The following is a 216,034-nucleotide window of genomic DNA, read 5'->3' as shown; positions in this document are numbered from 1 at the left end:
GGCCAGGAGGGTACCGGGGGTGGCGGGAAGGCTCCGTTCCCCGGCCCAAAGGAGGCCCTGCCCCTCGAGGCAAAGCAGGTGGACCCGGGGCTCCCCTTTGCCCCGCACCTCCTGTCCCCCCTGCAGGCTGAAGAGGACCAGGCGCACCTCCGGGTGGTCGGCCAGGAGCTCAACCCCCCGCACCGTTCCGTAGCGGGCCTTCTCCAGGAGGTTCATGCCCTTTCCCCCTCTAAGAAGGCCTCCAGGGCCCGAAGCACCGCCTCTGGCTCCCGGCCTGCGGCCTTGGCCGCCTCCCCCAGGGGTTCCGCCCCGCCGCAACAGGTGTCCAGGCCTAGCCCATTGAGAAGCTCCACCGCCTTGGGGAAGCGCCGGAGGGTCTCGTTGACCGTGGTGTTCAGGGTGATCCCCTCCATGCCCCTTAGCCTTGGGCGTCCAGGGGTTTTCCCGCCATGACCTCGGTCAAGCCCTCTGGGGCGCTTCGGGGAGGAGGTCCTTGAGGGTGAGGCTGGAAAAGGCCTTGCGGATCTCCTGGTTCATGCGCACCAGAGTGGGCTTGAGGTAGCAAAACCCCCGCCTTTCCTCCGTGGGGCAACGCCCCAGGGTGGCGCAGAGGTCCAGGGCCACGGGACCGGAGAGGCTTTCCATCACCTTGAGGAGGGAGATCTCCTCGAGGGGAAGTCTGAGCCACACCCCCCCGGCCCGGCCCATGCGGCTTTCCACCAGGCCGGCTTTGGCCAGTTTGGAGAGCACCTTGGCCAGGAAGGCGGGCGGGGCCTTGAGCTTCTTGGCGATTTCCGCCGCACCAAGCCCCGGTTCCTCTGCCAACAACAAAAGCGCATGAAGGGCGTAGGACTCTTCGCGTCTCAAAAGGCTCCGCACCGGCATGTCCACATAGTAATTCCCTTGGATTTAGTCCCCCGGGGGATGCGGGGAAGGGCACTACCTTCCCCCGGTGAACCAGGCCTGGGACAGGAGTGGTGGTAGAGGTAGTGGAGGAGGGGTTCCATGGCCTGAAGAGGGGTGTCCCGGGGAAGCCCCCCGGGGACATTCGCCCTTGACCCAGGTCATGGAAACCAGGCTGGTAATGTCCGAGTTTATGAGCTGGAGGTGAAAGGAGGGTAAGGTATGGAGATCGGCTGGATAGAAACCACCGTCGGGGCCCTTTTCGCCACCGTGGTCCTCACCCTGTGGCTTTCGCGGGGGTCCGGATGGCTCGAGCCTCGTTTCTGGCGCAACGCGGCTGTGGTGAGCTCCCTGATCATGACGGGCGTCCTGGCCTATCTGACCATTGACTCTCTGAATCAGATCCGGGAAGGCTCGGCCCGGGTTCCTGCCTATGCCGTGATCAACAAGGAGATCGGGCTTAAGCGGGATTACGAGAAGCGCCGGGATATCCCGGTCATAGGGGAGGAGGTGGGGTTTTTCGGCAAGGTTTGGAGCGAGGAGGAGGCTTACGCTCTGGTCAACAAGGGCAAGATGACCTTGCAAAGCCGCAACTGCATGGACTGCCACACCCTTCTCGGCAACGGGGCCTATTTCGCTCCCGACCTCACCCGCGCCTGGCTGGACCCCAAGTGGGAGACCATGGTCAAGGGCATGACCGGGAAGGCCTCCAAGGAGGAGGCCATGGCGGCATGGCTTCAACACCCGGACCGCTATCCCACCTCTGTCCGCCGTATGCCCAACCTGGGCCTTACGGATGAGGAGGCCATGGCCTTGGTGGCCTTCTTGAAGTGGATGTCGGCGATAGATACCAACGGTTTCCCCGACCGCTTCGCCGGTGTGCAGTAGGAGGTGGACCATGACCCAGGCTTTACCGCAAGGAAGGCTCTACGAGTCCCAGAAACTGGCCCTCTGGTACTTCTGGGTGGCCTTGGCCCTTTTTGGGGCCCAGGTCCTTTTCGGTTTGCTGGCGGCCTGGCAGTACCTGGATCCCAATTTCCTCTACGGCAAGCTTAACTTCATGACCAACCGGATGCTCCACATCAACGCCATGATCGTCTGGCTCCTTTTGGGCTTCATGGGGGGGGTGTACTGGTTCCTTCCCCTGGAGCTGGGGCGGGAGGTGGTGGGCATCCGGCTCGCCCGGTTTGCCTTCTTCACCCTCATCGCCGCGGTGGGCATCGTGGTCTTGGTTTATCTCCTCGTGCAGTATGGGCCGGGCAACGCCTTTACCCTCTGGCTCATCACCGAGGGCCGGGAGTACATAGAAGCCCCCCGCTGGGCGGATTTGGGCATCGTGGCGGTGATGGCCATCTTCCTTTACAACGTGGTGGCCACGGCCCTGAAGGCCCAGCGCATCACCGGGGTGGTGGCGGTGTTGATGTTTGACCTGGTGGCCTTGGCGGGGCTCTACACGGCGGGGATGCACTACACCCCCAACATTTCCATGGACCAGTACTTCTGGTGGTGGGTGGTGCACCTTTGGGTGGAGGCCACCTGGGAGGTGCTGGTGGGTTCCATCATGGCCATGGCCCTGATGCACCTTTTGGGGACCCCCAGGCGCATCGTGGAGACCTGGCTTTACCTGGAGGTGGCCTTGGTCTTCGGCACCGGGATCCTGGGCCTTGGGCACCACTACTTCTGGATCGGCACCCCGGAGTACTGGCTGGGCCTGGGGGGGTTCTTTAGCGCCCTCGAGCCCATACCCTTGGTGGCCATGGTGGTCCATGCGGTTTATGACGCCGGCATGCACCGCATGCACACCGTGAACCAGCCCGCCCTCTTCTGGGCCATCGCCCAGGCTTTCGGCAACTTCATCGGCGCCGGGGTCTGGGGGTTCATGCAGACCCTGCCCCAGATCAACCTCTACTCCCACGGCACCCAGCTGGCCCCGGCCCACGGCCACCTGGCCTTCTTTGGGGCCTACGTAACCGCCATCCTCACGGTGATCTACATGGCGTTGCATCAGGTGCGCCGTCCCGAGCTCGCCCGTTTTGACTCCAAACTCTGGAAGTGGGCGTTTGTGCTGATGGTGGTGGGCATCTTTGGCATGTCTGCGGCCATGACCGTGTCTGGCTTTACCCAGACCATGGTGGAGCGGGCCATCGGGGGTAGCACCTGGCAGGCTTACATCGACGCCCAGCAGCATCCTTGGTTCCAAAACGGCATGGTCTGGCGTTTTGTCTTCGGGGTTTTCTTCCTGGTGAGCTACTTGCTCCTGCTTTGGGACCTGGTCACCATCGGCAAGGGTGAGGCCCGGGCGGTAAAGGGGGTGGGGGCCCATGACCAGTGAGGCGGTGCGGGACCTGATGCTTTACGGCATGCTCATGGTTTCCGCCGCAGGCTTCTACGCCATGTTCTACGCCTTGGGGCGGATGCTGGAAAGGCCTTCCATCGTTACCTTTTCCTATCTCTTCGCCGCCTTGCAGGCCCTGGGGGCTTTGGGCATGATCCTGCCTAACTATCTGGATCCCTTCTGGAAGTACCTGATCGCCTTCAGCTCCCTGGTCTACCTCTTCGTCCCCCAGGGGATGTGGTGGGTGGTGACCACCTTCCACGAGAAGGAGCACGCCCTTTAGGCCCTTGCCTGCCCCAACCGGACTCCGGTTTTTGCCGCTTGGAGGCGGAACGTTGTAGGGACTTTAGCCATAGGACATCTGTACTACTCGGATGGGTCTATCCTTGTTTCTCGGAGGTGAGAGCCATGAAAGGGAGGTTAGGTTTATTGGGCTTTTTGCTGGTGGGGGCTATAGCCTTGGCCCAGGCTCCGGCGCCCCTGAGCCCGGCGGAGCGGGAGGAGGCAGCCAAAATCTACTTTGACCGCTGCGCCGGCTGCCATGGGGTGTTGCGCAAGGGGGCCACGGGGCCTGCCCTGGACCCCAAGAAGATGGCGGAAAAGGGCCTGGAGTACCTGAAGGCGGTCATCTTTGGCGGCCTTCCTGGGGGCATGCCCGACTGGGGCAGGCAGGGGATCCTGAGCGAGAAGGACACTGAGCTCATGGCCCGCTTCCTCCTGGAGGAGCCTCCGGCGCCTCCCGTTCTCACCTTTGAGGACATCCGGAAGACCTGGAAGGTGCATGTGCCCCCGGAGAAGCGGCCCACCAAACCGCTCCATAACCGCAACTGGCAGAACTTCTTCGGCCAGGTGCTCCGGGACACGGGGCAGGTGGCCATCATCGACGGGGATAAGAAGGAACTGGTCACCATCGTGCCCACGGGCTTTGCCACCCACATCCTGCGCTCCTCGGCCACGGGGCGGTACTTCATGGCCATTGGGCGCGACGGCAAGGCCAGCCTCATTGACCTCTGGATGAACCCACCCCAGGTGGTGGCCGAGTCCAAGCCCTGCGTGGATGCCCGGTCCATTGAGTCCAGCAAGTTTAAGGGCTACGAGGACAAGTACGCGGTGGTGGGGTGCTACTGGCCGCCCACCATGGTGGTCCTGGATGGCCTGACCCTCGAGCCCCTCAAGATGGTCTCCACCATCTCCTACGCCAAGGGGGCCGGGGAACTGGTGACGGAAGCCCGGGTGGCCGCCATCGTGGCGAGCCACTTCAACCCCGAATGGATCGTAAACCTCAAGGAGTCGGGCCAGACTTGGCTGGTGGACTACTCCCATCTGCATATGAAGGGCAGGCCCCTGCCCATCACCATGATCGACACCGAGCGCTTCCTGCACGACGGGGGTTGGGCCCTGAAACGCTACTTCATCGTGGCGGCCAACGCCGTGAACAAGCTCATCGTCATCGACACCAAGACCCGGGAGTTCGTGGCCGAGGTGGAGGCGGGGGTGCGGCCGCACCCGGGCCGCGGCTCCAACTGGAACCACCCCACTTACGGGCCGGTTTGGGCCACGGGCAACATCGGTAGCCCCGAGGTGACCGTGGTGGGCGTGGACCCTGAGAAGCATCCCCAGTACGCCTGGAAGGTGGTCAAGCGGATCACCCTGCCCTACACCGGCACCCTCTTCATCAAGGCCCACCCCAACAGCCCCTGGGTGATCGTGGACTTCCCCATGAGCCCAAGCCCACAAGCAGCGGCGAGCCTCTGCGCCATTGACAAGCGCAAGCTGGAGGTGGCCAAGTGCTGGGAGGTGCCCGGGGCCCAGGAGCTCAAGGCCCGCATGGTGCACCCCGAGTTCAACAAGGGTGGGACCGAGATCTGGGTGTCCGCCTGGGGCGCTAAGGACACCCCCACCTTCATCGTGGTCTACGACGCCCTGACCCTCAAGGAGAAGGCCCGCATCACCGGGGATTGGGTGCGCACCCCCACGGGCAAGTTCAACGTGTACAACACCGCCTACGACATCTACTGAGCCCTTGCGCCCAGCAGGGGGGAGGCCGAGGCCTCCCCCCGTTTGCACCGTGGGGGCCTTAACCCCCTTCCTCCCATACCCGGTAAGAGCCCTCTCCCAGCCTCAGCTTGACCGTTTCCGAGTACAGGCGGCACCCTCGGGCGCGGGCCGCTGGGCGCTAAAGGGCTTTGGGGCCTTGGCCGCCTCGCCCATGGGGCCATGGTACCGCCGCGGCCAAAGGCTTTGGGGCCCCTGGACAACCTTGTTCGGCCCTGGCCTTGACCCCGGTCATGGCCCGGGGAGGTGGTGGCTCCCTTACCCTGTTTCCATGGAGCGCCCTGAGTTCGCCCAGTACCCCTACCTGGTCGCCTGGGAGGTGACCAACGCCTGCCTCCTGGCCTGCCGCCATTGCCGCGCCTCGGCCATGCCCCACCCCCTGCCCGGGGAGCTTTCCACGGAGGAGGGCTTGGGGCTCATAGAGGAAGTGGCCACCTACCGGCCCAAGCCCCTCCTGCTCCTCACCGGGGGGGACCCCCTGGCCCGCCCTGACCTTACCGTCCTCATCCAAAGGGCCCGGGAGCTGGGCCTCAAGGTGGGCCTCACCCCGGCGGCCACCCCCCTCCTCACCCGGGAGAAGGTCTTCCAGCTCAAGGAGGCCGGGGTGACCCGGCTGGCCCTCTCCCTGGACGGGGCCAGCCCCCAGAGCCACGACGCCTTCCGGGGGGAGGAGGGCACCTTCGCCCGGACCCTGGCGGCCTTGGACTGGGCCAAGGAGGCGGGGCTTCCCACCCAGGTAAACACCACCGTGACCCGGGAGAACTGGCCGGAGATTCGGGCCTTGCCGGATCTCCTAGCGGAGAAAGGGGTAGTCCTTTGGAGCCTTTTCTTCCTGGTGCCCGTGGGGCGGGGGGCCCTCCTAAGGCAACTCTCTGCACGGCAGTTTGAGGAAGTGCTCCACTGGCTTTACGAGGTTTCCCTTTCCTACCCCTTCCACGTGAAGACCACCGAGGCCCACCACTTCCGCCGGGTGGTGTTGCAAAGGCGCAGGGAAGGGGTTGGCCAGGACCGAGCTTTGGCGGCGGGCGAGAGCATGTACCGGGAGTATTTCCAAGATGGCATGGAGCATTCCCGCCTTGGGGTCACGGACGGCAACGGCTTTGTCTTTGTCTCGGCCACCGGGGATGTGGCCCCTTCGGGTTTTCTTCCTGTCTATGCGGGGAACGTGCGGGAAAGGACGCTCCTGGAGATTTACCGGAATAGCCCCCTCTTCCAGGCGTTGCGCGACAAAGACCGGTTGAAGGGGAAGTGCGGGGTTTGCGAGTACCGGTACGTGTGCGGGGGAAGCCGGGCCAGGGCTTGGGCCGAGACCGGGGACTACCTGCAAAGCGAACCCCGGTGTGCCTATGTGCCTCCCGCGTGGCTAGAGCGTGTGGGGAAGGCTCCCGGGGCAAGGCGTTAGGCGGGGGTGTGGTCCGGGCAGGCGAGGCGAAGGTCCCAAGGCGTCAAGGCCAGGCCCAGGAGGGCGCAGGAAAAGCCTCCTTCCCGCCGCAGATGACGGCAGGTCAGGCAAAGGCCGGTCTCGGGTACGGTCCCTTGGAGCACCAGCTCCGCCAATACCTCCGTGAGCCCCAAAAGGAGGTCCTCTGGGTTGGACACCTTCCCCAGGGCCTGTTGAAGGGGACGTGCGTAGCCTTTTAGGGCCTGGACCACCCGAAGCCCTTCCTCGGTGGGCTTTTGGATCCAACGCCGGCCGTCTTCGGGGTCCTTGGTCCGCGCCAGAAGGCCTTTGCGTTCCAGGCTGGCGAGGGCCTCGCTCACCGTGGCCGGGGTTAGGGAGAACTGTTCTGCAAGGGAAACCACCCCCCGGGGCCTCTCGGAGAGGTGCAGGAGAAGCTGGGCTTGCAAGGCCGTAAGGCCCAGGTGGAAGGCCTGCCGGGTGAGCAGGGCCCGTTCCACCTGGCCCAGGCGCTCTATAAGGGCGAGGAGCTTTTCCTCCCCTTGGCCTTGCGAGGCTCCCACCCCTCCATCTTAAGCACCCCGTCGTGGCTTGCGCCACGACGGGGACCCCGGAAAGGCCTCATCGCCCTTCTTCCCTGCCCATGGCAGCAACCCCCCATGCGCCGGCACTTAGGGCCGGAAGGCGCTGAAGACGAAGTCGGTGTTGGCGGCTCCCTGATGGCAGGCGTGGCAGGATTGGGGGTCGATGCTGAGGGGTTTTTTATCCGGGCCGAAGGCGTAGTACCCCCAGCCCCCGGTGGCCGGGTAGCGGTCGGGATCCTTCACCATGACCCCAATGAGCTTCTGCGGGCCTTCCAGGAGGGCGTTTCCCTCCACCTTGGCCTCGAGGAGGTCAAAGACGATGACCGTCCCTTTGGGGAAGGGGTTCTTCTTGCCCTCCAGGTAGGTCCTGAGCCCGGTCTGGTTCACGTAGATGTGGTGCAACCCGCCGAAGCTCTCATAAAGGGGGTGGCCCGGCTTCAGCTCCATGCTCTTCACATGGGTCCAGAGCCGGTAGCCCTCGGGGTAGGGGAAGGCGGGTTGGGATACCCCTCCCCCGTACTGGGCTGCCACCCAAAGGGCCGACACCAATACGCTTAGGGCCGCCGCAACCTTCTTCATGGATACCACCTCCTTCCTAAAAATCCCCCGGTTGGGTGTATGGGTAGGACCAAAGGGCCACCTGGAGCACCACGGCTTTGAACCAGGCTTGGTACATCCTTTCCACCTCTTCTGGGTTATGGCCCTTCTTGGTTAGGAAGGGCTTTATGGTAGCAGTGATGGGATAGATGAAGGAAATAAGGTAGCGCAAGGGGATGTGCGGCACGGAGGTCACCCCATCCGTCTGATTCTTCTTGGTTCGGTGGTGGCGCAGGCCTATCTCGTGCTGGTAACGGAGCCAGGTCTCGTCCTTGGGGCGGAAGCAGGTGTCCAGGATCCATTGGCCGAAGCGCCGCCGCACCCTTTCCAGGTAGTCCGGAATGGGGTTGCCTTGAGGGTCTGTGAAGTAGTGGAGGAGGTGGGGATGGCTTCCCACAAAGCCGTACCAAAGGTCCAGCACCTCTTCCACCTGGTCTTCCAGCACTTTACCTGCTTGTTCCAGGGCCTTGTCATCCTCCTCGGTCCAGAGGAGGCACGCCTTTAGGCGTTCCAGTTCCTCCAAGGAAACCGGTGAGGGCGGAAGGGCAGGATCCCCGTAGGTGTAGCCCGGTATCTGCGGCATGGGCACCTCCTTAGGACTCCTAAATAATAGCATCCCCCCGTGGTCTCGTCAAGACCCCAGGGCCCATGCCACGTTCCTTATGGCCAGGTCCGTTGCTTCCTCCCCTGGCCAAGGGTTGGGGTTGGGGCGCTGGGCCCCATCGGGGCATGCGCCACGACGGGGACCCAAAGAAGAGCCTGGGCGCGCCTTTTTCCCTTTGGCTAAGGAAATCCCTGTATATAGTCCAGGGATAATGCGAGTTGGCGGGTTCCTGGCCTTTGGGTAGGGGTATGGGAGGCTAAGTCCAATCCGATTCTGGCAGCACGCACTCCGGGCACTGGGCGGCCACGAAGCCCACCCAGGCCAGCACCTCCTCCGCGTCCCTTGCGGGGCCCAGGTGGTGGACCTCCAGGTAGGCGTCGGCCACCAGGACCCCCTCCTCCGGGAGGGCCGCAAGGAGTGTGCCCTCCGGGTCCAGGAGGACCGGGAGGGGGCTTGCCGCGGGGGAATGGGCCAGGAGGTAGGCCTGGGCGGAAAGCTCCCGGAGCTCCTCCTGCCGCTCCGCCAGGGCCTGGGCCAGCCCAGGGTTTCGCACCAGGACCAGGATCCTCCCCTTGAGGTCCGGCAGGTAGACCTTGGCCCCCTCCGGGGTCCAGAGGCGGCAGGGGGGAAGGGGGGTGCGCAGGCGGACCATGCCCTTAGGGTACCCCGTTTCCTCCCCGGCCAAGGTGTCCTAGGGGCGCTTGCCCTCCTTGACCTCCGTCATGGACGGTTCCGGGGCCCGCGAGCAGGCTGGACCTTGGAGGTGTTTATGCCCCACGTGATCTGCGAGCCCTGCATCGGCGTGAAGGACCGGTCTTGCCAGGAGGTCTGCCCCGTGGAGTGCATCTACGACGCCGGGGAGCAGCTTTACATCCACCCGGACGAGTGCATTGACTGCGGGGCCTGCGTGCCCGCCTGCCCGGTGAACGCCATCTTCCCCGAGGAGGATGTACCCGAGGAGTGGAAATCCTACATTGAGAAGAACCGCCAATGGGCCCAGACGCTACCCAACGTACACGTGCTGGAGTGACGCCCGATTTACCGTATCCAATTCGCTAAGGCCTGAGGGTCAGGCACCTCTACCCGCCTTCCCTGGAGCCGGATAAGGCCTTGGCGATAGAGCTGGCCCAGGTTCCGGGAAACCGCCTCGGGCACGGTGCCCAAAAGGGCGGCGAGCTCCGGGTTGGTGGGTAGGTAAAACCCTTGGCCCTCCTCCGCCAGCTTCTGCAGAAGGAAGTCGCATAGCCTTTCCCGCACCTCGTGGAAGACCAGACGGTCCAGAAGGTGGAGAAGCTGCCCCTGGCGCCGGGCCAGGTAACGGATCAGGGCCCGGGCCAAGGGGGGACGGGCCTCCGCCAGCTGGAAGAAGCGCTCCTTGGGGATGGCCAGGACCTGGCTTTCCTCCAGGGCCTCGGCGCTGGCGGGGTAGGTGGGGCGGTCTAGGAAGAGGGCCACCTCCGCCAGGATCCGCCCTGGGCCCTCCAGGTGGAGCACCACCTGCTTGCGCCCTTGGGGGTCCAGCTTGTACACCTTGATGAGGCCTTTTTCCACCACGAAAAGGGAGTGCACGGGTTCTCCCTCCAAAAAGAGCACCTCGCCCCGCTTCAGCCGCCGGGCCCGGGCTTCCCGCTCCAGGGCCTCCAGGTCCTCGAGGGCCAGGTCTCGGAACAGGGGAACCTGCTTCAGCTCCATCCTTACCCCTTCAAAAGGGCCAAGCGCCTTTGCGCTTCCTCCAGGTAGGGCTCCAGCTTTAGGGCCCGGGCGTAGGCTTCCTTGGCGACCTCCAAATAGCCCAAGGCCTCGGCCAACTCCCCCAGGCGCAGGAGGCCGGAGAGGGCCCGTTCCTGCAGGTAGCTCCTTTCCGCCTCGGCCCACTCCCCGTAGGGGTCATCCCCAAAAAGAGGCCCCTTGTAAAGTTCCAGGGCCTGCCTGAGGGTTTTGAAGGCCGAAAGCCCCTCCTCAAGATCGGCCTTGCGCATGAGCTCCTCAAAGCGCTCAAAGTCCAGGAAGCGGTCTTCAGGGAGCTTCAGCCGATAGTAGTCTCCCTCCCGCTCCACGATCCCGGGAAGGGTTTTGCGGAGGTGGTAGACCTGGGTGTACAGCTCCTGCCGTGCCCTCTCCGGCGGGAGGTCAGGCCAGAGGGTTTCGCAAAGTTCGTCTATGTAAAGGGCCCGGTCCTTGTTGGCCAAGAGGTACTTGAAAAACTGGAAGGCCCCGCGCCGGCCAAAGGTTTTGGAGGTAAGCTCCTTCCCCCGATGCCGCACGCGGAACTGCCCTAAGGCATAGATCTCTAGCTCGGGAGCATCGGCCCTTTCTTGGCTTGAGGGCGGGAAGAGGAAAGGAACCGCCAGCCGGGAGAGCCACAGGGTGGGGGCTGCTGGGCGGGTGGTGGGCCTGGGGGGACGGGCGTGGAACAAGGTGGCCACGGCCACCACCTCCCCCCGGGCCCAGAGGGGTAGGCAGATCCTGGGGCGCCCCTGGGCTTCGGGGCAGTCGGGAAGGCCGTTTTTGTGGCCCACCACCTTCCCTTTCCAGCAGGGGCAGTCCTGCATCCCGCAGGGGGGGACGAAGCCCGTTTCCCACCTTTCCCCACCCCGGGCCACCAGGCGGACACCGGTGGCTTGGCTCAGGCGCTGGATCCCCTTTAGGAAGGCAAGCCGCGCCTCGGAAACCTCGCCCCGGTAGAGATGTTGGTGGAGGGCCTGTAAGCCCACCTCTCCCAACCGGGTGAGCAGGGTATACAGGGTGCTGGCGAAGAGGGGGGCGATGCGGGAGAGGGTCTCTAGGGGCTCCTGGTGGTCCAGGCGTGGGTCCCGGGAGGCCAGGTTCAGAACCCCGATGAGCCCTTGGGGAAGCTCCAAGGGGTAGCAGATGTAGGTCTGGTAGCCCAGCTGCTTGACCTTTTGCCGCAGATACCGGGGGTCTTTCCCCAGGGCGTGGGTGAAGAGGGGTTCCCGTTTCAGGGCCACGATGCCGGGATAACCCTCCCCCAGCTGAAACCAGGGCTTTTCCAAGAAGGCCTCCCGGTGGAGGCCCTCATAGGCGGTGAGGATCAGGTGGTGCTCCTCCGGGTCCGCCAGGAAGAGCTCGGCGGCCTCCATGTCCAGGGCTTGGCGGAGGGTACGGAGGAAGTCCTCCAGGGCCTCGGGGAGCTTTTCCGGGCTTTGCAGGAGGTGCTGGGTGAGGCGGGAGAGCTCCAGGAGAAGGTTGGGGGGTTCGGCCCGCTCGGGGTAGAGCTCCACCAGAAAACCGTCCTTTTCCCGATACCCCTGGCAGCGGAGGCGCCTGCCCTTGAAGAGGAGGGGGGTGCTGGCCCGGTAAGCCCCTCGCCTCAGTTCCCGCTGCACCGGGCAGCGGGAGCAAAGGGGGCGGCCGAAGGGGTCCTGCCCTTGCACCAGAAGGGCGCAGGGGAGGCCATTCCCTTCCAGGCCCAAGGAGGGGTCGGCCTCGAGGACCGAGGCCTTTCCCTTAGGATCCAGCCGTAGCCGGGCCAGGGGCTTCATCGCCTTCCAAGATAGGGCACTTCTTTTAGGACGAATGTCCCCCTGGGGGAAAGCGGGTGCCAGGCCTCCTTCCCACACTGGAGACCGGAGGTGAGGATGAAGGGCAAACGCTTCTTTCCCCTGGCCTTGCTCCTGGCCCTTTCCCTAGCGCCGGCCCAGGAGGGGAAGGCCCTTTACGGCCAGTACTGCGCCGCCTGTCACGGTGCGGAGGGCCAGGGCATCCCCGGGGCCATACCCCCTTTGGCGGGGAACCCCAGGGTGCAGGAGGAGGCCTATGTGGTGAAGGTGGTGCGGGAGGGGCTTTCGGGCCCCTTGGAGGTGGGCGGGGTGGCCTACAACGGGGTCATGCCCCCCATGCCCCAGGTGCCCGAGGCCGAGGCCCGGGCCATCGCCCAATACCTAAAGGGTTTGTCCAGCGCCCAGGCCGAGGCCCAGGCACCCGCTCCCCAGGTGCAGGGGGACCCCGCCCTGGGCCGGGCCCTTTACCTGGGCCAGAGGGCCTTGCAAAACGGTGGGGCGCCCTGCCAGGCCTGCCACACGGTGGCGGGGGTGGGCTTCTTGGGCGGGGGGTCCATGGGGAAGGACCTCACGGATGCCGCGAAGCGCCTGGGGGGCGAGGCGGGGCTTACCGCCCTCTTGCAAAACCCCGCTTTCCCCGTGATGCGGGAGGCCTACAAGGGCAAGCCCCTCACCGAGGCGGAGGCGGCGGCCCTGGCCGCCTTCCTGACCCAGGTTTCCCAGGAGGTGCCAAGGCCCCCTTCCCTGTACTTGGGACGGTTTTTGGTGGCGGGGTTGGTCCTTTGGGGGCTGCTCTTGCTTTACCAGGCCATCCTCTGGCAGCTGAGGCCCAAGAGCCTGGCGGAGCGCATCCAAAGCCAGCTTAGGAGGTAGACATGAAAGACTGGATCAAGGAAATAGAGAGCCCGACGGAGAGGAAGTGGGAGGAGTTTTACCGCAACCGTTTCCAGCACGACAAGCGGGTACGCACCACCCACGGGGTGAACTGCACGGGTTCTTGCTCCTGGGAGGTTTTCGTCAAGGACGGCGTGGTCACCTGGGAGCTTCAGGCCACGGACTACCCGAGCCTCGAGGCGGGCCTTCCCCCCTACGAGCCCAGGGGGTGCCAGCGGGGCATCAGCTTCAGCTGGTACCTGTATAGCCCCATCCGGGTGAAGTACCCCTACGCCAAGGGGGTCCTCTTGGACCTCTGGCGGGAGGCCAGGAAGCAGCACCCCGACCCCGTGGCCGCCTGGGAGGCCATTCAAAGCGACCCCCACAAGCGCAAGCGCTACCAGAAGGCCCGCGGTAAGGGCGGGTTCAGGCGGGCCAGCTGGGACGAGGTCCTGGAGCTCATCGCCGCCGCGGTGGTCTCCACGGTGAAGCGCTATGGGCCCGACCGGGTGATCGGGTTCTCCCCCATCCCTGCCATGAGCCAGATCTCCTACGCCGCGGGTTCTCGCTTCCTTTCCCTCCTGGGCGGCGTGCCCATGAGCTTTTACGACTGGTACTGCGACCTGCCCAACGCCTCGCCGGAGATCTGGGGGGAGCAGACGGACGTCCACGAGTCCGCCGACTGGTACAACGCCCGCTTCATCGCCGTCATGGGCTCCAACCTCAACATGACCCGCACCCCCGACACCCACTTCATCTCCGAGGTGCGCCATGCGGGGGCCAAGCTCACCGTCTTCAGCCCGGACTTCTCCCAGGTGGCCAAGTACGCCGACTGGTGGATGCCCATCAACCCTGGCCAAGACGGGGCCTTCTGGATGGCGGTGAACCACGTCCTCCTCAAGGAGTACTACGCGGAAAGGGAGGTACCCTACTTCCAGGACTACCTGAAGCGGTACACCGACGCCCCCTTCCTGGTGGAGATCCGGGACGGGCGCCCAGGCCGCTACCTGCGGGCGAACCGCCTTGCGGAATACGCCGAGGAGGAGAACGGGGATTTCAAACTTCTCATTTGGGACGAGGAGAAGGGCCCCAAGATGCCCGGGGGAACCCTTGGCTTCCGCTGGCAGAAGGAAAAGGGCAAGTGGAACCTGAAGCTGGAGGACCCCAGGACCGGCGAGCCCTTAAACCCCCGCCTCACCTTCCTCGGGATGGAGGACGAGGTGGCCTTGGTGGAGTTTGACGACTTCGCTTCGGATCGGAAGCTGAAGCGGGGCGTGCCCCTGAAGTACGTCACCACCAAGGACGGGGAAAAGGTGGCGGTGGCCACGGTTTTCGACCTCCTCATGGCCCAGTTCGGGGTGGGGCGGGGCCTTCCGGGGGAGTATCCCAAGGACTACGGGGATGACCTTCCCTACACCCCCGCTTGGCAGGAGAAGTGGACGGGGATCCACCGGGACACCCTGCTTAAGTACGCCCGCTCCTGGGCGGAAAACGGCCTCAAGACCAAGGGGAAGAACCTCATCATCATCGGGGCGGGCATCAACCACTGGTACCACAACAACCTTCTTTACCGGGCGGGGATTGTGGCCCTCATGCTCACGGGAAGCGTGGGGGTGAATGGGGGAGGGCTGGCCCACTACGTGGGCCAGGAGAAGCTGGCCAACCAGGCCTCCTGGGGCCCCATCGCCTTCGCCGCCGACTGGGGCTATCCCCCCAGGCAGCAGAACACCCCGAGCTTCCACTACGTCCACTCCGACCAGTGGCGCTACGAGCGGGGCTTTTCCGCTTACGACAAGACGGCCCAGGGGCTTTCCGACCACACCATTGACCACCAGGTGCGGGCGGTGCGCAAGGGTTGGCTCCCCTTCTTCCCCCAGTTCAACAAGAGTCCTCTGGAGGTGGTCAAGGAGGCGGAGGCCAGGGGAGCCAAGACCGAGGCGGAGATCGTCCAGTACGTGGTGGAAGCCCTTAAGCGGGGGGAGCTGCGGTTCGCCGTGGAGGACCCCGACGCTCCTGAGAACTGGCCCAGGGTCTGGTTCATCTGGCGGGGGAACGCCATCGGCACCAGCGCCAAGGGGCATGAGTTCTTCATGCGCCACTACCTGGGCACCCACAGCACCGCCATCGCGGAGGAGCGGGCGGAGGGGCACGTCCAGGAGGTGGTCTACCGCAAGCCGGCCCCCGAGGGGAAGCTGGACCTGGTGGTGGACCTCAACTTCCGCATGGACACCAGCGCCCTCTACTCCGACATCGTCCTCCCCGCCGCCACCTGGTACGAGAAGGACGACCTGAACACCACCGACCTGCACACCTTCATCAACCCCCTGCAGGCGGCGGTGCCCCCCGCTTGGGAGTCCAAGCCGGACTGGGAGATCTTTAAGGCTATCGCCAAGAAGGTGTCGGAGCTGGCCAAGGTCCACCTGCCCAAGCCCGTAAAGGACATCGTCATGATCCCCCTGCAGCACGACACCCCGGACGAGCTGGCCCAGCTGGAGGACCGGGACTGGAAGCGGGGGGAGGTGGAGCCCATCCCCGGCAAGACCATGCCCAAGTTCCGGGTGGTGGAGCGGGACTACACCCAGATCTACGAGAAGATGGTCACCCTGGGGCCGGCGGTGGAGAAGGTGGGGGTGGGGATGCACGGGCTTACCATCCCCGTGGAGGACTTCTACCGGGAGCTTGCCGAGCGCCAGCCCCGCCTCTTCCAGGGGGAGAAGCGGCCGAGCCTCGAGGAGGCCCGCCAGGTGGCCGAGGCCATCCTCCTCCTGGACCCGGTTTCCAACGGGGAACTGGCCTACCGGGCCTTCCTGGACGAGGAGAAGAAGACAGGGGTGAAACTCACGGACCTCGCCGAGGGCAACCGCCACGTGCGCATCTCCTTTAAGGACATCGTGGCTCAGCCCCGCCGCCAGCTTACCACCCCCACCTGGAGCGCCATCATCAACCAGGGCCGGGCCTATAGCCCCTACACCTTGAACGTGGAGCGCCTCATCCCCTGGCGGACGCTTACGGGCAGGCAGCACTTCTACCTGGACCACCCCAACTACCTGGCCTTTGGCGAACACCTCCCCACCTACAAGCCAAGGCCCGAGGTCCACATGCTCCAGGAGACGGAGAGGAGCTCCCAAGAGGCCAGCGGCAAGCTCATGAACTACATCACCCCCCACGGGAAGTGGTCCATCCACTCCACCTACTCGGAAAACCACCGCATGATGACTCTTTCCCGGGGTGGGTACCCCGTCTGGCTCAACGACAAGGATGCGGCGGAGCTGGGCATCCAGGACAACGACTGGGTGGAGCTTTTCAACGACAACGGGGTCTTCGTGCAGCGGGCCATCGTCTCCGCCCGCATTCCCCGGGGGACGGTCTTCGTCTACCACGCCACCGAGCGCACCGTGGGCATTCCCAAAAGCCCCCTGAGGGGCAAGCGGGCCGGCATGAACAACTCCATCACCCGGGCCCGCCTCAAGCCCGTTTTGATGTCCGGCGGCTACGCCCAGTTCACCTACGCCTTCAACTACTGGGGGCCGGTGGGGGTGAACCGGGACACCTGGGTCTTCGTGCGCAAGCTGGAAAGGCCCCCGGAGTGGTGAGAAAGGAGGAAGACCGTGAAGGTTAGAGCCCACATGTCCATGCTCTTCCACCTGGACAAGTGCATCGGCTGCCACACCTGCTCCATCGCCTGCAAGAACCTCTGGACCGACCGCAAGGGCGCGGAGTACATGTGGTGGAACAACGTGGAGACCCGGCCTGGGGCCGGCTACCCCACGGGCTGGGAGGACCAGGAGCGCTTCCGGGGGGGCTGGACCTATAAGGATGGCCATCTGGACCTGCGTCTTCACTCGCGCGCCCAGGGGCTTGCCCGCCTCTTCTTCAACCCCGCCCTGCCCTCCCTGGACGATTACTACGAGCCCTACACCTTCCGCTACAGCGACCTCTTCACCAGCCCAGAAGGGGAGGATCAGCCCACCGCCATTCCCATCTCCATGATCACGGGGGAACCCATGACCCCAACGGCTGGGCCCAACTGGGACGACGACCTGGGGGGAAGCCCCCTTTACGCCGAGAACGACCCCAACCTGGCGGCTTTGGACCCCGAGGTGCGGGCCCAGCTTTCCGAGATCGAGGGGGTGGTCTTCCAGTACCTGCCCCGCATCTGCAACCACTGCCTGAACCCCGCCTGCGTGGCCGCCTGCCCCTCGGGGGCCATCTACAAGCGGGCGGAGGACGGGGTGGTCCTGGTCAACGAGAACAAGTGCAAGGCGTGGCGGATGTGCGTGGCCGCCTGCCCCTACAAGAAGGTCTACTACAACTGGGCCACGGGGAAGAGCGAGAAGTGCATCCTCTGCTTCCCCCGGCTGGAAACCGGCCAGGCCCCGGCCTGCGCCCACTCCTGCGTGGGGCGGATCCGCTACATGGGGGTTCTTCTTTACGATGCCGACCGTATCCCCGAGGCCGCCATGGTGCCCGACGACCGGCTGGTAGAGTCCCAGCTCGGGATCATCCTGGATCCCTTTGACCCCGAGGTCATCGCCGCCGCCAAAGCCGAGGGCCTTGACGACGGCTGGATCCGGGCGGCCCAGAACTCCCCCATCTACAAGTTCGTGAAGCTCTGGGGGCTGGCCTTCCCCTTGCACCCCGAGTACCGCACCTTGGCCATGATGTTCTACGTCCCGCCCCTTTCCCCCGTGGTTTCCACCTTGGAGAAGGCGCTTAGGGCTAGCCAGGGGAACGGTGGGCTGGTGCGGCTAGACCTCCCGGAGACCGACTTGGACTTTGAGGTGTACGAGAACCTGGAAAAGACCAGGATGCCGGTGAAGTACCTGGCCAACCTCTTCACCGCCGGCAACGAGAGCCTCATCGTCCCCGCCCTGAAGAAGATGCTGGCGGTGCGCATCCTGAAGCGGCAGGAAAGCCTCGAGGGAAGGCCCACGGAGAAGGCCCTGAAGGTGCTGGCGGACGCGAGGCTCACCCTGGAGGAGGCCGAGGCCATCTACCGCCTCACCACCCTGCCCACCTTGGAGGAGCGCTTCGTCCTGCCTCCCTACCACCGGGAGATGGCCGCCGAGGTCTGGAAGGATCCCCTGGCCCACAAGGGCGAGGCGGGCTTCGGTTACATCCAGCCCCCCTTGAGGGGGGAGTAGGGGGGAGGCCATGGGTAACCCTACCCTCTTGGAAACCCTGGCCTTGGCCCTGGACTATCCCCTGCCCGGCCGTTTGGAGGAGCTGTGGCGGCGCTGGATTGAGTGCCCCCGGGGCCCTGCCAAGCAGAAGCTGGAGCGCTTCCTGCGCCGGGTGGAGGAACTCTCCTTGGGGGAGTGGGAGGAGCTTTACACCCGCACCCTGGACCTCACCCCCACCACCGCGCCCTATGTGGGCTTTGCGGTGTACGGGGAGAGCTACCAGCGGGGGGAGCTTCTGGCCGCTTTGGTGCGGGCCTTCCGGGAGGTGGGCCTGGACCCGGGAAGCGAGCTTCCCGACCACTTGAGCAATGTCCTCCGCTACCTGGCCCGGTGCCAAGACCCCCTTCCCGAGCTCTTGGAAATCCTGCCCAAGGCCCTTACGGAGATGCACAAGACCCTTAAGACCCTGGACGCCAAGAACCCCTACCTCCTGGTCCTCGAGGGGGTCCAGGAGGCTTTGCAAGGCGTCCTGGCAGGGAGGTGAAGGATGAACTGGAACACCCTTCTCTTCGGCGTCTTCCCCTACATCGCCCTCACCTTGGCGGTGGCGGTCACCGCCTACCGCATGGTGTATAGGCCCTTTTCCGTCTCGGCCCAGTCCAGCCAGCTTCTAGAACAAAAGCGCCTCTTTTACGGCTCCGTGGCCATGCACTGGGGGCTGGTCTTGGTGCTCCTTGGCCACCTTCTGGCCCTTTTGGTCCCCAAGGGGCTTCTCCTTTGGAACGCTGTGCCCTTAAGGCTTTACCTCCTGGAGATCACCGGGCTCGGCCTTGGGCTTTGGGCCCTTGTGGGCACCTACGTGCTCCTGGCCCGGCGGATGGCCGTGGCCCGGGTGCGGGCGGCTTCCACCCCTATGGATTACCTGGTGCTGGTGGTGGTCTTCGTCTCCGCCCTTTCCGGGGTCCTTACCGCCCTCTTTTACCGCTACGGGAGCTTCTGGTTCCCGGCGGTCATGACCCCCTACCTGTGGTCTGTTCTCACCCTGCAGCCTCGGCCGGAACTCATCGCCGACCTGCCCTTCTGGACCCAGCTCCACGTCTTCAACTTCTGGGTCTTCCTAGCGCTCTTCCCCTTCTCCCGGTTGGTCCACATCATCACCGTCCCTCTGGGCTACCTCTTTAGGCCTTGGCAGATAGCCATCTGGATACGCAAGCTGGCGAGGTGAACCATGGTCCAGGATCCCCTTCAGCTGGAAAAAGAACGTCCAGACCGGCTTAGGGTTCTCTGGCTCTCCACCCTCGGCTTCACGGTGATGTTCGCCGTCTGGCTGATGTTCGGGGTGCTGGGGGTGCCCATCCGCAAGGAGTTTGGCCTCACGGACGTACAGCTTTCCTGGCTCTCGGCGGTGGCCATCCTGAACGGCTCCCTGTGGCGGCTTTTCGCTGGCATCCTCACCGACCGCTACGGAGGGCGGCTCGTCTTCACCCTCATGCTCTTCTTCACCGCCATCCCCGCCTACCTGGTATCCCGGGCAGGAAGCTACCAGGAGCTCCTTCTTTACGCCTTCTTGGTGGGCTTTGCCGGCAACTCTTTCAGCGTGGGCATCGCCTGGAACTCCGCCTGGTTCCCCAAGGACCAACAGGGGTTTGCCCTCGGGGTCTTTGGCGCGGGGAACGTGGGGGCCAGCGTCACCAAGTTCATCGGCCCGGCCCTCATCGCCAGCGTCCCCGCCGCTGGGTACCTGGGGGGGCTCATCCCAGGGGGCTGGCGCTTCATTCCCTTCCTGTACGCGGTGCTCCTCGTCCTGATGGGCTTGGTCATGTGGGTCGGTACCCCCAGGCAGGATAAGCGCCCAGGGCAGGGAAGGCCCTTCTTGGAAATGCTGGCACCCCTTAGGTACGTAAGGGTTTGGCGCTTCAGCCTCTACTACGTGGTGGTCTTCGGGGCCTACGTGGCCCTAAGCGCCTGGCTGCCCAAGTACTACGTGGATGTCTTCGGCCTGCCTCTGCATGAAGCCGCCCTCCTCACCGCCCTCTTCATCTTCCCCGCGAGCCTCCTAAGGCCCCTGGGCGGCTACTTTTCCGACCGCTTCGGGGCCCGGAGGGTCATGTACTGGACCTTCGGCATCATCCTCCTGGCCTCGGGGGTTCTCATGATGCCGGAGGGGCACATCGTCCTCTACACCAAGCAGGGGGCCAAGGAGGTCATGCGGTTCACCATGAACGTTTGGCTCTTCACCGCCTTGGTGTTCCTGATTGGTGTGGGAATGGGGGTCGGTAAGGCGGCGGTGTACAAACACATCCCCACCTACTTCCCCAAGGACGTGGGGGCCGTGGGGGGCTGGTGGGCTTGCTGGGGGCCTTGGGGGGCTTCTTCCTCCCGCCCCTTTTCGCCTACGCCCAGGCCTGGACTGGTCTGCCCCAGATGACCTTCTTCGTCCTCTTCCTTCTTGCCGCGGTGAGCTTCCTCTGGATGCACCTTACCGTCCTCCAGCTTCTGCAACAGGAGGCCAAGCACCTTAAAAACGAGTTTGAATTGAAAGGAGATCGCCCATGCTGAAGGCAGCGAAGGGTACCTGGATCTCCGAGTGGAACCCCGAGGATCCCAAGCGGTGGGATGCCGCCTTGGCCTGGCGCACCCTTTGGATCACCACCTTCAACCTCACCCTGTCCTTCATCACCTGGTTTGTGGTGAGCGCCCTGGTGGTGCGCCTGCCCAAGGTGGGGTTTGAGCTTTCCACCCTCCAGCTTTTCTGGCTCACGGCCATGCCGGGGCTCGCTGGGGGCACCTTGCGCATCGTCTGGACCTTCCTGCCCCCTATTCTGGGCACCCGGCACCTGGTGACCTTCTCCACCCTGCTTCTGCTCATCCCCCTCCTGGGCTGGAGCTTTGCCGTGCAGAACACCCATACCCCCTACTGGATCCTTCTCCTCTTGGCCTTCTTGGCGGGGATCGGCGGGGGGAACTTCTCGGGCTTCATGCCCTCCACCAGCTACTTTTTCCCCAAGCGCCTCCAGGGGACGGCCCTAGGGTTACAAGCGGGCATCGGCAACTTCGGCGTTTCCGTGGTCCAGTTCGTGACCCCTTGGATCATCGGCTTCGCCCTTTTTGGCTCCCTTCTGGGCGGGCCCCAAACCTTTACCCCCAAGCCCGGGGTATCCCAACCCATCTGGTTGCAGAACGCCACCTTCATCTGGGTGCCCTTTGTGCTGGTGGGGGCCTTGCTGGCATGGGTGTACTTAAGAAGCGTCCCGGTGCGCGCTAACTTTCGCGAGCAGTTGGACATCTTCCGCGACAAACACACCTGGTTCATGACCAGCCTCTACATCATGACCTTCGGCTCCTTCTCCGGGTTTTCCGCCATCTTTCCCCTTTTGATCCGGGAGGTCTACGGGAAGTTTGACGGTGCCCCCGATCCCCTGAAGTACGCCTTCCTGGGCCCGCTGGTGGGTTCGTTGGCCAGGGTCATCGCTGGGCCCATCTCAGACCGCTATGGAGGGGCCATCGTCACCCAGGTTTCCGCCATCGGCATCTTCCTCTCCGCCCTTCTGGTGACCCTCTATACCCGGCCCACCTCCTTGGAGCAGTTCCCCTTCTTTGTTCTGGCCATGCTCTTGGTCTTCTTCTTCAGCGGGGTGGGGAACGCCAGCACCTTCAAGCAGATGCCCATGATCTTCCCCCCCAGGCAGGCGGGTGGGGTCATCGGCTGGACTGCGGCCATCGCCGCCTATGGGCCTTTCATCTTCTCCACCTTGGCCGGCTACACGCAAAAGGCCACAGGGAGCTTTACCGCCTTCTTCTATGGCCTCATGGTCTTCTACGCCTTCAACCTCTTCCTGAACTGGTACTACTACGCCCGAAAAGGGGCGGAAAAGCCCTGCTAGCGCACCCTGCTCTACCCCGCCCTGGCTTCGTCAGGGCGGGGGCCCCGAAAAGGGGTCGGCTTTTCCGAGCCTTCCCGAGAACGATCCGGCGAAAAGAGGGCATGACCCAGGTCATGGCGGGGAAGGGAAGGGCGAGGGAGGCTTAGGGCATGGAGCTGGATGTGCGCACCTTACCCCCACGGGAACGGCACCCCCGGATCTTTGCCCTTTTTGACAGCCTGAAGCCTGGGGAGAGCTTGGTCTTGGTCAACGACCACGATCCCAAGCCCCTTTACTACCAGCTCATGGCGGAAAGGCCGGGGCAGGTGGACTGGGCGTACCTGGAGGAGGGACCGGAGGTATGGCGGGTGAGGATCGGCAAGCGGTAGTGCACCCCGAGATGAAGGTGGCCGAGGTCCTAAGGCGCTGGCCAGAGCTCCTTCAGGTCCTGGTGGAGGCAAGCCCCGTTTTCCAGAAGCTCAAGAACCCCCTTCTGCGCAAGACCATGCCCAATCTGGTCACCGTGGCCCAGGCGGCCAGGATGGGGGGGCTGGAGCCTGAGGAGCTGGTGGCCCGCTTGAACCGGGCCCTGGGGGTGGAGGCCAGGCCGGAGGTGCCCATAGGGCAGGCGGAAAGCCTCCTCGGCACCCCGCCGCCTTCTTGGTTATCGGCCCCCGTTGGCTTCCAGCTGGACGTGCGGCCCATCCTGGAGCGGGGCGGGGAGCCCTTCCAGGCCATCATGGCGGCGGCCCAGGAGGTGGAACCCGGGAAGAGGCTGGTTTTGGAGGTGCTCTTTGAGCCCATCCCCCTTTACAAGGTCCTGGGGAAGCAAGGCTTTTTGGCCTGGTGCGAGCGGCTGGGGGAGAGGCATTACCGCGTTCACTTCTACCGCCAGCAGTTTGGGGAAGGGCGAGGGGTGGCCGCAGGCCCCGGCCCCTTGAGCGAAGGGGACTGGGAGGACTACCAGGCGGAGGTCCAGATTGAGGAGAACCTCGAGCCCCCCCTGCCCATGATGCGGGTCCTGGAGGCTTTGGCTGGCCTCAAGCCTGGGGAGAAGCTTCTGGTCCACCACGTGCGCCGCCCGGTGCACCTCCTGGCCCGCCTCGAGGAGGAGGGGCACGCCTACCTGCTGAAGGACCTCGGCCCGGGGCGGGTGGAGATCCTGATCCGCAAGGGGGGCTAGGCCCTGGGGGCCGCTCTCGGGGAGGACCCGTGGGCTTTTGGCACTTCCTCTTCGTCTGGGCGGTCCCTTTCTACCGCCATACACCGCCCTCCGGGGCACCCTCTCTTACCCCTTCCCCAGCCTGGGGGGCCCTTCCGCCCCTCCCACGCGCATGCGGGGCTGGTGGGCTTCTTCCTGCGGATGGAGGGTTGCGGCTCCTGGCCTTCGCCCGCGCCCTGCGTAGGCGGGTGGGCACGGGGGATATGCTGAGGAAAATGCGGGAGGAACGGGAAAGGAGGGGAGGATGAAGGGGGTGGTGTGGCGTGAGGAGGCCCTGGTTCTAGACCTGCCGCCGCTACCGGAGGCGGTTTTCGCCGACCTTCTCGCCTTTGGCGGTCTTGGGGAGGAGGCGAAGCGGGCCATGCGCCTGGATGCGGAAAGGCTCCTGGAGGGGGCCGCGGCCTTTGTGGCCGGGGTGTACGACCATCTGAGCCGCCACCCGGGTACCGCCCGGGCCCTGGGTTGGGAGGGCAGGGTGCCGGAGGAGGAGCTTTACCTCAGGCGGGCCTTCTTCTCCGCTTGGCTGGCCCGCACCCTTGGCGTGGACACCTCGGCGGAGTTTGCCCGGGAGGTGTACCGGGCAGGGCTTTGGCACGGGGGGCTTGGCCCGAAGGGGGCCCATATCCCTCCGGAGTACGTGGGCCTTTCCTTTGCCCAGGTGGGGCGGTACGTGGCGGAGAGGGTGCGGGACGTGCGCCCATGGCTCGTCTACCTGGCCGCCCAGGAGGAGGTGATGCGGAAGGGGTTTGATGCGGCCTTGGCCCTGAGGGAGGGTAGGGTGGCCGTGCGCTTCCAGGCCTTGGGCCTGGCCTACCCTGCCTTGCCCAAGCCCCTTTCCCTGCGGGCGGGTAGCGTGGGGGAAGCCCTCCTCAAGGCCTTTGCCGTGAACCCCGCCCTAAGGGACTTGGCCCTGGAGGCCGTGGCCGCCGAGGAGGAGGTGGGCCTTTGGTTGGAGCCCAAGACCCTCTGGCGGTTTAGGCCCCGCTGGGCGGTGTTGCTCAATGGCCGGGATGTGCGCTACCTCGAGGGCCTGGCCACCCCCTTGGGGGAGGGGGACCTCCTCACCCTCCTGCCCCCGGGCCGCTGAGGGGGGTCTTGACCTGGGTCATGGCCAATCCCGAGGGGCGGACTCAAGATTAACCTGATGTTGGCCACGGCCCATACCCGCGTGATCCCCCTCGCCATCCCCGCCGGTTTCATCTTTTGGGGAGAGGGGTTTTTCCTGGCGGCCGGCCTTCTTCTGGCCCTTCATCCGGAGGCGCTTTCCTTACCCCGGCACCCTTGGGTTTGGCCGTGGCCCACCTGTTCCTCCTGGGCTTTGGGGTGGGGGTGCTCCTCGGGGCCATGCACCAGCTTTTGCCGGTGGTCCTGGAGGCGCCCCTCTTTCGCCCGGAATGGGGGTATCCGGTGATGGCCCTGTGGGGCCTGGGGGTTTTCCTTCTGGCCTTGGGCTTCGCCCAAGCGCCCCTTCTGGTCCCGGTGGGGGGGCCCTGACCCTTGTGGCCCTGCTCTTTTTCGCCTACCACGCCTACCTCACCTTCCGCCAAGCCCCCGTTGGAACCGGGTGGCCACCGCCTTGGCCTGGGTGGTCTTCTACCTGGTCCTCACCCCTCTCTTGGGCCTTTTGCAGGCCCTTTCCCAGCGCTACGGCTTTTACGACCCGGAAAGGCTGGTCTGGCACCTCCTTGCCGGTTTGGGTGGGGTCTTCCTCCTCTCCATCCTGGGGGTGGGGTTTAAGCTCCTTTCCATGTTCACCCTCACCCACGGGGTGGACGAGCGGGTCTTGGGGCTTTTCCTCTGGGCGGCCAACCTGGGGCTTCTGGGTCTGGCCATGGGGGAGAGGCTGGGCTATCTCCTCCTCCTTTTGGCCTATGCCCTCGCCCTCTACGACACCGGGCGCATCCTCAAAAACCGTATGAAAAAGGCCCTGGACATCGGGGTGCGGCACTACCTCCTGGGCCTTTTCTTCCTGGGCCTTGCCCTCCTGGCTCTGCCCTTTCAACCGGTCTGGGCAGCCCTTTGGTTCGCCTTGGGTTTCGTGGGGCTGGTGGTGACGGGGATGCTCTACAAGATCCTGCCCTTTTTGGTCTGGACCCACCGGTATGCCCCGAGGGCGGGGAAGGAGAAGGTGCCCCTGCTCAAGGAGATGCTCCCGGAGGGCGCGGGGTATGGGGCAGGGGCTTTGTTGGCCGTGGGGGCGCTTCTTCTTCCCTTCCTTCCCTGGGCGGGGTGGATCTACCTCGCCGGCGTTTTTCCCCATGTTTACGCCCTTTGGGAGGTGATGCGGCGATGAACCCTTTGGAGGAGCAGGCGTGGAACCTTTTGCGCACGGTCTACGACCCGGAGCTGGGCCTGGACGTGGTGAACCTGGGGCTCATCTACGAGCTTAAGGTGGATCCCCCTAGGGCCTATGTGCGCATGACCCTCACCACCCCGGGCTGCCCCCTGCACGACAGCATGGGGGATGCGGTGCGGCAGGCCTTAAGCCGCATCCCGGGCGTGGAGGAGGTAGAGGTGGAACTCACCTTTGAACCCCCTTGGACCCCGGCCCGGCTTTCCCCGGAGGCCCGGCGGCTCCTGGGCTGGGGCTAAGTGCCCCGTGGTGGCCCAAGCCCAAAAAGGCCGGGGCCATGCCTCTTCGCCTCTCCCGGGCACGCTTCGGCCCCTAGGACAGGAGATGCTCTTCCCCGGCCATCAACCCCAGGAAGGCCGCCACCACCTCGGGGTCAAACTGCTTGCCCCCTTGCTCTTCTATGTAGGCCAGGGCCTTATCCCTGGGCCAGGCCTTCCGGTAAGGGCGGTCGGAGGTCAGGGCGTCGTACACGTCCACCACGGCGAAGATGCGGGCCGAAAGGGGGATCTCCAGGCCCTTTAGCCCCCGGGGGTATCCGGAGCCGTCCCAGCGCTCGTGGTGGCCATAAGGGATCTCCAGGGCCTTCTTGAGGAAGGGGATGCCGGAGAGCCACTCGTAGGCGTAGACGGGGTGTTTTTTCATGATGGCCTGCTCCTCCTCGGTGAGGGGCTCCGGTTTGAGGAGGATGGCGTCGGGGATGCCCAGCTTGCCCACGTCGTGGAGGATGGCTCCCCGCCTTATGTCGTCTAGGTCTTCCTCGGGCACCCCCAGGGCCCTGCTTAGGCGCAGGGTGAGCGCCGTGACCCGCTCGGTGTGCCCGGCGGTCTCCTGGTCCCTTAGTTCCACCGCCTTAGCCCAGCCCCAGAGGGTGAGGTCGTAGGCGGCCTCCAGCTCCCGCTGGCTTTTCAGGAGTTCCTGGAAGGTGCGGGCGTTGTCCAGGGCGATGGCGCCCTGGGTGGCCAGGGCCTCGAGGAACTCCTCGTCCTCAGGGGAAAGGTCCCATGGCCTGCGGGTAAAGACAGCCAAGGCACCCAGGAGTTTGCCTTTGGCGAAGAGGGGATAGACCCGTTCCGCCACCAGACCCTCTTTGAGGGTGAAGTCCGGGTGAGCCCCAGGTTGCCGGGTGAGGTCGTCCACGGCCACCTTGCCCCCCTGCAGGGCGGCCTGGCCCACGTGGCCCTGGCCCAGGCGGATTTCTTTGGGCAGGAGGGCCTTGGGGGAGAGGAAGCCCCGGTGGCCCTCCAGCCTGAGGCCCTTTTCCCTGGGTTCATAAAGAAAGAGGGCGGCGGCGTCCAGGGGAAGGCGCATCACCTGGTTGAGGAAGATCTCCAGGGTGGGCTCGAGGGCCAAGGAGCCGGCGATGGCCTGGTCTATGGCCCGGAGGGCCTCCAGGTGCTCCACCCTCCGGGCGAGCTTACGGCGAAGGCTGGCCCGGTGCACGGCGTTGCCCAGGGTTTCCGCCACCAACTGGGCCCGTTCCACCTCCCTCGGGGTAGGGGTGCGGGGGTGAGGCCAGGCCAGGGTGAGGGCCCCCACGGGTTCCTTGCCCGCCAGAAGGGGGACCACGACCCCGCTCCAGCCCTCGGGGACCAGGCTCCGGGCCCCAGGGCGCACCCGGGGGTCCTGCTTCAGGTCCTGGCTGACCACCACCTCTCCCTGGAAGGCCCGGGCCACCATGCCCCCTTCGGCCAGGGTGGGGGGTGTGGGGACCTCCTTAAGCCAGCCCCGGCTCGCCGCCTCCTCCAGGCGGCCCGTCTCCTGGTCGTAGAGGAGGATGCTCCCCGCCGGGGCCTCCATGACGGCGAGCACCGTGTCCAGGGCGGCCTCCATCATCTCCTTCAGGTCCTCGCTTTGCCGCAGGGCCAGGCTCACCCGGGCGAAGGCCTCCAAGGCGAGCTCCCGCTCCTTGGCCTCCGTGATGTCCAGCCCCACCCCCAAGACGGCAGGCTTGCCGCCGATCTCCACCCGGGCGGCGGAATAGTCCAGCCAGCGCACCTCCCCCGCCTTGGTGAGGATGCGAAAGGGATAGCGGCTCGGAGGGTTGTCCCCACGGATGCGGGCCAGACCCCTTTCCCGCACCATCTCCCGATCGGCTGGATGGACGAACTCCCAGATGGGCCGGCTTTGGAGCTCCTCCCGGGTGTATCCGGTGAGGCGTAGGGCCTCTTCGTTGGCAAAGGTGAGGCGCTCCCCCTGCCACATGAGGATGAGGGCGGGAGCGGTTTCCGCCAGGGTGCGGAAGAGGGCCTCGGACTCCCGGAGGGCTCTTTCCTTAGCCTTCTCCTGGGTGACGTCCAGGGCCACCACCAAGACCGCGGGCCGGCCCGCATAGTCCAGGAGATGGGAGTGGATCTCCACCTGGATCTCCCGCCCGTCCTTCAAGCGGTGGGTCCAGGGGCCTGAATGGGACAATGGGGGTCTTTCGCTCGGGAGTTCCTCCAGGAGCCGCTCCTGTTCCGGACTGATTTCCAGAATGGTCATGGAGAGGAACTCCTCCCGGGTGTAGCCATACTGGGCGAGGGCCGCCTCGTTCACCTCCAGGAAGCGGTAGGTTTCCCGGTCGTAGACCCACATGGGCAGGGGATGGGCTTGGAAGAGGAGGCGGAAGCGTTCCTCCGCCTCCATGATCTCGGTGACCTCCACCCCGTAGCCGGTCAGCAGGCGATTGTAAGGGTGATAAACCAGGGTGTCCTGCATCCAGATCCAGCGTTGCCTTTGCCCATGCCAGAAACGGTAGGTGACCCTTTGGGGTTCATAGGGGCGCTTTACCGCTTCCCGGCGCACCTGCTGGGCCTTTTCCCGGTCCTCGGGGTGCACCTTGGCATAGAAGGCGTGCGGGTCTTTGCCGAGCTCCTGAGGAGGGTACCCCAGGATGGCTTCCCCTTGGGGGGAAGCGTACCAAAGGGGAAGGAAGGCAGGGTCGGCACCTTCCGGTACCCGGGCTTGAAAGACCCGTCCCGGGAGGGCCTCCAAGAGGCCTTGGAGCTTAGCCCGTTCCTCCTCCAGTTCGCTTTCGTCCCGCACGTGGAGGACGATGCCTGCCACCGCCGGATCGTGCAAAAGGTTGCGCCCCCAAATCCGCGCTTGGCGCACCTGCCCTTGGGCGTCCAGCAGGCGGAAGCTGTACTCCCGAACAGCCCCGGGATGGCGCAGCAGGTCCTCGAAGACCGCCTCGGCGTAGGGGCGGTCTTCCGGGTGCACAAACCCCAGGGCGGAGGTGGGTTCCTGGAGGTAGCCCTGGGGATCGTAGCCCAGGACCTGCCCCACGTTGGGGGAGGCGTAGGTGATCCGCCCTGTTGCGTCCAGGACGAAGGTCACTTCCCGACTGTTTTCCACGAGGGCCCGGAAACGCCGCTCAGAGGCCTCCAGGAGCTGGGCCGACCTTTGCCGGTCCCGCTCCCAGCGGGCGGTCAGGGCGTAGATCAATCCTGCGGAAAGGAGGACGAAAACCAGGCCCTTGCCCGTTTGCCAACGGATTAGCTCTTCTGGCCAAGGAAGAAGCTTCAGGAGGAGTTGGTCGCTCCCTAGGATCCAGAGGAGGGAAAAGGCAACGTAGATCAGGCTGATTTTCCAAGGCGCGTTGGCCATCACTTTTTTCATTCTATCGGGAGGGGCTTGGGCCATCCCCAGAGGTAGCCCTGGCCCAGGGGGAAGCCCAGGCGCCGCAGGTAGTCCAGGGTGGCCTGGTCCTCAATCCCCTCCGCAATGGCCTCCAGCCCCAAGGCTTTGGCCAGGGCCAAGACGGCGGCCACCAGCCGGGCGGAGGAGCCCTGGGGATTGGGCGGGGTCCCGAGGCGCCGGGTGAAGGCCTGGCCCAGCTTGACCCCCTGCACGGGGAGCTCGGCCAGCCGCTCCAGGCTAGAGTAGCCCGAGCCGAAGTCGTCCAGGTAGATCCCTATCCCCAGGTTCCGGAGGGCCTCGAGGGCCCGGCTGGCGTCGCGTCCGCGGTCGTCGGGGATCAGGGAGGTTTCGGTCACCTCCAGGACCAGGCGGTGGGGGGGACAACCAGTTGCCTCTAGGGTCTCGGCCACCCGAAAGGGGTAGGTGGGGTCTAGGAGTTCCAGGGGGCTGACGTTCACGTGCACCCTAAGCCCGTGGCGGCCTTGCTCCTTACAGGCCTGGTGGAGGATCCAGTGCCCAAGCTGGCCCATAAGCCGGTGCCTTTCCACCAGGGGAATGAGCTCCGAAGGCGGGGCCAGGCGCCAGCGGAGAAGGGCCTCTAAGGCCACGGTTTGGCCCGTGCCCAGATCCACGATGGGCTGGTAGGCCAGCCAGAGGCCTTCGCCCCGTTCCAGGTCCTCCCGCAAGGCTTCCAGGAGATCGGTTTCCCGCCGGAGGGCTTCTTGGAGGTGGGGCTCAAAGAAGGCCAGGCGGTCCTTGCCTTCCCCCTTGGCCCGGTACAGGGCCAGGTCGGCCCGCTGGAGGAGCTCGCCCGGAGCCAGCCCGGGTTCTCCCAGGGCGATGCCGATGGAGGTGGAGAGGTGGTAGACCCGTTCCCCTACGGGGCAGGGCAGGCGGGCCACCTCCAGAAGCCTTTCGGCAACGGCGATGACGTCCTCGGCCCCCTTGATGCCGGTGAGGAGCACCAAGAACTCATCTCCCCCTTGCCGGGCCACCAGGTCGCGGGGGCGGAGGGCGGCCCGGAAGCGGGCGGCCATGACCCGGATCACCTCGTCCCCCGCCGCATGCCCTTCCAGGTCGTTCACCAGCTTGAGCCCGTCCAGGTCCAGGTAAAGGATGGCCAGATCGGTCCCCTTTTCCCCAAGGGCTTGCGCCAGCTTGTCCAGGAAGAAGAGGCGGTTGGGAAGACCGGTGAGGGGATCGTGGTAAGCCAGGTGCTGGAGCCTGCCCTCCAGCTCCAACCTGCGGAGGAGCAGGCCCAGCTGACTGGCGAAGGCTTGGGCCAGCTCCAGGTCCAGGGGGGTAAAGGCGTCCTCCTGCTCAAAGTTATCCAGGTATAAGAAGGCCTTGCGCTCCCCCGCCAGGTACACGGGGACGGAGAGGATGGCCTTGATCTCCCGCACCCTGCCGGCTTCCTCCATTATTTTGCGCCTTTTTACGTCCAGACGGGCGTTGAAGCGTTCCAGGTCCTTCCAGGTGAATACCTGGGCCTCCCTGTGGCCGGTGAGGGATAGGGGTTCTTCGGGGCGCAGGCATACCTGGCGGAGGGCGTTAAGGTCGTAGCCCTTCGCCGCCAGGAAGTGGTAGCCACCGTCCTCCATGAGCACGGTGACGCTCCCCGCCTGCGCGGCGGGGATGGTGTCCAGGGCGGCCTCGAGGATCAGCCCAAAGATGGAGTCGGAAAGTCCCTCCGCCATGAGGGTTTCGTAAACCCGCAGCAGGTTTTTGCGGAAGGCGTTCCACCGCTTCTCCCGGGCTTCTGCCTCCTCCCGGGCGGTCACGTCCACGCCCAAGGCCAACACCTCCAGCACCTCCTGCCCCGGCCCAGGCACGGCCACCAGGGTCCACTCCACCGCCCGCTCCTGCCGGGTGAGGAGGGTGCGGGGGCGGCCGGGGTGGCGGAGGGCCTCCTCCACGGGAAGGCGCAGGTCCTGGGGCAAAGCCCCTTTCAAGGCGGGGTTGGCGTACAGGATGCGCCCTTCCTTGTCCAGCCGCGCCAGGTAAAAGGGGGAGGCGAGGAGCAGGGTTTCCAGCCACCGTTTCCTTTCCCAGAGTTCCAGGGTGTGGGCTAGGGCCTCGGCCAAAGCCCGGAGAAAGGCCTCCTCCTCTGGGCTGAAACCCCTTTCCCGCCGGCAGTCGTCCACCCCCAGGAACCCCCAAAGCCTCTCCTCCACGAAAACGGGCACCACCAGGAGGCTTTGGATCTCTTGGGCTTCCAGCAAGGGCCTTTCCTCCTGGGGGAAGGAGGCCACCGGTCCGGCCACCGCCCGACCCGCAAGGAAAAGATCCAGCCAACGTCCATAGCCCCTTTCCCGCATGGGGAGGCGTTGCAGGTGGGGGTTTTGCAGCTGGGGGGTGGTGTCCGGACCCGCCCATTCCGCCAGCTGGCTGGCGTACCAGGTGCCCTGGCCTTCCTCCAGGCGGAAGAGGTAGGCCCGGTGGGCAGAGAGGGCCAGGGCCGCCTGCTCAAGCGACTCCGCAAGCCCCTCGAGCCCCCGGCGCAGCAGGGGAAGGAGCGCTTGCCAAAGGATGGGGCCCCAGGTTCCTTCCATGGGTGGGCCAGGTCCAGTATACCCCTTTTTGGCGGGGCTTCAAGCGAATACCGCCAGCCCCCGGGTTTTGGCCTCGTACATGCGGGTGTCGGCTGCGGAAAGCAGGGCATCCGGGGTGGTGCCGTCCTCGGGAAAGGTGGCCACCCCGATGTTCACCCCCAGGCAGAGCCCCTCAAAACAGAGCTTTTGGATGGCTTGGGCGTAGCGGAAGGCGGCGGCGATGGCCCCCTGTTTGGGGGTGTGGGGAAAAAGGGCGGCGAACTCGTCCCCGCCCCAGCGGAAGAGCCGGTCCCCGTTGCGCCTTTCCCTTCCAAGGGCTTGGGCCACCTGGATCAGGGCCAGGTCGCCCACCGCGTGGCCCAGGCGGTCGTTCACCTGCTTGAAGCCCCGTAGGTCCAGGATCGCCAGGGAAAGGGGGTAGCCGTAGCGCTCCGCCCGCTTGAGCTCCTCCAGCAGGTAACGGTCAAAGGCCCGGCGGTTGCCTAGGCCTGTGAGGGGGTCGGTGAGGGCCGCCTCCTCCAGGAGGTGGCGGGTGCGGACCTCGTGGAGCAGGGTGGCCAGGGGCGCGGCGAAGAAGCGGGCGGCCTCCAAGGAGTCCTCCCCGAAGGCCTTGGGGTCGTGGAGGTTGTCCAGGTTCAGGTAGGCCAGCACCTCCCCCTTGTAGGGGATGGGCAGGCAGAGGTTGGCCTGGATCTCCCGGACCCTTCCCGCGGCGTCCATGACCTCCGGGGGGGCGGTCTCGTGGCTGATCTCGGCGATGGTCTGCGCTTCCGCGCTCAGGATGCGGGGCTCTCCCCTTAGGGCCTTTTCCCGCCCTTGCCCGTACCAGCGGAGCTGGTCTTCCAAGGAAAAGGCCACCCCCTTAAGGCCTTCCAGGTCGTAGCCGAGGGCCGCCTTGTAGCGGTACTCTTTCCCTTCCAGGACCAGGAGGCTTCCCGCCTCCGCGCCCGGCACCTGGCGGATGGCCTCCTCCAGGAGGGGCTGGTAGAGGTCCTCGGGGGGTACCTCTAGCAGGTTCAGGAAGAGCCGGTTCACCGCCTCATGGCGGCTTCTTTCCGTCAGGCGCTCCAGCCCCAGTCCCAGGGTGCGGCAGAAGAGGAGGAGGCGTTCCACCTCCGCCTTTCGCCAAAGCCGCTCCTCCCTCTGGCCCACCACCAGCACCCGGCGGCTACGGGGCGCGCCGGGGGAAGGGAGGGGAAGGGCGGCGAAGGTGCGCCAGCCCAGGGCCTTCAGGGTGGGCGCCGCCCGGTTTTCTTCCGCATAGCGGGCCGTGAACACCGGGCTTTGGGTCTCGTACACCTGCCAGGCCAGGCCCACCCCGTAGGGAAGGCCTTCCCGCAGCACCTGGAGGAGGGAGGGCTCTTCCACCCCGTGGTAGGCCAAGGCTGCCATCCGTCCACCCCGCGCCTCCCAAAGGGTGCCCGAGGGTAGCCCCAGGGAGGCGAGGAGGAGGGCGAGGGCCTTGGCCCCCGCCTCCTCCAGGGTGCTGGCGCTCTGCAGGCGTTCCGAGAGGTCGGCGATGAGCCTGCGCTCCTCGAGGTCGGCCAAGCGGTCCAGCTGGAGGCTTACCGCCTGGGCGAAGCGCACGAGGCCCTCCACCTCTTCGGGAGCGAAGGGCTGCCCCCGCTCCAGGTTCAAAATGGCCACCACCTGGTCCCTTTCCTTAAGGGGCAGGGCCAGCTCCGTTTGGGTGTGGAGGCCGGGAGCGGGGATGTAGCCAGGCTCCTGGCCCACGTGGGGCACGTGCACGGGGCGCCCCTCCCGGAAGGCCCGGTCCAGGACCCCGCTGGCGGGCACCTCCTGAAGGGAAAGGGGAGGGATGCTTGCCAAGAGGCGGAAGCCCTGGCCGGTGGGTGTCCATACCCCCACATGCCCCCCTTCCCCCAGGGCCGCCAGGCGCCCGGGGAGGCTTCGGAGGAGCTCTTCCCGGTTTTCCGCTTGGGGTAGGGCCTCGAGGGCCTCCGCCAGGAGCCTTTGGCTCCGGGCCAGGGCCTTGGCCCGCCGGTGGGCCCGCCGGAGGCTTTCCCCGATGCCGTGGGCCAGGTAGGCGGAAAGGAGGAGCAAGGCTAGGGCCAAGGTATTGAAGCCGGGGAAGAGAAGGAGAACCAAGGTGGAGGCCAAAGACGCCGCCACCCCCCAGGAAAGCCCGTGCACGCTGGCGGTGCTGGCGGTGAAGATCATGAGCCAGGGGAGGATGTGGGGGGCGGTGTAGCCCAAAACCCCCGCCAAAAGCCCGAGCAGAAGGGAGCCCAAGGCGACCACGGGGTAGGGCAGGGCCATGTTTGGCCCATCTTATCCCCCTGGCGGGGGCTTGCCTAGGGGGTGGGGGTTAGGGCCAGGTACCCGAGGGCCCGCTCGGCCGCCTTACGCCCCGAGCGCACCACCTCGGGCAGGCCCACCCCTTCCAGGTAGTTTCCCGCCAGGAAGAGGCCAGGGGCCTTGAGGAGGGCGGTTTCTAACCGCCCTATGCGTTCCAGATGCCCCACCCGGTAGGCGGGCATCCCCTCGGGGAAGCGGAAGACCCAGGTGCGCTCGGGGCGCACCTCCCGGCCCAGGAAGAGGCGGAGGTCCTCCAGGGCCACCTTGGCCAGCTCCGCCTCGGAAAGCCTCGCCGTCTCCCCGGAAAAGTAGGCCCGCACCAGGGACCAGCCCTCCGGGGCCCTTCCCGGCCACTTCCGGTGCGTCCAGGTGAACCCCCTGGCCCTGTACCCCTCCCCCTTGGCCACCAAAAGGCCATGCCCTTCCAGGGGCAGGGCCTCGGCAAAGGCCAGGCTTACCGTGGCGGCGGGGGTGTGGGGAATGCCCTTGAGGAGCGCGGTGGCTTCGGGAAGGAAGGGCCTTAGGAGCTGGGCGGCCACCGGGGCAGGGGTGGCCAGGACCACGGCCTCCGCCTCCCAGGTCCCCTTAGGGGTGTGAAGACGGTAAAGCCCCCCCAGGGGCTCGAGGGCCAGCACCGGGGTGCCCAGCAGGATTTTTCCCGCCACCTCCTCCGCAAGCCTTCGGGTTAGGAGGGCAAGCCCCTCCGGGAAGGAGAAGAACAGGCTCCCCCCCTCGCGGCTTCCCCGGGCCTTTTTGGCCCGCATGGCCCCCAGGATGAGGCTCCGATGCCTCCTTTCCAGCTCCAGAAGCTGGGGGAAGGCGGCCTTCATGGAAAGCTCCTCGGGCTCGCCCCCGTAGATGCCCCCCGCCAAGGGGGCCACCAGGGCGGCGAAAACCTCGGGGCCTAGCCTCCTCTCCACGAACTCCCTCAGGCTTTCATCCTCCTTGGCCCCGCGGGGGAGGAAGAGGTCATAAAGGGCCCTAAGCTTCCCGGAAAAGGAGAGGAGGGGGGTGCGGTAGAGGCCCTTGAGGTCCCCGGGGACGATTTGCAAAAGCCCCTCGGGGAGGGGGTGGGCCTTGCCCTTGCGCAGGATGTAGGCGGCGGGCTTGGCGGGCAGGGTGCCGATGGGGGTGAGGCCAAACCGCTCCGCCAGCTCCAGCACCTCCTTTTTGTAGCGCACGCTGGCGTCGGGGCCCCCTTCCACCAAAAACCCCTCCCCCTTATGGGTGCGCACCTTGCCCCCCAGGCGAAGTCCGGCCTCAAAGAGCCGGAAGTCCACCCCGGCCTCCTTCAGGGCCAAGGCGGCGGCAAGCCCCGCCCAGCCCCCGCCCACCACGGCTACCTGAGCCACGCCTCCTCCACCAGGTCCTTGAGTACCTGGATATAGTCCAAATCAGCGTTGAGGCTTCGGGCCCTGAGGAGCCTTAGCCCCACCTCCCTTGCGGTGGCCTGGGCCTCGAGGTCCAGGTCGTAGTAGACCTCCAGGTGGTCCGCGGGGAAGCCCACCGCCTGCACCACCACCTCCGCATAGCCCTCCTCCCTGAGGGCCCGGAGGTGCTCGTTGATGTCGGGGCCCAGCCAGGGCTCGGGGGTGCGGCCCGCGGACTGGTAGGCCACGGAGAAGCGGGGAAGGGCAAGCCTCTTGGCGATGAGCTCCGCCGTCCTTTCCACCTGGCGGGGATAGGGGTCCCCCCGCTCCACCGCCGAAAGGGGGATGGAGTGGGCGGTGAAGACGTAGGCCGCCTTCCTGGGCTCTTGCAGCCGCCAGATGGCCTCCTCCAGGCGCCGGGCGTAGGCGGCGATGAGGCCGGGGTGGGCCTCGTAGCTTTCCACCCAGAGGAACTCCATGGGCTCGGGTAGGGCTTTCAGGGCCTGCTCCACCTTCTCCTTGTACTCGGCCACGCTCCTTAGGGAGTAGTGGGGGGCGGCCACGATGGCCACCGCCCGCTTCACCCCGTCCTCGTGCATGGCGGCGATGGCTTCTCCAATGGAGGGGTGCCAGTGCTTGGTGCCCACGTACACCCTGGCCGGGCCCTGGGGGGTGCGGGGGCCAAAGGGGCCCAGGAGGCGCTTGGGGTAGGCGGGGGCCTCGAGGTTCAAAAGCGCCTGGAGCCTGATGGCCTGGGCCAGGGTGATCTCGTTGAGGGGGCTTTTGCCGATGGCGGCGTAGCGTTCCTCCAGCTCCTTAAGGAGCTCTTCGGACGGGCGCCTACCCCGGCGGATGTCGGTGTAGTAGGGCTCGATCTCCTCCGGGGTGTAGGGGGTACCGTAGGCCATGAGGAGCACGTTCATGCCGTTGCCTCCTTGATGAGTTCTACCACATACCGCACGTTCTCCACCGGGGTCTTGGGCAGGATCCCGTGGCCCAGGTTGAAGATGTGCCCAGGCCGGCTTGCGTTTTCCTCCAGGATGCGCCGCACCTCGCGCTTTAGCACCTCCTTGGGGGCGAAGAGGAGGGCGGGGTCCAGGTTGCCCTGGACCGGGGTTTCCCCCAGGGCCTCCCGGGCCCAGGGCAGGGGGGTGTGGTGGTCCAGACCCATCACATCCCCCCCGGCCTCCGCCATGTCCTTTAAAAGGCCCATCGTCCCCACCCCGAAGTGGATGACGGGTACCCCAAGGGGCCTTAGCTCCTGGAAGAGCCTGGCCATGTGGGGCTTCACGTAGCGGCGGTAGTCCGCGAGGGAAAGGGCCCCCACCCAGGAGTCAAAGACCTGGAGGAGGTCGGCCCCCGCCTCCACCTGGGCCCTCAGGTAGCGGGCCATGGCCAGGGTAAGCCGCTCCATGAGGCGGTGCCAAAGCGCCTCCTCCCGGTACATGAAGGCCTTCACCTCCAGGAAGTGGCGGCTTGGCCCCCCTTCCACCAGGTAGCTGGCCAGGGTGAAGGGGGCCCCGGCGAAGCCGATGAGGGGCACGGGGAGCTCCCGCTTTAGGAGGCGGATGGTCTCCAGCACGAAGGGCACGGCCTCCTCGGGCTCCAAAGGCCTCAGGGCCTCCACCCCCTTGGCGTCCCGGATGGGGCGGTGGATGACCGGGCCCTTCCCCTCCACCAGGTCCAGCTCCACCCCCATGCCGTGGAGGGGGGTGGTGATGTCGGCGAAGAGGATGGCGGCGTCCACGCCCAGCTGGCGCACGGGGAGGAGGGTGACCTCGGCGCAGACCTCAGGGTTTTGCACGATCTCGGGAAGGGTGTAGCGCCTGCGGATCTCCTGGTACTCCTTCTGGTAGCGGCCCGCCTGGCGCATGAACCAGACGGGGGGCCTGGGGGTGGGTTCGCCCCGGGCCGCCCGGAGGATGAGGTCGTTCACGCCCCCCATGCTAGCATGGGGCATGCGCGCTTTCGCCGCTACCTTGATCCTGGTCCTGGGTTTCGCCTTCGCCCAGGAGGACCCCGTGGTGGCCCAGGTGGGCTCCGAAACCCTCACCAAAAGCCAGTTTGAGCTCCGCTTCGGCCTCTTCGTCCAAGGCGCCCTGCGCCAGCTGGGCCTGCCCGACTCCGAGGAAACCCGGGAGCTTTTGGCCCAGTACCGCGCCCCCTACCTGGAGGCCCTGGCGGAGGAGAGGGCCCTCCTCCAGGTGGCCCGGGCCCAGGGCTTCTGGCCCAAGGCGGAGGCGGTGGAGGCTAAGGTGTGGCAGCTCAAGGAGGCCTTCCCCTCGGAGGAGGCCCTCCTCCTGGCTTTGAAGGAGGCCGGGGTGGGGGACCTGGCCACCTACCGCACCCTCCTCACCGAGGCCATGGCCCTGGAGGCCCTGGAGGCCCACTACCGGGCCAAGCTCCGCGTCTCCCCTGCGGCCCTAAAGGCCCTTTGGCTCCTTTCCCCCGAGTTCCGCCACCCCACCCTTTACTGCGCCCGGCACATCCTCGTGCCCACCCTCGAGGCGGCCAAGGAGGCCCTGGCCCGCCTGGGGAAGGGGGAGGCCTTCCTTGAGGTGGCCCGGGCCCTCTCCCAGGACCCGGGTTCCAAGGAGGCGGGGGGCGACCTGGGGTGCGAGCCCGAGGGCACCTATGTTCCTGCCTTTGACAGGGCCCTTCGCTCCCTGAAGCCGGGGCAGGTCTCCCAGCCCGTGGGCACGGAGTTTGGCTTCCACCTCATCCTCCTGGAGGAGGTGAAGCCCGCGGGCCGCTACCCCCTGGAGGAGGTGCGGGAGGGCCTCGAGGGCCAGGTGAAGGACCTGGCCTGGGAAAAACTCGCCAAGGCCCTCACCCGCCCCTTCCCCATCCGCCTCTTCCCCGAGCGCCTTTAGCCTCAGGGCAGGGTGTGGAGGAGGCCCTCGTCCCCCACGGGGGACTGGGCCAGGAGGAGGGCCTCCCCGGGGGCGTAGAGGCCGCTTCGCCCCTCAAAGGCGAGGCCCAGGATCCTGCCGTTCAGCATGGGGTTCAGGAGGAGCCGGAGGTGCTCCCGGCCCAAAAGCCTTTCCCGGGCCGAGGCCAGCCAGACCTCCCCCTCCTTCCGGCTCGGATCCCAGGGCCAGGGGCGGTCCCAGGGGGCGGGGTTGGCGGAGGGTTGCAGGAGGACCTCGGCCCCCAGGGCGTCCAGCCGGGCCAGGTGGCGCTCAAAGAACCCGTCCAGGCAGATGAGGATCCCCACCCTCCCCGCTTGGGTTTCCACCAGGTGGGGGCCGAACCTCCCCCGCCTCAGCCAGCGCTCGGGCGGGGTGAGCTCCATCTTGGGCACCTGGGCCAGGAGGCGGCCTTGGGGGTTGAAGAAGAGGGCCAGGTTCTGGAAGAGGGGGGTGCGGGCGAACCGCCCCCGGGCAAGCTCCTCCTCGTAAGGGGGGGAGAGGAGGGTGCCCGAAAGCAGGTAGGTGCCAAAGGCCCTGGCGGCCTCGGCCATGGTGCGGTGGAAGGCCTCGTAGGCCTTCCGGGCCCGCCTCCAGGGGGAGAGGGGAGAGGCGAGGAGCTCCCGGGGGTGGAAATCCCCCCCCAGGTGCAGGAAGAGGGGAAGCCCGAAGAGTTCCGGCAGGGCGGCCAGGCGGGGGGAGGGGGTGCCCTGAAGGGGCTTTAGGAGGCTAAAGACCCGCTCCCGAAAGGCCTCCTCCGTGCGGTAGAAATCGGGCCTTACCTCCGCTTGGACCACCAGGAGGGTGCGGAAGGGCACCCCTCCAGTTTAGGGCCTCGAGGCCAGGTTCTGGGCTAGGATGAAGACCCCCATAACCACCAGGAAGAGGGCGAAGCCCCGCTTAAGCCCCTCCTGGGGCAGGCGCACCGCAAGCCTCCCTCCCAAGAAGCTCCCCAGGGTTCCCACCAGGACGAAAAGCCCCACCACGGCGTAGTTCACCGAAAGCCCGTACGCCGGCAGGAGGTGAAGGTACTTGTAGAAGCCGGCGAAGGACTTCAGGGCGATGACGAAAAGGCTGGTCCCGATGGCCAGGTGCATGGGAAGCCCCCCCAGGAGGACCAGGGCGGGCACGATCAAAAACCCCCCGCCCACCCCCACGAAGCCGGTGAGGGCACCCACGAAGACCCCATCCAGAACGATCTTCCAAGCCTGGCGCTTGTGGGCCTTGGGGCGGAGGGGGGCGGGCCGGGCCATGAAGTAGGCGGCGAGGAGCATCACCGAGGCGAAGGCCAAAAGCTGCACCTCTCCCGTCACGAAGCGGGAGAGCCAAGCCCCCAGGTAGGTGCCCGCCATGCCCGGGAGGCCGAAGAGGAGCACGTTCCGCCCGTCCACCAGGCCCCTTAGGGCGTAGGGAAGCGCCCCGAGGAGGGCGATGCCCCCCACGATGAGGAGGCTTTCCGCGATGGCCTGCTTGGGGGCCTCGCCCAGGAGGTAGACCAGGACGGGCACGGTGAGGATGGACCCCCCGGATCCCAGAAGCCCCAGGGAAAGGCCGATGAGGAGGGCGCCGAGGAGGGCGAGGCTCATCGCTCCACGGGAAGCCCCGCCCCCATCCAGGCGTAGGTGCCCCCCTCCAGGTTGTAGACCCGCTCCCCGGGGAAGCCCTGCCCCACCAGGAAGTCCGCGGCCACGCCCGAGCGGTTGCCGGAGTTGCACACCAGGAGGATGGGCCGGTCCTTGGGAAGTTCCGAGAGCCTCTGCGGCAAGGAGGAAAGGGGGATGTTCACCGCCCCGGGCAGGTGCCCTTCCGCATACTCCCAGGGCTCGCGCACGTCCACCACCAAGGCCTCCTGCAGAAGCCCCTTCGCCTCGTGGGGGCCCACCTCCTGGAAGGGGGTGGCGGCGTAACCCACCTCCACCGGGGTGGTGTCCACGGGGAGGCCCGAGCGGTACCAGCGGACGATGCCCCCCTCGAGGTTATAGACGTTCCCGTACCCCTGGGCGGAGAGCCAGGCCGCCGCTTGCCAGGAGCGGTTGCCCGTGCGGCAGTAAAGGACCACGGGCCGGTCCTGGGGGATCTCCCCGTAACGGGCCATGAACTCGGAAAGGGGCAGGAGGCTTGCCCCGGGAATCCGGGCCTGGGCGTACTCCTCCACTTCCCGCACGTCGATGAAGGGCACCCCCTGCTCGTGTAGCCTCTTCGCTTCCTCTGGGCTTAGGTCCTTGACCTGGGCCTGGTGCATGGGTCACCTCCTTTGGGGAACCGGGGCCAAACCCCGGTTCCCCGCTTGGCGCTTAGGCGCCTACCAGCTCCTCCCCCTTCACCACCGGGAAGCCCGCCTCCTGCCAGGCCCTGATCCCCCCGGTGAGGTTGAGGGCGTTCCGGATGCCGTGGGAGAGAAGGGCGCTGATGGCGGTGCTGGAGCGGTCCCCGCCCACGCAGTGGACGATGAGGGGCTTGTCCTTGGGGAGCCGGTCCAGGTGGGCCAAGACCCGCCCCGCATGGAGGTTCAGGGCCCCCGGGATGTGCCCCGCCAGGTACTCGTCCCGGCCCCGCACGTCCAGGACCAGGGCCTCGCCCCGCTCCCAAAGGGCCTTGGCCTCCCGGGCGGTGATCTGGGGCACGGTCTCCAGCTCCCCGTCGGCATACCCCTCGAGGCCTGGGATGTACCCCACCACCTCGTCCAGGCCGATGCGGATCAGGGCCCGGGTCAGGCCCTCCACCTCCGAGGGGTGGGCCAGGAGGATGAGGGGGCGGTCGTAAGGGAGAAGCCACCCGGCCCAGGTGGCGAAGTTCTTGCCTGCGGGGATGTTGATGGCCCCGCGGATGTGCCCGCCGGCGAAGGCGAACTTGTCCCGGGTGTCCACCAGGATGGCCCCCTCCCGCAGGTACCGGTCAAACTGGGCCTTGGTGAGCCGGCCCGGGTGGGGGATGCCACCCAGGATGGGCATCCCGTCCCGGTTCAGCCGCTTCATCTCCTTGAAGTAGGTGGGGGCCTCCGGTTGGCCGGAAAGAAGGGCCTTGACAAACCCCTCCTCGTCGTCCTTTTCCAAATACTCCGCCCACCAGGCGTGCCGGCGCTCGTAGCCCACGGTGGTGGCGGGAAGGGCCCCCAAGGCCTTACCGCAGGCGGAACCCGCCCCGTGGCCGGGCCAGACCTGGACGTGGTCGGGGAGGGTGAGGAACTTCTCCTTGAGGCTTTGGAACATGCGCCGGGCCCCGGGCACCGCGGTACCCTTGATGCCCGCGGCCTCCTCCAGCAGGTCAGGGCGCCCGATGTCCCCCACGAAGACGAAGTCGCCCGTGAGGAAGAGGAGGGGTTCGTCGGTGACGGCCCCATCGGCCACCAGGAAGGAGAGGTGCTCGGGGGTGTGGCCGGGGGTGTGCACCGCCCGGATGCGGATGTTCCCCACCCTAAACTCGTCCCCGTCCTTAAGGAGGACATGGGCGAACCCTTCCAGGCCCTGGTACTTCCAGTTCTCGTCCCCCTCGTCGGAGAGGTAGAGGGTGGCCCCGGTGGCCCGGGCGAGCTCCCGGGCCCCCGAGAGGTAGTCGGCGTGGATGTGGGTTTCCGCGATGGCGGTGATGCGCAGGCCCAGGCTCTCGGCCAGCTCCAGGTAGGTGTCCACGTCCCGCTTTGGGTCCACCACCAGGGCTTCCCCGGTGGCGGCGCACCCCAGGAGGTAGCTCATTTGGGCCAAGCCTTCCTCGTAAATTTGCCTGAAAACCATGCTTTCACCTCCGGTATGGGACGATTGTCCCCACGCCGCCAAGATACCCTATGGGGGTAAGTGGTGTCAATGGGGAAGGCGTGTTCGCGGGTCTATTCTTCAGGGCAAACGTCTGCTATATTCAATAAAGGATGTACCCCTACGGGGGTATCCAGGAGGAAACCATGGCGTTACTGGGACCGAAGGAGCAGGAGATCGTACGCGAGCGGCTTTCCAACCTGGCGCGGGATGTGGAGCTTGTGCTTTTCACCGACACCTCCACCCTCATCGCCCCGGGTAAGGAGCCCTGCCTGTACTGCAAGGAGACCAAGCAGCTTCTGGAGGAGCTGGCTGCCCTTTCCGACAAGCTTCACCTGGTGGTCTACGATCTCGCCACCCCTGAGGGGCAGGAGAAGGCCAAGGAGTACCAGGTGGAGGCGGCCCCCACCCTGATCCTCCGGGAGAAGGGTTCTTCCGCCATCAACCTGCGCTACCGGGGTATCCCGGCGGGGTATGAGTTTGCCAGCCTCTTGGAGGACCTCGAGATGCTGGGCCGGGACGGGCACGGACTCCCGGAAAACGTGGTCCAGGAGCTGAACAACCTCCCTGAGGAGGTGGTGCTCCAGGTCTTCGTGACCCCCACCTGCCCCTACTGCCCGCAGGCGGTGCGCACCGCCCACCGCATGGCCTACGCCTCCCCCAAGGTCTGGGGTGAGATGATCGAGGCCAACGAGTTCCCGGAGCTCTCTAGCCGCTACCATATCCACGGGGTGCCGGACACCATCGTGAACCACGGCAAGGAGAGGATCCTGGGAGCCCAGCCCCTCTCCCAGTTCCTGCAGGCCATCCGCAAGGCCGTGGGGGTGAAGGCCTAGCCATGACCCGGCGCGCCCTCCTCGCCCTTTTGCCCTTGGCCCTTCTCGCCGCCTGCGGGCCCAAGGGGAGCTACCAGAACGTGGGCCCGGAGGAGCTTTACCGGGCCCTCGAGGCCGGGGCGGTGGTGGTGGACGTGCGCACCCCCCAGGAGTTTGCCTCGGGGCACGTGCCCGGGGCCCTCAACCTCCCCGTGGAGGCCATCGCCCAGTGGGGGGACTCCCTTCCCAAGGACAAGCCGGTGTACCTCTACTGCCGTAGCGGCAACCGCAGCCGCCAGGCGGCAGAGTACCTGAAGAAAAAGGGCTACACCAACCTCTACAACCTGGAGGGTGGGGTGCTGGCCATAGAGCGGGCGGGGTATCCGCTGGTCCGCTGATGGACGCGGTGCAGCTTGGGCCTTTGGCCATTCCCTGGACAAGGGTCCAGGTGGCCTTGGCCCTTTTGGTCCTGGTGATTACAGGGGAGGTGCTGGCCCGCAAGGTGGACCGCAGGTTTTCCCCCTGGGCCTATAACGCGGTTTTCCTGGGCCTGGTGGGGGCGCGCTTGGGGTTTGTTCTGGAAAACCTTCCTGTCTTCGCGAAGGATCCCCTCTCGGTGCTCTACGTCTGGCAGGGGGGGTTTGACCCCGTCTGGGGTATCTTGGCGGGAGGAGGGTATACGCTGATGGTGGTGCCCAAGCATCTTTGGCGCTACGCCTTGGTGGCGGCGTTGTTGGCCGGCCTGACGGCGGGGGTGCTCTTCACCCGGGGCGGTGGGGGGCAGGAGGTGCGCCTGCCCGCGCTGGAGCTCTCCGCCCTGGGAGGGACGCCCGTGAACCTTGAGGACTTTCGGGGCAAGCCCTTGGTGCTCAACACCTGGGCCACCTGGTGCCCTCCCTGCCGCCGGGAGCTTCCCATGATGGTGCGGCTGAGCCAGGAGCACCCGGGGGTCCGCTTTGCCTTCGTGAGCCAGGGGGAAGGTCCTGCGGTGGTGAAGGCGTTTTTGGAGGGGCAGGGGCTGGCCCCAGAGTGGGTGCTCCTGGACCCGGAGACCCGGGTTTCCCAGGCCCTGGGGGTCCAGGGGCTGCCCACCACCTTCTTCTTTGACAGCTCAGGCCGCCTGGTGGCCCGCCATCTGGGGGAGTTGTCCGAGGCGCTCCTCCTCGGCTACCTCAGGGTGTTGCGCTAGCCCCCGGCGGAAAGCAGGGTTTCCTTCTCCCCCACCACCGTCTTAAGGTGCACGGGCCGGCCCCAGAGGCGGTGCAGGTTCTCCAGCACCGCCTGGGTTTTCCTCAGGTCCAGCCCCACCCCCCAGACTTGACCGTTATACCCCTTTTGGGGTAAATGATTCCCATGACCCTGCGCGAAGCCCTATCCCAGGTTCCCGACCCCCGGGCCCACAACCGCCGCTACCCCCTCTGGGGCCTGCTGGCCCTGGTTCTTTTGGCCTTCCTCTCCCGCGTGGACTCCCTGCGCGGCGTCTCCCGCTTTGCCCGCGCCAACCCCCACCTCCTCCCCCACCTGGGCCTGCGCAAGGCCCCGGGCCACACCGCCCTCACCCAACTCCTCCACCGCCTGGACCCCCAGGCCCTGGCGGAGGCCCTGGCCAAGGTCTTCCCGGGAAGGGAGCTGGAAGGGGAAAAGGTCCTGGTGGCCGACGGCAAGGTGCTGCGAGGGAGCGGTAAGGGGAAGAGCCCCCAGGTCCGCCTGGTGGAGGCCTGGGCCCTTTCCCTGGGGCGCACCCTGGCCCAGGCCAGGGCGGAGGGAAGGGAGGACAAGGCGCTTCTGGAGCTTTTGGAGCGCCTGGGGGCCGAGGGGCTTGTGGGGAAGGTGGTGGTGGGGGATGCGGGGTTTTTGTACCCCGAGGTGGCCCGCCGGGTGCGGGCAAAGGGGGGGAGTACCTCCTGGTGCTGAAGGGGAACCAGGGGGGGCTTTTGGGGTGGGTGCGGGAGGTGTTTGCGGGGATGGCGCGAGGAGCCCTGCCTGGGGAGACGCGGGCGGAGTGGGTGCGGGAGGCAGACGGGGAGGTGAGGCGGTACGAGGTGTGGGCTTCTCCGGTGTTGCCCCCGGAGGTGGCGGCCTTTCCTGGGGCCAGGCAGGCGGTGCGGCTGGTGCGGGAGGTGGTGGTGAAGGGGACGGGGGAGGTGAGGCGGACGGAGGGGTACGCGCTCACGAGCCTTGGGCCGGAGGAGGCGGACGCCCGGGTGCTGGGGGAGATTTGGGTGGGGCGATGGGGGGTGGAGAATGGTTCCTTCTGGGTGCGGGATGTGCTTTTGCGGGAGGACGCCTTTCAGGTGCGGGGGCGAGGGGGTGAGGTGCTGGCGGTGTTGCGGGCGCACTTGGTCTCGTGGTTGAACTGGAAGGGGGTGCGCCGGAAGAAGGCGGCCTTGGAGGTTTTCTCCTTCAACCCCCTGGCTGCCCTGCGGTTCCTGGGGCTCTATGCAGAATAGCGGTCAAGTCTGCCCCACCCCCTCGTGGGCGTGCACCAGGAGGAGCTCGCCCCGGTTCCCGTAGTTGGCGTCCACCAGCTCCACAATGGGGTCTTTCCACAAAGGCCGCGTGGTGGGCCATTTCCTCGTGCATGTCCTTGGGGATGGGCTTAAAGGCCAGGTTGTTCTGGAAGAAGTCGGCGTGGGCATAGACGTGGGCCATGACCAGCTTTTGGGCGAGGAGGGTGTTGCCCTTGAGGAGGTAGGCCCGGACGGGGTGGGTGTTCACCACCAGCTCGTAGATGCGCCCGAGGCCATAGCGGTAGGTTTCCCGGTGGCGCAGGTACTCGCTACCCCAGCGCCAGTGGGGGTAGCGGCGGGGAGAATGTGGCCCCGGTTCTAGCCTTTTGAGATCTCGTAGAACCCCCGGGCGTTATGGAGGAAGTGGGCCAGGATGCCGGGGAGGAGGCTTCCCGTGAGGAGGTAGGCGAGGCCGAAAAGGAGCCCGGCAAGCCCGGTGTAAACGGGATAGGCGAAGGCCCGCCTGGGGGCGGGGTGGAGGAGGGCAAAGGCCAGGGCCTGCAGGAGGAGCCCCAGGGGCCCAAGCCAGGCCATGAGGAGGCTTTGCAGAAGGCCCCGGAAGAAGACCTCCTCCGCCACCCCCGAGAGGAGGGCGAGAAGAAGGAGGAAACCCGGCCCCACCCCGGCCGCCTTTAGGGCCCGCCCCACCTCCCGGTGGAGACCCTCGGCCTCCCGGAAGGAGGCGGGGAAAAGCCTCCGGAAGAGGACCTCCAGGCCACCCAGGGCCAGGAGGAGGCCCAGGGCATAGGCCAACTCCTTGGGGCCCGCCTGGCCAAAGGGGAGGCCGAGGAGGAGCATGCCGGAGGCCCCCAAGAGGAGTAGCCCCCCTTGGAGGGCGAGGAGGAAGGCTAGGGGTGGGGGAGCCAAGGCCTTAAGGCCCTACCCTCCCCCCAGGGCGAAGCCCTGGTCCAGGAGCTTCTTGGGGTAGGCGCGGAAGGCGAGGAGGGTTTCCGTGCGCTCCACCCCTTCCATGGCCAGGATCCCCTGGGTGACGGCGTCGTCCAGCTCCTCGAGGTCCTTAAGGCGCAAGAGGGCCACCAGGTCAAAGGGGCCGGTGACGGAGTAGACCTCGGCCACCTGGGGGAGTTCGGCGATGGCCTCGCCCAAGGCGGCGATGCGCTCCCCGCGGGTCCGGATGAGGACGAAGGCGGTGATCACCCCCTTATCCTACCTCCAGGATCGGCTTGGGCCGGAAGGCCAGGGCGTCCGCGGCCACCAGGTGGAGGGGGATGCCCTGGTACGCCTTGGGAAGCTTCTCGGGATCCGCCCCGTGCAGGTGGCCGTAGACGATGGCCTGGGGAGCGGCTTCGGCGGCCAGCTCCAAAAGGGGGGTGGCCTCCCCCTTGGGGCCGAAAGGGGGGAAGTGAAAGGCCACCAGAAGGTGGCGGTAGGTTTTGCCCCTCAGGTCCTGCAGGGAGAGCTTTAGCCTTTCCACCTCCCGGGCGAAGATCCTCTCGTCCTCCGGGGTGGGGGGTGGGTACTGCCAGCCCCGGGTTCCCGCCACCGCCACCCCCTGGAGGACCAGGGCGTCGTTTTGCAGGGCGTACATCCTGGGAGGAAGCACCGCCCTTAAGCGGCTTATGGAGGGCCACCAGTAGTCGTGGTTGCCCTTTAGGAGCACCTTGGTCCCGGGCAGGGCGGCCAGGTCCAGAAGGTCCGGCAGGGCCTCCCCCAAGCGCATGGCCCAGGAGATGTCCCCGGGGACAATCACCAGGTCTTCCTCTGCCACCACCTCCCGCCAGCCCCGGAAGAAGGCCTCGGGGTGGCCCTGCCAGTTGGGGCCGAAGATGGTCATGGGCTTGGGGTTGAGGCGGGAGAGATGGGGGTCGGCGATGGCGAAGACCCGCATGGGCCTTAGCGTACCCTATGGGTATGGAAAAGTCCGAGGCCCTGGCCTACGCCCTGAGGCTTCTTTCCCAAAGGGCCCTGAGCCGGGCCCGCTTAAGGGAAAAGCTTTTGCGCCGCTTCCCCGAAGGGGAGGTGGAAGGGGTTTTGGCCCGCCTCGAGGCGCTGGGCTACCTGAACGACCAGGCCTTTGCGGAGGCCTTCGTGGCCTCCAGGCGGAAGTACGGTCCCCACAAGCTCCGCCACCTCCTCAGGGCCCAGGGGGTGGCGGAGGAGGTGGTGGCGAAGGTGCTGGCCGCCTATGGGGAGGAGGAGAGCCTGGAGGCGGCGCTTAAGGTCCTCCGCCGCTACCCCCGGCGCCAGGACAAGGCTAAGGCGGTGCGCTTCCTCCAGGGACGGGGCTTTCCCCTTTCCGTGGCCTTGGAGGCCTACCGGCTTGTCAAGGAGGAGGAAAGCGGGTAAAAAGAGCCCATGCCCGAGGTGCGTGCGGAGCGCTTCATCAAGGCCCCAGCGGAAAAGGTCTACGCCCTGGCCAAGGACCTGGAGGGCTTGAAGCCCTACCTGAAGGAGGTGGAAAGCCTCCGGGTGCTCGCCCAGGAGGGCCAGCGCACCCGAAGCGAATGGGTGGCGGTGGCCATGGGCAAGAAGGTCCGCTGGCTGGAGGAGGAGGAGTGGGACGACCAGAACCTTAGGAACCGCTTCTACTCCCCGGAGGGGGATTTTGACCGCTACGAGGGCACCTGGGTCTTCCTGCCGGAAGGGGAGGGCACCCGGGTGGTCTTGAGCCTCACCTACGAGCTCACCATCCCCATCTTTGGCGGGCTCCTGCAGAGGCTGGTGCAAAAGCTTATGCAGGAGAACATAGAGAGCCTTCTCAAGGGCCTCGAGGAGCGGGTCCTGGCTTCCTAGTTGCGCGCGGGGCCCTTTTGCTCTAGCATGGGCCTGAAGCCGCCCATGTCCTTCCGAAGCAGGGTGGCCTAAGAGCTTTCAGGAGGTCAAAGTGGAAACGTTGCGCGTGTCTTCTAAGTCCCGCCCCAACTCCGTGGCCGGTGCCATTGCGGCGCTCTTGCGCACCAAGGGGGAGGTGGAGGTGCAGGCCATCGGGCCCCAGGCGGTGAACCAGGCGGTGAAGGCCATCGCCATCGCCCGCGGGTACATCGCCCCCGACAACCTGGACCTGGTGGTGAAGCCGGCCTTCGTCAAGCTGGACCTGGAGAACGAGGAGCGGACCGCCCTCAAGTTCAGCATCAAGGCCCACCCCCTGGAGTCTTGAGGCCCGAAGGCCCCAGGGCCCTGGCCCTGCGCATCCTCCTGGAGGTGGAGCGGGGCGGCAGGGCCCAGTTCTTGCTGGACCGGGCCCTGGACCGCCTCTCCTGGCCGGAGCGGGACAAGGCCTACGTCACCCATTTGGTGTACGGGGTCCTCCGCCACCTGAGGTTCCTGGACCACCTCTTGGAGCCCCACCTCAGGAGGCCGGAGGGGCTTCCTCCTCCCGTCCGCTGGGTTTTGCGCCTCGGGGCCTGGGAGTGGCTTTCCGGCAAGCCCGACCATGCCCGGGTGAGCCCCTGGGTGGAGGAGACCAAGAGGGTATCCGCCCGCCTGGCGGGCCTGGTGAACGCCGTGCTCCGCCGCCTGCACCCGCGGGAGGCCCCCGAGTGCGTGCGCCTGAGCCTTCCCGACTGGCTTTGCCAGGCCTGGCAGGGGTTTTTCGGCCAGGTGGCCTTCGCCGAGGGGTTCAACGAACCCGCCCCCCTCTTCGTCACCGCCTACCGCCCCGTGGCGGGGTTGCCGCCGGGCCCGGTCCCCGATAGCTACCTCTGGGAGGGAGGGAAGACGGACTTCTCCGCCTTGGGCCTCCAGCCCCAGAACCCCGCCTCCCTCTTCGCCGCCCAGCTCCTCGAGCCGGGCCCGGGGGACAAGGTGCTGGACCTTTGCGGGGGTGCGGGGCTCAAGGCCTTTTACCTGGCCGCCAAGGGGGCCGAGGTGGTGTCCTACGACCGGAACCCCAAGCGCCAGGCGGCGGGGATGCGCACGGCGGAAAAGCTGGGCCTAAGGGTGGCCTACCGCACCCAGGACCTGACGGAGCCCCTTTCCGAGAAGGCCCAAAAGGTCCTCCTGGACGCCCCTTGCACCGGCACCGGTACCTTTCGCGGCCACCCTGAGCTCCGCTACCGTTTGGCCCCGCAAGACCCCGGGCGCATGGCGGGGTTGCAGCTTAAGCTCCTGGAGACCGCCGCCCAGGCCACGGAGGAAGGGGGGGTCTTGGTCTATAGCGTCTGCACCCTGACGGAGGAGGAAGGGGAGGGGGTGGCCCGGGCCTTCCTCGCCCGGCATCCGGAGTTCGCACCCGAGCCCATCCCCTGCCCCCCCTGCCCCCTTCCCGTCCTCAAGGCGGGGCTGGGGGTTTACGTGGCCCCGGAGGGGGGGTTGGATGGGTTTTATTACCTCCGCCTGCGGAAGGTAAACTCTAGGGCATGAAGCTGGCGTTTGTGGGCCTGGGGAAGATGGGGAGGAGCATCCTGAAGGGCGCCCTGGAGCGGGGCTTCCTGAGGCCGGAGGAGGTGGGGGTGGTGGGCCGCACCCCGGAGCGCACCCGGGAGCTGGCCGAGGCCTTTGGCCTCCGCCCTTTAACCCTCAAGGAGCTCGCCCAGGCGGAGCGGGTGCTTCTTGCCGTCCAGCCCCGGGATTTTCCCCATCTGGCCCCGGAGATGGCCCACCCTGGGGTGGGGTACATCTCCATCATGGCGGGGGTGTCCACCGCGGTGCTCTCCCGCAGGCTGGACACCCGGCGGGTGGTGCGGGCCATGCCCAACCTGGCGGCGGTGATCGGGGAAAGCTCCACCGCCCTCACCGCCTTGCAGGAGGCCAGGGAGGCGGGGGATTTGGCCTTCGCCCGGGCCCTCTTCGCCACCGTGGGGGATGTGTACGAGATCCCCGAGCACCTCTTTGACCCCTTTACCGCCATGTCCGCCTCGGCCCCCGCCTATCTGGCGGTGGTGGCCGAGGCCTTGGCCGACGCCGGGGTGAAGATGGGCATGCCCCGGGCCTTGGCCCTGCGCCTGGCGGCGGAGGCCTTGGCGGCCACGGGGGAGCTATTGAAAAGCCGCCATCCCGCCCAGCTCAAGGACGAGGTGGCGAGCCCCGGCGGAACCACCATCCACGGCCTCCACGCCCTCGAGGCCCGCGCCCTCCGGGCCGCCTTCTACGAGGCGGTGGAGGCGGCCACCCGGCGGGGGCACGAGCTGGGGGAGGCCGAGTAGGAGGGCCATGGGACCCTCAAGGAGGTGGCGGGGTTTCCGGTGCCTTTTGGCGCTAGGGGTGTTCTTTTCCCTGGCCCTGGGCCAGGTCTTTCCCCAAGCGGGCGGGCGGTACCGGTATTCCGACGGCGTGGTGCAGGAACTCATCCCCACCCCGGAGGGCTTCCGCCTGCGCTACCTAAGGGAGGGGCGCCTCTTTCGCGAGGACCGGCTCAAGGGAGGACCCGAGGGGCTTTTCCTCCTCGGGGTGGGGTTGCCCGAGGGGTACTTTCCCTTTACGCCCCCCTCCTGCTCTACCCCTCGAGGTTGGAGGTGGGGCTTTCCTGGGGGGGAAGCGCCCGGTTCCAGGGGCAAAGGGTGGCCCTCTCCGCCCGGGTGGAGGGCGTGGAAGGGGTTAAGGTGAAGGCCGGGGCCTTCAACGCCTATAGGCTCCGGGTGGCCTACACCACGGAGAAGGGGGGTACCGACCTCAAGGAGATCTTCCTGGTCCCGGGCCTTGGGGTGGTGGCCTACCGCACCCAGGAGGCCTGGGTGGAGCTCTTGCAACGTCCTTAGGCCTTGGCCTTGAGGTAGTACCTCAGGATCTCCCGGTACATGCGCAGGCGGTGGAGGAAGCCCGGCAAAAGCCCCCGCTTCTCCTCCTTCATCACCTGGCTCACCCCGGGGAGGGGCAGGTAGAGGACCCGCCAGCCCTCCCTTCGGGCGTGGCGGGTGAGGAGGAGTTCCAGGTCGTAGCGGGCGTCCGGTAGGCCCGGCACCCTCCTAAGGTCCTCCGTCCTCAGGGCCCGTTGCCCGGAGAGGAAGGGGGTGAGGCGCATGGCGAGGTCCGTGGAAAGCCTCCCCCCCTGAAATACGCCCACCGTCATCTCCGCCTCCCCCGCCGCCACGGGGGCCAGGAGGGCGTGGAGATGCTGAGGGGCCAGGCCCAAGAGGTCCGCATCCAGGAGGAGGACCCAAGGGGTCTCTACCCGCCTGAGCCCCTCCGCCAGGGCCCCGCCCTTACCCCGGTTCTGGGGCAGGCGCACCACCTGGGCCCCGGCCTTGGCCGCCTCCTGGGCGGTGCGGTCCCCCGAGCCGTCGTCCGCCACCACCACGGGAAAGCCCGCCTCCTTGGCCACCCGCACCACCCCGGCGATGGTGGCCTCCTCGTTGTAGGCGGGGATGAGGACGGTGGCCTCCATCTAGCCTCCGAGAAGCCTCCTCAGGTCCTGGAAGGTGACCAGGAGGATCAGGAGCATGAGGAAGACGAAGCCCAGGTAGTGGACCATGGCCTCCTGCTCGGGGCGGATGCGGAGAAAGCGGGAAAGGAGGAGGAGGAGAACCCGCCCCCCATCCAGGGCGGGAATGGGCAGGAGGTTGAAAAGGGCCAGGGAGAGGTTGATGGCCACGGTGAGCTCCAGGAGGCGGAAAAGGCCCTCCTTGGCCGCCCGGCCTGTTTCCGCCACGATGCCCAGGGGGCCCACCACCCCGCTGTCTGGGTTCCCGGCCAGCACGCCCAAAAGCCCGCTCACCAAGGCCTTGGCCATCTGGGGGCCGAAGGCCAAGGAGCGGCTCACCGCCAGGCCGAACCCCTCCAGGAAGCCCACCCTGCGGAAGGCCACCTCGGGCTGGTACACCACCCCAAGCCGCTCCATGCCCTCCCGCCAGGTGAGGGTGAGGGTGAGTTCCTGCCCCTGGCGGCGCAGGGTGAGGGTGTGCTCCCCCGGGGTCTTCAGCCGCTCAATCCCCTGGGCCTGGGCGAGGGGGGTGCCGTCCACGGCCACCAGGACGTCGCCCGCCCTTAGCCCCGCTTCCTCCGCCACGCTTCCCGGGAGGACCTCCAGGATCACCGCCTTTCCCGTGGCCTCCGGTACCCCTTGGGCGGTGAAGAGGTAGGCCAGGAGCCCCCAGGCCAGGAGGATGTTCATCATGACCCCGGCCGTCAGGACCAGAAGCTTTCCGGGAAAGGGAAGCGCATCGTACCCCCGGCCCCGCTCCTCGGGGAGGAGGCCCTCGATGTCCGCATACCCGCCGAGGGGAATGGCGGAAAGCCGCCACTCCGTGCCCCAGGCGTGCCGTTTCCACAGGATGGGACCAAAGCCCAGGCTGAAGGCCTTGACCCGTACCCCCTGCACCCGCGCCGCCAGGTAGTGCCCAAGCTCGTGCACGAAGATGCTCACGCCGATGATGATCAAAAACCAGACCAGGCTCATGCCCACCTCTTGGCCTCCTCCCGGGCCCAGGCGTCCACGGCGAAGAGGTTTTCCCATGTTAGGGGAAGGGAAGGGGTGTTTTCCAGGACCTGGGCCAGGATCTTGGGAATCTGGGTGAAGGGGATTTTTCCGGAGAGGAAGGCCTCCACCGCCACCTCGTCGGCGGCGGAGACCGCTACCTGGGCTACCCCGCCCCGCCTTCCTGCCTCGTAGGCCACCGCCAGGGCGGGGAAACGGTTGAGGTCTGGCTCCAAAAACTCCAGGGTCCCGGGGAGGGGAAGGTCTTTAAGGGGGGTTTCCGCCCGCTCGGGGTAGGTGAGGGCGTACTGGATGGGAAGGCGCATGTCCGTGGGGCCCAGCTGGGCCTTAAGGCTCCCGTCCGTGAAGCGCACCAGGCCGTGGACGTAGGCCTGGGGGTGGACCAGGACCCGGATCCTCTCCAGGGGGAAGCGGAAGAGCTCTTTGGCCTCCAGGACCTCGAGGCCCTTGTTGAAGAGGGTGGCCGAGTCTATGGTCACCTTGGGGCCCATGCGCCAACGGGGATGGTTCAGGGCCATCTCCGGGGTGACCCGGGAGAGGTCCTGGGGCTCCCGCAGGAAGGGGCCCCCGCTGGCGGTGAGGATGAGCTCGGCCACGTCCTCCCGTCTTTCCCCCAGAAGGGCCTGGAAAAGGGCCGAGTGCTCGGAGTCCACGGGGAGGATCTCGGCACCATGGGCCTCCACCTCCTGCCAAAGGAGGGGCCCGGCCGCCACCATGGCCTCCTTGTTGGCCAGGGCCAGGCGCTTGCCGGTGCGCGCCGCCACCCGGGTGGGGGGGAGGCCCGCAAGCCCGGGAATGGCGGCCACGGCCACCTCCGCCTCCAGGGCGGCCACCTCCTCCGGGGTGCCCAGCCTCAGCCAGGGGAAGCGGGCCTTAAGCTCCCCGTGCAGGCCCGGGTCCGCGGCCACCAGGAGGGGTTGCCACTCGGCGATCTGCTGGGAGAGGGCCTCGAGGTTTCTCCCGGCGGCAAGCCCTACCACCCGGAAGCCCCGCCAGCGGCAGACCTCCAGGGCCTGCCGGCCGATGGAACCCGTGGAGCCCAGGATCACCACCCGTTTCATGTGAAGAGCACCACCAGGAAGTAGGTGAGGGGGAAGGTGAAGAGTAGGCTGTCAATCCGGTCCAAAAGCCCCCCGTGCCCGGGGAGGAAGTGCCCCGAGTCCTTCACCCCACAGTACCGCTTCAGCATGGATTCCCCCAGGTCCCCCAGCTGGGCGGCCAGGGAAAGGAGGAGGCTGAAGAGCCAGAGTTCCAATAGGCCGAAGGGGAAGACCTCCCGCACCAGCCCGGTGTAAAGGGCGAGGGCCAGGAAGCTTACCGCAATCCCTCCCAAGGAGCCCTCCACCGTCTTCCCGGGGGAGATCTCCGGGGCCAGCTTTTGCCGGCCCAGGGCCCGCCCCACGAAGTAGGCCCCGATGTCGGTGGCGAAGCTGGCCACGATGGGCAGGGAGAGGGTCCAAAGGCCGAGCCCGGCGTCCGGGGTTGCCCGCAGGAGGAGGACGTAGCCCAGGCTCCAGGGCAGGTACAAGAAGGCCAGGAGGGTGAAGGCGAAGCGGGTGAGGTCGGCTCCCCGCAGAAGCTCGTAGCTGAAGCTCCCCATCAGGAAAAGCCCCAGGGCCACCTCCCGCCAGGGCACCTGGGGGAAGTGCCAGTGGAGTTGGGGCAAGGAGAAAAGGAAAAGGAGTACCCCTCCCCCCACCAGAAAGGGCAGGTTCAGCCGGATGCCCCTCTTGGCCAGCATGTCCCGGAGCTCCAGACTCCCCAGCCCCAGGACGAAAACCAGGGTGGGCAGGATGAGGGGTAGGCCGGCCCACAGGACCACCAAAAGCACCAGGGCCCCCACCAGGGCGGAAAGGACCCGGGTGGAAAGGTCCTCCTTCCCCCCCATCACCCCTCCTTCCCCATGGGCCCCGGGGCGAGGGGGGAATGGCCTTTGGGCAAAGCGTCCACAGCGACCAAAGATAGGACCCAGGGGTTTTTAGCCCAGGATCTCCTCTTCCTTCTTCTCCAAAAGCTCGTCCACCTTGGCGATGAACTCGTCGGTGATCTTCTGGATTTCCCCCTCGGCTCGCTTGGTGTCGTCCTCGGAGAGGTGAAGGTCTTTAGAAATTTTCTTGAGTTTCTCCAGGGCCTCCCGCCGGATGTTGCGGATGGCGATCCTGCCCTCCTCGGCGTAATGGCGGGCGGTCTTCACCAGCTCCTTGCGCCGCTCCTCGGTGAGGGGGGGGATGTTGATGTAGAGGGCGTCCCCCTTGTTGGCGGGGTTCAGGCCCAGGTCGGAGTCGCGGATGGCCTTTTCTATGGCCTTTAGGGCGTTCTGGTCCCAGGACTGCACCACCAGGGTCTTGGCGTCGGGGGCGGTTACGGTGGCGATCTGGTTCAGGGGCACGTGGGTGCCGTAGTACTCCACCTTGAGGTGGAGGAGAAGGGCGGGGTTGGCCCGCCCGGTGCGCAGGCCCGCCAGGTTGTGCTCCAGGGCCTCGAGGCTCTTTTGCATGTGCGCCCGCGTATCCGCGTAGAGGTCCTTCAGGTTCATGCTTCCCTCCTTCAGGCGTGGATCAGGGTACCCACCTTTTCCCCCTGGATGATACCCACCAAGGCGCCGGGTTTAAAGATGTCAAACACCACGATGGGAAGCCCGGCCTCCATGCACAGGGTGATGGCGGTGGTGTCCATGACCTGCAAGCCCCGGTTTAACACCTCCAGGTAGGTGAGCTCGTCAAAGCGCACCGCCTGGGGGTTCTTGCGGGGATCGTCGGAATAAACCCCGTCCACCTTGTTCTTGGCCATCAGCACCACCTCGGCCCCCACCTCCAAGGCCCTCAGGGCGGCGGCGGTGTCGGTGGAGAAGAAGGGGTTCCCGGTGCCCCCTCCGAAGATGACGATGCGCTCCTTCTCCAGGTGGCGCAGGGCCCGCCGGCGGATGTAGGGCTCGGCCACCTGGGTGATGGTGAGGGCGGTCTGGACCCGGGTGGGGATGCCCAGGGACTCCAGGGCGTCCTGGAGGGCTAGGGCGTTCATGATGGTGGCCAGCATGCCGATGTAGTCCGCGGTGGCCCGGTCCATGCCCACCCCCTGCCTCGCCCCCCGCCAGAGGTTTCCCGCCCCGATCACGATGGCCAGCTGGACCCCGGTGTCGTAGGCGGCCTTGATCTCCTTGGCCAGGGCCTTGGTGGCCTCGGGCTCAATGCCGAAGCCGTTTGCGGTGAGAAACTCGCCGGAAAGCTTTAGGAGAACCCTCTTGTACCTCATGGCTTCTTTCGTCCCCCGACCGGATGCCAAAAACCGGGGCCCCTTGGGGTAAGGGCCCCGGGTGTCCAGCATGGCTTATGCCCCCAGTTCAAAGCGGCAGAACCGCCGCACCACGATGTTTTCCCCGGTCTTGGCGATGGCCTCCTGGATCAGCTCCTTCACCCGCACCTTGTCGTCCTTGACGAAGGGCTGTTCCATAAGGGCCACCTCCTCCAGGTACTTCTTCAGGCGGCCCTCGGCGATCTTCTCCGCGATCTGCTGGGGCTTGCCCTCGTTGAGGGCGGCCTGGATGTAGATCTGGCGCTCCTTCTCCAGCTCCTCCGCGGGGATCTCCTCGGCGGAAACGTAGCGGGGGTTCATCATGGCGATGTGCATGGCCAGGTCCCGAGCCAGGTTCTGGAAGATCTCGTTCCGGGCCACGAAGTCGGTCTCGCAGTTGAGCTCCACCAGGACCCCCACCCGCTGGTTGTGGTGGATGTAGTGGCCGATGATCCCTTCCCGGGCCTCCCGCTCCGCCTTCTTGGCCGCCTTCATGGCCCCCCGCTCCCGGAGGAGCTGGACGGCTTTTTCCTCGTTCCAGCCGGCATCTTCCAGGGCCTTCTTCACGTCCATCATGCCGGCGCCCGTGGCCTCGCGCAGCTTTTTGATGAGTTCCATCTGGCTCATGCTTCCACCTCGTCCTCGCCAAGGTCGGATGCCCCCTGGGCCTGGGCCTCTGCCCTCTCGGCCTCCTCCACCAGGGCGTAGGAGGGGGAGGGTTCCACCACCCCGCCCCGGGCCTGGATGATGAGGTCCACGGCCCGGGAGACGATGAGCTGGATGGAGCGGATGGCGTCGTCGTTGCCGGGGATGATGTAGTCCACCAGGTCGGGGTCGGAGTCGGTGTCCGCCAGGGCGATCACGGGAATGAAGAGCTTCCGGGCCTCGCGGACGGCGATGGCCTCCTTGGTGGGGTCCACCACGAAGACGGCGTCAGGAAGACGCTTCAGACGGCGGAAGCCCGAAAGGTACTTCTGCAGGCGGTCCAGCTCGTGTTTCAGGCGCACCTGTTCCTTCTTGGGCCGGTCCTGGATCTCCGGGGAGGCGAAGAGGTTCTCCAGCTCCTCCAGGCGGTTCACCCGTTGGGAGATGGTCTTGAAGTTGGTGAGCATGCCACCCAGCCAGCGCTGGTTCACATAGGGCATCCCCGCCCGGTCCGCTTCCATGCGGATGATGTCCTGGGCCTGCTTCTTGGTGCCCACGAAGAGGATGGTTCCCCCCCGCATGGCCAGGTCCTCGAGGAAGCGGAAGGTGCGCTCCAGCTCCACCATGGTCTTCTGCAGGTCGATGATGTGGATGCCGTTGCGCTCCGCATAGATGTAGCGCCCGAACTTAGGGTTCCAGCGCTTGCGCTCGTGGCCGAAGTGAACCCCTGCCTCAAGAAGCTCCTTAATGCTGATGTTTACAGGCATATTCCTCCCGTTCGGGGAAGGTTGGGCTTGGCGTTTCCCGTGCGCCGTCCTCTTTCCCGCAGGACCTTCCCCTGCCTGCGGGCTGGCCCGGCACACCTCTCCGATTATAGGGGCAGGAGGGCCTTTGCGTAACCCCCCCTTTTGGGCTATACTCCCCTAGGCTTGGGGCGGTAGCTCAGAGGGAGAGCACCCGCCTTGCAAGCGGGAGGTCAGGGGTTCGAATCCCCTCCGCTCCACCAAGTCCAGGAGGCAAAGCTTCACCCCCCCGGTAGTGTGGCCGGGGGGTGGTCTTTTCGGCTGTGGCAGGATGAGGCCATGGGGCCCAGCCTGGTCTTTCTGGGAGCGGGAAACCGGGGGCTGGCCTATGCGCGCCACGCCCACGCCCTGGGCGCCCGCATCGTGGCGGTGGCGGATCCCCGCCCTGAGCGCCTTCAAGCCTTCCGCCAAGCCTTCCACGTGGAGCACACCTTCCGGGACTGGCGGGAAGCGCTGGAGAAGCCCCAGCTGGCCCAGGCCGCGGTGGTGGCCCTTCCCGACCGGCTCCACGCGGAGGCGGCGGTGGCCCTCATGGAAAAGGGCTACCACCTCCTCCTGGAAAAGCCCATCGCCCCCACCTGGGAGGAGGTGGAAAGGGTGGCCCAGGCCAAGGCGCGCACCGGGCGGATGGTGGCCGTGGCCCACGTGCTCCGCTACACCCCTTACGCCCAGGCCCTGAAGCGCCTTCTGGGGGAGGGGGCCATCGGGGAGCCCGTCTCCGTGCAGCACCTGGAGCCCGTGGGCCACTGGCACTACGCCCACAGCTTCGTGCGGGGGAACTGGCGGAGGGAGAGGGAGTCCAGCCCCTTTCTCCTGGCCAAGAGCGTCCACGACCTGGACTGGCTGCTTTTCGTGATGCCGGGGGAGGTGCGGCGGGTGGCCTCCTTCGGGGGGCTTTTCCACTTCCGGCCGGAGAACCGGCCCCAGGGGGCGGCTGACCGCTGCCTCTTCTGCCCGGAGGAGGTGGAGCGGGCCTGCCCCTTCTCGGCCAGGCGCATCTACCTGGAGGCCTACGAACGTGGGGAAAGGGGCTGGCCCTTGGACGTGGTGGCCTACCCGGTGACCTGGGAGAACCTGGTTAAGGCCCTAGGGGAAGGGCCCTACGGGGAGTGCGTCTACCTGGGGAGGAACGACGTGGCGGACCACCAGGTGGTGATGCTGGAATACCAGGACGGGCGCACCGCCAGCCTGCACGCAGACTTGACCGCTATTCTGCATAGAGCCCCAGGAACCGCAGGGCAGCCAGGGGGTTGAAGGAGAAAACCTCCAAGGCCGCCTTCTTCCGGCGCACCCCCTTCCAGTTCAACCACGAGACCAAGTGCGCCCGCAACACCGCCAGCACCTCACCCCCTCGCCCCCGCACCTGAAAGGCGTCCTCCCGCAAAAGCACATCCCGCACCCAGAAGGAACCATTCTCCACCCCCCATCGCCCCACCCAAATCTCCCCCAGCACCCGGGCGTCCGCCTCCTCCGGCCCCAGGCTCGTGAGCGCGTACCCCTCCCTCCGCCTCACCTCCCCCGTCCCCTTCACCACCACCTCCCGCACCAGCCGCACCGCCTGCCTGGCCCCAGGAAAGGCCGCCACCTCCGGGGGCAACACCGGAGAAGCCCACACCTCGTACCGCCTCACCTCCCCGTCTGCCTCCCGCACCCACTCCGCCCGCGTCTCCCCAGGCAGGGCTCCTCGCGCCATCCCCGCAAACACCTCCCGCACCCACCCCAAAAGCCCCTCCTGGTTCCCCTTCACCACCAGGAGGTACTCCCCCCCTTTGCCCGCACCCGGCGGGCCACCTCGGGGTACAAAAACCCCGCATCCCCCACCACCACCTTCCCCACAAGCCCCTCCGCCCCCAGGCGCTCCAAAAGCTCCAGAAGCGCCTTGTCCTCCCTTCCCTCCGCCCTGGCCTGGGCCAGGGTGCGCCCCAGGGAAAGGGCCCAGGCCTCCACCAGGCGGACCTGGGGGCTCTTCCCCTTACCGCTCCCTCGCAGCACCTTGCCGTCGGCCACCAGGACCTTTTCCCCTTCCAGCTCCCTTCCCGGGAAGACCTTGGCCAGGGCCTCCGCCAGGGCCTGGGGGTCCAGGCGGTGGAGGAGTTGGGTGAGGGCGGTGTGGCCCGGGGCCTTGCGCAGGCCCAGGTGGGGGAGGAGGTGGGGGTTGGCGCGGGCAAAGCGGGAGACGCCGCGCAGGGAGTCCACGCGGGAGAGGAAGGCCAAAAGAACCAGGGCCAGCAGGCCCCAGAGGGGGTAGCGGCGGTTGTGGGCCCGGGGGTCGGGAACCTGGGATAGGGCTTCGCGCAGGGTCATGGAGAACCGTCTACCCCAAAAGGGGTATAACGGTCAAGTCTGGCCTGCACGTGGAGGGCTTGAGCCGGATGCGGTTTCGGGAGACGCGCATTTTTGGCACGGAGGGGGAGCTCTTTGGGGACGGACGGTACCTGCGGGTCTACCGCTTTGTGCGTGGGGAGCGGGTGATTGACCTGGAGACGGAGGGGGAGGGTTCCATCCGCACGGGGCACGGGGGCGGGGACCTGGGCCTGGTGCGGGCTTTTTTGGAGGCGTTGGCCAGGGGGGACGAGGGCCTTCTGGAGCCCTTTGCCGAGGCGGTGCTGGCCCACCGGCTCACCTTCCTGGCGGAGGCGGCCAGGCGGGAGGGGAGGGTGGTTGGAGTAGAAAACCCCCTGCCCTGAGGGGCAGGGGACTTTGGCGGAGAGGGCGGGATTCGAACCCGCGAGGCAGGTTTAAGCCCGCCTACACGATTTCCAGTCGTGTCCCTTCAGCCACTCGGGCACCTCTCCAAGTGCCAAGCCTGAGTTTAACAAGGCCCGTTTTTAACGTCAAGTAAGCTGGGGCTTGCCTAGTAAATCGCCTTGTACCCCCCCTGAGGGGGAAGCAGGGTGAGCAGGATGCGCAGGCCGTAGGCAAGGAACTCCATAAAGGCCCGCCACATGGCCGTATGCGGTTTCCGCTCCTGCAAATAACCCCTCCGCAAACGCGTCTTCATCCCCCCAAACACCCCCTCCACCACCCCTCGCCTCCGATACACCTCCCCGTCCCACCTCGCCGCTACCTCCCGCCGCACCTCATCCCGCACCTCTCCCCCTCCCCGCAGCCGGATCAGGGGCCACACCCCAAGCCCTCGCACCACCTCCCACACCTCCCTCCCGTCAAAGCCCGCGTCCCCCAAAAGCACCCCGCCCCCCAGCCCAAACCGCAGGAGCACCCCCGCCCCAAGCCTCGGGTCAGGGGCATACGCCCGCCCCACCCCGCCCCCCCAAGGGGCCAAAAGCTTCTGCCCCCTCCTCCACCGCACCAGGGCCAAAAGCCGGCTGTGCCCCCGCATCCGCCGCTCCTCCTGCCCCCTGTGCCAGCGCAGCACCGTGTCTTTGCTACGGTAGGCCAGCCCCGTGCTGTCCATCAAGAAAAGGGGGGTTCCCCTTCCTCTTGGGGAAGCCGGGCTTCCACTTTCTGTACCAGCCGTTCCAGCAGCGCCTGCAGCACCTCTTCGTTCAGGTGTTTCTGTGCATAGGCGGCCAGGGCCTGGTGGGAGGGGAAGGGGCCCTCTAGGAGGTCCTGGAGATGGGCCTCTGTGGCTCGGTAGGTGAGGCCGTAGAAGGCGCGGAAGAGGAGGAGGGCCAGGTACAGGGCATGGGTGTAGCGCCAGGGTCTGCCGCGGTGGCCTTTGGGGGTGGGTGGGGCCACCTCTTGGGCCAGGTACAGGCAGAGCTCTAGGACTTCCTTGGGCCTCGGTTCCCTTCGGACGAAGCCGCGCTTGCCCATCTCGGGAAAGGCATAACTCAAGAGGGCTTGCAAGGCAAGCCCAGTAAGCTGGAAGCGTGCGGGTGGTGGTGGCCCACGAGAACCTGGACTTTGACGCCCTGGGCTCCATGGTCCTGGCCGGGAGGCTATTCCCGGGGAGTGTCCTGGCCTTGGTGGGGGGCCTCGAGGGGCCCCTGAAGGGGATCGCTCCCCTCCTGGAGGATCGTCTGGATCTGGTCCCAGCGGCGGAGATCCCCTTGGAGCGGGTGGACGAGGTCATCCTGGTGGACAACGCCCGGCCCGAGCGCATCGGCCCCTTCAAGGCCTTGGTGGGTCGGGTCCCCTTCCAGGTCTTTGATCACCACCCCCGGGCGCCCGGGGATGTGCCTGCGGTGGGGGGCAGGGTGGCCCAGGTGGGGGCCACGGTGAGCCTTTTGGTGCCCCTCCTTCGGGAACGGGGCCTGAGGCTCACCCCCTTGGAGGCCACCTTGGCCTATGCGGGGATCTGGGAGGACACCGGGGGGTTTAGCTTCCCCTCCACCACGCCCTTGGACCTGGAGGCCGCCCACTTTCTCGCCCAGCAGGGTGCGGAGATCCCCCGGGTGCGGGAGTGGGTGCGGCCCCAGCTGGGGGAAGAGGCCCGCGAGATCCTGAAAACCCTCATCCGCACCGCTAAGGTGGTGGAGCGCCAGGGGTTTCGGCTTCTTCTCGCCCGGGCCCAGGAGGAGGGGTACGTGCCCGCCCTGGCCCCCCTGGCCCATACCCTATTGGACCTGCACGAGGCCCAGGGGGTGTTGCTGGTGCTTCGGCTTTCCCGCGAGGTCCTCCTCATCGCCCGGAGCCGGGAGCGGTTGGATGTGGGGCGCTGGCTTTCCCAGGTGGGGGGCGGGGGGCACCCCCGGGCGGCCTTCGCCCGGGTGCGGGGGGTGCGCAATGCGGTGAAGCGCCTTCTGGAGAGCCTTCCCCGGTACCTGGATCCTGAGCCCACCTTGGCCGAGGTCATAACCTCCCCCGTGGAGACCCTGCGCCCCACCACGGTGCGGGAGGCCCTCCGGGTTCTGGAGAGCCGCGGGTACGGGGCCATGCCCGTGGTGGAGCCCCTGGAGGCAGGGGGGGTGCGGGTCTTGGGCCTGGCCCGCAGAAGGGACCTCAGGAAGGCGGAACGGCTTGGCCTGGCCGAACACCCGGTGGAGGGGTTTTTGGCCCGGGCCGTGGTCCTTCCTCCCCAGACCCTCCTCTCCGAGGTGGAGCCCCACTTGAAGGCGGGCGGGGGAAGGGTCTTGGTGGGGGAGAGGCTAGGGGAGGGCGTCAGGCTCCTTGGGATCTTTACCCGTACCGACCTCTACCGCAAGACGCCTTCCTCGGAGAAGCCCTTGGGGGAGAAGATTCTGGAGACCTTACCTGAGGGGGCCAGGCGGGTGGTGCTGGCCCTCAAGGAGGCCTTCCCGCAAGGGGTCTACCTGGTGGGGGGAGCGGTGCGGGATGCCCTTTTGGAACGGTCAGGCCCCGACATCGATCTGGTTTTGGAACCGGGGGTCAGGGTGGGGGAGGTGGCCCGCTTCCTGGTGGAGCGCTTTGGGGGAAGCTTTGGCCTGCATTACGCCTTCGGCACCGCCCGGGTACACGTCAGCTTCGGCCTCACCGTGGACCTGGCGGAAAGCCGGGAGGAGGTGTACCCCTACCCCGGTGCCCTGCCCCAGGTACGCCCAGCCCCCATCGCCAAGGACCTGGAGAGGCGGGACTACACGGTGAACGCCATGGCCCTGTCCCTGGCCACCCTGGAGCTTTTGGATCCTTACGGGGGCCTGGGGGACCTCAAGGCCCGCCTTCTCCGTCCCCTTCACCCCCTTTCCTTCGTGGAGGACCCTAGCCGCATCGTCCGGGGGGCGCGCCTGGCCGCCCGGCTGGCCTTCCGCTTTTCCGAGGAGGCCTTGAAAACCCTGCCCCCTGCCCTTCTCCCCGAGGTCCTCCAGGGTGCCAGCAAAAGCCGCCTGCGGGACGAGCTCCTCTTGACCTTGGAGGAGGAGACCTTCCTCGAGGCCCTTTCCCTTCTGGAGGAGCTTGGGGCCTTGGGGCCCCTTTATGGGCTTAGGCTTCCCCCCAAGGATCCCTTTTTGAGGCTGGGGTGGGGGCTTAAGGAGGGAGAAGGGGCCCCGCTGGCCCGGGCCAGGGTGGAAGCCCGCCTCCTCCTTCTCCTCTACTTCCAGGAAAATCCCCTGGAGAAGGCCTTGGCCCTGGGGCTTCCCAAGCGCTTGCAGGAGGCCTTGGCCTTGCTTTCCCGGGGCTTTTGGGAGGAGGCGGACAAGGAGGCCTTGGGAAAAGAACCCCTGCGGAGCGTCTTCCTGGCCCTCTTTCCCGAGAAGGAGGCCTGGCTTACGGAAAAGAGGCGGGTCCTCATGGGGCGGGATCTTTTGCAGCTGGGCCTTAAGCCGGGCCCGAGGGTGGGCGAAATCCTGCGCCGGGTGGCCGAGGCCCGCGCTTCAGGCGAGGTGAGGACCTTTGAGGAGGAGCTGGCCTTAGCCCGTAAACTGATGGGCGATGGGTCTTTTTCCTTACCTCAATGACCCCCCGGTCTTCCTGGTGGCCTTCGCCTTCGCCCTTTTTGGCCTGGTGCTTCACAACCTTTTCCAGGCCTACCTGGCAGACCGGTACGGGGAAACGGCCCCCCGGCGTTACGGCTTCCTTTCCCTGGACCTCCGGGCCCACCTGGAGCCCTTGGGTCTGGTCCTTTTGGTCCTTTTGGGTTTCGGTTGGCCACGCTTCGTGCCCACCAACCTGCCGGGGAGGAAGGGGGCCATGGTGGCCCTCATGGGCCCCCTGGGGTTTTTTGCGGCCGCCTTCCTGTACGGCCTGTTGGCCCGTTTTTTGCCCTACCCCTTCGGGGAAGGGCTTTGGGTGGCCCAAAGGCTCATGCTGCTCCACGCCGCCATTTACCTTTTCCCCGTGCCCCCTTTGGATGGGGCCAAGGCCCTTTATGCGGTGGGCGGGTATGAGGCCCGGCGCTTCCTGGACCAGCTCGCCGCGTACGGGCCCCTGGGCTTTATCCTCATCTTCCTGGTCCTTTCCTTCACCGGGGTCACGGGCTCGGTGGTCCGGGGGCTGGCGGGGCTTCTGGAAACCCTCTATCGGGCTTTGGGGCTATGATCGGGCTTTTGCAGCAGGACCCCTGGGCCTTTGGGCTGGCCTTTTTCGCCTTGGTCTTCAGCCTGGTGTTGCATGAGCTGGGCCACGCCTACGCCGCCTATCGCTTCGGGGACGTCACGGCCAAGCGCCAGGGGCGGCTCACCCTGAACCCCTTGAGGCACCTGGACCCCTTGGGCACGGCGCTCCTTCTCCTGGTGGGCTTCGGCTGGGCCAAGCCGGTGCCCATCAACCCCGCGGCCTTCCGCTCCTACCGGATGGGGCTTTTTGTGGTCTCCATCGCCGGGATCGTCATCAACCTGGTTTTGGCCGTGTTCTTTGCCCTCCTGGTGCGGGGGCTCTTTGCCCTGGACCCCTTGGGGGTGGCGCTGACCCTAAGGGGGGAGGGGCAGACCGTGGCGGGCCTTTTGGCCTTGGCCTTCTTCTTCGCCAGCTCCATCAACCTGGTCCTGGCGGTGTTCAACCTGCTGCCCATTCCCCCCTTGGACGGCTCCAAGATCCTGCAAAGCCTTCTGCCCCTTTCCTGGCAACCCCTCTTCTGGCGGCTGGAGGAGTACGCCTGGCTTTCCTTCCTCCTCATCTTCACCGTGCTCCGGGGGCCCATCCAGGAGGTCCTCCGCTTCGCCCGGAGGGCTTTCTTCGGCTTCTTCTTCGGTTAGAATGCGGTTGTGCGCCTCCTTAGCCTGGCCTTGGCGGTCCTTTCCCTATTCCTGCTGATCCCCGCCCTTCTGCCCCTCCTGGGCTGGCTCAACTGGCTGGTCCTGCCCTTGAGCTTGCTGGCGGCGGGGCTTGGCCTCCTCCTAGGGGAAGAGCGGGCCTTTAGGCTTGGCCTTCTGGTCCTGGTGGTTTCCGCGCTACGCCTCCTCTTGGGCGGGGGCCTCCTCTAGCCAGCCCCGGAGCACCCGCAGGTTCCAGGCGTCCTCCTCCGGGCTCCTTGGGGTTTCCAGGATGAAGACCTTGTCCGAAAGGCGCGGATCCAGGAGCACCCCCTTAAGGCCCTCGCCAATCCTCCCCTGGAGGAGGTGGGCGTGGTGGTCTATGCGGCTTCCCAAGCCCCCCACGGAGTCGTTCAGGTGCACCACGCCGACCCTTTCCAGGCCCACGGCCCGCTCCAGCTCGGTGAGGACGGCCTCCGGGGCCTCCTTCACGTCGTAGCCCGCGGCGTAGGCGTGGCAGGTGTCCAGGCAGACCCCCAGGGGGGTGTCCTCCAGGAGCCAGGAGAGCTCCTCAAACCTGGCCCCCACCTTCTCCCCGCCCCCGGCGGTGTTTTCCACCAGGAGCTGGGGTTTGTCCCGCACCCCGGCGAGGCGGAGGGCCTTCAGGAGCCCCTCCTTGACCCGTTCCGGGCTTCCGGAACCCGGGTGGACCACCACGTACTCCAGGCCCAGGAGGCGGGCCTTTTCCAGGTCGTCCGCCAGGCTCATCACGCTTTTTTCCCAAAGCTCCCCCTCCGCCCCCAGGTTCACCAGGTAGGAGGCGTGCACCACCCCGGGAAGCTCCCCGGCCAGCTCCCTAAGGGCGCGGAAGGTTTCCACCTCGCTTGGGGAAAGGGCGCGGGGCTTCCAGCTCCTCGGGCTTTTGGCGAAGATCTGGAAGGCGGTGAGGCCAAGGCCCAGGGCCTCCTCCACCGCCCCGGCCACCCCCTTTTTCCCGGCGATGGACAGGTGGAAGCCGTAGCGCCTCATGGGAGGACCTCCAGCCGCACCCGGGTGGCGGAGAGGGCTCCGATGGCCTTGGCGGCGGCGTAGGAGAGGTCAATGATGTACTTGCCGCCAAAGGGCCCCCGGTCGTTGATGCGCACCACCACGCTCCGGCCGTTTTTCAGGTTCGTGACCCGCACCCGGGTGCCGAAGGGGAGGGTGGGGTGGGCGGCGGTGAGGGCGTACATGTCGTAGCGCTCCCCGCTGGCGGTGCGCTTGCCGTGGAAGCCCGGGCCGTACCACACCGCCAGGCCCTCCTGGAAAACCCTGGCCGGGCCTGGGGGAACCCCGGGGGCTTCCCCAGGGGCCACCCGCAGGACCTGCCCGGGATGGATCAGGTCGGTGCTGAGCCCGTTAAGCCGCTTGAGCTCCGCCACGCTCAGGCCGTGGGCCTTGGCGATGCGGAAGAGGGTGTCCCTCTTCTTTACGGTATAGGTCTGGGCCAAGGCGGTGGCCAGGAAGAGGGCGAGGGCCAGGGCGCGCACCTAAACCTCCTGCCAGTCCCGGGGGGAGCGGGAAAGAAGCTCTATGCCGGTTGCGGTGATGAGGACCAGTTCCTCTATGCGCACCCCGCCCACCCCGGGCAGGTAGACCCCGGGCTCCACGGTGACCACCATGCCGGGCTCCAGGGTGTCCTCGGAATAGGGGGAGAGGGCGGGCCCCTCGTGCACCGCCAGCCCCACCCCATGCCCCAGGGAGTGGACGAAGTAGCGGTCCAGCCCGTGGCGCTCCAGGGCCTTGCGGGCCAGGGCGTCCACTTCCTTGGCGCTCTTGCCGGGGCCCAGGGCTTCCAGGGCCTTCTCCAGGGCCTCGAGGACGGCAAAAAAGGCCCTCTTCAGCTCCCCGTTCACCTGGCCCAAGGCCACGGTGCGGGTCATGTCCGAGTGGTAGCCCTCCACCCTGGCCCCCAGGTCCAGGGTGACGAGCTCCCCCCTCCCCAAGGGCTTCTCCGAGGCCCCGGCGTGGGGCAGGGCCCCCCGCTCCCCCGAGGCCACGATGGGGGGGAAGGCCACCCCAGCGCCCCGCTTGCGCAGGAAGAACTCTATTTCCAAGGCCACCTCCCGCTCGGCCACCCCGGGCTTCAGGAGCCCTAGGGCGTGGGCCAGGGCCTCCTCCGCCAGGGCCTGGGCGGCGCGGATCCTTTCCACCTCCTCCGGGGTCTTCTTGAGCCTGAGCCGCTCTATGACCCCCTTGGTGGGCACCCACTCCGCGGGGGCCAGCTCCCTGAGGCGCTCCAGGGCGGCGTAAGGCAGGTGCTCGGCCTCAAAACCCACCCGGCCCTTCAGGCCCCTGAAGACCTCCTCCTTCTCCTCGCGCCTCAGGACCTTGGCGGGGATGCGGCTTTCCCGGCCCGCCTCCGGGTAGCGGGGGTCGGTGAGGAGGAAGGCCCCTTCCTGGGTCACCAAGGCCTGGGCGTCCTCGGGGTGGGGGAAGCCCGATAGGTAGCGCACGTTTTCCGGACGGGTGATGTAAAGGGCGTCTAGCCCCAGGGGGTCCAGCAGGGTCTTGGGGTCCAACACGGGGCCAATATACCACCCCCTTGGCCCTCCCTTGGGTTCACGCCCCGCTAGAGCTCGTCCGCCGCCGGGCTCCATGGGAGGCCCAAGGTCCCAGGCGGAGGTGGGTCCATCGCCTCCTTTGCCGCGGGTGGGCCTCGAGGCCCACCCGCGGGCTCCGCCATCCTTCTAGCCTAGCCTCTCCACGCGGAAGCGCACGCGGCCCTCCTCGTCCTCCAGCAGGGTCTCGTGGCCGGGGAAGAGGCCTTCCCCGAACTCCGGGGCCAGGACCTCCTCGGCGATCCAGGCCCCGTGGCGGGCAAGGGCCTCACGGTAGGCCCCCTCCGCCTCGTAGCCCACCCGGATGCGGTCGGAGACCCTTAGTCCCATCTCCTTGCGGGTCTGTTGCAGGTGGCGGATCAGGTCCCGGGCCAGGCCCTCGAGCCTGAGCGCCTCCGTGACCCTGACCTCCAGGGCGGCCACGTACCCCTCCTTTTCCAGGGCTTCGTAGCCCTCGGGGGCTTGGGCCTCCAAAAGCACCTCCTCGGGGGCAAGGACCAGGGTCTCCCCCTCCACCTCCAGGGGCACCGCCTCGCCCTTAAGGACGAGCCTGGCCACCCGCTCCGCCTCCCTTTGCAGGGCTTCGCGGATGGCGGGCACCCGCTTGCCGTACTTCTTCCCCAAAAGCTTCAGGTTGGGGAGCACCCGGTAGGAGAGGACCTCTTCCCCAGGCTCCAGCACCCGCACCTCCTTGACGTTGAGCTCCTCGGCGATCTCGGGGGCGAAATGCCTCAGGCCCTCCCGCTCCAGGGGGCTGGGGGCGGTGACCATGAGGAGGGGGAGGGGGGTGCGGGTCTTGACCCCGCTCTTGGCCCGGGCGGAGCGGGCCAGGTCCACCACCTTGAGGACGGCCCGCATCTTGGCCACCAAGGCCTCGTCCACCAGATGGGCCTCCGCCTCGGGCCAGTCGGAAAGGTGCACGGAAAGGGGAGCCTCGGGGTTGACCGAGCGCACCAGGTTCTGCCAAAGCACCTCCGCCAGGAAGGGGGTGAAGGGGGCGGAAAGCTGGCTGACGGTGACCAGAGCCTGGTACAAGGTGGCGTAGGCGGACTCCCGGTCCAAGGGGTCCTCGTTTTTCCAGTACCGCCTGCGGCCCCGGCGCACGTACCACTGGGAGAGGTCCTCCACCACAAAGTCGCGGAGGGCGCGGGCGCTGGTGGTGGGGTCGTAGGCCTCGAGGGCCTCCGTCACCTTCCCGATCAGGTCCTGGATCCGCGCCAGGAGCCAGCGGTCCAGCTCCGGGCGTTTCTCCGGCGGCGGGGGGTTCTTGAGGTCCGGCCGGTCCAGGTTGGCGTAGGTCACGAAGAAGCTATACACGTTCCAAAGGGTGAGGAAGTAGTCCCGCACCGTCTCCCGCACCAGATTCGGCCCGAAGCGCCGGTCCGCCTCCGGGGGCGCGGAGATGTAGATGTACCACCTGAGGGCGTCCGCCCCAAACTCCCGGATGATGTCCCAGGGGTCCACCACGTTCCCCTTGGACTTGCTCATCTTCTGCCCCTTCTCGTCCAGGATGAGGCCGTGGCAGATGACGTTTTTGAAGGCGATGGAGCCAAAGAGCATCACCCCAAGCTGGTGCAAGGAGTTGAACCAGCCCCGGGTCTGGTCGATGCCCTCGGCGATGAAGTCGGCGGGGAAGGCCTGCCGGAACTCCTCCTGGTTCTCAAAGGGGTAGTGCAAGGAGGCGAAGGGCATGGCCCCGGAGTCGTACCAGACATCGATCACATAGGGCACCCGCCGCATGGTGCCCCCGCAGGCGCAGCGGAGCTCCACCCCGTCCACGTGGGGCCGGTGGGGGTCAAAGGGCTCGGGCAGGGGATGGGTGGCCCGCTCCCTTAGCTCGGCGATGCTCCCGATGGCCTCTTCCTTCCCGCAAGCGCCGCAGACCCAGATGGGCAGGGGGGTGCCCCAGTAGCGGTTGCGGCTTAGGGCCCAGTCCACCAGGTTCCGGAGCCACTCCCCATAGCGGCCTTCCTTGATGTGGGGGGGCACCCAGTGGATCTCCTGGTTCTTCCGGATGAGTTCCTCCTTGAAGAGGGTGTTGCGGATGAACCAGGTCTCGGTGGCGTAGTACATGAGGGGGGTGGAGCAACGCCAGCAGTGGGGGTAGCTGTGGAGGTAGCTCTCCTCCTTGAAGAGGAGGCCGCGGGCGCGGAGGTCTTTGAGGATGGCCCGGTTGGCCTCGCGGAAGAAGAGCCCCTTAAAGGGCTCCAACAGGAGCCTGCCCTCCTCGTCCACCGTCTTGAGGACGGGGAGGCCGTAGCGGCGGCCCGTCTCCAGGTCCTCGGCCCCGAAGGCGGGGGCTTGGTGGACGATGCCCGTACCGTCCTCCCGGCTCACGTAGTCCGCCAGGACCACGAAGTAGCCCCGTTCCACCGCCTGCGGGTAGGGGGGCTCGTAGGGGAGGCCCTCCAGCTCCTTCCCCAAGAAGGTCTTGAGGATGGGGGTTTCCTCGCCCAAAAGCCGGCGTCCCAGGGATTCCTCCAGGACCAGCGCCTCCTCCCCCACGGCAAAGGCCCCATAGGTGTACTCGGGGTGTACCGCCGCCGCCACGTTCCCGGGCAGGGTCCAGGGGGTGGTGGTCCAAATGAGGAGGCTGGCCTTTTCCAGGCCCAGCCTTCCCGGTTCCTTAAGGGGCAGGCGCACGTAGACGGAGGGGTCGGTGATCTCCTTGTAGCCCAGGGAGAGCTCATGGGAGGAAAGCGGGGTGCCGCACCGGGGGCAGTAGGGCACCACCTTGTGGTCCCGGTAGAGAAGCCCCCGGTTGAAGAGCTCCTTCAGGCTCCACCAGATGCTTTCCACATACGTGGGGTCCAGGGTGGCGTAGGCGTTCTTGAGGTCCACCCAGTAGGCGATGCGCTCGGTAAAGGCCTCCCACTCCTTCTCGTAGGTGAAGACCGATTCCCGGCAGGCCTGGTTGAACCGCTCAATCCCGTAGGCCTCAATCTCCCGCTTGCTCTTTAGGCCAAGCTTCTTCTCCACCTCCAGCTCCACGGGAAGCCCGTGGGTGTCCCACCCCGCGCGGCGGGGCACGTAGTAGCCCCGCATGGTCTTGTAGCGGGGGAAAAGGTCCTTGTAGCTCCGGGCCTGGGCGTGGCCCACGTGGGGCATGCCGTTGGCGGTGGGAGGGCCTTCGTAGACGGTGTAACGGGGCCGCCCCTTGCGGTTTTCCACGCTTCTTTCAAAGATCCTCTCCTGCTTCCAAAACTCCAGGACCTCTTCCTCCAGCTTGGGAAAGTTGGGTTCGCCGACTTCCTTGAACATACCTGCCTCCTAAAGAAACGCCCGCGCCCTTTGGGCGCGGACGAAAGCGCTAAGGGCTTCCGCGGTACCACCGCGCTTCCTGGGGGGTGCCCAGGCCCTCATTGGCGCTGTCACGGGCGCTCCCGGCGGGCATTACTCAGGGCTTTCCCTTTTCCTCCCGCGGCTCCGGGGTGATCTTCCCGCCTTTCCTCACCACCGGGCTTCCACCCTCCCCGGCTCGCTTGGGGCTCTTGGAAAGGGGTACTCTCCCCATCCTCGCCTTTACAGCTCATGCCCCCTGGGGTAAAATCCCCCGTTGGCGGCTAAGCCCATGCTAGCAGGCCTTCCCCTTCCTTGACAACGCCCCGGTTGGGTCTGCTAGAATCGAGCTAAGCCGGTCCGCTTCCCGACAAAAGGAGTAGCCATGGAGCTGTACCTGGATACGGCCAACTTGGAGGAGATACGGGAGATTGCCGCCTGGGGGGTGCTCGCTGGGGTGACCACCAACCCCACCCTGGTGGCCAAGGAGTTTGCGGCTCGAGGGGGGAAGCTCACGGAGGAGGCCCTGTTCACCCACCTGCGAACCCTATGCGAGGTGGTGAAAGGGCCCGTGTCCGCGGAGGTGACCGCCCTGGGGGAGGAGGCCATGGTGGCGGAGGGAAGGCGGCTTGCGGCCATCCACCCCCAGATCGTGGTCAAGCTGCCCACCACCGAGGAGGGTTTGAAGGCCTGCAAGCGGCTTGCCGCCGAAGGGATCAAGGTCAACATGACCCTGATCTTTTCCGCCAACCAGGCCCTTTTGGCCGCCCGGGCAGGGGCGAGCTACGTTTCCCCCTTCTTGGGGCGGGTGGACGACATCTCCTGGGACGGCGGGGAGTTGTTGCGGGAGATCGTGGAGCTGATCCAGGTGCAGAACCTGCCCGTCAAGGTTATCGCCGCCTCCATCCGCCACCCCCGCCATGTGACGGAGGCGGCTCTTTTGGGGGCGGACATCGCCACCATGCCCTACGCGGTCTTCAAACAGCTCCTCAAGCACCCGCTCACCGACATAGGCCTCAAGCGCTTCATGGAGGATTGGGAGAAGGTTAAGCCATGAGGAGAAAAGCGGATACCCAACAGGAAGCACCCCTCACCTACCAGGAGCTTTCGGCGAAGATCCTTCCGGAGCTTCACCTCCTGGCCCAGGAGGCGGGGATTGAGAACTACAAGCGGATGAAGAAGGACCAGCTGATCATGGCCCTTCTGGAGCGGCAGACCCAGGGGGAGGGCTTGCAGCTGGTCAAGGGTTTCCTGGAGATCAGCCCGGATGGGTATGGGTTCATCACCGAGAACCTGTACAACCTGGAGTCCAGGGTCGCCATCGTGTCCGCCGGGCTCATCCGGCAGTACGCCCTAAGGAGCGGGGACTACATCGTGGGCCGGGTGCGGCCGCCCCGGGATAACGAGCGCTACGGCACCCTCCTCAAGGTGGAGGCGGTGAACGACCTGGACCCCGAGGCGGCCAAGAACCGGCCCCGCTTTGACGAGCTCATCCCCCAGTTCCCTGACCGGCAGATCCGGCTGGAAACCACCCCGGACGAGCTTTCCACCCGGGTGATTGACCTCCTCGCCCCCATCGGCAGGGGCCAAAGGGGCCTCATCGTGGCCCCCCCCAAGGCGGGGAAGACCACCCTCCTCAAGAAGATCGCCAACGCCGTTCTCAAGAACGAGCCCGACATCAAGGTCATCGTCCTCCTCATTGACGAGCGCCCGGAGGAGGTCACGGACTTCCGGGAAAGCGTCCAGGGGGCCGAGGTCATCGCCAGCACCTTTGACGAACCCCCCCAGAACCACATCCGGGTGGCGGAGTTCGTCCACGAGCGGGCCAAGCGCATCGTGGAGGAAGGGGGGCACGTGATGATCCTCCTGGACTCCATCACCCGCCTGGCCCGGGCCAACAACCTGGTGACCCCGCCCACGGGGCGGACGCTTTCGGGCGGTCTGGACTCCGCCGCCCTTTACTTCCCCAAGCGCTTCCTGGGGGCGGCGCGGAACATCCGGGGTGGGGGAAGCCTCACCATTTTGGCCACCGCCTTGGTGGAGACGGGAAGCCGGATGGACGACGTGATCTTTGAGGAGTTCAAGGGCACGGGCAACATGGAGCTTCACCTCTCCCGCCGCCTCGAGGAGCGCCGCATCTTCCCGGCCATAGACATCCTGAAGTCGGGGACGAGGCGGGAGGAGCTCCTTTTGGGCGAGGAGGTGGTGCACAAGATGTGGCTTTTGCGCAAGGTCCTGGCGGACATGGACCCCGCCGAGGCCATGGAGATGCTCCTCGCCCGCTTGGGCCGCACCAAGAGCAACAAGGAGTTCTTGGCCTCCCTGGCGGCCCGTTAGGCGGTTTTTCCTCTTGGGGGGCGGGTTTTCCCACCCCCCAAGACCTTTGCCCCTTGCGCTTTCGGGGATGGGGGTTGGTATAATCCCGGCCGAGGTTGGGGTTTGCGGGTTTTTGGGAGGTGCGTGTTGCGGGGAATATGGGTAGCTTGCTGTGTTCTTGCGGTTCCCGCCTTGGCCCTTTCCTTCAAGCCCCTCAGCCCCGTTCCTCTCCCCGAGGCCCAGGTGGAGGTGGGGCCTTCGGCGCGGAAGGGGTGGGTGGTTTACGAGGTGCGCCCTGGGGACACCTTGGCGGGCATCGCCAGCCGCTATGGGGTGGACCCCCGGCACATCCTGTGGTCCAGCGGGCTTCAGGACCATCGGCTCCAGGTGGGGGAAAGGCTCCTCATTCCCCTGGTGGCGGGGGAGGAGAGGCCCCCTAGGGTGCCCCCGGGGGTGGAGGCGTACCGGGTCCGCCCCGGGGACACCTTGGCGGGCATCGCCAGCCGCTTTGGCGTGAGCGTTTTGGACCTGGTTTCCGCCAACCCTTCCCTGGAGAGCCTGGACCGCCTGGTGGCGGGGAGCGTGCTTTACGTGCCCAGGGGGGCCAAAGGGCTCCTGCTCACCTTGGGCGAGGGGGAAACCCTCGTGGACCTGGCGAGCCGCTTCGGGCTTTCCCCGGTGTGGGTGGCCAAGGCCAACGGGGTGGAAAACCCGGCGGAGCTAAGGCCGGGGGACCTGGTCCTCCTGCCCGGCATCCAGGCTAAGACCACCTACCAGAACCTCCTGGCCAAGCAGGAGGCGGAGCGGCAAGCCCGCCTCGAGGCCGAGCGCCGCCGCCAGGAGGAGCTTAGGCGCCTGGCGGAGGAGAGGCGCCGCCAGCAGGCCTTGGCCCAACGGCGGACCCAGCAGGTGCGGCAGGCCCAGGCCCCACGGCCCCAGGTGCGCCGGGTGAGCTACCAGGAAGGGGGGATGCGCTGGCCCCTTTCCGGTTTCCGCATCACCACCTACTTCGGCCAGCGGGGGGCCTTCCAGCGCTACCACACCGGCATAGACCTGGCGGCCCCTTACGGCACCCCCATCGTGGCCGCCAAGAGCGGCCAGGTGGAGGTGGCGGGCTGGAGCTCGGTGGGCTACGGCTTCCACGTGGTTTTGGACCACGGGGGCGGGGTGGAAACCCTTTACGCCCACATGTCCCGCATCGCGGTTCGGCCCGGGGCGTGGGTGGAGGCGGGGCAGGTCATCGGCTACGTGGGCTCCACGGGGTGGTCCACGGGGCCCCACCTGCACTTTGAGGTGCGGGTGGGGGGCGTGGCCCGCAACCCCCTGGCCTACTTGCCCTGAGGCGGGGCCGCTTCCGCCGGGGGCTTGGCCCCCCGGCTTTGTGCTTTGGGCGCCTTGACCGGGCGGGGGGTAAGCTGGAGGATGGAGGGCGGGATGGAGAAGGGAACCTTCCAGATCAAGACGGGCTTCGCGGAGATGTTCAAGGGCGGGGTGATCATGGACGTGACCACCCCGGAGCAGGCGGCCATCGCCGAGGAAGCGGGGGCGGTGGCGGTGATGGCCCTGGAAAGGGTGCCCGCGGACATCCGCGCCCAGGGGGGCGTGGCCCGCATGTCCGACCCCAAGGTCATCAAGGAGATCATGGCGGCGGTGTCCATCCCCGTCATGGCCAAGGTGCGGATCGGCCACTTCGTGGAGGCCATGATCCTCGAGGCCATCGGGGTGGACTTCATTGACGAGTCCGAGGTCCTCACCCCCGCGGACGAGGAGCACCACATTGACAAGTGGAAGTTCAAGGTGCCCTTCGTCTGCGGGGCGAGGAACCTGGGGGAGGCGCTTCGCCGCATCGCCGAGGGGGCGGCCATGATCCGCACCAAGGGGGAGGCGGGCACGGGGAACGTGGTGGAGGCGGTGCGCCACGCCCGCACCATGTGGAAGGAGATCCGCTACGTCCAGTCCCTCCGGGAGGACGAGCTCATGGCCTACGCCAAGGAGATCGGGGCGCCCTTTGAGCTCGTCAAGTGGGTGCACGACCACGGCCGCCTCCCCGTGGTGAACTTCGCCGCCGGCGGCATCGCCACCCCCGCCGACGCCGCCCTCATGATGCACCTGGGCATGGACGGCGTCTTCGTGGGGAGCGGCATCTTCAAGTCGGGGGACCCCAGGAAGCGGGCCCGGGCCATCGTGCGGGCGGTCACCCACTACAACGACCCCGAAGTCCTTGCCGAGGTCAGCGAGGACCTGGGCGAGCCCATGGTGGGCATCAACCTGGACCAGCTCAAGGAGGAGGAGCGGCTTGCCAAGCGGGGCTGGTAGGGCGGTTTGCGGGGTCTACGAGGTCCACCCCGAGCGGGTGGAGGTGGCCCGCGCCGCCTTGCCCAAGGAGGAGGTTTTGCAGGAGGCCACCCTCCTCCTCAAAGCCCTTTCTGACCCCACCCGCATGCGCCTCCTCCTCGCCCTGAAGGCGGCGGGGGAGCTTTGCGTGTGCGACCTGGCCCTTTTGGCGGGGGTTTCCGTTTCCGCCGTGAGCCACCAGCTTAGGCGCTTGCGCCAGGCCCGGCTGGTGGCCTTTCGGCGTGAGGGGAAGCAGGTTTACTACCGCCTGGCCGACGCCCATGTGGCCCGCCTGTTGGAGCTGGCCTTGGAGCACGCAGAAGAAAACACTTGACCATTTGCTCAAGTGATGCTACCCTAGGGGCATGGAGGCTCCTAAGGTGCGCGTTTTTCGTGTGGAGGGCATGGACTGCGCCGATTGCGCCCGGAAGGTGGAAGATGCCCTGAACCGGGTCCCTGGGGTGGTCAAGGCGGAGGTGAGCTTCCAAAGCGGCAAGGCCTACCTCCAACTGGAGGTCCCCCAGGCGGAGGAGGAGGCCGCCCGGGCCCTTTCTGCTCTGGGGTACCGCCTCCGTCCGGAAGGGGAGGAGAAAGGGGGGTTACCTGGGCCCTGGCGCTGGGCCTTGGTTTCCGGAGGGCTTCTCCTGGCGGCCTTTTTGGCTTCGCTCTTCCTCCCCGGCCTAGCCCCTTGGGGCTATCGGCTGGCGGCCTTGATAGGGGTTTTCCCCCTGGCTCGTCGTGCGGTGGCTACGTTCCGGCAAAACCCCTTCAGCATCCAAACCCTGGTTACGCTGGCTACCCTGGGAGCCATGCTCATCGGGGCGGAGGCCGAGGCGGCGCTGGTGGTCTTCCTCTTCCTCGTGGGGGAGGTGCTGGAGGCTTATAGCGTGGCCCAGGCCCGCAGGTCCCTTTACGCCCTTTCCGAGCTTCTTCCCAGGCGGGCCTACCGCCTGAAGGAGGGTGGGGTGGAGGAGGTGCCCCTTAAGGCCTTGAGGGTGGGGGACCTGGTGAGGGTGCCCCCGGGGGAGCGGGTACCGGCCGACGGGGTGGTGGTGTCTGGACAGGCTTCCGTGGAGGAGGCCGCCTTCACCGGGGAGCCCTTGCCTAGGCCCAAGGGGATAGGGGACCGGGTTTACGGGGGCAGTCTGGTGCAGGAGGGGAGCTTGGTGGTAAAGGTGGAGCGCCATCCCGAGGAGGGCTTCCTGGCGGAGATGGAACGCCTGGCGGAGGAGGCCTTGCTTAAGAAGAGCCAGGTGGAGCGGGTGGTGGACGCCTTCAGCCGCCGCTACACCCCCGCCGTCCTCCTCTTGGCGGGCTTTGTGGCCCTGGTGCTTCCCCTTTTTCAGGGGGATTTCCTGGGCCACCTCTACAAGGCCTTGGCCCTCCTCCTCATCGCCTGCCCCTGCGCCCTGGTGGTGTCGGTGCCCGCGGCCATCGCCGCAGGGGTGGGCCGGGGAGCCAGGGCGGGGGTGCTCTTTAAGAGCGGGGCGGCCCTGGAGCGCTTGGCTGGGGTTCGCTACGTGGCTTTGGACAAGACGGGAACCCTGACCCTGGGAAAGCCCACGCTGGTGCGGGTGGTTACCTTTGGGGTTTCGACGGAGGAGGCCTTGGCCCTGGCGAAGGGGGTGGCGGAGGGTTCCTCCCACCCCTTAGCCCGGGCGGTGCGGGAGGCTTCGGGCCCCAAGGCCTTGCCCTCGGAGGAGCATCGGGCGGTGCCGGGCCTCGGGGCCTTCGCTCGGGTGGAGGGGAAGGAGGTGGGTTTGGTGCGGCCCGAGGCCTGGGACCTGCCCCCGGAAGTAGAGGCCCAGGTGAAGGCCTTGGCGGAGGAAGGCTTCAGCCTTTCCCTCTTGGTTAGGGAGGGGGTTCCCTTGGCCCTCTTGGCCTTCCAGGATACCCCCCGCCTCGAGGCCCGGGAAGTCTTGGCCGAACTGCGCCGACTGGGCCTTAAGCCCCTCCTGCTTACCGGCGACCGGGAGACCTCTGCTTTGGCTTTGGGCACGGCCATAGGGCTTTTTCCTGAGGAAATCCGGGCTGGCCTTTCTCCCGTGGACAAGCTCCGCCTGGTGGAGGAGTTGGCAGGTAGGGGTGGCGTGGCCATGGTGGGGGATGGGGTGAACGACGCCCCAGCCCTGGCCAGGGCCACGGTAGGGCTTGCCGTGGCCGAGGGCACGGAAGCGGCCCTGCAGAGTGCAGACGTGGGGCTTCTGAGCCTTGCCGCCTTGCCCCGGGCCTTCCGCTTAAGCCGCATGACCATGGCCGTGGTGCGGCAAAACATCGCCCTGGCGGTGGGCCTTAAGGGGGTTTTCCTCCTGAGCACCCTCCTGGGGCTTACGGGGCTTTGGCCCGCCGTCTTGGCCGACAGCGGGGCTTTGGTGCTGGTGACGGCGAACAGCTTGCGCCTCCTGAGGAGCAGAGTATAGTTACCCAAGTTGCTACCTATCCCGAGGCCTGAAAAAATAGTGGCCGCTATGCTGTCGCGCATCATAGCGGCCTTTTGCATTATAGACGATGCCCTCCAGGCCCTGGGCTACAAGGACGACCCCCAAGCCAAGACCCCAGCCTCCGCCATCCTGACCCTCGCCATCCTGGCCGCCATGGAACTGGGCGGCAAGCACAACAAGGCCCTGGCCCTCGCCAAAGACCTGCGCCTCTTTACCTACGTCCCCTCCCCAAGTCGCTTCAACCGCAGACTCCACGCCCTATACCCCTTCTTCCTCCCCCTTCGCAAGATAGCCCCTTCGGGGCTGACCCACCTCCTAGCCCAGGCCTGGAAAAACCTCCACCAGGCCCAGGCCTACGCCTTGGACACCTTCCCCCTCCCCGCCTGCGAGAATATCCGCGCCCCCCGCTCCCGCCTTTGCAAGATAGCCCCTGCAGGGCTGACCCCAGACAAGGCCTACCGCGGCTTCATCCCCAGCAAACGGGTCTACTTCCACGGCCCCAAGCTCCACCTCCTGGTGGACGACGGGAAGTTTATCCATGGTCAGCCCGAAGGGCTACCTTGTAGTGAGCCTGACCCCGGGAAGCCTACATGATCTGAGCTCTTTGCTCCTTCTTCCCCTGGACCTTCCCGAGGGGGCGGAGCTCTACCTGGACCGGGGGTACGAAAGCCACTTCTATGGTCAGCCCGAAGGGCTACCTTGGAGACCTCCTCCGGGAGGCGGGGGGGATTGTGCCCATGGTCATCCGTAGAAGGAACAGCCGGCGGTATGTGCCTTGGTTGCAGTACCTGGCCATTGTGGGGCGGCTGCTTTCCCGTGAGGGAAACACCTAGGGGGTGGTGGAGACGGTGGGCAGTATGCTCCATGCCCTCTTCCCGCGGCGCATCCATGCGGTGACCCAGGAGGGTTTTGTGATCAAGGTGCTCTCCTTCATCTTGGCCCACAACCTAAATCTCTTGGCTCAACAAATGCTTGGGTAGCAACTTGGGTTATAGTTGACCCATGCCCAGGCGCAGGTATCCCAGGCTACTAGAGCAGTTTCTTGAAAGTGAGGCCAAAGGAGGGCTGGTCCTCTTCTTGGCGGCTCTTCTGGCATTTATACTGGCCAACACTCCGGCGGCCACGGTCTATTTTGGGCTACGAGAAGTTCTGGTGGGTGTTCGTTTTGGCGAGTTTTCATTGGAAAAGCCGCTGCTTCTTTGGGTCAACGACCTCCTCATGGCGTTTTTCTTCCTACTGGTGGGACTGGAGCTTAAGCGTGAACTTGTTTCTGGCGAGCTTAAGAATCCCAGGAGGGCTGGGCTAGCCTTGGCAGGGGCGGTAGGGGGGATGATCCTGCCGGCCTTTTTGTACCTGGCAATCAATCCCAGTCTGCCCGAGGCTCGTGGCTGGGGAGTACCCATGGCCACGGACATCGCCTTTGCCTTGGGGGTTTTGGCTCTGGTACCTCGGGTGCCTCTGGGACTTAAGCTCTTTCTCACTGCCTTAGCCATAGTAGATGACCTGGGGGCGGTTTTGGTGATTGCCCTCTTCTACACCGGGGGCTTAGAATCCCTTCCCTTGATCCTGGCGGTCCTGATCCTGGGTTTTGCTCTTCTGCTCAATCGCCTAGGGGTGTGGCATCTTTGGCCCTACATGCTTCTGGGGTTACTTCTGTGGTATTTTGTCCTCCAGTCAGGTCTTCATGCTACCTTGGCCGGGGTGCTTTTGGCTTTGGCTGTCCCTCTGCGGCGGGCTAGGGCTTTCCAGGGGGCTACCTCTGCCCAGGACCCCGAGGAGCTGGAGGGGGAGTTGGAAGGCCTCGAGGAGCAGGTGGAGGAAGCGCAAAGCCCCTTGCACCGTCTGGAACACACCCTTCACCCTTGGGTAGCCTTTGGGGTGTTGCCGGTTTTTGCATTTTTTAATGCTGGGGTTGCCTTGCAGGGGCTGGGGTTTGGTTCCGTGGCCTGGGGGATAAGCTTGGGTCTTCTCTTGGGGAAACCTTTGGGAATCTTCTTTGCTTCCTGGCTAGCGTTGCGGTTGGGTTTGGGCGCCTTGCCCGAAGGGGTGAACCTAAAGTCCATTGTGGGTGTGGGCTTTTTGGCAGGCATTGGCTTTACCATGGCCCTTTTCATTGCTGGCTTGGCCTTTGAAGGGGGGATGCTGGACCAAGCCAAGGTGGGGGTACTCTCCGCTTCTCTAGTGGCCGGGTTAGTGGGTGTTCTTTTGGTGCGAGCTTCCCTTGACAGGTCCGAAGCCTAGGTCCAGGATGAGGGGCGTGGTCGGCGTCCTAGCCCTGCAAGGGGATTTCCGCGAGCACAAGGAGGCGCTTAAGCGCCTGGGGATAGAGGCAAAGGAGGTGCGGAAGAAGGAGCACCTGGAGGGGCTCAAGGCCCTCATCGTGCCTGGCGGGGAGTCCACCACCATCGGCAAGCTGGCCCGGGAGTATGGCCTCGAGGAGGCCGTGCGGCAACGGGTGGCGGAGGGGAGCCTGGCGGTTTTTGGCACCTGCGCCGGGGCCATATGGCTTGCCCGGGAGATCCTAGGCTACCCCGAGCAACCCCGCCTGGGTGTCTTGGACGTGGCGGTGGAGCGGAACGCTTTTGGCCGCCAGGTGGAGAGCTTTGAAGAGGACCTCTTCATCCGGGGCTTTTCCGAGCCCTTCCACGGGGTCTTCATCCGCGCCCCCCTCTTTCGCCGCCTGGGGGAGGGGGTAGAGGTGCTGGCCGAGCTTTCCGGCTTCCCCGTCTTGGTGCGGCAGGGGAAGGTTCTCGCCAGCAGCTTCCACCCCGAGCTTACCCAGGACCTAAGGGTTCACCGCTACTTCTTGGAACTGGCCGGGGCCTAGTGCCCGTAAACCAGGCTGGGTAGCCAGGTGGCGAGCCCAGGGAAGAGCATCGCCAGGATAAGCCCTGCAAGTTGCAGCAACAGGAAGGGTAGCGCTGGAGAACACAAAACCCCCGTGGCTGTCAAGAGCCAGGGGGTGTGTTCCGCTATGCCGAACCTAGGGGCGCATGCGGGTGTACATTCGGGGGAAGGGGATGGCTTCCCGTACGTGGCTTAGGCCGCAGATCCAGGCCACGGTGCGCTCGAGGCCCAGGCCGAACCCCGAGTGGGGGACGCTGCCAAAGCGCCGGAGGTCCAGGTACCACCCGTAGACCTCCTCGGGCAGGCCGAACTCCCGGATCTTGCTCCTCAAGAGCTCCAGGTCGTGGATCCTCTGGCTTCCCCCGATGATCTCCCCGTAGCCCTCGGGGGCCAGGAGGTCGTCGTTGAGGACGAGCTCGGGATCTTCCGGGTCGGGTTCCATGTAGAAGGCCTTGATCCTGGCCGGATAGCGCTCCACGAAGACCGGGCGGTCAAACTGGCGGCTGAGGGCGGCCTCGTGGGGGGCGCCGAAGTCCTCCCCGTAGGGCAGGGGGGGCACCTCGGGGTCTTTTTCCGCCAGGCGGTTCACCAGGGCCACCGCCTCCTTATAGGTCAGGCGGGGGTAGCGGCCTTCCGCGGCGGGCTCGAGGGCCCTTGGATCCCGCCCCAGCATCTCCAGCTCCTTTGCCCTTCGCTCCAGGACGCGCCCCACCAGGTAGCTCACCAAGGCCTCCTGCAGGGCCATGTTCTCCTCGTGGGTCATGAAGGCCACCTCGGGTTCCACCATCCAGAACTCCAGGAGGTGGCGCCTTGTCTTGCTCCTTTCCGCCCGGAAGGTGGGGCCGAAGGTGTAGACCTTGCCGTAGGCCAAGGCTCCGGCCTCGGCGTAGAGCTGGCCCGACTGGGAGAGGTAGGCCTTCTCCCCGTCAAAGAGGTCCACCTCAAAGAGGTCGGTGGTGCCCTCCACGGCGCTTGGGGTGAGGATGGGGGCGTCAAAGCGGAGGAAACCCCTTTCGGCGAAGAAATCGTGGATGGCCCTTTCCAGCTCGTCCCGGATGCGCATCACCGCGAAGGGGCGGCGGTGGCGCAGCCACAGGTGGCGGTGGTCCATGAGGAAGTCGATGCCGTGCTCCTTGGGGCCGATGGGGTACTCCCCTTGGGGAAGGCTCACCACCTCCAGGTTCCGCACCGCGAGCTCATACCCCCCAGGGGCCCGCTCGTCCCGCCGCACCAGGCCGAAGGCCTTTAGGGCCGTTTCCTGGGGGAGGTGGTCCGCCTGCTCAAAGACCTCCTCGGGCACCTCCCCTTTAACCAGGGTGGCCTGGAGGAAGCCGGTGCCGTCCCGGAGGATGAGGAAGTGGATCCTCCCCTTGGAGCGCCTCTGGTAGAGCCAGCCCCTTATCTCCACCTCCTGGCCCTCGTGCCGGGGGAGTTCTTCAATGAAGACCCGCATACCTCCGAAAGTCTACCCCAGAAGGCCCAAAAGGGCCTCCGCGAGGCCGCAGGCCTCCACCGGGGCCACCACCCGCTTGGCGGCCTTACGCACGCTTTCCGGGGCGTTTCCCATGGCGATGCCCATCCCCACCGCCCGGAGGAGTTCCAGGTCGTTCTCCCCGTCCCCCACCATGGCGCACTGGGCCAGGGTTAGGCCGTGGTTTTCCGCCACAAAGCGGGCGGCGGTGAGCTTGCTCACCCCCCTCTTGGTGAGGGAGACGAACCGCACCCCGGGCATCCTGGGGCTTTCCGCCACGTGGGCTTGGAGTTCCTGGGGCAGGCGGTCCATGAGGGCCCCCAGGGGGGCTTGGGCCTCGGCCAGCACCTGAAGGCGAACCAGGGGGGCAGGAAGCTTCAAAAGGTCCCCTTCCTCCGCCGCCACGCCCAGGAGTTCCTGGTGGGCCTTCAGGAGGGGGCTATCCCCCTCCACGAAAAAGCCGCCCTCAGCGGTGTAGCCCTCCAGGGGAAGCCCAAGCCTGCGGGCCAGGCGGATGGCCTCCCGGGCGGCCTCCTGGGGCAGGGCCTCCACCAGGAGGGGTTGGGCAGGCGGGGAGTGGGGATCCCGGGAAAAGGCCAGGACCACCGCCCCAGACTCAAACACGTGGAGACCCGTGGGGTCCAGGCGGCGGGCATAGGCCAGGGCGTGCCCCCGGCCCGGCCGGCCGGTGATGAGGCTTAGGTGGATCCCTTGAACCCTCAAGGCCTCCACCGCTGGCCAAACGCACTCCGGCACCCCGTCCTTGCCCACCAGGGTGCCGTCCACATCTACAAAGACCAGCCGCACCATCAAAGTTCCCCGGCGAAGACCTGGACCGCCTCCCCCCCGATCTGCACCCCGTAGGGCTGGCCCGTGGGGCTGTACTCCACCACCACCTCCACCACCCCGGGGTTGCCCAGGCGGTGGCCCTGGTAGATGGTAAGCGCCACCCGGCCCTCCCGCCGGGGCACCACCCCAGCCCGGGCCAGGAGGGCCCCCAGGGCGGCGTTGGCCGAACCCGTGACCGGGTCTTCGGGGATGCCGAGAAGAGGGGCGAAGTCCCGGGCGTAGAAGCTCCTCGGGCCCATGGGGGCGTAGGCGTGCACCGTGGCCACCTCCAGCTGGCGGGAGAGTTCCGCCAGGGTCTTCATCTCGGGCTCTAAGGCGTCCACCACCCCCGGGGCGATGAGGGGGACGAAGAGGCTCCAAAGCCCCGTGTAGGCGATGCCGTAGGGTAGGCCGCGGTGCAGGTAGCGCTCGTCGGAGCCCAGGGCCTCGAGGACCTCCTTGAGGACCTGGAAGGGAGGGAGGTCCCGGAACCTGGGCGCAGGACCCCTCACCAAGGCCTTCTTGGGCTCCCCCGCTTCGTAGAGGATTTCCACCGGCAGGGCCTCCGTGGGGGTGTGCAGGAAAAGCCGCTTGGTGCCCTCGGGGGCCAGGCCCAGGCGTACCAGGACCAGGCCCAGGGCCACCGCCGCATGGCCGGAGAACTCCACCTCCCCCGAGGGGGTGAAGAAGCGCACCGCGAACACTTGGCCTTGCCGCTCGGTGACGAAGGTGGTCTCGGGCTCGGAAAGTCTCCGGGCCACCTCCTGCATCTCAGGTGGGGTCATGCCCCGGGCATCCAGCACGATGGCCACCCGGTTCCCCGCCCCCGGGGTGGGGGCGAAGGCGTCCACGATCACGTAGGGGATCCTAGCCATGGGCGATCACCATGAGGCCCAGCTCCCGAAGCTGCTCCTCGGAAACCGGGCTTGGGGCCCCGGTGAGGGGGTCCTTGCCTTCCTTGTTCTTGGGGAAGGCGATGACCTCGCGGATGGAAGGGCTATTCGTCATGAGGGCCAGGAGGCGGTCCAGCCCCCAGGCGATGCCCCCGTGGGGTGGGGCCCCGTAGGTGAGGGCCTCGAGGAAGAAACCAAACTTTTCCCGTTGCTCCTCTTCCCCGATGCCCAACAGCTGGAACATCTTGGCCTGAAGGGCCGGGTCGTGGATGCGGATGGACCCACCCCCCACCTCGGTCCCATTCAGCACCAGGTCGTAGGCCAAGGCCCGCACCCTTCCCGGATCGGTGTCCAGGAGGGGTAGGTCCTCGGGATGGGGGCTGGTGAAGGGATGGTGCATGTAGGTGTACTGGCCCCTCTCCTCGTCCCACTCCAGGAGGGGGAAGTCCACCACCCAAAGGAAGCGGAAGCCCTCCCGGGGGAGGTCCAGGAGCTCCGCCAGCTTAAGCCGCACCTGCCCCATGGCGTTGGCCGCCACCTTGGCGGGCCCCGCCACGAAGAGGAGGGTGTCTCCTGGGCCGGCTTGCATGGCCGCTAGGAGGTGGTGCTGTACGGGTTCCAAAAACTTTGCGATCCCCCCCGCCACCCCTCCCTCCTCCACCCGGGCAAAGGCCAGCCCCTGGGCCCCGTGGCGTTTGGCCAAGGCCTCCAACTCGGCGATCTCTTTGCGGGAAAGGGCCTTGGGCACCGCCAGGGCCTTCACCCTTTCTGCTTCCCGGAACACCTGGAAGGCGCTTTCCCGGAAGAGGTGCCCCACCTCCTTGAGTTCCAGGCCGAAGCGGGTGTCGGGCTTATCCGAGCCAAAGCGCTCCAGGGCCTCCTGGTAGGTGAGGCGGGGGAAGGGGAGGGGAAGCTCCACCCCCAGGGCCTCCCGGAACACGTGGGCCATGAGCCTTTCGTTAAGGTTTAGGATGTCCTCCACCTCCACGAAGCTCATCTCCAGGTCCATCTGGGTGAAATCGGGTTGGCGGTCGGCCCGGAGGTCCTCGTCCCGGAAGCAACGGGCGATCTGGAAGTAGCGGTCAAACCCGGCCACCATCAGCATCTGCTTGAAGAGCTGCGGGGACTGGGGGAGGGCGTAGAAAAGGCCGGGTTGCTGACGGTAAGGCACCAGGAAATCCCGGGCCCCTTCCGGGGTGCTCTTGGTGAGGAAGGGGGTTTCCACCTGGATGAAGCCCTCCCGGTCCAGGAAGTCCCAGATGGCCTTGATGACCCGGTGGCGGAGGCGCAGGTTCTCCTGCATCCCCTTCCTGCGGAGGTCCAGATAGCGGTACCTGAGCCGGAGTTCCTCCGAGACCTCCTTGTCCTCCTCCCCGCGCCAGCCGGCATCTATGGGAAAGGGAGGGGTTTTGGCCTCGGCAAGAACCTCCAAGGAGTGGAGCTCCACCTCCACCTTCCCGGTGGCCAAGCGGGGGTTGGGCTCGGGGCGCAGGCGCACGGTGCCCCTTACCCGGACCACCCACTCCGAGCGGACGCGTTCCGCTTCCTGGTATGCGGGGCTTTCCGGGTGGGCCACCAGCTGGACCAAACCCTCGCGGTCGCGCAGGTCCAGGAAGATGAGCCCCCCCAGGTCCCGGCGGCGGTTCACCCACCCCTCGAGGACCACCTCCTGCCCCACGTGGGCTTCCCTTAGGCTTCCGGCGAAGTGGGTGCGGCGCATAATCCCCCAAATCTTACCGGATGCTCACGCCAAGACGGAAAGGAGGAAGCCCAGGGCCTCCCTTTGGGGAAGGCGCACCTGTTCCCCGGTGGCCAGGCGCTTCAGGGTGACCTCCCCGGTCTTCAACTCATCCTCCCCCAGGAAGGCCACGAAGGCGGCATTCCGCTTCAGGGCTTCCTCCACCCCCTTGCCCGGTTTCTTGGGGCTCAGGGCGTACTCCGCCCGGATGCGGGGCCTCAGGGCCTCGGCCAGATAGAAGGCCTCGGCCACCGCCTCCTCCGTGAGGGGGACCAGGTAGACCTCGGGCCCCCGATCCTCGGGAAGGCCGAACCCCTCCGCCTCCAGGGCCAGGGCCACCCGCTCCACCCCAAAGGCGAACCCCACCCCCGGGACCCTGGGGCCTCCCAGGAGCTCGGAAAGCCCGTCGTACCGCCCTCCGCCCCCCAAGGCGCTTTGCGCCCCGATCTCCTGGTGGTGCACCTCAAAGGCCGTGCGCACGTAGTAGTCCAGGCCCCGCACCAGGGCCGGGTCCAGCTCATAGGGCACGGAAAGCCGTTCCAGGTGGCGCTCCACCGCCTTGAGGTGGGCCCGGGCTTCCTCCCCCAGGAAGTCCAGCATGGGCCGGATGCCGAGCTCCTTGAGGAGGGCCTGGTCCTGCTCGCTTTTGGAGTCCAGGATGCGCATGGGGTTGAGCTCGAGGCGTTCTTGGGAGTCCGGGGAGAGCGCCTCCCGGTGAGGGGAGAGGACCTCCCGGAGGTAGGCGTTGTACCGGGACCGGTCCGCGGGGTCCCCCACGGAGGAGAGCTTTAGGGTAAGGCGCCTCAGGCCGAGTTCCTTAAGGCTCTCGTAAAGGAGCACGATGGCTTCCGCGTCCAGAAGGGGGCTTTCCGAGCCCAGGGCCTCGTAGTTCACCTGGTGGAACTGGCGGTAGCGCCCCTTTTGGGGCCTTTCCGCTCGGAACATGGGCCCCGCCATCCAAAGCCTCACGGGTTGGGGCCAGATCTTCATCCCGTGCTCCAGGTAAGCCCGCACCATGGCGGCGGTGCCCTCAGGGCGGAGGGTGAGGGAGCGCCCGCCCCGGTCCTGGAAGGTGAACATCTCTTTGCGGACGATGTCGGTGGCCACCCCCACCCCCTTCTCAAAGACCTGGGTTTCCTCAAACACCGGGGTGATGAGCTCCAAGGCCCCCGCCGCCTCCAAGACCCGGCGGGCGGTGGCCACGATGTGCTGGTGGAGCCGTAGCTCTTTGCCGAAGAGGTCCTTGGTGCCGCGCACGGCCATACCCCTACACTTTACCCGAGGGGGAGGGCTATACTGCGGCCATGCCCTTCCGGGGTTCCACACGGGGGCTCCTGGTACTCCTCTACCTCCTTCTCACCTTGGCCGCCTCCACCGGGGTGGCCCTGCAGATGTACCTCATGCAGGTACAAAACCCCGGTCTCCGGGCGGATCTCTGCCAGGCGCCTGGGGAGGAGAAGGAGGTGGACCATTCCCCCTTCTGCGGGTTGCAGGTCTCCCCGGGCCTGCCCCCTGTGGGCCAGGTGGCCTCCCCCACCCTGGTGCGGGGGGTGCGGGCTAGGGTCATCCCTTTGCCTGGACACCCGGAACCCCATGGAAGGCTCTTTTCCCCCCGCTCCCCTCCTTTCGCCCTGGGGATTTTCGCTTGAGGTTGGCGAAGGATCCTTGGGCTGAAGGAGGGTGGGATCTTGGAAGCGGTGGTTTACACGAAAAGCTTACAGCTTTATGCCCTGGTGTACGGGGCGCTCCGCCGGGCGGGTTGGAAGGTGGGCTGGAACGAGGGCCAAGGTCTGGCCTTGGCGGGGCTGGACCGGTTGGAAATGGGTGAGGTGCTCCTCTGGACCACCCCCTGGGGGCTTAGGGCCTATGACCCCAGGGGCATGGTCTTCCTCACGCGGCGGGACGACCCCAAGACCTTGGCCCTAAGCCTGGGCCGGGGACCGGGCCTGCCCCTTACGGGCCGGGTGGGCTTGGGCCTCCTCCCGGGGGAGAGGGCGGTGTTGCTGGCGGTGGGGCGAGGGTTTCCCCTAAGGGCGGGGGCCCTGGCCCTGGCCTTGGGGTGTCCCCGGGACCGGGCCCGTTTCTTCCTTAGGGGGGTGATGAACAAGTTTGGCCTGGGGGAGGAGGACCTAGTCCGCCTCGCCCGGCATCAGGTGCAGGTAATGGGGCTTAAGGACCACCTGGAGCCTCTGCCCGGGGTAGAGGTTCAGCCGGGCCTGGACGTGCCTGGGAAGCAGCACCTGGAGGCGGAGGGGGCCTTGGAACAAGCCCCGGTAGGCGAGGCCTTCCGGGTGAAGGTTCGCCAGTACGCCCTCTAGGACGTTTTCCGGGGGTGGGGGCCGGTCCGGGCGCACCACGATCACCTCCTCCGCCCGGATGCCCACCCAGGCTGTCTCCCCGGGCCGGGCCCAGGGGGGTAAGGGAAGGCGGAGGTGGACCCCCTGGACCTCCACCCCCATGGGGGCAATGCGGGCGGGAAAGAGGTTCTCGTAGCCCAGGAGCCTGGCCACCAGGAGCTCCTTGGGCGCGGAGTACACCTCCTCGGGCGGGCCCTCCTGCAGGATCCTCCCCGAGCCCATCACCACAAGCCAGTCCGCCATCCGGGCCAGGGTGGGGTCGTGGCTCACCGCCAGGGTGGGGATGCCCTCCCGGCGGATGAGGTCCACCAGCTCCCCCAGCACCTGGTCCTTGGTGAGGGGATCCAAGGCGCTGGTGGGTTCGTCCAGGAGGAGGAGCTCGGGGTTTCTGGCCAGGGCCCGGGCGAGGGCCACCCGCTGCCTCTGGCCGCCGGAGAGCTGGTTTGGGCGCTTGTGGGCGTGCTCCAAAAGCCCCACCCGTTCCAGGAGGGCCAAGGCTCTTTCCCTGCGGTTTCTTCCCACCAGGGGAAAGGCCACGTTCTCCCAGGCGGTCATGTGGGGGAAGAGGGCCAGGTCCTGGGGCAGGTAGCCCACGGGCCTCCGTTCCGGGGGAAGCCCGCCATACGGTCGGCCTTCGGCCTTTACCAGGCCGGCCAAAGCCCTGAGCAGGGTGGTTTTGCCCACCCCGCTTTCCCCCAAAAGGACGGTGAAGCCGCGCAAGCGAAAGCGGGCCTCGAGGGGAATGGGCTTTTTGATCAGGTAATGGACCTCCATGCCCGTCCCTTGGCCTCTAGGGTTCTTGCCGCCGCCAGAATGGCCAGGCTGAGGAAAAGAAGCACCAAGGCCGCCTTGGAGGCCTCCCCAAAGCGCAGGGCTTGCACCAGGTCGTAGATGTAGATGCTCACCATCTGGGTCTTGCCGGGGATGGAGCCGCCCACCATGAGGACCACCCCGAACTCCCCCAGGGTGTGGGCGAAGGCCAGGAGGGTTCCGGAAAGGAGGCCCGGCCAGACCAGGGGCAGGACCACCCGCGCCCAGATCTTGCCCCTGCGCACCCCCAGGGTCCGGGCCACCTCCAGGAGGCTTCGGTCCAGGGATAAGAAGGCCTCCCGGTAGGCGGTGAGGGCGAAGGGCAGGCTGAAGAGGACGCTGGCCAGCACCAGGCCTTCCAACCGGAAGGCCCAGGAAAGCCCCGTGAGCTTGGTCCATAGGCCCCCAGGCCCCAGGAACAAAAGGAGGTAAAAGCCCAGCACCGTGGGGGGCAGGACCAAGGGAAGGAGGAAGACGGCTTCCAGCAGGGCCTTTCCCGGAAAACGGTGGAAGGCCATCAGCCAGGCCAGGGGGATGCCCAGGAGGAGAAGGATCAGGGAGGCCAAGAAGGCCACCTCGAGGGAAAGGCCGAGGGCGGTCCAGAAGAGGGGGTCCATCACTCCAGCTTCTCTCCGGGCAACAAAAACCCGTAACGCCTCAAGATGGCCCGCCCCTCGGGGCTTCCCACAAAGTTATAGAAGGCCATCACCTCAGGCCGCTTCCTCCCTTTCAGGATCACGTAGTCCTGCTCCAGGGTGAGGTGGCTCTCCAGGGGGGCTACCCAGTAGACCCCTGGGCGGGACAGGCTCTCGTGAATGGCCAGGGAAAGGGCCAGGATGCCGGCCTGGGTGGCGGTGAGGGCTAGCTGGGCTGTTTGGGAGATGTTTTCCCCGTACACGAACTCAAAGTGGGCCTTGCCTTGGCGGAGGGGTGTGGCGTCCCAGTAGGTCTCTACCCCGCGGGTAAGCCCCTCCCAAGGGATTTCTTCCCAGGAAAGGCTGGCAAAAGGTTCCTTTAGACCAGGGATGGAAACGTCGGGGCGGCGCCTAAGCAGGCCGAGATGTTCCAGGAGGGTGACGGCAGCCCGGCCGTAAGGGGCGTGCACGGGGTTGGCGATGGCGAGCCGGGTGATCCTGGGGTCCTTGAGGGCCTTGGGGTCAGGTTGTAGGCCTAGCCTACGGTCCAACCAGATCACCAGGCGCCCTAGGGCGTAGGGCCTTCGGGTGTGGGGTTCGGCCAGGCCCTTTTCCTCCAGAAGCCGGGGGTAAATCTTTTCCGCGGAGAAGAAGAGGTCCGCCTCGAGGCCCTGGGTGAGCTGGGCGTAGAACTTGCCCGAGGAGCCAAAGCTCAGGGAAACCCGGATCCCCGGGTTCTTGGCCTCAAAGGCTTGGGCCAGTTCCTTCAGGGCGTACTGCAGATCCGAGGCCGCCACCACCTGCACCGTCTTTTGCGCCCACACCGGGGCGAGAAGGAGCAGGGCCAGCAGCACCACCCTTTGTTTGCTCAACTGAACCTCCTTTGCCACCACGGCAGGCGGCGGGGTTGCCCCCACCACCCCGGGGCCCAAAGCCCGGCCCGGAAGGCCCTGAGGGTCTATCCGGGCTCGGAGGCTACGGGGATGCTAACCCGCGGGCTGATCCCCTGTCAACGAAGGCCACGGGGGGTTGCATAAGTTTGCAAGGGTGCGGTATCCTAAAAGCCTCATGGCGGGAGACGCCCTTACTCGGCCCAAGGACCTTTTGGACTTCTCGGCCCACGGTCGCCAGGAGGTGGAGGGCCTCCTGGCCTTGGCGGAAAGGCTGAAAAGGGAGCGTTACCGGGGCGAGGATCTTAAGGGCAAGGTCCTGGCCCTTCTCTTTGAGAAGCCCTCCTTGCGTACCCGCACCACCCTCGAGGTGGCCATGCTTCACCTGGGAGGGCATGCCCTTTACCTGGACCAAAAGCAGGTGGGCATCGGCGAGCGGGAGCCCGTCAGGGATATCGCCAAGAACCTGGAGCGCTTTGTGGAGGGGATCGCCGCCCGCGTGTACCGTCATGAAACCGTGGAGGAACTCGCCCGCCACGCCCGGATTCCGGTGATCAACGCCCTTTCCGACCGGGCCCACCCCCTGCAGGCCCTGGCGGACCTCCTCACCCTGAAGGAGGCCTTCGGGGGGTGGGAGGGCCTCGAGGTGGCCTGGGTAGGCGACGGGAACAACGTGCTGAACTCCCTTTTGGAGGTGGCCTCCCTGGTGGGCCTCAGGGTGCGGGTGGCCACCCCCAAGGGCTACGAGCCGGACCCCGGGCTTTTGCGCAAGGCGGGCGCCTTCTTCACCTACGATCCCAAGGAGGCGGCTTTCGGGGCCCACGCCCTCTACACCGATGTCTGGACCAGCATGGGCCAGGAGGCGGAGCGGGAAAAGCGCCTTCAGGACTTCCGGGGCTTCCAGGTCAATGGGGAGCTCCTCGCCCTCCTCCACCCCGAGGGGGTCTTCCTGCACTGCCTTCCCGCCCACTACGGGGAGGAGACCACGGAGGAGGCGGTGCACGGGCCCCGGAGCCGGGTCTTTGACCAGGCGGAAAACCGCCTCCACACCGCCAAGGCCGTCCTCCTGCGCCTGCTAAGCTAGGGGTATGGTCCGGCCTTACCGCTTCTCCCTCGAGGAGTTTCTACGGCTCCCCCTGCCCGAGCGGGGTGTGGAGCTTTTGAGGGGGGAGATCTACCAGAGGGCACCCATAGGATCCCGTCATGCGGATGTAGTGGATCGGGGCCCTGCTGGCGACCACTACCGGGAACAGCTCTGGCTTTCCCCTGGGGAAAACCTGGCCCCGTTGGTCTTCCCTGACCTCATTTTGGAGGTACCGTGGTAAGGGTGGGGATCCTCGGGGCCTCGGGGTATGGGGGTGGGGAACTGATTCGCCTTCTCAAGGCCCATCCCCAGGTGGAGCTGGTGGGCTTTTCTAGCCGCAAGCACGAGGGGAAGCCCCTCGCCTCCGCCTGGCCCCAGCTTTGGGACGAGCGGGCCTTTGCTTCCCAGGAGGAGGTGCTGGAGGAGGCCGAGGTGCTCTTCCTGGCCCTTCCCAATGGGCTGGCCATGGGGATCGCCCCCCGGGCCTTGGAGGCGGGCAAGCGGGTCATTGACCTTTCCGGGGACTTCCGGCTTCCCCCTGAGGTCTACGAGGCCTGGTACGGCATCCCCCACCAGAGTCCGGGGCTTTTTGGGGAGGCGGTCTATGGCCTTCCCGAGCTCCATCGGGAGGAGGTAAGGGGGGCCAGGCTGGTGGCCAACCCCGGCTGCTACGTGACCGCGGCCACCCTGGCCCTGGCCCCCTTGGCGGCGGAGGGCGTCTTGCGGGGGGCCTTCGTGGTGGGTCTAAGCGGGGTCTCGGGGGCGGGCAGGGAAGGGGAGGGCACCTTTTTTGCCGAGGTGAACGAGAACCTCAAGCCCTACAAGGTGGGGGGCACCCACCGCCACATCCCCGAGATGGAAAGAAACCTGGGCCGCCTCCTGGCCCAGGGCCGCCCGGTGCGCACCCATGGGCCCCTGGGCGAGGTCCGCCTTTCCTTCGTTCCCCACCTGGTGCCCATGACCCGGGGCATCTTGGTCACCGCGGAGGCCGAGGTGGCGGGGGCGTGGGATCAGAAGCGCCTGGAGGAGCTCTACCGGGGCTTTTACGCTGAGGAGCCCTTCGTGCGGGTCCTGGACCGCCTCCCCGAGACCAAGGGCACCCTGGGTTCCAACCGGGTGGACCTGCGGCCCCTCCTCGAGGCGCGCACGGGCCGCATCCTGGTGTTCGCCGCCCTGGACAACCTGGTCAAGGGTATGGCCGGCCAGGCGGTGCAGAACTTTAACCTGATGATGGGCTTTCCCGAAAGCCTTGCCCTTCCGAGGGAGGGGATATGGCCGTGAAACTTCCCAGAGGGTTCCGCGCCGGGGCAACCCGCGCGGGCATCAAGCCTTCCGGCAAACCGGACCTGGCCCTTCTGGTCTCGGGCCTGCCCGCCGCCTGGGCCTACGCCGCCACCCAAAACCGGGCCGCCGCCCCCTCGGTCCACCGGGGGCGGAGCCTCTACGCCTCCGGCAGGGCCTTGAGGGCGGTGGTGGTGAACGCGGGGAACGCCAACTGCGCCACCGGGGAGCGGGGTTTTGTGGACGATCGGCGCATGGCCGAGGCCGCGGCCCTGCGCCTAGGGGTCTCCGTGGAGGAGGTCTTGACGGCCTCCACCGGGGTCATCGGGGTTCCCCTTCCCGTGGAAAAGGTGGAGGCGGGTTTGCCCCAGATAGAACTCACCCCCTACGCCGACGCCTTTGCCGAGGCTATCCTTACCACGGACCTGGTGCCCAAGGTGGCGGAGGCCGAGGTGGAAGGGGCGAGGATCGTGGGCATCGCCAAGGGAAGCGGCATGATCCACCCCAACATGGCCACCATGCTGGCCTTTTTGGTGACCGACGCCTCCCTTCCCCAAGGGGCTTTGCGGGAAGCCTGGCGGGGCATTGTGGCACGCACCTTTAACCAGGTCACCGTGGATGGGGACACCTCCACCAACGACTTGGCCTTGGTGATGGCCAATGGGGCCTATGGCGAAGTGCCCCTGGAGGCGTTTTTTCCTGCCCTGGAGGGGGTGGCCCAGGAGCTGGCCAGGAAGATCGCCCGGGATGGGGAAGGGGCCACCAAGCTGATGACCGTGCGGGTGGTGGGGGCGGCCACCGAGGAGGAGGCCCGGCGGGCGGCCAGGGCGGTGGCGGGTAGCGCCCTTTGGAAGGCGGCCCTTTACGGAAACGACCCCAACTGGGGCCGTATCCTGGCGGCCTTGGGCAACTCCGGGGCCCGGTTTGACCCCTCGAGGGTGCGGATCCAGGTGCAGGGGATTCCCCTTTATGCCGGGGGCGTCCTCTCCTTTGACCGCCAGGCGGCGAGCGAGGCCATGCGGGCCGAGGAGGTGGAGGTCCTGGTGGACCTTCAGGAGGGCCAGGGGATGGGTGTGGCCTGGGGGTGCGACTTGACGGAGGGGTATGTGCGAATCAACGCTTTATACACTACTTGACACCTATTGGCGGTTTATACACTACTTGACACCTATTGGCGGTCTGCTAACCTTAAGAAGGAAGGAGGTGTTAGCAATGAGGAAGCTTTTTTGGAGTGCATTAGTAATGCTCGCATTGTCTGTTGGCTTTGCTCAGACCCAAGGGGTTGGCTTCTACTCCGGGTACCCTACGTATCTTGGCTTCCAGTATCAAAGCGCTAATCTCCGCCTCGGGGCTGGCTTTGGCTTCTTTGGTGTAGCGGGGGATGGCGCTTTGATCCTGGCCAAGGCTTCTTTACCCGGCTACTCGGGCCTGGGAATGAGCTGGTACTACGGGCTTGGCCTGGGGGCAAGCGTGGCCTTAGGTGGCTCGGTATTTGGGATCTATCCCCATGGGCTTGTGGGGGTGGAGATCCAACTGCCCGATCCGGCTATAAATCCCTACTTTGAGGGTCAGCTTGGTGCCCATGTGCTTTTTCCCGCCCCACTGTTTGGGCCGTATTTTGCTGGACGCGTGGGTGTGATTCTGCGGTGAAGCGTATTTGCCCTTTAGGATAGAGGAGATGCGTGCGCATCTCCTCTATCCTCTTGCCTTTGTCCTTGTCTCCTGTGCCCGGCCCGATACCGCACCCCCGGAGATCGGCCTGGTGGAGCCCCTGGGCGGGGCGGTGGCCCCGGGGCGTACGCTGAGCGCGGAGGGCTACGCCTTTGACCCCTCTGGGGTGGTGAGCGTGAGGGTGGGAGGGCAGGAGGTGCTTCCTCCCGGGGAGGAGGGCAAGAGGCTGGTCCGGTTCCGTTTCCGCCTGCAGGCCCCCACCTCGGGACGGGTGGAACTCCTCCTGGAGGCGGAGGATGCCCGGGGCGAACGGGGGGAGCGGCGGGTTTCCCTGGTGCTGGACGCCTCCCCACCCCGCATCGTGGTGGAGCGGCTGGAGCGGGAGGGTAACCTGTACCGGGTCTACGGGCGGGTGGAGGATAACGTCCTGGTGGATTGGGTGGTGGTACAGACGGGCGGCCGTTTTGATCCCCTTTCCCTTCCCAAGGAGGCCACGGTGGCCTTTTCCGCGGAGGTGCCCGCTGGGGCCGTGCTGCTTGCGGTGGATGCCGCCGGGAACCGTGCCAGCCGGCGCATTCCCTAGGGGCGGGCGTGGTACACTCCTTGGGGTTATGAGGCGGGATCACGGCACCTTGACGGACCTGGCCCGGGCCCTGCGGGAGACGCCTCTGGAGGCCGGCCAGGTACCCAGGTTCCGCGAGATCGCCAGGCTTCTCCACCGGCTCCCCCCTGGGCGGGAACGGGATGGGCTTTTGGCCGTGGCCTACTTTAGGCTCTACCAGCTTCTAGGTCAGGAAGAAGACTATTTGAAAGGTTACAGCTACGCCCGCACCGCAAGGCTGGAGCCCGTGCGGCTTCTGGGCGAGCGGCTAGGGGAGGAGAGGACGTGAAGGAGCTTTTGGGTTTGCTGGCGGTGTGGAGCATCGTGCTCTCGGGGCTGGCGCTTGTGGTGGGGGTGGCCCTGATCCGAAGGGGGAATAGGGTCTGGCATCACCGGGCCATGCTCACGGCCACCTCCCTGGCCCTTCTTTTCCTGGTCTTTTACCTGGCCAAGTGGGCCCTTCACGGCACCACCGCCTACGGGGGGCCTGAGGCCTGGCGGGGGGCTTACTACCTCCTCCTCTTTACCCATACCCTGCTGGCGGCGGTCAACGGGCCGCTGGCCCTTTACGTGATCTGGCGGGCCTTCAGGGGGGAGTTTGTGCTCCACAAGCGCTGGGCCAAGGTGCTGGTGCCCATCTGGCTCTATGTGGCCGCATCGGGTTGGGTGATTTATCTCGTGCTGAAGCGGTACGGGGTGGAAACGGGAACTATCGCCTTCTAGCGGGCTCCACCACGATGGTTCCCTCCTGGACGCGGGCGATCTCGGGGCCCCGCGCCTCCAGGCCCTCCGGCGCCTGGGCCAGATGGGGGCCGATGCGCACCTGCTTGGCAGCCAGCTCCAGGGCAAAGATGAAGCGCTCCTCGTCGCCTCCCGCCCCCGCGTGGGCCAGGCCCCGCAGTTTGCCCACCACGATCACGTCCCCCCCCGCCACCACCTCGGCTCCCGGGTTCACGTCCCCCAGGACCACCACCGTGCCCGGGTGCTGCACCCGTTCGCCGGAGCGGAGGGTTTTGCTTAGGACCAGGGTACCGGCCGGTGAGGGCTTCCTGGGGGGCACCAGGGTGAGGGGCCGGCCCAGCTCCAGGAGGGCCTGAAGAAGGCTACCGGACACGGGCCCGGCCACCTCCACCTCGAGGGGAAGGCCCTCCGGCAACCTCAGGTTTCGGAGTTCTTCCGGGGTTTCCCCGCCGTCCAGGCGCAGGGCTAGGGCTTTAGGGGTGGCGCGAAGCCGCATGGGGCCATTTTACCTGGCCTGGGCCTCCTCCACCTGCCAGTAGGCGGCCATCACCTTGCGCACCGCAGGGAGGGCCACGCGGCTTCCCTCGCCCCCGTTTTCAAAGAAGGCCACCACCACCAAAGGAGGGTAGGAAAAACCGGGCTCAGCGGGGCCGTAGCCCATGTACCAGGCGTGCTCGAGGCCCGCCCGCTTCCCCGGGGTTTCCGCGGTTCCCGTCTTGCCCCCCGTGGGCACGGGGAAGTCCCCCAGCACATGGCGGGCCGTCCCCTCCTTCACGGTCTTGCGCAGACCTTCCTGCAACACCGCCCAGAAACGCCCGGGAACCGGTGTGAGCTGGGGTCTAACCTCCCTTTGGCCGATGCGTTTCACCAGGTGGAGGGTGGGCTTCTGCCCGGCGTTGGCTATGGTGGCCAGCATGCGGGCCACCTGGGCCGGGGTGGCGAGGAGGGGCCCTTGCCCGATGGCCAGGGAAAGGGTTTCCCCTGGGTACCAGGGCTCCTTTAAAGCCTCCCGCTTCCAAGCGCGGGTGGGAAGAAGCCCCGTGCGTTCAGCGATTTCCAGGCCGGTGGCCTCCCCTAGGCCCAGAAGGCGGGCCCTCGCCGCCAGGCGGTCCACCACCCCCAGGGGGTCCTGGGCCACCGCCTGGTAGTACCAGGTGTTGCAGCTCCAGGCGATGGCCTCCTTGACCGTCATGGGGCCCATGTCCCGCCCTGCCCAGTTGCGGCGCACTTGGCCGCCAAAGACGAGGTAGGGGGTGCACCGGAAGGTGGTGGAGGGGTTCACGTAGCCCTCTTCCAAAAGGGCGTAGCTGGTGGCCAGCTTGAAGGTGGAGCCCGGGGTATAGGGTTGCACCGCCCGGTTCAGGAGGGGGAGGTCCCGGTCTTGGAGGAGGGCTTGGACCTCTTGGGGCACGGGCCGTTTGGCAAACAGGCTCGGGTCAAAGGAGGGGGCGCTGGCCATGGCGAGGACCTCCCCCGTTTTGGGATTCACGGCCACGATGGCTCCCTTGACCCGGGTGGCGGGGGGAAGCCCGCGGAGCTTGCGGCCCGCATTGATATCGGCCAGGGCCTCCTCCAGGGCCCTTTCCGCCGCGCGCTGCAGGTCCAGGTCCAGGGTGAGGACCACGTCCTCTCCGGGGGTGGGTTCCTCCAGGATGGTCTCCCTCAGGCGTTCCCCCCGGACGTTGACCTCCACCGCCTTAAGGCCGCGCTTGCCCCTGAGGTAGGGCTCCAGGGCCGCCTCGAGGCCCGCTTGGCCCACCTGCTCCTCAGGGCTGTACCCCCGCTTCACCTGCTCGGCGTTGGCCTGAAGCACATACCCCAGGACCGGGCCCGAGATGGGGTTGGGGTAGGCGCGCTCGATGCGCTCCACCAGCTTGAGGTTTTTCTGTCCGGCGGTGATCTCCGCCAGGGTGGGAAGAAGGTGTTCGGGCACCCCTGCTTTCAGGACCGTGGCGCCTTGTGCCTTAGGGAGCTCCCGCAGGCCCAAAAGGGGCAGAAGCCTCTCCGCAAAAGCCACCTCCCCCCCCAGGTAAACCAGGTCCACCACCAGGCGGTCCTGGGCGATCACCCGCCCCTTGCGGTCCAGGATGCGGCCCCGGGGGGCGGGTATCCCCTCGGTCTTCAGGTAGTTGCCTTGGCTCCGCAGGGCGTACTTCTCGTGCTCCAGGACCTGGAGCTGCCAGGCCCTCAAGGCCAGGAGGCCGAAGGCCAGGAGGAAGAAGAGCATGAGGGCGTAGATCCGGCTGGTCATGGCCGTGGGGAAGGTGGCCCGAAGCGCCAGGCCAGGAGGACCAAGGGAAGGGTGAAGAGGCCCTCCAGGATGAGGTCCAGGGGCAGGAAGGCGGGAAGCTCCAGGCGCAACCAGTAGGCCACCAGGAAGTAGCCCGCCCACTTGGCGGAAAAGGCCCAGAGGAAGGAGAAGAGGACCCCGGGGACCTCCCCCGGAGCCAGGCGGCGGCTCGCCGCGTAAAAGGCGTAGCTGGCGCTCAAAAGCCCCACTGCATGGAGACCCAAAAGCCCATAGCCCAGAAGGTCTTGCACAAGCCCTAGGAAAAAGGCCGAAGGAAGGCCCAGGTAGTAGGGAAGGCCGCGGGCGTAGAGGAGGGCCAGCACCAAGAAGAGGTCCGGGGCCATCAGCCCCTGAGGCCAGAGGGCCCCCAGGAGGCCGGAGAGGAGGAGGGTGATTAGGAGCGAAATGCCCATCATAACGGCCTCAGCACGATGACCTCTTCCAGGAGGGAAAGCTCCACCAAAGGCCTGACCCAGGCCCGCAGCTTTAATCCCCCTTGGACGCGCTCCACGCGCTCCACCCGGCCCACGGGAATCCCGTCGGGGAAAAGCCCTAAAGGGGCTCCGGTGAGGAGCAGGTCCCCCGGAGCCACCCGGACCGTGGGGGGGAACTCCGCCACCAGGCGGTCCGGGGGAACGCCCCGGGCCACCCCCCGCCCTGGGGCCTTTTCCGGCCGCACGCCCACCTGGCTTTCCGGATCCAGGAGGGTGCGTACCAAGGCCCGGCGTTCCTCCACCTCCACGATGAGCCCCACCAGCCCCTCCGGGGCGGTCACCGGCATGCCCACCCGGAGGCCATCCCGCTCCCCTAGGCCCAGGATGAGGCGGCGGTACAGCCCGGAAAGGTCCTCCCCCACCACCGGGGCCACCGCCACCACCCCGGGGGCCTGGGTGGCCTGGACCTGGAGGGCCCGGGAGAGGCGCTCCACCTCGAGGCGAAGCCTTCGGTTCTCGCTTTCCAGCTGGGACAGCCGTGCCTTTAGGGTTCGGTTTTCCCCATAGAGGTCTTGGCGGTTAAGGAGGGCGGTCAGGGCCGCCCGCAGGTTCTGCCCCAGGCGGTGGCCCAGGGCCGGAAGGGGGCGGTGAGGGGGAAAGGGTGAGGGCGAGGCGGGGGCGAGGGGGCGGGTTAAGGCCGCCAGGGCCAGGCCCACGGCCAACAGCAGGAGGAAAAGCCCCCGGCGCAGGGCCACCTCCCTCATGGCCTAAACCCCCTTTCCCAAAGGAGGGCAAAAACCCGGGCCACGGGCAGGCCCACCACCGTGTAGAAATCCCCCACGACCCCCTCCAAAAGGGCCATACCCAGGCCCTGAGCCCCGTAGCCCCCCGCCTTGTCCAGGCCCTCCCCGCTTTGCACGTACCAGGCGATCTCCTCCTCGGAGAGCCTGCGGAAGCGGACCTGGGCGGTGTGCACCTCCGCCACCAGATCCCCTGGGGTGCGGAGGTAGATGGCGGTGTGGACCCGGTGGGTTCTGCCGGAAAGGAGGCGGAGGAAGTGGTGGTTTTCCGCCCGGTCCTTGGGTTTGCCCAGCACCCGGCCGTCCAGGTCCACCACGGTATCCGCCGCCAACACCCACTCCCCGGGCACCCCTTCCCCCTTGCGCCGGGCCAGGGCGAGGGCCAGCTCCTTGGGGTCTAAAAGGAGGCCTTCCCCTTCCTCCTCCACCCCGGGAGGCACCACCCTTAAGGGAAAGCCCAGGGCCTCGAGGAGGGCCCGGCGCCTTGGGCTTCCCGAGGCCAGGGTGAGCACTAAAGGGGCGTTCCTTCCTGCCATAGCCGCAAAAACTCCTGCCGGTAGGCCTCGGCCAGGGGGGCGCTTTTCAGGAGGAGGAGGTTCTCGTTGTTCACCTGCCAGGCCCTGGCGGAGAAGTTGTAGCTTCCCGTGACCACCCAGGTGCCGTCCAGCACCATCACCTTGTGGTGCAGGGTGTAGGGGTTGCCGTCCTTGCGCACCGCCACCCCGGCCCGCAGGAGCTCCTCCTCCCGGCTATCCTCGAGGTTGCGGGTTTCCAGGAGAACCTGCACCCTTACCCCCCTCCCTTGGGCCTGGGCCAAGGCCTTCACCACCTCTCGGTCCGCGAGGACAAAGGCCGCCACCAGGATCTCCTGCTGGGAGGCCCGAAGCCTTTCCAGAAGGGCTTCCCGGCCCAGGGCCCCCCCTTTGGGGCTGAAGTAGGCGGTGCCCTCCGCCGGCATGTCCCCTTCTAAGCTGAAGGTAACCGGTTCCCCTAAACCCTCCTTGGTGCCCGAGAAAAGGGCTTGGAACTCCCGGGCATAACCCTGGGCCAGGATGGAAGAAGGGAGCAGGAGGCTGTTTTCATTATTCCGGGCAAAGGCGTTCCAGGTCATGTTGGTGCTTCCCGTCCAGACCGCCTTGCCGTCCACCACCAAGAACTTGTGGTGCATGAAGCCTTCCCGCTCGTCAAAGCAGACGGGAAGGCCCACGATCTCTTCGCAATCCAAGGAAAGGGGACGCACCCGCTCTCTTAGGGCGGCTTGGGGCACCTTGGGGACCTCCCCCTGTTGGCCCAAGGCGGCCCCCACCAGGTAGCGGCGGAAATCGTTGCGGAAATCGCTTTCCCCATAGATCCTCACCCGCACCCCCCGCTCCCTCGCCCTTAGGAGCGCCCGGGCGATCTCCAGGTCCCGGAACTCGTAAAAGGCGCCCTCCAGGCTTTCCTGGGCCCCCTCTATGAGGGCCACGAGGCGGGCTTTGGCCCTTTGCCCATCCTGGGGCATGAAGTAGGTCTCTAGGGCGCCGGGTTCGGCGGGGGGTGTGGGGCCTGGGCGGAGTTCTTGGAAGAGCCAAAGGAGGAGCAAAACCAGCAGGATCACGTAGCTGGGGAGGCCAGCCAGAAGGGTTTTTTTCCGCCTTCTCCTAGTACCCATGCCCCGTCTCCCCCTTCAGGAGGGCCACGCCGCTGGAGGTGCCCAGCCGGGTGGCCCCCGCCTCTAGAAGCTTCAAGGCCAGGCTTCGGTCGCGGATCCCCCCAGCCGCCTTCACCTGGGCCCGGCCTTGGGCCACCCGGACCAGGAGCGCCACATCCTCCGGGCTGGCTCCCCGGGGGCCAAAGCCGGTGGAGGTCTTCAGGAAGTCGGCCCCGCCCCGGATGGCGGCCTCGGCCAGGCGTTCCAGGGCCTCGGGGGTGAAGTGGCCGGTCTCCAGGATCACCTTGAGCACCGCCTTGGGGACCGCCTGGCGCACGGCCCGGACCTCCTCCTCGAGGTAGGCATAATCCCCCGCCAGGGCCCGGCCCAGGTGGATCACCATGTCCACCTCGTGGGCGCCTTGGGCGAAGGCCAGGGCCGCCTCGAGGGCCTTGGCCTCCTTGGCCTGGTAGCCTAAGGGGAAGCCCACCACGGTGACCAGGCGGAAGGGGGCATGGGGGTAACGCTCCCGCACCAGGGGAAGGTAGGAGGGGGGGATGCAGAGGCCGAAAAACCCGTATTCCAGGGCTTCCTCCGCCACCTTGAGGATCTCCTCGGGGGTGGCGGTGGGTTTTAAAAGGGTGTGGTCAATGTGGGCGGCCAGCTCCATACCCTGCCATCATACGCAAGGGATGTGATAGGATGAAAAGAGGCCCCTTGATGGGGCTTTTTTTGAGGTCAAGATGCTGGCTGTGGGAATCGTCGGTTTACCCAACGTGGGCAAGTCCACCCTCTTCAACGCCCTCACCCAGGCGAACGCCTTGGCGGCCAACTACCCCTTCGCCACCATCGACAAGAACGTGGGGGTGGTGGCCTTGGAGGACGAGAGGCTTTACGCCCTGCAGAGGGTGTTTGCCCGGGGGGATCGGAAGCCCCCCGTCGTCCCCACCCACGTGGAGTTTGTGGACATCGCCGGCTTGGTCAAGGGGGCCCACAAGGGGGAAGGCCTTGGCAACCAGTTCCTGGCCCACATCCGCGAGGTGGCGGCCATCGCCCACGTGCTCCGCTGCTTTCCCGACCCCGAGGTGGTGCACGTGATGGGCCGGGTGGATCCCCTGGGGGATGCGGAGGTGGTGGAAACCGAGCTCCTCCTTTCCGACCTCGCCACCTGGGAAAGGCGCCTGGAGCGGCTGAGGAAGGAGGCCCGGGCCAACCGGGAACTGGCCTTGGCCCTCGAGGTGGCGGAGGCCCTTTACGCCCACCTGCAGGGCGGAAAACCCGCCCGCACCTTCCCCTGGCCGGAGGGGGAGGGGGCCGAGCTCCGCCGCTTGCTAAGGGAAACCCCCCTCCTCACCGCCAAGCCGGTGATCTACGTGGCCAATGTGGGCGAGGAGGACCTGCCCGAAGGGGAGGGTAACCCCCATGTCCAGGCGGTGCGGGATAAGGCCGAGGCCGAGGGGGCGGAGGTGGTGGTGGTCTCGGCCCGCCTGGAGGCGGAACTGGCCGAGCTCGCCCCGGAGGAGGGGAAGGAGCTTCTCGCCGCCTATGGCCTAAGGGAAAGCGGCCTGCAACGCCTGGCCCGGGCGGGGTATAGGGCCCTTGGCCTCATCACCTTCTTCACCGCCGGGGAGAAGGAGGTGCGGGCCTGGACGGTGCGCCGGGGGACCAAGGCCCCCGAGGCGGCGGGGGAGATCCACTCCGACATGGAGAAGGGCTTCATCCGGGCCGAGGTCATCCCCTGGGAGAGGCTGGTGGAGGCCGGGGGGTGGGCCAGGGCCAAGGAGAGGGGCTGGGTGCGCCTCGAGGGCAAGGAATACCAGGTCCAGGACGGGGATGTCCTCTACATCCTCTTCAACGTGTAGGGGGATCCTAGGGGAAGGGGTTTGACGCCAAGCCCCTCTTGCTCTACAATCCCCTTGGACGCTGGGGCGTCGTCTAATGGCAGGACAGCGGACTTTGGATCCGCCGGTCGTGGTTCGAGTCCACGCGCCCCAGCCAAATTTTTTCATACCCCTTTCGCAACCCTCGGCTAAACTGGCCCCGTGGCGACGGATTACCCGGGGCTACTCCTATTAAGCCGCAACGAAGCCCTGCGGGCCTATGTGGACCTGGTGCTTTCCGAGAAGGGCCTCCCCGTTCGCCACTTTGACCTGGCCCGGGAAGGGCTCTTTTGGCTACTGGACCATACGCCCCGGTATATCCTTTTGGACCAGGACCTGGACGTGGATCCCTTTGCCGTGGCTGCCCGCATCCGGCACGTGCGCCGGCTCAAGGAGGTGCCCTTGGCGGTGCTCATTGAGCCCACGGAGAGGCAACGCACCACCGCGGAGGTGGTGCGGGTGATGGCCATAGAAAAACCCCTCACCCGCGAGAAGCTCCTCCGCTTTTTGGGTTTGGGGTAGGCCCCTGTAAACTGAGGGGCGTGCGGGTGTTCCGCTTCCTTTCCCTCCTTGTGGCCGGCCTTCTGCTGGGAGCAGGCTCGGCCTTGGGGTATCTGGCCTATGCCTACACCCGCGACCTGCCGGACCTATCCCAGTTTGATCGGCTACGCCTCACCGCCACCTCCACCCTCTACGCCCGGGACGGCACCCCTTTGGCCCAGATCGCCAGCGTGGAGGAGGGGAGGGCCATCCACCGGAGCTTGGTGCGGCTTGCCGAGGTCTCCCCAGCGGCGGTGGCGGCGGTGGTCTTTTCGGAGGATCGCCGCTACTTCCAGCACTATGGCGTGGATTTCGTGCGCCTCTTGGGGGCTCTTTACGCCATCCTCCGGGGGGACCTCCAGGGAGGGAGCACCATCACCACCCAGGTGATCAAAAACACCCTCCTCAAGGAGCTGGCCCAGGCCCGCTCCCTGGAGCGCAAGTTCAAGGAGTGGGCCCTGGCCCTGGAGCTGGAAAGGCGCTACACCAAGGAGGAGATCCTGGAGATGTACCTGAACGTGGTGCCTTGGGGAGGCAACGCCGTGGGCATCAAGGGGGCGGCGGAGGCCTATTTCGGCAAGGACCCGGCGGCCTTGACCTTGGCGGAAGGCCTTTACCTGGCCTCCCTGATCCCGGCCCCCAACGCCCGGTACCAGGACCTGGCTGGAATGCGCCAAAGGATGCGCCTGCTTCTGGACCAGATGGTGGCCGAGGGTTGGGTGAGCCCGGAGGTGGCCGAGGCCGCTTGGCGGGAACCCCTGGCCCCCAAGGGGTGGGAGGCCCGCTACGACGGGGAGGGCAACCTTTTGGCGGCCAGGCTGGTGGATCCCGAGGCCCGCATCCTCAGGCAGTTGGACTACCGCATGGCCCCCCATTTCGTCCTCGAGGTGCGCCGTTTCCTCGAGGCCCGCTTCGGAAGGGAAAAGGTGTACGGGGAGGGGGGGCTTAGGGTGTACACCACCTTGGACCCCACCATGCAAAGGGCGGCGGAGGCCGCCGCCAAGGGGGCCAGGCTGCCGGAGGGGGCGGAGCTGGCCCTTGTGGGCCTGGACCCGGAGACGGGGGAGGTGTTGGCCTTGGTGGGGGGGTTAGGCGGGAGGGGGATGAGTACAACCGGGCCACCCGGGCCCTGCGCAACCCGGGGAGTGCGGTGAAACCCTTTGTGTACGCCACCGCCTTTGAGGAGGGCTGGACCCAGGCCACCTTGGTTCCCGACCGCCCCCTGGAGTTTCCCGACCCCAGCCAGAGGGAAGGGGTATGGCGGCCCAAGAACTTTTCCGGCACCTTCCTCAACCGGGAGATCACCGTGCGCTATGCCCTGGACCTCTCCCTCAACCTGCCCGCCATCTACACCGCCCAGGCCATAGGGGTGGAGAAGGTGGCGAGGAAGCTTTCCCAGGCGGGCTTCGCCGTCAAGTACCCCACCCTGGCCATCGCCATCGGGGGTGCCTCCATCACCCCGGTGGACCTGGCGGCGGCCTATGCGGCCTTCGCCAACGGAGGCTACCGGGTGACCCCCATCTACGTGAAGCGGGTGGAGGACGCCCAGGGGCGGGTCCTCTACCAGGCCTTTCCGGAGCGCCGCCGCCTCTTTGATCCCTTGGCGGCCTACCAGGCTTGGGACCTCCTGAAGGGGTACGTTTACGACCTGGGGGAGAAGGGGCTCGCCAAGGGGGCCCGGATCCCCGGCCGGGTGGTGGGGGGAAAGACGGGGACCACCAACGAGGCCCGGGACCTGTGGTTCGCTGGGGTGACCCGGGGGCTTTCCGCGGTGGTCTGGGTGGGCCGCGACGACAACAAGCCCCTGCGCATGGGGGGGAGGGAGCCTTCCAGCTCCGTGGTCAACCCCCCCATCTGGCGGGAGTTTGTGGCCGGGGCCTTGAGGGGGCGCCCAGGGGGGGATTTCCCCCCGCCCCCGGGTTTGGTGCAGGTGGGGGTGGACCTGTTGTCGGGACAGCCCTCCCCGCAGGGAATAAAGGCCTGGTTCCCTGAGGGGAAGGCGCCCGTGCCGGCCCCAAAGCCTCCCCCGCCGGAAGGGGAGGGGCTTTCGCAGGGCACCTCCCCAGTGCCCTCCCCCTCAGCCCCGGTGGGGCCTGGGGCCTACCCCCCGGGTTCCGGGGAGGAGGGTTTTCCTTCCCCGCCACCTGGGCAGTGAGGCCCAGAAGGAGGAGGCCGTGTTGGAACGCATTCGCATCGTCTTGGTGGAACCCCAGGAGCCCATGAACGTGGGGGCGGTGGCCCGGGCCATGCGCAACTTTGGCCTTTCCCGCCTCTACGTGGTTAATCCGGGCCCACGGGTGGGGCCTCCTTGGGCCCGGGAGGCCTACTGGCTGGCGGTGCACGCCGAGGAAGTGCTGGAGCGGGCGGTGGCGGTGAGGAGCCTGAGGGAGGCCCTGGAAGGGGTGGGTTTTGTGGTGGCCACCACGGGAAGGCCCCGGGAGCTCTATCCAGCCCCGGTGGTCACGGCCCGGGAGGTGCCCGCGCACGTGCTTTCCGTGGCGGGCGAGGTGGCCCTGGTCTTCGGTCGGGAGACCTTTGGCCTCACCAACGAGGAGTTGGACCTGGCCCATCTCATCGGCAGCATCCCCACCGCCCCCGAGCAGCCCTCCTTGAACCTGGCCCAAGCGGTGGTGGTCTTCGCCTACGAGCTTTACCAGGCCTGGTTGCAGGAAGGCCCTTCGGCCGTCAAGGCCGTCAAGGAGGAGCTGGCGGACCTGGACGCCCTGGAGGGGTTCTTTGCGGACCTGGGGCGGTATGTGTTGGAAATCGGTTTCACCGACGAGCACCGCTACCCATACGCCATGCGGCGTTTGCGCCGCCTCTTTCACAAGGCCCGGCTTTCCCCGGGGGAGGTGCAACTCCTTAGGGGGCTTCTCCACCAAAGCCGGTATGCGGTAGCCTCCTCCCCGAAGAAGGAGGGCGCGAGGGAAAAGGATGGCTAGCCACGGCCTTTACCGATTGGTGCGCTTGGCCCAGCGGCTTTTGCCGCCCTTGATCGCCGCGGTGGTGGCGGTCTTTGAGCTGGCCCTTTTGCCCTACCGGCACGCGGACGGTCTCCTGTGGCTACGGCTGGGCTTTTACGGCCTGGTGGGTCCCTTGGTCACCTATGCGGTGCTGGAGTGGATCGCCCAGGAAACCCTGGAGAAGGTGCGGGCGGAAAGGGCCTTAGAGGAGGCCAACCGCCGCCTTTTGGCGGCGGGAAGGGTTTTCCGTGAGGCCTTGGAGAGCGAGAACCTGGAGGAGGCGGTCTCCCGCATCGCCCGGGCTTTGGGGGAGGCCCTGGGGTACCCCGTGGCCCTGGAGGCCGAGGGGGTGCATGCCGGGGAGGCCTGCGGCGGGGTGCGGGTGGAGCTTCCGGGGTTGAAAGGCCACCTGGAGGCCTGCCCCCCGGAGCCGGAAAGGGTTTTCCTGGAGGTGCTGGCCCACGAGGTGGCGGGGGCTTTGCAATCGGTGGTGGCCCGAAGCCGGGACCGCCTTACCCTCTTTGAGGTGGACCAGGCCCTTAAGGCCGAGGCCAACCTGGACCGGCTTCTTGAAGGGCTCTTGGAGCGGATCCAGTCCTGGGCGGAGGCGGAGGGGGGTGGGGTGCTCCTCTTGGACGAGGAGGGGTTCTTGGTGCCCCGGGTGGTGCGGCAGCTGGCCCTGCCTTCCCATCCCTTCCTGCCGGAGGGGGCTTGGAAGGGGAGCCTCGAGGGGCCGGTGTTCGTGGATGGGGGAACCCTGGCCCTGCCCCTGAAGGCCAGGGAGACGGTGGGGGTCTTGGTCCTCAAGGGCGAGGGCCTTTCCCGGCGCATTCCTTTCCTCTCCTTCCTGGCTTCCCAGGTGGCCTTGGCGGTGCGCAACGCCCAGGCCTACCTGAGGGCCGAGGAGCTGGCCATCAACGAGGAGCGCACCCGCATCGCCCGGGAGATCCACGACGGCATCGCCCAAAGCCTGGCCTTCATGGCCCTGAAGCTGGATTTGGCGGAAAGGCTCCTCTCCAAGGACCCGGAAACGGCCCTGAAGGCCTTGGGCGAGGTGAAGGAGACCCTTAGGGCGCAGATCCGGGAGGTGCGCCGGAGCATCTTCGCCCTGAGGCCCATCGACCTGGAACGCTACGGGTTTCTGGAATCCGTGCGCCGCTACGCCCAGGCCTTCGCCGAGCAGGCGGGTTTCCGGGTGCACCTCGCCCTGCCGGAGCGGGTGGGGCTTTCCCAGGCCAGCGAGCTGGTCCTCTTCCGGGTTCTGCAGGAGGCCCTCACCAATGCCGCCAAGCACGGCAGGCCCAGCCGGGTGGAGGTGGAGCTCCTGGCCTTGGGGGAGCGGGGGGCGCGGCTCGTGGTCCGGGACAACGGAAAGGGATTTCAACGTGCGGAGGCCCAGGGTTTAGGCGGGTTCGGCCTCACCCAGATGCGCGAAAGGGTGGAGGCCCGGGGCGGGCGCTTCCAGGTGCGTTCGGAGCCGGGAAAGGGCACGGAGGTGGTGGCGGAGGTTCCCTACTGAGGGCCTGCGTATCATGGGAGGCATGGACCGTCCCACGCGGGTGCTCTTCGTCTGCCTGGGCAACATCTGCCGGAGCCCCCTGGCGGAGGGGGCCTTCCGCAAGCTCCTCCGGGAGCGGGGCCTCGAGGCCCGGTTTGAGGTGGATTCCGCGGGCACGGGTGCTTGGCATGCCGGGGAGCCCATGGACCCCCGGGCGCGCCGGGTGCTGGAGCGGGAAGGGGCTTACTTTCCCCACGTGGCCCGGCAGATGACCCGGGAGGATGCCCTTTTCTACGACCACATCCTGGTGATGGACCGGGAGAACCTAAGGGAGGTGCAAAGGCGCTTCCCCGAGGCCAGGGGGAAGGTGCGCCTTCTCTTGGACTACCTGGGCGGGGGAGAGGTGCCCGACCCCTACCACGGGGACCTCCAGGACTGCCAGGAGGTTTACTGGATGGTGGAAGCCGCCGCCAGGGCTTTCCTGGACCGCCTTTTGGGGGAGGATGGACCCCAGGGAGCTTCTCCACCGGGCGGGGCTTGAGGCCCAGGGTCCACCCCAGCCCCTGTACGGCGGGGATATTTCCCGGGTGTACCGCCTGGGCCCCTATGTGGTGAAGCTTTCGCCGAACCCTCCTCCCGGCCTCTTTCCCGCGGAGGCCCGGGGGCTTAGGGCCTTGGCCGGGCGGGGGGTGCGGGTGCCCCGGGTGTTCTTTGCGGCGGAGGAGGGGTTGGTCCTGGAGTATTTGCCGGAAGGACCTGAGGATTGGGGCGGACTGGCCCGCATGCTGGCGGGGCTACACCGGCAACGCGAGGCCAGCTACTGGGCTGAGGCGGGATACCTGGGCACCTTTCCCTTGCCCGGCGGGGAGGGAGGGGAGTGGACGGAGTTCTTCTTTTTGCGGTGCATAGAGCCCCTCTTGCGGGCCACCTGGGACCGCCTGGAGGGCTTGGGACCCAAGGTGGAGGCCCTCTTCCAAAAACCCCTGCCCGCCGAGGGCCCAGCGCCTCTCCATGGGGATCTTTGGCACGGCAACCTTCGCTTCACCCCGGAGGGGCCCGCCCTGCTGGACCCCTCCTTCTTCGTGGGGGAGCGGGGGGTGGACCTGGCCATGATGCGCCTTTTTGGAGGCTTTCCGCAGGAGTTCTGGAGGGCCTACCGGGCCCTTTACCCCATACCGGAAGAGGTGGAAAGGGCCCTGCCCCGGTACCAGGTGTACTACCTCCTGGCCCATGTGCACCTCTTCGGCAAGGGGTACCTTGGTTCCCTATGGAAGGCGATTTCCGCCTCTTAGGTCCCATTGACTGGTTGCAGCTCCTCGCCCAGGGGGGGAGGACGGGGGTCTTCCTGGTGGAGGCTCAGGGGGGAAGGGGAGAGGTGTACCTGGAGCAGGGCCGGCCTGTGCATGCGGTGTTTGGGGACAAGGTGGGGCGGGAGGCCTTGCTGGAGGTGTTGGCGCTGAAGGAGGGCCGGTTCCAGTTCCAGCTTGCCGTGCGCCCTCCCGTGAGCTCCTTGGAGGGTCCCCTCGAGGCCCACCTCCTCCAGGCCATTCGCCTTTTGGACGAGCGGGTGGAGGTGGGCCCCTTTGACCTGGTGCGGCCTGGTTCCCGGGCCCAAGCGGTCCAGGGCACCCTGGACCCCACGGAGCTTTCCCTCCTTTTGGCCCTGGGAAGCGGCCAAAGCCCCTTGGACCTGGCTTCCCGGCTCGCCCTTCCCCTGGGGGAGGTGCTAAGGCGCCTGGGCCACCTGGCCCGGTTGCGCCTGGTGGAGGTGTTCCCCCGGGTGCCCCGCACCGCCCGGCTTCGGGTGGCCCTGGGACGCCAAGGGGCGCAGGTGGATGCCCTGCTCCTTTCCGCTTGGCGGGAGCATTACGGCCTCTTCCAGCGGGTGCGGGTCAAGGCGCAGAGGGAAGTCCTCCTAACGGTGGAGGGCGTGGGGGGCCTGGGGGTGGAGATCCGGCTTGCCCCTGAACTCCTCCTCTTCCACGGGCTCAAGGTGGGGGAGGAGGTCCTGGTGTGGCCGGAGGTTTAGGCGCCCCATCGCGGCTTGGGCCAAGAGGGGGACCCCAGGAAGACCTTGGGCATCGCCCTTCCTACTTGCGGCAACCCCCATCCCTCGGCGCTTGGGGCGTGGTATCCTTCCCCCATGGCAAAGGCTGTGGTGGCTCTAGAGTCGGCCCTCCTCACCCACGGGCTTCCCTACCCCTTGAACCTGCGCACCGCCATGGCCCTGGAGGAGGCGGTTCGGGCCGAAGGGGCTCTTCCCAAGACCATCGCCCTGGTGCGGGGGGAGGTGCGCCTTGGCCTTTCCCAAGAGGAGATGGAGGCCCTGGCCCAAGGGGGTGCGGAGAAGGCGAGCCTCTGGAACCTGCCCGCCCTCCTGGCCCAGGGGAGAAGCGCGGGGACCACGGTGGCGGCCACCGTCCACCTGGCCCACCGCCACGGGATTGCCGTCTTCGCCACCGGGGGCATCGGGGGGGTGCACCCCGAGCCCTTTGACGAAAGCGCCGATCTTCTGGCCCTGGCCCGCACCCCCATCCTGGTGGTTTGCTCCGGGCCCAAGGCCATCCTGGACCTGAGGGCCACCCTGGAGCGCCTGGAAACCCTGGGGGTTTCCGTGGTGGGCTACCGCACGGACCGCCTGCCCGCCTTCTTTTCCCCCTCCTCCCCCTTTCCCGTGCCCGCCCGGGTGGAGACCCCCCTCGAGGCCGCCTTGGTCCTGCGCAAATCCCAGGAGCTGGGCCTGGGGGCGGTCCTCCTGGTGAACCCCGTTTCCCAAGGCCTCCCCTACGAGAAGGTGGCCCTTTGGGTGGAGGAGGCCAACCACCAAGCGGCCCGGGAGGGAATCTTCGGTAAGGCCCTTACCCCCTACCTGCTGCGGCGCCTTTCGGAGCTTTCCCGGGGGGAGACCGACCGGGTCAACGAGAGGCTCCTTCTGGAGAACGCCCGCCTGGCGGCCCGGGTGGCCCTGGCCTTGGCCGGGCTAGAATAGCCTTGTGTGCGAACTGGGGGAAAGGCTTCGTCAAGCCCGGGAGGAGAAGGGGCTATCCCTCAAGGAGGCGGCGGCGCGCCTGGCCTTGAAGGTTAGCGTGCTGGAGGCCCTCGAGGCCTGCCGCTTTGAGGACCTCCCCGAACCCGCCTTGGTCCGGGGCTACCTGCGGCGCTACGCCCTCCTCCTGGGCCTGGACCCTGAGCCCCTCCTGGCCCTTTATCCCATAACCTCTAGCCCTCCGCCCCCACCCCCGCCCGCCTCCCGGCGCCCTTGGCCCTGGCTTCTTGGGCTGGCCTTGGCCCTCTTGGGGGTCTTGGGGTACGGGGCCTATCTGGTCCTGCGCGCCCCGCCGGTGCAAACGGTAAGCCTGCCGCCCGAGCCGCCCCCAAAATCCCCGGAGCGCTTTAGCCTCCAGGTGACCAGCGACCCCCCTGGGGCCCGGGTGTACCTGGACGGGTTCTACCTGGGCCAGACCCCCTTACAGAGCCCCCCCCTGGAGGGAGGCCGGCGGGTGATCCGCCTGGAACTCCCCGGGTATGAACCCTTGCAGGAGGAGGTGGTGCTGGACCGCCCCCGCGCCCTAAGTTACCGCCTTTCCCCCAAGCCCCAGCCGGCCCCAGCGCCCACCCCGGCCTCGGCGCCTTCCGGGAGGCTCCTTCTCCGCCTCGAGGGCCGGAGCTGGCTCCGGGTCACCCAAGGGGAGAAGCGGCTTTACGAGGGTATCCCCGAGGTGGGGGCGGAGCTTTCCTTTGACCTGCCCGTGGAGGTGCGTTCGGGGAACCCGGGGGCGGTGCGGGTTTTTCTGGACGGCCAGGACCTGGGCCCCTTGGGGGAGCCGGGTAAGCCCCTTACCCGCCGCTTTGAGGCCCCCTGATCTGGACCTTTGGGAGGCGGGAAGGGGGCTATACTGGTGGCTTGGAGCCCGAGGATGGGCCTTCGGGCTAAGCGGGCTCCTGGAGGTCTATGGCAAAGATCGGCTTTGTGAGCCTGGGCTGCCCCAAGGCCCTGGTGGATTCGGAACAGATCCTCTCCCGGCTGAAGGCCCTGGGTTACGAGACCAGCCCCACCTACCAGGAGGCGGAGCTGGTGGTGGTGAACACCTGCGGCTTCATCACCCCGGCCGTTGAGGAGAGCCTCGAGGCCATCGGGGAGGCCTTGCGGGAAAACGGCAAGGTGGTGGTGACGGGGTGCCTGGGGGCTCGGCCCGAGGTGATCCAAAGGAAGCACCCCCAGGTGCTGGCCATCACCGGCCCGGGGGAGGTGGAGCGGGTGCTGGAGGCGGTGCAGGCGGCCTTGCCCGCGCCCCGGGACCCCTTTTTGGACCTGGTCCCGCCCCAGGTGAAGCTCACCCCCCGGCATTACGCCTACCTGAAGCTTTCCGAGGGGTGCGACCACCGCTGCAGCTTCTGCATCATCCCCAGGCTCCGGGGGCCCTTGCGCTCCCGCGACGCCGGGGAGGTTTTGGCGGAGGCCGCCCGGCTGGTGGCCACCGGCACCCGGGAGCTTCTCCTCATCGCCCAGGACCTCTCCGCCTACGGGGTGGACCTCCGCCACCGGGAAAGCTTTTGGGGAGACCGCCTGGTGAAGGCGGAGCTCAAGGACCTCCTTACCCACATGGCGGAGCTTGGGGCCTGGATACGCCTTCACTACGTCTACCCCTACCCCCACGTGCGGGACCTCCTCCCCCTCATGGCCGAGGGCAAGGTGCTCCCCTATCTGGATGTGCCCTTGCAGCACGCCTCGGAACGGATCCTCCGCCTCATGCGCCGCCCCGGGGGGTACCAAAGCCACCTGAGGACCCTGAAGGCCTGGCGGGAGGCCGTTCCCGAACTTTGCCTCCGCTCCAGCTTTATCGTGGGTTTCCCTGGGGAGACGGAGGAGGATTTCCAAATCCTCCTGGACTTCTTGCAGGAGGCGGAGCTGGACCGGGTGGGGGTCTTCACCTACTCCCCCGTGGAGGGGGCCGCGGCCAACGCCCTTCCCGACCCTGTGCCCGAGGAGGTCAAGGAGGAGCGGAAAGCCCGGCTTTTGGAGGTGCAGGCGGGGATCAGCTTGCGGAAAAACCAGGGCTTCGTGGGGAAGACCCTCGAGGTCCTGGTGGACGAGCTGCCGGAGCCAGGCCTGGCCGTGGGCCGGAGCTACCGGGACTCCCCGGGCATTGACGGGTTGGTCTACGTGGAGACGGACGGCACCGCCCGGGTGGGGGAGAGGATCCGGGTTCGCATCACCCGGGCGGAGACCTACGACCTTTACGGGGTCCAGGTTTAGGATAGGGGCGGTATGTACATCGTCATCGCCGGGGGCGGGGAGGTGGGCGGGGAGCTGGCCCGCACCCTGGAGAAGGCCCATGAGGTGGTGGTGCTGGACCGCAACCCCCATGCCAAGGAGCGGCTGGCCCATTTGGACGTGAAGGTGGTGGTGGGCGGGGCCACGGACCCGGACGCCCTTAGGGAGGCGGGGGTGGACCGGGCGGACCTCTTCATCGCCAGCACGGATTCCGACGAGGTGAACCTTTTGGCCTCCCTGCTGGCCAAGGGCCTGGGGGCCAAGGAAGCCCTCTGCTTTGTGGGCAAGGGGGGGTATGTGGAGGTGCTCACCGACCCCCGCACCGCGGAGATCCTGGGTACCCGCATCGACAAGGTCCTGTGGCCGCAAAGGGCCATGGCCCGGGAGATCGTGGAGGTGATCCTGGTGCCCGGGGCTGTGGATACCGAGGTGCTGGCGGAGGGACGGCTCCGCTTTGTGGAGTACCGGGTGAAGGAGGGCGGCCCTTACGCCCACCGGCATCTCGCCGAGCTCCCCTGGCCCGAGGGGGTCTTGGTGGTGGGGGTGGTGCGGGAAGGGGCCTTCTGGAGCTTCGCCCATCCCGAGTACCCTGAGGTGATCCTGGAGCCTGGGGACAAGCTCCTCTTTGTCACCACCTTACGGGCCTTCCCTGAGCTGGAGGCCTGTTTCGCCACGGGGCGGGGCGTGCGTAGGGTCATGGTCATCGGGGGCGGCAACGTGGGCTTTATGGTGGCCCAGGAGCTTCTTAAGCGGCGCCTGGAGGTGGTGATCATCGAACCCAACCGGGAGCGTTGCGAATGGCTTTCCCAGGAGCTTCCCGGTGCCCTCGTCATCCAAGGGGACGGTACCGACCTGGAGCTTTTGGAGGCGGAGGGCTTGCGGGAAGCCGATGCGGTGGTGGCGGTGACCGACAACGACGAGAAAAACCTCCTGGCCTCCCTCCTCGCCAAGCAGCTGGGGGTGGGCAAGGTGATCACCCGGGTGTCCCGCTCGGAGACCCGCAGGCTCTTTGAGCAGGTGGGCATAGACCTGCCCCTCACCCCCCGCCAGGCGGCGGTGCGGGCGGTTTTGGACCACCTGGGGCCAGAAAACGTGGAGCATGTGTCCACCATGGACGAGAACATTGAGCTCTTGGAGGTGGAACTCCCGGAAAGCTTCAGGCCCAGGCGCTTTGGCGCCCTGGCCACGCCCCAGGTGGCCCCAGTGGCCCTGGAGCGGGACCATCGGGTGATGCTCTACCGGGAGGACCTGGAGGCCCTCCCGGGGGACCGGCTTTTCCTGGTGGTGGCCCGGGAGGTGGCGGATGAAGCCGTGGCCCGCATCGTTGGCTAGGCACGGGTTTCGCTCTAGCCTCTACCTCTTGGGCCTGACCTATCAGGGTTTCGGCCTTCTCATGCTGGCCTTCGCCCTCTTGGCGCTGGCGCTTAGGGAGGATGCCCGGGGGTTTTTCCTGGGGCGGGGCTGGGGGTGGGGGTGGGCAAGGCCTTGCGGGAGGTGGGGCACGCGGAGGCCCAGCCTCGCCGGGCCGAGGTCTTCGCCGCTGTGGCCCTGCTTTGGCTTTTGGTGCCCGCCTTGGGGGCCATACCCTACTGGATCTCGGGGGGGCTGGGCTACCTGGACGCTCTTTTTGAAGCCGTTTCCGGCTTTACCACCACCGGCGCCACGGTGCTTTCGGATTTCGGGCAGTTGGGCAAGAGCCTTTTCCTCTGGCGAAGCTTCACCCAGTGGATGGGGGGCATCGGCATCGTGGTGCTTTTCCTGGTGGTCTTTCCCCAGCTTCAGGTGGCGGGCCGGCAGGCCTTTTTCGCCGAGAGTACTGGGGTGGAAAAGGAAAGGCTCACGCCCAAGCTGCGGCACACCGCCCAGGCGGTCTTGCAGGTGTACCTGACCCTTACCGTCTTGGCCTTCCTGGTCTACTGGTGGGCGGGCATACCCGCCTTTGAGGCCTTGGCCAACGCCCTCACCACCACCCCGGCGGGGGGGTTCAGCCCCAACCCGCAAAGCTTTGCCGCCTATCCTTCCTCCGCCCAGTGGTGGGGAAGCCTGTTCATGTTCCTGGCGGGGGTGAACTTCCTGTTGCAGTACCGCCTTTTCTTTGGACGGGAGGTCAGACCCCTTTTCAAGGATGCCGAGTTTAGGGCCTATGCCTTCTTGGTGCTCCTTGCGGGCCTCCTCTTGTCCCTTTACCTGTACACCCACCACATGTATGGCCTCGAGGCCAGCCTCCGACACGCCTTCTTCCAGGTGATCTCCATCATCACCACCACCGGTTTCGCCAGCGTGGACTTTGCCCAGTGGGTGGTGCCGGCCCAAGCCATCCTGGTGATCCTCATGTTCGTGGGGGGAAGCGCTGGCTCAGGGGCGGGGGGCATCAAGGTGGTGCGCTGGCTCCTCCTCTTCGGCCTTCTCAGGCGAGAGATCACCCGCACCCTTCACCCCAGGGCGGTCCTGCCCTTGCGCCTGGGGCAGCGGGTGGTCTCCGAGGAGGCCTTGCGGCAGGTTTCCGTGTTCATTTTCCTTTACACCCTTCTCTTTGGTTTCGGTACCCTGAGCCTGGCGCTTTTGGAAGGGGATTTTGTGAAGGCTTTTACCGCCAGCGCCCAGGCCATCGGCAACATCGGGCCGGGATTGGGGACTGTGGGCCCCATGGGTTCCTATGCCGAGCTCCATCCCCTCTCCAAGGCGGTGCTCATCTTCCAGATGTGGGCGGGGCGGATTGAGATCCTCCCCGTGATCCTCCTCTTCAGTCCGGAGCTCTGGCGGCGGCTGCGGTGAGGGGTATAATTCGCCTTATGAAGGTGCTGGGGCGTCTTACCGCCATGCCCGAGCTTCCCGAGGCCCTAAAGGGCTTGAGGAAGTTGGCGTATAACCTTTGGTGGTCCTGGAACCCGGAGGCGGCGGAGCTTTTCCAGGAGATTGATCCCGTGCTCTGGAAGCGCTTCCGCGGCAATCCCGTGAAGTTGCTCTTGGAGGTGGACCCCGCCCGCCTCGAGGCCCTGGCGGGGGATACCTACCCCGCCCGGGTCCAGGCGGTGGTGGCGGCCTTGGAGGCGTACCTCCAGAAGCGGCAGGCCAAGGAGGGGCCCCTTACCGCGTACTTTTCCGCGGAGTACGGCTTCCACAGCTCCTTGCCCATCTACGCCGGGGGGCTTGGGGTGCTGGCCGGGGACCACATCAAGGCGGCCAGCGACCTGGGCCTGAACCTGGTGGGGGTGGGCATCTTTTACCACGAGGGCTACTTCCACCAGCGCCTCTCCCCGGACGGGGCCCAGGTGGAGGTGTACCAAACCCTTCACCCGGAGGAGCTCCCCCTGTTGCCCGTCCAGGACCGGGAGGGCCGCCCCTTGCGGGTGGGGGTGGAGTTTCCCGGGCGCACGGTTTGGCTTTCCGCGTACCGGGTCCAGGTGGGTGCGGTGCCGGTGTACCTCCTGAGCGCCAACCTGCCGGAGAACGCCCCCGAGGACCAGGCCATTACCGCCAGGCTCTATGCCCCCGGCCAGGAGGTGCGCCTCCAGCAGGAGATGGTCCTGGGCATCGGCGGGATCCGGATGCTCCGGGCCTTGGGCCTGCACCCGGAGGTCTACCACATGAACGAGGGCCACTCGGCCTTCCTGGGGCTGGAGCGGGTGCGGGAGCTCGTGGCGGAAGGGCACCCCTTCCCCGTGGCCTTGGAGCTGGCCCGGGCAGGGGCCCTTTTCACCACCCACACCCCTGTGCCTGCGGGGCATGATGCCTTCCCCCTGGACCTGGTGGAGCGCTACCTGGGGGGCTTCTGGGAGAAGATGGGCACGGACCGGGAGGGCTTTTTGGCCTTGGGCCTCGAGGAGAAGCCCTGGGGCAAGGTCTTTTCCATGTCCAACCTCGCCCTTAGGACCAGCGCCCAAGCGGGCGGGGTTTCCCGCCTTCACGGGGAGGTTTCCCGGGAGATGTTCCACCACCTGTGGCCGGGGCTTTTGCGGGAGGAGGTGCCCATCGGCCACGTGACCAACGGGGTCCACACTTGGACCTTTCTCCACCCCAGGTTGCGGCGCCACTACGCCCAGGTCTTCGGCCCCCGGTGGTTGGAACAACCCGAGGACCCCGCCACCTGGAGGGTGGAGGGATTAGGGGAGGAGTTTTGGCGCATCCACCGGGACCTTAGGGCCGAGCTGGTGCGGGAGGTGCGGTCCCGGCTCTACGAGCAGCGCCGCCGCAACGGGGAAAGCCCAAGCCGCCTCCGCCAGGCGGAGCAGGCCCTGGACCCCGAGGTTCTCACCATCGGCTTCGCCCGGCGCTTCGCCACCTACAAGCGGGCGGTGCTCCTCTTTAAGGACCCGGAGCGCCTTTTGAAGATCCTGCGCGGCCCCTACCCGGTCCAGTTCGTCTTCGCGGGGAAGGCCCACCCCAAGGACGAGCCCGGGAAGGCGTACCTGCAGGAGCTGGTGGCCAAGATCAAGGAGTTTGGCCTCGAGGACCGCATGGTGGTCCTGGAGGACTACGACATGTACCTGGCCCGGGTCCTGGTCCATGGCTCGGACGTCTGGCTCAACACCCCCCGCAGGCCCATGGAGGCCTCGGGGACCAGCGGGATGAAGGCGGCCTTGAATGGGGTTTTGAACCTGAGCGTCTTGGACGGGTGGTGGGCGGAAGCCTACAACGGCAAAAACGGTTTTGCCATCGGCGACGAGCGGGTCTACGAGAACGAGGAGGCCCAGGATATGGCCGACGCCCAGGCCCTTTACGACGTGCTGGAGGGGGAGGTGCTCCCCCTTTTCTACGCCAAGGGGCCCGAAGGCTACTCCTCGGGGTGGCTTTCCATGGTCCACGAGAGCCTGCGCACCGTGGGACCCCGCTTCAGCGCCGCCCGCATGGTGCGGGAGTACCTGGCCCTTTACCAAAGAGCGCAAGGGTGGGCCGGAAAGGCGAAGGACCTGAGGGAGGTGTTGCGCACCTTCCGCGAGGCTTTGCCTGCCCTCGAGGCCTTAACCCTCCAGGTGGAGGTGCCTGGGGACCTGACCTTGAACGGGAAGCCTTTGCGGGCGCGGGCCTATTTACAGGGGGAGGTGCCGGAGGTCCTAAGGCCTTTCCTGGAGGTGGAGCTGGTGGTGCGCCGTGCGGGCGGGGGGCTGGAGGTGGTGCCCATGCGGGAGGAATCAGGAGGCTTTGAGGTCGCCCATCGCCCTTCCCGTCCGGGAAGCTACACCTATGGGGTGCGGTTGGCCCTTAGGCACCCGGTCACCGGCCGGGTGGAGTGGGTGCGCTGGGCCTAAGGGTCCCTGGGGTAGGATGGGATCCCGAGCCATAGGCGCCCTCCTTGCCTAAGTAGTCCCAGCCGTGGCACTCCTTGCAGCGCCAGGTATCGGTTCCCCGCCTGGTGTTGGTGGTTTGCAGGGCCCAGAGGGGGTGGTCGCCCGCCGGTGTCTCCACGCCTTTGGCTTTGATCCAGTGGTCATAGAGCTGGCCGCCCCGTTGGATCCTCCAGGGATCCACACTTCCCTGCCCTTGCGCTACCAGAAACAGGCTCCCTAGTAAAAGGCCCAAAAGCCAAAGCCCGCGCATAGGCACCTCCTTCTACCCCGTGCTGAGGCAATAAAAAGCATAGCACTTACCCTATGAGACAAATGTCCCAAGGGCTTAGAGGCTGCCATAAAACTCTTCCACCCCTCACACACCCCGCGCCAGCCGCTTCACCAGCAAGCCCGCGCCCCAGGAGGTACGGGATGGCCTCCCTGGCGCCTTGGCGTGGCTTGGGGGTGGGGATCGGAGGCTAAGGCCCACTCCTCCTGGCTGGGGTAGGCGGTGTCCTCTGCACCCCTCAAGCAAGCCAGGCTTTTACGAGGGTCTTTTGGTCCTTCCCTTGACCCCGGGGGCGCACCCGGTATAATCGGCCCGTGCCTCAGGGAGGGTTAGCATGAAAAGGGTTCTGCTTCTCTTGGCCGTTTTAGGGTTGGCGGTGGCCTTGGCTCAAGTGCGGAGCCTGGACCAGATCAGGCGCTCAGGCGAGGTCCGCATCGGTACGGAGGGCGCCTTCCCCCCCTTCAACTACTTCGACGAGAAAAACCAGCTGGTGGGGTTTGAGATCGATCTGGGCAACGCCATCGCCAAGAAGTTGGGCCTGAAGCCCGTCTGGATTACCCAGGCCTTTGACAGCCTGCTCATCCAGCTGAACCAGGGTCGCTTTGACTTCGTGATCGCCTCCCACGGCATCACCGAGGAGCGGGCCAAGGCGGTGGACTTCACCAACCCCCACTACTGCACGGGCGGGGTCATCGTGAGCAAGCGGGGCGGGCCCAAGACGGCCAAGGACCTGGCGGGCAAGGTGGTGGGGGTGCAGATCGGCACCTCCTACATGGAGGCGGCGCAGAAGATCCCCGGGGTCAAGCAGGTGCGCACCTACCAGAAGGACCCCGATGCCTTGCAGGATCTCCTTTCGGGCCGTTTGGATGCCTGGATTACCGACCGTTTTGTGGCCAAGGAGGCCATCAAGGAGCGGAAGCTGGAGAACACCTTGCAACTTGGGGAGTTGGTCTTCCAGGAGCGGGTGGCCATGGCGGTGGCCAAGGGGAACAAGAGCGTCTTAGACGCCTTAAACAAGGCTCTGGCCGACCTGATGAAAGACGGCACCTACACCCAGATCTCCAAGAAGTGGTTTGGCGAGGACGTGCGCTGCAAGTAAGCCTGATTCGGGCCTGGGGTAAGGGGATGCCTCGGGCCCTTTTCCTGTCGCGATGATGCCATCCTGGTTGCGGATCCTCCTGCTCTTGGCCCTGCTCCTCGGGGGGTATTTCGGTTTGTTTGCCCTTTTGGGCGTGGTTTTGGAGCGGTACTTCCTCCTTATGGGGTTTGGTCCGGATCGGGCCGCCTCCGCGGGTGCGGCCATGGCCCTAGGGGCGGAGATCACCCTAAAGCTCACCTTGATCTCCAGCCTGGCGGGGCTTGTCATCGGCGTGTTTGCCGGGATGTTCCGCCTCTCCCGGCGATCCTGGGTGCGGCTTCCCGCCACCTTCTACATCTGGGTCACCCGCGGCACACCCCTTTTGGTGCAGATCCTCTTCGCCTACAATGCCTTGCCCCTTTTGCTTCAGCCCCTCTGGCCCTCCGCCCAGCAGGCCCTCACCCCCTACTGGGCGGCCTTTATCGCCCTTTCCTTTAACGTGGGGGCCTACAACGCCGAGGTGGTGCGGGCGGGCATCCAGGCCATCCCCAAGGGGCAGTGGGAGGCGGCCTGGTCCTTGGGGCTTTCCCCCGCGGACACCATGCGTTTCGTGATCCTGCCCCAGGCCCTGCGCATCGTGGTGCCCCCCTTGGTCAACAACGTGGTGGCCCTCCTCAAGGATTCTTCCCTGGCCAGCGTCATCGCCCTCACCGAGCTGGCCCTTTCCGGGCAACGCATCATCTCCGCCACCTTCCGCCCGGTGGAGGTGTACCTGGCGGTGGCGGCCATATACCTGCTCCTCACCACCGTGCTTACCTTCTTCACCAACCTTCTGGAGCGGAGGCTACAGCTGGCGGGAAGGTAGGGCTTGAGGAAAGAAGGGGCTATGGGTATACTGCCTGCGGCGTAAAGGAGGTGTAAGGTTATGCGGCTAAAAGAAACGCTATTGGCGGGGATAGCCTTCCTAGGCCTTGGCCTGGCCCAGGAGTTCGTCACCATCGGTTCGGGTTCCACCACAGGGGTCTACTTCCCCGTGGCCACGGGGATGGCCAAGCTGGTGAACGACGCCAATGTGGGCATCCGGGCCAACGCCCGCTCCACGGGGGGGAGCGTGGCCAACATCAACGCCATCGCCGCCGGGGAGTTTGAGATGGCCCTGGCCCAGAACGACATCGCCTACTACGCTTACCAGGGGTGCTGCATCACCGCCTTTGATGGGAAGCCGGTAAAGGGCATCCGCGCTTTGGCGGCCCTCTACCCCGAGGTGATCCACATCGTGGCCCGGCAGGATGCGGGGATCCGCACGGTGGCCGACCTCAAGGGCAAGCGGGTGGTGGTGGGGGACGTGGGCTCGGGGACCGAGCAGAACGCCCGGCAGATCCTCGAGGCCTACGGCCTGCGCTTTGAGGACCTGGGCCAGGCCATCCGGGTGAGCGCCACCCAGGGCATTCAGCTCATGCAGGACAGGCGGGCGGATGCCCTTTTCTACACGGTGGGGCTAGGGGCTAGCGCCATTCAGCAGCTGGCCCTGACCACGCCCATCACCCTGGTGGCGGTGGACCTGGGCAAGGTCCAGGCCATCGCCAAGAAGTACCCCTTCTACGTGGGCTTCAACATCCCGGGGGGCACCTACAAGGGGGTGGACGTAACCACCCCCACGGTGGCGGTTCAGGCCATGCTGATCGCTTCGGAGAAGCTCTCCGCCAACACCGTGTACAAGTTCATGAAGGCGGTGTTCGGCAACCAGGAGGCCTTCAAGAAGATCCACCCCAACCTGGAGCGGTTCTTCAGCCTGCAGAAGGCGGTGAAGGGCCTGCCCATCCCCCTGCATCCCGGTGCGGAGCGCTTCTACAAGGAGATCGGGGTCCTGAAGTAGGCTTGGGTCCCGAACCCGGGGGCCCCAGGCGGGGCCCCCTTTGTCTGGAGGAAGCATGGAGAGGAACGCCTCGCTGTTGGTGGAGGAAAGCGAGCTGGGGGGGCGGAAACCCAAGGGGTTAAGCCGCCACCTCCTCTTCCTCTTGGGGGTGGTCTGGAGCCTCTTCCAGCTCTGGGCCACCGAGCTGGGTACCCTGGACCCCATGCGGCTCAGGGCGGTCCACCTGGCCTTCGCCCTGGCCTTGGCCTTCCTCGCCTACCCGGGGAGGCGGGGGCCCAAGGATCGCATCCCCCTCTTGGACTGGGCCCTGGCCCTTTTGGGGGTGGTGGGGGCCCTTTACGTGGTGGTGGACTACTACGGCATCACGCAGCTCCGGGGTGGGATCCCCAGCGGCCGGGATGTGGTCATGGGCACCTTGACCCTCTTGGTCCTCTTCCTGGCCGCCTGGCGGGTGGTGGGTCCCGCCCTGCCCATCATCGCCTCGGTCTTCGTCCTCTACGCCCTCACCGGGCCCAAGGGGCTTCTGCCCTTCACCCTTCCCCCGTGGCTTCAGCTCCACGCGGGTAGCCAGTGGGGCCAGCTCATGGGGCAGCTCTACACCACGGCCGAGGGCATCTGGGGGGTGCCCTTGGGGGTTTCCGCCACCTTCGTCTACCTTTTCGTCCTCTTTGGGGCCCTTTTGGAGAAGGCGGGGGCGGGCCATTTCTTCATCCAGGTGGCGTATGCCCTCCTGGGCCACTTCCGCGGGGGCCGGCCAAGGCGGCGGTGGTGGCCAGCGCCCTCACGGGGGTCGTTTCGGGCAGCTCCGTTTCCAACGTGGTCACCACCGGCACCTTCACCATCCCCCTGATGAAGCGGGTGGGTTACCCCCCGGAGAAGGCGGGGGCGGTGGAGGTGGCGAGCTCCTCCAACGGCCAGCTCATGCCCCCGGTCATGGGGGCGGCGGCCTTCATCATGGCGGAGTTCTTGGGCATCCCCTATAGCCAGCTCATCCTGATCGCGGTGATCCCCGCGGTTCTGGCCTACGCCACCCTTTTCATCACCGTGCACCTCGAGGCCCTGCAGCTGGGCCTGAAGGGGGTGCCCCGCTCCGAGCTTCCCCCCCTGGGCCCCATCCTGCGCTCGGGGTTCCACTACCTCCTGCCCTTGGTCTACCTGATCTACGCCCTGGTGGCCCTGCGTCTAACCCCCGAGCGGGCCGCCTTGAACACCATCTTCCTGATGCTTCTTCTCCTCCTGCTCCAGGAGGTTTGGCGGGCCCTTAGGGGTGGGGCGGGGCTTGGCTTTGGCCTCCTTAGGGGGGGAAGGCTGATCCTGGAGGGCCTCGAGGCGGGGGCCAGGGGCATGGTGGGCATCGCCTTGGCCACGGCCAGCGCCGGGGTGATCGTGGGCGTGGTGACCATGACCGGCATCGGGTTCGGCCTTACGGACATCGTGGAGCGGTTGTCGGGGGGGAACCTCATCCTGGTCCTCATCCTGGCCCAGCTCACCAGCCTCCTCCTGGGCATGGGCCTGCCCACCACCGCCAACTACATCGTGATGGCCTCTTTGGTGGTGCCGGTGGTGCTTCAGCTTTCGGAGAAGGCGGGGTATGCGGTACCGCCCGTGGCCGCCCACATGTTCGTCTTCTACTTCGGCATCATGGCCGACTCCACGCCCCCGGTGGCCCTGGCCGCCTACGCCGCCAGCGCCATCGCCAAGTCCGATTTCTGGAAGACGGCGGTCCAAGGTTTCGTGTATGAGCTTCGCACCGCCCTCCTGGCCTACATGTTCTTCTTCAACCCCAAGCTCCTCCTTCTGGGGGTGGGAAGCGTGGGGGAGGGGGTGTGGATTGTCCTTTCCGCCCTTTTGGGCATGACGGCCTTCAGCGCCAGCCTGGTGGGCTTCCTGCACAAGCGCACCACCCTCTTGGAGAGGGCGCTTCTTCTGGCCGCCGCCCTCACCCTGGTGGTGCCCGGGCTCCTCACGGACTTGGTCGGCCTGGGCCTCTTCCTCCTGGTCTATGTCTTCCAAAGGGTGCGAAAATGAGGGCGGTGGACTTCATCATCCGCATCCGCAATCTGCACAAGTGGTTTGGCCCCCTGCACGTGCTGAAGGGCATCCACCTGGAGGTGGCCCCGGGGGAGAAGCTGGTGATCATCGGCCCCTCGGGCTCGGGGAAGAGCACCTTGATCCGGTGCATCAACCGCTTGGAGGACTTCCAGGAGGGGGAGGTTATCGTGGATGGGCGGAACGTCAAGGATGACCGTGCCCTTCCGGAGGTGCGCCGGGAGGTGGGGATGGTCTTCCAGCAGTTCAACCTTTTCCCCCACATGACGGTGTTGGAGAACATCACCCTGGCGCCCATGCGGGTAAGGGGATGGCCCAAGGAGAAGGCGGAACAGAAGGCCCTGGAGCTTTTGGAGCGGGTGGGGATCCTGGACCAGGCGCGGAAGTACCCGGCGCAGCTTTCCGGGGGGCAGCAGCAACGGGTGGCCATCGCCCGGGCCTTGGCCATGGAGCCCAAGGTGATGCTGTTTGACGAGCCCACCAGCGCCTTGGACCCGGAGATGGTGGGGGAGGTGTTGGACGTGATGCGGGACCTGGCCCGTGGGGGCATGACCATGCTGGTGGTGACCCACGAGATGGGGTTTGCCCGGGAGGTGGCGGACCGGGTCATCTTCATGGACCGGGGGGAGGTGGTGGAGGAGGGGAGGCCGGAGGAGATCTTCACCGCTCCCAAGGAGGAGCGTACCCGGAGCTTTTTGCAACGGGTGCTCCACCACTAGGCCATGGGCGGCCCTTGGCGGGAAGGCTTCCCCTGGGGCGAGCTCCAGGCCCTCCTGGACCCCAAGGCGCCCCCTGCGAGGCGCCGGCGAGGGCTTTGGCTCTACGCGGGTTTTCTCTTCCTCCTACAGGGGTTAGGGCTCCTTCTCCTGGCCCCCTTCTTTCCCCAGGCCTGGCACCCCCTGCTTTGGGCCCTGGCCCTCTTGGGGGCGGGGTGGCTCTTCCTCCAGGCCCTGAGGGCCCTGCGGGAGGAGGGCCCCTTGGGGGCCTTGGTGGCCGTGGGGCTGGGGGCGGCCCTCTTCTTCTTTCTCGGGGTGATGGGGCTCCTCCTCCGGCCCTGGGGGCTTGGCCTCCTCCCCCTGGGGGTGCTGGGTTTCCTCCACCTGGTGCGGCGCTCGGAGGGCGGCCTTAAGGGCCCAAGCGGAGGGCCCGGGTCAGGTCCTTAAGGCGGATGCGGGAAAGGGCCTGGATCTCCTTGAGCCGCTCTTGGGCCCGCTGCTGGCCCAGCTGGTAGACCAGGGGAAGCTTCTCGTGGTCAAAGGTGTCTATGGGGAAGGGGGGTTCCAGGGAGAGGACCAGGTCCGCCTCCTCGAGGGCCAGGGCCTTGAGGCGCCTGCGGCTGGCCTCCCCCGCCAGGAGGGCGGCCTCGAGGGCGGTCTTCGGGCCCTCCTTGGGTGGGGGGTTGGACACGTCCACGGCCACCACCTTGGGGAAGAGCGCCTTGGCGGCCCGTACCGGTACCTTCTCCACCACGTCCCCATCCACCAAAAGCCTTCCTTCCCAGGGTACGGGCGGGAAGAGGCCGGGGATGGCCATGCTGGCCAGGACAGCCCTCCACACGGGGCCCTGGCGAAGGACCACCCTTTCCCCGGTGAGGAGGTCGGCCGCCTGGATGGCCAGGGGGATGGGGCTGTCCTCGAGGCGGGCTTCCCCGAGGAGGCGTTGCAACCCCTGGGCGATCCTTTCCGCCTGGAAAAGATGGGGGCGCCGGAAGGCGGCGAAGAGCCGGGCCAGGGTGCGCAGGTTCCCTCCCTGGCGAAACCCGGCGATCTCTTGGTCAAAGATGGCCTCGTGCACCCTCCAGGGGTCCTTGTGGCCAAAGGCATAGGCGGCGGCCGCCAGGGCGCCCGCGGAGCTTCCCGCAAGGCCCCGGAGGGGGATCCCCGCTTCCTCCAAGACGGCCAGCACCCCCAGGTGGGCGTACCCGCGTACCCCACCGCCCCCTAAGGCCAGGGCTACCCCGCGCATTCAGCCCCCAAGACCAAGGGCTTGACCTTCGGCGATGAGCCCGTCCAAGAGCTTCCGGCCCTCCCGCCGAGACGCTTCCAAATAGTCCAGGAGGTCCTGGGCGCGCACCCGCCGGTGGCTTCCCACCTTACGGAAGGGGATTTTTCCCTCCTCCAGAAGCCGCACCAGATGAGGCCGGGAAACCCCCAGGATGTCCGCCGCCTCCTGGGTGGTGAGCTCGGCCTCCAGGGGGACCACCCTGACCGGCTTCCCCTGGGCCAGGGGTTCCAGCAGCCTGCGCAAGAGGTGGGCGAGTTCGGGGGTTAACTCCAACACGGCGCCTTCCACATGCAAGCGCGCCCCTGGCCGCAGGTGGGCCAAGAAGGCCCTTAGGGATTCCCGCTCTTCCTCCCGGGAAAGGGTGGGGGTGTCCATACAAGCCCAGGCTACCAGATGGACGAAATAAACGGAACGCCCTAGTTACGGGCCCACGGTTGGGCGCGGGGGGTTTTGCGGGCCCTTCGCCGGCACCTTGCCTGGGGGTGGCCCCAGGGGCCAGCGCCAGGAGGGGGGATCCGGAAAGGGCCCTTGGGTGGCGCGGCGGAGGCGGGGCTATACCCCGAGGGGCCCCTCTGCATACAATGCCTCCCATGAGGCCCGACCTTACCCGGGTGCCGGGGGTCTTGGGGGAGATCGCCCGGCGGCGGCTCCTCGAGGTGGCCCCATACCCCCTGCCCACGCCCGAACCCGTACCCTCCTTCCGCAAGGCCCTCCTCCTCCCCGGGCTTTCCGTGATTGCCGAGGTGAAGAAGGCCAGCCCCTCGGAGGGGGCCATTAGGGCCCTGGATCCCGTGGAGGCCGCCCGGGCCTACCGGCGGGGCGGGGCCAGGGCCATCAGCGTCCTCACCGAACCCCATTACTTTGGGGGAAGCCTTCGGGATCTCCTGGAGGTTCGCCGGGCGGTGGACCTGCCCCTCCTCCGCAAGGACTTCGTGGTGGACCCCTTCCTGCTGGAGGAGGCCCGGGCCTATGGGGCCAGCGCGGTCCTCCTCATCGTGGCCCTTTTGGGGGAGCTCACCGGGGCCTACCTGGAGGAGGCTAGGCGGCTTGGCCTCGAGGCCCTGGTGGAGGTGCACACGGAAAGGGAGCTGGAGGTGGCCCTGGAGGCGGGGGTGGAGATCCTGGGCATCAACAATCGGGACCTCACCACCTTGCGCATAGACCTCGCCACGGCCCCCCGCCTTGGCCGCCTGGCCAGGGATAGGGGTTTCCAGGGGGTTTTGGTGGCGGAGTCCGGGTATGCCCGCAAGGAGGAGCTTCAGGCTTTGTCGGGGCTTTTTGATGCGGTGCTCATCGGCACCAGCCTCATGCGAAGCCCCGACCTGGAAGCTGCCCTAAGGGGGCTTGTAGGATAGCGGCATGTTGCTGATTCCCGCCGTGGACCTGAAGGGGGGTAGGGCGGTCCGCCTCTACGAGGGGGACCCTGCTCGGGAGACCGTCTACGGGGACCCGGTGGCCCTCGCCCTAAGGTGGCAGGAGGAGGGGGCCAGGCTCCTCCACCTGGTGGACCTGGACCGGGCCCTGGGCCGGGGGGAGAACCAAGAGGCCATCCGCCGCATCGCCGAGGCCCTCCAGGTACCCTTCCAGGTGGGGGGAGGGGTGCGCTCTTTGGCGGCGCTAAAGGAGGTGCTGGCCCTGGGGGCCCACCGGGTGGTGGTGGGCACGGTGGCGGTGAGGGAGCCCGCCCTTTTGCAGAGGATGCTGGAGGAGGCGGGGCCTGAGGGCTTGGCGGTGGCCCTGGACGCCCGGGGCCTTCAGGTGGTGGTCTCGGGTTGGCAGGAGGCGGCTTCCCTTTCCGCCCTGGACCTCCTTGGGCGTTGGGCGGCCATGGGGGTGCGCACGGTGATCTACACCGACGTTCGGCGGGATGGCACCCTAAAGGGCCTGGACCTGGAGGTGGTGGCCCGGGTGCGGGAGGCTTGGCCCCATGAGCTCATTGCGGGCGGGGGAATCGCTGGCCCAGAGGACCTTCGGGGCCTGAAGGGCCTCGGGGTGGAGGGTGCCCTCTTGGGCAAAGCCCTCTACGAGGGGCGGGTGCGCCTTTCCGACTTCGCGGGAGGGGTATTCTAGGGCCATGAAGCTGGCCCACTGGGTGTTTCTCCTTGTCTCCTTAGGGGTGGCGGGGGCGGGGCTTTACCTGTACCTGGCCTTCCCCTTCCTGGAGGTGCCCACCCCCTTAGGACCCTGGCCCCTTTACTATCTCCTTCCGGGCGCCTATGCCCTGGGCTTTTTGGTGGGGGGGGTCTACGCCCTTGCCCTTTGGCTTTGGGCCGTGGGGGAAAGGCGCGCCCTTCTAAGGGAGGTGCGGCGGCTTCAGGGCGAGGTCAACGCTTTAAAGCGGGAGCGCATCGAGGAGATCCCCAAAATCCCCGATCGGGAAGAGGTATAATCCCCCTCCTGCGGGGATAGGGAGGCTTTATGAAGGATCGGGTGCGCTGGCGTCTTCTTCCCCTGCCGCCGGTGAAGGCCTGGCGGGAGTTGATGGAGGCCTTTGGGGTGGGGCCCGAGGCCGCCTTGGCCTACTGGCACCGGGGCGTGCGCCGCCCGGAGGACCTCCAACCCACCTTGCGCCTTCTCCCCCTTCAGGGCCTGGACCGGGCGGTGGAGCTCCTCCTTGGGGCCTTAAGGGAGAAGAAGCGGATTCGCATACATGGGGACTACGACGCCGACGGGCTGACGGGAACCGCCCTCCTGATGCGGGGCCTTAGGGCCTTGGGGGCGGAGGTGCATCCCTTTATCCCCCACCGCCTCGAGGAGGGGTATGGCGTCCATCCCGCCCGCATACCGGAGCACCTGGAGGCGGCGGACGTCTTCTTGACGGTGGACTGCGGCATCGCCAACCACTTGGAGCTAAGGGAACTGGTGGAAAACGGGGTGGAGGTCCTGGTCACCGACCACCACACCCCCAAGGAGGACCCGCCCCCGGGGGTCGTCCTCCACCCCGCCTACACGCCGGACCTTAAGGAGCACCCCACGGGGGCGGGGGTGGCCTTCCTGCTCCTCTGGGCCCTCCACGAGCGCTTGGGCCTTCCGCCGCCCTTGGAGTATGCCGACCTGGCGGCGGTGGGCACCATCGCCGACGTGGCCCCCCTTTGGGGGTGGAACCGGGCCTTGGTGCGGGAGGGGCTTGCCCGCCTGGGGGAGTCCTCCGTGCTGGGGCTCCGCCTGTTGGCCCAGAGCGTGGGCTACACGGGGAAGGCGGTGGAGGTGGCCTTCCGCATCGCTCCCCGCATCAATGCCGCAAGCCGCCTAGGGGAGGCGGAGAAGGCCTTGAGGCTCCTCCTCACGGAGGACGAGGAGGAGGCCAAGGGTTTGGTGGAGGAGCTCAACCGGCTGAACGCCCGCCGCCAGGCCATAGAGGAGGAGATGCTGCGGAGGCTTCTGCCAAAGGCGGACCCGGAGGCCAAGGCCATCGTCCTGCACGACCCCGAGGGGCACCCGGGGGTCATGGGCATCGTGGCGAGCCGCCTCGTGGAGGCCACCCTGCGCCCGGTCTTCCTCGTGGCGCAGGGCAAGGGCACGGTGCGAAGCCTGCCCCCCATCAGCGCCGTGGAGGCCTTAAGGAGCGCGGAGGACCTCCTAGACCGCTACGGCGGCCACCGGGAGGCGGCGGGCTTCGCCCTGGACGAGGCGAATTTTCCCCGCTTCAAGGGGCGGATAGAAGCCTTCGTGGCCTCCTTCCCCGATCCGGTGCGGGAGGTGGCCTTGGTGGGGCTTTGGCCTTCCGCCTCCTCCCTTCCCGAGCTTTACCGGGCCTTGCTGGCCTTGGAGCCCTTCGGCCAGGGCAACCCCGAGCCCCTTTTCCTCTTAACCGGCTCCCCGGAGGAGGCCCGCCCCATGGGGGAGGGCAAGCACCTCACCTTTCGTTTGAACGGGGTGAGGGTGGTGGCCTGGCGCATGGGGGAGCGGTGGGCGGCCTTGCCCTCCGAGCTGGAGGCGGCGGTCTTGCTTACGGAAAACCGTTGGAACGGTACCCTCTCCTATGAAGCCCAGGCCTTGGACTTCCGGGAGCCGGGGGATCTGGAAGGGGGGATCTCCCCCTTTGCCTACCCCATCCTCTTGCCGGAGGCCTTGGCCAGGGCCAAGGCGGGGGAGGGGGTTTATGTGCCCGAGGATAACCCCGAGGGGCTGGAGTATGCCAAGAAGGCGGGGTTCCGCCTCTTGCCCCCTGAGGAGGCCTCCCTCTGGCTGGGCCTGCCGCCTTTTCCCCCGGAGGCGCCTCGAGGGCCGGTGTACGTGGCCCTGGGAACGGCCGCCCAAAGGCGGCTGGCCGCCCCGGTGGACCCTTCCACCCGCGAGGGGCAACTTCGGGCCCTGGTGGCGCAGCGGCTTCTCTTCGCCTACCAGAGGAGGCATGCCCCTCTTTTCAGCGAGGCCCTTTTGGCCTACTGGGAGGCAGGCCCAAGGCTTTGGTCGGAAGAGGAGGTGAAGGGTGTACAAACAACCCCGGGAGGTTCATGAGGCCAGGATCTACACCCAGGCCTACCGGGTCTACGGGCTCATCTACCTGGTGCCCGGGGCGGGTACCGCCGACCTTTTAAACCAGGAGAAGCCCTATCTCCCGGTTACCGGCGCCCTGCTTTACACCCCCCGGCTCACCCTATTTGGCTGAGGGCTTCCCGGATCCGCTCAATCTGGGCCAGGTTTTCCCGAAGCCTTTCCTCCTCGGCCTCCACCACCTCCTTTGGGGCTTTTTCCCGGAACCCGGGGGCGGCCAGCTTTTTCTGGCTCCTTTCCGCCAGGGCCAGGAGTTCTTGCAGGCGCTTCTCCTGCCGGCGCCGCCACTCCTCCACGTCCAGAAGGCCCTCCAAGGGCATGCGCACCGTCACCTTGGGCATGGCCTTCACCAGGGCCTTGCCTGGCCGTTCAGCTAGCAGCTCGGCCCGGGCCAGGAAGCGGAAGACCTCGAGGTTCTCCCAGGCCGGGTCCGCCTCTCCCTCCAGGTGGACGCGCACCTCCTGGTGGAGGGGAAGCCCGGCCTCCGCCTTCAGGGCCCGCACCGCCGCCACCGCCTGCTTCAGGGCCTCAAACCGGGCCTCGGCCTCCGGGTCCTCCGGCCCTCCTTCCGGCCAAGGCTCCAGGGCCAGCTCCTCCTTGCCGGTGAGGGCCCCGTAGAGCTCGCTGGTGAGGAAGGGCATGAGGGGGTGGAGGAGCTTTAGGAGGGTGCCCAGGGTTTCCTCGAGGGTGCGCAAGGTAAAGGCGTTCCCTGCCTTGAGGGCGGGCTTGCTGGCCTCCAGGTACCAGTCGCAGAACTCGCTCCAGACCAGCTCGTACACCTCCCTCGCCGCCTGGGCCAGGTCCAAGGCCTCGTAGAGGGCGGTGATCTCCCGCACCCCCCGGGCCAGGCGGCTTTGCATAAAGCGGTCCGCCAGGGTGGGGGCCTCGGTCCTCGCCTGGAAGCCCTCCCGGGAAAGGAGGACGAAGCGGGCGGCGTTGTAGAGCTTGTTGGCGAAGTTCCGGGCCATCTCCAGCCAGCGGAGGTCCAGCCTGATGTCCTGCCCCCCGGTGGCCAGGTAGGTGAGGGCGAAGCGCAGGGCGTCGGCCCCGTAGCGCTCCACCATCTCCAAGGGGTCGATGACGTTCCCCTTGGACTTGGACATCTTCTGCCCCTTTTCGTCCAGGACCAGGCCGTGGAGGAGCACGGTCTTGAAGGGCCTCTTCCCCCGGAAGTGGTAGCCGGAGACCTCCATCCGGCTCACCCACAGGAAGAGGATGTCGTAGCCCGTGACCAGGACGTCCCCGGGGTAGAAGGCCTTGAGGTCCTCCGTCTCCTCGGGCCAGCCCAGGGTGGAAAGGGGCCAAAGGGCCGAGGAGAACCAGGTGTCAAAGACGTCCTCGTCCCGCTTGAGGCTTTGGCTTCCGCAAGCCTCGCAGGCCTTAGGGTCTTCCAGGTAGCGCTCAGGAGGGGGCACGTTCACCGCCCCGCAGTCCCCGCAGTACCAGGCGGGGATCTGGTGCCCCCACCAGAGCTGGCGGGAGATGTTCCAGTCCTTGACGTTTCTCAGCCAGTCAAGGTTCACCTTCTTCCAGCGCTCGGGCACGAAGGCGATCTCGTCCCTCTCCAGGCCCCTTAGCACCTCCTCCGCCAGGGGCTTCATGGCAAGCCACCACTGGGGGAAGATGGCGTACTCCAAGGGGGTGCCGCAGCGGGAGCAGGTGGCCATCTGGATGGTGTAGTCCTCCTCCTTCAGGAGGTGGCCCGCCTCCCGGAAGAGCTCCACCGCCTTCTTGCGGGCCTCAAACCGGTCCAGGCCCCGCAAGGGTTCCGGCACCCTTTCCCCCTCCATGCGCCCCTTTAGGTTGATGACGGAGACCGCCTCCAGCCCATGCCGCTCCCCGATCTCGTAGTCCAGGGGGTCGTGGGCGGGGGTGACTTTGAGCGCCCCGGTGCCGAACTCCCGCTCCACGGCGGGGTCGGCCAGGATGGGGATCCAAACCCCCGTGAGGGGGATGCGGGCCCGCTTGCCGATGAGGCCTTGGTAGCGTTCGTCCTCGGGGTAGACGGCGATGGCCTGGTCGGCGAAGACCGTCTCCGGGCGCACGGTGGCGATGGCGATCTCCCCGCCCCCCTCCACCTCGTAGCGCAGGGTGTAGAGCTTGCCCGGGGTGGGCTCGGTCTCCACCTCGAGGTCCGAGAGGGTGGTCTCGCACCGGGGGCACCAGTTGACGAGGCGGGGGGCCCGGTAGGCCAGGCCCTCGTGGTAGTAGCGGCTGAAGGCGTAGCGCACCGCCTTGGAGCGGGCCTCGTCCATGGTGAAGGCCTCCCGGCTCCAGTCGGCGCTGGCCCCCAGGCGCTTGAGCTGCTTCAGGATGGTCCCCCCGGACTCCTCCTTCCACGCCCAGACCCTTTTCAGGAAGGCCTCCCGGCCCAAGTCGTGCCGGGTCTTCCCCTCTTTAAGCAGGAGCCTTTCCACCACCACCTGGGTGGCGATGCCCGCGTGGTCGGTGCCGGGAAGCCAGACGGCTTCAAAGCCGCGCATGCGCTTATAGCGGATGAGGGCGTCCTGGAGGGAGTTGTCCAGGGCGTGGCCCATGTGCAGGCTTCCCGTGACGTTGGGGGGCGGCATGAAGATCACGAAGGGCTTTTTGCCGCTTTTGGGGTTGGCCACAAAGGGGTTCTTCGCCCATTTCTCCGCCCATTTGGGCTCCACGGTCTTGGGGTCGTAGGCCTTGGGTAGGTCCATGCTGTCCGATAGTTTAAGCCAGGCTCCAGGGCCTTGGGCTAGGAGGGAAGGCCGGTTTCCCCTGGGGGCCTGGCCTCGAGGGGGAGGGGCCCTTGCGCCCAGGGGCCACCTGGGAACGCCAGGCCCCTACGAGGGCGTGGAGCCGGAAAGGGCATAGAGGTAGTAGTGCCCTTCCCCTAAGTCAAAGAAGGCCTCCTCGTAGGCCAGGCCCTCTATCGGGGTTTCTTCGGGGATGGCCAGGAAGGCCTCGCCCACCCGGATGCCCTCCGGCTCCAGCCGGAGCATCCCCCGGGACACCTCCCTGGACTCCGCCTCGGGGTCGTTGAGGGGCGTGTGGAGAAGGCGCACGAAAAGCCCCTCCAGGCTGTGGAGGACGTTGCTCGGGTCTCGGAAGGAGGCCCGGTGGAGAAGGCGCTCCTCCACCAAGGCGATCTCCCCCAGTAGGGCGTAGCGGTCCAGGGGCAGAAGGGCCCTGCCGCTTTCCAGAAGGACCAGGAAGCGGGCGCGGTCTTCCGGGGAAAGGAGCACGGGGGCCTTGTGCCTTCCCACCTTGGGATCCTGGTCCAGCCGCTCTCCCTTGAGCAGGGCTTTGGCGGCCTCCAGGGCCTCCTCACGGCTGGGGTAGAGGCTATAGGGGTTCACCTTGAAGAGGAGGTCAAACCCCTTGGGTCCTTGCACCAACCAGGCCAGGTGGAGCTCAAAGAAGGTTCGTTTTCGCCACTCGGGGTACATGCGAACCCATCTTAGCCCAGGCCTCAAGGGGGTTTTGATGAAAACTGTGAGTCTCCCCCTTGCCCAAAACCATCTCCGGGGATACCCTGAGCCCGGTATGGCGCTTACAGAAGAGGGGCTCCTCGAGGCCTTGCGCACGGTGATGGATCCCGAGCTGGGTAAGGACCTGGTTTCCTTGGGCATGGTGGGCCAGATCCAGCTGGAGGGAAACCGGGTGGACCTGCTCATCAACCTGACCACCCCCGCCTGCCCCCTAAAGGGCCAGATAGAGGCGGACATCCGCAGGGCCCTCGCCCCCTTGGGGGTGGAGGAGGTGCGGGTGCGCTTTGGGGGAGGGGTGAAGGCCCCCGAGCACTACCCCATCCCCGGGGTGAAGCACGTGGTGGCGGTGGGCTCGGGCAAGGGCGGGGTGGGGAAGAGCACCGTGGCCGCCAACCTGGCCCTGGCCCTGCTAGGGGAAGGGGCCAAGGTGGGCCTCTTGGACGCCGATCTTTACGGGCCCAGCCAGGCCAAGATGTTCGGGCTGGAGGGCCAGAGGCTCAAGGTGGACGAAAACCGCAAGATCCTCCCCTTGGAGGCCTTTGGCCTTAAGGTGCTCTCCATCGCCAACATCGTCCCCCCGGGCCAGGCCATGATCTGGCGGGGGCCCATCCTGCACGGCACCATCAAGCAGTTCCTGGAGGAGGTGAACTGGGGGGAGCTGGACTATTTGGTGGTGGACCTCCCCCCCGGCACCGGGGACGTGCAGCTTTCCCTCACCCAGCTCACCCGGGTGTCGGGCGGGGTCATCGTCACCACCCCCCAGGAGGTGGCCCTGATCGATGCGGAAAGGGCCGCGGACATGTTCAAGAAGGTGCAGGTCCCCATCCTGGGGGTGCTGGAGAACATGTCCTACTTCCTCTGCCCCCATTGCGGCAAGCCCACCCCCATCTTCGGCGAGGGCGGGGGTAGGCGGCTTGCGGAAAGGCTGAAGACCCGTTTCCTGGGGGAGATCCCCCTCACCTTGCCCTTAAGGGAAAGCGGGGACCGGGGAAGGCCCATCCTGGTGGAGGACCCCGGGGGCCTCGAGGCGGAAGCCTTCCGCAAGGCGGCCCGGGAGCTGGCCGCCGCCTTGAGCGTGCAGGCCTTTATCGCCTTGCCCATGGCCTGAGATGGCCCTAGTCCTGGAAGGCACCAAGGAACGGATTCTGGACCTCCTCCGGCTTAAGCCCTACACCGCCAAGGAGCTGGCCGAGGCCTTAGGGGTGAGCCGGGTGGCGGTTCTGAAGCACCTCCAGGACCTGGAGGCCCGGGGCCTGGTGCGCTCGGAGGTGCGCAAGTGCCTGGGCCGGGGCAGGCCCCACCGCCTTTACGTGGCCCAGGACAAGGAGGCCCCCTACGCCGCCTTGTGCGGGGATGTGCTCAAGGGGGTGGAGAAGGTGCTGGGCCGGGAGGGGGTGGTGCGCCTTCTCTTGGAAAGAAACCGGAGCCTGTTTGCCCCCCTAAACCTGGCGGCTTTGCCCTTGCGGGAGCGGCTTGCCCGCCTGGCCCAGTTCCTCCGGGAGCAGGGGTACGAGGCGGAGGTGGTGGAGGAGGGGGGGAGGCTCTACCTCTGCCAAAGGCGTTGCCCCAAGCTGGCCCTCTCCCGGGAGCACGAGGCCCTTTGCCAAAGCGAGCTTCTGGCCTACCAGGAGCTTTTGGGCCTGCCCCTGATGCGGGAGGAGCGGCTGGCGGAGGGGGGGAGTTGTTGCCGTTACCGGGTAGAATAGCGGGGTGTGGGTTTACCGCCTGAAGGGCACGGCGGCAGGGCTGGACCCCTTGATCCCGGAACTCTTTGATCGGGGGGCCCGGGGCCTCGAGGAGCGGGAGGGGGAGGTGTGGGCCTATTTCCCCGCCCCCCTAGACCTTCCCTTTGGGGGGGTGTGGGAGGAGCTTCCCGACGAGGACTGGCTTGCCGCCTGGCGCAGGGACCTGAAGCCGGTGCGGGCGGGGCCCTTTTGGGTGCGGGCCCCCTGGCACCCGGTGGAAGGGGAGGGGATCCCCTTGGTGGTGGAGCCGGGAATGGCCTTTGGCACCGGGCACCACGAAACCACCCGCCTGGCCCTCGCCGCCTTGGCCCGCCATCTGCGCCCTGGGGAGAAGGTGCTGGATCTGGGCACGGGCTCGGGCATCCTGGCCATCGCCGCCGCCAAGTTGGGCGGGGAGGCCATGGGGGTGGACATTGACGCAAGCGTCCTCCCCCAGGCGGAGGAAAACGCCCGTAAGAACGGGGTCTCGGTGCGCTTCCTCCTGGGAAGCCTCGAGGAGGCCCTTCCCCATGGCCCCTTTGACCTTGTGGTGGCCAACCTGTTTGCGGAGCTTCACCGGGAGCTGGCGCCCCGGTACCGCCAGGCCTTGGCCCCCGGGGGAAGGCTTCTCCTCACGGGGATCCTGGCGGAAAAGGCCGCCCTGGTGAAGGAGGGCCTGGCCGAGGAGGGGTTTTCCCCCCTGGAGGAGGAAGGGGAAGGGGAATGGGTGTTGCTGGCCTACGGGACCTGAGCCATGCGCCCGCACCGCGCCTATAGCCCAGGCCTTACCGGGGTGCTTCCCTTGAGGGAAAGCCGGCACCTCCTCGAGGTCCTCAGGGCCCGGGTGGGGGACCGGTTCACGGTCTTTGATGCGGACCGGGAGGCCCTGGCGGAGGTGGTGGAGCTGGGTCCGCCCGTGCGCTACCGCATCCTGGAGGAACGGAGGCCGGAGCGAGAGGTGGGGGTGGAGGTGGTCCTCTACCTCGCCCTCCTGAAGGGGGACAAGCTTTCCGAGGTGGTGCGCTCGGCCACCGAGCTGGGCGCCACCCGCATCCAGCCCGTGGTCACCCGGCACTCCGTGCCCAAGGAGATGGGGGAGGGTAAGCTGAAAAGGCTCCAGGCTATCGCCGTGGAGGCGGCCAAACAGTCGGGAAGGCTACGGGTGCCCGAGGTCCTGCCGCCCCTTCCCCTAAGTGCCCTTCCCCCGGTGGAACAGGGTATGGTGGCCCACGTGGGGGCGAGGCACCGGGTGGCGGAGGTGCTGGACCTGGGGAAGCCCCTGGCCTTGGCCGTGGGGCCGGAGGGGGGGTTTGCCGAGGAGGAGGTGGAGCTTCTTCAGGAGAAGGGGTTTATCCCCGTCTCCCTGGGCCCCAGGATCCTGCGGGCGGAAACCGCCGCCATCGCCCTCCTGGCCCTTTGCACCGCGGGGGAGGGGAGATGAGGGCTTGGCTTTGGGTTGGGGGTTGGGTGCTCCTTCTCCTTGGGGGGTGCCGCTACACCTTTTTGCCCCTGGATCCCGGCCGGCCCCTTCCCCCGGAAAGGCCCTTCGTGGTGGCCCGCTTGGAAAGGGATGGGGAGGAGGCCCACCTGGCCCTCCGCGTGGAGCGGCTTCCCCGGCCGGGCTACCTCCACCTCCGGTGGTTCCGGGAGGAGGCCCTGGTCCAGGAGAAGGCCCTTTTTCTGGAGGAGTTGCGTCTTTATCGGGTTTCCTTCCCCTTAGGCCAGGGCTACCACCGCCTGGTGGGGGTTTGGGAAGGGGGGGTTATCTTTCAGTTGGACCTGGGGACCCCCAGCCTACCGGACCCCGATGAGGAGGAGGAAAAGGGGAATCGTTAGGAAGGCCAGGAAGGTGGATACCACCACGCTTCTGGCCACCCGGGTGGCCCCTTGACCAAACTCCCGGGTGAGGAGGAAGGCGTTCACCGCCACGGGGGTGGCGGACTGGAGGACCAGAACCTGGTGCTCCAGCCGGGGAAGGCCCAGGAGGATCCCCACCCCATAGGCCAGGAGGGGTGCCAGGACCAGCCTTAGGAAGCTGGCCACCCCCTCAAAGGCCCCCACCTGGAACCGGGTTTGGCCCATCTGCATCCCCAGGGTAAGGAGGAGGACGGGGATGGCCGCCTGGCCCATGAGGCGGACCCCTTCGTCCAAGCGGAAGGGGAGGCTGATCCCCAAGGCCTTCAAGGAGAGGCCCAGCAGGAGGGCGTAAAAAAGGGGGAGGCGGAGGGTGAAGCGAAGCCCTTCCCTAAGCCCCCCTCCCCGGATGAAGGCCGGCCCAAGCCCGAACATCACCACGCTGGACAGGATGAAGTAAACCACGGCCCGCCTCAGGCCCTCCTCCCCCAGGGCGAAGTAGACCAGGGAAAGGCCCATGTTGCCGGAGTTGGGGAATAGGCTGCAGACCAAAAGGCCCTTGGCGGCCTCGGGAGGGAGGCGCAGCAGCTTGCCCGTTCCCGCAATGGCCAGAAAGAGGAGGAAATAGGTGAGGGCGAACCCCAGGGTGAGGCCCACAAGGCCTTCCCGGGAGTACTCCGCCCGGTACATGGCGTCAAAGATGAGGGAGGGCACCAGGAGGTAAAGGGTGAGGCGGCTTAGGGTGGTGAGGTCCATGGGGATGCGCTTGGCCAAAAGGTAACCGGCCGCCACCACCAAGACCACGGGCAGCACGGTGTTGAGAAGGGCCTGCATGTGGCGCATTCTAAGGGTATGACGGGCTACCTGGAGCTTGCCCAGGCCATAGCGAGGGTGCTCCTCCGGGGGGCGGAGGTGCCCAGGAGGCAGGTCCTTCCCATCCCGGGGGGGCAGTTTCTGGTGATGCCCGCCGCCGACCAGGAGGTGGCCCTTTGCAAGCTGGTCACGGTGGAGGCCTCCCCTAGGGAAGAGGCCGGGGCTCAGGGCCGGCCTTCGGTGCGGGCGGAGGTCTGGGTCAAGAGGCTGGATACCGGGGAGGTGTTCCACCTGCCGGGGGAGGAGATCACGAAAAAGCGCACCGCCGCCCTTTCCCTTCTGGCGGCCAGGCTTCTTGCGCCCAGGCGGGAGGGAGCCCTGCTTCTGGTGGGCCCGGGAGCCCAGGGGGAGGCGCACCTCGAGGCCTTCGCCGAGGGCTTTCGCCTGAGCCGGGTCTGGGTGCGGGGGCGGGGTCCGGAAAGGCTTCAGGCCCTTTTGCGCAAGGCCCAGGGCATGGGGCTCCCCGCGGAGGCGTGGGCGGGGGAGGAGGTCCCCGAGGAGGTGGCCTTTATCGTCACGGCCACCCCCAGCCCCACCCCGGTGTTGCCCGAGAGGGTGCCGGAGGGCACCTTCATCGCCGCGGTGGGGAGTTTCCGCCCAACGATGCGGGAGGTGCCCCGGGCCCTGGTGGACCGGGCCGCGGTCTACTGCGACACGGAGGATGCCTTTGTGGAGGCGGGGGAACTGCAGGGCCTGGCCAAGCCTGCCGTGACCCTAAGGGAAGCCCTGGAGGGCAGGCGGGCAGAGGGGGATCCCGTGCTGTTTAAAAGCGTGGGCCACGCCCTCTTTGACCTGGCGGCGGTGCGGCACCTTCTGGGCTTGGATTAAAGGCGGATCACGATCTTCCCGGTGCGGCTTCGGTCAAGGAGGGCCTTAAAGGCCGCCTCGGCTTCCCCGAAGGGGAAAACCGCCCCCACCACCGGTCTTAGCTCCCGGCCCAAGCGGGGCAGGAGAAACCCCAAGGCCTCCTGCACCAGGGCCGGTTGCCGGAGGAGGGGGGCCAGCCAAAAGCCCATGACCGTAAGGTTTCGCCGCATGAGGCGCAGGGGATTCAGGGAAGCCACCTCCCCCTCCGCGGCCCCGATGTAGACCAACCTCCCCCCCGGGTTCAGAAGGGCCAGGCTTTCCTCCAGAAGGTGGCCGCGCACCTCGAGCAGGATGTCCACCCCCCCGAAGGCCTTGGCCCTTTCCGGAAGCTCCGCATAGGTGGCGGTGGCCTCCGCCCCTAGGCCCTGAGGCAGGGCCAGCTTCTCGGGCCTCGAGGCGGAGGCCAGCACCCGTAAGCCCATGGCCCTGGCCACCTGCACGAGGGCGGTCCCCAAGGCCCCCGCCGCTGCCTGTACCAGGACCCTTTCCCCGGGTCTGGCGCCTATTTGCCGGAGGGCTAAATAGGCGGTGAGGAAGGAGACGGGATAGGCGGCGGCTTCCTCCGGGGAAAGGCCCTCGGGCACCGGGAGAAGGGCCTCCTTGGGCACGGCCACCCTCTCCGCCAAGGCCCCGTGCCCCAGGAGGGCGGCATAGCGCCTTTCCCCCACCCGGCCCACGGCCTCCATCCCCGGCACGAAGGGCGGATGGATCCGGGTAAGGTACCCGCCAAGCCGCATGAGGTGGTCGGCGAAGTTCAGGCCCACCGCCTCCACCTCCAAAACCACCTCTTCCGGGCCCGGGGTGGGGTCGGGAAGCTCTTTAAGGACCAGGGGTTCCCGCAGGCGTTCTTGCACCCAGGCGCGCATGGCTGGAGTCTACCCCTTGACGGAGCCCGCCAGGAGCCCCCGCAGGAAGTACCGCCCCAGGAAGATGTAGACCAGAAGGGTGGGCAAGGCCGCCAGGATGGCCCCGGCCATGGGCAGGTTCCACTTCACCGCCTCGCCTCCCGCCAGTTGGGCCAGGGCCACGGTGATGGGCTGGCTCTCCGGGCGGGTGAGGGTCACGGCGAAGAGGAACTCGTTCCAGATCTGGGTGAACTGCCAGATGGCCACCACCACCAAGGCGGGGGCGGAAAGGGGCAGGATCACGTGGCGAAAGATGCCGAAGAACCCCGCTCCGTCAATGCGCGCCGCCTCCACCAGTTCATCGGGGATTTCGCTGTAGTAATTCTTGAAGATCAGGGTGACAATGGGGATCCCGTAGACCACGTGGACCAGGATGAGGCCCCAGAGGGTGCCGTAGAGCCCGATGGCCTTCACGAACTGGAAAAGGGGGATGAGGATGCTCTGGTAGGGGATGAACATCCCGAAGAGCATGAGGGCGAAGAGAAGGTTGGAGCCCTTGAAGGGCCACTTGGCCAGGACATACCCGTTGAGGGCCCCCACCAAGGCGGAGAGGGCCGTGGCCGATAGGGCCAGGACCACGCTGTTTTGGAACTTGGGCCGGAAGGCCTCCCAGGCGATGCGGAAGCTTTCCCAGTAGATGGGTTCCGGCCAGCGCCAGACCGTGTCCAGGGTAATCTTGGCGGGCTCCTTGAGGGCGGTGAGGATTACCAAATAGACGGGGAGCAGGAAGAAGAGGGTGGCGAGGAAAAGGAAGCCGTAGAGGAAAACCCGCCCCATCACCGCCGCACCTCCTTCCTAAGCTGGCTTGCCAGGTAGGGGATGACCACCACGGCCACCAGGAGGAGCAGGAGTATGCCGATGGCCGCGCCCTTGGCGAACTGGTTCCCCCGGAAGGCCAGGAGGTACATGTAGATGGCGGGCACGTCCGTGGGGGCGTAGTCCAGCCCGGCCATGGCGAAGATGAGGTCAAAGATCTTCAGGGCGATGTGGCCCAGGACGATCATGGCCGAAAGGGTGATGGGGGCAAGGAGGGGGAAGATCACGTGCCGGTAGGTCTGCCACTCGCTGGCCCCGTCCACCTTGGCCGCCTCCAGCACCTCCACCGGGATGCCCCGTAGCCCCGCCAGGTAGAGGGCCATGGTGTAGCCCGACATCTGCCACACCGCCGCCAGGATCACCCCCACCAGGGCCAGGCTGAAGCCGTGGGGTTCGGGGTAGGGAAGGAGGGGGGTGTTCCGACCCAGGGTAAAGGCCCAAAGGAGGAGCACCCCTCCGGAAAGGAGGCTCCAAAGGCGCCGCCTCTTCTCCCCCTCCCGGTGGGCCTGCCAGCCTAGGTAGAGGAGGATCAGGCCCACCACGATGGCGGTGAAAAAAGGCAGGTCGTTCCAGTCAAAAACGAAGGCCTTCTCGCGGGTGGTGAGCCACGGGAAGGAGAGGGGAGGTAGGCCCAGGAGGGTGGGCAGGACGTTCACCCCACCCTGGGGCTGGAGGAGCCAGCGCCATATGGTGCCCGTTACCACGAAGGAGAGGGCCATGGGGAAAAGGAAGACGGTGCGGAAAAAGCTCTCCCCCTTGGGCCCCCGGTCCAGGGCCATTGCCAAGAGGAGGCCCAGGCCCAGGCTTCCCGCCATGAAAAAGAGGGTGAAGAAGATGAGGTTGACCGCACTTTGGCGGAAACGCACGTCCACAAGGCCGCTAAAGAGCTCGCGGTAGTTTTCTAAACCCACGAACCGGAGCTCGGGTCTCAGGGCCAAAGCCTGGGCAGGGTTCTTGCCCCAGTCGGTGAGGGAAACCCAGAGGTTTTGCCCGATGAAGCCGTAGACGAAGATGCCCACCGCCACCAGGGACGGGAGGAGGACCAAGAAGGCTGTGATGCGGTCGCGCATAGATCCTTTTGGGAAAAGCCCGTGGGGGCTAAAGCCCCCACGGGCCAAGGGCCCTTAGCGGCCCAGACCCACTTGGTTGGCGATGGCCTGGGCGGCGTTGGCCGCTGCTTGGGGGTTTTTGGTCTGCAGGAAGATCTCCATCACGGTGCCAAACTGGCTCATGAAGCTCTCCGGCGCCACCGCCCCGTGGACCAGGGAGCCCACGATGCGGTTCGTCTTCCAGTCCTTCATGGCCGACTGGCCGTAGGCGTTGTACTTGGCGGGGTCGGAGTCCAGCCTTGCGGCGATGGAGCCCTTCAGGGGGTTAAAGGTGTCCTGCCCCTCCTTGGAGCCCACCAGCTTGAGCCAGTTGAGGGCGTTCTGGCGGTTCTTGGCCCTCTTGGGCAGGCCGAAGGAGTCGGAGAGCATCATGAAGATGCCGGAGGTGCCGGGGGAGGGGGCCCAGGCGAAGTCGGTGCCGGGTTTGAGCTTCAAGGTGGTGCTCATGTAGCCGGCGGCCCAGTCGCCCATGATGTTGAAGGCGGCCTTGCCCTGCACCACACGGTCCACCGCCTGCTGCCAGGAGAGACCGGCGGCGTCTTTGTTGGCGCAGTCCAGCACCTTGCCGAAGGTTTCCCAGACCGCCACCGCCTTGGGGTCGGTGAACTTCAGCTTGCCGCTCCAGAGGTTGGCCCAGCCCTCAGCCCCCAGGGTGGCCAGGGCCACGCTCTCCCAGAGGTGCTGCTGGGTCCAGTTCTCCCCTAGAGCCAAAGGCGCCTCGAGGCCCTTCCGCTTCAGGGTCTGGCAGGTGGCCAAGAACTCGGCCCAGGTCCTGGGCGGGGTTACCCCCCATTCCCTCAGCTTGGCCGGGATGTACCACATGACGTTGGAGCGATGAATGTTGACGGGCACGCTCCAGATCCCTCCCTTGTAGGAGAGGAGGTCAATGAGCCCCTTGGGGAAGGCCTGGAGCCACCCTTCCTGCCGGAAGAGGCCGGTGAGGTCCTCCATGCGGTCCGCCACCACCCAGGTGCCGATGAGCTCCTGCCCCGCGTGCACCTGGAAGGTGTCGGGCGGGTCCCCGCCCAGCATGCGGGTCTTCAGGACCGCCTTGGCGTTGACCCCGGCCCCGCCGGTCACCGTGGCGTTGATCACCTCTACCCCGGGGTACTTCTGCTTGTAGAGCCGGATGAGGGCCTCCAAAGCTGGCCCCTCGTCCCCCGCCCACCAGGAGAAGATCTCCAGCTTGCCCGTCTGGGCCAGGGCGCTAAGCCCCAAGGCCACGCCGATCGCCAAAAGCCACTTCCTCATACCTACCTCCATTGCGACGTGGGCTTTCCGCCCACAGGCCGCCCAACTCAAAAAACCGCGCCAAAAAGAGGCTGGCCCCACCCACCGCCGGGGCCAGGTGGCCATACAGGGAGGGCTGCACGGACAAGGCGCCATGGGCCTCCAAAAAGGCATGGGCCGCCAAGGACCGGCGCAAGGGTGGCTCCAGGTAGGGGAAGAACTCGGCTGCCTTGCCGCCTATCACCACCCGGGCAGGATCGTAGGCCACGGCCAGGTTGGCCAGGAAGCGGCCCAAGGCCTCGCCCAGGTGGTGGATGGCCTCCAAGGCCTTGGGCTCCCCCTCCTTGGCCTGCTGGAGGAGGGCCTCCAGGTCCTCCGCCTTTCCCCCCAGGCTCCGGTGGTGGGCCAGGAGGTTGCCCAACCCCAGCTCCGTTTCCAGGCACCCCTTGCGGCCGCAGGCGCAGGTTCTTTCCCCCTGGCCCAGCCAGTGGCCCACCTCGCCCGCGGCCCCACCCGCCCCCCGGAGGAGGCGGCCCTCCGCCACCACCCCCACCCCCAGGCCCGTGCTCAAGACCAGGTACGCCAGGTTGGCCTCCCCGTGGAAGAAGACCTCGGAGAGGGCCGAGGCCTTGGCGTCGTTCTCCACGGCCACCGGAAGGGGGAACTCCTGGAGGAGGGGCTTGAGGTCCAGGCCACGCCAGCCCAGGTTGGGGGCCAGGAGGAGGCGGTCTTCCACCACCACCCCGGGCAGGGTAAACCCCAGGCCCAAGGGCCCGGGCACGTGGGGCAAGACCTCGGCAAGAAGCCGTTCCAGACGTTCCTTGGGGCCAGCCTCCCGGGGGTGGCGCCACTCCTTGGCCCACAAGACCTCCCCCCGCCAGTCCAGGGCCAGGAGGACGGTGCCTTCCACCCCCAGCTCCGCCCCCAAGGCGAAGCGCGCCCGGGGCTTGAGGTGCAGGAGGGTACCGGGCCGGCCCAGGGGAGGGGAAGTGGAGGCCCCTTCCTCCAGAAGGCCCTCCTGCAGGAGCTCGTCCACCAGGCGGCTGACCGCGCTTTTGGCGAGACCCGTGAGCCGGGAGAGGTCCGCCCGGGTCAGGGGGCCGCGGCGCAGAAGACCCAGGATGGCCCTGCGGTTCAGCCTGCGGATTTCCTGCGTGTCGCCCTTGCGCACCTGGGTAGGCCCCCTTTAGTTCGTTCTCGGGACTAAGTAAAGCACCGGGCCCCCCCTTTTGTCAAGCCTTGCCTTTTCGCCGGCCAAGGCGTAGCCTTTCCTTAAGGCCCGCTAGGGCCCTAAAGCCAGGTCCGTTGCCCTGGTGCCTGGGCGCGTAGTCCAGGCTTAAAGTGGGGAAGTCCGGTGCAAGTCCGGCGCTGTCCCGCAACGGTAACCGGTCCAGCTCCAGGCTTTACGTCGCAGGCCGGAAGCCCGAATACCTGCCAGGGCCGCCCGCCACACCCCGAGGCGGGCACCTCACGCGGATGGGGGAGCGATGGGGGTTTGCAAAGCCATTTGCGCCCCTGCCGCTTTCCGGCAGGGGCTTTCCCTACCTCCCCCGGGCCTGGCCCTAGCGGCCTTAGGGAGGTAGGCATGAGGAGGATCCTGACGGTTCTATCGGTCTTTTTGGCCTTAGCCTTTGCCTTTCCCCTCACCCTCACCGACGACCTGGGGCGCACGGTCACCGTCAAGGCGCCGCCGAAGCGGATCGTGACCATGTTGCCCTCGGTTACGGAGACGGTGTGCGCCCTAGGGGCCTGTGACCGCATCGTGGCCACGGACGATTACTCCGACTGGCCTGAGCGGGTGAAGGCCCTGCCCAAGGCGGGAGGGCTCTATAACCCCAACCCGGAGTTCATCGTTTCCCTGAAACCGGATCTGGTTTTGGTTTCCAAGTACGGGCGCTTGTACGAAACCCTGGAGCGGGCAGGCCTGACGGTGTATGCGGTGCGCACGGAAACCTACGAGGACATCTTCCGCACCACCCGCATCCTGGGGAAGCTTCTTGGCCTCGAGGCCCAGGCGGAGCGCCTGGTGGCCCAGATCCAGCGGGAGGTCTACCAGGAGGAGGCCCGGGCGGCCAAGGCCAAGGACCGCCCCCGGGTCTACTACGAGATCGACCCCACCCCCTACACCGTGGGCCCGGAGAGCTTCATCGGGGTCCTGATCCAAAAGGCCCGGGGAGTGAACGTGGTGCCCAAGGAGCTGGGCCTCTTCCCCAAGATCGCCCCGGAGTTCGTGGTGGAAAAGAACCCCGAGGTGATCGTGGCCACCTACCCCGGCGCCCTGGAGACCATCCGGACGAGGCCTGGATGGGGCCGGGTGCGGGCGGTCCAGACGGGGCGCATCTGCGTGTTCACCGGGGGCCAGGACAGCCTCCTGTCCCGCCCAGGTCCCCGAGTGGCCCAGGGGCTTAGGCTTCTGGTGGACTGCTTCCATGGGCGCTAGGCCATGACCCAGGCCCTTCCTTTGGCCCTTAGGCGGAGCCTGGTCCTCCTCTGGCTGGTTTTCCTTCTGTTTTTGGCCCTGGTGCTGGGGGTGGCCTTGGGCACGGTGAGCCTTTCTCCCCTCGAGGTGGTCCAGGCCCTCTTGGGCCAGCGGGAAAACCCCATCGTCACCGAGATGCGCCTGCCCCGGGTCCTGGGGGGGATGCTGGTGGGGGCCGCCTTGGGGGTGGCGGGGGCCAGCTTCCAGGGGCTTTTCCGCAACCCCCTGGCCGACCCTTACCTCATGGGTTCGGCGGCGGGGGCGGCCTTCGCCGTGACCCTTCTGGCCAGCCTCCTGGGGGGCCTGGCCCCCGGCTTCGCCCAGCACGCCGTTTTCCAGGGCTTGCCCCCCTCCGCCACCCTCTTCGGGTTCCTGGGGGCCTTTTCCGCCACCCTGCTCACCCTGGTCCTGGCGGGAGGGGCGGCCCGCACCGGGGAGCTGGTCCTGGCGGGGGTGGTGGTGGGGAGCGTTCTGACGGGGGCCACCACCTACCTGATGCTCCAGGACGCCGACCGGGTGCGGGCGGTGTTCGCCTACACCCTGGGGAATCTGGCCTTTTTGGGTTGGCCAGGGGTGAAGGTTCTCCTTCTCTTTTTCCTGCTGGCCTTTCCCCCGCTTTTGCTGCTGGGCCGGGTGTTGAACGCCCTCCAGCTGGGGGAGGAGGTGGCCAGGAGCCTGGGGCTGCCCCTGGAGGGCCTTAAGCTCCTTCTCCTTCTCGCGGCAAGCCTCCTGGTGGCCGCAGCCGTGGCCCAGGCGGGGATCATCGGCTTCGTGGGGCTGATCACCCCCCACCTCTTGCGGCGGTTTTTGGGGGAGGATTACCGGTTGCTCCTGCCGGCTTCCGCCTTGGGCGGGGCGGTTCTCCTGGCCCTGGCGGACCTTTTGGCCCGCACCCTTACCCGGCCGGCGGAGCTTCCCGTGGGGGTGGTCACCACCCTCCTGGGGGGGCCCTTTTTCCTCTATCTGATGTGGAGGCGGCGTGGCCGGGCTTGAGGCCAAGGGGGTTGTGGGGCCCCATGCCCTTTTGGGGGTGGACCTGAGCGTAAGGCCGGGGGAGTGGGTGGCCCTCCTGGGCCCCAACGGGTCGGGCAAGAGCACCCTTCTTAGGGTGATGGCGGGGCTTCTTTGGCCCAAGGCCGGGGAGGTCCTTTTGGAGGGAAGGCCCCTTCGGGCCTATGGGGGCTATGTCCGGGGCCGGCTCCTCGCCTACCTGCCCCAAGGGGGGCCCTACCCCGAGGGGCTTTTGGTGGAGGAGGTGGTGCGCCTGGGAAGGCTTCCCCACCTGGGCCTTTGGGGGCGGGAGGGACGGGAGGATGTGGACGCGGTGGAGTGGGCCTTGGAGGTTACGGGGGCCTCCCGCTTCCGCGGCCGGTACCTGGGTAGCCTTTCCGGGGGGGAGCGCCAGCGCGTCCTTTTGGCACGGGCCCTGGCGGCCAGGCCGCGCTACCTCCTTCTGGACGAGCCCACCACCTTCCTGGACCTGGAATACCAGGGGGGGTTGCTGGCCCTCCTGCGGGGCTTGGCCGCCAAGGGAATGGGGATCCTCGCCGTCCTCCACGACCCTAACCAGGCGGCCCTGGCCGACCGGGTGGCGGTGCTCAAGGGGGGAAGGCTTTTGGCGGAGGGAAGGCCGGGGGCGGTTTTCACCGAGCCCTTTCTCCAAGGCCTCTATGGCCCTGGGGTTCGGGTGGCCCACCTCCTGGGGAGGCCCCATGTCTACCTGGACGGATAGGGCTAGGCTTTACGTCCGGGGCCGGGTCCTGCTCCTGGACCTTGGGGAGGAGGCAGCCTTTTACACGGAATCCGGGCCCAAGAGGGCCCGCTACCTCCTGGTGGGCCGCCTCTCCCCGCCCGAGCGCCTGCGGCTTGGCCTGCCCAGGGAAGGGGTTCTCCACTACCCTTTGCCGGTGGACCCCTTGGCCTTTGAGTGGGAGGGGGAGACCCTGGTCCTTCCTGGGCTCAGGGTGTACCTGGGAGGCCCGCCCCCCTTTGTGGAAACCCCTTACTACGCCTGGCGGCTATAGGGCTTGGGGCTGCTGGGCTTCCAGGTGGCCCGGAGAGGGTTGACGGGAAGGCGGGCCGCGGGGTAGGGTGAGCTTACCGACCGTTCGGTCGCCAAGCGCGGGAGGTGGCGGATGCGGCTTAAGGATAAGGCGGTGCTGATCACCGGGGCGGCCCATGGGATCGGCCGGGCCACCCTGGAGCTCTTTGCCCGGGAGGGGGCCAGGCTGGTGGCCTGCGATCTGGAGGAGGGGCCGCTAAGGGAAGCGGCGGAGGCCACGGGGGCCTTGGCGGTTCCCATGGATGTGGCCGACCCCCTTTCCGTAGCGAGGGGGTTTGCCCGGGCCCTCGAGGCCCTGGGGCGCCTGGACGGGGTGGTGCACTATGCGGGCATCACCCGGGACAATTTCCACTGGAAGATGCCCCTGGAGGACTGGGAGGCGGTGTTGCGGGTCAACCTCACGGGAAGCTTCCTGGTGGCCAAGGCGGCCTCCGAGGCCATGCGGGAGCGCAACCCGGGTTCCATCGTGCTCACCAGCTCCCGGGTGTACCTGGGCAACCTGGGGCAGGCCAACTACTCGGCCTCCAAGGCGGGGGTGGTGGGGCTCACCCGTACCCTGGCCCTGGAGCTCGGGCGGTACGGGATCCGGGTGAACGCCCTGGCCCCGGGGTTCATTGAGACCCGCATGACCGCCAAGGTGCCGGAGAAGGTGCGGGAGAAGGCCATCGCCGCCACGCCCTTGGGCCGCGCGGGCAAACCCATAGAGGTGGCCTACGCCGCCCTTTTCCTGGTCTCGGACGAGTCCAGCTTCATCACCGGCCAGGTGCTCTTCGTGGACGGGGGAAGGACCATCGGGGCGGCTCCCGCGTGAGGGCAAAAGGGCCATGAATGTTTCCCGGTTGGATGCCTTTTTGACCCGGCAGGTGGCCGAGGGCCTGCTTCCCGGATACGTGGCCCTGGTGGCCCGGGGGGGAGAGGTGGTCTACCAGGGGGTGGGAGGCCATCTGGACCCGGAAGGGGCCCTTCCCATGCGGGAGGACGCCCTTTTCCGCATTTACTCCCTGACCAAGCCCTGGGTTTCCGCCCTGGCCCTGACCTTTGTGGAGGAGGGGGTCCTTTCCCTCCTGGACCCGGTGGAGAAGTACCTGCCCGGCTTCTCCCGGCTTGCTGTGGGGCGGGAGGTGGGGGAGGAGGTGGCCCTCGAGCCCCTGAGGCGGCCCCTCACCGTCTACGACCTGCTGCGCCACACCGCGGGCTTCACCTACGGCGTCTTCTTCCGCTCCCCGGTGAAGCGGCTTTACCTAGAGGCGGGGGTGGACCGGTTTGACCTCTCCCGGGAGGCCTTCTTGGAGCGGCTCGCGGCTTTGCCCCTGCGCTTCCAGCCCGGGGAAGCCTTTGAGTACGGGCTTTCCACGGACGTGCTTGGGCACCTTTTGGAGGCGCTTTCGGGTGAAAGCCTGGCGGAGCTTTTGGAGAGGCGGGTGTTCGCTCCCTTGGGGATGCGGGATTCGGGCTTCCTGGCCAAGGACCCCGCCCGCTTGGCAAGGCCCTTTGCCCAGGACCCGGAAACGGGCAGGTCCATCCGCCTGATCCCGGTGGAGGCGGAGCCGCCCCGGTATGCGGGGGGCCTGGGCGGCGTCAGCACCGCCTGGGACTATCTGCGGTTCCTGGAGGCCCTGCGCACGGGACAGGGGTTCTTGCACCCCAGCCTTTGCCGCCTCATGACCCAGGACCACCTGGGCCCCCTTTACGAGGCCGGGTTGCGGCGGGGCCTGGAGTACGCTCCTGGGCCCGGCTACGGTTTCGGCCTGGGGGTGGCGGTGCGTCTGGGCCATGGGGGGCTAGCCCCGGGAAGCCCCGGGGACTTCTACTGGTGGGGGTTTGCCGGGACCTACTTCCTGGTGGACCCTGCCCAGGAACTGAGCGCCTTGCTCTTCACCCAGGCCCCCAGCCTCCTTTCCGTGCTGGAGCCGGAAAAGGCCCTGCACTCCCGGCTTGGGCAGCGGCTTGGCCTGGCCTTCCGCACCCTGGTTTACGGGGCCCTTTCCTGAAGGGCCACCACCCCCACCGCCTGGGCCAGCTCCTTGGGGAGGCGGAACACCTCCCCGGCCACCTCGACGCCCACCCCGTCCCCCGTTTCCATCACCCGGAGGACCTTTCCGGGAACCAGGCCCAGCTTGGCCAGGAGGTTGAGGGTACCCCGGTCCTGGGCCAGGGCCCGCACCACCCGGGCTTCCCCCAGGGGGGCCTGGGAGAGGGGGAGGGCGGGGGCTTCCGGCAGGTCCAGGTCCTTGGTGGGGATGGGGTCCCCGTGGGGGTCAAAGGGGGGGTGGCCCAAGAGCTCGGCGATCCTCTCCTCAAAGGCCTCGCTGATCACGTGCTCCAGCCTTTCCGCCTCCTGGTGGACCTCATCCCAACCGTAGCCCAGGGCCTGGTGGAGGTAGGCCTCGAGGAGCCGGTGGTGCCTTAGGACCTCCAAGGCCACCCGGCGCCCGGCCTCGGTGAGCCGGGCCCCCTGGTAGGGGGCGTGCTCCACCAGGCCCAGGGCGGTGAGCTTCTTGAGCATCTCCGTCACCGAGGGAGGTTTAACCCCTAGCCGCTCGGCCAAGGCCTGGGTGGGCACCGGGCCTTGCCTTTCCGCCTCCAGGAGGAAAAGGTGCTTCAGGTAGTCCTCCTGGGCCTCGGACAGGGGAGGGCGTCCCATCCCCCTCAAGGTAGCACGGAGGCCCGGGGCTAAAGGCGCGGCCCGGCCCAAGGGGGTGGTCCGAGCCCCAAAAGGCCCTTAAGCCCCATGGCGGCCTCCACCCCTTGGGTGCCGTAGTTGTTGTTGAAGATGACGAAGACCGTTTCCGCCCTTTCCGCCAGGGTGCGGGTGGCCTGGGCGAGGTCCTCCAGCTCCTCCGCCGAATAGCGCCAGTTGAAGCGCTCGTAGGGCTTGGCGTGGGGGCCCTTCCAGGTGTCGGCGTTCCGCCCGTGGCACCGGAGAACGGCCACGGGGTGGGTGGGCTCCAGCACCCGGGGCGGGGCCTCGGGGTGGGGCGGGGCGTCCACGCTCACGTGGATGAGGCCAAGCCGCTGAAGCTCCCGCTTCACGAAGCCCCAGGCCACGTACCACCTGGGGTTGCGAAACTCCACCGCCACCCAGTAACCCCTGGCCCTTTCCGCCAGGTGCTCCAGGTACTGGAAGCTCCGGGGCTTGGGCTCGGTCCAGGGGGGAAGGCCGAAGTGCAGGTAACCGAGCTTGCCCGCTTCCCGCAGGGGTTCCAGGGCGGCGAAGAAGCGGTTCCAGGCCTCCTCCACCACCTCCTTGGGCACCTCGCGCTGGGCCAGGTGTCCCTCCCTTCGGGGCAGGAGGGCGCGCAGGTCCTTGGGGAGGGCTTGGGCCTCGAGGCCGTGCCCCGTAAAGGCGGAAAAGGCCTTCACGTGGAAGAGGAAGCCCGCTGGTGTCCTCTCCGCCCACTTGGCCACCACCTCCCGCCGGGGCAGGGCGTAGAAGGTGCTGTCCACCTCCACGGTGTCAAAGTGCTCGGCGTAGTACCGGAGGCGCTTTTCCGGGTGGTGGCGCACCTCGGGCGGGTACCAACCGGAGGCCAGGAGGGTCTCGTCCGTCCAGCTGGCGGTGCCCACCCGGATTTCCGCCATGCCCCCAGTGTAGGCCCTACGGCCGGCTCACCAGAAGCCGAAGGGGCACCTCCACCCGCCTCTCCCCCTGCCAGGCCCTCACCCAAAGCCCCAGGCCCCACCAGCGCTCGCTTACGGGAAGGGCATGGGCCAGGAGGTCCGGGGTGAGGGTCAGGGTGCCTCGGAAAAGGCCCTCCCCGTCCCCTTCAGGGGCAAGGGGAAGGCCCTTCTCCCCGGGCAGGACCACCTCCACCCCCTCCGCGGGGAAATGGACCCGGACCTCCAGGGCCACCTCTCCCCCGGGATGGGCCCGGGGAGGCTGGAGGCGGGCTTCCAGGAGGGGACGCCCCTTGTCCACGGGCAGGAGCACCTCCTTCTGCCAGCCCTCCCCCCGTAGGCGGAGGCGGAGAGGCCCCTCGGCTTCCCAGGGCACCTGGAAGGCCAGGGAGTCCCCGAAGGGGCTTTCCCAAAGGAGGGCTTCCCCCTGGTAGACCTCTAGCCTCGCCCCGGAGGGGGCCCCTCGCAGGGCCAGGCGCACCACCTCCCCTGGGGCCGCCGCCTTGGGCTTTACCTCCACCTCGAGGGCCAAGGGGGCCTCCACCGCTTGCGCCAAAACCGGGAGGAAGCGCACCCTGGCCTCCACCCGTCCTAAGGGGGGAAGCTCCACCTCCACCGCCTCCCCCCGGGACCCCGGGAGGGCGTCTGGGAGGAGGCGGTACCTCCCTGGGGGTAGCAGGGCCTCCCCCCCGCAGGGCAGGAAGGTGCCCTGGGGGCCCAGGGCGTGGGCACCCCGTCCCTCCCCCTCGCAGGCCAGGGAGAGGAGGGCCCCCGGGGGCAGGGAGAGGCGCAGGGGCCCTCCCGGCCTGGCCTCGGCCTCCCCTGGGAAGGCCAAGGACCCCGGGGGTGGGAGGACCCGCACCCTGGCCCCGTTCCTGGGCAGGTACAGGCGGAACCGCCCTTTCCCGTCCGCCACCGCCGGGGCGTACCCTCCCGTTACCCTGGCCCCTGGGAGGGGCTTGCCCAGCACCTCCACCACCCCCTCCACCAAAAGCCAGTCCCCGCCCCCCAGGGCCAGGGAGACCTCCTGGGGCACGGGCAGGCTGAAGGCGTAGGCCCCGGAAAGCTCCCACCGGCTTCCCCCAGGGGCCAGACTCCCCGCAAGCCGCAAGGACCAAGGCCCCTCCCCGTAGGCAAGCCGCCCCTCCAGGGAAGCCCCGGCAGGGGAAAGCCCCGCCCCCCCTTGGAAGCCCAAACCCCCCATGCGTCCCTCCACGGAAAGGCCCAGGCCCAAGGAGGCCCCCAAGCCTCCCCGCAGGCTTAGGGTCGCTTCACCAAGGGGGAGGGAAACCCCGCCGGAAAGGCCCAAACCCCCTTGGCTCCAGATGGCCTCCGCGTGGTAGGGGAGTTCGCCTAATCGGCCATAGCCCAGGGCCCGCAGGCGAAAGTCCGGGTAGAGGAGGGCCTCCAGGGAAAACCCGGGGAAGCTCCCCCCAAGGGAAAGCCCTCCCTCCCAGGCCAGACGGTAGGCCCCTTCCCCGTGGGCGTACTCCAGGCGGAAGGAGGGGCTTCCGGCAAAGGCCCCCTGGAGGGAAAACCCCGGGCGGGCGTAGGCCCCCCTTAGGGCCTGGGGGGAGACCTCCAGGCGGTACACCTCCCCCCCTTGGCTCCACTCCCCCTCCAGGGCCCAAGGGTAGGCCAGGCGCAAGGAGAAGGGGCCTTCCCGGTACCGCACGGCCAAGGCGGGGAGGGTGGAGGCCTCCAGGGCGTAGGGGCCCAAGGCGAAGCTCCCCTTGGCCACCACCCCCCTTTCCGCCTCCACCCTCAGGGAGAGGCTCGCCTCCTTGGCCAGGGCCCCCTGCAGGGAGAAGCCCCCCCACGGCCCCGGAACCCCTCCCTCCAGGAGGCCCCGCAGGCGGTAGGGGGGCGGGCCTTCCTCCCCCTCCACCCGCACCAGGTACCGCCTTTCCTCCCCCCCGTGGGCGAGGACCAGGAGGAGTTCCCCAGGCTCCAGGAAAAGCCCTAGGGCCCGCTCCTCCCCGGGGGCCAGGGTGACCTCCTGGGCGGGGAAGAAGAGCTCGCTCTCCGGAGCAGGGGCCAGGCGCACCCTGAGGGGCACGTTCCCGCTATTTCTCAGGAGGATGTTCACGCTTCCCTGGGCCCGGGCGGGCACCTGGGCCTCGAGGCGCTCCACCCTGGGCACCTGCACCTCCTGGCAGGCCTCCTTCTCCCCTTGGCGGAGGCAGACGGGGTAGGTCCCCGGGGGCACCTTTAGGGGCACCTCCAGCACCGCCACCGCCAGCCCCGCCGCCCTCTCGGGGAGGAGGAGGGGGCGGAAGGGCCCCACGCTCCAGCTGAGGGGGCCTTCCGCTAGGCCGGGGAAGACCAGGGTGAGGGCCTGGCCTGGCTCCGCGGGGAGGGCCTTACCCAGGGCTAGGCCCAGGGCCAGGAGGAGAGGGAGAAGTAGGCGCATCTCAGTCGTTTCGCAGGCGGTAGGTGAGGGTTAGGGTGCCCCCTGCGGGAAGGGTAGGGAAGGAGGCGTTTGGGTCCAGCTCCAGGTAGAACCAGATCCAGAGGGTGGCGGTGGTATTTCTGGCGATGCTGGCCAGGCCCCAGTTGTCGGGCAGGTTCCCGATGCGGGTGGGGGAGGGGGCGTGGCTGGTGGCGTTTCCCGAGACCACTTGGACCTGCACCAGGAGGTGGGTGTTGGCCACCAGGGGAGGGGGAAGGCTTCCCGTGGGGCTGGAGATCCTGAGGCACCAGGTGGTGCCCGCCCCGCACTGGGTGCCTCCCCCACCCCCAATCCGTGGGGTGGTCACCCTGCACACCACCCGGTGGGGCTGGCTTCCCCCCACCACCCCCGTGGGGAGGAACCGGAGGGGGTTCCCCACGTCAAAGAGGTGGAGGTAGCCCGCCAGGTTGGCCACGGGGTAGCTTCCCACGAAGGTTAGGGGGCCGGGATCGGAGAAGTCAAAGCGCACGTCCGTGGCGTCGCACTGGAGGCGTTGGGCAAAGGCAGGCAGGAGAAGGAAGGCTAGGACCGCTAGGGCACGACCCATACCCCCTCCGTGGCGTAGCGCCCGTAGGCGCTTTGGAGCACCAGGACCACGCGGTAGCGCCCCGGGGGCAAGGGGCTTTCCGGCTCCAGGAAAAGCCTCCTCCCGCCCCCCGGCCAGATGGGGACCTCCTCCAGAAAGAGGCGGGCCACCTCCTTCCCCTCCCCGTCCAGGACCAGGACCTCCCCGCTCACCCGCTGGAGGACGTTGCCGGGGTTTTCCAGGACCACGGGCAAGGCCTTCCCTTCCCCCCCAAGCCCCGCCCGCAGGGAGGGGCGCTCCGTGCCCCTGAGGGTCACGTAGACCGCCAGGCCGATCTCCGGGCGCAGGGAGAGCCGGACCCCCCCTTGCCCCCCCGCCCGGGGCTGGGCGGTGAAGACCACTAGACAAGCCAGGGTCCCCTCCCCCGCCGGGGCCTTGCCCTCCAAGAGGACCTGCACCTCCCCTCCCCCGGGCACGGTGAAGGCAGAGGGCCGGACCTGGAGGGCCCGGCAGAGCTCATCCCCCGTGGTGAGCTCCTCCACGCCCCCGTCCTCCCGCACCCGGAAGGGGGAGAGGCGGACCGTGAGGGGCTCCTCCCGGGGGAGGCCGTTTCGGAGGGTGACGGGAAGGGTGAAGGCCTCGCCTGGGGCCAGGGAGAGCTCCACCCGGGCGGGGGAAAGGGTCAGGTTCACCTGGGCCAGGGAGAGGGGGAGGTGGGCGAAAAGAAGGATGATGGCTTTTCTCATGGTGCTCCGGACAAAGCGCCCCCAGGACGAGGGGGCGTCTGGGGGCGCTTTTATGCCTTGGGGTTTCCTAGGGGCTCGTGAGGGTGTAGTTGAGGGTGATCTGGCCGCTGTAGCCCGCCATGGAGATGTCGTCGTTGATGTCCATCTCCAGCAGATAGTAGAGCTTGTAGGTGGACTTGCCCTGCCCCCCGGAGCCGGCGTTGAAGAGGGTGAGGGGGCTCGAGGCGTTGACGGGCGTGGGCACGGAGGTCCAAGAGGCCCCCTTTCCGGAAACCTTCTCGGCGAATACCTTGACCCGGCCATTGTTCAGTGGGGCAGCTAGTGTGCCCCCAATGGAGGTGATGGCCACGGTCCACTGGGCCCGGTTGGAGCGAACGGTGGCGGTGGCCCAGTCGTTACCCCCGGTGCCGGTCACGCTGGTGGGGGCAAAGAGCTGGGTGCCCGTGGCGTTGTCAATGAAGTTGTCATAAGCGGCGAGGGAGGCCTTGGTGTAGGGGGTGCCGTTCACCGTCACGGTCTCCGTCCCGTTCAGGTTCTGGTCGCCGAAGTCGAAGAGGAAATCCGTGGCGTCGATCTGGAGGCTCAGGATGGAGGGGATGTTGACCGTCACCGTGTGGTTGTCGGTGGTCTGGGCCAGGGCCAGACCTGCCAAAAGGGCCATAAGTGCTACCAGCTTGCGCATCTTCCACCTCCAAAAAGGTTCGGGGCCGGTTGCGCCACTGGCTCGCCCTCCCCCCTTGGCGCCCATCTTGGGGTGTGAGGGTTCTACGCCTCCCCTACAGGTTCCATCTTAGCGTATGGTGTGAAAGCCGTGTGAAGGTTTTGCCCTTTGGGCATAGCACGAGGGGAATAGCCCCTCAGGATCTTTAGCCAGGGCCACGCTTTACCCGGGAAGGCCGTGGAACAATGAGGCCATGGAGCCTTTCTGGCCGAGGCCCAGGGTGGTGGTGAGCGCCTGTTTGGGCTTTGCCGCGGTGCGCTATTCAGGGGAGCTGATACCCGATCGGATGGTGGCTGCCTTGGGGAAGCATCTGGATTTTGTCCCCGTGTGTCCCGAGGTGGCCATCGGCCTGGGGGTGCCGAGGCCCCCGGTGCGCCTGGTGCGGGAAGGGGAGGGGGTGCGCATGGTCCAGCCCCTCACGGGGGAGGACCTAACCGAGAGGATGGAGGCCTTCAGCCAGGGGTTTCTCGCCTCCTTGGGGCAGGTGGAGGGGTTCATCCTGAAAAACCGCTCCCCCTCCTGCGCCCTCAAGGACGCCAAGGTGTACGCCTACCCCGATCGGGGAGGGGCGGTGGCCCGGGGGCCTGGGCTTTTTGCCCGGGCGGTGGAGGAGGCCTTTCCCCTCCTACCCAAGGAGGACGAAGGGCGGCTCACCAACGCCCGCCTTCGGGCCCACTTTCTCATGCGGATCTTTGCCCTGGCCCGGCTGCGGCGGGTGCAGGACCTCCCCGGCCTCATGGCCTTCCATGCCCGCTACAAGCTCCTCCTCCACGCCCATCACCAGGCGGAGGCCCGGGCCTTGGGCCGGCTCCTGGCGGAGGGGAAGGGCAGGCCCTTTGCGGAACTCCGCCAGGCCTACGAGGAGGGGTTTTTGCGGGCCACCCGGCTTCCCTTCCGCTTGCCCTCCATGGCGGATGCCCTCCTCCACGCCTTTGGCCACTTTAAGGGGATTCTTTCCCCCAAGGAAAAGGCCCATTTCCTGGACCTTCTCGCGGATTTCCGGGAGGAAAGGGTGCCCCTCGAGGCCCCCCTGGCCCTCCTCAGGTCCTGGGCCTTGCGCTTCGGGGAGGGCTACCTGGAGGGCCAGGCCCTCTTTGAGCCCTACCCCAGGGCCCTCATGGATCTGAGGACCACCTAGGCGGCCATGGCTCAATCCGCCCCCGGGCCTCCTTTGGGGTCCTGGCCCCGATGGCGAAGAGGGCGGTGCGCATCTCCATGAGGTAATCCTCCAGGAAGGCGGCCACGGCCTCCGGGCCCTCCAGGGCCGGCCTCAGGAGGGGCCTTGCCACCGCCACCAGGTCGGCGCCCAGGGCCAGGGCCTTCACCGCCTCCGTGCCCGTGTAGATCCCCCCGGAGGCGATGAGGGGCACCTCGGGGAGGACCTCCCGCACCTCCTGGATGGCCCTTGCCGTGGGGATGCCGATCTCGCAGAGCTCCGGGTGGCGCACCTCCCCATAGCGCACCCACTCCTCCACCCTGGCCCAGCTCGTCCCCCCGGCCCCGGCCACGTCCACCGCCGCCAGGGGGAGCCCCTTTAGGGCCAAGGCCGCCTCCCGGGAAAGCCCGTGGCCCACCTCCTTCACCAGCACGGGGAAGGGGAGGGGAAGAAGGGCTTGCAGGCGTTCCAAAAGCCCCCGGAAGTCCGTGTCCCCCCCTTGCACCGCCTCCTGCAGGGGGTTCACGTGCAGGGCCAAGGCGTCCGCCTCCAGCATCTCCACCAGGCGGAGGAGGTCGTCCCGGCCGTAGCGCCGGAGCTGGGCCAGGCCCAGGTTGGCGATGAGGAGTACCTTTGGGGCCACCTTGCGCACCCGGAAGCTCCGGAGGGCCTCGGGCCTTTCCAGGACGATGCGCCCTGAGCCCAGCATCATCCCCACCCCCAGGGTCTCCGCCGCCTCGGCCAGGGCCAGGTTGATCCGCTCGCCCATGGCCTCCCCCCCGGTCATGGCCCCGATGAGGAAGGGGGCCTTCAGGACCTTGCCCAAAAAGGGGGTGGTGAGGTCCACCTGGCCCAGGGCCAGGCCCGCCAGGGCCTGGTAGCGGAGGCGGTAGCCCTCGAGGCCCGTGGTGGTCCTCTGGTAGGCCACCTCGCCCTCCAGGCAGGCCTCCAGGTGCTTCCGCTTCCGCTTCAGGGTGCTCAAGGCGCGGCCTCCAGGAGGGCTTTGGGCGCCCGCTCCAGGCCCAGGTCGTGGGCGATGAGCCTGGCGGTCATCTTGGCGGACATCATCACGCTGGGAAGCCCCGCCCCCGGCTGGTAGCTCTGGCCCACCAGGTAGAGGCCCTTGACGTCCTCCGAGCGGTTGTGGGGCCGGAAAGAGGCCGTCTGCCAGAGCACGGGTTCGGGGCCGAAGGCGTTGCCCAGGTGGCTGTTCAGGGTCCATTGGAAGTAGTCCGGGGTGATGAAGTGGGTGTAGACCAGGCGGTCCATGAGCCCGGGCAGGTAGCCCGCCTCGTCCAGGTACCTCAGGGCCTTCTCCAGGTAGCGGGGCCCGAGCTCCCGCCAGTCCAGGCCGCTCCCGTTGTGGGGCACGGGCACCAGGGTGTAGGCGGCGTGGTGCCCCGGGGGGGCCAGGGAGGGGTCGGTGAGGGTGGGCAGGTGGAGGTAGTGGGCGAAGTCCTCAGGGAGGACCTTCCGCCCGAAGATGTCCTGCAGGAGCCCCTCGTAGCGCTCCGAGAGGAGGACGTTGTGGTGGCGGAGCCTTTCGCCCTCGTCCCCCCGGGCCCGGAAGCCGAAGTAGGCCACGAAGAGGCTCATGGAAAGCCGGGTGCGCCTAAGGCGCCAGTCGCCGTGCCAGCGTCGGTCCTCCGGGGCCAGGAGCTCCCCGTAGGTGTGCACGTAGTCGGCGTTGGAGACCACCAGGTCGGCGTCTAGGCGCTCGCCGCTTTCCAGGACCACCCCCACCGCCTTGCGGTTTCGGGTGAGGATGCGGCGCACGGGGGCCCCGTAGCGGATCCGCCCTCCCAGCTCCTCCAGCTTGCGCACCAGCCCCCGCACCAGGGCGCCCGTGCCCCCCATGGCGAAGTGCACCCCCCAGTGGCGCTCCACGAAGTGGATCATGGTGTAGATGGCGGGGACCGAGAGGGGGTTCCCGCCGATGAGGAGGCTTTCAAAGGAGAAGACCCGGCGCATCTTGGGGTTTTGGAAGTACTTCTTCACGAAGGAGAAGAGGGGGCGGACCGCATCCAGCCTGAGGAGGTCAGGGGCCACCTTGAGGAGGTCCAGGAGGCTTCCGAAGTGGGTGAAGCCCAGCTCCAAGAAGCCCCGCTGGAAGATGGCCCGGGCCGCCTCCTCAAAGCGGAGGTAGCCCTCCAGGTCCTCCGGGGCCAGGCGCCGGATCTCCCCGAGGAGGTGCTCCCGGTCGTTGTTGTAGTCAAAGTGGGTGCCGTCGGGGAAGTGGATGCGGTAGAAGGGGTCTAAGGGGACGATCTCCACGTACCGCGGGGTGTGCCGAAGGCCCTCCTCCTGGGGAAAGTCGGGGTAGAGCCGGGGCTCCCCGGGACGGGTGGCGAAGAGGTCCTCCAAAAACTGGGGCACGGTGATCACCGTGGGGCCCATGTCAAAGGTGAAGCCCTCCGCCCGGTGCACCCGGGCCCGGCCCCCGGGGCCGTCCAGCTTCTCCAGGACCAGGACCTCGAGGCCCATGGCCGCCAGGCGAATGGCGGCGGAAAGCCCGCCCACCCCGCTTCCAATGACGATGGCCCGCATGGAGGGGAGTTTACCAGGTGGGGCCAAGGGGGAAGTTGGGCCGGGCCCACACTGCCCTGGCCCTAAACCGCCCGCCCCTTCCACCGCTTGCCCGGGAGGAGGGCCCGGAGGTAGACGGGGAGGAGGAGGACCGGGGCCAAGGGGGTGAGGAGGGCCTGCCAGGGGGTTCCCCCCAGGGCCCTTTGGGCCACGAGGCGCTCCAGGAGCCCCAGCGCCCCCAGGTCCCAGCGCCCGAGGAGCCAGGGGAGGGTGTAGAGGGAAAGGTGGTAGAAGGCGCTTCCCAGGAGGACCGCGGGGTTCTTGAGGTGGATTTCCAGGAAGTTCTTGCTAAACCCCTCCACCACCTCCCGGTAGCTGCGGTACATCTCCACGGAAAAAAGGGCCGTGCCCAGGGCCAGGCGGAACCTATGCGCCCGCCTTGCCAGGGCCACGTCCTCCAGCACCTCGCCCCGTACCGCCTGGTGGCCTCCTTGGGCGAAGTAGGCCTCCCGGCGGAAGGCCAGCACCTGGCCGTTGGCCACCCGCAGGGCCTCCAGCAGGGGATGGGGCAGGAAGGAAAAGAGGCCCCCCATCACGAAGGGCACCGTGGCCGCCACCCAAAGCCCCTGGGCCTCCTGTTGGGGCAGGGCGGAGAGGAGATCCACCCCCTCCAGAGCCCCCAACAACCCCCCCAGGGCCCCCTCCCGCCAGCGCACGTCCGCGTCGGTGAAGACCAGGACCTCCCCCCGGGCCTCCTGGGCCAGCTGCCAGCAGGCCCAGTTCTTGCCGGTCCACCCCGGGGGGAGGGGCTTGCCCTTTAGGAGGCGGAAGCCCGGTTGGCCCCTTCCCAGCTCCAGGGCCACCTCCGCCGTTCCGTCCTCCGAGCCGTCGTCCAGGACCAGGACCTCCAGGGCGCCCTGCCGCAGGAGGGTGGGGAGGGTGCGCCTCAGGTTTTCCGCCTCGTTCCGGGCCGGGACCAGGAGGGAGACCGAGGGGTGGGCGGGGGTGGGCCTGGGCCCCAGGCGGGGGAAGCGGAGGAGGTTGTGGAGGAGGGCCAGCCAGCGCAGGAGGAGGAAGAGGAAGACCCCGAAGAAGAAGTCAAAGGCCTGGAAGGGGTTCATAGCCGCTTTAGGGCCTCCACCAGGGGGCGCACCCGCTCCTCCAGGCTCCGCCGCCCCCGTAGGACTTCCCGGAAGCCCTCGGGGACCTGGCGGGGGTGGGTCCGGGCCAGGAGGGCATCCAGGTGGGCCAGGAGTTCCCCCAGGGGCCTGGAGGGGTCGTCCCCCGGGGGGAGGGGTTCCCCCACCCAGAGGAAGGCCTCGGGGTGCTCAAAGCCCCTGAGGACCACCCGGCAGGCCACGGGGAGAAGGGGCACCCCGGCCCGGGCGGAGAGCCAGGCCGCCCCCGGGCGTAAGGGGCCCAGGGGGCCGGGGTAGCGCATCTCCCCCTCGGGGAAGACCGCCACCCACTCTTCCCGCCCTAGGCGGCGCAAGGCCTCCCGCACCCGCCCTGCCTCCAGGGCTCCCGCCAGGGCCAGGATGGGGAAGGCCCTCAGGTTCTCCTCCGCCACCAAGAGGCTCAAGGGGCGGCGGTGGCGCCTCCCCAGCAGCCAGACCAGGTGGCCGTCAAAGTAGCTGTGGTGGTTCATGATGAGGACCAGGGGACCGGGCGGCACCTCTCCCCTGAGGTAGACCCCCCGGAGGCTTCGCTGGAGGGAAGCCCAGAGTATGCCCTCCACCAGGGCTTTGAGCAGGCGGGCAAAGGGGCGTTTTGGGCTAAGCCTCATCGCAGGCGCCTCAGGGCCTCGGGGTGCCAGGCCAGGAGGAGGCCCTGCACCACCGCCAGGTTGGTGAAGAGGAAGAAGACCATCTCCTCCAGGGGCAGGCCGCAGGGCTTCACCCCCAGGGTGTAGGCCTCGGAGATCCACCAGATCCCCTCCCGGGCGATGGCCCAGAGGTCGGCGAACCAGAGGTAGAGGGTGGGGAGGAGGACCCCAAGGAGAAGAGGCCTGCGCCAGGCCAGGAGGAGATCCCCCCCGAAGGCCCACTGCAACAGGAAGACGGGGGAGAAGTAGGCCAGGATGAGGCCCAGGTAGAGGTAGGGGCCCCCCAGGGCCAGGAGCATCACGCCCGAGGCGGTCAGGAGGAGCCAGAAGCCTCCGCCCACCACCCGGGCGAGGCCCGGGCCCGGGCTTGGGGGCTCCCCCGCCAGGCGGAGGAGGAGGGCCCCGGTGAGGAGGGGCTGGAGGAGGAAGAAGAGGTATTCCTCCAGGGGCACGTACCCGATGCGGAAGAGGACCCGCCCCTCGGGGTAGCCCCAGACCCCCTTCCAGACCAGGTAGTTGTCCCAGGGGGTGGTGTAGAGGAGGGCGATGAGGGGCATGAGGAGGTAGGCGAGGCGCCTTGGAGGCCTGGGCCGGGCCCAGAGGAGGAGCAGGAGGAGGGGGGGCAGGAGGAAGACCAGGTGGAACTGCAGGTAGGTCATGCCCCCTCCAAGGTAACCCACAGGCCCCCTTGGGGCCGCAGGGTGACCCCGGCGTGCACTCGAGGCTCGGGAAGGGGGGCGAGGCGGAAGCGGCGGAAGAAGGCCATGAGGGCCACGGGGCCTTCCAGGAGGGCGAAGTCCCGCCCCAGGCAGAGCCTCTTGCCCAGGCCGAAGGGGAAGTACCGCCCGGAAGGGGTGCCCCTTTGCCCCAGGAAGCGCTCGGGCAGGAAGGCCTCCCCCTCGGGGAAGTAGAGGCGGTGGGTCACGTAGGGGGAGAGGACCAGGGTGGTTCCCGCGGGCACCCCTTCCTTCCCCAGGTCCCAGGGGGCCTCCGCCTTCCGGGTCAGGATCCAGGCGGGGGGGTAGAGCCTTAGGGCCTCCTGGAAGGCGGCCAGGGCGTGGGCCTCGCTTTGGGCCACCTTTTCCTGCCAGTCGGGCCTGTGGGAGAGGAGGTAGAGGGTCCAGGAGAGGGCGCTGGCCGTGGTCTCGTGCCCCGCCACCAGGAGGGTCTTGGCCTCGGCCAGGGCCCTCTTCCGGGGAAGGGAGGAGAGGGGGGGGGTTTGCAGGAGGGGGAGGGCCGCCGCCTCGAGGGCCTTTTTGTGCTTTTGGAAACGCACCTCCGCCAGGAGGTCCAGCCGGGAGAAGGGGTTTTGCATCCTGGCGATGATCCGTTCCAGGGCGGAAAGGGCCAGCTCGGCGATCCCCTCGGGGAGGGGCCGGCCCCAAAGGGCCCGGCCCAGGAAGCGCAGGGAGAGGTGGAGCATCTCCCGGTCCAAATCCCGCCTCTCCCCCGGCCTCCAGGGGGCGAAGAAGGCCTCGGCCTCCTCCTCGAGGGCCGGGCGGTAGGCGGCCACCGCCTTGGGCAGGAAGGGGTCCTTGAGGGCCTTGCGGGCCGCCTTGTAGGCCTCCCCCCAGTCGGTGAGGAGGCCCCGGCCCGTGAGCCGGGAGAGCTCCCGGTACTGGAAGGTGGCCTTCACGTCCGGCCCCAGGAGGACCCGCTCCACCCCTTCCGGGTCAAAGACCAGGTGGAGGGGCATCCCGGGGAGGGGGAGCCGCAGGCGGGGGAAGGCCCGGCCCCAGGAGAGGAGGGTGGCGAGGGGGTCTTCCCGGAGCCGCCTCAGGTCGGGCAGGGCCTCTTTGAGGTTCAAGGTGGCGGTCATGGGGCCATCTTAGCGGCGTACGAGGGGGCAGTAGCCCGTGCGGGCCATGAGGAAGGCCAGGAGGGTCTTTTCCTCCCGCAGCGAGGCCAGGAGGAGGAAAAGCGCCCCAAGCCCGTAGCGGAACCGGGTGATGGCCCTAAGGGTCCTCTGGGGGTCTTTCACCTGGAACATGCCCCAAGCCTACCCTGGGGACACCCCCCGGGGGTGTAGCCCGGCCTACCCTCGCACCAGCTTTTGGGCGAGGTCCAGGTAGCGCCTGCGGGCCTCGAGGAGGTCCACCACGGGGTCCTGGGGTTCATAGGAGGGGTACTCCGGCGCCCAGCGGCGGAGCCAGGTCCCCTCTGGGTCGTGCCGCTTGCCCTGCTCCACCAGGTTGAAGACCCGGAAGTAGGGGGCGGCGTCCACCCCCAGGCCCCCCGCCCACTGCCAGCCCTGGAGGTTCTGCGGGGTATCCCCGTCCAGGAGGAGGTTCTTGAAGAGGGCTTCCGCCTTCTGCCAGGGGAGGAGGAGGTACTTCACGGCAAACTGGGCCACCGCCATCCGCGCCCGGTTGGAGAGGAAGCCCGTGGCGTGGAGCTCCCGCATGGCGGCGTCCACCAGGGGCACCCCCGTCTTGCCCAAGTACCAGGCGGAAAGGAGTTCCTCGTCCTCCTGCCAGGGCAGCGAGGCGAAGCGGGGATCCAGGGGGTGTTCCCGCATCCCGGGGAAGTGGTAGAGGAGGTGGTAGGAAAAGTCCCGCCAGAGGAGCTCCGCCACCCACTTCCTGGCCCCCTCCCCGCCCCGCCTGAGGGCCTCCCAGGCGGCCTGGCGGGGGGAGAGGACCCCCAGGGTGAGGTAGGGGGAAAGCCGCGACCCCCCCGCCCCGTCCAGCCGGTCCCGCTCCTCGTGGTAGCGGGGAAGCCCCTCCTCCAGGAAGCGGATGAGGCGCCTCCAGGCTGCCTCCTCCCCGGGCTCGGGCAGGGGCACGCCGGCGGCCTCCTCCGGCACCTCCCCTTCCTCCGGGGCCCGGGGCAGGGCCTCAGGGGCGGGGAGGGGTGGGTCCACCCCCCGGAGGTTCCGGCTGAAGGGGGTGTAGACCCGGTAGGCCCTGGGGAGGTCCGGGGGGATGAGGTGGGGGGCGGGAAGGAGGTGGAGGGGGACGGGGAGGGCCTCCTCCACCCGGGCGTCCCGGTGGCGCCCATAGGGGGTGTAGCTCCTGAGGGCGTAGACCCCCTTGGCCTTGAGGGCCCGGGCCGCCTCGGGCACCTTTTCCCAAGGGAGGCCCTGGAGCACCCAAAGGGCCCCGCCCCGCTCCCGGTAGGCCCGCCTCAGGGCCCGCACGTTGGCCAAAAACCACGCCCGCCTCCTGGGGCTCGCCTGGGCGAGGTTGTTGGGGTCCAGCACCACCAGGCCCACCGCTGGGCCCTGGGCCAGGGCCTCGAGGAGGGCTGGGTGGTCGGCAAGCCGCAGGTCCGCCCGATGCCAAACCACGTACATGGCAGGAGCGTACCGGGCTAGGGCCTCAGGCTTCCGTAGCCGGAAGCCCGGTTTGGGAAAGCCGCAGGGCCCGCGGGAGGAGGCGGAGGCGCTCCCAGGCCCTGAGGTGGGCCCGCTGGTTCAGGTTGTCGTAGCCCATGAGCCGGAGCTTGTCCAGGATGCCCTGGTACTGCAAGGCGGCCAAGGCGATGGCCGCCCGGCCCACCCTTAGCCCCGGAAGGCCTTTCAGCCCCTCGCGGTAGAGCTCCCGGGCCCGCCTCTCCAGGTGGGCCATGAGGGCCCGGTACTCGGGGGTGACCCTGCCCTCTTCCAGGTGGGCAAGGCGCACCCCGTAGCGCTCCAAAAGCTCCTGGGGCAGGTACACCCGCCCCCTTTCCAGGTCCTCCCCCACGTCCCGCAGGATGTTGGTGAGCTGCATGGCCTGGCCCAGGAGGATGGCCTTCGCCTCCACCTCCTTCCCCCCGCCCGCGATGGGGGCGATCATCCGCCCCACGGTGCCCGCCACCTGGTAGCAGTAGGTGAGAAGTTCCGCCTCCGTTTCCAGGCGCACGGGGCCCAGGTCCCGCTCAAAGCCCTGGCGCATGTCCCAGAAGGCCTCCTGGGGGATGGGCCAGCGCTCCAGGGCCCAGGCCAGGCCCTTCTCCCATGCCTCCCGCGGGCGCCTTTCGTAGGCCCGCTCTACTCCCTCCCACCAGGCCACTAGGGCCGCAAAGCCTCCGTCGGGGCCGTCCACCGCCTCGTCCCCCAGGCGGCAGGCGGCGTACACCGCCCAGGCTCCCTTGCGCTCGGTGGGAGGGAAGAGGAGGCTTCCCAGATAGAAGGTGGTGGAATGGCGGCGGATAATTTCCACGAGGGGCTTCCAGTCGGGTTCCATGTTAAAGGCATTTTAAGTCCTCGGGTATGGGGGAGTTTTGTCCCGGGCACACTCTAAACCTGTACACAAGCTTGACAAAACTTGTTCACTTTTGTACCCTAAGGGCATGACCCGGCCTGGGGTGTACAGCATCGCCGAGGTGGAGGCCATGACCGGCTTCTCCGCCGAGGTCCTTAGGCAGTGGGAGAGGCGCTACGGCTTCCCCAAGCCGGAAAGGACGCCGGGCGGGCACCGCCTTTACCGGGAGGAGGACGTGGAGGCCCTCAAGGTGATCCGTCGCTGGCTGGAGGAAGGGGCCAGTCCCCAGGTGGCCATCCGCCGCTACCTGGCGCAGGAGGCGCGGCCGGAAGGGCTTCCCCAGGAGCTCCTTTCCGCCCTCCTGGCGGCGGACCTGCCCCGGGCGGAGGCCCTCTTCCGCCGCTCGGTCAAGCTCTGGGGCCCCGAGGGGGCCCTGCGGGGGGCCTTGGTGCCGGTGTTGAAGGAGGTGGGGGAGGCCTGGCACCGGGGGGAGGTGAACGTGGCCCAGGAACACCTGGCGACCCAGTTCCTGCGCTCCCGCCTGCAAGAGCTCTTGGACCTGGCGGGTTACCCCCGGGGGGCCCCCATCCTGGTGACCACCCCCCCTGGGGAGCGGCACGAGCTCGGGGCCATGCTGGCCGCTTACTACCTGAGGCGGCGGGGGTTTCCGGCCCTGTACCTGGGGCCCGACACCCCCCTTCCGGACCTGGAGGGCCTCGCCCGGGAGCTGGGGGCCCAGGCGGTGGTGCTTTCCGTCCTGTTCCCAGAAACCCTCAAAGCCCTTCCCGAGGGCTCCCTGAGGGGCCTTGCCCCCAGGGTCTTCCTGGGCGGCCAGGGGGCGGATGCCGAGACCGCCCGTCGTCTTGGGGCGGTCTATGCGCCGGATCTGGAGGCCTTGCTCAAGGCGTTGGAGGAGGGAGCATGAAGAGGTTTAACCGCAAAGAGGTGGTGTTTTTGGCCGGTGACCGGGCGGACACCCTGTACCGGTTGCAGACGGGTCTGGTGCGCATCGTGGAGCTCCTTTCCGATGGGCGCACCCTCACCCTCAGGCACGTCCTTCCCGGGGATTACTTTGGGGAGGAGGCCCTGGAGGGTAAGCGCTACCGCTACGCCGCCGAGGCCATGACCGAGGTGGTGGTGGAAGGGCTGGACCCTAGAACCATGAGCCATGAGGCCCTGCACCAGGTGGTTCGGAATCTGGCCCGGCAGATGCGCCGGGTCCAGGCCTACGAAACCCACCTGCAGACGGGGGAGCTTAGGGCACGCATCGCCCGCTACCTCCTCTTCCTGGCCGATACCCCGGCTTCCTACCGGGACGAGCGGGGCCTGTACGTGACCGCCTCCCACGAGGAGATCGCAGACGCCACCGCCTCCACCCGGGAGTCGGTGTCCAAGATCCTCTCCGACCTGCGCCGGGAGGGCCTCATCGACACCGCCTACCGCAAGGTGTACCTTTTGGACTTGAAAGCCCTGGAGCAGGAAGCGGAGGGCTTTCTGGAAGCCGCCTAGATGCGTGTCTTGGTGGTTGGAGGCACCGGGTTTGTGGGCCGCCACGTGGTGGCCCGGTTGCTCCAGGGGGGGCACACCCCCCTGGTCCTTTCCCGCACGCCCGGGGAACTTCCCAAAGGCGCCCTCCACCTCCTGGGGGACATCACCCGTGAGGTTCCCTCCCTTCATGGGGTGGAGGCGGCCATCTACCTGGCGGGGATCATCCGGGAAAGGGGCCAGACCTTCCGGGCGGTGCACGTGGAGGGGGTGCGGAACCTCCTGCAGGCCTTGAAACAGGCGGGGGTGGGCCGGGTGCTCCACATGTCCGCCCTGGGGGCGAGGCGGGGCACGGGAAGCCGCTACTACGAGACCAAGGCGGAGGGCGAGGAGCTGGTGCGGAGTAGCGGCCTGAGCTATGCCATCTTCCGCCCAAGCCTCATCTTCGGCCCGGGGGACGAGTTCTTCGGCGGGGTGCTCCGGGGCTTGGTCTGCGCCCCCTTGCCCTTCGTGCCCCTCATCGGGGACGGCCGCTTTCCCTTCCGCCCCGTCCACGTGGGGGATGTAGCCGAGGCCTTTGTCCAGGCCTTGGAGCGGGGCCTCGAGGGGACCTTTGACCTGGTGGGGCCCAGGGAGTACACCTTTCGCCAGCTCCTGGAGCTCACCATGGAGGTCCTGGGGCGGCGGAAGCCCTTCTTGCCCATCCCCCTCGGCCTCATGGACCTGCTGGTGCCCCTCCTTTCCCTGCTTCCCTTTGCCCCCCTCACCCGGGACCAGTACCTGATGCTGAAAGGGGGGAACACCGCCCCCTTTCCCGAAGCCCTAAGGGACCTCCTCCCGGCCCCCAAGGCCCTGGAGGAGGTCCTCCCCACCTACCTCAGGTGCTAGGCAGGCTCTTTTGGGGCCAGTTTTCCACCTCCAGGCGGCAGGCGGGGCGGAGGCGAACCCCCAGGGCCGTGCCCAGGAGGGCGAAGACCCCCCAGAGGGGCCCGTGGAGGCTGAAGGAGGCCGTGCCCCCCAGGTAGGCCCCGATGTTGCACCCCCCCGCCAGCCGGGCCCCATAGCCCATGAGCACCCCCCCCAGGAAGACCCCCAGGTGGGTGGCGAGGGGGATGCGCCTTAGGTCCCTAAAGCGGAGCGCCCCGCCCAGGCCCGCCCCCAGGAAGGCCCCCAGGAAAAGGCCGAAGTTGGTGACGCTGGTGGGGTCCTTGAGAAGGCTTTCCCCAAGCCTCTCGGCGAAGGCGGGGTTGTGGAAAAGGGCCCAGTCCAAAACGGGCAGGCCCAAGGCCTGGGCCAGCTTGCCCCCCCAGAGGGCGAAGGCCGCGGTTACCCCCCAAGGCCGCCCCAGCAGGAGGAGGATCAGGAGGCTGCCCACCGCGAGCACGGCGGCGCCTCCCGCCAGGCTCCAGGGGCCAAAGAGGGGATGGGTGGCCTCCTTGCGGAAGAGGGGTTCCACCCTGCCCGTGCGCCGCCTCTCCACCGCCCACACCAGCAGGTAGAGGAAGCCCAGGAGCCCCAGCCAAAGGGCTAGGCCCAGATAAGGGGAGGGGAACCAGGTGAGGGCGCTCCCCGGGGCCCAGGCGGGCAGGGCCTGCCAGAAGGGCAGGTGGAAGACCCCGAGGAGGGAGCCCACCATGAAGCCCAGGAGGACCAAAACCCCCCGGGTGTCGCCGCTCCCCGTGTGGTACAGGGTGCCGGAGGCGCACCCGTCCCCAAGCTGCATGCCGACGCCGAAGAGGAAAGCCCCCACCAGGAGGGCCAATCCCACGGGCACCGCGAAGCCCTGCACCGCCTGGCCGAAGGCCTCCCCCTGCACCAGGAAGGGGAAGAAGAGGAGGCACGCCAAGGCGAAGAGGAGGAAGTGGGCCCTGAGGAGCCTGCTTTCCCCCGTGAGGAGGAAGCGGCGGAAGCCCGAGGCGAAGCCGAACTTGGCGTGGAAGAGGGCCAGGCCCAGGAGGACCGCCACCCAGAAGGCCAGGAGCAGCCGGGTTCCTGAGGCCTGGTGGACCGTGTAGGAGAGCGCCAGGGCCAGGAGGGCGAAGACCAGGAGGGGCAAGGCTTGGGGTCGGACCGTCCCGTCCATGCCCCTCATAGTACCTATGAGCCTGTAAAAGTCAAGGGTATTTTTCCGCCCAGGGGGTGCGGGAAGGCTGCCCGGGGCAGCCCCCCTCCTTCCCCTTGGCCTCCACCATCACGTCCGCGGGGGCGGGCAAGGCCCCAAGAAGCCCCTCCCAGTCCGCCTCGGCCACGGCGAAGGCGTGGGCCCCGGGGCGCCTCGAGGGGTCTTGGCTCGCCAGGTGCACCTTGGGCTTCCCCCGCCAGGTGGGGAAGGCCAGGCCTAGGGCCTCCCCCAGGGAAAGCCGCCCTGGGTTCAGGGCGTGGTGCAGGGTGTCCACCACCGCGGGCACCCCCAGGGCCTCGGCGGCCCTTAACACCTCCTCCACGCCCCAAAGGCGCTCGTCGTTTTCCACGGCCAGGTGGCGGAGCACCCCCTTCTCCCCCCTAAGGTTTTCCACGAAGCGGCGAAGGGCCTTTTCCCGATCCCCGTGGGTTCCCCCCAGGTGAAGCACCAGGACCCCGTCCTCCGCGCCCAAAAGCTCCAAGACCCGGGCGGAGTAGCGCAGCTCCGCCAGGGAGCGTTCCACCACCTGGGGGTTTGGGCTTCCCGGGTTCACGTAGGGCCCGGGGTGCATGGAAAGCCTCTGGCCCAGGGCCCGGGCCAGGGCCCCAAGCCGCCGGAGCTCCTCCCCATGGGCCTTGGCCCAGTCGTAGGGGAAATGGGGATGGGAGGCGAAGGGCACCAGGTGCTGGCCGATGCGGAAGAGGCCGAAGCCCGCCTCCCGGTTCCAGCGGAGGATGCGCTCCAGGTCCTTCAGGTTCTCCGCCACCTTGGCCCGGACCCTTTCCTCCGTAAGGGAGGCCAGGCGGAGGGTGTGGTTGGTGCTGGCCCTGAGGGTCAGGTTCTCGCAGGGGTAGCCCAGGCGGATCATCGGCGCACCCTGGCCTCCAGGTAGACCTCCACCTCGTCCCGCACCTCCAGGAAGAGGAAACGGGGGCGCTCCAGGTCCCATTCGGAGAAACGGGTGCGGAAGCTTCCGCGGAAAAGCCCGTTGGCCGGGTCTCCCAGGAGCTCCCCCTCAACCCGTACGGGCCGCCGCTTCCCCGCTAGCTCCAGCTCCCCTTCCACCACGAAGCGGCTTCCCTCAAAGCGGGCCCTTTGGGGGTAGAGGCAGGCCCGGGGGTGGTCCTTGGCCCTGAGGATCTCCAGGGCCTTCTTGTCCCGCTCCGCGATCCCCGAGTCCCAGGCCGCCTGCTCCAGGCAGACCCGGCCCGAGGCCCGCTCCCCGTCCCACAGGACCTCCCCCCGGGCGGTGGGGTTTTTGGCCTCCCAGCTCCCCAGGGTGTAGAAGCCCCGGTAGCGGGCCTCCCCCTCCACCCGGTAGGGGGCTTGGGCCAGGGCCAAAAGGGGGAGGAGAAAGGGGAGAAGCCGCCTCAAGGCCTAAACCTCCAGCGCTCGCCCAAGGTGGCGTAATCCCGAAAGCCCAGGAAGAGGATGGGCCGCTCCTTGGCCTGGGGGGACCCCTCCACGTGGACCACGTCCCCCAGGAAGAGGGCGTGGTCCCCCTCCAGGGGGAGCTCCGCCACCCGGAGTTCGTACACCGCCAAGGCCTTCTCCGGGACCCAGGTGTGCCCAAGCCTCCGCGCGGGGCGGAGGGCCACCCCCAGCCTTTCCGCCTTGCGCACCCTCCGCCCCGAAAGGTAACCGGAGCGCACCACCCAGCCCCGTTCCTCCCAGGGGAGAAAGGCGAGGGCGGCCTCCCCCAGGGCCCGGAGGAGGGTGAGGGTGTGGTTTTCCCGGTCCATGGCGAAGAGGAAGCGTGGCGGGTTCTTGGACACGGGGGTCCACCAGGCCAGGGGCATGAAGTTCTCCCCCACGGAGAGGAGGGCGAGGCGCATGGGGTAGAAGAAGGCCCGATAGGGGGCTTGAGGGGTTTCCTGCGCCATGGCCTAAAGCTCCAACACCTCAGGGGGAGGTTCCCTGAGGACGCCTTCCAGCACCCGCCTTGCCGCCTCCTCCGGGGCAAGGGCCCCCTTGGGGGGGCCCCCAAGGGGGGTCCAAAGCCCCGTGGCCACCGCGGGGAGGCGCACCAGCACCAGGCGCACATCCTGGCGCCGCAGCTCCTTGCGGGCCACCTCAAGGTAGGCCTCCAGGGCGGCCTTCGCCGCGGCGTAAGCCCCGAAGCCCGGCACCCGCACGTAGGCGGGGTAGGCGCCGAAGAAGACCGCCCGGGCCCCTGGGCGGAAGCGGGCGTATTTGAGGGCGAAGGCGGCGGTGAGGAGGTGGGCGGCAAGCATCCCCTCGAGCCCATCCCGCCCCACCTCCTGCACCCCTGCCCGCCCTGCCCGGCCCACCGCGTGGAGGAGGAGGTCCAAGGGGCCTGCCTCCTCCAGGAGGGCCTTGGCCTCCAGCTCGTCCTCGAGGTCCGCGGGAAGGGCCTTGCCCCCCACCTCCGCTGCCAGGGCGCGGAGGGGCTCGGCCCGGCGCCCAGAAAGGAAGGGCTCTTCCCCCCGGAGGAGCCGGGAGAGGGCCTTACCCAGGCCCCCGGTGGCGCCCAGCACCAAAACCCGCATGCCTGAAAACTACGCCCTTTCCAGGAGGAGCTTTGTAGCCCAAGGAAACGTGGGCCCGCAAGGGGCCCAAGGGCGGGCCTGCCCCTTTAGGCCTAGGCGGCCTTGGTTTCGGCTCCGAAGCCCTCCTCGAGGCTCTTGGCCCGGGCGATGGCGAAGACCAGGGGCCGTAGATGGGCTTGGCGATCAGGTCGGCCAGGCTGTAGCCCATCTGGATGGCCACCCCCTGGCCTTGGCCCTCTACCCCTTCTTCCGCGACCCCCTGGCCGCCTACATGGGGGCGGTCTTTGCCCTCACCCTGCCCCACGCCTTGGCCATGGAGGCCTGGCTGCGGCGGCCTCCGCCTCCCGCACGATGGCCCGCGCCAGGCGCCCTTCCCCTCCCACCATCTTGGCTTGGGCTAAGGTCCGCCCATGGCTTTCCGGATAGCCTAGCTCCCGTGCGCGCGGTGGTGGTGGGGGCGGGCATCGGGGGGCTGGTGGCGGCCAGGCTCCTCCAGGGGGCGGGGTGGGAGGTGGTGGTCCTCGAGGCCCACACCTACCCGGGGGGCCTGGCGGGGAGCTTTCTCCACCGGGGCTTCCTCTTCCCCGCGGGGGCCACCCTCCTTTCGGGCTTTGCCCCCGGGGGGCCCCTGGCCCTCCTGGAGGACCTCCTGGGCCTCCGCCTTCCCGTGGAGCCTTACCCTCAGGGCTTCCCCCTCATGGAGGTCCTCCTCCCCCGGGGAAGGCTCCTTCGCCCCGTGGGGCGGGAGGCGGAGGGGGAGGTCCAGCGGGACTTCTTCGGGCCGCGGGTCCTCCCCTTCTGGCGCTGGCAGGGGGAGCGGGCCGGGAGGCTCAAGGCCCTGGCCTCCCGGCTCCCCTGGCCCCCGGAGAGGGAGGAGGTCCCCGCCCTCCTCCGCCTTTTCCCCGAGCTTCTCCCCCTGCTTCCCGACCTCTTCCGCCGGGTCTCCCGCCTGGCCCCGGAAGACCCCGATTTCCGCCTCTTCCTCCGGGCCCAGCTCCTTATCGCCGCCCAGACGGAGGACCCCTACGCCCTCTACGCCGCCTTGGCCTTGGACCTGCCCCACCTGGGGCCCGTGCGGGTCCTGGGCGGGGTGGGGGCGGTGGCCCGGGCCTTGGCCGAGGGCCTGGAGGTCCGCTACCGGGCCCGGGCCACCCGGCTCCTCCTGCGGGAGGGGCGGGCGTATGGGGTGGAGGTGGCCTATGGGGGGAGGAGGCGGGGGGAGAGGGAGGTGGTTCGGGGAGACCTCTTCCTCCTCAACGTCCCGCCCGAACCCCTCCTGGGCCTGCCCGAGGGGGCACCGGAGGACGCCTGGGGGGCCTTTGCCCTCTATGGGGTCCTGCCCTTCCGGGTGGACCCTCCCTTCTACCGGCAAAACGCCCGGGAGCGCCCCTTCGCCTTCCTCTCCCTGTTCCCGGAAGGGGAAAAGACCGTCTTCGCCCTTTCCCTTCACACCCCCTTGGCCCTTTGGGAAGGGCTTCCTTTGGAGGCGTACCGGGCCCTCAAGGCCCGCTGGCAGGAAAAGGCCCTGGCCCTGGGGGAGGCCCTCCTCTCAGGCCTCAAGGAGGCGGAGCTCCTCTTCGCCGCCACCCCCCGCACCTACCGCCGCTTCGCGGGGCGGCCCTGGGTGGGGGGGTACCCCCAGACCCACCCCTTCCGCTTCCCCCGGGTGCGCCTCCTGGCCAACGTCCTCCGGGTGGGGGGGGGGTCTTTCCCGGGCAGAGCGTCCCCGCCGCCGTCCTTTCCGGTCTGCGGGCGGCGCGGCTGGCCTGCTGGGGCCTAAAGGGTCCTTGGGCGGGGCAAATGTGAGCTACGCCCTTGTGGGCGGGCGGCTCAACCCTACCTACTGGTAGGTATGGACACCCGGACCCGCATCCTCCAAGCGGCCCGCCGGGCCTTTGCGGAGCGGGGCTATGCCGCCACCCGTTTGGACGAGCTGGCGGCTGAACTGGGCCTCACCAAGGGGGCCTTTTACCACCACTTCCCCAACAAGCGGGCCCTCCTGGAAGCCCTCCTTGCCGAGTCCCGCGCCCAGGCCCGGGCGGCCCTGGAAGGGCCCGGCTCCCTGGAGGAGCGCCTTTTGGGCTATGCCCTGGCCTACCGGGAGGGCGTGGAGCCCTTGGCGGCCTTGGCCACGGCCCAGGGGGGGAGAGGGGGGGAGGAGGAGGCCCGGCTTTTGGCCAAGGAGGCCATGCGCCGGGAGATGGCCTATCTGGAGGCCTTTTTTGAGGCGCGCTTTCCCGGGAGGGGCCGCTCCCTGGCCGCCCTTTTCAGCTCCATGGTCCACGGGGCCCACATGCTGGAGCGGCACCTGGGGGGGTACCGGGCGGAGGCCCTTCTGGGGGAGTGGATCCGGGTGTTCGTCAAGGGTTTGTCCGAAGGGGAGGAAGAGGCATGAAGCAGCTCATGGCGGCGGTGTTGGCGTTGGGTTCGGCCTTGGCCCTGAGCCCTGAGGAGGTGTGGCGGGCCCTCGAGGCCCACGCCAAGGTGGCGGGCTACCTGGTCCAGGCCCGCCAGGGCCCGGTGGTCTACCAGGTGGCCTTCCGGCGCCCTTGGGTGCGCATTGACTGGCTGGAGGGTCCCGAGTACCTCAAGGGCAGCGCCTTGGTTACCGATGGGCAACGGGCCTGGAGCAAGGGGCCCAAGGGCCCCTGGCAGGAGGGTAGGGCCATGCCCCCCGAGGATCCCCTACAGCTTCTCTTCACCGGCTTTCCGGAGGTGCAGCGGGACTACGTGGTGCGTGACCCTGAGGAGGAGGGGGGTCTTTGGCGCTTCCTCCTTGCCCGGAAGACCCCGCCCAAGGACGAGCGCCAGCCCGCGGCCTGGCGCATCACCCTGAACCCCAAGGGGCACCTGCCCTTCCGCTACGAGGTGCTTTCCCCCTCGGGTAAGGTCCTGTCCCAGGTGGAGTACGTGAAGCTGGATCTGAAGGTGCCTCCCCAGAGCCTTTTTGAGGTGAAGCCGTGAGCGGCCGGCTCCTTTTGGCCCTGATGCTGGGCGTCTTCATGGGCGCCCTGGACAACTCCATCCTGGCACCCGCTTTGCCCGCCATCGCCGAGGACCTGGGGACGGGGGTGGACCGGATCACCCTGGCCTTCTCCATCTACACCGTGTTCTACGCGGTGGCCGTGCCCATCCTGGGCAGGCTTTCCGACCTCTTGGGCTACGGGCGGGTGTACGGGGTTTCCATGGCCCTTTTCGCCGGAGGGAGCGCTTTGGCGGCCCTTTCCCAGAGCCTGGAGATGCTGGTGGCGGCCCGCGTGGTCCAGGCGGTGGGCGCGGGGGGGCTTTTCCCCGTGGCCCAGGCCATCGTGGGGGTGGTGGCCCCGGAGGAGCGGCGGGGGGCTTACCTGGGCCAGATCCTGGGGGTCTTTGCCCTGGGCAACGTGCTGGGGCCGAACCTGGGCGGGTTCATCGTGGAGCGGGCTTCCTGGCACTGGGTGTTCTGGATCAACGTGCCCATCGGGGTCTTGGGGGTTCTGCTCCTGGCGGGGATGGCCCTTCCCCGGCCCACCGGCCGGGCCCCCCTGGACCTGGTGGGGGGCGGCTTGGTGGCCCTCACCTTTGGGAGCCTGGTCCTAGGCATTCAGGGGCTGGAGCGGCTGGAGGACCTGGGCTTCCTTTCCCCGCGCATCGGGGGCCTCTTCCTCCTGGCCCTCCTGGCAGGCCTGGCCTTGATCTTCTACGAAAGGCGGCACCCAGCCCCCCTCCTGGACGTGCGCCTGGCCCTCTCACCCCCCTTCTTGCCCCTTTGGCTGGTGTCCACCCTGGTGGGCTACGCCCTCCTGGGAGGGATCGTTTTCGCCCCCCTTTACGCCCAGGTGGCCTTCTTCCTTTCCCCCTTCGCCTCCGGGGCCATCCTCAACGCCCTGGCCCTGGCCCTGGGCGGGGTGAGCGGGGCGGCGGGGGCCATGGTGGGCCGGGTGGGGGGCAAGCGGCTGGTGGTCCTGGGGATGGGCCTCACCGCCTTGGGCCTTCTGGTGATGGCCTACCTGGCCAGCGCCCTCTGGCTTCTCGTCCTGGGGCTTTTCCTCTTGGGTACGGGGCTTGGCCTGGTGCAGGGTCCGCTCTCCTACCTGGCCTTGGGCCTGGCGCCTCGAGGGAGCCAAGGGCAGGTTTCCAGCCTGGTCTCCCTCACCCGTAGCCTAGGGGCGGCTGCGGGGATCACCGTCTCGGGGGTCCTCCTGGCCCGTAGAAGCCAGGAGCTGGCCTCCCTCACCGCCGGGGGGCCGGGGGGTTTTCTGGGGGCACGGGCAACCTGGCCGAGGCCCCGGCCTTCGTGAAGAGCCTGCTCCAGGGCACCCTGGGGGAGGGGGTGTTGGACGGCTGGCGGCTCGCCTTCCTCGCCGCTTTGCTGGGCTTTGCGGCCGCTTTCCTCCTGCGGGAGGCTTCCCGGAACCCCACGGAGGCCAAGGTGGGGGCTAAGGGCTGAAGGGGTGTGCTTTCCTGTGGGGCGCCCTTAGGGGCGCCCCAACACGTATTCCCGGATGGCCCGGGCGGTGTACCCGTGCCGCTCCGTGAGGAGGTCCAGGTGGGTGAGGCCGGGGAGGACCAGGGCCCGGCCGGGGGTTTGGGGAAAGACCTCCCCCAGGCGGAAGCCTTCGGGTTGCGCCACCAGCCCCCGCCCCGCCCCCAGGGCCAGGACGGGGTAGGGGAGGGGGCGGGGCCTGAGGTCCGGGGCCACCAAGGGGTACCCCGCCACCTCCAGGAGGAGGCGGTAAGGGAAGTACCACTCGGAAAACCCGGTCTCGGGCCGGGCGAAGGCCCTTAAGAAAGCCCTCGGGTCCGTGGCCTCCCCGGTGTCCCGCCACTCCACCAGCCTGCCCCTTGGTCCCCGCACGGTGAGGACCAGGCGCCCCTGGAGGAGGCCCAGGAGGCTCAGGCCCTCCCGGGCCCAGGCCCGGCCCACGCTGACGCTAAAGATGGGGAAAAGGCTGTAGTGGTCGTCCACCCGGAGGAGGGCCTGGGCCTCCCGGGTGGCCCGGTAGGGGCCGTGGGGCACGGGCTCGGAGGGACGCCGGGCCGCCAGGAAGGCCTCGGCCTCCGCCAGGGCCAGGTCCCTAGGCCCGAGGAAGGGGAGGCGGAAGACGGGGTCGGCCCGGCCCTGGAACAGCTCCTCCAGCCCGGGGACGCGGCCGAAAGGGGTGGTATACCCCTGCTCCAGGGCTTCCCGGGAGAGGGGTTGCGGCTGGAGGGCCCCGTCCAGGAGGACCAGGCCCCTGAGCTTCTCCCCGTGGCGGAAGGCGTAGAGGGTGGCCAGGCTCGCCCCCAGGGAGTGGCCCGCCAGGACCACGGGGGCCCTTTGCCGGGCGGCCTCCACCGCCAGGTCCAGATCCCTTAGGTGCACCTCCAGGCCCCAGGCGCGTAAGGGGGAGGGGTCGGGCTCGGGGAGGTTTTGGTAGTAGGCCAGGGGGTCTTGGGCCAGGAAGCCCCGGCGGTCCTCCAGGCCGTTGGCCCGCCGCTCCCAGGCCCAGACCTCCAGCCAGGGGGCCTCCCGCCGCAGGTGCTCCGCCAGGAGGGCGAAGTTGGTGCTCCCCCCGAGGAGGCCCGGCACCAGGAGGAGGACCGCCCTCGGGGCCTCCGCCGGGTAGACCAGGGCGTAGCTCCGGTCCAGCTCCGGCCAGCCCGTGGGGGCCCCGGGCAGGGCCCGGTACTCCTGGGCCAGGGCGAGCCCCAGGAAGAGAAGGGGAAGGGCGCGCATGCCCCCATCCTGCCAGAGGGGGCGGAAGGGGTTTGCGGGGGGGCTTACAGGCCCTCGAGAGCCTCGGGGCCCAGGGCCCGGGCCCGCTCCAGGACCCGCATCCGCCCCTGGAACTGCCCCGTGCTTGGCCTCCTCCAGGAGGAAGGTGGTGAGGTACATCTCCTCCTCCAGACGCCCCTCCCGGGCCACCCGGGCCACCAGGGGCAGGAGGTCCAAGGTCACCGCCTCCTCTCCCCCCAAAAACAGGCTCGCCAGACGCAGGAGGAGGTCCTGCCCCTCAGGGGGGAGGCGGAGGAAGGCCTCCCGGTCCTCCCGGAAGTCCAGGGCGGCGGGGTCCCAGAAAAGCCGCTTGGCCTTGTGGTAGAGCCGGAGGGGAAAACCCTCACGAAGGCCCTCTTCCACGGTGCGGAAACCCGGGTGCATGTGCCTCCTTGCAAGGGGATTCTACCTCAGCCAGGAGGAGGCCGAGCCCCCCGAACCCCTCCAGCCTTCCCCGGAAACCCGCCCCCTTCATCAGGGCCAGGACCTCCTCCGCCCGGGGCCGCCAAAGGCCCCAGGAGGGCCCTGGCCCCAAGAGGAGCATCCCGAAAAGACGCCCTCCCGGCCGGAGCACCCGGCGGGCCTCCTGGGCCGCCCGCAAGGGATCGGGGAACTCGTTCCAGGTGGGGCCGATGGCCACGCCGCCAAAGGCCCCTTCCCGGAAAGGCAGGGCTTCCCCGTGGCCCAAAAGGTAAGGGCCCGGCCGCCTGTGGCGGGCCACCCGGAGGAAGGCGGGGGAGGGGTCCAGGCCCACCGCCCTCTCCCCCAGGGCCTCCCGGTAGACCCCGGTCCCCGTGCCCACGTCCAAAAAAGGCCCACCGGTGGGCAGGAGCCAGTCCCGTAGGCGGACGAGCTCCTCCGCGAAGGGGAGCCCTTTCCCGGAGAGAAGGCCGGTGGAGCGCCGCCGCCAGGCGTCGTAGAGGAGGGGGATGGGGGGAAGGCGGTTCGCCAGCCAGAGGTGGGGCCGCTCCCGCCCCGCGCGAAGGTCCAGAAGGCCTCCCCGGAAGGGGTAGCGGGCCCCGCAGCCGGGGCAGCGGGCCTCCCCCGCCACCTCCAGCCCCCCCCGGCACCGGGGGCAGGCCAGGAGGGGGGGGAGCCAAGGGGGCATGGGTCCCTTCACCTTTCCGAGGAAGGGGCCCCCCGGACGGGCCGGGGGGCCCTACGCCTTCCCCTTACCGGTTTCCACCGAGGGCGGCCGCGTCCACCACCGGCACCACGGTGAGGGTCCCTGCTTTGACGCTTCCCACCGCAAAGACGGTGTAGGTCTTGCCGCTTTCCAGAACCACCCCGGGAAGCTCCAGGGCCACGGTGCTCGTTCCCGCCACCCGGACCTCGAGGTCATACCGCCCCGCGGGCACCACCAGGTACTGGCCCGCCCGGGGGAAGGGGAGGTTGCCGAAGAGCACCGGGCCCCCCTTCACCGCCACGTCCACCGCTGGGGCGTCGGGGGAGGTGTGCACCACCCGCACCCGCGCGTAGCCCGCCCTCGGGAAGAGACCCGCCAAGGCGTCCACGTACACCTGGGGTCGGATCTGGGCCAGGAAACCGGTGGCGGCCACGGTGTAGTAGACCCCCTCCCGCAGGTCCAGCTCGGCGTCCATGACCACGGGGGCGTCCTGCCCTGCGGGCACCACCTGGACCCGCACCTTCGCCGCGGGGAGGGCCAGGTAGGGGGTCACCTCCTTGAAGGCCAGGCCCGTGATGGCCCGCTGGCCGTTCACCAGCACGTCTACCGCCGGGGCGTCAGGGGAAAGGTGCGCCACCCGCACCAGGGCCCCTTGGGCCAGGGCCAAGCCGCCCACCGCCAACGCCAAAAAAAGACCGATCCACCTTTTCATCCTTTCGCCTCCCAAGGGGAAGCGTACGGGGGATTTCCTTGTAAAACTTTTGTCCAGGATACGAAGATTTCGCGAACCCCCTCCTCGAGCTTCCGGGGGCCTTACGGGGCCAGGCCCAGGGCGTGCCCCAGGTCAAAGGCCAGGAGGAACCCCCCTGGGCCAGGATGGCCAGGCCGAAGCTCCGGTGGGAGGCCGTGCGCCCCCGGAGGAAGAGGAGGGCTCCGGCCAGGAGGTAGAGGAGGTCCAGCCCCGCGTTCGCGAGGAGGATCTCCCGCAGGTTCCCCGGGGCCTCCCGTCCCAGGGCGCTCATCGGCAGCGGTTGAAGCGGGGGTCCAGGCCGCCGCCTCCTGCCTTAGGCCCCTCCAGCCCGGGGGCAGGGGGAGGGGGGTCTCTCCCCCAAGCCCCGGTCCCCGAAGCCAGAGGGTGGGGCGGAAGCCCTCGAGGCAGCCCGCCCCCACGAAGGGGGAGGCCCTAAAGGGGAAGCCCTCCGGCACCTCCAGGTGGAAGAAGGCCCACCCCTTGTTGTGGGGTGGCCTAGAGGGGCTTGGTCCCCTGAAGCCGGGCGTAAAAGGCGTGGGTCAGGGCGATGGCCAGGGCGTCCGCCAGGTGGCTAGGCTTGGGGGCTTCCTTGAGGCCCAGGATGCCCCGCACCATCAGGGCCACCTCCTCCTTGCCCGCATGCCCGTGCCCGGCCAGGGCCTGCTTCACCTGCATGGGGCCGTAGGCAAAGACCGGCACCCCCGCCTCAAAGGCCGCCACCAGCACCGCCCCCAGGGCCCAGCCCACCTTGTAGGCCAGCTCGTTTTGCCGGTAGAAAAACTGTTCCTCCACCGCCAAGGCCTCCGGGCGAAAGCGAAGGAGGGCCTCCTTGACCCGGGCGTGGATGCGCCCCACCCGTTCCTGCGCGGGCTCCTTGTGGGAGGTCTTCACCACCTCCCCATGGAGGAGGCGGGCCTTGAGGCTTCCTTTGGCCTCCACCTCCACCACCCCCAGGCCCAGATGGGTGATGCCGGGGTCTATGCCCAAAACCACCATGCCCTAGGGGCCCTAGTTGCCCCTTCTGGGGGGGTAGTCCGCATCCCCGTAGCGGATAAAGGCGGGGATGTCAAAGTTGTAGGGATCGGCATGGGTGGGGAAGTCCACCGGCCGAAGCGGCTTGGGCACCACGGTGCTTTCCCCAAAGCCTGCGGCGATCAGGATCACCCTGAGCTCGTCCTGGGCCCGGTCATCGTAGGTGACCCCGTAGAGGATGTCCACGTCCTCGTTGCCCGTGGCCTCCCGTACCCGTTCCACCACCTCGGCGGCCTCCATGAGGGAGAGGTCCTCGGAGCCCACCACGTTGAGGAGAAGCCGCCTGGCCCCCTCTATGGAGCGCTCCAGGAGGGGGCTATGGGTGGCGGTCTTGGCGGCCTCCTCCACCCGGTTTTCCCCACGACCTGCCCCGATGCCCATGAGCACCTGGCCGGCCCCCTCCAGCAGGGTCTTCACGTCGGCGAAGTCCACGTTGATGAGGCCTGGGAGGTTGATGACGTCGGTGATGCCCTTCACCCCGTGGTAAAGGACCCGGTCGGCGATGAGGAAGGCATCCTTGAGGCTTACCTTTTTGTCCACCGCGGAGAGGAGGCGGTCGTTTTGCACCACCACCATGGCATCCACCCGTTCCCTAAGGCGCTTGATGCCCTCCTCGGCGGCCTTTAGGCGCTTGGGGCCTTCAAAGCTGAAGGGGCGGGTCACCACGGCCACGGTGAGGGCCCCTAGGCGCTTGGCCACCTCCGCCACCACCGGGGCGCTTCCCGTTCCCGTGCCGCCCCCCATGCCGGCGGTGATAAAAACCAGGTCGGCCCCTTCCAGGGCCTCGGCGATGAGGTCCTCGGCCTCGAGGGCCGCCTTCTCCCCGATCTCGGGGTTGGCCCCAGCCCCCAGGCCCCGGGTGAGCTTCTCCCCCAGCTGGATGCGCACGTCCGCCAGGCTCTTGGCCAGGACCTGGGCGTCGGTGTTGGCGGCGATGAACTCCACCCCCACAAGCCCCGCCTCAATCATGCGGTTCACCGCGTTGTTCCCCGCGCCCCCGAGACCGATGACCTTGATGACGGCTCCTTCCATCTTCCCCTCCTCTTCCCCAAACGCAATCAGAATAGGTTATTGAGAATTTCCTTGATCCGCGCCCAAAGGCCCTCGCCCTTCACCTTTTCCTCTCGCTTTTCCCTTCTTTCCCTGGCCCTTCTGGGTTCGGGTGCGGGGATGGGCAGGAGGGCGGCGTAACGAACCAGGCCCACGGCGGTGGCATGGCCAGGGGTGGCCACCACGTCGGTGAGGCCGGAGACCCCATGGGGCTTGCCCACCCTTGCGGGAAGGCCATACTGCTGCCTGGTCAGGAGGTCAAAGCCCCGCAGGAGGGCGCCTCCCCCGGTGAGGATGACCCGGTTCACCTTGATCTCCAAGGGGCCCACGGCCTCGTCCACCGACTGGCGGGCCAGGTGCAGGATCTCCCGCAGACGGGGGCGGATGATCCGGGCCAGTTCGGGAGCGGGCACCTCCCCCAAGGACCCGCTTTCCTGGTTGATCTCCAAGACCAACTCGGGATCCGCAAGCTCGGGTAGGGCGGCCCCGTACTTGCGCTTCACCCTTTCCGCCTCTTCAAAGGGGATCTTCAGGAGCTGGGCGATGTCCTGGGTCACGTGGTCCCCGCCCAAGGGCAAAACGGAGGAGTGGGCCAGACGGCCCTCGCGGAAAACCGCCACCTCGGTGGTTCCCCCGCCCACATCCAGGAGGAGGACGGTCATGTGCTCCTCCTCGGGGGCGAGCACCCCGAGGCCGCTGGCCAGGGGCTGGGCCACCAAGGCCTCGATCTCCAGCCCCGCGTCCTCCACCGCCCGGCGCAGGTTGGCCAAGGGCCCGCGCCCCGCGGCCACCAGGTGGACGTCCACCTCGAGGCGCACCCCCGCCATGCCCACGGGGTCGCGGATGCCCTCCTGGCCGTCCACCTTAAACTCCAAGGGAAGGGCGTGAAGGAGCTCCAGCTCGGCGTCAAAGGGATACGCCTTGGCCTGCTCAATGGCCCGCTCCACATCGGCCGCGCCGATGCTCTGGCCCCGGCGGATGGCCGCCAGGCCGTGGCTGGTCACGCTTTTGAGGTGGGGGCCTCCCACCCCCAGGATGACCCGCTCCACCTTGACCCCCGCCACCCGTTCCGCCTGGTGCACGCTTTGGCGGATGGCCTCCGTGGTGCGCTCCAGGTTGACCACCACGCCCCGCTTCAAGCCCTGGGAGGGAACGGTGCCCTCGCCGATGATGTCCAAAACGCCATCGGGGGCCAGCTCCCCGATCACGGTGGTGACCTTGGTGGTGCCGACGTCCAATCCAGCGATAATCATGGGCTTATGCTCACCCCCCAAGAATACAGGTAAACCTTCCCCTTGGGTACACCTGCCTGGGCATACTCTACTAGAAGCCGGGCCTCCGGGGCAAAGGCCACGCCTTGGGGCGTTTCCACCCAAAACCCGGCGGGCGTGTAGCGCAGCCGGGTGGCCTCGGGGTAGGCGCGGGCCAGGGCCAGGAGGTCTTGGACGGGCAGAGGGCCTTGGCCCTCCACCCTCGGCCCCTTGGCCACCCCTGCCCCTTTGGGAAGCACCGTCCCGTCGGTGGCCAGGGCGTTGCCGTCCGCCAGGGGAAGGAAGGGTTCCCGCTCCCTAAGGACCAGGCGGACCTCCCCCACCCGGGGCTTTTCCAGCCGGGCTTCCGCCACCCAGGGATCCTGACGCAGGGCCTTCAAGCGGCCATCCCCCACCCAAAGCCAGGGTTCGCCGGGGTAGAGCTGGGTGCGGTTCAGGATCTCCTCCTTTGGGAGGTGGCGGTGGCCTTCCACCACCACGGTTTCCACGGGGAAGAGCACCAGGCTGGCCACGTAGAGGGTGGCGGCGAGGAGAAGGGCCAGCACCAGTCTCATCCCCATCATCCTAATCCCTCAGCGTGAAAAATCGGATAAGGCTACGGCCATACCTCCCACTCCAGTTCCAGGGGCAACTCCTCCCGGATGCGCCTGACGAGTTCCAACACGTCCCTGGCGGTGGCCTGTCCGAGGTTAACGATAAAGTTTCCGTGTTCCAGGGATACCATGGCGTCGCCCACCCTTAAGCCTTTAAACCCCCTTTCGTCGATGAGCCGGCCCGCCGAGTGGCCCGGCGGGTTTTTAAAGGCGCAGCCGGCGCTTTTGCGCTTGGGTTGGCCCTTTCTGGCGGCGTCCACCTCGGCCATGCGCCGCCTGATCTCCTCCAAGGGGCGCTCCTTGAGCTTGAGGCGCACCCGGGTCACGATCCCCCCGGGGGGAAGCTGGCTTTGCCGGTAGCCGAAGCCCAGTTCCTGGGGAAGGTAGATGTGGAACCGGCCATCGTGGAAGATCTCCACCGCCTCGAGGGCATCCGCCATCTCCCCGAACCGCGTCCCCGCGTTCATCTTGACCGCACCCCCCACCTGGGCGGGGATGCCCAGGAGGCCCTCGAGGCCGGAAAGCCCCTGGCGGGCCGCCTCCTGCACCAGGAGGGGGAGGAGGACCCCTGCCCCCACCCAGCCCCGCAGGTGGTAGGTGGCGAACTCGCCCGAGAGGCGGATCACCCTTTCGGGCACCCCCTCGTCCATCACCAGGAGGTTGGAGCCGTTTCCCAGGACCCGGTAGGGGGCCTCCGTGGCCTTTTGCAGGTCCTTAGGGGTTTCCACGGTCCAAAGCTCCGCCGGGCCTCCCACCCCTAAGGTGGTGTAATCCTTGAGGAGCACCCGCTCAACCTTCATGAACCAGCCTCCACGCCAGCTCCGTTACGTCCCCTGCGCCCACGGTGAGCCAAAGGTCGTCTGGGGTGGCGGTGGCCCTGGCGTAGGCCAAGGCCTCCTCCTTTTCCAGGAGGCGGGCCGGTTTCCCCAGGGCCAAAAGCCCCTCGGCGATCCTTCGCGAAAGGGCCTCGGGGGCAATCTCCGCCCTTTCCCCTGCGGTATAGACGGGGAGAACCACCACCTCGTGCGCCGAGGAGAGGGCCTCCACGAAGCCTTCCCAAAGCTCCAGGGTCCGGAGGAGGCGGTGGGGCTGGAAGAGCACCCTGACCCGGCGGCCCAGGAGGTGGGCGGTGGCCAGGGTGGCCTTGACCTCCGTGGGGTGGTGGGCGTAGTCGTCCACCACCCAGGCGCCCCGCACCTCCCCCACCTTTTGGAAGCGGCGCCCCACGCCCGGAAAGCGGGCGAGGCCCTGGAGGATGGCCAAAGGCTCCACCCCGAAGCTTAGGGCGGCCAGGGAGGCGGCCAGGGCGTTTTGCACGTTGTGGGCACCCGGGACCAGCAACCGCACCTCCCCCAGGGGCTGGCCTTGGTACACCAGCCGGAAGCGGCTTCCCGTGGGGCCCAGCTCAATGCCCTCGGCCCAAAGATCCCCTCCCTCGCCAAAGAGCCTCCTGGGGAGGCCCTGGGAAAGCCTTAGGAGCCTGGGGTCAGAGGTGGGGACCACCACCGCCTTGGCCCGGCGCAGAAACCCCCGCATGGCCTCCTCCAACTCCTCCAGGCTTGCGTGGTAGTTGGGGGCCCTTTGCCCGGCGGGGGCGATGTGGTCCGCCTCCAGGTTGGTGGCCACCGCCACCTCCACCCGCACCTCCTGGAAGAGGGGGTCGGACTCGTCCACCTCCGCCAGGCGGGGGCCAAGGCCGAAGCGGGCGTTGCCGCCCAGGAGGGAAAGCTCACCCCCGAGGAGCACCCAAGGGTCTAGCCCCGCGGCCAGGAGGATGCTGGCCAGCATCCCCGTGGTGGTGGTCTTGCCGTGGGTGCCGGTGACGCCCAAGGAGGGTTTTTGCCCAAGCAGGTGGGCCAATAGTTCCATCCTGCGCAACACCCGCATCCCCCTGCGCCGGGCCTCGGCCACCTCCGGGTGGTCCGGGGGAATGGGGGTGGGGACCACCAGGGTATCCTCCCCCTGGAGGTGGGCGGGATCATGCCCCCTGTGAACCGGTACCCCCAGGCTTTCCGCCCGCCGGCCGGGGGCCAGGTCGCACCCGGTTACCTCAATGCCTTCCCCCAGGAGGAGGCGGGCCAAGGCGCTCATGCCCACCCCCTCGAGGCCCATGACGTGCACCCGTTTCATAGGAGTTCCTCCAACCAATCCGCCAGCCTTCCCGCCGCCCCCTCGGGGGAGAACCGGGCTATGCCCTCCCGGTAGGGCTCGGGGCGGGACAGGATCCTCTCCACCTGCTCGGCCAGCCGGGCCAGTTCCCCAAGCTCCGCCCCACCTCCCTTTTGGTAGGCCTGGGCGTTGGCCGCCTGGGCGCCCCCGTCCAGGCTGGGGGGAAGGGGAAACAGCAGGGCGGGCAGGTGGTGGTAGGCGGCCTCCGCCAGGGTGCCCGCCCCGGCCCGGGCCAGGAGGAGGTCCGCGGCGCTCATGGCCAGGGGGGCGTCCACGAAGCCCGCAATCCGGTAGCGGTCTTCTTCCAGATGCCGGTAACGCTCCACCCAGCGCTCCCCCACCTGGTGGAGCACGGGGAGGCCCAGGGGTTTGAGGAGGGGGGGAAGCTTTTCGTTGAGCTCCAGGCTCCCCTGGCTTCCCCCGAGGACGAGGAGCAAGGGCTGCTCGGGGGGGAGGCCGAGCCGGGCCCGGGCTTCGGCCTTGGGGTAGCGCACCTCCCGCACCGGGTAGCCGGTAACCCGGGCCTTGCGGGCAAGCCCTAAGGCCAGGGTGACCGGCACGGAGAGGGCCAGGCCCCGGGCCAAGGGGGCGAGGAGCCTTATGGCCAGGCCCAGTTTGGCGTTTTGCTCGTGAAGGAGGAGGGGAACCCCCCGGAGTGCCCCCGCCAGGGCTCCGGGAAACCCGGCGTACCCTCCGGTGGAGAGGATGGCCCCGGGCCTTTCCCGGCCCAGAAGCCTCCAGGCGGCCTGGAGGCCTTGGAGGAGCTTTTGGGCCTCCTGGGGCCGGAAGGTGCTGCGGTCCAGCTTGCCTGCGGGGATCAGGGCGTGGGGAATGGAGGTTTGCGGCAGGAGGCGGGCCTCGAGGCCCCCTTGGCTTCCCAGGTAGAAGACCTCCCGGCCCCGCCTCCTCAGCTCCTCCGCCACCGCCAAGGCGGGGAAAAGGTGCCCCCCGGTTCCGCCCCCGGTCAGGAGGACCACGGTTGCACCTCCTTCCTGGGCACCTCCCGGGCCAGGCGCATCAGCGCGCCCACGGCGAAGCCGCTGACCAAAAGGGAGCTTCCCCCATACGACACCAGGGGAAGCGGAACCCCCGTGACCGGCAGAAAGCCCACGGTCACCCCGATGTTGAGGGCGGCCTGCAGGGTGAGGTAAAGGGTGAGGCCGAGGGCCACCAGCCCCAAGGGCCCGGGGAGCTTGAGGGCCACGGAGAGGCCCCGCGCGAAGAGGAGGGCGTAAAGCAAAAGGACCATGAGCCCCCCCAGCCAGCCCGTGGCGAAGACCACGCTGGCGAAGACCATATCGTTGTGGGCCTCGGGCAGGTGGGGCAGGTCGCCAGAGGGCCCCTGGCCAAAGGGTCCGGCCAGGATCAAGGCCTTCTGGGCCTGCAGGACCTGGTAGGCGGTCTGGGTGGGGCTGGCTTCTCCTTGAAGATAATCCAGAAAGTTCGTGAAGCGTTCGGAGACGTAGCGGAAACGGGCGAAGTACACCCCGGAAAAGGGAGCCAGGGCCAAGGCCCCCGCCAGGCTCACCATGATGAGCCGCCGCCAGGGCACCCCCGCCAGGATGAAGAGGAGGCCGGCCAGGGTCACCAGGAAGAGGGCGGTGGCAAAATCGGGTTCCACCAGCACCAGCCCCGCGGTGAGGCCCACCAGGGCTGCGGCCCCCACGATGGGGTAGTCGTTTCCCTTCCGCCCCACGAAGGAGGCCAGGTAGAAGACCAGGGCCACCTTGGCCAGCTCCGAGGGCTGGAAGTTCAGGGGTCCCAGGTCCAGCCACCGCCGCACCCCGCCCGGCCCATTCCCCACGGCAAGCACCAGGAGGAGAAGGCCCAAGGTGATGAGTAGGAGGAGGCGGGCATGGCGGAGGAGCCTTCCAGGGGGCAAAAGGAAGCCGAGGCCCATGGCCAGGAGGGCCGAGCCGATGCGAAGCAGGTGGTCAGGGAGAAGGCCCGGCTCCGCCACCCCCACCCCAAGGAGGCCGAAGGCCATGAGGAGGAGGCTACTCAGGAGGAGGGTGGGGTCCATGGCTCACCTCCCAAAGCATAGACCGCCTCCCGGAAAGCCTGGGCGCGGTCCTGGTAGTCCCTAAACTGGTCAAAGCTGGCCGCCAGGGGAGCCAAAAGGACGCTTCCCCGCTCCAGGCGCTTTAGGGCCTCGGCCACCGCTTCCCGTAAGGCTGCCCGGCCGTCCCTGTGGGGCAGGACCACCACCTCCACCCCACCCCCCAGGGCCTCGGCCAACCGGGCCCCGTCCCTGCCGATGGCCAGAACCACCCGCACCCGGCGGAGAAGGGGGAGGAGGGGTTCCAGCTCGGCGCCCTTATCCTCCCCCCCCAGGATCCAGGCGATGGGGGCTGGGGCGGCTTTCAAGGCCGCGGCCACGGAGGGGGTGCGGGTGGCGATGGAATCGTCGATGAAGACCACCTCCCCCTTGCGGGCGAAGATCTGGAAGCGGTGGGGAGGGGAGGGGAGGGTTTTGAGGCTTTTGCGTAGGGCTGGGGTGTGCAAGGGACGGCCCACGAGCTCCAGGTAGGCCCGGGTGGCCTCGAGGGCCGCCCTTTGGTTGGTCTCCCTGGGGGAGTTTCCGGGGGTAAAGGGGTAGAGCCGGGCGGGGGAGCCCAGGGCTGCCTGCCGCACCTTGGGGTCTTCTTGGTTGTACACCAAGGCGTCCTCGGGGGTAAGGTTCTTGAGGAGGTTCAGCTTGGCCTGATGGTAGGCCTCCACGCTCCCGTGCCGGTCCAGGTGGTCCACCCCCAGGTTGAGGAGGACCGCCACCCGGGGGCGGAAGGCATGGATCCTTTCCAACTGGAAGCTGGAAAGCTCAGCCACCGCCACCTCGGCCTCGTCCACCACGCTCACCAAGGGGGGGTCCACGTTCCCCCCTTCCCGGGCCTTCAGGCCCTGCCCCCGTAGGAGATGGGCGATGAAGAGGGTGGTGGAGGTCTTGCCGGCGGTGCCGGTGACGCCAATGATGGGGGTGGGGGAAAGGCGGTAGGCCAGTTCCGCTTCCCCCAGGATCCGGGCCCCGCGGGCCCTCAGGGCTTGCAGGTGGGGGTGGGAAAGGGGCACCCCGGGGGCGGCCACCACCTCCTGGTACTCCCCCTCCAGCTTCCAATCCGGGGCAAAGCCCAGGCCCAGGGCCTCCTCCACCTCCTCTGCCCGGGGCCGGTCGTCGTAGAAGCGGGCCTCGAGGCCCCGGCTTTTCAGGAAGCGCAGCACCCCAAGCCCGCTTCGCCCAAGCCCGTAGACCAGGATCATGCCCCACCTCCCAGGCCGAAGGCCAAGGCGGTGGCCAAGGCGGTGAGGACGGCGAAGCGGAAGACGATCTTGGCTTCCTCCCAGCCGGAGAGCTCCAGGTGGTGGTGCAAGGGGCTCATGCGCAGCAGGCGCCTTCCCGTTTTGCGGAAGTACAGGACCTGGGCCACCACGGATAGCACCTCCAAGACGGGAACAATGGCCGCCAAGGGCAAAAGCCAAAGCTTGCCCGTGAGGGCGAAAAGCCCCGCCACCATAGCCCCCAGGGCCTGGCTGCCCGTGTCCCCCATGAAGACTTTGGCCCGGGGGGCGTTGTGCCACAGGAAGCCCAGGAGGCCTCCCAGGAGGGTTTGGGCGAAGGGGTAGGGGTAGAAGGGAAGGAGGAGGAGGGCGGCCACGCTGGCCAGGAGCCCGTCCAGGCCGTCGGTGAAGTTGAAGGCGTTGGCCGCGCCCACCACCGCCAGCAGGATGAGGAGCACGTCCAAAAGGGGCCAGGGGGTGTAGGCCACCTGCCGCACCGCCCAAAGGGCGAAGACCAGGCCCATGAGGGTCTGCAGGGCCAGCTTCTCGCGGGCCCTTAGGGGCCGGGCGAGGCTTCCCCCCAGGTCGTCCAAAAACCCCAGGAGGGCAAAGCCCAGGCCCAAGAGCCAAAGCCCCAGGAACCCGTCCCTTCCCATGAACCCGTAGGCCAGGAAGGCGGCCAAGAGGAAGGCCACCCCTCCCATGCTGGGGGTACCCTCCTTGGCCAGGTGGGTCTTTGGGCCGTCAGTGCGCACCCTTTTGCCCAGGCCCAGGCTTTTCATGAACACGATCCAAACCGCCGTGAGGAACCAGGAGAGGAGGAGGGCTAGGGCCATACCACCTCCTTGCAGGAGGCCGTCCGCAGGCCGGGGACCAGGTAGAGGGTCTCCTCCCAGGCGGCGAAGTCTTGGGCTGTGGCCAGGGGCTTCGCCCCCTCGGGCCGGATCACGTGGACCCGGTCGCCCAGGAGGGCCACCACCCCGCAGGTCCCCGCCTGGGCCTTGCGGGCAGGGTGGGGGAGGGGGAGGCTGGGCCCCTCAGGGTAGAAGTAGGCCTCCTCTCCCAGGGCCACCACCCACCCCTCCCAGGCCACCACTTGCTGGAAGGCGCCTTGCCTGAGGCGTTTTCCTTCCCGGTAGAGGCCGTCTTTCCCCACCCAGAAGAGCCCTGCTTCTGTCCAGATGGCATCCCGTGCGGGATAGGGAAGGAGGTCGCCCCCCGCATACACCGCTTCCCCCAGGCCCACCACCCCCTTTCCCCCCGAGGCCCTGAGGAAGCGGGGCATCCCGGGCAGGGGAAGGCTTTCCCACTGGCCATCCCAATAGCGCAGGAGCTGGTAGGGGTAGGCGGCGAAGAGGCTGGAGGCGTCCGCATCCAAGAAGAGGGGGGTTCCGGGTAGGGCCACCTGGAACCGGCCCGTGACCAGCCCCCCTTGGGCAAACCCCCCGGGGTAGGGGAGGACCGCGGCTGGAGCCTGCAGGGGGGCACAGGCGGGAAGGAGGGTTAGGGGGGCCAAGGCTAGCCAGCGTCCCATAGTTCCAAAATCCTTTCCAGACCGATGCCCCTCGAGGCCTTCAGGTACACCAGGTCCCCGGGTTGCACCCTCTCCTTGAGCCAGAGGAGCGCCTCCTGGAGGGTTTCCACCCCTTCGCCGCCCAGGGCCGCCTGGGCCTTGGCGTAGCGTCCCACGTAAAGGGGGCTAAGGCCAAGCCGCGAGGCCTCCTCGGCCACCTCCAGGTGGAGCCTCAGGGCTTCCTCGCCCAATTCCAGCATCTCCCCCAGCACCGCCCACTTGCGCCCGGGCTGGGCGGCGAGCCAGGCCAGCCCCGCCCGCACCGAGAGGGGGTTGGCGTTGTAGGCATCGTTCAAAAACACCACCCCCTCCTTCTCGCGCCGCTCCATCCGTCCAGGGGGGAGGACCAGGTGGGCGATGCCCTCGGCCACCTCCTCGGTATCCCGGCCCAGGATCTCCGCCACGCCTAGAGCGGCCAGGGCGGCCAAGGCCGGGCCCATGCCGGGATAGGGCACCCGCACCTCCCGGGAGCCGTAGCGGAAACGGCTTTCCGTGGGGAGAAGCCGCAGGTCCTCTCCCCGGAAGGTGGCCTCGCCAAAGCCGTAGGTGGGAAGGCCCTGGCCCAGGCCGAAGCGCCCCAAGACCTCGGCCGCCTGGAGGCTCACCAACGCCTGGGGGGCAAGGAGGAGGCCCGCCTCCTCCCGCACCACCCCCTCGAGGTTCCCAAAGGCCAACAGGTGTTCCTCCCCCAAGGCGGTGAGCACCGCAAGGTGGGGCTTGGCCAGGCCCATGAGTTCGGCCATCTCCCCCACCCGGTCCACCCCCAGCTCCACCACGCACCCAGGGGCCTTGGGGTCAAGCCCCAGGAAAAAGCGGGCCAGGGGAGGGGCGGTGTTCTGGTTCCCCTGGGGTGCGGGGAGGCCGAGGGCCTGGGCGATGGCCTCCTTGGTGGTGGTTTTGCCGGAGCTTCCCCCCACGGCCACCACCGTCCCCGGAAAGAGGCCCCGCAACCCTTCCCCCAGGGCCAAAAGGGCCCGGTAGGTGTCCTTCACCTCCACCGTGGCCGGTCCGGGTTGGTCGGAGAGGACCAGGTGGGCCCCTCTGGCCAAAGCCTCGCCCACGAACGCCCGGCCGTGGGTCTGCCTTCCCGGCAGGGCCACAAAAAGGCTTCCCGGTTGGACCTCCCGGCTATCCCAACGGAGGTCGTGGACGGGCCTTCCCCCGGGGTGAAGCCTTCCCCCCGTGGCCCTGGCCACCCACTCCGGCGTTACTTCCCTAACATGACCAACATACACAAGCCACTCACCGCCCTTCAGCATAGGGGGGTACGCCGCTATACGCCAAGAGCCCGGCGGCCACCTCCCGGAAGATGGGGGCGGCCACTTGGCTGCCGTGGATCTCCCCCTTGGGGTGGTGGATGGCCACCACCACGGTGTAAAGGGGCTGGTCCCCGGGTACAAAACCGGCAAACCAGGCGGTAAAGACCTCCTGGGAATAGCGGCCCTTCACCACCACCTGGGCGGTGCCGGTCTTGCCCGCCAGGGGGTAGCCGGCCAGCTGGGCCCTGGGGGCAAGCCCCTGGTGCAGGGCCTGGCGGATGGCCTCGGCCGTGGCCTGGGAAAAGACCCGTTCGGACCGGGCTTCCTGGTGGGTGAAAAGCCGAGGGGGGCGGTAGGTGCCGTCCACCAGGGCGTTGAAGGCGGCGGCCAGGTGCAAGGGGGTTACCAGAAACCCCTGGCCGAAGGTGTGGTTGGCGTAGGCGGCGGGGCTCCAGGTCTGAGGGGGGTTCACCACCGGGGCGGCCACCCTTACCCCGGGAAGGGGGGTGGGATCGGTGAGGTGGAGCCGTTCCATGTATTGGTGGAAAACCCGCTTGGGCAGGGCTTCGGCCAGCAGGCTGATGCCCACGTTGGAGGAGTAGCGAAGCACCTCGGCCAGGGTGAGGACGGGGGGGTGGGGGATGGCGTCCCGGATGGTCCATCCGTCCACCACCCGGCGCATGGGGGCCTCCACCCGGGTGGTGAGGCTGGCCGCCCCTTCCTCCAGCAGCATGGCGGCAGTGAGGGCCTTCATGGTGGAGCCGGGCTCCAAGGGTACCAAAAAGGCGTGGTTACGCCAGGAGATGTCCTGGCGGGGGTCCCGCCTGGGGGCCAGGGGGTCAAAGGCCGGGCCGTTGGCCACGGCCCGGAGGTTACCTTCCCTGTCCAGGACGAGCAGGGTGCCAAAGGCCCCCCGGCTTCGCGCCAGCCCTTCCCATAGCGCCCTTTCCGCCATGGCCTGGACCCAGGGGTCCAGGGTGAGGGTGAAGGAGCGGCCCGCCTCGAGGGCCGCGTTCAAATCCCGCTCCAGCCCCTCCAAGCCCCGGCCCGAGCCCCGCTCCCCAAAGCCCAAAAGCTGGCTGGCGCTCGTCCCCAAGGGGTAGTAGCGTCCCCCCTCGAGGCTTACGGCCAAGGGGGTACCGTCTTGGGCGTAGAGGGTGCCCCTAGGCGCCGGGGCCGGAGGGGGGGCCCTGAGGATCCTGGGCGGATGGGTGACCAGGCTATAAAGCCCTAGGGCGAAGAGGAAAAGCCAGAGGCCCAAGCCGAAAAAGACCCAGGAGACGCGGCCTAAGCCCAGGGTCACCTTACCCACCTCCCCTCGCTCATGGGCACGAACCCCACCCTCTTGGCCCAGGAGAGCACCCGGTGGGGCAGGGTGGCCCGCCACCTTTCCTTGAGCAGGGCTTCCTCCTGCAGGCGCAACCGGGCGATCTCCGCCTCCATCCAGGCCAGGTGCGCCTTTTCCAGCTGGTTGCGGTGGCCCAGGGTGAAGACCAGGAGGAGGGCCAAGAGGTAAAGGAGGCCGAAGCGAAGGGCTGTGCTCCCGTTTCCTGGGCGGCGCATCAGGCCACCTCCTTTTCCCCTGCCCGGAGCTTGGCGCTGCGGGACCGGGGGTTCCTGGCGAGCTCTTCCGGGCTTGGGATGATGGGCTTCTTGGTGAGCACCTTTAGGTGGCTTTCCTTCAGGAAGCGCTTCACCAGGCGGTCTTCTAATGAGTGGAAGGTGATGACCACAAGCCGCCCCCCGGGGGCCAAAACCTCCTCCGCTTGCCTGAGGAAGTCCTCCAGGGCCCCAAGCTCGTCGTTCACGTACATGCGGATGGCCTGGAAGGTCTTACGGGCGGGGTGGCCCGCCTTGCGGAAGCCCACGGCCTGCCGCACCACCTCGGCGAGCTCCAAGGTGGTGCGGATGGGGGCTTTTCGCCTCCTTTCCACGATGGCCTTGGCGATGCGGTAGGCCTGCTTCTCCTCCCCCAGGTCCCGCAGGATGCGGTAGAGGTCCTCCAAGGGCAGGGTGTTCACCACCTCGTAGGCGGTGGGGCCTTCCTCCCCCATGCGCATATCCAGGGGACCTTCCTTTTGGTAGCTGAAGCCCCGCTTGGGGTCTTCCAGGTGGAAGCTGCTCACCCCCAGGTCGGCCAGGATGCCCGCCACCTGGCTAACCCCGGCCTCCTGGAGGACCTCCTTCAGGTGGCGGAAGTTGCGCTGAAAGACCCTAAGCCCAGGAAGGTGGAGGGCCTCAGCCCGGGCCACGGCCTCAGGGTCCTGGTCCAGGCCGATGACCAGGCCTCCCTGTTCCAAGATGCCCTTGGTATGCCCGGCGCCTCCCAAGGTGGCGTCCACGTACACCCCTCCTGGGCGGACCTGGAGGAGGTCTAGGACCTCCTCGTAGAGAACGGGAATATGCTCGGTAATGGCGTCCATAATCTCCTATCCGATGAGCCCCTTGAGGGCCTCGGGGGCCGGGGGGTTTTGCATGATCTCCTCAATGGTCTTCCACCAGCGTTCCTGGCTCCAGATCTCCAGCCTTCCCGGGGCCCCGGCGATCACCACCTCCCCCCCTTCCTGGAGGCCGGCGAACTGGCGGAGGGGAGGGGGAATCAGGACCCGGGAGGCGTTGTCCATGCGGGTTTTGTGGGCCCCGGAGTAGAAGAAGCGCACGAAGGCCCGGGCCTGGGCGTCGGTGAGGGGGAGGTTGACCAGCTGCTCCTCAATCTTCCGCCAGCGGTCCGAGGGGAAGACGTAAAGGCACCCCTCCATCCCCCGGGTGAGCACCAGGCCGTCCTCGAGGAAATCCCGGAAGGGGCCGGGGATCACCACCCGCCCCTTGTCGTCCAGGCTGTACTGGTATTCGCCGAAGGGCATTTCCCACCTGGTCCCACCCTCTGGGGCTGGCGGGGATTGGGCATCCGCTCTAGAGCCTTACCCGCAGAGGAGCTCTTGCCAGGGAGTATAGCACGGATTCCCCACAGTTTTCCACCAGCTCCCACCTATGTCCCACTCTTTTCCCACCCTTGCGGCAAAGAAAAACCCCAAGCCGAGGCTTGGGGAGTCCCAGGACAGGGCGTAAGCCGGGTTCTGTTTTCGGCGGTCATCTCTCTGGGACCACGGTCGCCCGTGGCCTCAAGCGGCCCATCCCAGGGGTTATGGCGGGCCGGGCAAGCCCTTCCCCTCTACTGGGCCTTGCACCGGGTGGGGTTTGCCGTGCCGCCCCTGTTTCCAGGAGGCGCGGTGGGCTCTTACCCCACCGTTTCACCCTTGCCCGCACCAGGCCTTGCCTGGCCGCTGGCGGTCTCTTCTCTGTGGCACTTTCCGTCGGGTTACCCCGCCCAGCCGTTAGCTGGCACCCTGCCCTATGGTGCCCGGACTTTCCTCACCCGAGGGGGTCGTCCCCCGGGCGCGACCGCCCCCCTGTCCTGGGGCATCCCCCATTTTAGCCTGGTTTTGGGGTAAAGTGAAGGAGTGCGGGTTCCCTGGTATTGGCCCTTGGTGCTCCTTTTCCTGGCCTTGGTGGGGCTTGGGGTTTTGGGGGTGCTCTGGCTTTTTATGGCCCTGGCCGTGGGCATCGGGATAGCTGGGGTGGCCTTTGAGCGCCTCCGCCGAAGGCTCTTCGGCCCCAGGTGGCGGCGTCTGCCCCCGCCCTAGGCTTGCGGCAAGCCCGGGTGGGGGTTAAACTAGAAGGCGGTTTTGCGCACGGCCAAGACCGTGCGGAAGGAGGCGAAACGTGAAGGAAGGCATCCACCCCAAGCTGGTTCCCGCCCGCATCATCTGCGGCTGCGGCAACGTCATCCACACCTATTCCACCCGGCCCGAGATCCACGTGGAGGTTTGCAGCCACTGCCACCCCTTCTACACGGGGCAGCAGCGCTTCGTGGACACGGAAGGCCGCGTGGAGCGCTTCCAGCGCCGCTACGGAAACGCTTACCGCAAGGGGAAGTAGAGGGTCTAGGAGGTTTAGGGGGTGGGGTCTTTAGGGCCTCGCCCCCCTTGCCCATTTGGGCCACGGGTTTCCAGGCTGGTCGTACCCGCGGGCCAGGGGGAAGCCTCCCCTCCCGGGCCCTCAGGCATTCCCCAAACCCCGCCCAGGGGCTTCAGGGGTTTGGGGGGTAGGCCTTTGGGTAGAATCCGGGGCAGGATGCCTCCGGTACTGCACCGCCAAGGTTGGCTTGAGGTGATCGCCGGGCCCATGTTCTCCGGCAAGAGCGAGGAGCTCATCCGCAGGGTCAAACGGGCCCTCATCGCCCGGCAGCGGGTTTTGGTGTTCAAGCCCAGGCTGGATACCCGTTACCACGAAAGCCAGGTGGTGAGCCACGATGGCCAGCGGGTGGAGGCCATCCCCGTGGGCGAGGCCCGGGAAATAGAGGCCTACCTCTCCCCCTTGCCCCAGGTGGTGGCGGTGGACGAGGTGCAGTTTCTGGATGCCGGCCTTTTGCCCTTGGCGGAGGGGCTGGCCCGGCAGGGGGTGCGGGTGATCCTGGCGGGGCTGGACCTGGACTTCCGGGGCGAGCCCTTTGGCCTCATGCCGGAGCTTTTGGCCCGGGCGGAGTTCGTGGAGAAGCTCACCGCCATCTGCGCCCAGTGCGGAGCCCCCGCCACCCGCACCCAGCGCTTGGTGAACGGAAGGCCCGCCCGCTACACGGACCCCGTCATCCTGGTGGGGGCCAAGGAGCACTACGAACCCAGGTGCCGGGCCTGCCACCAGGTGCTTCACTGAGAGAGGGGCAGAGGGGCCCCCTTGCGTTTCCTGAACCGCACCTCCAATACGCCCTGGCGCAGGCTGGCCTGGGCGGTACCCTCCTCCACGGGGCCGGGTAGGTCCAGGGTGCGGCGGAAGGTGCCCATGGGCCTTTCCTCCAGCAAGTAAACCCCGGGCAAGGGGTGGCGGACGCCCGCCAGGGTGATGCGGCTTCCCTCCTCCAGAAGCTCGAGGTCCTCGGGGCGGACCCCGGGGAGGTCCACCAGCAGGATGTAATGCTCCTCGTCCTCGAGGAGGTCCACCCTGGGGGTCCAGGCGGCGGGTTCCTCCCCGGTGAGTTGGTAGGCCAGCTCGGCGATGCGCTCTTGCAGCTCTTTTAGCTTACGCAGGGTCTCCAGGCGGTCTAACCGTTCCAGCATGCCCTTAGCATAAGGGATGTGGAGACGATCCCCGTCCTGGCGGGCCCCACGGGAAGCGGGAAGACCCTCCTGGCCATGAGGCTGGGGGAGGAGCTTCCCCTCGAGGTGGTCTCCGCCGACGCCACCATGGTCTACCGGGGGCTGGACATCGGCACGGACAAGCCCACCCTGGAGGAGAGGCGGAGGGTGCCCCACCACCTGGTGGATATCCTGGACCCCTCGGAGGCCTTGAGCGTGGTGCGCTGGGTGGAGCTGGCCGAGGCGGCCATCGCCGATATCCTGGCCCGGGGGGGTGTCCCCTTGGTGGTGGGGGGGACGGGGTACTACATCCGGGCCCTTTCCCAAGGGCTTCCCACCCTGCCGCCGCCCGATCCCCAGGTCCAGGCGGCCCTTTGGCGGGAGCTGGAGGAAAGGGGGCTTGAGGCCCTGGCGGCCGAGCTTCACCGGGTGAGCCCAGGGGATGCCCTCCGGGTGGGGGGGAACCCCAGGCGGCTGGTGCGGGCCCTGGAGGTGGTGAGGCGCACGGGCATACCCCCCGCCCGCTTTCCCCTTCGCCCGCCCCGGTTCGCCTACAGGAAGCTGGTCCTCTGGCCCGAGCGCCCCTGGCTCTTCCCCAAGCTGGAGGAGAGGGCCAGGCGCCAGTTCGCCCAGGGCCTGGTGGAGGAGGTGAGGGCCCTTTTGGAGCGGTACCCCACCATGCCCACCGCCCTCCAGGCCATCGGCTACAAGGAGGTGGTGGGGTACCTGAAGGGGGAGTATGGCCTAGCGGAGGCCTTGGCCCGGGATATCCAGGCGGTGAAGGCGTACGCCAAGAGGCAGTACACCTGGTTTCGGCGCGAGCCTGGGGACGTCACCTACCTGCCGAGGGGCGGGGAGGAGGCTTACCTGGGCTTTCGCGACTGGCTCAACCTGCACTTCGGGCTATAGTAGGGGCATGTTGGCCCACGAGATCCGCGCCAAGGTGGCGCAAGGGGAGGTCTCCCCCTTGGAGGTGGCCCAGGTTTACCTGGAGCGGATCCGTTCCTTGGACCCGGGACTGGGAGCCTTCCTTACCGTGAACGAGGGGGTCCTGGAGGAGGCCCGTACCCTGGACCCAAGCCTTCCCCTGGCCGGGCTTCCCGTGGCCGTCAAGGACAACATCGTCACCAAGGGGATGCGGACCACAGCGGGAAGCCGCCTTTTGGAGGGCTTTCTACCCCCTTATGAGGCCACGGCGGTGGCCCGGCTAAAGGCCCTTGGCGCCTTGGTCATTGGCAAAACCAACCTGGACGAGTTCGGAATGGGTTCCTCCACCGAGCATTCCGCCTTCTTCCCCAGCAGGAACCCCTTTGACCCTACCCGGGTGCCCGGTGGTTCCAGCGGGGGAAGCGCGGTGGCGGTGGCGGCGGATCTGGCCCCCTTGGCCCTGGGCTCGGACACCGGGGGAAGCGTGCGCCAGCCTGCGGCCTTCTGTGGGGTTTACGGCCTTAAGCCCACCTACGGCCGGGTAAGCCGTTATGGCCTCATCGCCTACGCCTCGAGCCTGGACCAGATCGGTCCCCTGGCCCGTTCGGTGCAGGACCTGGCCCTCCTCATGGACGCCATCTCGGGCCCCGATCCCTTGGACGCCACCAGCCTGGACCTCAGGCCCAGGTTCCAGGAGGCCCTGGTGGAGCCCCTTCCCCCCCTGCGCCTGGGGGTGGTGCGGGAGGGGCTTTCCGGGAATAGCCCCGGGGTGGAGGCGGCCTTGGAGGGGGCCTTGGCGGTTTTCCAGGGCCTTGGGCTTTCCCTGAAGGAGGTTTCCTGGCCCTCCCTGCCCCTGGCCCTCAACGCCTACTACATCCTGGCCCCCGCGGAGGCCAGCTCCAACCTGGCCCGCTACGACGGGACCCTTTACGGGTTCCGGGCGGAGGGGGAGGAGCTTTGGCGGGTGGTGGAGGAGACCCGGGCCCGGTTTGGCCTCGAGGTCAAGCGCCGCATCCTGGTGGGCACCTTCGTGCTCTCCAGCGGCTACTACGAGGCCTATTACGGCCGGGCCCAGGCCTTCCGCAGGCGGCTTAAGGCGGAGGCCCAGGCCCTTTTCCAGGAGGTGGACCTCCTCCTTCTTCCCACCACCCCCCACCCCGCCTTCCCCCTGGGGGGGAGGCCCGATCCCCTGGCCATGTACCGCGAGGACCTCTACACCGTGGGGGCTAACCTGGCGGGCCTTCCCGCCTTATCCTTCCCCGCGGGCTTTGAGGATGGCCTTCCCCTGGGCCTTCAGCTTTTCGCCCCCTGGGGCAGGGACGAGCTCCTCCTGCAGGCGGCCTTGGCTTTTGAGAGGGCCACGGACCGGGCCTTCCTCCGCACCCCCTTGGGCGAGGCTTTCTAGTGGACGCCTTCTTCCGCCACCGCATGGCCACCCGCCTGGCGCGCAGGCTTCGGGCCGAGGGCAGGCCCTTGCCCCTTCCCCTCCTGGGGGAGGCCCTGGGGCTCAGGGGCCCGGTGGAGCCGGTGGTGCGGCCCCTTTTGGATGGGCGCTTCCGTTTGGGGGAGGAGGTGGGGCTTTGGGAGTGGCACTACCCTTTTCCCCCTCCTGGGGAGGCGGTGGTGGTCCTGGATCTGGAGACCACGGGGCTTTCCCCAGGCCTCAACGAGGTGATTGAGCTGGGCCTGGTGCGGCTGGAGCAGGGGGAGCGCAAAAGCTTTGCGAGCCTGGTACGCCCAAGCCGCCCTCCCAGCCCCTTCATTGAGCGGCTTACCGGGATCCGCGCCTGGGAGCTGGAGGGGGCCCCTTCCCTGGAGGAAGTTCTGGAGCAGGCCTACCCCCTCCTGCAAGGGGCCACCTTGGTGATCCAAAACGCCAGCTTTGACCTGGGCTTCTTGCGGCCCGCCTTGGAGGGCATGGGCTATGCCCTAAGGAACCCTGTGGTGGACACCATCCGCCTGGCCAAAAGGGCCATGCCTGGCCTTAGGCGCTACGGCCTGGACGCCCTTTCCCAGGTCTTGGAGCTTCCCCCTAGGGAAGCCCACCGGGCCCTGGGGGATGTGGAGCGCACCCTTGCCGTGGCCTATGAGGTGTATTATATGCTCACTTCAGGGATCCCCCGTCCCTTGGCGGACCTCGGGAGGTGATATGACCGCACGCTATGTTCTCACCAGCACCTGTATTCAAACGGGCACCATGGCCTTAACCGTTTCCCTTCGTCAGCACCTCCTCGGCAGGGAGCGGGTGCGCTTCGTGGACGAGGATGGGGAGGTGTACGAGGGGGAGGTGGACTGGAAGCAGGGGGTGGTGCGGGGGCTTTTGCCCTACTACCAGAAACGCCGCCTTGCGGTGAACGAGACCATCCTCCTCCACTTCCGCGGCGAGGAGGTGGAACTCAAGGCCGCTCCCAGGGGCTTGCCCCGGTCGGGGCTGGGGGAGTCCAGGGAAGCGGCCCCCTCCGAGAGGCGGGAAGCAAGGCCAGGGGCTTCCGGGAAGGAGGCCAAGGAGATGGGGGATCCCAAGCCGGAGAAGCGGCGGGTGCGGGTGACCCCCTATCCCCGGGAGGTGCTCTTCCCCAACGAGCCGCAAAGGGGCTTGGAGCCTCCGGGGGTGACCGAGGAGTTGCGGCGGCTTGGTTTCCTCCTGGAGGGAGGCCCCCCCTGGGTGTACAAGGCCCCCTTAGGGCGCCGCCAGGTGCGCCTTGTCCTGCTGCGTCTTGGGGAGGGGGAGCCCAGCCTGCTCAAGTCCTACCGCCAGCAAGGGGCGTACGTGGCCATCCTGGCGCCGGAGTCCCAAAGGGAAGGGGTGCCGGAAGGGGTGGGGTACCTCTCCCCGGAGGCGGTGAGCCGCCTGGTGCGCCTTAAGGCCCGCTTTCCCCTTTCCCCCTTGGACCTGGAGGATCTGTTGAGGGAGGGGGTTGTGGACCTCGAGGCGGTGGAGGCCCTGGAGGACCGGTTGGTGGCGGAGCTTTCCGAGCGCGGAGCCTTCGCCGCCTTCCTCCTTTTGCTCTCCCGGAGGTCCATGGGGGAGGTGTTCCTGCTGGCGGATTTGGAGGCGGAGGCCCTGGAGGAGGGCCTCATCCCCGAGGTGGTGCGCCAGGGGGTGGAGGTGCTTTCCCAGCCCCCCTTCCTCCTGCTCAAGCGCCTTTCCCCAGGGGAGTTCCTCCTCCGACAGGGGGTGGAGGAGGCGCTTTCCGACCTCCAGGCTTTCGCCGAGGGATTGAAGGGCCGGCTCAGCCGTGTCCGTGGGGTTTTTTGACGGGGCTGGCCTCGCCCAGGGCCAGGTCTAGGCTTTGCCGGGCCCTCTCCTTTAGGGCGGCCACCTTTTCCCAGTCGGGGTAGCGGCCGTACATGGCGGCCTTGGAAAGCTTGATGGGGTCGCCGGGGAGCTCCTGGTAGTAGGCGCCGGTTTCCTTGGCGAAGGCGGCCACCTTGGGGTCGTAGGAAAGGGCGGCAAAGGGGGTGCCGGCGGCGGCCGCCAGGATCAGGCCATGCAGGCGCATGGAGATCACGTACCCCGCCTGGGCCGCCAGGTAAAGGACCCGCCTGGGGTCCGAGGTGGCCTCGATGCGGTGGAGGTAGAACACCTTGGCCGCCTCGTCGTCGTAGCCGGGTTGGAGCAAAAGGACCAGCACCCTTTTCCCCTCGTGCACCAGGTGGTTGGCGGTGATGTAGAGGTTTTTGAGGGCCTCGGGGTCTACCCCGGCTCGGGGGATCACCAGGACCAGGTCCTCCTCCCGCTTGACCGGGGGTGGGGTGAGGAGGAGGGCGGGATCGGCCCCCAGGATGGGGGATAGGCCCAGGCGCTTGGCGTATTCCCAGGAGTCCTGGTCGCGAAGGATGAGGGGTACCCCCCGGAGGGCCCGCTTCACCTGGGTTTCCCCCCAGGGGCTCAGGGGGCCGAGGGACTGGTTGAAGACCACCACCTTCTTGCGGAAAAAGCGGGCGGCCCGGAGCACGGACAGGTAGTAGAGAAGGCTCAGGGAGCTGGTGGCGTCCTGCAAAAGCCCCCCGCCGCCCAAAAGCCAAAGGTCCGCCTGGAGAAGGGCCAGGGGGTTCAGGCGATGGGCGGCCCGGATGCCGTGCTCCTTGGCGGTCTGCTTGGGGTCGCCGGAAAGGGCCAGGACCTGGTGCCCCCGGGCCTTCAGCTCCCGGGCGATGGCCTCGAGGATGGCCTCGTCCCCCGCGTTCTTGAACCCGTAGTACCCCGCTACCCCAACCACCATGCCCGCAGCCTCCTTACCAGCATAACCCCAAGAAGCCCTAGGAGGAGGCCCAAGAGGGCTCCGTTCACCACCCGGAAGAAGGAGATGATAAGGGGCGTGTGGAAGTGGCTGAAGGTGTTGAGGATGGAGGCGACCCCAAGGGCTGCCAGGAAGAGAAGGCTGTTTTGAACCCACCGGGGCCAGGGGAGGAGGAGGGCCAGGGGGAAAAGGGCGTGCCCAAAGACCTCCTTGAAGCGAGGGCGCACCATGAGGTCTTGGAGCAGGCTTCTCAGCTTAAGCTCCAGCTCCGGCACCAAGGGGGCTTCGTTGCCCCGGCGCAGAAGGGCGAGGACGAGGAGGAGGAGGGCCAAGGCGGCGAGGGCCACCTCCCCCAGGCGCAAGGGGTGGTGGAAAAGCCGGGTGAGGGTGTCCCGGAAGTCCCGCCCCAGGAAGCTCAGGGCCACCAGGAGGGGGGGTATCAGGAGGGTGAGGGAGACCCCGCGGAAGGCCTCCAGGCCCAGGACCGTCTCCGGGGTGGAGCCCAGGGCCGAGAGGAAGACCGCCCCTGCTAGGGCGTAGCCCAGGGTGCGCCCCCACATCCATAGGCCGTTCCTGGGGCCGAGGAAGCCCAAGACGGGGAAGACCAAGGCGGCGAGCAGGGCCCCCGCCTGGCTTCCCGCGTAGCCCAGGGCCAGGAGGAGGAGGAAAAAGGCCACCAGGGGCCCGTAGACGGGAAGCCCCAGGGCCAGGAGGAGGAGCCCCGAGGCCACCCCCACCCAGGCGGCATGGCGAAGGGGGCTTGGGGCGAATCCCCGAACCTTGGGTTGGCCCAGGGGGATGTGGCTGGCCTCTAGGCCCGCCAGGATCCCCTTGAGGAAGCGTTCCGTGTCCTGGCGGTAGGGGTAGGGCCGGAGGTAGAGGAGCTGGTGGCCCCGTTCCCGGGCGGCCAGCACGTACTTGTCCGCGGCCTCCTCGGGGGACAGGGTGAGTTGCCACTCGTAGCGCAGGCTGAAGAGCCTAAGGAGGCCCTTCTCCCGGTAGGCGGTGAGCCCCGGCTGGGGCGTTCCCTCAATGAGGGCCACGGGGACCGGGACGAGCGCCTTCGCTTCCTCCAGGCGGTAAGGGTGGCCCAGGGCCTCGAGGCCAGCGAAGGCCACCGCCTCCGCCTCCTGGGGGACGATGGGCAAGGAGGGGTCCAGGCGCCGGTGGCGCTGGTTGATGGGGCGCACCGCCACCCAGAAGCCCGCCTCCTTGGCGGCCCGGATCTCCTCCAGGGGATAAAAGGCGGGAAAGGCCTGGACATCCAAGGGGAAGCCCAGCCAGGGGCCAAGCCGTTCGGTGGGCAGGTGGTAGGCTTGGGCCAGGTAGTCCACAAGCCAGGGCTCTCCCTTGAGGTAGAACCAGCCGGGTTTGGCGGGCAAACCGGCCTCCAGGAGCTCCCTTCCGCTTCGGTAGACGAGGGCCCCTTGGCTTACCCAGTCCTTGACAAAACGCTCCGGGAAGGCCACACCCCCCACCCCCAAGGCCCGGTAGGCCTCGAGCACCTCCAGGAGGCTTTTCCCTTGGCTTTGGGCTTCTTCCCGCACCGCCTCCGCGTCCATCACCAGCACCACGGGGCCGGGGCGCTCGGCCTGGAGCCGGGGTTTGAGGGCCAGGAGGGAGGGGATGAGGGCCAGCAGGAGGAGGGCGTTGAGAAGGGGTTTCATAGGTCCTCCAGGGAGGTTGGGTAGCGCCAGGGCTGGATCGGGGAGCGGGTTAGGTGGGCTCTGCTGCCGGCGTTTCCGTTGGCAATGCCTCCAATAAAGGGCTTATCCCGTCGGCTCACCCTTCCATGATAAAGGGCGGGGAAGGCCTCCCCGCCCTTTCTCCTTCCCGGCGCTAGCGGGCCACGGTAGCCTTTTCCTGGGCGTGGCCGATGGTCTTGTCGCTTTCCACCTCAAAGGCGTGGAGGCGGGAGGTGTCGGCGAGAAGCTCCACCCGGTCCCCGGGCTGGGCTTGCCTAGTAAATCGCCTTGTACCCCCCCTGAGGGGGAAGCAGGGTGAGCAGGATGCGCAGGCCGTAGGCAAGGAACTCCATAAAGGCCCGCCACATGGCCGTATGCGGTTTCCGCTCCTGCAAATAACCCCTCCGCAAACGCGTCTTCATCCCCCCAAACACCCCCTCCACCACCCCTCGCCTCCGATACACCTCCCCGTCCCACCTCGCCGCTACCTCCCGCCGCACCTCATCCCGCACCTCTCCCCCTCCCCGCAGCCGGATCAGGGGCCACACCCCAAGCCCTCGCACCACCTCCCACACCTCCCTCCCGTCAAAGCCCGCGTCCCCCAAAAGCACCCCGCCCCCCAGCCCAAACCGCAGGAGCACCCCCGCCCCAAGCCTCGGGTCAGGGGCATACGCCCGCCCCACCCCGCCCCCCCAAGGGGCCAAAAGCTTCTGCCCCCTCCTCCACCGCACCAGGGCCAAAAGCCGGCTGTGCCCCCGCATCCGCCGCTCCTCCTGCCCCCTGCGCCAGCGCAGCACCGTGTCTTTGCTACGGTAGGCCAGCCCCGTGCTGTCCATCAAGAAAAGGGGGGTTCCCCTTCCTCTTGGGGAAGCCGGGCTTCCACTTCCTGTACCAGCCGTTCCAGCAGCGCCTGCAGCACCTCTTCGTTCAGGTGTTTCTGTGCATAGGCGGCCAGGGCCTGGTGGGAGGGGAAGGGGCCCTCTAGGAGGTCCTGGAGATGGGCCTCTGTGGCTCGGTAGGTGAGACCGTAGAAGGCGCGGAAGAGGAGGAGGGCCAGGTACAGGGCATGGGTGTAGCGCCAGGGTCTGCCGCGGTGGCCTTTGGGGGTGGGTGGGGCCACCTCTTGGGCCAGGTACAGGCAGAGCTCCAGGACTTCCTTGGGCCTCGGTTCCCTTCGGACGAAACCGCGCTTGCCCATCTCGGGAAATGCATAACTCAAGAGGGCTTGCAAGGCAAGCCCCCCCGGGCTTGACGGGGGCGTGGCCGTCCACCTTGGCCACCAACACCGTGCCGTCCACGCTCACGTGGATCTCCGTCTCCGCACCCAGGGGCTCGGCCACCTCCACCTCGCCCCGGATGACGTTCTCCTCCTCGGGAATCACCGTGTAGCCCTTCAGGCCCAGGTGCTCGGGGCGGATGCCCATCCAGACCTCCTTGCCCCCGTGGGGCCTTAGGGCCTGGGCCAGGACGGGGTTGGCCCGGATCCGGAAACCCGGGGCCGCCAGGTACACCTTATCCCCTTGCACCTCCACCCCGGCCCGGATGAAGTTCATGGCGGGGCTTCCGATGAAGCCCGCCACGAAGCGGTTGACGGGGAAGTCGTAGAGGTTTAGGGGGGTGTCCACCTGCTGGACCTCCCCGTCCTTCATGACCACGATGCGGTGGCCCAAGGTCATGGCCTCCACCTGGTCGTGGGTCACGTAGATGGTGGTGACCCCAAGCCGCCTTTGCAGCTTGGCGATCTCGGCGCGCATCTCCACCCGGAGCTTGGCGTCCAGGTTGGAAAGGGGTTCGTCCATGAGGAAGACCTTGGGCTCGCGCACGATGGCCCGGCCCATGGCCACGCGCTGGCGCTGGCCGCCGGAAAGCTCCCGGGGCTTACGGTTCAGGAGGTGCTCGATCTTGAGGATGCGGGCGGCCTCCTTCACCCGCCGGTCGATTTCGTCCTTGGGGTAGCGCCTCAGGCGCAGGCCGAAGGCCATGTTCTCATAGACGTTCATGTGGGGGTAGAGGGCGTAGTTTTGGAAGACCATGGCGATGTCCCGGTCCTTGGGGGGCACGTCGTTCACCAGGCGATCGCCGATGTAGATGTGGCCCTCGGAGACCTCCTCGAGGCCAGCGATCATGCGCAGGGTGGTGGTCTTGCCGCAGCCCGAGGGCCCCACGAAGACCACGAACTCCCCGTCCTCGGTCTCCAGGTTGAAGTCCTTGACCGCCACCACCTTGCCGAAGCGCTTCCAAACGTGCTCCAGCCTAACCTTGGCCATGCTTTACCTCCTAGGCCCCGCGCTTTGAGCCCGCAATGCAGCCCTTCGGGCTGACCTTGGCCCATCGGGGGTTCGCAGGCATTATATACCGCCTTGGCTTTGGGCTTTGGAAGCCTTGGCGGTTGCCGCCAAAGGAAGGGCGGGGCTCCAGGGCTTTTTTGGGTCCAGGGACCGCAAGAGGGCTTCTTCAAGCCCGGGTTTTTTCACAGGGTTTTCATGGGGAGGATGTAGCCTGGTTCTTGGTCCGGGAAGTGGACCCAATCTGGCATTTAAAGACGTGTACGGAGGTGCGTATGTTGAAGGGTTTTAGGGATTTCCTCCTGCGGGGCAACGTGGTGGACCTGGCGGTGGCCGTGATCATCGGCGGGGCCTTTGGCCAGGTGGTGAACTCCTTGGTGGCGGATGTGCTGACCCCCTTGATCGGGGCCTTGGGGGGGGCGCCGGATTTCTCCGCCATCAAGCTGGGGCCCATCGCCCTGGGGAAGTTCATCAATGCGGTGGTGAACTTCCTGGTGGTGGGAGCGGCGCTTTACTTCCTGGTGGTGGCGCCCATGCAGGAGCTGGAGAAGCGGCGTAAAAAGGCCGAGGAGGCGGCCCCGCCCCCACCCCCTGAGCCCCCGGAGGAGGTCAAGCTTCTTCGGGAGATTCTCTCGGAGTTGCGGCGTAGGGCCTGAGCCGGTTCCAAAGGAAAAGCGCCAGGTACCCCAGGCCGATTTCCGGCCTGGGGTTTTCCGTCACGCTGAGGGCAAAGGCGTGGAACAAGAGGCTTTCCAGGGCGTGGCGGGGGGAGTGCAGGAAAAGGGCCCTTAGGGCAGGGCCCTGCCGCCAGGCAAGAAGCCCCAGGTAGGGGAGGTAAGGCCAGGGGCCGGTGGGGAGCCCCAAGGCGGAAAGGCCCAGGGCGGTGAAGGCCAGGCCCCGGAGGAAGGGCAGGGGGTCTCGGGAGAGGGGATGGAGCGCATCCCAGGGAAGGGTTTCCTCCCCTGGCCAGGGAGCCTTGAGGAGCAGAAGCCTTTTGCCCTCGTGGCCCCCCAGGTAGGTGTGGGGGTGGGGGGCCACGCCCAGGGGAAGGAGGCGGCCTGGGAGTTCCTGAAGGGCCTGGTACATGAAGGGGTCCAGGGGGAGGCCGTCCACCAGGAACCAGGTGTGGGGTCTTCCGGAAAGGAGGAAGCCCAAGGCCGTTTCCACCTTGTGCCCCTTGTGGGCCAGGATTCCCGGCCAGGCCTCGGGGGGCTCGCGAAGGAGCTCCTTCTGCCAGGAGGGGGTGGGTTTCAGGGGATGGGTGTGGAGGTGAAAGCGGACCTCCACCGCCTCTCCCGCCTTTAGGGAAAAGCGGGCCAATAGGTTACCCCCGGTCTCATGGAGGGCTTCCGCGCGCCGGGATAGGGAGAGGTCGGAGATGGTTTGGCCGGGAAGATCCTGGGGTAGGGGAAGGAGGTGTTCCCCTGGCGAAGGAGCCCGGAAGAGGAGGCGGAAGCGGGGCATAGCCTGAGGGCCCATGGTACCACCTTGGGGCTTGACGGGGACGGCCTCGAGGCCTAACATGGCCATATGTTGCTTTTGGCATATGTACAAAAGGAGGTGTATGCCAAGCGCCCTACACCGCTATAAGGCCGCCTTTTTCAAGGCCCTGGCCCATCCCTTACGCCTGGCCATCCTGGACGCTTTAAGGGAAGGCGAAAGGAGCGTGTCCGCCCTCCAGCGGGAGCTTGGGGTGGAGCAGTCCTTGCTCTCTAGGCAGCTTGCCCTGCTCCGGGAGCGGGGCTTGGTGGAGGCCAGGCGGGAGGGGCAGATGGTCTACTACCGCACCCGGGATCCGGAGGTCTACGCCTTCTTGGACCTGGGGCGGCGGATCTTTGAACGCCACCTCGAGGCGGAGAGGGAGCGCCTGGACTCCCTAAGGGAGGAAGCATGAGCCCCCTTTGGACCTTCTTGCCCTTGGGCTTGGCCCTGGTTTTCGCTGCAACCCCCTGGCGTTTTGGGGGGCTTTCCCTCTCCCTGGGTTTGGCGGGCCTGGCGTGGGTGGCGCTGGGGGGGTGGGTTGGGCTTGGGGATGGGGCGCTCCTTACCTCTACCTCCTCCTCCTGGGAGCCCTGACCCTGGGCCTGGTTCCCTACCTTCCCCCCTATCTAGCCCATCACCCCCGTAAGGCGCACCTCTATGGCCTTCTTTTTCCCCTTTTCCTGGCGACCATGGCGGGGGTGGCCCTGGCCTCCCCAGGGTTCGGCTTCCTCTTCTTGTGGGAGGGGATGGCCCTTTTGGGCTACCTGCTGATCGCCCTCGAGGGGCCGGGCGCCCTGGTGGGGGCCCGGGCCTTTTTCCTGGCGAGCCGGCTTTCCGGCATTGGGCTTTACCTGGCCTTCCTGGGGCACGGATACCTGGGGACCGATTGGGTCTGGGCGGGGCTTCTTTTGGGCTTTGGGGTGAAGGCGGCCCTCTTCCCCTTTCACGCCTGGTTGCCCCAAGCCCACCCGGTGGCCATCAGCCCGGTCTCGGCCCTGCTTTCTGGGGCCATGACCAAACTGGGCCTTCTGGGGTTGTACCAGTCCCAGTACTGGTTTGGTCCACCCCCGCCTTGGGTGGGATGGGCCTTGGTTCTTTTGGGGCTTTTGGGCGCGGTGTATGCCCTGGTGCGGGGTCTGGGGGAGGAGGACCTGAAGGGGGCTTTGGCCTATTCCAGCGTGGAAAACCTGGGCCTCATGCTTTCCGCTTTGGGGGCGTATTTTCTTAAGCCTTCCCCCTTGCTCTTGGGGGCCTTCTTCCTCCACCAGGTGGCCCATGCCCTGTTCAAAGGGCTTCTTTTCCTGGGGGCAGGCGCCCTGGAGGAGCGGCGAATTTCCCACCTGGGTGGGCTTTTCCGCAAGGCCCCTGAGCTTGGAGCCCTGGCCTTGTGGGGCATGGGGGTGGGGGCGGGCCTGCCTCCGGGTCCGGTTTTTCTGGCGGAGTGGCAGCTTTACCAAGGCTTTTTGCAGGGGACTTTCTTGGTGCCCTTGGCCGCCGGGGCCTTGGCTTTGGTGGGGGCCTTGGCCCTTTACTTTTACGTGCGCCTTTTCGGGCTGGCCTTTTTGGGGTTGCCTCGAGGCGAGGCGGGGCTCTTTTGGACCAAGGGGATGCGCCTGGGGCTTGGCACCTTGGCAGGGCTTCTCCTCCTTTTGGCCTTGGCCCCTGGGGTGGTGTTGGACCCCCTGAGGGTCCCCACCTACCCCAACGGGCTTCTCTTGGTCCTCCTTGGCCTTTTGGCCGGTGCATTCTACCGTGGGGTTCAGCGGATGCCCCATCGGGCCTACGGCACCTGGGACTGCGGCTTCCAGCCCCTGACCCCCAGGATGCAACCCAACGGCCTGGGTTTTGCCGAACCGGCCTTGCGCCTTTTCCCCTTTCTTCGCCTCCGGGTGGGGGAGTACCCCCGCTTGGAGGAACCCCTGGCCGGGGTATACGCCCTCCTGGGGCGGGCCTATGGCCGGCTTGCGGCCTTGGTGCAGACCCTTCAGTCGGGAAGCCTGCACCTTTACCTTCTCCTGCAGCTCCTTGCCCTGGTGGTGGTGCTGGGGGTGGTTTTGCTATGACGGCACTCTTGGCCCTCCTTTTGGCTCCCCTCTTCTCGGGAACCCTCAAGTGGTTGAAGGCCAGGCTTACCCATCGGCAGGGGCCCAGCCCCCTCCTGGAATACCGGAACCTGGCCAAGCTCGGGCGTAAGGTCTGGGTGGCGCCTTACCCCACCACCCCCCTTTTCCTCCTCGGGCCCATCATGGCCCTACTGGGGGCCCTGGGCGCCTTGGCCTTGTTGCCCGTGCTTCCCGGTTTGGCCTTTAAAGGGGATTTTCTCCTCGCCCTCTACCTGCTGGGCTTGGGCCGCTTTTTTCAAATGTTGGCCGCTTTGGATGCGGGTAGCGCTTTTGGAGCCCAGGGAAGTTACCGGGAGGGTGTGGTCACGGTGTTAGCGGAACCGGGCACCCTCATGGCCTTGGCGGGGGTGGTCCTTCTGGGGGAGGGGTTTTCCCTGAGCGGCCTGCCCCAACTTGGGGTGGAAAACAGCTTGGTGTTGCTGCTGGCCCTGGCCTCCTTGGCCCTGGCCCTCCTGGCCGAGGGAGCCAGGATGCCGGTGGACGACCCCACCACGCACCTGGAGCTCACCATGATCCACGAGGCCCAGCTCCTGGACCATAGCGGGCCCCTTCTGGCCTTGTACGAGCTGGCCGGCTCGCTGAAGATGCTCTTTTACGCCGGCTTGATGTCCTTGTTGTTGCCGGGGCCTAAGCCCCTGGTCTTCCTGGGGGTGGTGGGGGCCTGGATCTTGGCGCTGGCTTACCTGGAGACCTACGGGGTAAAGCTTCGCTACCTCCGGCTTCCCGACTTTCTCTCCTACAACACCCTTTTCGGGGTGTTGGCGCTTTTGGGGGCGATATGGCGCTTCTAACCTTGGTCTTAGCCGTTCTGGCCACAGGCTTCCTGATGGTGAGCCGCCGTAGCCTGGACGCCATCATCCGGCTCTACGCCCTGCAGAACATCCTCTTGGCCTTGGTTTCCTTTGAGCTTGCGGGAGGTGAGGCGCACTTCATCTTGGCGGGCCTAGCCCTCTTCGCCGTGAAGGGGGTCCTGATACCCTGGTACCTGTTCTGGCTTGTAGACCGCCTCGAGGTGAGCCACGAGGTGGAGGGGTACTTGTCCGTTTCCCTCTCCCTCCTTTTGGCGGGGCTTCTCACCGCCTTGGCCTTCCGGGTGGGCGAGGCCTTTGTCCTCCCCGAGGCTCCCTTGCCCCAGGGGGTGCCCGTGGCCTTGGCCCTGGTCCTTTTGGGGATTCTTTCCATGGTGAGCCGAAAAAAGGCGATCAGCCAGGTTTTGGGTTTTCTGGCGCTAGAGAATGGGGTTTTCCTCATGGCCCTTTCGGAGAGCCACGGCCTTCCCCTTTTCGTGGAGTTGGGGGTGGCCTTGGATGCTTTTGCCGCCGTGTTCTTGGCGGGGATCCTTATCTTCCGCATCAAGGGTGAGATGGGGCACGTGGACACGGCGAGGATGCGTTCCTTAAGGGGGTAGGGGTGCTGTACCTTCTGGTTTTCTTGCCCTTGTTGGTCTTCTTGGCCCGCAGGGAAACCCCCCTGCTGGTGCGGCTTTCCGTTTTGGTTCCCGTTCTGAGCTTGCTCCTTGCCCCTTTCCTCCTGGGCAGGGCGGCGGGCCCTTTCCGATTGGATGGGGTAGGGCTCTTTTACCTCCTCCTGACGGACCTGATCTACGGGTTGGTGGCCCTGTTTGCCCGGGGCTACTTTCCCCGGGAGGAGGCCTGGCGGTTCTATTGGGCGGGTGCCCTTTTCCTGGCCTCGGCCCACGGGGCTTACCTGGCCCACAACCTGGGGATGCTTTGGGTGTTTGTGGAGGGCAGCACCCTGGCCTCGGCCCTTCTGGTCTACCACAAGGGCGGGGCAAGGGCCCTCGAGGCCACCTGGAAATACCTCATGCTGGGCAGTGTGGGCATCGCCATGGGGCTCATCGGGGTCATCCTGGTGTACGCCCTGGTGGGTGGGGCCACCTTGGACTGGGGGGAAGTCCGGTCCCTGGTGGCGACGGCCAATCCCGAGGGGCTTAAGGTGGCCTTCGCCCTCCTCCTGGTGGGCTTCGGTACCAAGGTGGGGCTTTTCCCCATGCAGGCCTGGCTCCCGGATGCCCATGCCGAGGCCCCGGGGCCGGCCTCTGCGCTTCTTTCGGGAACCCTGCTCAACGTGGCCTTTTACGCCCTGTTGCGCTACACCGCCCTCATGCAGGCGGCGGGGCTTTTCCCCTTTGCCTCTGGCCTCCTTTTGGCCTTCGGGTTATTGAGCCTGGTGTTTGCCGCCCTTTTCCTATTTGGCCAAAAGGAGTACAAGAGGCTTCTGGCCTATTCCAGCATGGAGCACATGGGCCTTGCTGTGTTTGCCCTGGGCCTGGGCCTTCCCTGGCTTGCCCTTTTTCACACCCTGGCCCACTCTTTGAGCAAGACCTTGGCGTTTTTGGGAGCCAGTGGGATTCTGGCCCTAAGCCATGCCAAGGAGGTGGGGCGGGTAGGGGGCTTGGTCCTGCATACCCCTGCCTTAGGGGTGCCCTTCGTCCTCTCCCTGGCGGCCCTGGGGGGGCTTCCGCCCTTTCCCCTGTTTTTCGCCGAGTTCAAGGCGGTGGAGGTGGCCATGCAATGGCCCTGGCTGGGGGTTAGCTATCTGGTGGGGCTCGGGCTGGCCTTTGCGGGCCTCCTTTATCCCATGGCCCAGATGGGGTTTGGCCAGGGCAAGCCCATAGGGGGAAGGGGATGGGACCTTTGGCTGCTTTGGCTTTTGCTTTTTCTGCTGCTTCTTCTTGGGGTCTTTCCCCCGGTGGGGGTGTTTAAGGCGCTGGAGGTGGTGCTGTGGAGGCTGTGAAGGAGGCCCTGCAGGAGGGCAGGCCCGTGGCCTATTTCCCCTACGGCGAGGGGGCGCTTTTGCTGGTGGAGCGCCAGCGGGGCCTCGAGGCCTTTCCCCTGGGCCAGGGGAGGCGTTTGCCCAGCCTGGCCTCGGAGTTTCCCGCCCTGGATTGGTTTGAACGGGCCCTTTGGGAAAGGGGTTGGCAGTTGGTGGGGCATTCCGGGCTAAAGCCTTTAAGGCGGCACGACCTTGCCTATGCCTTCCGGGAGTTTCCCCATCTGCACGAGGTGCCGGTGGGGCCGGTGCATGCAGGGATCATTGAGCCCGGCCACTTTCGCTTTAGCGTCCTTGGGGAGCGGATCCTTAACCTGGAGATCCGCCTGGGCTACCAGCACCGGGGCCTCCTCGGGATCATGCCGGGAAAGGGTCCGGAGGCGGCCCTGCTCCTGGCCGAGCGGGCGGGGAGCGAGCCTGTGGCCCACGCCCTGGCCTTTGCGGAGGCTTGGGAGGGGGCGCTAGGGGTTGAGGTGCCTCCCCGCGCGCGGTACCTGCGTCGGGCGGCCTTGGAGCTGGAGCGGGCTTTCGGTCACCTGGGCCGCCTGGCGGGCCTTTTCACCGATATCGGCTATGCCTATGGGGCCACCCAGGTGGGTCGGGTGCGGGCCCTGCTCCAAGGGGAGATAGACCGCCTGACCGGCCACCGCTACGGCCGCAACTTCATCCGGGTGGGGGGGGTGTGGCGGGAGGGTGGGCCGGACCTCGAGGCCCTCTCCCGGTACAAAAGGGAGCTGGCTTGGCTGTTGCCCCGGCTTCTTAAGCACCCCCAGGTCCTGGACCGCATGCGCTACGTGGGGGTGGTGCGGCGGGTGGAGGCGCTGGCCTTGGGCTTCGTGGGGCCCACGGCCCGGGCGAGTGGGGTGGTACGGGACCTGCGGCAGGACGATGCCCTCTACCCGGCCTTTGTCCCCGTGGTGCGCCAGGGGGGGGATGTCCTTTCCCGGGCCCAGGTGTACGCGGAGGAGGCCCTGCAGGCCTTGGAGCTTGCCCAGCGCTTTCTGCGGCAACGCCCCGAAGGGCCTCTGGCGGTGGAGGTGGAAGCCGGGGACGGGGAGGGTATGGCCCGGGTGGAGGCGGGCCGGGGGGAGGTGTTTTGGTTCGTCCGGCTGGAGGGGGGCAGGGTGGTCCAGGCGGAGGGGGTGGACCCCAGTTTCAAGAACTGGCGGGCCCTGGAGCTGGCGGTGCGGGGGGAAGGCCTGCCCGACTTCCCTCTTTGCAACAAGTCCTTTGACCTCTCCTATGCGGGGAACGATCTTTAGGGGGTAGGATGATTTTGCGCACGTTCAGGATGGGGGTTTTGGCCCGGGCCCTTGAGGAGATCCTCCAGGTGCCCCCGCATGCCTTTGGGTATCCTCTTTTGAAACCCCAGGGGCTTTCCCAGGAAGCCCGGGAGGGCCTGGTGAAGGTCTGCCCCAGCGGGGCCTTCTTTGAAGAAGAAGGGGTTTTTGGTCTGGACCTGGCCCGCTGCGTGGGGTGTGGGAGGTGCGCCCTTGGGTACCCGGAGGCCGTGGGGGAGATGAAGACCCTGGAGGTGGCCGTGACCCGAAGGGAGGACCTAATCCAGCGGGTGGACCTGGAACGGGGGGTCTTCCTGGACCCCGGTCCCCCGCCCCCACCCCGTCCCGAGCTGGCCCTCCCCACCTTGGCCTTCCGCGAGGTGAGCGCCGGGGACACGGGCCTAACCGATTCCGAGATCGCCCTTTTGGGAAATCCCTTTAACGATATGGGCCGCTTTGGCTTCCAGGTGGTGGCCTCACCGCGCCATGGCGATGTCCTTCTGGTCACCGGTCCCGTGAGCCGGAACATGGCCAAGGCCCTGGAACGCACCTACCAGGCCATGCCGGAGCCCAAAGGGGTGGTGGCCGTAGGTAACGAGGCCATAGCCGGCGGGGTTTTTGCGGAGAGCCGGGAGGTGCTGGGGGGCGTGGATAAGGTGCTGCCCGTGGATGTCTACGTGCCCGGGGACCCCCCGAGGCCGGGGGCTATTCTCCATGGGCTTTTGCTCCTTGCAGGGCGGGTGGTCCAGCGCCTGGTGGGGGGAGTGGTCCGCTAAACTTTTCCCATGGAGTGGCTCCTTACCCCTGGACCCGTCCGGCTTCACCCCAAGGCCCTGGAAGCCCTTTCCCGTCCCCAGCTCCACCACCGTACGGAGCCGGCCCGGGAACTCTTCCTCAGGGCCAGGACCCTCCTCCAGCAGGCCTTCCAGACGCAAGGGGAGGTCCTCCTCCTCACGGGAAGCGGCACCCTGGCCATGGAGGCCTTGGTCCTCAACCTCTTTGCGCCTGGGGAAAGGGTTTTGGTCCCGGTTTACGGGAAGTTTTCCGAGCGCTTCGCCGAGATCGCCGAAAGCGCCGGGCTTCAGGTGGATCGCCTCCTCCTTCCTTACGGGGAGGTTCCCGGCCCGGAAGGGGTGGCCAGGCCGGGCTACCGGGGGCTTCTTTTGGTCCACTCGGAAACCTCCACCGGGGCCCTGGTGGACCTGCCCGCCCTGGCCAAGGCCTTTAGGGAGGCCAACCCCGAGGGTCTGGTGGGCGCCGACATGGTGACCAGCTTGTTGGTGCGGGAGGTGGCCCTCGAGGCCTGGGGGGTGGACGCGGCCGTTTCGGGTAGCCAGAAGGGCCTCATGTGCCCTCCCGGCCTGGGGGTTGTGGCCCTGGGCCCCAGGGCCTTGGAGCGCCTGAGGCCCCGGGGCTACTACCTGAACCTCGTCCGGGAGCTTAAGGCCCAGCGGGAAGGGGAGAGCGCCTGGACCCCAGCCATCAACCTGGTGGGGGCGGTGGCGGCGGTTTTGGAGGAGGTGTTGCCCAAGCTTCCCGAACACCTGGCCCTCAAGGCCTGGCAGAACGATCTTCTCTACCGGGTTGGGGCGGAGCTGGGGTTGAGGCCGGTGCCCAGGGTGCCAAGCCCGGCGGTGGCGGCCTTTTACCTGCCCCAGGGGGTTCCCTACCGGGCGGTGAAGGAGGCCTTCGCCAGGAGGCAGGCGGTGATCGCCGGGGGGCAGGGGCCTTTGCGGGGGAGCATCTTCCGCCTTTCCCTCATGGGCCACTACGACCGCTATGAGGCCTTGGGGGTGGCGGCCCTTTTCAGGGAAGCCCTTGCCGATATTCTTCCAGCTTCCTGAGCATCTCCTCCCGGGTGTAGACCGCCCTGGCCCCGCCCACCAGCTTGGGGCGGGTCTTGGCGGCAAGGAGCACGGCTTCCCCGAGCTTGCGCAGGGAAAGCCTAAGGGGCACGGCCACGGGGCGGAGGTGCATGCCGATGAGGACCCCGCCGATATCCATCCCCCCATGGGCCTGGGCCTTTAGGGATTCCACCATCACGGGCTCTTTGAAGCGAAGGAAGGCGGCCGTGGCCAGGCTTCCCCCCGCCTTGGGGTGGGGGAAGACGGTGACCTCCTCCAGGCCGTAGGCCCGGGCGGCCTCCCTTTCCACCGCCAGGGCCCGGTTCAGGTGCTCGCATCCCTGGACCGCCACCCACACCCCCCGTTCCAGGAGGGGGGGAAGGAGCCCCTCCAGGATGGCCTCGGCCACCTCGAGGCTCGGCCTCGAGCCCACCTTTTCCCCCAGGACCTCGCTGGTGGACCCTCCCAGGACGAAGAGGCTTCCCCGGTGCATTGGGAAGAGGTCCAGAAACTCCAAAACCGCCCTTTCCGCCGCCTTGCGGATGCCCTCCATACCCTAAGCCTACCCCTCCCGGCTGGGGCGGCGCATCCCCTTGCGCCAGACTGGCCCCGGGCCTTAACCCCAAAGGAGGTCCAGCACGATGAAGAGGAACATCCCCAGGCTCACCCCCACGTTGGCCTGGAAGAAGGCCAGGTCCACCCGGCTTAGGTCCTCGGGGCGCACCAGTTGGTGCTCGTAGAGGAGGAGCCCTCCCACCAAGAGGAGGCCCAGGAAGTAGAAGCTTCCCGCCCCGTAGCTGAGCCCCGCCAGGAGGAAGGCCAGCCAGGCGAGGAAATGGGTGGCCCGGGCTATCCTAAGGGCCGCGGGGATCCCGAAGCGGGCCGGGATGCTCTGGATCCCGTAGGCGCGGTCAAAGGCGTAGTCCTGGGTGGCGTAGAGGATGTCAAACCCGGCGATCCAAAGCCCCACCGCTGCCCAAAGCCAGTAGGCGGTGGGATGGAAGCTCCCCGTGACGGCGATCCAGCCCCCGGCGGCGGCGGCCCCGATGGTGAGGCCCAGCA

General features: G+C 67.5%; 215 protein-coding genes, 3 tRNA genes, 1 other RNA gene, 14 pseudogenes and 2 riboswitches (2 of these 235 running past the window's edge). Of the genes and pseudogenes, 118 read left to right on the top strand and 115 right to left on the bottom strand.

Annotated elements, in window-relative coordinates; genetic code table 11:
• The 3 genes in view from BS74_RS07345 to BS74_RS07335 are tightly spaced (at most 46 nt apart) and all read right to left on the bottom strand, a layout consistent with a single transcriptional unit that may run on beyond the window.
• A protein-coding gene (locus BS74_RS07345; RefSeq protein ID WP_038057488.1) for a cupin domain-containing protein crosses the window boundary here: on the bottom strand, positions 1 to 216 show its 5' portion. The gene continues 81 nt to the left of window position 1, outside the view; 216 of the gene's 297 nt are visible here — the first part of the coding sequence; its start codon is at positions 214 to 216; its stop codon lies beyond the left edge, outside the window.
• The gene (locus BS74_RS07340) at positions 213 to 413 is read right to left on the bottom strand and encodes a DUF542 domain-containing protein (RefSeq protein ID WP_038057486.1); all 201 of its coding nucleotides are present in this window, start codon (positions 411 to 413) and stop codon (positions 213 to 215) included. Before BS74_RS07340 ends, BS74_RS07345 begins: the two co-directional genes overlap by 4 nt.
• A gap of 46 nt (positions 414 to 459) precedes the next feature.
• Entirely contained in the window at positions 460 to 867 is a 408-nt protein-coding gene (locus tag BS74_RS07335) for an RrF2 family transcriptional regulator (RefSeq protein WP_245606093.1), read from the bottom strand.
• Between the two features lie 258 nt (positions 868 to 1,125).
• Between BS74_RS07335 and BS74_RS07330 the strand changes: the two genes are divergently transcribed.
• From BS74_RS07330 to BS74_RS07310, 5 genes are all read left to right on the top strand, one after another.
• Complete coding sequence (locus BS74_RS07330; RefSeq protein ID WP_038057477.1) at positions 1,126 to 1,791, top strand: c-type cytochrome; 666 nt, start codon at positions 1,126 to 1,128, stop codon at positions 1,789 to 1,791.
• Between the two features lie 10 nt (positions 1,792 to 1,801).
• Positions 1,802 to 3,235, top strand: coding sequence for a cbb3-type cytochrome c oxidase subunit I (locus BS74_RS07325; protein WP_038057475.1), 1,434 nt, complete (start codon positions 1,802 to 1,804; stop codon positions 3,233 to 3,235).
• The gene (locus BS74_RS07320; RefSeq protein WP_038057473.1) at positions 3,225 to 3,521 is read left to right on the top strand and encodes a hypothetical protein; all 297 of its coding nucleotides are present in this window, start codon (positions 3,225 to 3,227) and stop codon (positions 3,519 to 3,521) included. Before BS74_RS07325 ends, BS74_RS07320 begins: the two co-directional genes overlap by 11 nt.
• Positions 3,522 to 3,646: 125 nt before the next feature.
• Positions 3,647 to 5,257 carry a nitrite reductase gene (locus BS74_RS07315; RefSeq protein WP_038057471.1) on the top strand — a complete coding sequence of 537 codons (1,611 nt, stop codon included), beginning with the start codon at positions 3,647 to 3,649 and terminating at the stop codon, positions 5,255 to 5,257.
• A 307-nt stretch (positions 5,258 to 5,564) separates the two neighbouring features.
• Positions 5,565 to 6,695 (top strand): TIGR04053 family radical SAM/SPASM domain-containing protein, encoded by a 1,131-nt coding sequence (locus BS74_RS07310; protein ID WP_038057468.1) that lies wholly within the window; start codon positions 5,565 to 5,567, stop codon positions 6,693 to 6,695.
• On the opposite strand, the gene BS74_RS07305 is transcribed toward BS74_RS07310, so the two are convergent.
• The 4 genes from BS74_RS07305 to BS74_RS07290 form a co-directional block, all read right to left on the bottom strand.
• On the bottom strand, positions 6,692 to 7,255 hold the full coding sequence (locus BS74_RS07305) for a MarR family winged helix-turn-helix transcriptional regulator (RefSeq protein WP_038057466.1): 564 nt from the start codon (positions 7,253 to 7,255) through the stop codon (positions 6,692 to 6,694). The two genes, BS74_RS07310 and BS74_RS07305, sit on opposite strands and share 4 nt — an antisense overlap.
• A gap of 108 nt (positions 7,256 to 7,363) precedes the next feature.
• A complete protein-coding gene (locus tag BS74_RS07300; protein WP_038057463.1) occupies positions 7,364 to 7,855 on the bottom strand; it encodes a cytochrome P460 family protein in 492 nt (163 codons plus the stop codon).
• Between the two features lie 16 nt (positions 7,856 to 7,871).
• Positions 7,872 to 8,456: a protoglobin domain-containing protein gene (locus tag BS74_RS07295; RefSeq protein ID WP_038057460.1), complete on the bottom strand. Its 585-nt coding sequence runs from the start codon at positions 8,454 to 8,456 to the stop codon at positions 7,872 to 7,874.
• Positions 8,457 to 8,733: 277 nt separating this feature from the next.
• Positions 8,734 to 9,129, bottom strand: coding sequence for a hypothetical protein (locus tag BS74_RS07290; RefSeq protein WP_038058994.1), 396 nt, complete (start codon positions 9,127 to 9,129; stop codon positions 8,734 to 8,736).
• A 117-nt stretch (positions 9,130 to 9,246) separates the two neighbouring features.
• Here BS74_RS07290 and BS74_RS07285 point away from each other — a divergent pair, with 117 nt between their 5' ends.
• Entirely contained in the window at positions 9,247 to 9,507 is a 261-nt protein-coding gene (locus BS74_RS07285) for a ferredoxin family protein (protein WP_038057457.1), read from the top strand.
• Positions 9,508 to 9,515: 8 nt separating this feature from the next.
• On the opposite strand, the gene BS74_RS07280 is transcribed toward BS74_RS07285, so the two are convergent.
• Together BS74_RS07280 and BS74_RS07275 are read right to left on the bottom strand one after the other, a co-directional pair.
• Positions 9,516 to 10,169: a Crp/Fnr family transcriptional regulator gene (locus BS74_RS07280; protein ID WP_038057454.1), complete on the bottom strand. Its 654-nt coding sequence runs from the start codon at positions 10,167 to 10,169 to the stop codon at positions 9,516 to 9,518.
• 2 nt (positions 10,170 to 10,171) lie between these two features.
• The gene (locus BS74_RS07275; protein WP_038057452.1) at positions 10,172 to 11,980 is read right to left on the bottom strand and encodes a GAF domain-containing protein; all 1,809 of its coding nucleotides are present in this window, start codon (positions 11,978 to 11,980) and stop codon (positions 10,172 to 10,174) included.
• Between the two features lie 96 nt (positions 11,981 to 12,076).
• Between BS74_RS07275 and BS74_RS07270 the strand changes: the two genes are divergently transcribed.
• From BS74_RS07270 to BS74_RS07215, 12 genes and pseudogenes are all read left to right on the top strand, one after another.
• Positions 12,077 to 12,871: a c-type cytochrome gene (locus tag BS74_RS07270; protein ID WP_038057450.1), complete on the top strand. Its 795-nt coding sequence runs from the start codon at positions 12,077 to 12,079 to the stop codon at positions 12,869 to 12,871.
• A 2-nt stretch (positions 12,872 to 12,873) separates the two neighbouring features.
• Positions 12,874 to 16,464 (top strand): nitrate reductase subunit alpha, encoded by a 3,591-nt coding sequence (locus BS74_RS07265; RefSeq protein WP_038057448.1) that lies wholly within the window; start codon positions 12,874 to 12,876, stop codon positions 16,462 to 16,464.
• Between the two features lie 15 nt (positions 16,465 to 16,479).
• Positions 16,480 to 18,015, top strand: a complete 1,536-nt coding sequence (gene narH, locus BS74_RS07260) for a nitrate reductase subunit beta (RefSeq protein ID WP_038057446.1) — start codon at positions 16,480 to 16,482, stop codon at positions 18,013 to 18,015.
• 10 nt (positions 18,016 to 18,025) lie between these two features.
• Positions 18,026 to 18,538, top strand: a complete 513-nt coding sequence (locus BS74_RS07255; RefSeq protein ID WP_038057444.1) for a nitrate reductase molybdenum cofactor assembly chaperone — start codon at positions 18,026 to 18,028, stop codon at positions 18,536 to 18,538.
• A 3-nt stretch (positions 18,539 to 18,541) separates the two neighbouring features.
• Positions 18,542 to 19,219, top strand: coding sequence for a respiratory nitrate reductase subunit gamma (narI, locus tag BS74_RS07250; protein ID WP_038057442.1), 678 nt, complete (start codon positions 18,542 to 18,544; stop codon positions 19,217 to 19,219).
• Between the two features lie 3 nt (positions 19,220 to 19,222).
• A pseudogene (locus tag BS74_RS07245) lies at positions 19,223 to 20,553 on the top strand (MFS transporter).
• Positions 20,547 to 21,878 carry an MFS transporter gene (locus BS74_RS07240; protein WP_038057440.1) on the top strand — a complete coding sequence of 444 codons (1,332 nt, stop codon included), beginning with the start codon at positions 20,547 to 20,549 and terminating at the stop codon, positions 21,876 to 21,878. The pseudogene BS74_RS07245 and the gene BS74_RS07240 overlap by 7 nt, the downstream one beginning before the upstream one ends.
• 149 nt (positions 21,879 to 22,027) lie before the next feature.
• A complete protein-coding gene (locus BS74_RS07235) occupies positions 22,028 to 22,246 on the top strand; it encodes a DUF2249 domain-containing protein (RefSeq protein WP_038057438.1) in 219 nt (72 codons plus the stop codon).
• Positions 22,219 to 23,040: a DUF2249 domain-containing protein gene (locus tag BS74_RS07230; RefSeq protein ID WP_038057436.1), complete on the top strand. Its 822-nt coding sequence runs from the start codon at positions 22,219 to 22,221 to the stop codon at positions 23,038 to 23,040. The genes BS74_RS07235 and BS74_RS07230 overlap by 28 nt, the downstream gene beginning before the upstream one ends.
• A 283-nt stretch (positions 23,041 to 23,323) precedes the next feature.
• Positions 23,324 to 24,166, top strand: a complete 843-nt coding sequence (locus BS74_RS07225) for a protoglobin domain-containing protein (RefSeq protein ID WP_038057434.1) — start codon at positions 23,324 to 23,326, stop codon at positions 24,164 to 24,166.
• Between the two features lie 57 nt (positions 24,167 to 24,223).
• A pseudogene (locus BS74_RS07220) lies at positions 24,224 to 25,372 on the top strand (hypothetical protein).
• Positions 25,369 to 25,671, top strand: a complete 303-nt coding sequence (locus tag BS74_RS07215; RefSeq protein WP_038057432.1) for a metal-sulfur cluster assembly factor — start codon at positions 25,369 to 25,371, stop codon at positions 25,669 to 25,671. The pseudogene BS74_RS07220 and the gene BS74_RS07215 overlap by 4 nt, the downstream one beginning before the upstream one ends.
• A gap of 73 nt (positions 25,672 to 25,744) precedes the next feature.
• Here the strand turns inward: BS74_RS07215 and BS74_RS07210 are convergent, their stop codons facing one another.
• Genes BS74_RS07210 through hemE form a run of 6 tightly spaced genes read right to left on the bottom strand, consistent with a single transcriptional unit; the run spans position 25,745 to position 37,239 of the window.
• The gene (locus BS74_RS07210; protein WP_038057430.1) at positions 25,745 to 29,020 is read right to left on the bottom strand and encodes a PAS domain S-box protein; all 3,276 of its coding nucleotides are present in this window, start codon (positions 29,018 to 29,020) and stop codon (positions 25,745 to 25,747) included.
• An 8-nt stretch (positions 29,021 to 29,028) separates the two neighbouring features.
• On the bottom strand, positions 29,029 to 31,605 hold the full coding sequence (locus BS74_RS07205; protein WP_038057428.1) for a bifunctional diguanylate cyclase/phosphodiesterase: 2,577 nt from the start codon (positions 31,603 to 31,605) through the stop codon (positions 29,029 to 29,031).
• Positions 31,606 to 31,644: 39 nt separating this feature from the next.
• A complete protein-coding gene (locus BS74_RS07200) occupies positions 31,645 to 33,885 on the bottom strand; it encodes a sensor domain-containing diguanylate cyclase (RefSeq protein ID WP_038057426.1) in 2,241 nt (746 codons plus the stop codon).
• 35 nt (positions 33,886 to 33,920) lie between these two features.
• Entirely contained in the window at positions 33,921 to 35,276 is a 1,356-nt protein-coding gene (gene hemG, locus BS74_RS07195; RefSeq protein ID WP_038057424.1) for a protoporphyrinogen oxidase, read from the bottom strand.
• Positions 35,264 to 36,217, bottom strand: coding sequence for a ferrochelatase (gene hemH / locus BS74_RS07190; RefSeq protein ID WP_038057422.1), 954 nt, complete (start codon positions 36,215 to 36,217; stop codon positions 35,264 to 35,266). Before hemH ends, hemG begins: the two co-directional genes overlap by 13 nt.
• Entirely contained in the window at positions 36,214 to 37,239 is a 1,026-nt protein-coding gene (gene hemE, locus BS74_RS07185) for a uroporphyrinogen decarboxylase (protein WP_038058993.1), read from the bottom strand. Before hemE ends, hemH begins: the two co-directional genes overlap by 4 nt.
• Before the next feature lie 13 nt (positions 37,240 to 37,252).
• Here hemE and BS74_RS07180 point away from each other — a divergent pair, with 13 nt between their 5' ends.
• Complete coding sequence (locus tag BS74_RS07180; RefSeq protein WP_038057420.1) at positions 37,253 to 38,167, top strand: peptidylprolyl isomerase; 915 nt, start codon at positions 37,253 to 37,255, stop codon at positions 38,165 to 38,167.
• Positions 38,168 to 38,169: 2 nt separating this feature from the next.
• On the opposite strand, the gene BS74_RS07175 is transcribed toward BS74_RS07180, so the two are convergent.
• Genes BS74_RS07175 through BS74_RS07160 form a run of 4 tightly spaced genes read right to left on the bottom strand, consistent with a single transcriptional unit; the run spans position 38,170 to position 41,934 of the window.
• Positions 38,170 to 39,021, bottom strand: a complete 852-nt coding sequence (locus BS74_RS07175; protein WP_038057418.1) for a nitrilase-related carbon-nitrogen hydrolase — start codon at positions 39,019 to 39,021, stop codon at positions 38,170 to 38,172.
• A 9-nt stretch (positions 39,022 to 39,030) separates the two neighbouring features.
• A complete protein-coding gene (locus tag BS74_RS07170; RefSeq protein ID WP_038057416.1) occupies positions 39,031 to 39,789 on the bottom strand; it encodes a sulfite exporter TauE/SafE family protein in 759 nt (252 codons plus the stop codon).
• A complete protein-coding gene (locus BS74_RS07165; RefSeq protein WP_038057414.1) occupies positions 39,786 to 40,445 on the bottom strand; it encodes a rhodanese-like domain-containing protein in 660 nt (219 codons plus the stop codon). The genes BS74_RS07170 and BS74_RS07165 overlap by 4 nt, the downstream gene beginning before the upstream one ends.
• 52 nt (positions 40,446 to 40,497) lie before the next feature.
• Entirely contained in the window at positions 40,498 to 41,934 is a 1,437-nt protein-coding gene (locus BS74_RS07160) for an MBL fold metallo-hydrolase (RefSeq protein ID WP_038057412.1), read from the bottom strand.
• Between the two features lie 164 nt (positions 41,935 to 42,098).
• Between BS74_RS07160 and pdo the strand changes: the two genes are divergently transcribed.
• Genes pdo through BS74_RS07145 form a run of 3 tightly spaced genes read left to right on the top strand, consistent with a single transcriptional unit; the run spans position 42,099 to position 43,956 of the window.
• A complete protein-coding gene (gene pdo / locus BS74_RS07155; RefSeq protein ID WP_081914589.1) occupies positions 42,099 to 42,788 on the top strand; it encodes a protein disulfide oxidoreductase in 690 nt (229 codons plus the stop codon).
• A gap of 2 nt (positions 42,789 to 42,790) precedes the next feature.
• Positions 42,791 to 43,165: a rhodanese-like domain-containing protein gene (locus tag BS74_RS07150; protein ID WP_038057408.1), complete on the top strand. Its 375-nt coding sequence runs from the start codon at positions 42,791 to 42,793 to the stop codon at positions 43,163 to 43,165.
• On the top strand, positions 43,165 to 43,956 hold the full coding sequence (locus tag BS74_RS07145; protein WP_038057406.1) for a TlpA disulfide reductase family protein: 792 nt from the start codon (positions 43,165 to 43,167) through the stop codon (positions 43,954 to 43,956). Before BS74_RS07150 ends, BS74_RS07145 begins: the two co-directional genes overlap by 1 nt.
• Here BS74_RS07145 and BS74_RS13005 read toward each other — a convergent pair.
• Positions 43,953 to 44,078: pseudogene (locus tag BS74_RS13005) on the bottom strand (hypothetical protein); the annotation flags it as partial. The gene BS74_RS07145 and the pseudogene BS74_RS13005 overlap by 4 nt on opposite strands.
• A 42-nt stretch (positions 44,079 to 44,120) precedes the next feature.
• On the opposite strand from BS74_RS13005, the gene BS74_RS12505 reads away from it, so the two are divergent.
• Together BS74_RS12505 and BS74_RS13000 are read left to right on the top strand one after the other, a co-directional pair.
• A complete protein-coding gene (locus tag BS74_RS12505) occupies positions 44,121 to 44,681 on the top strand; it encodes a transposase family protein (RefSeq protein WP_038058991.1) in 561 nt (186 codons plus the stop codon).
• Entirely contained in the window at positions 44,675 to 45,217 is a 543-nt protein-coding gene (locus tag BS74_RS13000) for a DDE transposase family protein (RefSeq protein ID WP_245606111.1), read from the top strand. The genes BS74_RS12505 and BS74_RS13000 overlap by 7 nt, the downstream gene beginning before the upstream one ends.
• Positions 45,218 to 45,272: 55 nt before the next feature.
• Here BS74_RS13000 and BS74_RS11705 read toward each other — a convergent pair.
• The 4 genes and pseudogenes from BS74_RS11705 to BS74_RS07115 form a co-directional block, all read right to left on the bottom strand.
• Positions 45,273 to 45,578, bottom strand: a pseudogene (locus BS74_RS11705) (SpoVR family protein); the annotation flags it as partial.
• A 17-nt stretch (positions 45,579 to 45,595) separates the two neighbouring features.
• On the bottom strand, positions 45,596 to 46,144 hold the full coding sequence (locus BS74_RS07125) for a CPBP family intramembrane glutamic endopeptidase (protein WP_038057402.1): 549 nt from the start codon (positions 46,142 to 46,144) through the stop codon (positions 45,596 to 45,598).
• A 12-nt stretch (positions 46,145 to 46,156) separates the two neighbouring features.
• The gene (locus BS74_RS07120) at positions 46,157 to 46,435 is read right to left on the bottom strand and encodes an Lrp/AsnC family transcriptional regulator (RefSeq protein WP_038057399.1); all 279 of its coding nucleotides are present in this window, start codon (positions 46,433 to 46,435) and stop codon (positions 46,157 to 46,159) included.
• Between the two features lie 4 nt (positions 46,436 to 46,439).
• Positions 46,440 to 47,126 carry a metallophosphoesterase gene (locus BS74_RS07115; protein ID WP_038057397.1) on the bottom strand — a complete coding sequence of 229 codons (687 nt, stop codon included), beginning with the start codon at positions 47,124 to 47,126 and terminating at the stop codon, positions 46,440 to 46,442.
• A 17-nt stretch (positions 47,127 to 47,143) separates the two neighbouring features.
• Between BS74_RS07115 and BS74_RS07110 the strand changes: the two genes are divergently transcribed.
• The 6 genes and pseudogenes from BS74_RS07110 (at position 47,144) to BS74_RS07085 (ending at position 50,934) form a co-directional block, all read left to right on the top strand.
• On the top strand, positions 47,144 to 47,584 hold the full coding sequence (locus BS74_RS07110) for a regulatory protein RecX (protein ID WP_038057395.1): 441 nt from the start codon (positions 47,144 to 47,146) through the stop codon (positions 47,582 to 47,584).
• 9 nt (positions 47,585 to 47,593) lie between these two features.
• On the top strand, positions 47,594 to 48,031 hold the full coding sequence (locus BS74_RS07105; protein ID WP_038057393.1) for a type II toxin-antitoxin system RatA family toxin: 438 nt from the start codon (positions 47,594 to 47,596) through the stop codon (positions 48,029 to 48,031).
• 91 nt (positions 48,032 to 48,122) lie between these two features.
• Positions 48,123 to 48,395 carry a stage V sporulation protein S gene (locus tag BS74_RS07100; RefSeq protein ID WP_014515944.1) on the top strand — a complete coding sequence of 91 codons (273 nt, stop codon included), beginning with the start codon at positions 48,123 to 48,125 and terminating at the stop codon, positions 48,393 to 48,395.
• Positions 48,392 to 49,600 (top strand): RsmB/NOP family class I SAM-dependent RNA methyltransferase, encoded by a 1,209-nt coding sequence (locus BS74_RS07095; RefSeq protein ID WP_038057391.1) that lies wholly within the window; start codon positions 48,392 to 48,394, stop codon positions 49,598 to 49,600. Before BS74_RS07100 ends, BS74_RS07095 begins: the two co-directional genes overlap by 4 nt.
• Positions 49,597 to 50,382: a pyrroline-5-carboxylate reductase gene (gene proC / locus BS74_RS07090; RefSeq protein ID WP_038057390.1), complete on the top strand. Its 786-nt coding sequence runs from the start codon at positions 49,597 to 49,599 to the stop codon at positions 50,380 to 50,382. Before BS74_RS07095 ends, proC begins: the two co-directional genes overlap by 4 nt.
• A 7-nt stretch (positions 50,383 to 50,389) precedes the next feature.
• A pseudogene (locus BS74_RS07085) lies at positions 50,390 to 50,934 on the top strand (hypothetical protein).
• Here the strand turns inward: BS74_RS07085 and BS74_RS07080 are convergent.
• The 8 genes from BS74_RS07080 to rpsB all read right to left on the bottom strand — a co-directional run bounded on the left by BS74_RS07080 (position 50,931) and on the right by rpsB (position 57,313).
• Complete coding sequence (locus BS74_RS07080) at positions 50,931 to 51,560, bottom strand: glycosyltransferase family 2 protein (protein WP_038057388.1); 630 nt, start codon at positions 51,558 to 51,560, stop codon at positions 50,931 to 50,933. The pseudogene BS74_RS07085 and the gene BS74_RS07080 overlap by 4 nt on opposite strands.
• Positions 51,561 to 52,571: a M50 family metallopeptidase gene (locus tag BS74_RS07075; protein WP_038057386.1), complete on the bottom strand. Its 1,011-nt coding sequence runs from the start codon at positions 52,569 to 52,571 to the stop codon at positions 51,561 to 51,563.
• Entirely contained in the window at positions 52,568 to 53,671 is a 1,104-nt protein-coding gene (gene dxr / locus BS74_RS07070) for a 1-deoxy-D-xylulose-5-phosphate reductoisomerase (RefSeq protein WP_038057383.1), read from the bottom strand. The genes BS74_RS07075 and dxr overlap by 4 nt, the downstream gene beginning before the upstream one ends.
• Positions 53,668 to 54,498, bottom strand: coding sequence for a phosphatidate cytidylyltransferase (locus tag BS74_RS07065; RefSeq protein WP_038057380.1), 831 nt, complete (start codon positions 54,496 to 54,498; stop codon positions 53,668 to 53,670). Before BS74_RS07065 ends, dxr begins: the two co-directional genes overlap by 4 nt.
• A 90-nt stretch (positions 54,499 to 54,588) precedes the next feature.
• Positions 54,589 to 55,146 carry a ribosome recycling factor gene (frr, locus tag BS74_RS07060; protein WP_038057378.1) on the bottom strand — a complete coding sequence of 186 codons (558 nt, stop codon included), beginning with the start codon at positions 55,144 to 55,146 and terminating at the stop codon, positions 54,589 to 54,591.
• Positions 55,147 to 55,157: 11 nt separating this feature from the next.
• Complete coding sequence (gene pyrH / locus BS74_RS07055) at positions 55,158 to 55,862, bottom strand: UMP kinase (protein ID WP_038058987.1); 705 nt, start codon at positions 55,860 to 55,862, stop codon at positions 55,158 to 55,160.
• 75 nt (positions 55,863 to 55,937) lie between these two features.
• Positions 55,938 to 56,528 carry a translation elongation factor Ts gene (tsf, locus tag BS74_RS07050; RefSeq protein WP_038057375.1) on the bottom strand — a complete coding sequence of 197 codons (591 nt, stop codon included), beginning with the start codon at positions 56,526 to 56,528 and terminating at the stop codon, positions 55,938 to 55,940.
• On the bottom strand, positions 56,525 to 57,313 hold the full coding sequence (gene rpsB, locus BS74_RS07045) for a 30S ribosomal protein S2 (protein WP_038057372.1): 789 nt from the start codon (positions 57,311 to 57,313) through the stop codon (positions 56,525 to 56,527). The genes tsf and rpsB overlap by 4 nt, the downstream gene beginning before the upstream one ends.
• Positions 57,314 to 57,477: 164 nt before the next feature.
• Between rpsB and BS74_RS07040 the strand changes: the two genes are divergently transcribed.
• Both BS74_RS07040 and BS74_RS07035 read left to right on the top strand, forming a co-directional pair.
• Positions 57,478 to 57,552 (top strand) — tRNA-Ala (locus BS74_RS07040).
• A 76-nt stretch (positions 57,553 to 57,628) separates the two neighbouring features.
• Positions 57,629 to 58,603 carry a Gfo/Idh/MocA family protein gene (locus BS74_RS07035; RefSeq protein ID WP_081914568.1) on the top strand — a complete coding sequence of 325 codons (975 nt, stop codon included), beginning with the start codon at positions 57,629 to 57,631 and terminating at the stop codon, positions 58,601 to 58,603.
• Here BS74_RS07035 and BS74_RS12495 read toward each other — a convergent pair.
• Together BS74_RS12495 and BS74_RS12490 are read right to left on the bottom strand one after the other, a co-directional pair.
• A complete protein-coding gene (locus BS74_RS12495) occupies positions 58,557 to 59,099 on the bottom strand; it encodes a DDE transposase family protein (protein WP_245606092.1) in 543 nt (180 codons plus the stop codon). The two genes, BS74_RS07035 and BS74_RS12495, sit on opposite strands and share 47 nt — an antisense overlap.
• Entirely contained in the window at positions 59,093 to 59,653 is a 561-nt protein-coding gene (locus BS74_RS12490; protein WP_038057369.1) for a transposase family protein, read from the bottom strand. The genes BS74_RS12495 and BS74_RS12490 overlap by 7 nt, the downstream gene beginning before the upstream one ends.
• A 59-nt stretch (positions 59,654 to 59,712) precedes the next feature.
• On the opposite strand from BS74_RS12490, the gene BS74_RS07020 reads away from it, so the two are divergent.
• Positions 59,713 to 60,036 carry a hypothetical protein gene (locus BS74_RS07020; RefSeq protein WP_245606091.1) on the top strand — a complete coding sequence of 108 codons (324 nt, stop codon included), beginning with the start codon at positions 59,713 to 59,715 and terminating at the stop codon, positions 60,034 to 60,036.
• Between the two features lie 14 nt (positions 60,037 to 60,050).
• Here BS74_RS07020 and BS74_RS07015 read toward each other — a convergent pair.
• The 3 genes and pseudogenes from BS74_RS07015 to BS74_RS12480 all read right to left on the bottom strand — a co-directional run bounded on the left by BS74_RS07015 (position 60,051) and on the right by BS74_RS12480 (position 61,126).
• Positions 60,051 to 60,144 (bottom strand) — tRNA-Ser (locus BS74_RS07015).
• Positions 60,145 to 60,203: 59 nt separating this feature from the next.
• Positions 60,204 to 60,785: pseudogene (locus BS74_RS12485) on the bottom strand (transposase); the annotation flags it as partial.
• Positions 60,764 to 61,126, bottom strand: a complete 363-nt coding sequence (locus BS74_RS12480; protein WP_051946805.1) for a hypothetical protein — start codon at positions 61,124 to 61,126, stop codon at positions 60,764 to 60,766. The gene BS74_RS12480 and the pseudogene BS74_RS12485, both read right to left, overlap by 22 nt.
• 56 nt (positions 61,127 to 61,182) lie before the next feature.
• On the opposite strand from BS74_RS12480, the gene BS74_RS07000 reads away from it, so the two are divergent.
• The 4 genes from BS74_RS07000 to BS74_RS06985 are packed head-to-tail and all read left to right on the top strand — an operon-like array spanning position 61,183 to position 65,133.
• Positions 61,183 to 63,669 carry a CBS domain-containing protein gene (locus BS74_RS07000; protein ID WP_038057364.1) on the top strand — a complete coding sequence of 829 codons (2,487 nt, stop codon included), beginning with the start codon at positions 61,183 to 61,185 and terminating at the stop codon, positions 63,667 to 63,669.
• Entirely contained in the window at positions 63,644 to 64,249 is a 606-nt protein-coding gene (locus BS74_RS06995) for a site-2 protease family protein (RefSeq protein ID WP_038057362.1), read from the top strand. Before BS74_RS07000 ends, BS74_RS06995 begins: the two co-directional genes overlap by 26 nt.
• A complete protein-coding gene (locus tag BS74_RS06990) occupies positions 64,246 to 64,905 on the top strand; it encodes a site-2 protease family protein (protein ID WP_038057360.1) in 660 nt (219 codons plus the stop codon). Before BS74_RS06995 ends, BS74_RS06990 begins: the two co-directional genes overlap by 4 nt.
• Before the next feature lie 9 nt (positions 64,906 to 64,914).
• On the top strand, positions 64,915 to 65,133 hold the full coding sequence (locus BS74_RS06985) for a hypothetical protein (protein WP_038057358.1): 219 nt from the start codon (positions 64,915 to 64,917) through the stop codon (positions 65,131 to 65,133).
• Here BS74_RS06985 and nfo read toward each other — a convergent pair.
• The 4 genes from nfo to ileS form a co-directional block, all read right to left on the bottom strand.
• Complete coding sequence (gene nfo / locus BS74_RS06980) at positions 65,101 to 65,931, bottom strand: endonuclease IV (protein WP_038057355.1); 831 nt, start codon at positions 65,929 to 65,931, stop codon at positions 65,101 to 65,103. The two genes, BS74_RS06985 and nfo, sit on opposite strands and share 33 nt — an antisense overlap.
• Complete coding sequence (locus tag BS74_RS06975) at positions 65,928 to 66,431, bottom strand: septal ring lytic transglycosylase RlpA family protein (protein ID WP_038057352.1); 504 nt, start codon at positions 66,429 to 66,431, stop codon at positions 65,928 to 65,930. The genes nfo and BS74_RS06975 overlap by 4 nt, the downstream gene beginning before the upstream one ends.
• Positions 66,432 to 67,463 carry a M24 family metallopeptidase gene (locus BS74_RS06970; RefSeq protein WP_185747747.1) on the bottom strand — a complete coding sequence of 344 codons (1,032 nt, stop codon included), beginning with the start codon at positions 67,461 to 67,463 and terminating at the stop codon, positions 66,432 to 66,434. It lies immediately after the preceding gene.
• Positions 67,464 to 67,631: 168 nt separating this feature from the next.
• On the bottom strand, positions 67,632 to 70,763 hold the full coding sequence (gene ileS / locus BS74_RS06965) for an isoleucine--tRNA ligase (RefSeq protein ID WP_038057346.1): 3,132 nt from the start codon (positions 70,761 to 70,763) through the stop codon (positions 67,632 to 67,634).
• 403 nt (positions 70,764 to 71,166) lie between these two features.
• Here ileS and fsa point away from each other — a divergent pair, with 403 nt between their 5' ends.
• From fsa to pdxT, 9 genes and pseudogenes are all read left to right on the top strand, one after another.
• On the top strand, positions 71,167 to 71,838 hold the full coding sequence (gene fsa, locus BS74_RS06960) for a fructose-6-phosphate aldolase (RefSeq protein ID WP_038057343.1): 672 nt from the start codon (positions 71,167 to 71,169) through the stop codon (positions 71,836 to 71,838).
• A complete protein-coding gene (gene rho, locus BS74_RS06955) occupies positions 71,835 to 73,118 on the top strand; it encodes a transcription termination factor Rho (protein ID WP_038057339.1) in 1,284 nt (427 codons plus the stop codon). Before fsa ends, rho begins: the two co-directional genes overlap by 4 nt.
• 135 nt (positions 73,119 to 73,253) lie before the next feature.
• Positions 73,254 to 74,438 (top strand): M23 family metallopeptidase, encoded by a 1,185-nt coding sequence (locus BS74_RS06950; RefSeq protein WP_425427255.1) that lies wholly within the window; start codon positions 73,254 to 73,256, stop codon positions 74,436 to 74,438.
• Positions 74,439 to 74,531: 93 nt separating this feature from the next.
• The gene (gene pdxS / locus BS74_RS06945; RefSeq protein WP_038058981.1) at positions 74,532 to 75,413 is read left to right on the top strand and encodes a pyridoxal 5'-phosphate synthase lyase subunit PdxS; all 882 of its coding nucleotides are present in this window, start codon (positions 74,532 to 74,534) and stop codon (positions 75,411 to 75,413) included.
• Positions 75,394 to 75,765, top strand: a complete 372-nt coding sequence (locus tag BS74_RS06940; protein ID WP_038057337.1) for an ArsR/SmtB family transcription factor — start codon at positions 75,394 to 75,396, stop codon at positions 75,763 to 75,765. Before pdxS ends, BS74_RS06940 begins: the two co-directional genes overlap by 20 nt.
• Positions 75,766 to 75,796: 31 nt before the next feature.
• Positions 75,797 to 77,851, top strand: coding sequence for a heavy metal translocating P-type ATPase (locus BS74_RS06935; RefSeq protein ID WP_038057336.1), 2,055 nt, complete (start codon positions 75,797 to 75,799; stop codon positions 77,849 to 77,851).
• Positions 77,852 to 77,899: 48 nt separating this feature from the next.
• Positions 77,900 to 78,852: pseudogene (locus BS74_RS13230) on the top strand (transposase family protein).
• Between the two features lie 22 nt (positions 78,853 to 78,874).
• Entirely contained in the window at positions 78,875 to 80,113 is a 1,239-nt protein-coding gene (nhaA, locus tag BS74_RS06925; RefSeq protein ID WP_038057334.1) for a Na+/H+ antiporter NhaA, read from the top strand.
• Between the two features lie 7 nt (positions 80,114 to 80,120).
• Positions 80,121 to 80,699 carry a pyridoxal 5'-phosphate synthase glutaminase subunit PdxT gene (gene pdxT / locus BS74_RS06920; RefSeq protein ID WP_038057332.1) on the top strand — a complete coding sequence of 193 codons (579 nt, stop codon included), beginning with the start codon at positions 80,121 to 80,123 and terminating at the stop codon, positions 80,697 to 80,699.
• 156 nt (positions 80,700 to 80,855) lie between these two features.
• Here pdxT and asnS read toward each other — a convergent pair whose 3' ends face one another.
• Genes asnS through hisS form a run of 5 tightly spaced genes read right to left on the bottom strand, consistent with a single transcriptional unit; the run spans position 80,856 to position 86,912 of the window.
• Entirely contained in the window at positions 80,856 to 82,172 is a 1,317-nt protein-coding gene (asnS, locus tag BS74_RS06915) for an asparagine--tRNA ligase (RefSeq protein WP_038057330.1), read from the bottom strand.
• A gap of 12 nt (positions 82,173 to 82,184) precedes the next feature.
• Positions 82,185 to 83,000: an HAD family hydrolase gene (locus BS74_RS06910; protein ID WP_038057328.1), complete on the bottom strand. Its 816-nt coding sequence runs from the start codon at positions 82,998 to 83,000 to the stop codon at positions 82,185 to 82,187.
• Positions 83,000 to 83,893 (bottom strand): PhzF family phenazine biosynthesis protein, encoded by an 894-nt coding sequence (locus tag BS74_RS06905; RefSeq protein ID WP_038057326.1) that lies wholly within the window; start codon positions 83,891 to 83,893, stop codon positions 83,000 to 83,002. The genes BS74_RS06910 and BS74_RS06905 overlap by 1 nt, the downstream gene beginning before the upstream one ends.
• On the bottom strand, positions 83,886 to 85,631 hold the full coding sequence (gene aspS, locus BS74_RS06900; protein WP_038057324.1) for an aspartate--tRNA ligase: 1,746 nt from the start codon (positions 85,629 to 85,631) through the stop codon (positions 83,886 to 83,888). Before aspS ends, BS74_RS06905 begins: the two co-directional genes overlap by 8 nt.
• Before the next feature lie 24 nt (positions 85,632 to 85,655).
• On the bottom strand, positions 85,656 to 86,912 hold the full coding sequence (gene hisS / locus BS74_RS06895; protein ID WP_038057322.1) for a histidine--tRNA ligase: 1,257 nt from the start codon (positions 86,910 to 86,912) through the stop codon (positions 85,656 to 85,658).
• 41 nt (positions 86,913 to 86,953) lie between these two features.
• On the opposite strand from hisS, the gene BS74_RS06890 reads away from it, so the two are divergent.
• Complete coding sequence (locus BS74_RS06890) at positions 86,954 to 87,298, top strand: hypothetical protein (RefSeq protein ID WP_038057320.1); 345 nt, start codon at positions 86,954 to 86,956, stop codon at positions 87,296 to 87,298.
• 480 nt (positions 87,299 to 87,778) lie between these two features.
• Here BS74_RS06890 and BS74_RS06880 read toward each other — a convergent pair whose 3' ends face one another.
• The 3 genes from BS74_RS06880 to modA form a co-directional block, all read right to left on the bottom strand.
• Positions 87,779 to 88,780 carry an ABC transporter ATP-binding protein gene (locus BS74_RS06880; protein ID WP_038057317.1) on the bottom strand — a complete coding sequence of 334 codons (1,002 nt, stop codon included), beginning with the start codon at positions 88,778 to 88,780 and terminating at the stop codon, positions 87,779 to 87,781.
• Entirely contained in the window at positions 88,762 to 89,433 is a 672-nt protein-coding gene (modB, locus tag BS74_RS06875; protein ID WP_038057316.1) for a molybdate ABC transporter permease subunit, read from the bottom strand. Before modB ends, BS74_RS06880 begins: the two co-directional genes overlap by 19 nt.
• Positions 89,433 to 90,323, bottom strand: coding sequence for a molybdate ABC transporter substrate-binding protein (gene modA / locus BS74_RS06870; RefSeq protein ID WP_038057315.1), 891 nt, complete (start codon positions 90,321 to 90,323; stop codon positions 89,433 to 89,435). The genes modB and modA overlap by 1 nt, the downstream gene beginning before the upstream one ends.
• A riboswitch (molybdenum cofactor riboswitch) is annotated at positions 90,314 to 90,437 on the bottom strand. Its footprint overlaps the gene before it by 10 nt.
• 82 nt (positions 90,438 to 90,519) lie before the next feature.
• Between modA and argF the strand changes: the two genes are divergently transcribed.
• From argF to BS74_RS06830, 8 genes are all read left to right on the top strand, one after another.
• Positions 90,520 to 91,425: an ornithine carbamoyltransferase gene (gene argF / locus BS74_RS06865; RefSeq protein WP_038057313.1), complete on the top strand. Its 906-nt coding sequence runs from the start codon at positions 90,520 to 90,522 to the stop codon at positions 91,423 to 91,425.
• 4 nt (positions 91,426 to 91,429) lie between these two features.
• On the top strand, positions 91,430 to 91,666 hold the full coding sequence (locus tag BS74_RS06860; protein ID WP_038057311.1) for a hypothetical protein: 237 nt from the start codon (positions 91,430 to 91,432) through the stop codon (positions 91,664 to 91,666).
• 2 nt (positions 91,667 to 91,668) lie between these two features.
• Positions 91,669 to 92,706, top strand: a complete 1,038-nt coding sequence (argC, locus tag BS74_RS06855) for an N-acetyl-gamma-glutamyl-phosphate reductase (protein WP_185747746.1) — start codon at positions 91,669 to 91,671, stop codon at positions 92,704 to 92,706.
• Positions 92,697 to 93,842 carry a bifunctional glutamate N-acetyltransferase/amino-acid acetyltransferase ArgJ gene (gene argJ, locus BS74_RS06850; RefSeq protein WP_038057305.1) on the top strand — a complete coding sequence of 382 codons (1,146 nt, stop codon included), beginning with the start codon at positions 92,697 to 92,699 and terminating at the stop codon, positions 93,840 to 93,842. Before argC ends, argJ begins: the two co-directional genes overlap by 10 nt.
• 76 nt (positions 93,843 to 93,918) lie before the next feature.
• The gene (locus BS74_RS06845) at positions 93,919 to 94,356 is read left to right on the top strand and encodes a hypothetical protein (RefSeq protein ID WP_038057302.1); all 438 of its coding nucleotides are present in this window, start codon (positions 93,919 to 93,921) and stop codon (positions 94,354 to 94,356) included.
• A gap of 28 nt (positions 94,357 to 94,384) precedes the next feature.
• Positions 94,385 to 94,960 carry a hypothetical protein gene (locus BS74_RS06840; protein ID WP_038057300.1) on the top strand — a complete coding sequence of 192 codons (576 nt, stop codon included), beginning with the start codon at positions 94,385 to 94,387 and terminating at the stop codon, positions 94,958 to 94,960.
• Positions 94,961 to 94,988: 28 nt separating this feature from the next.
• The gene (locus BS74_RS06835; RefSeq protein ID WP_038057297.1) at positions 94,989 to 95,267 is read left to right on the top strand and encodes a hypothetical protein; all 279 of its coding nucleotides are present in this window, start codon (positions 94,989 to 94,991) and stop codon (positions 95,265 to 95,267) included.
• The gene (locus tag BS74_RS06830; RefSeq protein WP_038057294.1) at positions 95,264 to 95,701 is read left to right on the top strand and encodes a DUF420 domain-containing protein; all 438 of its coding nucleotides are present in this window, start codon (positions 95,264 to 95,266) and stop codon (positions 95,699 to 95,701) included. Before BS74_RS06835 ends, BS74_RS06830 begins: the two co-directional genes overlap by 4 nt.
• On the opposite strand, the gene BS74_RS06825 is transcribed toward BS74_RS06830, so the two are convergent.
• The 7 genes from BS74_RS06825 to deoC are packed head-to-tail and all read right to left on the bottom strand — an operon-like array spanning position 95,688 to position 101,543.
• The gene (locus BS74_RS06825; RefSeq protein ID WP_038057292.1) at positions 95,688 to 96,215 is read right to left on the bottom strand and encodes a septum site-determining protein MinC; all 528 of its coding nucleotides are present in this window, start codon (positions 96,213 to 96,215) and stop codon (positions 95,688 to 95,690) included. The genes BS74_RS06830 and BS74_RS06825 overlap by 14 nt on opposite strands.
• A 9-nt stretch (positions 96,216 to 96,224) precedes the next feature.
• Entirely contained in the window at positions 96,225 to 97,970 is a 1,746-nt protein-coding gene (locus BS74_RS06820) for a penicillin-binding transpeptidase domain-containing protein (protein ID WP_038057290.1), read from the bottom strand.
• Complete coding sequence (mreD, locus tag BS74_RS06815) at positions 97,967 to 98,425, bottom strand: rod shape-determining protein MreD (RefSeq protein WP_038057288.1); 459 nt, start codon at positions 98,423 to 98,425, stop codon at positions 97,967 to 97,969. Before mreD ends, BS74_RS06820 begins: the two co-directional genes overlap by 4 nt.
• Positions 98,422 to 99,207 carry a rod shape-determining protein MreC gene (gene mreC, locus BS74_RS06810; protein WP_038057286.1) on the bottom strand — a complete coding sequence of 262 codons (786 nt, stop codon included), beginning with the start codon at positions 99,205 to 99,207 and terminating at the stop codon, positions 98,422 to 98,424. Before mreC ends, mreD begins: the two co-directional genes overlap by 4 nt.
• Complete coding sequence (locus BS74_RS06805) at positions 99,204 to 99,779, bottom strand: Maf family protein (protein WP_038057283.1); 576 nt, start codon at positions 99,777 to 99,779, stop codon at positions 99,204 to 99,206. The genes mreC and BS74_RS06805 overlap by 4 nt, the downstream gene beginning before the upstream one ends.
• Positions 99,755 to 100,894: a phospholipase D-like domain-containing protein gene (locus BS74_RS06800; RefSeq protein ID WP_038057281.1), complete on the bottom strand. Its 1,140-nt coding sequence runs from the start codon at positions 100,892 to 100,894 to the stop codon at positions 99,755 to 99,757. Before BS74_RS06800 ends, BS74_RS06805 begins: the two co-directional genes overlap by 25 nt.
• Positions 100,884 to 101,543 carry a deoxyribose-phosphate aldolase gene (gene deoC / locus BS74_RS06795; protein ID WP_038057279.1) on the bottom strand — a complete coding sequence of 220 codons (660 nt, stop codon included), beginning with the start codon at positions 101,541 to 101,543 and terminating at the stop codon, positions 100,884 to 100,886. The genes BS74_RS06800 and deoC overlap by 11 nt, the downstream gene beginning before the upstream one ends.
• A 73-nt stretch (positions 101,544 to 101,616) precedes the next feature.
• Here deoC and ychF point away from each other — a divergent pair, with 73 nt between their 5' ends.
• The 21 genes and pseudogenes from ychF to BS74_RS06685 all read left to right on the top strand — a co-directional run bounded on the left by ychF (position 101,617) and on the right by BS74_RS06685 (position 124,751).
• Positions 101,617 to 102,735, top strand: a complete 1,119-nt coding sequence (gene ychF / locus BS74_RS06790) for a redox-regulated ATPase YchF (RefSeq protein ID WP_038057277.1) — start codon at positions 101,617 to 101,619, stop codon at positions 102,733 to 102,735.
• Between the two features lie 62 nt (positions 102,736 to 102,797).
• A tRNA-Gln gene (locus BS74_RS06785) sits at positions 102,798 to 102,871 on the top strand.
• 44 nt (positions 102,872 to 102,915) lie between these two features.
• A complete protein-coding gene (locus tag BS74_RS06780; RefSeq protein ID WP_038057275.1) occupies positions 102,916 to 103,275 on the top strand; it encodes a response regulator in 360 nt (119 codons plus the stop codon).
• 20 nt (positions 103,276 to 103,295) lie between these two features.
• Positions 103,296 to 105,448 (top strand): annotated as a pseudogene (locus tag BS74_RS06775) (transglycosylase domain-containing protein).
• A gap of 22 nt (positions 105,449 to 105,470) precedes the next feature.
• Positions 105,471 to 106,235 (top strand): RNA methyltransferase, encoded by a 765-nt coding sequence (locus BS74_RS06770; RefSeq protein ID WP_185747745.1) that lies wholly within the window; start codon positions 105,471 to 105,473, stop codon positions 106,233 to 106,235.
• Positions 106,228 to 107,775 (top strand): sensor histidine kinase, encoded by a 1,548-nt coding sequence (locus tag BS74_RS06765; RefSeq protein WP_038057271.1) that lies wholly within the window; start codon positions 106,228 to 106,230, stop codon positions 107,773 to 107,775. Before BS74_RS06770 ends, BS74_RS06765 begins: the two co-directional genes overlap by 8 nt.
• A gap of 13 nt (positions 107,776 to 107,788) precedes the next feature.
• Positions 107,789 to 108,295: a low molecular weight protein-tyrosine-phosphatase gene (locus BS74_RS06760; RefSeq protein WP_038057269.1), complete on the top strand. Its 507-nt coding sequence runs from the start codon at positions 107,789 to 107,791 to the stop codon at positions 108,293 to 108,295.
• Entirely contained in the window at positions 108,258 to 109,046 is a 789-nt protein-coding gene (locus BS74_RS06755; RefSeq protein ID WP_038057267.1) for a fructosamine kinase family protein, read from the top strand. The genes BS74_RS06760 and BS74_RS06755 overlap by 38 nt, the downstream gene beginning before the upstream one ends.
• Entirely contained in the window at positions 109,022 to 109,783 is a 762-nt protein-coding gene (locus tag BS74_RS06750; protein WP_038057265.1) for a DUF4388 domain-containing protein, read from the top strand. The genes BS74_RS06755 and BS74_RS06750 overlap by 25 nt, the downstream gene beginning before the upstream one ends.
• Positions 109,784 to 109,897: 114 nt before the next feature.
• Entirely contained in the window at positions 109,898 to 110,743 is an 846-nt protein-coding gene (locus tag BS74_RS06745) for a pseudouridine-5'-phosphate glycosidase (RefSeq protein WP_038057263.1), read from the top strand.
• A gap of 4 nt (positions 110,744 to 110,747) precedes the next feature.
• The gene (locus tag BS74_RS06740; protein ID WP_038057260.1) at positions 110,748 to 111,617 is read left to right on the top strand and encodes a RodZ domain-containing protein; all 870 of its coding nucleotides are present in this window, start codon (positions 110,748 to 110,750) and stop codon (positions 111,615 to 111,617) included.
• A gap of 89 nt (positions 111,618 to 111,706) precedes the next feature.
• Positions 111,707 to 113,011 (top strand): 30S ribosomal protein S12 methylthiotransferase RimO, encoded by a 1,305-nt coding sequence (gene rimO / locus BS74_RS06735; RefSeq protein WP_038057257.1) that lies wholly within the window; start codon positions 111,707 to 111,709, stop codon positions 113,009 to 113,011.
• Between the two features lie 12 nt (positions 113,012 to 113,023).
• Positions 113,024 to 114,361 carry a Trk system potassium transporter TrkA gene (gene trkA, locus BS74_RS06730; RefSeq protein WP_038057254.1) on the top strand — a complete coding sequence of 446 codons (1,338 nt, stop codon included), beginning with the start codon at positions 113,024 to 113,026 and terminating at the stop codon, positions 114,359 to 114,361.
• Positions 114,333 to 115,804, top strand: a pseudogene (locus BS74_RS06725) (TrkH family potassium uptake protein). The gene trkA and the pseudogene BS74_RS06725 overlap by 29 nt, the downstream one beginning before the upstream one ends.
• 17 nt (positions 115,805 to 115,821) lie before the next feature.
• Positions 115,822 to 118,278 carry an alpha-glucan family phosphorylase gene (gene glgP, locus BS74_RS06720; protein WP_185747711.1) on the top strand — a complete coding sequence of 819 codons (2,457 nt, stop codon included), beginning with the start codon at positions 115,822 to 115,824 and terminating at the stop codon, positions 118,276 to 118,278.
• A 641-nt stretch (positions 118,279 to 118,919) separates the two neighbouring features.
• Positions 118,920 to 119,684, top strand: a complete 765-nt coding sequence (locus BS74_RS06710) for an ABC transporter substrate-binding protein (protein WP_038057247.1) — start codon at positions 118,920 to 118,922, stop codon at positions 119,682 to 119,684.
• Between the two features lie 55 nt (positions 119,685 to 119,739).
• Positions 119,740 to 120,528, top strand: coding sequence for an amino acid ABC transporter permease (locus BS74_RS06705; RefSeq protein ID WP_038058977.1), 789 nt, complete (start codon positions 119,740 to 119,742; stop codon positions 120,526 to 120,528).
• A gap of 60 nt (positions 120,529 to 120,588) precedes the next feature.
• Positions 120,589 to 121,539: a TAXI family TRAP transporter solute-binding subunit gene (locus BS74_RS06700; RefSeq protein ID WP_038057243.1), complete on the top strand. Its 951-nt coding sequence runs from the start codon at positions 120,589 to 120,591 to the stop codon at positions 121,537 to 121,539.
• A gap of 55 nt (positions 121,540 to 121,594) precedes the next feature.
• Positions 121,595 to 123,567: pseudogene (locus BS74_RS06695) on the top strand (TRAP transporter permease).
• Entirely contained in the window at positions 123,564 to 124,307 is a 744-nt protein-coding gene (locus tag BS74_RS06690) for an amino acid ABC transporter ATP-binding protein (protein ID WP_038057241.1), read from the top strand. The pseudogene BS74_RS06695 and the gene BS74_RS06690 overlap by 4 nt, the downstream one beginning before the upstream one ends.
• 3 nt (positions 124,308 to 124,310) lie before the next feature.
• The gene (locus tag BS74_RS06685; protein ID WP_038057239.1) at positions 124,311 to 124,751 is read left to right on the top strand and encodes a hypothetical protein; all 441 of its coding nucleotides are present in this window, start codon (positions 124,311 to 124,313) and stop codon (positions 124,749 to 124,751) included.
• On the opposite strand, the gene BS74_RS06680 is transcribed toward BS74_RS06685, so the two are convergent.
• Together BS74_RS06680 and BS74_RS06675 are read right to left on the bottom strand one after the other, a co-directional pair.
• Positions 124,714 to 125,553: a patatin-like phospholipase family protein gene (locus tag BS74_RS06680; protein WP_038057236.1), complete on the bottom strand. Its 840-nt coding sequence runs from the start codon at positions 125,551 to 125,553 to the stop codon at positions 124,714 to 124,716. The two genes, BS74_RS06685 and BS74_RS06680, sit on opposite strands and share 38 nt — an antisense overlap.
• Positions 125,554 to 125,967 carry a helix-turn-helix domain-containing protein gene (locus BS74_RS06675; protein WP_051946800.1) on the bottom strand — a complete coding sequence of 138 codons (414 nt, stop codon included), beginning with the start codon at positions 125,965 to 125,967 and terminating at the stop codon, positions 125,554 to 125,556.
• A 215-nt stretch (positions 125,968 to 126,182) separates the two neighbouring features.
• On the opposite strand from BS74_RS06675, the gene trpC reads away from it, so the two are divergent.
• The 5 genes and pseudogenes from trpC to BS74_RS06650 form a co-directional block, all read left to right on the top strand.
• Positions 126,183 to 126,947 (top strand): indole-3-glycerol phosphate synthase TrpC, encoded by a 765-nt coding sequence (trpC, locus tag BS74_RS06670; RefSeq protein ID WP_038058970.1) that lies wholly within the window; start codon positions 126,183 to 126,185, stop codon positions 126,945 to 126,947.
• A 4-nt stretch (positions 126,948 to 126,951) separates the two neighbouring features.
• Positions 126,952 to 127,662, top strand: coding sequence for a 1-(5-phosphoribosyl)-5-[(5-phosphoribosylamino)methylideneamino]imidazole-4-carboxamide isomerase (gene hisA / locus BS74_RS06665; protein WP_038057233.1), 711 nt, complete (start codon positions 126,952 to 126,954; stop codon positions 127,660 to 127,662).
• 4 nt (positions 127,663 to 127,666) lie between these two features.
• Positions 127,667 to 127,981 (top strand): hypothetical protein, encoded by a 315-nt coding sequence (locus BS74_RS06660; protein WP_038057231.1) that lies wholly within the window; start codon positions 127,667 to 127,669, stop codon positions 127,979 to 127,981.
• A gap of 29 nt (positions 127,982 to 128,010) precedes the next feature.
• Positions 128,011 to 130,053 (top strand): single-stranded-DNA-specific exonuclease RecJ, encoded by a 2,043-nt coding sequence (locus BS74_RS06655; protein ID WP_051946797.1) that lies wholly within the window; start codon positions 128,011 to 128,013, stop codon positions 130,051 to 130,053.
• Positions 130,025 to 130,183 (top strand): annotated as a pseudogene (locus tag BS74_RS06650) (DUF6812 domain-containing protein); the annotation flags it as partial. The gene BS74_RS06655 and the pseudogene BS74_RS06650, both read left to right, overlap by 29 nt.
• 4 nt (positions 130,184 to 130,187) lie before the next feature.
• On the opposite strand, the gene BS74_RS06645 reads toward BS74_RS06650, so the two are convergent.
• Together BS74_RS06645 and BS74_RS06640 are read right to left on the bottom strand one after the other, a co-directional pair.
• On the bottom strand, positions 130,188 to 132,776 hold the full coding sequence (locus tag BS74_RS06645; protein ID WP_038057226.1) for a valine--tRNA ligase: 2,589 nt from the start codon (positions 132,774 to 132,776) through the stop codon (positions 130,188 to 130,190).
• Between the two features lie 126 nt (positions 132,777 to 132,902).
• Complete coding sequence (locus BS74_RS06640) at positions 132,903 to 133,508, bottom strand: hypothetical protein (RefSeq protein WP_038057224.1); 606 nt, start codon at positions 133,506 to 133,508, stop codon at positions 132,903 to 132,905.
• Between the two features lie 97 nt (positions 133,509 to 133,605).
• Between BS74_RS06640 and BS74_RS06635 the strand changes: the two genes are divergently transcribed.
• Genes BS74_RS06635 through BS74_RS06615 form a run of 5 tightly spaced genes read left to right on the top strand, consistent with a single transcriptional unit; the run spans position 133,606 to position 137,110 of the window.
• On the top strand, positions 133,606 to 134,658 hold the full coding sequence (locus tag BS74_RS06635; RefSeq protein WP_038058965.1) for an Mrp/NBP35 family ATP-binding protein: 1,053 nt from the start codon (positions 133,606 to 133,608) through the stop codon (positions 134,656 to 134,658).
• 1 nt (position 134,659) lies between these two features.
• Positions 134,660 to 135,256 (top strand): helix-turn-helix transcriptional regulator, encoded by a 597-nt coding sequence (locus tag BS74_RS06630; protein WP_038057223.1) that lies wholly within the window; start codon positions 134,660 to 134,662, stop codon positions 135,254 to 135,256.
• A gap of 4 nt (positions 135,257 to 135,260) precedes the next feature.
• Positions 135,261 to 136,025, top strand: a complete 765-nt coding sequence (locus tag BS74_RS06625; protein ID WP_038057220.1) for a 50S ribosomal protein L11 methyltransferase — start codon at positions 135,261 to 135,263, stop codon at positions 136,023 to 136,025.
• A 3-nt stretch (positions 136,026 to 136,028) separates the two neighbouring features.
• Positions 136,029 to 136,715, top strand: a complete 687-nt coding sequence (locus tag BS74_RS06620) for a 16S rRNA (uracil(1498)-N(3))-methyltransferase (RefSeq protein WP_038057217.1) — start codon at positions 136,029 to 136,031, stop codon at positions 136,713 to 136,715.
• On the top strand, positions 136,712 to 137,110 hold the full coding sequence (locus BS74_RS06615; protein ID WP_038057214.1) for a hypothetical protein: 399 nt from the start codon (positions 136,712 to 136,714) through the stop codon (positions 137,108 to 137,110). The genes BS74_RS06620 and BS74_RS06615 overlap by 4 nt, the downstream gene beginning before the upstream one ends.
• Here the strand turns inward: BS74_RS06615 and BS74_RS06610 are convergent.
• Complete coding sequence (locus BS74_RS06610; protein ID WP_185747710.1) at positions 137,069 to 137,971, bottom strand: AEC family transporter; 903 nt, start codon at positions 137,969 to 137,971, stop codon at positions 137,069 to 137,071. The two genes, BS74_RS06615 and BS74_RS06610, sit on opposite strands and share 42 nt — an antisense overlap.
• Positions 137,972 to 137,980: 9 nt before the next feature.
• Between BS74_RS06610 and BS74_RS06605 the strand changes: the two genes are divergently transcribed.
• Positions 137,981 to 138,829 carry a Rossmann-fold NAD(P)-binding domain-containing protein gene (locus BS74_RS06605; RefSeq protein ID WP_038057205.1) on the top strand — a complete coding sequence of 283 codons (849 nt, stop codon included), beginning with the start codon at positions 137,981 to 137,983 and terminating at the stop codon, positions 138,827 to 138,829.
• Here BS74_RS06605 and BS74_RS06600 read toward each other — a convergent pair.
• Genes BS74_RS06600 through BS74_RS06580 form a run of 5 tightly spaced genes read right to left on the bottom strand, consistent with a single transcriptional unit; the run spans position 138,826 to position 144,099 of the window.
• Entirely contained in the window at positions 138,826 to 139,734 is a 909-nt protein-coding gene (locus tag BS74_RS06600) for a zinc-binding dehydrogenase (protein ID WP_038057202.1), read from the bottom strand. The two genes, BS74_RS06605 and BS74_RS06600, sit on opposite strands and share 4 nt — an antisense overlap.
• A 9-nt stretch (positions 139,735 to 139,743) precedes the next feature.
• Entirely contained in the window at positions 139,744 to 140,550 is an 807-nt protein-coding gene (locus tag BS74_RS06595) for a carbohydrate ABC transporter permease (RefSeq protein WP_038058961.1), read from the bottom strand.
• Entirely contained in the window at positions 140,550 to 141,659 is a 1,110-nt protein-coding gene (locus tag BS74_RS06590; protein WP_038057196.1) for a carbohydrate ABC transporter permease, read from the bottom strand. The genes BS74_RS06595 and BS74_RS06590 overlap by 1 nt, the downstream gene beginning before the upstream one ends.
• A 54-nt stretch (positions 141,660 to 141,713) precedes the next feature.
• Positions 141,714 to 142,949: an ABC transporter substrate-binding protein gene (locus BS74_RS06585; RefSeq protein WP_038057193.1), complete on the bottom strand. Its 1,236-nt coding sequence runs from the start codon at positions 142,947 to 142,949 to the stop codon at positions 141,714 to 141,716.
• Positions 142,906 to 144,099, bottom strand: coding sequence for an ROK family transcriptional regulator (locus BS74_RS06580; RefSeq protein ID WP_038057189.1), 1,194 nt, complete (start codon positions 144,097 to 144,099; stop codon positions 142,906 to 142,908). Before BS74_RS06580 ends, BS74_RS06585 begins: the two co-directional genes overlap by 44 nt.
• Positions 144,100 to 144,222: 123 nt before the next feature.
• A riboswitch (cobalamin riboswitch) is annotated at positions 144,223 to 144,381 on the top strand.
• Positions 144,382 to 144,513: 132 nt separating this feature from the next.
• On the opposite strand from BS74_RS06580, the gene BS74_RS06575 reads away from it, so the two are divergent.
• From BS74_RS06575 to BS74_RS06550, 6 genes and pseudogenes are all read left to right on the top strand, one after another.
• Positions 144,514 to 145,368: an ABC transporter substrate-binding protein gene (locus BS74_RS06575; RefSeq protein WP_038057186.1), complete on the top strand. Its 855-nt coding sequence runs from the start codon at positions 144,514 to 144,516 to the stop codon at positions 145,366 to 145,368.
• Between the two features lie 3 nt (positions 145,369 to 145,371).
• On the top strand, positions 145,372 to 146,400 hold the full coding sequence (locus BS74_RS06570) for a FecCD family ABC transporter permease (RefSeq protein ID WP_038057182.1): 1,029 nt from the start codon (positions 145,372 to 145,374) through the stop codon (positions 146,398 to 146,400).
• 31 nt (positions 146,401 to 146,431) lie between these two features.
• A pseudogene (locus tag BS74_RS06565) lies at positions 146,432 to 147,139 on the top strand (ABC transporter ATP-binding protein); the annotation flags it as partial.
• Positions 147,120 to 147,431, top strand: coding sequence for a hypothetical protein (locus tag BS74_RS06560; protein WP_038057176.1), 312 nt, complete (start codon positions 147,120 to 147,122; stop codon positions 147,429 to 147,431). The pseudogene BS74_RS06565 and the gene BS74_RS06560, both read left to right, overlap by 20 nt.
• A 111-nt stretch (positions 147,432 to 147,542) precedes the next feature.
• Positions 147,543 to 148,280, top strand: a complete 738-nt coding sequence (locus tag BS74_RS06555; RefSeq protein WP_038057174.1) for an SDR family oxidoreductase — start codon at positions 147,543 to 147,545, stop codon at positions 148,278 to 148,280.
• Positions 148,281 to 148,293: 13 nt separating this feature from the next.
• Positions 148,294 to 149,460, top strand: a complete 1,167-nt coding sequence (locus tag BS74_RS06550; RefSeq protein WP_038057172.1) for a serine hydrolase domain-containing protein — start codon at positions 148,294 to 148,296, stop codon at positions 149,458 to 149,460.
• On the opposite strand, the gene mntR is transcribed toward BS74_RS06550, so the two are convergent.
• The 6 genes from mntR to BS74_RS06520 form a co-directional block, all read right to left on the bottom strand.
• Complete coding sequence (gene mntR / locus BS74_RS06545; RefSeq protein WP_038057170.1) at positions 149,442 to 150,113, bottom strand: manganese-dependent transcriptional regulator MntR; 672 nt, start codon at positions 150,111 to 150,113, stop codon at positions 149,442 to 149,444. The two genes, BS74_RS06550 and mntR, sit on opposite strands and share 19 nt — an antisense overlap.
• Before the next feature lie 29 nt (positions 150,114 to 150,142).
• On the bottom strand, positions 150,143 to 151,051 hold the full coding sequence (locus BS74_RS06540; protein ID WP_038057168.1) for a DUF72 domain-containing protein: 909 nt from the start codon (positions 151,049 to 151,051) through the stop codon (positions 150,143 to 150,145).
• A gap of 16 nt (positions 151,052 to 151,067) precedes the next feature.
• The gene (locus tag BS74_RS12995) at positions 151,068 to 153,500 is read right to left on the bottom strand and encodes a hypothetical protein (RefSeq protein ID WP_038057165.1); all 2,433 of its coding nucleotides are present in this window, start codon (positions 153,498 to 153,500) and stop codon (positions 151,068 to 151,070) included.
• 1 nt (position 153,501) lies between these two features.
• Positions 153,502 to 154,086 carry a hypothetical protein gene (locus BS74_RS06530; protein ID WP_038057163.1) on the bottom strand — a complete coding sequence of 195 codons (585 nt, stop codon included), beginning with the start codon at positions 154,084 to 154,086 and terminating at the stop codon, positions 153,502 to 153,504.
• A complete protein-coding gene (locus tag BS74_RS06525; protein ID WP_038057161.1) occupies positions 154,071 to 154,811 on the bottom strand; it encodes a hypothetical protein in 741 nt (246 codons plus the stop codon). The genes BS74_RS06530 and BS74_RS06525 overlap by 16 nt, the downstream gene beginning before the upstream one ends.
• A 67-nt stretch (positions 154,812 to 154,878) precedes the next feature.
• Positions 154,879 to 155,493, bottom strand: a complete 615-nt coding sequence (locus BS74_RS06520; RefSeq protein ID WP_038057159.1) for a hypothetical protein — start codon at positions 155,491 to 155,493, stop codon at positions 154,879 to 154,881.
• A 232-nt stretch (positions 155,494 to 155,725) separates the two neighbouring features.
• On the opposite strand from BS74_RS06520, the gene BS74_RS06515 reads away from it, so the two are divergent.
• The gene (locus BS74_RS06515; protein WP_038057157.1) at positions 155,726 to 156,670 is read left to right on the top strand and encodes a YbgA family protein; all 945 of its coding nucleotides are present in this window, start codon (positions 155,726 to 155,728) and stop codon (positions 156,668 to 156,670) included.
• Here the strand turns inward: BS74_RS06515 and fni are convergent.
• From fni to BS74_RS06475, 9 genes are all read right to left on the bottom strand, one after another.
• A complete protein-coding gene (gene fni, locus BS74_RS06510) occupies positions 156,648 to 157,670 on the bottom strand; it encodes a type 2 isopentenyl-diphosphate Delta-isomerase (RefSeq protein WP_038057155.1) in 1,023 nt (340 codons plus the stop codon). The genes BS74_RS06515 and fni overlap by 23 nt on opposite strands.
• Positions 157,667 to 159,235, bottom strand: coding sequence for a phytoene desaturase family protein (crtI, locus tag BS74_RS06505; RefSeq protein WP_038057153.1), 1,569 nt, complete (start codon positions 159,233 to 159,235; stop codon positions 157,667 to 157,669). Before crtI ends, fni begins: the two co-directional genes overlap by 4 nt.
• A 62-nt stretch (positions 159,236 to 159,297) precedes the next feature.
• The gene (locus tag BS74_RS06500; RefSeq protein WP_038057151.1) at positions 159,298 to 160,335 is read right to left on the bottom strand and encodes a glycosyltransferase family 2 protein; all 1,038 of its coding nucleotides are present in this window, start codon (positions 160,333 to 160,335) and stop codon (positions 159,298 to 159,300) included.
• Positions 160,332 to 161,000, bottom strand: coding sequence for a lysophospholipid acyltransferase family protein (locus BS74_RS06495; RefSeq protein ID WP_038057149.1), 669 nt, complete (start codon positions 160,998 to 161,000; stop codon positions 160,332 to 160,334). The genes BS74_RS06500 and BS74_RS06495 overlap by 4 nt, the downstream gene beginning before the upstream one ends.
• The gene (locus BS74_RS06490) at positions 160,997 to 161,698 is read right to left on the bottom strand and encodes a lycopene cyclase domain-containing protein (protein WP_038057145.1); all 702 of its coding nucleotides are present in this window, start codon (positions 161,696 to 161,698) and stop codon (positions 160,997 to 160,999) included. Before BS74_RS06490 ends, BS74_RS06495 begins: the two co-directional genes overlap by 4 nt.
• Positions 161,695 to 162,858: a cytochrome P450 gene (locus BS74_RS06485; protein ID WP_038057142.1), complete on the bottom strand. Its 1,164-nt coding sequence runs from the start codon at positions 162,856 to 162,858 to the stop codon at positions 161,695 to 161,697. Before BS74_RS06485 ends, BS74_RS06490 begins: the two co-directional genes overlap by 4 nt.
• A gap of 9 nt (positions 162,859 to 162,867) precedes the next feature.
• Positions 162,868 to 163,029, bottom strand: a complete 162-nt coding sequence (locus BS74_RS11915; protein ID WP_185747709.1) for a hypothetical protein — start codon at positions 163,027 to 163,029, stop codon at positions 162,868 to 162,870.
• A gap of 45 nt (positions 163,030 to 163,074) precedes the next feature.
• Complete coding sequence (gene phr / locus BS74_RS06480; protein WP_038057140.1) at positions 163,075 to 164,334, bottom strand: deoxyribodipyrimidine photo-lyase; 1,260 nt, start codon at positions 164,332 to 164,334, stop codon at positions 163,075 to 163,077.
• 25 nt (positions 164,335 to 164,359) lie between these two features.
• The gene (locus tag BS74_RS06475; RefSeq protein ID WP_038057138.1) at positions 164,360 to 165,208 is read right to left on the bottom strand and encodes a phytoene/squalene synthase family protein; all 849 of its coding nucleotides are present in this window, start codon (positions 165,206 to 165,208) and stop codon (positions 164,360 to 164,362) included.
• Between the two features lie 106 nt (positions 165,209 to 165,314).
• On the opposite strand from BS74_RS06475, the gene carH reads away from it, so the two are divergent.
• Genes carH through BS74_RS06460 form a run of 3 tightly spaced genes read left to right on the top strand, consistent with a single transcriptional unit; the run spans position 165,315 to position 167,599 of the window.
• Entirely contained in the window at positions 165,315 to 166,151 is an 837-nt protein-coding gene (gene carH, locus BS74_RS06470) for an HTH-type transcriptional repressor CarH (RefSeq protein ID WP_038057136.1), read from the top strand.
• Positions 166,148 to 166,735, top strand: a complete 588-nt coding sequence (gene ldrP, locus BS74_RS06465) for a transcriptional regulator LdrP (protein WP_038057134.1) — start codon at positions 166,148 to 166,150, stop codon at positions 166,733 to 166,735. The genes carH and ldrP overlap by 4 nt, the downstream gene beginning before the upstream one ends.
• A complete protein-coding gene (locus tag BS74_RS06460) occupies positions 166,736 to 167,599 on the top strand; it encodes an NAD-dependent epimerase/dehydratase family protein (protein ID WP_038057131.1) in 864 nt (287 codons plus the stop codon).
• On the opposite strand, the gene BS74_RS06455 is transcribed toward BS74_RS06460, so the two are convergent.
• The 5 genes from BS74_RS06455 to BS74_RS06435 are packed head-to-tail and all read right to left on the bottom strand — an operon-like array spanning position 167,589 to position 171,343.
• Complete coding sequence (locus BS74_RS06455) at positions 167,589 to 168,794, bottom strand: YeeE/YedE family protein (protein ID WP_038057128.1); 1,206 nt, start codon at positions 168,792 to 168,794, stop codon at positions 167,589 to 167,591. The genes BS74_RS06460 and BS74_RS06455 overlap by 11 nt on opposite strands.
• Before the next feature lie 31 nt (positions 168,795 to 168,825).
• Positions 168,826 to 169,701 carry a UV DNA damage repair endonuclease UvsE gene (gene uvsE, locus BS74_RS06450; protein WP_038057124.1) on the bottom strand — a complete coding sequence of 292 codons (876 nt, stop codon included), beginning with the start codon at positions 169,699 to 169,701 and terminating at the stop codon, positions 168,826 to 168,828.
• Positions 169,698 to 170,207 carry a YceI family protein gene (locus tag BS74_RS06445; RefSeq protein WP_038057120.1) on the bottom strand — a complete coding sequence of 170 codons (510 nt, stop codon included), beginning with the start codon at positions 170,205 to 170,207 and terminating at the stop codon, positions 169,698 to 169,700. The genes uvsE and BS74_RS06445 overlap by 4 nt, the downstream gene beginning before the upstream one ends.
• Positions 170,204 to 170,716 (bottom strand): flavin reductase family protein, encoded by a 513-nt coding sequence (locus BS74_RS06440; RefSeq protein WP_038057117.1) that lies wholly within the window; start codon positions 170,714 to 170,716, stop codon positions 170,204 to 170,206. Before BS74_RS06440 ends, BS74_RS06445 begins: the two co-directional genes overlap by 4 nt.
• Before the next feature lie 3 nt (positions 170,717 to 170,719).
• Positions 170,720 to 171,343 carry an SDR family NAD(P)-dependent oxidoreductase gene (locus BS74_RS06435; protein WP_038057113.1) on the bottom strand — a complete coding sequence of 208 codons (624 nt, stop codon included), beginning with the start codon at positions 171,341 to 171,343 and terminating at the stop codon, positions 170,720 to 170,722.
• Positions 171,344 to 171,779: 436 nt separating this feature from the next.
• Here BS74_RS06435 and BS74_RS06430 point away from each other — a divergent pair, with 436 nt between their 5' ends.
• From BS74_RS06430 to BS74_RS11910, 5 genes are all read left to right on the top strand, one after another.
• On the top strand, positions 171,780 to 173,123 hold the full coding sequence (locus tag BS74_RS06430) for a phytoene desaturase family protein (protein ID WP_245606088.1): 1,344 nt from the start codon (positions 171,780 to 171,782) through the stop codon (positions 173,121 to 173,123).
• Positions 173,124 to 173,195: 72 nt separating this feature from the next.
• The gene (locus BS74_RS06425; RefSeq protein WP_038057111.1) at positions 173,196 to 173,738 is read left to right on the top strand and encodes a TetR/AcrR family transcriptional regulator; all 543 of its coding nucleotides are present in this window, start codon (positions 173,196 to 173,198) and stop codon (positions 173,736 to 173,738) included.
• Entirely contained in the window at positions 173,735 to 174,307 is a 573-nt protein-coding gene (locus tag BS74_RS06420) for a LolA family protein (protein WP_038057110.1), read from the top strand. The genes BS74_RS06425 and BS74_RS06420 overlap by 4 nt, the downstream gene beginning before the upstream one ends.
• On the top strand, positions 174,304 to 175,623 hold the full coding sequence (locus BS74_RS06415; protein WP_038057107.1) for an MFS transporter: 1,320 nt from the start codon (positions 174,304 to 174,306) through the stop codon (positions 175,621 to 175,623). Before BS74_RS06420 ends, BS74_RS06415 begins: the two co-directional genes overlap by 4 nt.
• Positions 175,620 to 175,772 carry a hypothetical protein gene (locus BS74_RS11910; protein ID WP_185747708.1) on the top strand — a complete coding sequence of 51 codons (153 nt, stop codon included), beginning with the start codon at positions 175,620 to 175,622 and terminating at the stop codon, positions 175,770 to 175,772. Before BS74_RS06415 ends, BS74_RS11910 begins: the two co-directional genes overlap by 4 nt.
• Positions 175,773 to 175,799: 27 nt before the next feature.
• Here BS74_RS11910 and BS74_RS06410 read toward each other — a convergent pair whose 3' ends face one another.
• The 21 genes from BS74_RS06410 to rnpB all read right to left on the bottom strand — a co-directional run bounded on the left by BS74_RS06410 (position 175,800) and on the right by rnpB (position 194,595).
• On the bottom strand, positions 175,800 to 177,041 hold the full coding sequence (locus BS74_RS06410) for an alpha/beta hydrolase (RefSeq protein ID WP_038058959.1): 1,242 nt from the start codon (positions 177,039 to 177,041) through the stop codon (positions 175,800 to 175,802).
• 382 nt (positions 177,042 to 177,423) lie between these two features.
• Positions 177,424 to 178,188 (bottom strand): methyltransferase domain-containing protein, encoded by a 765-nt coding sequence (locus BS74_RS11485; RefSeq protein WP_051946794.1) that lies wholly within the window; start codon positions 178,186 to 178,188, stop codon positions 177,424 to 177,426.
• Between the two features lie 64 nt (positions 178,189 to 178,252).
• Positions 178,253 to 178,918, bottom strand: coding sequence for a DUF4397 domain-containing protein (locus tag BS74_RS06400; protein ID WP_038057105.1), 666 nt, complete (start codon positions 178,916 to 178,918; stop codon positions 178,253 to 178,255).
• Positions 178,824 to 179,228, bottom strand: a complete 405-nt coding sequence (locus BS74_RS13225) for a DUF6992 family protein (protein WP_425427246.1) — start codon at positions 179,226 to 179,228, stop codon at positions 178,824 to 178,826. Before BS74_RS13225 ends, BS74_RS06400 begins: the two co-directional genes overlap by 95 nt.
• Positions 179,229 to 179,452: 224 nt before the next feature.
• Complete coding sequence (gene ruvC / locus BS74_RS06390) at positions 179,453 to 179,953, bottom strand: crossover junction endodeoxyribonuclease RuvC (protein WP_038057100.1); 501 nt, start codon at positions 179,951 to 179,953, stop codon at positions 179,453 to 179,455.
• Between the two features lie 12 nt (positions 179,954 to 179,965).
• Complete coding sequence (gene ftsZ / locus BS74_RS06385; RefSeq protein ID WP_038057099.1) at positions 179,966 to 181,021, bottom strand: cell division protein FtsZ; 1,056 nt, start codon at positions 181,019 to 181,021, stop codon at positions 179,966 to 179,968.
• A gap of 26 nt (positions 181,022 to 181,047) precedes the next feature.
• Positions 181,048 to 182,292 (bottom strand): cell division protein FtsA, encoded by a 1,245-nt coding sequence (gene ftsA / locus BS74_RS06380; RefSeq protein WP_038057098.1) that lies wholly within the window; start codon positions 182,290 to 182,292, stop codon positions 181,048 to 181,050.
• The gene (locus BS74_RS06375; RefSeq protein ID WP_038057097.1) at positions 182,289 to 182,873 is read right to left on the bottom strand and encodes a cell division protein FtsQ/DivIB; all 585 of its coding nucleotides are present in this window, start codon (positions 182,871 to 182,873) and stop codon (positions 182,289 to 182,291) included. The genes ftsA and BS74_RS06375 overlap by 4 nt, the downstream gene beginning before the upstream one ends.
• Before the next feature lie 32 nt (positions 182,874 to 182,905).
• Positions 182,906 to 183,703: a UDP-N-acetylmuramate dehydrogenase gene (locus BS74_RS06370; protein WP_038057096.1), complete on the bottom strand. Its 798-nt coding sequence runs from the start codon at positions 183,701 to 183,703 to the stop codon at positions 182,906 to 182,908.
• A complete protein-coding gene (gene murC, locus BS74_RS06365; RefSeq protein WP_038057095.1) occupies positions 183,693 to 185,033 on the bottom strand; it encodes a UDP-N-acetylmuramate--L-alanine ligase in 1,341 nt (446 codons plus the stop codon). Before murC ends, BS74_RS06370 begins: the two co-directional genes overlap by 11 nt.
• The gene (locus tag BS74_RS06360; RefSeq protein ID WP_038057094.1) at positions 185,030 to 186,049 is read right to left on the bottom strand and encodes a UDP-N-acetylglucosamine--N-acetylmuramyl-(pentapeptide) pyrophosphoryl-undecaprenol N-acetylglucosamine transferase; all 1,020 of its coding nucleotides are present in this window, start codon (positions 186,047 to 186,049) and stop codon (positions 185,030 to 185,032) included. Before BS74_RS06360 ends, murC begins: the two co-directional genes overlap by 4 nt.
• Positions 186,037 to 187,095 (bottom strand): FtsW/RodA/SpoVE family cell cycle protein, encoded by a 1,059-nt coding sequence (locus tag BS74_RS06355; RefSeq protein WP_038057092.1) that lies wholly within the window; start codon positions 187,093 to 187,095, stop codon positions 186,037 to 186,039. Before BS74_RS06355 ends, BS74_RS06360 begins: the two co-directional genes overlap by 13 nt.
• A complete protein-coding gene (gene murD / locus BS74_RS06350; protein WP_038057090.1) occupies positions 187,074 to 188,327 on the bottom strand; it encodes a UDP-N-acetylmuramoyl-L-alanine--D-glutamate ligase in 1,254 nt (417 codons plus the stop codon). The genes BS74_RS06355 and murD overlap by 22 nt, the downstream gene beginning before the upstream one ends.
• Positions 188,324 to 189,181, bottom strand: a complete 858-nt coding sequence (locus tag BS74_RS06345) for an MraY family glycosyltransferase (RefSeq protein ID WP_038057088.1) — start codon at positions 189,179 to 189,181, stop codon at positions 188,324 to 188,326. Before BS74_RS06345 ends, murD begins: the two co-directional genes overlap by 4 nt.
• Positions 189,172 to 189,879, bottom strand: coding sequence for a hypothetical protein (locus tag BS74_RS06340; RefSeq protein WP_038057086.1), 708 nt, complete (start codon positions 189,877 to 189,879; stop codon positions 189,172 to 189,174). Before BS74_RS06340 ends, BS74_RS06345 begins: the two co-directional genes overlap by 10 nt.
• A complete protein-coding gene (locus BS74_RS06335; RefSeq protein WP_038057084.1) occupies positions 189,864 to 191,177 on the bottom strand; it encodes a UDP-N-acetylmuramoyl-tripeptide--D-alanyl-D-alanine ligase in 1,314 nt (437 codons plus the stop codon). Before BS74_RS06335 ends, BS74_RS06340 begins: the two co-directional genes overlap by 16 nt.
• Positions 191,161 to 192,480: a peptidoglycan D,D-transpeptidase FtsI family protein gene (locus tag BS74_RS06330; protein WP_038058955.1), complete on the bottom strand. Its 1,320-nt coding sequence runs from the start codon at positions 192,478 to 192,480 to the stop codon at positions 191,161 to 191,163. Before BS74_RS06330 ends, BS74_RS06335 begins: the two co-directional genes overlap by 17 nt.
• Positions 192,477 to 192,740: a hypothetical protein gene (locus tag BS74_RS06325; protein WP_038057082.1), complete on the bottom strand. Its 264-nt coding sequence runs from the start codon at positions 192,738 to 192,740 to the stop codon at positions 192,477 to 192,479. The genes BS74_RS06330 and BS74_RS06325 overlap by 4 nt, the downstream gene beginning before the upstream one ends.
• Positions 192,740 to 193,600: a 16S rRNA (cytosine(1402)-N(4))-methyltransferase RsmH gene (gene rsmH / locus BS74_RS06320; RefSeq protein WP_038057079.1), complete on the bottom strand. Its 861-nt coding sequence runs from the start codon at positions 193,598 to 193,600 to the stop codon at positions 192,740 to 192,742. The genes BS74_RS06325 and rsmH overlap by 1 nt, the downstream gene beginning before the upstream one ends.
• 6 nt (positions 193,601 to 193,606) lie before the next feature.
• Complete coding sequence (gene mraZ, locus BS74_RS06315) at positions 193,607 to 194,041, bottom strand: division/cell wall cluster transcriptional repressor MraZ (RefSeq protein WP_038028266.1); 435 nt, start codon at positions 194,039 to 194,041, stop codon at positions 193,607 to 193,609.
• Between the two features lie 186 nt (positions 194,042 to 194,227).
• An RNA gene (gene rnpB / locus BS74_RS11500) (RNase P RNA component class A) lies at positions 194,228 to 194,595 on the bottom strand.
• Positions 194,596 to 194,638: 43 nt separating this feature from the next.
• On the opposite strand from rnpB, the gene BS74_RS06310 reads away from it, so the two are divergent.
• From BS74_RS06310 to BS74_RS06300, 3 genes are all read left to right on the top strand, one after another.
• On the top strand, positions 194,639 to 194,821 hold the full coding sequence (locus tag BS74_RS06310; protein WP_038057077.1) for a hypothetical protein: 183 nt from the start codon (positions 194,639 to 194,641) through the stop codon (positions 194,819 to 194,821).
• A 79-nt stretch (positions 194,822 to 194,900) separates the two neighbouring features.
• Positions 194,901 to 195,116, top strand: a complete 216-nt coding sequence (gene rpmE / locus BS74_RS06305; RefSeq protein WP_038057074.1) for a 50S ribosomal protein L31 — start codon at positions 194,901 to 194,903, stop codon at positions 195,114 to 195,116.
• A 195-nt stretch (positions 195,117 to 195,311) separates the two neighbouring features.
• A complete protein-coding gene (locus BS74_RS06300) occupies positions 195,312 to 195,890 on the top strand; it encodes a thymidine kinase (RefSeq protein ID WP_038057071.1) in 579 nt (192 codons plus the stop codon).
• Here BS74_RS06300 and BS74_RS06295 read toward each other — a convergent pair.
• Complete coding sequence (locus tag BS74_RS06295; RefSeq protein ID WP_038057068.1) at positions 195,884 to 196,291, bottom strand: Hsp20/alpha crystallin family protein; 408 nt, start codon at positions 196,289 to 196,291, stop codon at positions 195,884 to 195,886. The genes BS74_RS06300 and BS74_RS06295 overlap by 7 nt on opposite strands.
• A gap of 18 nt (positions 196,292 to 196,309) precedes the next feature.
• Between BS74_RS06295 and miaA the strand changes: the two genes are divergently transcribed.
• The 4 genes from miaA to BS74_RS06275 are packed head-to-tail and all read left to right on the top strand — an operon-like array spanning position 196,310 to position 200,495.
• Positions 196,310 to 197,218 (top strand): tRNA (adenosine(37)-N6)-dimethylallyltransferase MiaA, encoded by a 909-nt coding sequence (gene miaA / locus BS74_RS06290; protein WP_038057067.1) that lies wholly within the window; start codon positions 196,310 to 196,312, stop codon positions 197,216 to 197,218.
• 7 nt (positions 197,219 to 197,225) lie between these two features.
• Positions 197,226 to 198,641 carry an Asp-tRNA(Asn)/Glu-tRNA(Gln) amidotransferase subunit GatA gene (gene gatA, locus BS74_RS06285; protein ID WP_038057065.1) on the top strand — a complete coding sequence of 472 codons (1,416 nt, stop codon included), beginning with the start codon at positions 197,226 to 197,228 and terminating at the stop codon, positions 198,639 to 198,641.
• Positions 198,641 to 199,384: a 3'-5' exonuclease gene (locus tag BS74_RS06280; protein ID WP_038057063.1), complete on the top strand. Its 744-nt coding sequence runs from the start codon at positions 198,641 to 198,643 to the stop codon at positions 199,382 to 199,384. The genes gatA and BS74_RS06280 overlap by 1 nt, the downstream gene beginning before the upstream one ends.
• 1 nt (position 199,385) lies before the next feature.
• Entirely contained in the window at positions 199,386 to 200,495 is a 1,110-nt protein-coding gene (locus BS74_RS06275) for a hypothetical protein (protein WP_038057061.1), read from the top strand.
• Here the strand turns inward: BS74_RS06275 and csaB are convergent.
• The 4 genes and pseudogenes from csaB to BS74_RS06260 all read right to left on the bottom strand — a co-directional run.
• Positions 200,470 to 201,462: a polysaccharide pyruvyl transferase CsaB gene (gene csaB / locus BS74_RS06270; RefSeq protein WP_038057059.1), complete on the bottom strand. Its 993-nt coding sequence runs from the start codon at positions 201,460 to 201,462 to the stop codon at positions 200,470 to 200,472. The two genes, BS74_RS06275 and csaB, sit on opposite strands and share 26 nt — an antisense overlap.
• Positions 201,447 to 203,147 carry a DUF5693 family protein gene (locus BS74_RS06265; RefSeq protein ID WP_038057057.1) on the bottom strand — a complete coding sequence of 567 codons (1,701 nt, stop codon included), beginning with the start codon at positions 203,145 to 203,147 and terminating at the stop codon, positions 201,447 to 201,449. Before BS74_RS06265 ends, csaB begins: the two co-directional genes overlap by 16 nt.
• 293 nt (positions 203,148 to 203,440) lie before the next feature.
• Positions 203,441 to 204,022 (bottom strand): annotated as a pseudogene (locus BS74_RS12455) (transposase); the annotation flags it as partial.
• Positions 204,023 to 204,406: 384 nt separating this feature from the next.
• Positions 204,407 to 205,432 (bottom strand): annotated as a pseudogene (locus tag BS74_RS06260) (ABC transporter ATP-binding protein); the annotation flags it as partial.
• A 293-nt stretch (positions 205,433 to 205,725) separates the two neighbouring features.
• Here BS74_RS06260 and mscL point away from each other — a divergent pair.
• Positions 205,726 to 206,106, top strand: coding sequence for a large conductance mechanosensitive channel protein MscL (gene mscL, locus BS74_RS06255; RefSeq protein WP_038057055.1), 381 nt, complete (start codon positions 205,726 to 205,728; stop codon positions 206,104 to 206,106).
• On the opposite strand, the gene BS74_RS06250 is transcribed toward mscL, so the two are convergent.
• Entirely contained in the window at positions 206,060 to 206,914 is an 855-nt protein-coding gene (locus tag BS74_RS06250; protein WP_038057053.1) for a hypothetical protein, read from the bottom strand. The two genes, mscL and BS74_RS06250, sit on opposite strands and share 47 nt — an antisense overlap.
• 100 nt (positions 206,915 to 207,014) lie before the next feature.
• On the opposite strand from BS74_RS06250, the gene BS74_RS06245 reads away from it, so the two are divergent.
• The 8 genes from BS74_RS06245 to BS74_RS06205 all read left to right on the top strand — a co-directional run bounded on the left by BS74_RS06245 (position 207,015) and on the right by BS74_RS06205 (position 214,972).
• A complete protein-coding gene (locus BS74_RS06245; protein ID WP_038057051.1) occupies positions 207,015 to 207,344 on the top strand; it encodes an ArsR/SmtB family transcription factor in 330 nt (109 codons plus the stop codon).
• A 121-nt stretch (positions 207,345 to 207,465) separates the two neighbouring features.
• A complete protein-coding gene (locus BS74_RS06235) occupies positions 207,466 to 208,995 on the top strand; it encodes a complex I subunit 5 family protein (RefSeq protein WP_038057047.1) in 1,530 nt (509 codons plus the stop codon).
• A complete protein-coding gene (locus BS74_RS06230) occupies positions 208,992 to 209,846 on the top strand; it encodes a respiratory chain complex I subunit 1 family protein (RefSeq protein ID WP_038057044.1) in 855 nt (284 codons plus the stop codon). The genes BS74_RS06235 and BS74_RS06230 overlap by 4 nt, the downstream gene beginning before the upstream one ends.
• The gene (locus BS74_RS06225) at positions 209,834 to 210,463 is read left to right on the top strand and encodes a hypothetical protein (protein WP_185747707.1); all 630 of its coding nucleotides are present in this window, start codon (positions 209,834 to 209,836) and stop codon (positions 210,461 to 210,463) included. The genes BS74_RS06230 and BS74_RS06225 overlap by 13 nt, the downstream gene beginning before the upstream one ends.
• Before the next feature lie 2 nt (positions 210,464 to 210,465).
• Positions 210,466 to 211,812: a proton-conducting transporter transmembrane domain-containing protein gene (locus BS74_RS06220; protein WP_038057042.1), complete on the top strand. Its 1,347-nt coding sequence runs from the start codon at positions 210,466 to 210,468 to the stop codon at positions 211,810 to 211,812.
• On the top strand, positions 211,800 to 213,110 hold the full coding sequence (locus BS74_RS12990; protein WP_038057040.1) for a hydrogenase large subunit: 1,311 nt from the start codon (positions 211,800 to 211,802) through the stop codon (positions 213,108 to 213,110). The genes BS74_RS06220 and BS74_RS12990 overlap by 13 nt, the downstream gene beginning before the upstream one ends.
• Before the next feature lie 8 nt (positions 213,111 to 213,118).
• The gene (locus tag BS74_RS06210) at positions 213,119 to 213,904 is read left to right on the top strand and encodes an NADH-quinone oxidoreductase subunit B family protein (RefSeq protein WP_051946790.1); all 786 of its coding nucleotides are present in this window, start codon (positions 213,119 to 213,121) and stop codon (positions 213,902 to 213,904) included.
• 9 nt (positions 213,905 to 213,913) lie between these two features.
• Entirely contained in the window at positions 213,914 to 214,972 is a 1,059-nt protein-coding gene (locus BS74_RS06205) for a pyridoxal-phosphate-dependent aminotransferase family protein (RefSeq protein ID WP_038057038.1), read from the top strand.
• On the opposite strand, the gene BS74_RS06200 is transcribed toward BS74_RS06205, so the two are convergent.
• Both BS74_RS06200 and mqnP read right to left on the bottom strand, forming a co-directional pair.
• On the bottom strand, positions 214,935 to 215,525 hold the full coding sequence (locus BS74_RS06200; RefSeq protein ID WP_038057036.1) for a TIGR01440 family protein: 591 nt from the start codon (positions 215,523 to 215,525) through the stop codon (positions 214,935 to 214,937). The genes BS74_RS06205 and BS74_RS06200 overlap by 38 nt on opposite strands.
• 63 nt (positions 215,526 to 215,588) lie before the next feature.
• A protein-coding gene (gene mqnP, locus BS74_RS06195; protein ID WP_038057033.1) for a menaquinone biosynthesis prenyltransferase MqnP crosses the window boundary here: on the bottom strand, positions 215,589 to 216,034 show its 3' portion. The gene runs 406 nt beyond the window's last position; the window shows 446 of its 852 coding nt (coding positions 407-852); its start codon lies off the right edge, out of view; its stop codon occupies positions 215,589 to 215,591.

The sequence above is a fragment of the Thermus amyloliquefaciens genome (assembly GCF_000744885.1).
GTDB lineage: Bacteria > Deinococcota > Deinococci > Deinococcales > Thermaceae > Thermus > Thermus amyloliquefaciens.
This window is presented reverse-complemented; position numbering and strand designations above follow the sequence as displayed.

What these genes read in the sequence shown, in the direction of transcription:
- BS74_RS07340 (WP_038057486.1), bottom strand. Translation starts at nt 413, where the DNA reads ATGGAGGGGATCACCCTGAACACCACGGTCAACGAGACCCTCCGGCGC.
- BS74_RS07330 (WP_038057477.1), top strand. Translation starts at nt 1,126, where the DNA reads ATGGAGATCGGCTGGATAGAAACCACCGTCGGGGCCCTTTTCGCCACC.
- BS74_RS07325 (WP_038057475.1), top strand. Translation starts at nt 1,802, where the DNA reads ATGACCCAGGCTTTACCGCAAGGAAGGCTCTACGAGTCCCAGAAACTG.
- BS74_RS07320 (WP_038057473.1), top strand. Translation starts at nt 3,225, where the DNA reads ATGACCAGTGAGGCGGTGCGGGACCTGATGCTTTACGGCATGCTCATG.
- BS74_RS07315 (WP_038057471.1), top strand. Translation starts at nt 3,647, where the DNA reads ATGAAAGGGAGGTTAGGTTTATTGGGCTTTTTGCTGGTGGGGGCTATA.
- BS74_RS07310 (WP_038057468.1), top strand. Translation starts at nt 5,565, where the DNA reads ATGGAGCGCCCTGAGTTCGCCCAGTACCCCTACCTGGTCGCCTGGGAG.
- BS74_RS07300 (WP_038057463.1), bottom strand. Translation starts at nt 7,855, where the DNA reads ATGAAGAAGGTTGCGGCGGCCCTAAGCGTATTGGTGTCGGCCCTTTGG.
- BS74_RS07295 (WP_038057460.1), bottom strand. Translation starts at nt 8,456, where the DNA reads ATGCCGCAGATACCGGGCTACACCTACGGGGATCCTGCCCTTCCGCCC.
- BS74_RS07290 (WP_038058994.1), bottom strand. Translation starts at nt 9,129, where the DNA reads ATGGTCCGCCTGCGCACCCCCCTTCCCCCCTGCCGCCTCTGGACCCCG.
- BS74_RS07285 (WP_038057457.1), top strand. Translation starts at nt 9,247, where the DNA reads ATGCCCCACGTGATCTGCGAGCCCTGCATCGGCGTGAAGGACCGGTCT.
- BS74_RS07280 (WP_038057454.1), bottom strand. Translation starts at nt 10,169, where the DNA reads ATGGAGCTGAAGCAGGTTCCCCTGTTCCGAGACCTGGCCCTCGAGGAC.
- BS74_RS07275 (WP_038057452.1), bottom strand. Translation starts at nt 11,980, where the DNA reads ATGAAGCCCCTGGCCCGGCTACGGCTGGATCCTAAGGGAAAGGCCTCG.
- BS74_RS07270 (WP_038057450.1), top strand. Translation starts at nt 12,077, where the DNA reads ATGAAGGGCAAACGCTTCTTTCCCCTGGCCTTGCTCCTGGCCCTTTCC.
- BS74_RS07265 (WP_038057448.1), top strand. Translation starts at nt 12,874, where the DNA reads ATGAAAGACTGGATCAAGGAAATAGAGAGCCCGACGGAGAGGAAGTGG.
- BS74_RS07255 (WP_038057444.1), top strand. Translation starts at nt 18,026, where the DNA reads ATGGGTAACCCTACCCTCTTGGAAACCCTGGCCTTGGCCCTGGACTAT.
- narI (WP_038057442.1), top strand. Translation starts at nt 18,542, where the DNA reads ATGAACTGGAACACCCTTCTCTTCGGCGTCTTCCCCTACATCGCCCTC.
- BS74_RS07240 (WP_038057440.1), top strand. Translation starts at nt 20,547, where the DNA reads ATGCTGAAGGCAGCGAAGGGTACCTGGATCTCCGAGTGGAACCCCGAG.
- BS74_RS07235 (WP_038057438.1), top strand. Translation starts at nt 22,028, where the DNA reads ATGGAGCTGGATGTGCGCACCTTACCCCCACGGGAACGGCACCCCCGG.
- BS74_RS07230 (WP_038057436.1), top strand. Translation starts at nt 22,219, where the DNA reads ATGGCGGGTGAGGATCGGCAAGCGGTAGTGCACCCCGAGATGAAGGTG.
- BS74_RS07225 (WP_038057434.1), top strand. Translation starts at nt 23,324, where the DNA reads ATGAAGGGGGTGGTGTGGCGTGAGGAGGCCCTGGTTCTAGACCTGCCG.
- BS74_RS07215 (WP_038057432.1), top strand. Translation starts at nt 25,369, where the DNA reads ATGAACCCTTTGGAGGAGCAGGCGTGGAACCTTTTGCGCACGGTCTAC.
- BS74_RS07210 (WP_038057430.1), bottom strand. Translation starts at nt 29,020, where the DNA reads ATGGCCAACGCGCCTTGGAAAATCAGCCTGATCTACGTTGCCTTTTCC.
- BS74_RS07205 (WP_038057428.1), bottom strand. Translation starts at nt 31,605, where the DNA reads ATGGAAGGAACCTGGGGCCCCATCCTTTGGCAAGCGCTCCTTCCCCTG.
- BS74_RS07200 (WP_038057426.1), bottom strand. Translation starts at nt 33,885, where the DNA reads ATGGCCCTGCCCTACCCCGTGGTCGCCTTGGGCTCCCTTCTGCTCGGG.
- hemH (WP_038057422.1), bottom strand. Translation starts at nt 36,217, where the DNA reads ATGAACGTGCTCCTCATGGCCTACGGTACCCCCTACACCCCGGAGGAG.
- hemE (WP_038058993.1), bottom strand. Translation starts at nt 37,239, where the DNA reads ATGGGGGGCGTGAACGACCTCATCCTCCGGGCGGCCCGGGGCGAACCC.
- BS74_RS07180 (WP_038057420.1), top strand. Translation starts at nt 37,253, where the DNA reads ATGCGCGCTTTCGCCGCTACCTTGATCCTGGTCCTGGGTTTCGCCTTC.
- BS74_RS07170 (WP_038057416.1), bottom strand. Translation starts at nt 39,789, where the DNA reads ATGAGCCTCGCCCTCCTCGGCGCCCTCCTCATCGGCCTTTCCCTGGGG.
- BS74_RS07165 (WP_038057414.1), bottom strand. Translation starts at nt 40,445, where the DNA reads ATGCACCAGGCCCAGGTCAAGGACCTAAGCCCAGAGGAAGCGAAGAGG.
- BS74_RS07160 (WP_038057412.1), bottom strand. Translation starts at nt 41,934, where the DNA reads ATGGTTTTCAGGCAAATTTACGAGGAAGGCTTGGCCCAAATGAGCTAC.
- pdo (WP_081914589.1), top strand. Translation starts at nt 42,099, where the DNA reads ATGGCGTTACTGGGACCGAAGGAGCAGGAGATCGTACGCGAGCGGCTT.
- BS74_RS07150 (WP_038057408.1), top strand. Translation starts at nt 42,791, where the DNA reads ATGACCCGGCGCGCCCTCCTCGCCCTTTTGCCCTTGGCCCTTCTCGCC.
- BS74_RS07145 (WP_038057406.1), top strand. Translation starts at nt 43,165, where the DNA reads ATGGACGCGGTGCAGCTTGGGCCTTTGGCCATTCCCTGGACAAGGGTC.
- BS74_RS12505 (WP_038058991.1), top strand. Translation starts at nt 44,121, where the DNA reads ATGACCCTGCGCGAAGCCCTATCCCAGGTTCCCGACCCCCGGGCCCAC.
- BS74_RS07115 (WP_038057397.1), bottom strand. Translation starts at nt 47,126, where the DNA reads ATGCGGGTCTTCGCCATCGCCGACCCCCATCTCTCCCGCCTCAACCCC.
- BS74_RS07110 (WP_038057395.1), top strand. Translation starts at nt 47,144, where the DNA reads ATGGGTATGGAAAAGTCCGAGGCCCTGGCCTACGCCCTGAGGCTTCTT.
- BS74_RS07105 (WP_038057393.1), top strand. Translation starts at nt 47,594, where the DNA reads ATGCCCGAGGTGCGTGCGGAGCGCTTCATCAAGGCCCCAGCGGAAAAG.
- proC (WP_038057390.1), top strand. Translation starts at nt 49,597, where the DNA reads ATGAAGCTGGCGTTTGTGGGCCTGGGGAAGATGGGGAGGAGCATCCTG.
- BS74_RS07080 (WP_038057388.1), bottom strand. Translation starts at nt 51,560, where the DNA reads ATGGAGGCCACCGTCCTCATCCCCGCCTACAACGAGGAGGCCACCATC.
- BS74_RS07075 (WP_038057386.1), bottom strand. Translation starts at nt 52,571, where the DNA reads ATGAGCCTGGTCTGGTTTTTGATCATCATCGGCGTGAGCATCTTCGTG.
- dxr (WP_038057383.1), bottom strand. Translation starts at nt 53,671, where the DNA reads ATGAAACGGGTGGTGATCCTGGGCTCCACGGGTTCCATCGGCCGGCAG.
- BS74_RS07065 (WP_038057380.1), bottom strand. Translation starts at nt 54,498, where the DNA reads ATGGGGGGGAAGGAGGACCTTTCCACCCGGGTCCTTTCCGCCCTGGTG.
- frr (WP_038057378.1), bottom strand. Translation starts at nt 55,146, where the DNA reads ATGAACCTGAAGGACCTCTACGCGGATACGCGGGCGCACATGCAAAAG.
- pyrH (WP_038058987.1), bottom strand. Translation starts at nt 55,862, where the DNA reads ATGAGGTACAAGAGGGTTCTCCTAAAGCTTTCCGGCGAGTTTCTCACC.
- tsf (WP_038057375.1), bottom strand. Translation starts at nt 56,528, where the DNA reads ATGAGCCAGATGGAACTCATCAAAAAGCTGCGCGAGGCCACGGGCGCC.
- rpsB (WP_038057372.1), bottom strand. Translation starts at nt 57,313, where the DNA reads ATGCCTGTAAACATCAGCATTAAGGAGCTTCTTGAGGCAGGGGTTCAC.
- BS74_RS07035 (WP_081914568.1), top strand. Translation starts at nt 57,629, where the DNA reads ATGGGGCCCAGCCTGGTCTTTCTGGGAGCGGGAAACCGGGGGCTGGCC.
- BS74_RS12490 (WP_038057369.1), bottom strand. Translation starts at nt 59,653, where the DNA reads ATGACCCTGCGCGAAGCCCTATCCCAGGTTCCCGACCCCCGGGCCCAC.
- BS74_RS12480 (WP_051946805.1), bottom strand. Translation starts at nt 61,126, where the DNA reads ATGGGCAAGCGCGGCTTCGTCCGAAGGGAACCGAGGCCCAAGGAAGTC.
- BS74_RS06995 (WP_038057362.1), top strand. Translation starts at nt 63,644, where the DNA reads ATGGGTCTTTTTCCTTACCTCAATGACCCCCCGGTCTTCCTGGTGGCC.
- BS74_RS06990 (WP_038057360.1), top strand. Translation starts at nt 64,246, where the DNA reads ATGATCGGGCTTTTGCAGCAGGACCCCTGGGCCTTTGGGCTGGCCTTT.
- nfo (WP_038057355.1), bottom strand. Translation starts at nt 65,931, where the DNA reads ATGAGGCGCTACGGCTTCCACCTGTCCATCGCCGGGAAAAAGGGGGTG.
- ileS (WP_038057346.1), bottom strand. Translation starts at nt 70,763, where the DNA reads ATGTTCAAGGAAGTCGGCGAACCCAACTTTCCCAAGCTGGAGGAAGAG.
- fsa (WP_038057343.1), top strand. Translation starts at nt 71,167, where the DNA reads ATGGAGCTGTACCTGGATACGGCCAACTTGGAGGAGATACGGGAGATT.
- rho (WP_038057339.1), top strand. Translation starts at nt 71,835, where the DNA reads ATGAGGAGAAAAGCGGATACCCAACAGGAAGCACCCCTCACCTACCAG.
- pdxS (WP_038058981.1), top strand. Translation starts at nt 74,532, where the DNA reads ATGGAGAAGGGAACCTTCCAGATCAAGACGGGCTTCGCGGAGATGTTC.
- BS74_RS06935 (WP_038057336.1), top strand. Translation starts at nt 75,797, where the DNA reads ATGGAGGCTCCTAAGGTGCGCGTTTTTCGTGTGGAGGGCATGGACTGC.
- nhaA (WP_038057334.1), top strand. Translation starts at nt 78,875, where the DNA reads ATGCCCAGGCGCAGGTATCCCAGGCTACTAGAGCAGTTTCTTGAAAGT.
- pdxT (WP_038057332.1), top strand. Translation starts at nt 80,121, where the DNA reads ATGAGGGGCGTGGTCGGCGTCCTAGCCCTGCAAGGGGATTTCCGCGAG.
- asnS (WP_038057330.1), bottom strand. Translation starts at nt 82,172, where the DNA reads ATGCGGGTCTTCATTGAAGAACTCCCCCGGCACGAGGGCCAGGAGGTG.
- BS74_RS06910 (WP_038057328.1), bottom strand. Translation starts at nt 83,000, where the DNA reads ATGGTGCGGCTGGTCTTTGTAGATGTGGACGGCACCCTGGTGGGCAAG.
- BS74_RS06905 (WP_038057326.1), bottom strand. Translation starts at nt 83,893, where the DNA reads ATGGCTAGGATCCCCTACGTGATCGTGGACGCCTTCGCCCCCACCCCG.
- aspS (WP_038057324.1), bottom strand. Translation starts at nt 85,631, where the DNA reads ATGCGCCGCACCCACTTCGCCGGAAGCCTAAGGGAAGCCCACGTGGGG.
- hisS (WP_038057322.1), bottom strand. Translation starts at nt 86,912, where the DNA reads ATGGCCGTGCGCGGCACCAAGGACCTCTTCGGCAAAGAGCTACGGCTC.
- BS74_RS06890 (WP_038057320.1), top strand. Translation starts at nt 86,954, where the DNA reads ATGCCCTTCCGGGGTTCCACACGGGGGCTCCTGGTACTCCTCTACCTC.
- BS74_RS06880 (WP_038057317.1), bottom strand. Translation starts at nt 88,780, where the DNA reads ATGGAGGTCCATTACCTGATCAAAAAGCCCATTCCCCTCGAGGCCCGC.
- modB (WP_038057316.1), bottom strand. Translation starts at nt 89,433, where the DNA reads ATGGACCCCCTCTTCTGGACCGCCCTCGGCCTTTCCCTCGAGGTGGCC.
- argF (WP_038057313.1), top strand. Translation starts at nt 90,520, where the DNA reads ATGGCGGGAGACGCCCTTACTCGGCCCAAGGACCTTTTGGACTTCTCG.
- BS74_RS06860 (WP_038057311.1), top strand. Translation starts at nt 91,430, where the DNA reads ATGGTCCGGCCTTACCGCTTCTCCCTCGAGGAGTTTCTACGGCTCCCC.
- argJ (WP_038057305.1), top strand. Translation starts at nt 92,697, where the DNA reads ATGGCCGTGAAACTTCCCAGAGGGTTCCGCGCCGGGGCAACCCGCGCG.
- BS74_RS06845 (WP_038057302.1), top strand. Translation starts at nt 93,919, where the DNA reads ATGAGGAAGCTTTTTTGGAGTGCATTAGTAATGCTCGCATTGTCTGTT.
- BS74_RS06840 (WP_038057300.1), top strand. Translation starts at nt 94,385, where the DNA reads ATGCGTGCGCATCTCCTCTATCCTCTTGCCTTTGTCCTTGTCTCCTGT.
- BS74_RS06835 (WP_038057297.1), top strand. Translation starts at nt 94,989, where the DNA reads ATGAGGCGGGATCACGGCACCTTGACGGACCTGGCCCGGGCCCTGCGG.
- BS74_RS06825 (WP_038057292.1), bottom strand. Translation starts at nt 96,215, where the DNA reads ATGCGGCTTCGCGCCACCCCTAAAGCCCTAGCCCTGCGCCTGGACGGC.
- BS74_RS06820 (WP_038057290.1), bottom strand. Translation starts at nt 97,970, where the DNA reads ATGACCAGCCGGATCTACGCCCTCATGCTCTTCTTCCTCCTGGCCTTC.
- mreD (WP_038057288.1), bottom strand. Translation starts at nt 98,425, where the DNA reads ATGATGGGCATTTCGCTCCTAATCACCCTCCTCCTCTCCGGCCTCCTG.
- mreC (WP_038057286.1), bottom strand. Translation starts at nt 99,207, where the DNA reads ATGAGGGAGGTGGCCCTGCGCCGGGGGCTTTTCCTCCTGCTGTTGGCC.
- BS74_RS06805 (WP_038057283.1), bottom strand. Translation starts at nt 99,779, where the DNA reads ATGGCAGGAAGGAACGCCCCTTTAGTGCTCACCCTGGCCTCGGGAAGC.
- BS74_RS06800 (WP_038057281.1), bottom strand. Translation starts at nt 100,894, where the DNA reads ATGGGTACTAGGAGAAGGCGGAAAAAAACCCTTCTGGCTGGCCTCCCC.
- deoC (WP_038057279.1), bottom strand. Translation starts at nt 101,543, where the DNA reads ATGGAGCTGGCCGCCCACATTGACCACACCCTTTTAAAACCCACCGCC.
- ychF (WP_038057277.1), top strand. Translation starts at nt 101,617, where the DNA reads ATGCTGGCTGTGGGAATCGTCGGTTTACCCAACGTGGGCAAGTCCACC.
- BS74_RS06765 (WP_038057271.1), top strand. Translation starts at nt 106,228, where the DNA reads ATGGCTAGCCACGGCCTTTACCGATTGGTGCGCTTGGCCCAGCGGCTT.
- BS74_RS06760 (WP_038057269.1), top strand. Translation starts at nt 107,789, where the DNA reads ATGGGAGGCATGGACCGTCCCACGCGGGTGCTCTTCGTCTGCCTGGGC.
- BS74_RS06755 (WP_038057267.1), top strand. Translation starts at nt 108,258, where the DNA reads ATGGACCCCAGGGAGCTTCTCCACCGGGCGGGGCTTGAGGCCCAGGGT.
- BS74_RS06750 (WP_038057265.1), top strand. Translation starts at nt 109,022, where the DNA reads ATGGAAGGCGATTTCCGCCTCTTAGGTCCCATTGACTGGTTGCAGCTC.
- BS74_RS06745 (WP_038057263.1), top strand. Translation starts at nt 109,898, where the DNA reads ATGGCAAAGGCTGTGGTGGCTCTAGAGTCGGCCCTCCTCACCCACGGG.
- rimO (WP_038057257.1), top strand. Translation starts at nt 111,707, where the DNA reads ATGGCAAAGATCGGCTTTGTGAGCCTGGGCTGCCCCAAGGCCCTGGTG.
- trkA (WP_038057254.1), top strand. Translation starts at nt 113,024, where the DNA reads ATGTACATCGTCATCGCCGGGGGCGGGGAGGTGGGCGGGGAGCTGGCC.
- glgP (WP_185747711.1), top strand. Translation starts at nt 115,822, where the DNA reads ATGAAGGTGCTGGGGCGTCTTACCGCCATGCCCGAGCTTCCCGAGGCC.
- BS74_RS06710 (WP_038057247.1), top strand. Translation starts at nt 118,920, where the DNA reads ATGAAAAGGGTTCTGCTTCTCTTGGCCGTTTTAGGGTTGGCGGTGGCC.
- BS74_RS06705 (WP_038058977.1), top strand. Translation starts at nt 119,740, where the DNA reads ATGCCATCCTGGTTGCGGATCCTCCTGCTCTTGGCCCTGCTCCTCGGG.
- BS74_RS06700 (WP_038057243.1), top strand. Translation starts at nt 120,589, where the DNA reads ATGCGGCTAAAAGAAACGCTATTGGCGGGGATAGCCTTCCTAGGCCTT.
- BS74_RS06690 (WP_038057241.1), top strand. Translation starts at nt 123,564, where the DNA reads ATGAGGGCGGTGGACTTCATCATCCGCATCCGCAATCTGCACAAGTGG.
- BS74_RS06685 (WP_038057239.1), top strand. Translation starts at nt 124,311, where the DNA reads ATGGGCGGCCCTTGGCGGGAAGGCTTCCCCTGGGGCGAGCTCCAGGCC.
- BS74_RS06680 (WP_038057236.1), bottom strand. Translation starts at nt 125,553, where the DNA reads ATGCGCGGGGTAGCCCTGGCCTTAGGGGGCGGTGGGGTACGCGGGTAC.
- BS74_RS06675 (WP_051946800.1), bottom strand. Translation starts at nt 125,967, where the DNA reads ATGGACACCCCCACCCTTTCCCGGGAGGAAGAGCGGGAATCCCTAAGG.
- trpC (WP_038058970.1), top strand. Translation starts at nt 126,183, where the DNA reads ATGAGGCCCGACCTTACCCGGGTGCCGGGGGTCTTGGGGGAGATCGCC.
- hisA (WP_038057233.1), top strand. Translation starts at nt 126,952, where the DNA reads ATGTTGCTGATTCCCGCCGTGGACCTGAAGGGGGGTAGGGCGGTCCGC.
- BS74_RS06660 (WP_038057231.1), top strand. Translation starts at nt 127,667, where the DNA reads ATGAAGCTGGCCCACTGGGTGTTTCTCCTTGTCTCCTTAGGGGTGGCG.
- BS74_RS06655 (WP_051946797.1), top strand. Translation starts at nt 128,011, where the DNA reads ATGAAGGATCGGGTGCGCTGGCGTCTTCTTCCCCTGCCGCCGGTGAAG.
- BS74_RS06645 (WP_038057226.1), bottom strand. Translation starts at nt 132,776, where the DNA reads ATGGACCTACCCAAGGCCTACGACCCCAAGACCGTGGAGCCCAAATGG.
- BS74_RS06640 (WP_038057224.1), bottom strand. Translation starts at nt 133,508, where the DNA reads ATGTACCCCGAGTGGCGAAAACGAACCTTCTTTGAGCTCCACCTGGCC.
- BS74_RS06635 (WP_038058965.1), top strand. Translation starts at nt 133,606, where the DNA reads ATGGCGCTTACAGAAGAGGGGCTCCTCGAGGCCTTGCGCACGGTGATG.
- BS74_RS06630 (WP_038057223.1), top strand. Translation starts at nt 134,660, where the DNA reads ATGGCCCTAGTCCTGGAAGGCACCAAGGAACGGATTCTGGACCTCCTC.
- BS74_RS06620 (WP_038057217.1), top strand. Translation starts at nt 136,029, where the DNA reads ATGCGCCCGCACCGCGCCTATAGCCCAGGCCTTACCGGGGTGCTTCCC.
- BS74_RS06615 (WP_038057214.1), top strand. Translation starts at nt 136,712, where the DNA reads ATGAGGGCTTGGCTTTGGGTTGGGGGTTGGGTGCTCCTTCTCCTTGGG.
- BS74_RS06610 (WP_185747710.1), bottom strand. Translation starts at nt 137,971, where the DNA reads ATGCGCCACATGCAGGCCCTTCTCAACACCGTGCTGCCCGTGGTCTTG.
- BS74_RS06605 (WP_038057205.1), top strand. Translation starts at nt 137,981, where the DNA reads ATGACGGGCTACCTGGAGCTTGCCCAGGCCATAGCGAGGGTGCTCCTC.
- BS74_RS06600 (WP_038057202.1), bottom strand. Translation starts at nt 139,734, where the DNA reads ATGCGCGCCTGGGTGCAAGAACGCCTGCGGGAACCCCTGGTCCTTAAA.
- BS74_RS06595 (WP_038058961.1), bottom strand. Translation starts at nt 140,550, where the DNA reads ATGGGGCGGGTTTTCCTCTACGGCTTCCTTTTCCTCGCCACCCTCTTC.
- BS74_RS06590 (WP_038057196.1), bottom strand. Translation starts at nt 141,659, where the DNA reads ATGCGCGACCGCATCACAGCCTTCTTGGTCCTCCTCCCGTCCCTGGTG.
- BS74_RS06585 (WP_038057193.1), bottom strand. Translation starts at nt 142,949, where the DNA reads ATGAGGAAGTGGCTTTTGGCGATCGGCGTGGCCTTGGGGCTTAGCGCC.
- BS74_RS06575 (WP_038057186.1), top strand. Translation starts at nt 144,514, where the DNA reads ATGAGGAGGATCCTGACGGTTCTATCGGTCTTTTTGGCCTTAGCCTTT.
- BS74_RS06570 (WP_038057182.1), top strand. Translation starts at nt 145,372, where the DNA reads ATGACCCAGGCCCTTCCTTTGGCCCTTAGGCGGAGCCTGGTCCTCCTC.
- BS74_RS06560 (WP_038057176.1), top strand. Translation starts at nt 147,120, where the DNA reads ATGTCTACCTGGACGGATAGGGCTAGGCTTTACGTCCGGGGCCGGGTC.
- BS74_RS06555 (WP_038057174.1), top strand. Translation starts at nt 147,543, where the DNA reads ATGCGGCTTAAGGATAAGGCGGTGCTGATCACCGGGGCGGCCCATGGG.
- BS74_RS06550 (WP_038057172.1), top strand. Translation starts at nt 148,294, where the DNA reads ATGAATGTTTCCCGGTTGGATGCCTTTTTGACCCGGCAGGTGGCCGAG.
- mntR (WP_038057170.1), bottom strand. Translation starts at nt 150,113, where the DNA reads ATGGGACGCCCTCCCCTGTCCGAGGCCCAGGAGGACTACCTGAAGCAC.
- BS74_RS06540 (WP_038057168.1), bottom strand. Translation starts at nt 151,051, where the DNA reads ATGGCGGAAATCCGGGTGGGCACCGCCAGCTGGACGGACGAGACCCTC.
- BS74_RS12995 (WP_038057165.1), bottom strand. Translation starts at nt 153,500, where the DNA reads ATGCGCCTACTTCTCCCTCTCCTCCTGGCCCTGGGCCTAGCCCTGGGT.
- BS74_RS06530 (WP_038057163.1), bottom strand. Translation starts at nt 154,086, where the DNA reads ATGGGTCGTGCCCTAGCGGTCCTAGCCTTCCTTCTCCTGCCTGCCTTT.
- BS74_RS06525 (WP_038057161.1), bottom strand. Translation starts at nt 154,811, where the DNA reads ATGAGAAAAGCCATCATCCTTCTTTTCGCCCACCTCCCCCTCTCCCTG.
- BS74_RS06520 (WP_038057159.1), bottom strand. Translation starts at nt 155,493, where the DNA reads ATGCGCAAGCTGGTAGCACTTATGGCCCTTTTGGCAGGTCTGGCCCTG.
- BS74_RS06515 (WP_038057157.1), top strand. Translation starts at nt 155,726, where the DNA reads ATGGAGCCTTTCTGGCCGAGGCCCAGGGTGGTGGTGAGCGCCTGTTTG.
- crtI (WP_038057153.1), bottom strand. Translation starts at nt 159,235, where the DNA reads ATGCGGGCCATCGTCATTGGAAGCGGGGTGGGCGGGCTTTCCGCCGCC.
- BS74_RS06500 (WP_038057151.1), bottom strand. Translation starts at nt 160,335, where the DNA reads ATGAACCCCTTCCAGGCCTTTGACTTCTTCTTCGGGGTCTTCCTCTTC.
- BS74_RS06495 (WP_038057149.1), bottom strand. Translation starts at nt 161,000, where the DNA reads ATGAGGCTTAGCCCAAAACGCCCCTTTGCCCGCCTGCTCAAAGCCCTG.
- BS74_RS06490 (WP_038057145.1), bottom strand. Translation starts at nt 161,698, where the DNA reads ATGACCTACCTGCAGTTCCACCTGGTCTTCCTCCTGCCCCCCCTCCTC.
- BS74_RS06485 (WP_038057142.1), bottom strand. Translation starts at nt 162,858, where the DNA reads ATGACCGCCACCTTGAACCTCAAAGAGGCCCTGCCCGACCTGAGGCGG.
- BS74_RS11915 (WP_185747709.1), bottom strand. Translation starts at nt 163,029, where the DNA reads ATGTTCCAGGTGAAAGACCCCCAGAGGACCCTTAGGGCCATCACCCGG.
- phr (WP_038057140.1), bottom strand. Translation starts at nt 164,334, where the DNA reads ATGTACGTGGTTTGGCATCGGGCGGACCTGCGGCTTGCCGACCACCCA.
- BS74_RS06475 (WP_038057138.1), bottom strand. Translation starts at nt 165,208, where the DNA reads ATGGAACCCGACTGGAAGCCCCTCGTGGAAATTATCCGCCGCCATTCC.
- carH (WP_038057136.1), top strand. Translation starts at nt 165,315, where the DNA reads ATGACCCGGCCTGGGGTGTACAGCATCGCCGAGGTGGAGGCCATGACC.
- ldrP (WP_038057134.1), top strand. Translation starts at nt 166,148, where the DNA reads ATGAAGAGGTTTAACCGCAAAGAGGTGGTGTTTTTGGCCGGTGACCGG.
- BS74_RS06460 (WP_038057131.1), top strand. Translation starts at nt 166,736, where the DNA reads ATGCGTGTCTTGGTGGTTGGAGGCACCGGGTTTGTGGGCCGCCACGTG.
- BS74_RS06455 (WP_038057128.1), bottom strand. Translation starts at nt 168,794, where the DNA reads ATGGACGGGACGGTCCGACCCCAAGCCTTGCCCCTCCTGGTCTTCGCC.
- uvsE (WP_038057124.1), bottom strand. Translation starts at nt 169,701, where the DNA reads ATGATCCGCCTGGGCTACCCCTGCGAGAACCTGACCCTCAGGGCCAGC.
- BS74_RS06440 (WP_038057117.1), bottom strand. Translation starts at nt 170,716, where the DNA reads ATGGCGCAGGAAACCCCTCAAGCCCCCTATCGGGCCTTCTTCTACCCC.
- BS74_RS06435 (WP_038057113.1), bottom strand. Translation starts at nt 171,343, where the DNA reads ATGCGGGTTTTGGTGCTGGGCGCCACCGGGGGCCTGGGTAAGGCCCTC.
- BS74_RS06425 (WP_038057111.1), top strand. Translation starts at nt 173,196, where the DNA reads ATGGACACCCGGACCCGCATCCTCCAAGCGGCCCGCCGGGCCTTTGCG.
- BS74_RS06420 (WP_038057110.1), top strand. Translation starts at nt 173,735, where the DNA reads ATGAAGCAGCTCATGGCGGCGGTGTTGGCGTTGGGTTCGGCCTTGGCC.
- BS74_RS06410 (WP_038058959.1), bottom strand. Translation starts at nt 177,041, where the DNA reads ATGCGCGCCCTTCCCCTTCTCTTCCTGGGGCTCGCCCTGGCCCAGGAG.
- BS74_RS11485 (WP_051946794.1), bottom strand. Translation starts at nt 178,188, where the DNA reads ATGCCCCCTTGGCTCCCCCCCCTCCTGGCCTGCCCCCGGTGCCGGGGG.
- BS74_RS06400 (WP_038057105.1), bottom strand. Translation starts at nt 178,918, where the DNA reads ATGAAAAGGTGGATCGGTCTTTTTTTGGCGTTGGCGGTGGGCGGCTTG.
- BS74_RS13225 (WP_425427246.1), bottom strand. Translation starts at nt 179,228, where the DNA reads ATGAGCGCCCTGGGACGGGAGGCCCCGGGGAACCTGCGGGAGATCCTC.
- ruvC (WP_038057100.1), bottom strand. Translation starts at nt 179,953, where the DNA reads ATGGTGGTTTTGGGCATAGACCCCGGCATCACCCATCTGGGCCTGGGG.
- ftsZ (WP_038057099.1), bottom strand. Translation starts at nt 181,021, where the DNA reads ATGGAAGGAGCCGTCATCAAGGTCATCGGTCTCGGGGGCGCGGGGAAC.
- ftsA (WP_038057098.1), bottom strand. Translation starts at nt 182,292, where the DNA reads ATGATTATCGCTGGATTGGACGTCGGCACCACCAAGGTCACCACCGTG.
- BS74_RS06375 (WP_038057097.1), bottom strand. Translation starts at nt 182,873, where the DNA reads ATGATGGGGATGAGACTGGTGCTGGCCCTTCTCCTCGCCGCCACCCTC.
- BS74_RS06370 (WP_038057096.1), bottom strand. Translation starts at nt 183,703, where the DNA reads ATGAAGGTTGAGCGGGTGCTCCTCAAGGATTACACCACCTTAGGGGTG.
- murC (WP_038057095.1), bottom strand. Translation starts at nt 185,033, where the DNA reads ATGAAACGGGTGCACGTCATGGGCCTCGAGGGGGTGGGCATGAGCGCC.
- BS74_RS06355 (WP_038057092.1), bottom strand. Translation starts at nt 187,095, where the DNA reads ATGGACCCCACCCTCCTCCTGAGTAGCCTCCTCCTCATGGCCTTCGGC.
- murD (WP_038057090.1), bottom strand. Translation starts at nt 188,327, where the DNA reads ATGATCCTGGTCTACGGGCTTGGGCGAAGCGGGCTTGGGGTGCTGCGC.
- BS74_RS06345 (WP_038057088.1), bottom strand. Translation starts at nt 189,181, where the DNA reads ATGGCCCTAGCCCTCCTCCTCTCCTGGTTCCTCACGGCGGTTTGGATC.
- BS74_RS06340 (WP_038057086.1), bottom strand. Translation starts at nt 189,879, where the DNA reads ATGGGACGCTGGCTAGCCTTGGCCCCCCTAACCCTCCTTCCCGCCTGT.
- BS74_RS06335 (WP_038057084.1), bottom strand. Translation starts at nt 191,177, where the DNA reads ATGCTGAAGGGCGGTGAGTGGCTTGTGTATGTTGGTCATGTTAGGGAA.
- BS74_RS06325 (WP_038057082.1), bottom strand. Translation starts at nt 192,740, where the DNA reads ATGCGCCGCCCAGGAAACGGGAGCACAGCCCTTCGCTTCGGCCTCCTT.
- rsmH (WP_038057079.1), bottom strand. Translation starts at nt 193,600, where the DNA reads ATGGACGCCATTACCGAGCATATTCCCGTTCTCTACGAGGAGGTCCTA.
- mraZ (WP_038028266.1), bottom strand. Translation starts at nt 194,041, where the DNA reads ATGCCCTTCGGCGAATACCAGTACAGCCTGGACGACAAGGGGCGGGTG.
- BS74_RS06300 (WP_038057071.1), top strand. Translation starts at nt 195,312, where the DNA reads ATGCCTCCGGTACTGCACCGCCAAGGTTGGCTTGAGGTGATCGCCGGG.
- BS74_RS06295 (WP_038057068.1), bottom strand. Translation starts at nt 196,291, where the DNA reads ATGCTGGAACGGTTAGACCGCCTGGAGACCCTGCGTAAGCTAAAAGAG.
- gatA (WP_038057065.1), top strand. Translation starts at nt 197,226, where the DNA reads ATGTTGGCCCACGAGATCCGCGCCAAGGTGGCGCAAGGGGAGGTCTCC.
- BS74_RS06275 (WP_038057061.1), top strand. Translation starts at nt 199,386, where the DNA reads ATGACCGCACGCTATGTTCTCACCAGCACCTGTATTCAAACGGGCACC.
- csaB (WP_038057059.1), bottom strand. Translation starts at nt 201,462, where the DNA reads ATGGTGGTTGGGGTAGCGGGGTACTACGGGTTCAAGAACGCGGGGGAC.
- BS74_RS06265 (WP_038057057.1), bottom strand. Translation starts at nt 203,147, where the DNA reads ATGAAACCCCTTCTCAACGCCCTCCTCCTGCTGGCCCTCATCCCCTCC.
- mscL (WP_038057055.1), top strand. Translation starts at nt 205,726, where the DNA reads ATGTTGAAGGGTTTTAGGGATTTCCTCCTGCGGGGCAACGTGGTGGAC.
- BS74_RS06250 (WP_038057053.1), bottom strand. Translation starts at nt 206,914, where the DNA reads ATGCCCCGCTTCCGCCTCCTCTTCCGGGCTCCTTCGCCAGGGGAACAC.
- BS74_RS06245 (WP_038057051.1), top strand. Translation starts at nt 207,015, where the DNA reads ATGCCAAGCGCCCTACACCGCTATAAGGCCGCCTTTTTCAAGGCCCTG.
- BS74_RS06230 (WP_038057044.1), top strand. Translation starts at nt 208,992, where the DNA reads ATGACGGCACTCTTGGCCCTCCTTTTGGCTCCCCTCTTCTCGGGAACC.
- BS74_RS06225 (WP_185747707.1), top strand. Translation starts at nt 209,834, where the DNA reads ATGGCGCTTCTAACCTTGGTCTTAGCCGTTCTGGCCACAGGCTTCCTG.
- BS74_RS06210 (WP_051946790.1), top strand. Translation starts at nt 213,119, where the DNA reads ATGATTTTGCGCACGTTCAGGATGGGGGTTTTGGCCCGGGCCCTTGAG.
- BS74_RS06205 (WP_038057038.1), top strand. Translation starts at nt 213,914, where the DNA reads ATGGAGTGGCTCCTTACCCCTGGACCCGTCCGGCTTCACCCCAAGGCC.
- BS74_RS06200 (WP_038057036.1), bottom strand. Translation starts at nt 215,525, where the DNA reads ATGGAGGGCATCCGCAAGGCGGCGGAAAGGGCGGTTTTGGAGTTTCTG.